The 228,606-nt window shown below is 67.3% G+C and carries 209 protein-coding genes, 6 tRNA genes and 1 pseudogene (1 of these 216 only partly in view); 99 read left to right on the forward strand and 117 right to left on the reverse strand.

All coding sequences use genetic code 11. From position 1 onward, the window contains the following. Positions 1–41: 41 nt before the first annotated feature. Complete coding sequence (locus BACI71_RS03670; RefSeq protein ID WP_201297284.1) at positions 42–293, forward strand: hypothetical protein; 252 nt, start codon at positions 42–44, stop codon at positions 291–293. 188 nt (positions 294–481) lie between these two features. Here BACI71_RS03670 and BACI71_RS03675 read toward each other — a convergent pair whose 3' ends face one another. The 3 genes from BACI71_RS03675 to BACI71_RS03685 form a co-directional block, all read right to left on the reverse strand. Further along, a complete protein-coding gene (locus BACI71_RS03675; protein ID WP_159755188.1) occupies positions 482–1,612 on the reverse strand; it encodes a glycosidase in 1,131 nt (376 codons plus the stop codon). After that, positions 1,612–2,370 carry an SDR family oxidoreductase gene (locus BACI71_RS03680; RefSeq protein ID WP_159755191.1) on the reverse strand — a complete coding sequence of 253 codons (759 nt, stop codon included), beginning with the start codon at positions 2,368–2,370 and terminating at the stop codon, positions 1,612–1,614. Before BACI71_RS03680 ends, BACI71_RS03675 begins: the two co-directional genes overlap by 1 nt. Positions 2,371–2,706: 336 nt before the next feature. Next, complete coding sequence (locus BACI71_RS03685) at positions 2,707–3,591, reverse strand: alpha/beta fold hydrolase (RefSeq protein WP_159755194.1); 885 nt, start codon at positions 3,589–3,591, stop codon at positions 2,707–2,709. Between the two features lie 38 nt (positions 3,592–3,629). Between BACI71_RS03685 and BACI71_RS03690 the strand changes: the two genes are divergently transcribed. The 8 genes from BACI71_RS03690 (at position 3,630) to BACI71_RS03725 (ending at position 11,629) form a co-directional block, all read left to right on the forward strand. Continuing rightward, the gene (locus BACI71_RS03690) at positions 3,630–4,988 is read left to right on the forward strand and encodes a protein adenylyltransferase SelO family protein (protein ID WP_159755197.1); all 1,359 of its coding nucleotides are present in this window, start codon (positions 3,630–3,632) and stop codon (positions 4,986–4,988) included. Positions 4,989–5,035: 47 nt separating this feature from the next. Further along, complete coding sequence (gene astD, locus BACI71_RS03695) at positions 5,036–6,445, forward strand: succinylglutamate-semialdehyde dehydrogenase (protein ID WP_159755200.1); 1,410 nt, start codon at positions 5,036–5,038, stop codon at positions 6,443–6,445. Between the two features lie 21 nt (positions 6,446–6,466). Next, entirely contained in the window at positions 6,467–7,381 is a 915-nt protein-coding gene (locus tag BACI71_RS03700) for a DUF808 domain-containing protein (protein ID WP_159755203.1), read from the forward strand. A gap of 289 nt (positions 7,382–7,670) precedes the next feature. Then, positions 7,671–8,459 (forward strand): uroporphyrinogen-III C-methyltransferase, encoded by a 789-nt coding sequence (gene cobA, locus BACI71_RS03705; RefSeq protein WP_159755207.1) that lies wholly within the window; start codon positions 7,671–7,673, stop codon positions 8,457–8,459. Beyond that, positions 8,456–8,752: a DUF2849 domain-containing protein gene (locus BACI71_RS03710; protein WP_159755211.1), complete on the forward strand. Its 297-nt coding sequence runs from the start codon at positions 8,456–8,458 to the stop codon at positions 8,750–8,752. Before cobA ends, BACI71_RS03710 begins: the two co-directional genes overlap by 4 nt. 40 nt (positions 8,753–8,792) lie before the next feature. Continuing rightward, positions 8,793–10,424, forward strand: a complete 1,632-nt coding sequence (locus BACI71_RS03715; protein WP_159755214.1) for a nitrite/sulfite reductase — start codon at positions 8,793–8,795, stop codon at positions 10,422–10,424. Beyond that, the gene (locus tag BACI71_RS03720) at positions 10,417–10,878 is read left to right on the forward strand and encodes a DUF934 domain-containing protein (RefSeq protein WP_159755217.1); all 462 of its coding nucleotides are present in this window, start codon (positions 10,417–10,419) and stop codon (positions 10,876–10,878) included. Before BACI71_RS03715 ends, BACI71_RS03720 begins: the two co-directional genes overlap by 8 nt. Then, on the forward strand, positions 10,871–11,629 hold the full coding sequence (locus BACI71_RS03725) for a phosphoadenylyl-sulfate reductase (protein WP_159755220.1): 759 nt from the start codon (positions 10,871–10,873) through the stop codon (positions 11,627–11,629). Before BACI71_RS03720 ends, BACI71_RS03725 begins: the two co-directional genes overlap by 8 nt. Positions 11,630–11,653: 24 nt before the next feature. Here BACI71_RS03725 and BACI71_RS03730 read toward each other — a convergent pair whose 3' ends face one another. From BACI71_RS03730 to BACI71_RS03745, 4 genes are all read right to left on the reverse strand, one after another. Beyond that, positions 11,654–12,721: a catalase family protein gene (locus tag BACI71_RS03730; protein WP_159755223.1), complete on the reverse strand. Its 1,068-nt coding sequence runs from the start codon at positions 12,719–12,721 to the stop codon at positions 11,654–11,656. A 171-nt stretch (positions 12,722–12,892) separates the two neighbouring features. Continuing rightward, a complete protein-coding gene (locus BACI71_RS03735) occupies positions 12,893–13,720 on the reverse strand; it encodes an SDR family NAD(P)-dependent oxidoreductase (protein WP_236552797.1) in 828 nt (275 codons plus the stop codon). Continuing rightward, positions 13,690–14,709 carry a phosphotransferase family protein gene (locus BACI71_RS03740; protein WP_159755226.1) on the reverse strand — a complete coding sequence of 340 codons (1,020 nt, stop codon included), beginning with the start codon at positions 14,707–14,709 and terminating at the stop codon, positions 13,690–13,692. The genes BACI71_RS03735 and BACI71_RS03740 overlap by 31 nt, the downstream gene beginning before the upstream one ends. Next, positions 14,706–15,941, reverse strand: coding sequence for an acyl-CoA dehydrogenase family protein (locus tag BACI71_RS03745; RefSeq protein ID WP_159755229.1), 1,236 nt, complete (start codon positions 15,939–15,941; stop codon positions 14,706–14,708). The genes BACI71_RS03740 and BACI71_RS03745 overlap by 4 nt, the downstream gene beginning before the upstream one ends. A gap of 135 nt (positions 15,942–16,076) precedes the next feature. Between BACI71_RS03745 and BACI71_RS03750 the strand changes: the two genes are divergently transcribed. Then, the gene (locus tag BACI71_RS03750; protein WP_159755232.1) at positions 16,077–17,312 is read left to right on the forward strand and encodes a TetR/AcrR family transcriptional regulator; all 1,236 of its coding nucleotides are present in this window, start codon (positions 16,077–16,079) and stop codon (positions 17,310–17,312) included. Between the two features lie 13 nt (positions 17,313–17,325). Here the strand turns inward: BACI71_RS03750 and BACI71_RS03755 are convergent, their stop codons facing one another. After that, complete coding sequence (locus BACI71_RS03755; RefSeq protein ID WP_159755235.1) at positions 17,326–18,180, reverse strand: helix-turn-helix domain-containing protein; 855 nt, start codon at positions 18,178–18,180, stop codon at positions 17,326–17,328. Positions 18,181–18,339: 159 nt separating this feature from the next. On the opposite strand from BACI71_RS03755, the gene BACI71_RS03760 reads away from it, so the two are divergent. From BACI71_RS03760 to BACI71_RS03775, 4 genes are all read left to right on the forward strand, one after another. Next, positions 18,340–18,978 (forward strand): glutathione binding-like protein, encoded by a 639-nt coding sequence (locus BACI71_RS03760; protein WP_159755238.1) that lies wholly within the window; start codon positions 18,340–18,342, stop codon positions 18,976–18,978. Positions 18,979–19,105: 127 nt separating this feature from the next. Beyond that, positions 19,106–19,588 carry an EF-hand domain-containing protein gene (locus tag BACI71_RS03765; protein WP_159755241.1) on the forward strand — a complete coding sequence of 161 codons (483 nt, stop codon included), beginning with the start codon at positions 19,106–19,108 and terminating at the stop codon, positions 19,586–19,588. A gap of 41 nt (positions 19,589–19,629) precedes the next feature. Beyond that, a complete protein-coding gene (locus BACI71_RS03770) occupies positions 19,630–20,352 on the forward strand; it encodes a response regulator (RefSeq protein ID WP_159760820.1) in 723 nt (240 codons plus the stop codon). A gap of 8 nt (positions 20,353–20,360) precedes the next feature. Next, on the forward strand, positions 20,361–21,707 hold the full coding sequence (locus tag BACI71_RS03775) for a sensor histidine kinase (protein ID WP_236552798.1): 1,347 nt from the start codon (positions 20,361–20,363) through the stop codon (positions 21,705–21,707). A 361-nt stretch (positions 21,708–22,068) separates the two neighbouring features. Here BACI71_RS03775 and BACI71_RS03780 read toward each other — a convergent pair whose 3' ends face one another. The 13 genes from BACI71_RS03780 to BACI71_RS03840 all read right to left on the reverse strand — a co-directional run bounded on the left by BACI71_RS03780 (position 22,069) and on the right by BACI71_RS03840 (position 31,712). Next, complete coding sequence (locus tag BACI71_RS03780) at positions 22,069–22,881, reverse strand: inositol monophosphatase family protein (RefSeq protein ID WP_028966401.1); 813 nt, start codon at positions 22,879–22,881, stop codon at positions 22,069–22,071. Positions 22,882–23,081: 200 nt separating this feature from the next. Then, positions 23,082–23,645: an elongation factor P gene (gene efp, locus BACI71_RS03785; RefSeq protein ID WP_022686086.1), complete on the reverse strand. Its 564-nt coding sequence runs from the start codon at positions 23,643–23,645 to the stop codon at positions 23,082–23,084. A gap of 66 nt (positions 23,646–23,711) precedes the next feature. Continuing rightward, on the reverse strand, positions 23,712–24,296 hold the full coding sequence (locus BACI71_RS03790) for a M23 family metallopeptidase (protein ID WP_159755244.1): 585 nt from the start codon (positions 24,294–24,296) through the stop codon (positions 23,712–23,714). A 1-nt stretch (position 24,297) separates the two neighbouring features. After that, positions 24,298–25,311 (reverse strand): L,D-transpeptidase family protein, encoded by a 1,014-nt coding sequence (locus tag BACI71_RS03795; protein ID WP_236552799.1) that lies wholly within the window; start codon positions 25,309–25,311, stop codon positions 24,298–24,300. 153 nt (positions 25,312–25,464) lie between these two features. Next, positions 25,465–26,145: a thiamine phosphate synthase gene (thiE, locus tag BACI71_RS03800; RefSeq protein ID WP_159755247.1), complete on the reverse strand. Its 681-nt coding sequence runs from the start codon at positions 26,143–26,145 to the stop codon at positions 25,465–25,467. 17 nt (positions 26,146–26,162) lie between these two features. After that, positions 26,163–26,633, reverse strand: a complete 471-nt coding sequence (locus BACI71_RS03805) for a hypothetical protein (protein ID WP_236552800.1) — start codon at positions 26,631–26,633, stop codon at positions 26,163–26,165. A 5-nt stretch (positions 26,634–26,638) separates the two neighbouring features. Beyond that, positions 26,639–27,547, reverse strand: coding sequence for a class I fructose-bisphosphate aldolase (locus tag BACI71_RS03810; RefSeq protein ID WP_159755250.1), 909 nt, complete (start codon positions 27,545–27,547; stop codon positions 26,639–26,641). A gap of 22 nt (positions 27,548–27,569) precedes the next feature. Continuing rightward, complete coding sequence (locus BACI71_RS03815; protein ID WP_201297285.1) at positions 27,570–27,920, reverse strand: type II toxin-antitoxin system PemK/MazF family toxin; 351 nt, start codon at positions 27,918–27,920, stop codon at positions 27,570–27,572. Continuing rightward, the gene (locus tag BACI71_RS03820; protein ID WP_159755253.1) at positions 27,911–28,147 is read right to left on the reverse strand and encodes a ribbon-helix-helix protein, CopG family; all 237 of its coding nucleotides are present in this window, start codon (positions 28,145–28,147) and stop codon (positions 27,911–27,913) included. Before BACI71_RS03820 ends, BACI71_RS03815 begins: the two co-directional genes overlap by 10 nt. A 164-nt stretch (positions 28,148–28,311) precedes the next feature. Beyond that, positions 28,312–28,701, reverse strand: coding sequence for a hypothetical protein (locus BACI71_RS03825; RefSeq protein WP_159755256.1), 390 nt, complete (start codon positions 28,699–28,701; stop codon positions 28,312–28,314). Next, a complete protein-coding gene (gene dxs, locus BACI71_RS03830; RefSeq protein WP_159755259.1) occupies positions 28,698–30,617 on the reverse strand; it encodes a 1-deoxy-D-xylulose-5-phosphate synthase in 1,920 nt (639 codons plus the stop codon). Before dxs ends, BACI71_RS03825 begins: the two co-directional genes overlap by 4 nt. Positions 30,618–30,640: 23 nt before the next feature. After that, entirely contained in the window at positions 30,641–31,135 is a 495-nt protein-coding gene (locus BACI71_RS03835; protein ID WP_159755262.1) for a Fur family transcriptional regulator, read from the reverse strand. Between the two features lie 190 nt (positions 31,136–31,325). After that, entirely contained in the window at positions 31,326–31,712 is a 387-nt protein-coding gene (locus BACI71_RS03840; protein ID WP_159760828.1) for a MerC domain-containing protein, read from the reverse strand. 99 nt (positions 31,713–31,811) lie between these two features. Between BACI71_RS03840 and recJ the strand changes: the two genes are divergently transcribed. From recJ to BACI71_RS03855, 3 genes are all read left to right on the forward strand, one after another. Continuing rightward, complete coding sequence (gene recJ, locus BACI71_RS03845) at positions 31,812–33,557, forward strand: single-stranded-DNA-specific exonuclease RecJ (protein WP_159755265.1); 1,746 nt, start codon at positions 31,812–31,814, stop codon at positions 33,555–33,557. A gap of 59 nt (positions 33,558–33,616) precedes the next feature. Beyond that, positions 33,617–33,691: transfer RNA gene (locus tag BACI71_RS03850), tRNA-Glu, on the forward strand. A gap of 113 nt (positions 33,692–33,804) precedes the next feature. Then, entirely contained in the window at positions 33,805–34,920 is a 1,116-nt protein-coding gene (locus BACI71_RS03855) for an alpha/beta fold hydrolase (protein WP_159755268.1), read from the forward strand. On the opposite strand, the gene BACI71_RS03860 is transcribed toward BACI71_RS03855, so the two are convergent. Further along, complete coding sequence (locus BACI71_RS03860) at positions 34,865–35,386, reverse strand: YybH family protein (RefSeq protein WP_159755271.1); 522 nt, start codon at positions 35,384–35,386, stop codon at positions 34,865–34,867. The two genes, BACI71_RS03855 and BACI71_RS03860, sit on opposite strands and share 56 nt — an antisense overlap. A 248-nt stretch (positions 35,387–35,634) precedes the next feature. On the opposite strand from BACI71_RS03860, the gene BACI71_RS03865 reads away from it, so the two are divergent. The 3 genes from BACI71_RS03865 (at position 35,635) to BACI71_RS18025 (ending at position 39,623) form a co-directional block, all read left to right on the forward strand. Beyond that, a complete protein-coding gene (locus tag BACI71_RS03865; protein ID WP_443018494.1) occupies positions 35,635–38,196 on the forward strand; it encodes a TonB-dependent receptor in 2,562 nt (853 codons plus the stop codon). After that, positions 38,193–39,275 (forward strand): YdcF family protein, encoded by a 1,083-nt coding sequence (locus tag BACI71_RS03870; RefSeq protein ID WP_159755274.1) that lies wholly within the window; start codon positions 38,193–38,195, stop codon positions 39,273–39,275. The genes BACI71_RS03865 and BACI71_RS03870 overlap by 4 nt, the downstream gene beginning before the upstream one ends. Before the next feature lie 225 nt (positions 39,276–39,500). Continuing rightward, positions 39,501–39,623, forward strand: a complete 123-nt coding sequence (locus tag BACI71_RS18025) for a hypothetical protein (protein WP_268894055.1) — start codon at positions 39,501–39,503, stop codon at positions 39,621–39,623. A gap of 805 nt (positions 39,624–40,428) precedes the next feature. Here BACI71_RS18025 and BACI71_RS03875 read toward each other — a convergent pair. Beyond that, positions 40,429–40,962, reverse strand: a complete 534-nt coding sequence (locus tag BACI71_RS03875; RefSeq protein ID WP_159755277.1) for a hypothetical protein — start codon at positions 40,960–40,962, stop codon at positions 40,429–40,431. 17 nt (positions 40,963–40,979) lie between these two features. Continuing rightward, on the reverse strand, positions 40,980–41,249 hold the full coding sequence (locus tag BACI71_RS03880) for a GlsB/YeaQ/YmgE family stress response membrane protein (protein WP_159760830.1): 270 nt from the start codon (positions 41,247–41,249) through the stop codon (positions 40,980–40,982). Between the two features lie 221 nt (positions 41,250–41,470). On the opposite strand from BACI71_RS03880, the gene BACI71_RS03885 reads away from it, so the two are divergent. The 5 genes from BACI71_RS03885 (at position 41,471) to BACI71_RS03905 (ending at position 47,223) form a co-directional block, all read left to right on the forward strand. Continuing rightward, the gene (locus BACI71_RS03885; RefSeq protein ID WP_159755280.1) at positions 41,471–42,883 is read left to right on the forward strand and encodes a PAS domain S-box protein; all 1,413 of its coding nucleotides are present in this window, start codon (positions 41,471–41,473) and stop codon (positions 42,881–42,883) included. 489 nt (positions 42,884–43,372) lie between these two features. Next, positions 43,373–43,780, forward strand: a complete 408-nt coding sequence (locus BACI71_RS03890; protein ID WP_159755283.1) for a CopG family transcriptional regulator — start codon at positions 43,373–43,375, stop codon at positions 43,778–43,780. A 14-nt stretch (positions 43,781–43,794) separates the two neighbouring features. After that, positions 43,795–44,847 carry an extracellular catalytic domain type 1 short-chain-length polyhydroxyalkanoate depolymerase gene (locus tag BACI71_RS03895; protein ID WP_159755286.1) on the forward strand — a complete coding sequence of 351 codons (1,053 nt, stop codon included), beginning with the start codon at positions 43,795–43,797 and terminating at the stop codon, positions 44,845–44,847. Positions 44,848–45,485: 638 nt separating this feature from the next. Continuing rightward, a complete protein-coding gene (locus tag BACI71_RS03900) occupies positions 45,486–46,406 on the forward strand; it encodes a hypothetical protein (RefSeq protein ID WP_159755289.1) in 921 nt (306 codons plus the stop codon). A 58-nt stretch (positions 46,407–46,464) separates the two neighbouring features. Then, positions 46,465–47,223 (forward strand): metallophosphoesterase family protein, encoded by a 759-nt coding sequence (locus BACI71_RS03905; protein WP_159755292.1) that lies wholly within the window; start codon positions 46,465–46,467, stop codon positions 47,221–47,223. A 717-nt stretch (positions 47,224–47,940) separates the two neighbouring features. On the opposite strand, the gene BACI71_RS03910 is transcribed toward BACI71_RS03905, so the two are convergent. Beyond that, positions 47,941–48,306, reverse strand: a complete 366-nt coding sequence (locus BACI71_RS03910; RefSeq protein WP_159755295.1) for a hypothetical protein — start codon at positions 48,304–48,306, stop codon at positions 47,941–47,943. 311 nt (positions 48,307–48,617) lie between these two features. Here BACI71_RS03910 and BACI71_RS03915 point away from each other — a divergent pair, with 311 nt between their 5' ends. Continuing rightward, on the forward strand, positions 48,618–49,490 hold the full coding sequence (locus BACI71_RS03915; protein WP_159755297.1) for an SDR family oxidoreductase: 873 nt from the start codon (positions 48,618–48,620) through the stop codon (positions 49,488–49,490). 177 nt (positions 49,491–49,667) lie between these two features. After that, the gene (locus BACI71_RS03920; RefSeq protein ID WP_159755299.1) at positions 49,668–50,663 is read left to right on the forward strand and encodes a glucokinase; all 996 of its coding nucleotides are present in this window, start codon (positions 49,668–49,670) and stop codon (positions 50,661–50,663) included. 10 nt (positions 50,664–50,673) lie between these two features. Here BACI71_RS03920 and BACI71_RS03925 read toward each other — a convergent pair whose 3' ends face one another. The 5 genes from BACI71_RS03925 to BACI71_RS03945 form a co-directional block, all read right to left on the reverse strand. Next, complete coding sequence (locus tag BACI71_RS03925) at positions 50,674–50,988, reverse strand: hypothetical protein (RefSeq protein ID WP_236552802.1); 315 nt, start codon at positions 50,986–50,988, stop codon at positions 50,674–50,676. A gap of 9 nt (positions 50,989–50,997) precedes the next feature. Beyond that, positions 50,998–51,837 carry an exonuclease domain-containing protein gene (locus tag BACI71_RS03930; protein WP_159755302.1) on the reverse strand — a complete coding sequence of 280 codons (840 nt, stop codon included), beginning with the start codon at positions 51,835–51,837 and terminating at the stop codon, positions 50,998–51,000. 20 nt (positions 51,838–51,857) lie between these two features. After that, positions 51,858–52,421, reverse strand: a complete 564-nt coding sequence (locus tag BACI71_RS03935) for an alpha-ketoglutarate-dependent dioxygenase AlkB (protein WP_201297286.1) — start codon at positions 52,419–52,421, stop codon at positions 51,858–51,860. 228 nt (positions 52,422–52,649) lie between these two features. After that, positions 52,650–54,830 (reverse strand): putative bifunctional diguanylate cyclase/phosphodiesterase, encoded by a 2,181-nt coding sequence (locus tag BACI71_RS03940; protein WP_159755305.1) that lies wholly within the window; start codon positions 54,828–54,830, stop codon positions 52,650–52,652. Positions 54,831–55,135: 305 nt separating this feature from the next. Continuing rightward, positions 55,136–56,272, reverse strand: a complete 1,137-nt coding sequence (locus BACI71_RS03945; RefSeq protein ID WP_159755308.1) for an endo-1,4-beta-xylanase — start codon at positions 56,270–56,272, stop codon at positions 55,136–55,138. 146 nt (positions 56,273–56,418) lie between these two features. Here BACI71_RS03945 and BACI71_RS03950 point away from each other — a divergent pair, with 146 nt between their 5' ends. Then, positions 56,419–58,716 carry a putative bifunctional diguanylate cyclase/phosphodiesterase gene (locus BACI71_RS03950; RefSeq protein WP_159755311.1) on the forward strand — a complete coding sequence of 766 codons (2,298 nt, stop codon included), beginning with the start codon at positions 56,419–56,421 and terminating at the stop codon, positions 58,714–58,716. A 74-nt stretch (positions 58,717–58,790) separates the two neighbouring features. Continuing rightward, positions 58,791–60,176, forward strand: coding sequence for a M20/M25/M40 family metallo-hydrolase (locus BACI71_RS03955; protein ID WP_159755315.1), 1,386 nt, complete (start codon positions 58,791–58,793; stop codon positions 60,174–60,176). 157 nt (positions 60,177–60,333) lie between these two features. Here the strand turns inward: BACI71_RS03955 and BACI71_RS03960 are convergent, their stop codons facing one another. Next, a complete protein-coding gene (locus tag BACI71_RS03960) occupies positions 60,334–60,915 on the reverse strand; it encodes a TetR family transcriptional regulator C-terminal domain-containing protein (RefSeq protein WP_159755318.1) in 582 nt (193 codons plus the stop codon). A gap of 42 nt (positions 60,916–60,957) precedes the next feature. Here BACI71_RS03960 and BACI71_RS03965 point away from each other — a divergent pair, with 42 nt between their 5' ends. Together BACI71_RS03965 and BACI71_RS03970 are read left to right on the forward strand one after the other, a co-directional pair. After that, positions 60,958–62,163, forward strand: coding sequence for an aromatic ring-hydroxylating oxygenase subunit alpha (locus tag BACI71_RS03965; protein ID WP_159755321.1), 1,206 nt, complete (start codon positions 60,958–60,960; stop codon positions 62,161–62,163). Positions 62,164–62,262: 99 nt separating this feature from the next. Next, positions 62,263–63,876, forward strand: a complete 1,614-nt coding sequence (locus BACI71_RS03970; protein WP_159755324.1) for a phytoene desaturase family protein — start codon at positions 62,263–62,265, stop codon at positions 63,874–63,876. Here BACI71_RS03970 and BACI71_RS03975 read toward each other — a convergent pair. Then, positions 63,848–65,179: an amino acid permease gene (locus BACI71_RS03975; protein ID WP_159755327.1), complete on the reverse strand. Its 1,332-nt coding sequence runs from the start codon at positions 65,177–65,179 to the stop codon at positions 63,848–63,850. The genes BACI71_RS03970 and BACI71_RS03975 overlap by 29 nt on opposite strands. Between BACI71_RS03975 and BACI71_RS03980 the strand changes: the two genes are divergently transcribed. The 5 genes from BACI71_RS03980 to phnX all read left to right on the forward strand — a co-directional run bounded on the left by BACI71_RS03980 (position 65,178) and on the right by phnX (position 72,938). Further along, positions 65,178–66,770, forward strand: coding sequence for a tetratricopeptide repeat-containing sulfotransferase family protein (locus BACI71_RS03980; protein ID WP_159755330.1), 1,593 nt, complete (start codon positions 65,178–65,180; stop codon positions 66,768–66,770). The genes BACI71_RS03975 and BACI71_RS03980 overlap by 2 nt on opposite strands. Positions 66,771–66,878: 108 nt before the next feature. Beyond that, the gene (locus tag BACI71_RS03985; RefSeq protein WP_159755333.1) at positions 66,879–69,407 is read left to right on the forward strand and encodes a TonB-dependent receptor; all 2,529 of its coding nucleotides are present in this window, start codon (positions 66,879–66,881) and stop codon (positions 69,405–69,407) included. Between the two features lie 332 nt (positions 69,408–69,739). Next, a complete protein-coding gene (locus BACI71_RS03990) occupies positions 69,740–71,035 on the forward strand; it encodes a DUF5690 family protein (RefSeq protein ID WP_236552803.1) in 1,296 nt (431 codons plus the stop codon). After that, on the forward strand, positions 71,032–72,156 hold the full coding sequence (locus tag BACI71_RS03995; RefSeq protein ID WP_159755336.1) for a TIGR03364 family FAD-dependent oxidoreductase: 1,125 nt from the start codon (positions 71,032–71,034) through the stop codon (positions 72,154–72,156). The genes BACI71_RS03990 and BACI71_RS03995 overlap by 4 nt, the downstream gene beginning before the upstream one ends. Then, positions 72,153–72,938: a phosphonoacetaldehyde hydrolase gene (gene phnX / locus BACI71_RS04000; protein ID WP_159755339.1), complete on the forward strand. Its 786-nt coding sequence runs from the start codon at positions 72,153–72,155 to the stop codon at positions 72,936–72,938. Before BACI71_RS03995 ends, phnX begins: the two co-directional genes overlap by 4 nt. A 206-nt stretch (positions 72,939–73,144) precedes the next feature. Here the strand turns inward: phnX and BACI71_RS04005 are convergent, their stop codons facing one another. Then, positions 73,145–73,882, reverse strand: coding sequence for a UTRA domain-containing protein (locus BACI71_RS04005; protein ID WP_236552804.1), 738 nt, complete (start codon positions 73,880–73,882; stop codon positions 73,145–73,147). A gap of 131 nt (positions 73,883–74,013) precedes the next feature. Then, positions 74,014–74,565: an HD domain-containing protein gene (locus BACI71_RS04010; protein WP_159755346.1), complete on the reverse strand. Its 552-nt coding sequence runs from the start codon at positions 74,563–74,565 to the stop codon at positions 74,014–74,016. Between the two features lie 104 nt (positions 74,566–74,669). On the opposite strand from BACI71_RS04010, the gene BACI71_RS04015 reads away from it, so the two are divergent. Next, positions 74,670–76,790: a phosphocholine-specific phospholipase C gene (locus tag BACI71_RS04015; RefSeq protein WP_159755349.1), complete on the forward strand. Its 2,121-nt coding sequence runs from the start codon at positions 74,670–74,672 to the stop codon at positions 76,788–76,790. Positions 76,791–77,088: 298 nt separating this feature from the next. Here BACI71_RS04015 and BACI71_RS04020 read toward each other — a convergent pair whose 3' ends face one another. Both BACI71_RS04020 and BACI71_RS18030 read right to left on the reverse strand, forming a co-directional pair. Continuing rightward, on the reverse strand, positions 77,089–79,863 hold the full coding sequence (locus BACI71_RS04020) for a TonB-dependent receptor (protein WP_236552805.1): 2,775 nt from the start codon (positions 79,861–79,863) through the stop codon (positions 77,089–77,091). Positions 79,864–80,212: 349 nt separating this feature from the next. Next, positions 80,213–82,084 carry a Ca2+-dependent phosphoinositide-specific phospholipase C gene (locus tag BACI71_RS18030; RefSeq protein ID WP_201297288.1) on the reverse strand — a complete coding sequence of 624 codons (1,872 nt, stop codon included), beginning with the start codon at positions 82,082–82,084 and terminating at the stop codon, positions 80,213–80,215. A gap of 71 nt (positions 82,085–82,155) precedes the next feature. Between BACI71_RS18030 and BACI71_RS04030 the strand changes: the two genes are divergently transcribed. Next, positions 82,156–84,240, forward strand: coding sequence for a phosphocholine-specific phospholipase C (locus BACI71_RS04030; RefSeq protein ID WP_159755355.1), 2,085 nt, complete (start codon positions 82,156–82,158; stop codon positions 84,238–84,240). 62 nt (positions 84,241–84,302) lie between these two features. Here the strand turns inward: BACI71_RS04030 and BACI71_RS04035 are convergent, their stop codons facing one another. From BACI71_RS04035 to BACI71_RS04045, 3 genes are all read right to left on the reverse strand, one after another. Then, a complete protein-coding gene (locus BACI71_RS04035) occupies positions 84,303–85,901 on the reverse strand; it encodes an amidohydrolase (RefSeq protein ID WP_159755358.1) in 1,599 nt (532 codons plus the stop codon). 26 nt (positions 85,902–85,927) lie between these two features. After that, positions 85,928–88,888, reverse strand: coding sequence for a TonB-dependent receptor plug domain-containing protein (locus tag BACI71_RS04040; protein ID WP_236552806.1), 2,961 nt, complete (start codon positions 88,886–88,888; stop codon positions 85,928–85,930). Positions 88,889–89,488: 600 nt separating this feature from the next. Next, on the reverse strand, positions 89,489–89,974 hold the full coding sequence (locus tag BACI71_RS04045) for an Lrp/AsnC family transcriptional regulator (RefSeq protein WP_159760838.1): 486 nt from the start codon (positions 89,972–89,974) through the stop codon (positions 89,489–89,491). A gap of 157 nt (positions 89,975–90,131) precedes the next feature. On the opposite strand from BACI71_RS04045, the gene BACI71_RS04050 reads away from it, so the two are divergent. Then, a complete protein-coding gene (locus BACI71_RS04050; RefSeq protein WP_201297289.1) occupies positions 90,132–92,501 on the forward strand; it encodes a zinc-dependent metalloprotease in 2,370 nt (789 codons plus the stop codon). Between the two features lie 87 nt (positions 92,502–92,588). On the opposite strand, the gene BACI71_RS04055 is transcribed toward BACI71_RS04050, so the two are convergent. The 3 genes from BACI71_RS04055 to BACI71_RS04065 are packed head-to-tail and all read right to left on the reverse strand — an operon-like array spanning position 92,589 to position 98,426. After that, complete coding sequence (locus BACI71_RS04055) at positions 92,589–94,019, reverse strand: efflux transporter outer membrane subunit (protein WP_159760840.1); 1,431 nt, start codon at positions 94,017–94,019, stop codon at positions 92,589–92,591. Positions 94,020–94,039: 20 nt separating this feature from the next. After that, positions 94,040–95,230: an efflux RND transporter periplasmic adaptor subunit gene (locus BACI71_RS04060; RefSeq protein ID WP_159755364.1), complete on the reverse strand. Its 1,191-nt coding sequence runs from the start codon at positions 95,228–95,230 to the stop codon at positions 94,040–94,042. Next, positions 95,223–98,426 (reverse strand): efflux RND transporter permease subunit, encoded by a 3,204-nt coding sequence (locus tag BACI71_RS04065; RefSeq protein WP_159755367.1) that lies wholly within the window; start codon positions 98,424–98,426, stop codon positions 95,223–95,225. The genes BACI71_RS04060 and BACI71_RS04065 overlap by 8 nt, the downstream gene beginning before the upstream one ends. Before the next feature lie 183 nt (positions 98,427–98,609). On the opposite strand from BACI71_RS04065, the gene BACI71_RS04070 reads away from it, so the two are divergent. After that, entirely contained in the window at positions 98,610–99,494 is an 885-nt protein-coding gene (locus tag BACI71_RS04070; protein WP_159755370.1) for a LysR substrate-binding domain-containing protein, read from the forward strand. Between the two features lie 372 nt (positions 99,495–99,866). Here the strand turns inward: BACI71_RS04070 and BACI71_RS04075 are convergent. Together BACI71_RS04075 and BACI71_RS04080 are read right to left on the reverse strand one after the other, a co-directional pair. Beyond that, positions 99,867–99,941, reverse strand: a tRNA-Gln gene (locus BACI71_RS04075). 36 nt (positions 99,942–99,977) lie between these two features. Continuing rightward, complete coding sequence (locus BACI71_RS04080) at positions 99,978–101,057, reverse strand: branched-chain amino acid aminotransferase (protein ID WP_236552807.1); 1,080 nt, start codon at positions 101,055–101,057, stop codon at positions 99,978–99,980. 86 nt (positions 101,058–101,143) lie between these two features. On the opposite strand from BACI71_RS04080, the gene BACI71_RS04085 reads away from it, so the two are divergent. Then, the gene (locus BACI71_RS04085) at positions 101,144–101,632 is read left to right on the forward strand and encodes a MarR family transcriptional regulator (protein WP_236552808.1); all 489 of its coding nucleotides are present in this window, start codon (positions 101,144–101,146) and stop codon (positions 101,630–101,632) included. A 147-nt stretch (positions 101,633–101,779) separates the two neighbouring features. Here the strand turns inward: BACI71_RS04085 and BACI71_RS04090 are convergent, their stop codons facing one another. The 5 genes from BACI71_RS04090 to BACI71_RS04110 all read right to left on the reverse strand — a co-directional run bounded on the left by BACI71_RS04090 (position 101,780) and on the right by BACI71_RS04110 (position 104,794). After that, complete coding sequence (locus tag BACI71_RS04090; RefSeq protein ID WP_159755376.1) at positions 101,780–102,565, reverse strand: pyrroline-5-carboxylate reductase family protein; 786 nt, start codon at positions 102,563–102,565, stop codon at positions 101,780–101,782. Positions 102,566–102,572: 7 nt separating this feature from the next. Beyond that, entirely contained in the window at positions 102,573–103,082 is a 510-nt protein-coding gene (locus BACI71_RS04095) for a YbjN domain-containing protein (RefSeq protein WP_159755379.1), read from the reverse strand. 61 nt (positions 103,083–103,143) lie between these two features. Next, positions 103,144–103,404: an accessory factor UbiK family protein gene (locus BACI71_RS04100; protein WP_159755382.1), complete on the reverse strand. Its 261-nt coding sequence runs from the start codon at positions 103,402–103,404 to the stop codon at positions 103,144–103,146. Positions 103,405–103,431: 27 nt separating this feature from the next. Further along, a complete protein-coding gene (locus BACI71_RS04105; protein WP_159755385.1) occupies positions 103,432–103,986 on the reverse strand; it encodes a TspO/MBR family protein in 555 nt (184 codons plus the stop codon). Between the two features lie 64 nt (positions 103,987–104,050). Then, positions 104,051–104,794: a TlyA family RNA methyltransferase gene (locus BACI71_RS04110; protein WP_159755388.1), complete on the reverse strand. Its 744-nt coding sequence runs from the start codon at positions 104,792–104,794 to the stop codon at positions 104,051–104,053. Positions 104,795–104,997: 203 nt separating this feature from the next. Between BACI71_RS04110 and BACI71_RS04115 the strand changes: the two genes are divergently transcribed. Further along, entirely contained in the window at positions 104,998–105,660 is a 663-nt protein-coding gene (locus BACI71_RS04115) for an RBBP9/YdeN family alpha/beta hydrolase (protein WP_159755391.1), read from the forward strand. Between the two features lie 123 nt (positions 105,661–105,783). Here the strand turns inward: BACI71_RS04115 and BACI71_RS04120 are convergent, their stop codons facing one another. The 3 genes from BACI71_RS04120 to gap are packed head-to-tail and all read right to left on the reverse strand — an operon-like array spanning position 105,784 to position 108,447. After that, entirely contained in the window at positions 105,784–106,974 is a 1,191-nt protein-coding gene (locus tag BACI71_RS04120) for a phosphoglycerate kinase (protein ID WP_159755394.1), read from the reverse strand. Further along, complete coding sequence (locus BACI71_RS04125; protein WP_159755397.1) at positions 106,971–107,429, reverse strand: MOSC domain-containing protein; 459 nt, start codon at positions 107,427–107,429, stop codon at positions 106,971–106,973. Before BACI71_RS04125 ends, BACI71_RS04120 begins: the two co-directional genes overlap by 4 nt. Before the next feature lie 16 nt (positions 107,430–107,445). After that, positions 107,446–108,447, reverse strand: a complete 1,002-nt coding sequence (gene gap / locus BACI71_RS04130; protein WP_159755400.1) for a type I glyceraldehyde-3-phosphate dehydrogenase — start codon at positions 108,445–108,447, stop codon at positions 107,446–107,448. Between the two features lie 141 nt (positions 108,448–108,588). Between gap and BACI71_RS04135 the strand changes: the two genes are divergently transcribed. From BACI71_RS04135 to BACI71_RS04150, 4 genes are all read left to right on the forward strand, one after another. Further along, positions 108,589–108,777, forward strand: coding sequence for a hypothetical protein (locus BACI71_RS04135; RefSeq protein WP_159755403.1), 189 nt, complete (start codon positions 108,589–108,591; stop codon positions 108,775–108,777). After that, positions 108,777–109,082, forward strand: coding sequence for a cell division protein ZapA (locus BACI71_RS04140; RefSeq protein ID WP_028966384.1), 306 nt, complete (start codon positions 108,777–108,779; stop codon positions 109,080–109,082). The genes BACI71_RS04135 and BACI71_RS04140 overlap by 1 nt, the downstream gene beginning before the upstream one ends. Before the next feature lie 200 nt (positions 109,083–109,282). Next, positions 109,283–109,825, forward strand: coding sequence for a 5-formyltetrahydrofolate cyclo-ligase (locus BACI71_RS04145; RefSeq protein ID WP_159755406.1), 543 nt, complete (start codon positions 109,283–109,285; stop codon positions 109,823–109,825). Next, positions 109,822–110,028, forward strand: coding sequence for a DUF2842 domain-containing protein (locus tag BACI71_RS04150; RefSeq protein ID WP_159755409.1), 207 nt, complete (start codon positions 109,822–109,824; stop codon positions 110,026–110,028). The genes BACI71_RS04145 and BACI71_RS04150 overlap by 4 nt, the downstream gene beginning before the upstream one ends. Positions 110,029–110,047: 19 nt before the next feature. On the opposite strand, the gene BACI71_RS04155 is transcribed toward BACI71_RS04150, so the two are convergent. The 4 genes from BACI71_RS04155 to BACI71_RS04170 form a co-directional block, all read right to left on the reverse strand. Continuing rightward, a tRNA-Asp gene (locus tag BACI71_RS04155) sits at positions 110,048–110,124 on the reverse strand. Positions 110,125–110,223: 99 nt separating this feature from the next. Beyond that, a tRNA-Asp gene (locus BACI71_RS04160) sits at positions 110,224–110,300 on the reverse strand. Positions 110,301–110,346: 46 nt separating this feature from the next. Beyond that, positions 110,347–111,537 (reverse strand): AI-2E family transporter, encoded by a 1,191-nt coding sequence (locus BACI71_RS04165; protein ID WP_159760844.1) that lies wholly within the window; start codon positions 111,535–111,537, stop codon positions 110,347–110,349. A 53-nt stretch (positions 111,538–111,590) separates the two neighbouring features. Beyond that, positions 111,591–112,325 (reverse strand): Crp/Fnr family transcriptional regulator, encoded by a 735-nt coding sequence (locus tag BACI71_RS04170; protein ID WP_159755412.1) that lies wholly within the window; start codon positions 112,323–112,325, stop codon positions 111,591–111,593. Between the two features lie 218 nt (positions 112,326–112,543). On the opposite strand from BACI71_RS04170, the gene BACI71_RS04175 reads away from it, so the two are divergent. From BACI71_RS04175 to BACI71_RS04200, 6 genes are all read left to right on the forward strand, one after another. Beyond that, positions 112,544–114,580, forward strand: coding sequence for a 3-hydroxyacyl-CoA dehydrogenase NAD-binding domain-containing protein (locus BACI71_RS04175; RefSeq protein ID WP_159755415.1), 2,037 nt, complete (start codon positions 112,544–112,546; stop codon positions 114,578–114,580). Next, a complete protein-coding gene (locus BACI71_RS04180; RefSeq protein ID WP_159755418.1) occupies positions 114,577–115,755 on the forward strand; it encodes an acyl-CoA dehydrogenase family protein in 1,179 nt (392 codons plus the stop codon). Before BACI71_RS04175 ends, BACI71_RS04180 begins: the two co-directional genes overlap by 4 nt. Positions 115,756–116,081: 326 nt before the next feature. Next, entirely contained in the window at positions 116,082–117,209 is a 1,128-nt protein-coding gene (locus BACI71_RS04185) for an acyl-CoA dehydrogenase family protein (RefSeq protein WP_159755421.1), read from the forward strand. Further along, the gene (locus BACI71_RS04190) at positions 117,206–118,105 is read left to right on the forward strand and encodes an acyl-CoA thioesterase (protein ID WP_159755424.1); all 900 of its coding nucleotides are present in this window, start codon (positions 117,206–117,208) and stop codon (positions 118,103–118,105) included. Before BACI71_RS04185 ends, BACI71_RS04190 begins: the two co-directional genes overlap by 4 nt. A gap of 776 nt (positions 118,106–118,881) precedes the next feature. Next, entirely contained in the window at positions 118,882–121,692 is a 2,811-nt protein-coding gene (locus BACI71_RS04195) for an autotransporter domain-containing protein (RefSeq protein ID WP_159755427.1), read from the forward strand. A gap of 37 nt (positions 121,693–121,729) precedes the next feature. Further along, on the forward strand, positions 121,730–124,108 hold the full coding sequence (locus tag BACI71_RS04200) for a TonB-dependent receptor domain-containing protein (protein ID WP_159755430.1): 2,379 nt from the start codon (positions 121,730–121,732) through the stop codon (positions 124,106–124,108). A 90-nt stretch (positions 124,109–124,198) separates the two neighbouring features. Here BACI71_RS04200 and BACI71_RS04205 read toward each other — a convergent pair whose 3' ends face one another. Further along, the gene (locus BACI71_RS04205) at positions 124,199–125,647 is read right to left on the reverse strand and encodes a phytoene desaturase (RefSeq protein ID WP_159755434.1); all 1,449 of its coding nucleotides are present in this window, start codon (positions 125,645–125,647) and stop codon (positions 124,199–124,201) included. After that, positions 125,644–126,801, reverse strand: coding sequence for a lycopene beta-cyclase CrtY (crtY, locus tag BACI71_RS04210; protein WP_159755437.1), 1,158 nt, complete (start codon positions 126,799–126,801; stop codon positions 125,644–125,646). Before crtY ends, BACI71_RS04205 begins: the two co-directional genes overlap by 4 nt. Before the next feature lie 112 nt (positions 126,802–126,913). On the opposite strand from crtY, the gene BACI71_RS04215 reads away from it, so the two are divergent. From BACI71_RS04215 to BACI71_RS04230, 4 genes are all read left to right on the forward strand, one after another. Next, positions 126,914–127,447, forward strand: a complete 534-nt coding sequence (locus BACI71_RS04215; RefSeq protein WP_159755440.1) for a peroxiredoxin — start codon at positions 126,914–126,916, stop codon at positions 127,445–127,447. Between the two features lie 78 nt (positions 127,448–127,525). After that, positions 127,526–128,575 (forward strand): GGDEF domain-containing protein, encoded by a 1,050-nt coding sequence (locus tag BACI71_RS04220; protein ID WP_159755443.1) that lies wholly within the window; start codon positions 127,526–127,528, stop codon positions 128,573–128,575. Between the two features lie 98 nt (positions 128,576–128,673). Next, on the forward strand, positions 128,674–128,835 hold the full coding sequence (locus tag BACI71_RS04225) for a hypothetical protein (protein ID WP_159755446.1): 162 nt from the start codon (positions 128,674–128,676) through the stop codon (positions 128,833–128,835). Positions 128,836–128,998: 163 nt separating this feature from the next. Further along, positions 128,999–129,406 carry a DUF1810 domain-containing protein gene (locus BACI71_RS04230; protein ID WP_159755449.1) on the forward strand — a complete coding sequence of 136 codons (408 nt, stop codon included), beginning with the start codon at positions 128,999–129,001 and terminating at the stop codon, positions 129,404–129,406. Between the two features lie 116 nt (positions 129,407–129,522). Here the strand turns inward: BACI71_RS04230 and BACI71_RS04235 are convergent, their stop codons facing one another. The 7 genes from BACI71_RS04235 to BACI71_RS04265 all read right to left on the reverse strand — a co-directional run bounded on the left by BACI71_RS04235 (position 129,523) and on the right by BACI71_RS04265 (position 137,000). Next, positions 129,523–131,196 carry an ATP-binding protein gene (locus BACI71_RS04235; RefSeq protein ID WP_159755452.1) on the reverse strand — a complete coding sequence of 558 codons (1,674 nt, stop codon included), beginning with the start codon at positions 131,194–131,196 and terminating at the stop codon, positions 129,523–129,525. A 71-nt stretch (positions 131,197–131,267) separates the two neighbouring features. Further along, entirely contained in the window at positions 131,268–131,984 is a 717-nt protein-coding gene (locus tag BACI71_RS04240) for a TIGR02186 family protein (RefSeq protein WP_159760846.1), read from the reverse strand. A gap of 35 nt (positions 131,985–132,019) precedes the next feature. Further along, positions 132,020–132,934: a sulfite exporter TauE/SafE family protein gene (locus BACI71_RS04245; RefSeq protein ID WP_159755455.1), complete on the reverse strand. Its 915-nt coding sequence runs from the start codon at positions 132,932–132,934 to the stop codon at positions 132,020–132,022. Positions 132,935–133,287: 353 nt separating this feature from the next. Further along, on the reverse strand, positions 133,288–134,025 hold the full coding sequence (locus BACI71_RS04250; RefSeq protein WP_159755458.1) for a hypothetical protein: 738 nt from the start codon (positions 134,023–134,025) through the stop codon (positions 133,288–133,290). 260 nt (positions 134,026–134,285) lie between these two features. Beyond that, the gene (locus tag BACI71_RS04255) at positions 134,286–135,647 is read right to left on the reverse strand and encodes a glycosyl transferase family protein (RefSeq protein WP_159755461.1); all 1,362 of its coding nucleotides are present in this window, start codon (positions 135,645–135,647) and stop codon (positions 134,286–134,288) included. A 221-nt stretch (positions 135,648–135,868) separates the two neighbouring features. After that, positions 135,869–136,414: an RcnB family protein gene (locus BACI71_RS04260; RefSeq protein WP_159755464.1), complete on the reverse strand. Its 546-nt coding sequence runs from the start codon at positions 136,412–136,414 to the stop codon at positions 135,869–135,871. A 118-nt stretch (positions 136,415–136,532) separates the two neighbouring features. After that, entirely contained in the window at positions 136,533–137,000 is a 468-nt protein-coding gene (locus BACI71_RS04265) for an outer membrane protein assembly factor BamE (RefSeq protein WP_159755467.1), read from the reverse strand. A 120-nt stretch (positions 137,001–137,120) separates the two neighbouring features. On the opposite strand from BACI71_RS04265, the gene BACI71_RS04270 reads away from it, so the two are divergent. Beyond that, positions 137,121–137,630, forward strand: coding sequence for a ubiquinol-cytochrome C chaperone family protein (locus tag BACI71_RS04270; protein WP_201297290.1), 510 nt, complete (start codon positions 137,121–137,123; stop codon positions 137,628–137,630). Further along, a complete protein-coding gene (locus BACI71_RS04275) occupies positions 137,627–138,157 on the forward strand; it encodes a YceD family protein (RefSeq protein WP_159755470.1) in 531 nt (176 codons plus the stop codon). Before BACI71_RS04270 ends, BACI71_RS04275 begins: the two co-directional genes overlap by 4 nt. A gap of 6 nt (positions 138,158–138,163) precedes the next feature. On the opposite strand, the gene BACI71_RS04280 is transcribed toward BACI71_RS04275, so the two are convergent. From BACI71_RS04280 to ftsE, 4 genes are read right to left on the reverse strand one after another with little or no spacing between them, the layout of a single operon-like run. Next, a complete protein-coding gene (locus tag BACI71_RS04280) occupies positions 138,164–138,847 on the reverse strand; it encodes a lysophospholipid acyltransferase family protein (RefSeq protein WP_159755473.1) in 684 nt (227 codons plus the stop codon). Beyond that, positions 138,844–139,380 (reverse strand): YdcF family protein, encoded by a 537-nt coding sequence (locus BACI71_RS04285; protein WP_159755476.1) that lies wholly within the window; start codon positions 139,378–139,380, stop codon positions 138,844–138,846. Before BACI71_RS04285 ends, BACI71_RS04280 begins: the two co-directional genes overlap by 4 nt. Beyond that, on the reverse strand, positions 139,377–140,249 hold the full coding sequence (locus tag BACI71_RS04290) for a cell division protein FtsX (RefSeq protein WP_159755479.1): 873 nt from the start codon (positions 140,247–140,249) through the stop codon (positions 139,377–139,379). Before BACI71_RS04290 ends, BACI71_RS04285 begins: the two co-directional genes overlap by 4 nt. Further along, a complete protein-coding gene (gene ftsE, locus BACI71_RS04295; RefSeq protein WP_159755482.1) occupies positions 140,246–140,953 on the reverse strand; it encodes a cell division ATP-binding protein FtsE in 708 nt (235 codons plus the stop codon). The genes BACI71_RS04290 and ftsE overlap by 4 nt, the downstream gene beginning before the upstream one ends. A gap of 115 nt (positions 140,954–141,068) precedes the next feature. Between ftsE and BACI71_RS04300 the strand changes: the two genes are divergently transcribed. The 4 genes from BACI71_RS04300 to BACI71_RS04315 all read left to right on the forward strand — a co-directional run bounded on the left by BACI71_RS04300 (position 141,069) and on the right by BACI71_RS04315 (position 144,836). Continuing rightward, positions 141,069–141,839 (forward strand): MJ0042-type zinc finger domain-containing protein, encoded by a 771-nt coding sequence (locus BACI71_RS04300; RefSeq protein ID WP_159755485.1) that lies wholly within the window; start codon positions 141,069–141,071, stop codon positions 141,837–141,839. A gap of 91 nt (positions 141,840–141,930) precedes the next feature. Continuing rightward, positions 141,931–142,017 (forward strand) — tRNA-Leu (locus tag BACI71_RS04305). A 257-nt stretch (positions 142,018–142,274) separates the two neighbouring features. After that, entirely contained in the window at positions 142,275–142,592 is a 318-nt protein-coding gene (locus tag BACI71_RS04310) for a hypothetical protein (RefSeq protein ID WP_159755488.1), read from the forward strand. Between the two features lie 84 nt (positions 142,593–142,676). Then, complete coding sequence (locus BACI71_RS04315) at positions 142,677–144,836, forward strand: transglycosylase domain-containing protein (RefSeq protein WP_159755491.1); 2,160 nt, start codon at positions 142,677–142,679, stop codon at positions 144,834–144,836. On the opposite strand, the gene BACI71_RS04320 is transcribed toward BACI71_RS04315, so the two are convergent. Genes BACI71_RS04320 through BACI71_RS04330 form a run of 3 tightly spaced genes read right to left on the reverse strand, consistent with a single transcriptional unit; the run spans position 144,809 to position 146,501 of the window. Then, positions 144,809–145,486, reverse strand: a complete 678-nt coding sequence (locus tag BACI71_RS04320) for a M48 family metallopeptidase (protein WP_159755494.1) — start codon at positions 145,484–145,486, stop codon at positions 144,809–144,811. The genes BACI71_RS04315 and BACI71_RS04320 overlap by 28 nt on opposite strands. Then, complete coding sequence (locus tag BACI71_RS04325; protein ID WP_159755497.1) at positions 145,483–145,926, reverse strand: YcgN family cysteine cluster protein; 444 nt, start codon at positions 145,924–145,926, stop codon at positions 145,483–145,485. Before BACI71_RS04325 ends, BACI71_RS04320 begins: the two co-directional genes overlap by 4 nt. Beyond that, positions 145,914–146,501: an SCO family protein gene (locus BACI71_RS04330; protein ID WP_159755500.1), complete on the reverse strand. Its 588-nt coding sequence runs from the start codon at positions 146,499–146,501 to the stop codon at positions 145,914–145,916. The genes BACI71_RS04325 and BACI71_RS04330 overlap by 13 nt, the downstream gene beginning before the upstream one ends. A 66-nt stretch (positions 146,502–146,567) precedes the next feature. Between BACI71_RS04330 and BACI71_RS04335 the strand changes: the two genes are divergently transcribed. Beyond that, positions 146,568–147,173: an ankyrin repeat domain-containing protein gene (locus BACI71_RS04335; protein WP_159755503.1), complete on the forward strand. Its 606-nt coding sequence runs from the start codon at positions 146,568–146,570 to the stop codon at positions 147,171–147,173. A 74-nt stretch (positions 147,174–147,247) separates the two neighbouring features. Here BACI71_RS04335 and BACI71_RS04340 read toward each other — a convergent pair whose 3' ends face one another. From BACI71_RS04340 to BACI71_RS04390, 11 genes are all read right to left on the reverse strand, one after another. After that, a complete protein-coding gene (locus tag BACI71_RS04340) occupies positions 147,248–147,739 on the reverse strand; it encodes an MmcB family DNA repair protein (protein WP_159755506.1) in 492 nt (163 codons plus the stop codon). 64 nt (positions 147,740–147,803) lie between these two features. Continuing rightward, complete coding sequence (locus BACI71_RS04345) at positions 147,804–148,346, reverse strand: cell wall hydrolase (RefSeq protein ID WP_236552810.1); 543 nt, start codon at positions 148,344–148,346, stop codon at positions 147,804–147,806. Between the two features lie 269 nt (positions 148,347–148,615). Then, positions 148,616–148,951, reverse strand: coding sequence for a DUF1491 family protein (locus BACI71_RS04350; RefSeq protein WP_159755512.1), 336 nt, complete (start codon positions 148,949–148,951; stop codon positions 148,616–148,618). After that, positions 148,951–149,400, reverse strand: coding sequence for a PaaI family thioesterase (locus tag BACI71_RS04355; RefSeq protein ID WP_159755515.1), 450 nt, complete (start codon positions 149,398–149,400; stop codon positions 148,951–148,953). The genes BACI71_RS04350 and BACI71_RS04355 overlap by 1 nt, the downstream gene beginning before the upstream one ends. Beyond that, positions 149,390–149,860, reverse strand: a complete 471-nt coding sequence (locus tag BACI71_RS04360; protein ID WP_159755518.1) for a PTS sugar transporter subunit IIA — start codon at positions 149,858–149,860, stop codon at positions 149,390–149,392. The genes BACI71_RS04355 and BACI71_RS04360 overlap by 11 nt, the downstream gene beginning before the upstream one ends. A gap of 9 nt (positions 149,861–149,869) precedes the next feature. Beyond that, positions 149,870–150,460 (reverse strand): ribosome hibernation-promoting factor, HPF/YfiA family, encoded by a 591-nt coding sequence (gene hpf / locus BACI71_RS04365; RefSeq protein WP_159755521.1) that lies wholly within the window; start codon positions 150,458–150,460, stop codon positions 149,870–149,872. Between the two features lie 55 nt (positions 150,461–150,515). After that, positions 150,516–151,205: a DNA polymerase III subunit epsilon gene (dnaQ, locus tag BACI71_RS04370; protein WP_159755524.1), complete on the reverse strand. Its 690-nt coding sequence runs from the start codon at positions 151,203–151,205 to the stop codon at positions 150,516–150,518. 10 nt (positions 151,206–151,215) lie between these two features. After that, complete coding sequence (coaE, locus tag BACI71_RS04375) at positions 151,216–151,809, reverse strand: dephospho-CoA kinase (protein WP_159755527.1); 594 nt, start codon at positions 151,807–151,809, stop codon at positions 151,216–151,218. Then, positions 151,806–152,615, reverse strand: a complete 810-nt coding sequence (locus tag BACI71_RS04380; protein WP_159755530.1) for a shikimate dehydrogenase family protein — start codon at positions 152,613–152,615, stop codon at positions 151,806–151,808. Before BACI71_RS04380 ends, coaE begins: the two co-directional genes overlap by 4 nt. Then, entirely contained in the window at positions 152,612–153,199 is a 588-nt protein-coding gene (locus tag BACI71_RS04385) for a Maf family protein (RefSeq protein ID WP_159755533.1), read from the reverse strand. Before BACI71_RS04385 ends, BACI71_RS04380 begins: the two co-directional genes overlap by 4 nt. A gap of 10 nt (positions 153,200–153,209) precedes the next feature. Continuing rightward, positions 153,210–154,040, reverse strand: coding sequence for a pyruvate, water dikinase regulatory protein (locus tag BACI71_RS04390; protein WP_159755536.1), 831 nt, complete (start codon positions 154,038–154,040; stop codon positions 153,210–153,212). A 327-nt stretch (positions 154,041–154,367) separates the two neighbouring features. Here BACI71_RS04390 and hemE point away from each other — a divergent pair, with 327 nt between their 5' ends. From hemE to ribA, 7 genes are all read left to right on the forward strand, one after another. Next, positions 154,368–155,387, forward strand: coding sequence for a uroporphyrinogen decarboxylase (hemE, locus tag BACI71_RS04395; RefSeq protein WP_159755539.1), 1,020 nt, complete (start codon positions 154,368–154,370; stop codon positions 155,385–155,387). 2 nt (positions 155,388–155,389) lie between these two features. Then, positions 155,390–155,845: a CopD family protein gene (locus BACI71_RS04400; RefSeq protein ID WP_159755542.1), complete on the forward strand. Its 456-nt coding sequence runs from the start codon at positions 155,390–155,392 to the stop codon at positions 155,843–155,845. Between the two features lie 298 nt (positions 155,846–156,143). Next, complete coding sequence (gene rho / locus BACI71_RS04405) at positions 156,144–157,400, forward strand: transcription termination factor Rho (RefSeq protein WP_159755545.1); 1,257 nt, start codon at positions 156,144–156,146, stop codon at positions 157,398–157,400. A 166-nt stretch (positions 157,401–157,566) separates the two neighbouring features. Further along, a complete protein-coding gene (locus tag BACI71_RS04410) occupies positions 157,567–158,301 on the forward strand; it encodes a TerC family protein (protein WP_159755548.1) in 735 nt (244 codons plus the stop codon). Positions 158,302–158,365: 64 nt separating this feature from the next. After that, a complete protein-coding gene (locus tag BACI71_RS04415) occupies positions 158,366–158,977 on the forward strand; it encodes a LolA family protein (protein WP_159755551.1) in 612 nt (203 codons plus the stop codon). A 240-nt stretch (positions 158,978–159,217) separates the two neighbouring features. After that, on the forward strand, positions 159,218–160,000 hold the full coding sequence (locus BACI71_RS04420) for an exodeoxyribonuclease III (protein ID WP_159755554.1): 783 nt from the start codon (positions 159,218–159,220) through the stop codon (positions 159,998–160,000). A gap of 44 nt (positions 160,001–160,044) precedes the next feature. Further along, positions 160,045–161,067, forward strand: coding sequence for a GTP cyclohydrolase II (gene ribA / locus BACI71_RS04425; protein ID WP_159760850.1), 1,023 nt, complete (start codon positions 160,045–160,047; stop codon positions 161,065–161,067). Positions 161,068–161,165: 98 nt separating this feature from the next. Here ribA and BACI71_RS04430 read toward each other — a convergent pair whose 3' ends face one another. Together BACI71_RS04430 and BACI71_RS04435 are read right to left on the reverse strand one after the other, a co-directional pair. Then, positions 161,166–161,834, reverse strand: coding sequence for an HAD family hydrolase (locus BACI71_RS04430; protein ID WP_159755557.1), 669 nt, complete (start codon positions 161,832–161,834; stop codon positions 161,166–161,168). Then, entirely contained in the window at positions 161,831–162,490 is a 660-nt protein-coding gene (locus tag BACI71_RS04435) for a YggS family pyridoxal phosphate-dependent enzyme (protein ID WP_159755560.1), read from the reverse strand. Before BACI71_RS04435 ends, BACI71_RS04430 begins: the two co-directional genes overlap by 4 nt. Positions 162,491–162,512: 22 nt before the next feature. Here BACI71_RS04435 and BACI71_RS04440 point away from each other — a divergent pair, with 22 nt between their 5' ends. Continuing rightward, on the forward strand, positions 162,513–163,049 hold the full coding sequence (locus BACI71_RS04440; RefSeq protein ID WP_159755563.1) for a thiamine phosphate synthase: 537 nt from the start codon (positions 162,513–162,515) through the stop codon (positions 163,047–163,049). Positions 163,050–163,165: 116 nt separating this feature from the next. On the opposite strand, the gene BACI71_RS04445 is transcribed toward BACI71_RS04440, so the two are convergent. Then, positions 163,166–163,879, reverse strand: a complete 714-nt coding sequence (locus BACI71_RS04445) for a hypothetical protein (RefSeq protein WP_236552811.1) — start codon at positions 163,877–163,879, stop codon at positions 163,166–163,168. Positions 163,880–164,082: 203 nt separating this feature from the next. Between BACI71_RS04445 and BACI71_RS04450 the strand changes: the two genes are divergently transcribed. Genes BACI71_RS04450 through holA form a run of 4 tightly spaced genes read left to right on the forward strand, consistent with a single transcriptional unit; the run spans position 164,083 to position 168,602 of the window. Next, positions 164,083–164,529, forward strand: a complete 447-nt coding sequence (locus tag BACI71_RS04450) for a DUF3576 domain-containing protein (RefSeq protein WP_159755566.1) — start codon at positions 164,083–164,085, stop codon at positions 164,527–164,529. Between the two features lie 16 nt (positions 164,530–164,545). Then, on the forward strand, positions 164,546–167,086 hold the full coding sequence (gene leuS / locus BACI71_RS04455) for a leucine--tRNA ligase (protein ID WP_159755569.1): 2,541 nt from the start codon (positions 164,546–164,548) through the stop codon (positions 167,084–167,086). Between the two features lie 2 nt (positions 167,087–167,088). Continuing rightward, entirely contained in the window at positions 167,089–167,595 is a 507-nt protein-coding gene (lptE, locus tag BACI71_RS04460) for an LPS assembly lipoprotein LptE (RefSeq protein ID WP_159755572.1), read from the forward strand. Then, on the forward strand, positions 167,592–168,602 hold the full coding sequence (gene holA, locus BACI71_RS04465) for a DNA polymerase III subunit delta (RefSeq protein WP_159755575.1): 1,011 nt from the start codon (positions 167,592–167,594) through the stop codon (positions 168,600–168,602). Before lptE ends, holA begins: the two co-directional genes overlap by 4 nt. Here the strand turns inward: holA and BACI71_RS04470 are convergent. Genes BACI71_RS04470 through BACI71_RS04495 form a run of 6 tightly spaced genes read right to left on the reverse strand, consistent with a single transcriptional unit; the run spans position 168,599 to position 174,135 of the window. Then, positions 168,599–169,522 carry a ParB/RepB/Spo0J family partition protein gene (locus BACI71_RS04470; protein WP_159755578.1) on the reverse strand — a complete coding sequence of 308 codons (924 nt, stop codon included), beginning with the start codon at positions 169,520–169,522 and terminating at the stop codon, positions 168,599–168,601. The genes holA and BACI71_RS04470 overlap by 4 nt on opposite strands. Beyond that, complete coding sequence (locus tag BACI71_RS04475) at positions 169,519–170,301, reverse strand: ParA family protein (RefSeq protein WP_159755582.1); 783 nt, start codon at positions 170,299–170,301, stop codon at positions 169,519–169,521. The genes BACI71_RS04470 and BACI71_RS04475 overlap by 4 nt, the downstream gene beginning before the upstream one ends. Further along, positions 170,301–170,909 (reverse strand): 16S rRNA (guanine(527)-N(7))-methyltransferase RsmG, encoded by a 609-nt coding sequence (gene rsmG, locus BACI71_RS04480; RefSeq protein WP_159755585.1) that lies wholly within the window; start codon positions 170,907–170,909, stop codon positions 170,301–170,303. Before rsmG ends, BACI71_RS04475 begins: the two co-directional genes overlap by 1 nt. Continuing rightward, on the reverse strand, positions 170,906–172,618 hold the full coding sequence (mnmG, locus tag BACI71_RS04485) for a tRNA uridine-5-carboxymethylaminomethyl(34) synthesis enzyme MnmG (protein ID WP_159755588.1): 1,713 nt from the start codon (positions 172,616–172,618) through the stop codon (positions 170,906–170,908). Before mnmG ends, rsmG begins: the two co-directional genes overlap by 4 nt. Positions 172,619–172,627: 9 nt before the next feature. Then, a complete protein-coding gene (mnmE, locus tag BACI71_RS04490) occupies positions 172,628–173,902 on the reverse strand; it encodes a tRNA uridine-5-carboxymethylaminomethyl(34) synthesis GTPase MnmE (RefSeq protein WP_159755591.1) in 1,275 nt (424 codons plus the stop codon). Next, positions 173,899–174,135 carry a DUF6489 family protein gene (locus BACI71_RS04495; RefSeq protein WP_159755594.1) on the reverse strand — a complete coding sequence of 79 codons (237 nt, stop codon included), beginning with the start codon at positions 174,133–174,135 and terminating at the stop codon, positions 173,899–173,901. The genes mnmE and BACI71_RS04495 overlap by 4 nt, the downstream gene beginning before the upstream one ends. 142 nt (positions 174,136–174,277) lie before the next feature. Here BACI71_RS04495 and BACI71_RS04500 point away from each other — a divergent pair, with 142 nt between their 5' ends. Continuing rightward, complete coding sequence (locus BACI71_RS04500) at positions 174,278–174,970, forward strand: dienelactone hydrolase family protein (protein WP_159755597.1); 693 nt, start codon at positions 174,278–174,280, stop codon at positions 174,968–174,970. A 130-nt stretch (positions 174,971–175,100) separates the two neighbouring features. Here BACI71_RS04500 and BACI71_RS04505 read toward each other — a convergent pair whose 3' ends face one another. Next, positions 175,101–177,419, reverse strand: a complete 2,319-nt coding sequence (locus BACI71_RS04505; protein ID WP_159755600.1) for an FtsK/SpoIIIE family DNA translocase — start codon at positions 177,417–177,419, stop codon at positions 175,101–175,103. Between the two features lie 113 nt (positions 177,420–177,532). On the opposite strand from BACI71_RS04505, the gene BACI71_RS04510 reads away from it, so the two are divergent. Then, a complete protein-coding gene (locus BACI71_RS04510) occupies positions 177,533–178,762 on the forward strand; it encodes a UbiH/UbiF/VisC/COQ6 family ubiquinone biosynthesis hydroxylase (protein ID WP_159755603.1) in 1,230 nt (409 codons plus the stop codon). Positions 178,763–178,771: 9 nt separating this feature from the next. Here BACI71_RS04510 and pdeM read toward each other — a convergent pair whose 3' ends face one another. The 5 genes from pdeM to BACI71_RS04535 all read right to left on the reverse strand — a co-directional run bounded on the left by pdeM (position 178,772) and on the right by BACI71_RS04535 (position 184,634). Next, positions 178,772–179,449, reverse strand: coding sequence for a ligase-associated DNA damage response endonuclease PdeM (gene pdeM, locus BACI71_RS04515; protein WP_159760854.1), 678 nt, complete (start codon positions 179,447–179,449; stop codon positions 178,772–178,774). A 40-nt stretch (positions 179,450–179,489) separates the two neighbouring features. Next, a complete protein-coding gene (locus BACI71_RS04520; RefSeq protein WP_159755606.1) occupies positions 179,490–180,884 on the reverse strand; it encodes a M20/M25/M40 family metallo-hydrolase in 1,395 nt (464 codons plus the stop codon). A 59-nt stretch (positions 180,885–180,943) separates the two neighbouring features. Continuing rightward, positions 180,944–181,867, reverse strand: coding sequence for an aspartyl protease family protein (locus BACI71_RS04525; protein ID WP_236552812.1), 924 nt, complete (start codon positions 181,865–181,867; stop codon positions 180,944–180,946). 30 nt (positions 181,868–181,897) lie between these two features. Further along, positions 181,898–184,306 carry a ligase-associated DNA damage response DEXH box helicase gene (locus BACI71_RS04530; protein ID WP_159755609.1) on the reverse strand — a complete coding sequence of 803 codons (2,409 nt, stop codon included), beginning with the start codon at positions 184,304–184,306 and terminating at the stop codon, positions 181,898–181,900. A 145-nt stretch (positions 184,307–184,451) separates the two neighbouring features. After that, the gene (locus BACI71_RS04535; protein WP_159755612.1) at positions 184,452–184,634 is read right to left on the reverse strand and encodes a hypothetical protein; all 183 of its coding nucleotides are present in this window, start codon (positions 184,632–184,634) and stop codon (positions 184,452–184,454) included. Between the two features lie 73 nt (positions 184,635–184,707). Here BACI71_RS04535 and BACI71_RS04540 point away from each other — a divergent pair, with 73 nt between their 5' ends. The 3 genes from BACI71_RS04540 to BACI71_RS04550 all read left to right on the forward strand — a co-directional run bounded on the left by BACI71_RS04540 (position 184,708) and on the right by BACI71_RS04550 (position 189,322). Next, positions 184,708–185,706 (forward strand): ligase-associated DNA damage response exonuclease, encoded by a 999-nt coding sequence (locus BACI71_RS04540; RefSeq protein WP_159755615.1) that lies wholly within the window; start codon positions 184,708–184,710, stop codon positions 185,704–185,706. Between the two features lie 197 nt (positions 185,707–185,903). Further along, complete coding sequence (locus BACI71_RS04545) at positions 185,904–187,529, forward strand: S10 family peptidase (RefSeq protein WP_159755618.1); 1,626 nt, start codon at positions 185,904–185,906, stop codon at positions 187,527–187,529. Continuing rightward, positions 187,529–189,322, forward strand: a complete 1,794-nt coding sequence (locus BACI71_RS04550) for a DUF885 domain-containing protein (protein ID WP_159755621.1) — start codon at positions 187,529–187,531, stop codon at positions 189,320–189,322. The genes BACI71_RS04545 and BACI71_RS04550 overlap by 1 nt, the downstream gene beginning before the upstream one ends. Positions 189,323–189,545: 223 nt before the next feature. Here the strand turns inward: BACI71_RS04550 and BACI71_RS04555 are convergent, their stop codons facing one another. Beyond that, positions 189,546–190,223 (reverse strand): RlmE family RNA methyltransferase, encoded by a 678-nt coding sequence (locus BACI71_RS04555; RefSeq protein WP_159755624.1) that lies wholly within the window; start codon positions 190,221–190,223, stop codon positions 189,546–189,548. Further along, complete coding sequence (locus BACI71_RS04560) at positions 190,220–191,257, reverse strand: Ppx/GppA phosphatase family protein (RefSeq protein ID WP_159755627.1); 1,038 nt, start codon at positions 191,255–191,257, stop codon at positions 190,220–190,222. Before BACI71_RS04560 ends, BACI71_RS04555 begins: the two co-directional genes overlap by 4 nt. 144 nt (positions 191,258–191,401) lie before the next feature. On the opposite strand from BACI71_RS04560, the gene BACI71_RS04565 reads away from it, so the two are divergent. The 6 genes and pseudogenes from BACI71_RS04565 (at position 191,402) to BACI71_RS04590 (ending at position 196,918) form a co-directional block, all read left to right on the forward strand. Next, positions 191,402–191,475: transfer RNA gene (locus BACI71_RS04565), tRNA-Gln, on the forward strand. A 109-nt stretch (positions 191,476–191,584) separates the two neighbouring features. Then, positions 191,585–193,240 (forward strand): glycoside hydrolase family 43 protein, encoded by a 1,656-nt coding sequence (locus tag BACI71_RS04570; RefSeq protein WP_159755630.1) that lies wholly within the window; start codon positions 191,585–191,587, stop codon positions 193,238–193,240. Positions 193,241–193,326: 86 nt separating this feature from the next. Beyond that, a pseudogene (gene epsC, locus BACI71_RS04575) lies at positions 193,327–194,261 on the forward strand (serine O-acetyltransferase EpsC). Beyond that, positions 194,254–195,024 carry a gamma-glutamyl-gamma-aminobutyrate hydrolase family protein gene (locus BACI71_RS04580; RefSeq protein WP_201297292.1) on the forward strand — a complete coding sequence of 257 codons (771 nt, stop codon included), beginning with the start codon at positions 194,254–194,256 and terminating at the stop codon, positions 195,022–195,024. Before epsC ends, BACI71_RS04580 begins: the two are co-directional and overlap by 8 nt. A gap of 26 nt (positions 195,025–195,050) precedes the next feature. Next, positions 195,051–195,419, forward strand: a complete 369-nt coding sequence (locus tag BACI71_RS04585; RefSeq protein WP_159755633.1) for a hypothetical protein — start codon at positions 195,051–195,053, stop codon at positions 195,417–195,419. Positions 195,420–195,478: 59 nt separating this feature from the next. Next, complete coding sequence (locus BACI71_RS04590; protein WP_159755636.1) at positions 195,479–196,918, forward strand: MATE family efflux transporter; 1,440 nt, start codon at positions 195,479–195,481, stop codon at positions 196,916–196,918. 45 nt (positions 196,919–196,963) lie between these two features. Here BACI71_RS04590 and rpoN read toward each other — a convergent pair whose 3' ends face one another. The 5 genes from rpoN to BACI71_RS04615 form a co-directional block, all read right to left on the reverse strand. Further along, positions 196,964–198,433, reverse strand: a complete 1,470-nt coding sequence (rpoN, locus tag BACI71_RS04595; RefSeq protein WP_159755639.1) for an RNA polymerase factor sigma-54 — start codon at positions 198,431–198,433, stop codon at positions 196,964–196,966. Between the two features lie 178 nt (positions 198,434–198,611). After that, on the reverse strand, positions 198,612–199,406 hold the full coding sequence (lptB, locus tag BACI71_RS04600; RefSeq protein WP_443018447.1) for an LPS export ABC transporter ATP-binding protein: 795 nt from the start codon (positions 199,404–199,406) through the stop codon (positions 198,612–198,614). Between the two features lie 114 nt (positions 199,407–199,520). Further along, on the reverse strand, positions 199,521–200,057 hold the full coding sequence (locus BACI71_RS04605; protein ID WP_159755642.1) for an LptA/OstA family protein: 537 nt from the start codon (positions 200,055–200,057) through the stop codon (positions 199,521–199,523). A gap of 11 nt (positions 200,058–200,068) precedes the next feature. Then, a complete protein-coding gene (gene lptC, locus BACI71_RS04610) occupies positions 200,069–200,701 on the reverse strand; it encodes an LPS export ABC transporter periplasmic protein LptC (RefSeq protein WP_159755645.1) in 633 nt (210 codons plus the stop codon). Then, a complete protein-coding gene (locus tag BACI71_RS04615; protein WP_159755648.1) occupies positions 200,694–201,314 on the reverse strand; it encodes a ribonuclease D in 621 nt (206 codons plus the stop codon). Before BACI71_RS04615 ends, lptC begins: the two co-directional genes overlap by 8 nt. 270 nt (positions 201,315–201,584) lie before the next feature. Here BACI71_RS04615 and BACI71_RS18120 point away from each other — a divergent pair, with 270 nt between their 5' ends. Together BACI71_RS18120 and BACI71_RS04625 are read left to right on the forward strand one after the other, a co-directional pair. Beyond that, positions 201,585–202,433: a cold-shock protein gene (locus BACI71_RS18120; protein WP_159760862.1), complete on the forward strand. Its 849-nt coding sequence runs from the start codon at positions 201,585–201,587 to the stop codon at positions 202,431–202,433. A gap of 254 nt (positions 202,434–202,687) precedes the next feature. Beyond that, a complete protein-coding gene (locus tag BACI71_RS04625) occupies positions 202,688–204,214 on the forward strand; it encodes a peptide chain release factor 3 (protein ID WP_159755651.1) in 1,527 nt (508 codons plus the stop codon). 116 nt (positions 204,215–204,330) lie between these two features. On the opposite strand, the gene mgtE is transcribed toward BACI71_RS04625, so the two are convergent. Then, on the reverse strand, positions 204,331–205,743 hold the full coding sequence (mgtE, locus tag BACI71_RS04630; protein ID WP_159755654.1) for a magnesium transporter: 1,413 nt from the start codon (positions 205,741–205,743) through the stop codon (positions 204,331–204,333). Positions 205,744–205,859: 116 nt separating this feature from the next. Here mgtE and BACI71_RS04635 point away from each other — a divergent pair, with 116 nt between their 5' ends. After that, complete coding sequence (locus tag BACI71_RS04635) at positions 205,860–206,315, forward strand: peptidylprolyl isomerase (RefSeq protein ID WP_159755657.1); 456 nt, start codon at positions 205,860–205,862, stop codon at positions 206,313–206,315. Between the two features lie 220 nt (positions 206,316–206,535). Here BACI71_RS04635 and BACI71_RS04640 read toward each other — a convergent pair whose 3' ends face one another. Beyond that, a complete protein-coding gene (locus tag BACI71_RS04640) occupies positions 206,536–207,420 on the reverse strand; it encodes a LysR substrate-binding domain-containing protein (RefSeq protein ID WP_159755660.1) in 885 nt (294 codons plus the stop codon). A 324-nt stretch (positions 207,421–207,744) separates the two neighbouring features. Here BACI71_RS04640 and BACI71_RS04645 point away from each other — a divergent pair, with 324 nt between their 5' ends. After that, positions 207,745–210,039, forward strand: a complete 2,295-nt coding sequence (locus tag BACI71_RS04645) for a CDC48 family AAA ATPase (protein WP_159755663.1) — start codon at positions 207,745–207,747, stop codon at positions 210,037–210,039. A gap of 124 nt (positions 210,040–210,163) precedes the next feature. Here BACI71_RS04645 and BACI71_RS04650 read toward each other — a convergent pair whose 3' ends face one another. Continuing rightward, positions 210,164–211,444 carry an MFS transporter gene (locus tag BACI71_RS04650; protein ID WP_159755666.1) on the reverse strand — a complete coding sequence of 427 codons (1,281 nt, stop codon included), beginning with the start codon at positions 211,442–211,444 and terminating at the stop codon, positions 210,164–210,166. Positions 211,445–211,596: 152 nt separating this feature from the next. On the opposite strand from BACI71_RS04650, the gene BACI71_RS04655 reads away from it, so the two are divergent. Further along, entirely contained in the window at positions 211,597–212,211 is a 615-nt protein-coding gene (locus BACI71_RS04655) for a class I SAM-dependent methyltransferase (RefSeq protein WP_159755669.1), read from the forward strand. 140 nt (positions 212,212–212,351) lie between these two features. On the opposite strand, the gene BACI71_RS04660 is transcribed toward BACI71_RS04655, so the two are convergent. Next, the gene (locus BACI71_RS04660) at positions 212,352–213,800 is read right to left on the reverse strand and encodes a S41 family peptidase (RefSeq protein ID WP_236552813.1); all 1,449 of its coding nucleotides are present in this window, start codon (positions 213,798–213,800) and stop codon (positions 212,352–212,354) included. 107 nt (positions 213,801–213,907) lie between these two features. Between BACI71_RS04660 and BACI71_RS04665 the strand changes: the two genes are divergently transcribed. Beyond that, positions 213,908–214,258: a hypothetical protein gene (locus BACI71_RS04665; protein WP_159755672.1), complete on the forward strand. Its 351-nt coding sequence runs from the start codon at positions 213,908–213,910 to the stop codon at positions 214,256–214,258. Positions 214,259–214,314: 56 nt separating this feature from the next. Next, entirely contained in the window at positions 214,315–215,100 is a 786-nt protein-coding gene (locus BACI71_RS04670; protein ID WP_159755675.1) for a glutaminyl-peptide cyclotransferase, read from the forward strand. A gap of 137 nt (positions 215,101–215,237) precedes the next feature. Here the strand turns inward: BACI71_RS04670 and BACI71_RS18035 are convergent, their stop codons facing one another. The 6 genes from BACI71_RS18035 to BACI71_RS04695 all read right to left on the reverse strand — a co-directional run bounded on the left by BACI71_RS18035 (position 215,238) and on the right by BACI71_RS04695 (position 219,764). Next, entirely contained in the window at positions 215,238–215,372 is a 135-nt protein-coding gene (locus tag BACI71_RS18035; protein WP_268894056.1) for a hypothetical protein, read from the reverse strand. 210 nt (positions 215,373–215,582) lie between these two features. Next, positions 215,583–217,007 carry an ammonium transporter gene (locus tag BACI71_RS04675; RefSeq protein ID WP_159755678.1) on the reverse strand — a complete coding sequence of 475 codons (1,425 nt, stop codon included), beginning with the start codon at positions 217,005–217,007 and terminating at the stop codon, positions 215,583–215,585. An 11-nt stretch (positions 217,008–217,018) separates the two neighbouring features. After that, positions 217,019–217,357 (reverse strand): P-II family nitrogen regulator, encoded by a 339-nt coding sequence (locus BACI71_RS04680; protein WP_028967359.1) that lies wholly within the window; start codon positions 217,355–217,357, stop codon positions 217,019–217,021. Between the two features lie 132 nt (positions 217,358–217,489). Then, positions 217,490–217,690: a putative signal transducing protein gene (locus BACI71_RS04685; RefSeq protein WP_159755681.1), complete on the reverse strand. Its 201-nt coding sequence runs from the start codon at positions 217,688–217,690 to the stop codon at positions 217,490–217,492. Next, positions 217,690–218,241: a pyridoxamine 5'-phosphate oxidase family protein gene (locus BACI71_RS04690; RefSeq protein WP_159755684.1), complete on the reverse strand. Its 552-nt coding sequence runs from the start codon at positions 218,239–218,241 to the stop codon at positions 217,690–217,692. Before BACI71_RS04690 ends, BACI71_RS04685 begins: the two co-directional genes overlap by 1 nt. A gap of 167 nt (positions 218,242–218,408) precedes the next feature. Next, a complete protein-coding gene (locus BACI71_RS04695) occupies positions 218,409–219,764 on the reverse strand; it encodes an O-antigen ligase family protein (protein WP_159755687.1) in 1,356 nt (451 codons plus the stop codon). A 158-nt stretch (positions 219,765–219,922) separates the two neighbouring features. On the opposite strand from BACI71_RS04695, the gene BACI71_RS04700 reads away from it, so the two are divergent. Further along, positions 219,923–221,071 carry an acyltransferase family protein gene (locus tag BACI71_RS04700; RefSeq protein WP_159755690.1) on the forward strand — a complete coding sequence of 383 codons (1,149 nt, stop codon included), beginning with the start codon at positions 219,923–219,925 and terminating at the stop codon, positions 221,069–221,071. A 41-nt stretch (positions 221,072–221,112) separates the two neighbouring features. Here BACI71_RS04700 and tldD read toward each other — a convergent pair whose 3' ends face one another. Both tldD and BACI71_RS04710 read right to left on the reverse strand, forming a co-directional pair. Then, a complete protein-coding gene (gene tldD / locus BACI71_RS04705) occupies positions 221,113–222,528 on the reverse strand; it encodes a metalloprotease TldD (RefSeq protein ID WP_159755693.1) in 1,416 nt (471 codons plus the stop codon). 342 nt (positions 222,529–222,870) lie between these two features. Continuing rightward, positions 222,871–223,107, reverse strand: a complete 237-nt coding sequence (locus tag BACI71_RS04710) for a zinc-finger domain-containing protein (RefSeq protein WP_159755695.1) — start codon at positions 223,105–223,107, stop codon at positions 222,871–222,873. A gap of 81 nt (positions 223,108–223,188) precedes the next feature. Here BACI71_RS04710 and BACI71_RS04715 point away from each other — a divergent pair, with 81 nt between their 5' ends. The 5 genes from BACI71_RS04715 to polA all read left to right on the forward strand — a co-directional run. Next, complete coding sequence (locus tag BACI71_RS04715; RefSeq protein ID WP_159755698.1) at positions 223,189–224,130, forward strand: ABC transporter ATP-binding protein; 942 nt, start codon at positions 223,189–223,191, stop codon at positions 224,128–224,130. Positions 224,131–224,385: 255 nt separating this feature from the next. Continuing rightward, on the forward strand, positions 224,386–225,315 hold the full coding sequence (locus tag BACI71_RS04720; protein WP_159755701.1) for a 3-keto-disaccharide hydrolase: 930 nt from the start codon (positions 224,386–224,388) through the stop codon (positions 225,313–225,315). 230 nt (positions 225,316–225,545) lie between these two features. Next, positions 225,546–227,126 carry an L-aspartate oxidase gene (nadB, locus tag BACI71_RS04725; RefSeq protein WP_159755704.1) on the forward strand — a complete coding sequence of 527 codons (1,581 nt, stop codon included), beginning with the start codon at positions 225,546–225,548 and terminating at the stop codon, positions 227,124–227,126. Positions 227,127–227,271: 145 nt separating this feature from the next. Continuing rightward, positions 227,272–228,381: a serine hydrolase gene (locus BACI71_RS04730; RefSeq protein WP_159760865.1), complete on the forward strand. Its 1,110-nt coding sequence runs from the start codon at positions 227,272–227,274 to the stop codon at positions 228,379–228,381. 68 nt (positions 228,382–228,449) lie between these two features. Then, a protein-coding gene (polA, locus tag BACI71_RS04735) for a DNA polymerase I (RefSeq protein WP_159755707.1) crosses the window boundary here: on the forward strand, positions 228,450–228,606 show its beginning. Its footprint extends 2,612 nt past the window's final position; the window shows 157 of its 2,769 coding nt (coding positions 1–157); it begins with the start codon at positions 228,450–228,452; the stop codon falls past the right edge of the window.

The raw sequence follows: 228,606 nt of genomic DNA on the forward strand, positions 1-228,606 counted from the left end.
AAGGAACGGCCTGTTATCCGCGACTAACAGGAGACGCACCCATGAAGATCGCTTCCATGTTCGCCGCTGCCGCCTCGCTCACGCTGGCTGCCGCCCCTGCTCTCGCCGCTCCGGCCGCCAGCCCGGCGGCGTCGCTGTCGGTCGCGAAGTCGGCCCGCGCCGCCACCGCCACCAGCGGCAAGAGCAAGCTCGCCGCGCCGGGCGCGATCGTCGCGCTGGTGCTCGCCGCCGCCGTCGTCGCCGCCGGTGTCGTCATCGCGGTTGACGACGACAACAACTCGGACAGCAACTGATCCGAAGCATCGCGTCGCCGCGGCGGCGTGATGTCGAAAGAGGCCCGGGGCGCACGTGCGCTCCGGGCCCTTTTTCGTATTTGGCGAACATCTGCACGTCATTGCGAGCGAAGAGAAGCAATCCAGGGCGTCCTGATCCGGCTCTGGATTGCTTCGCTACGCTCGCAATGACGGCTGACGGGTTACGATCACCCGATCCGATCCTTCGGCACATGCGTGATCCGGCACGCCAGATCGGCCTCGCCGCTCGCCACCACCCAATGATCGCCGCCGTCCGCGATCCCGGTCGTGAACACCACGTCGGTGACGTACAGCAGATCCTCCAGCGGCTTGAGCAACGCGGGCGCCGGCTCCAGCAACGGCGCATGATCGGTCGCCAGCGCACGCGACGGATCGTCGCGGTCGAGCAGCGTCCAGTAGGTGCGGTAGATGCCGACCACGCCCGACGGCTCGACGCCGTGCCATAGCGACAGCCAGCCCTGCTGCCCGCCGACCTCCGCCGGCATCGGCGGCGCACCGCCGCCCATCCGCGCGGTCGCCATCGTCTGCGCATGCGGACGGATGCCGGGCTTGTCGTACGGCTTCCAGTGCAGGGCGTCGGGCGAGGTCGCGAGATTGATCGACGGCCCGGCACGCCACTCGGATTCGGGTGGATAGGCGAAATACAGGTCGCCAAGAGGCCGCGTCTGCGCGCAGAACTTGTCCCCGACCTTCCCCTCGAAGATCAGCATGTCCTTGTTCTGATGGTCGAGGACGATCCCCTCCAGCGTCCAGTCAAGCGCATCGTCGCTGGTGTAGAGCGTGGTCGAATGCCGCTCGGGACTGACCGAACAGGTCGTCATGTAGTAACGCCCCTCGATCTGCGTAATCCGTGCATCCTCGACACCATAGCATTGGTAATCGGTGCGCGGCGCGATCGCGCGGTCATAGTGGATCGCCACCACCTCGCGCCCCTCGGCATCCAGTTCGACCGGCAGCAGCCACGACAGCGAGGTCAGCGCCATCACCTTCCACCCGCCGCCGCGCATCATGAACTTGCGCGGATCGGAAGTGTCGACCAGCGACAGCGGCCACGCGTCGAGCACGTAACCACCGTCATGCCAGCGGATCGCATGGATCTGCTGCTCACGAACCGGCGTGCGCAGCGCCTCGGCAACGCGCACCATCAACAACAGATTGCCGTTCGGCAGCCGCGTCATCCCCGGATTGAACGCGCCGAGCACATAGGTCTCGGCATCGATCTTCCCCGCCAGCGGCGAGCGCGCCAGATCGATATCGTGCGGCGTCAGCACCAGCGCGTCATGCGGCCAGTCGGCCATCATTCCTCCTCCTGCACGCGCGGGCTGATCGTCAGCCGCTGGATCACGGTACGGCGCGGCTGGGTCAGCAGATACTGGACGCCGACCGCGATATCCTCGGCACGCAGCATCGACCCCGCCTCGATCTGCGCGCGCTGCTCGGCGGGGCTGATGTCGGGCATCTGCATGTCCGACCCGGTCTTGCCGGGCTCGACCAAAGCGACGCGGATATCCTTGCCGCCCAGTTCGCGGCGCAACGCGATCGAGAACCCCTGCAAGCCATGCTTGATCGCCGCATAGACGGTCGAATGCGGCCCGAGCACATAGGCGCTCGTCGACCCGATCATCACGATATCGCCGCCGGGTGCCATCGTCGCGGCGGCGCGGTGCGCCAGCAGCAGATAGTGGGTGAAGTTGAGCGAAATCGCGTGACGCACCGCCGCCTCGTCCATCTCGCTCAGCCCCGACGCCGCCTCGGCGGCATTGGCGATGACGATGTCATAGCCGCCCAGCGCCGCGTCGGCCGCGGACAGGAACGCCGCGACATTGTCGGGATCGGATAGATCATGCAGCGCGCCCTCGCCCGTGCCGACCTTGCGGATGTCGGCCAGCGCTTCGTCGAGATGCGCCTGATCGGTGCCACCGATGAACACCGACGCACCCTCGGCGGCGAGCAGCCGCGCGATGGCGCGGCCGATCCCGGTCGTGCCGCCGGTGATCGCCGCGCGGCGACCGGCCAGCGGCAACACGCTGGTATGAGCGTCCCGAACATCAGTCATGCGACACCTCCGCAGTGAGGCAGCTCAGCCCCTCTGAAAACCACCCCGGCGAACGCCGGGGCCCAGTTAGGAGGACGGTTGCGGGTGGTCGCCGGGCGTTGCCCGACTGGACCCCGGCGTTCGCCGGGGTGGTAGATAAATTGATCTCCAATCCAAACCTCCCCCCCGCACGTCGCCCCGGACCTGATCCGGGGCCCCGCTTCTTTCTCTCGGTCTGGGCAAAAGCGGGATCCCGCATCACGGCTCTCCTGAGCTTCGCCGAAGGGTCCGGGATGACGGGGAAGACTGATCATGCGGGCTCTCCAAACGTCCGTCGTAAAGCCCCGCGACAGCGCCTCAGTCGGTCGGCCGGTTCCCGGTCCGCGCCAACCATTGCAGCAACGCAGGTTGCACCGCCGGCTCGTCGAGCATCGGCGCGTGGCCGACACCGGGCACCGTCACCAGCGTCGCATCCGGCAGCATCGACACCATCCGCTCGGCAGTCCCCGCGGACAGGATATCGCTCAACGCCCCGCGCACCACCAGCACCGGCACCCCCGCCAGCGCCGCGAGCGCGCGCCACATGTCCGGCCCCGCCTCGTTGCCGGGCAGCCGGAACGGCTCGGCGATCTTCATGTCGTAATCCAGCACGATCCGCCCGGCGGAATTGACGCGGTACAGCCGCTTGGCCATCGCCAGCCATTGTTCGATGTCCCAATCGGGATAGGCACCGGCGTTGCTCTCCTGCACCCCGCGCGCGGCGTGCATCCATGTCGGCCAGGTGCTCGGCTTCCCGACATAGCCGCGAATGCGCGCCAGCCCGGTCGGTTCGATCTCCGGCCCGACGTCGTTGAGCAATGCGCCCGCCAGTCGGCCCGGCACCAGCCCGGCGAGCAGCATCGTCACGATCCCGCCCAGCGAGGTGCCGATCGTCACGAAGCGGTCGATCTTCTGATCGTCCAGCAGCGCCACCACGTCCTGCGCATAGGTGAGCGGGACATAGCTCATCGGGTCCTTGGCATAGCCGCTCTCGCCGCGCCCGCGGAACTCGACCGCGATCACGCGCCGCGCCGGGGCGATCGCCCGCGCCACGTCGGCAAAGTCGCGCGCGTTGCGGGTCAGGCCCGGCAGGCACAGCACCGGCGGCGCGCCCCCATTCGCCGTCCCGGTGCCCGGATAGTCGCGCGCATGGAGCCGCAGCCCGTCGCTCGACCACCAGTAAATGTCCCGAAACTCCGCCATCGCTTGCGCCCCCTGCCGAACGCCCCCCATATCGCGGCATGGCCGTCGACCCGCAAGCATATCGCCCCGAGCGCACCCTGACCGCGCTCGGCGACCCCTTTTACGACGAAGTCGCCGCCGCGCGCTTTCCGCAGGCGATCCTCCGCTTCCGCAACGATCGCGCCGCCGCGCAGGTCGGGCTCGACACCCTCGACGATGCCGAATGGATCGCGCATTTCGGCCGCTTCGAGGCCCTGCCCGGCTCGCTCGAACAGCCGTTGGCACTTCGCTACCACGGGCATCAGTTCCGCGTGTACAATCCCGATATCGGCGACGGGCGCGGCTTCACCTTCGCGCAGCTCCGCGACGACCGCGGACGGTTGATGGACCTCGGCACCAAGGGCTCCGGGCCGACGCCGTGGAGCCGCTTCGGCGACGGACGCCTGACGCTGAAGGGCGGCGTGCGCGAGGTGCTCGCGACCGAGATGCTCGAGGCGCTGAACGTTCCCACCTCGCGCAGCTTCTCGCTGATCGAAACCGGCGAGGCGCTGGAGCGCAACGACGAACCCTCGCCGACGCGCGGCAGCGTGCTGGTGCGGCTCAGCCATTCGCATATCCGCATCGGCACGTTCCAGCGGCTCGCCTGGCATCGCGACGAGGACGCGCTACGCCGCCTGACCGGCTATGTCCTCCGCGAACTCTATGGCGAGGACAGCGACGATCCCGTCCGGCTGCTCGAGCTGGTCGTCGCGCGCACCGCGACGCTGGCGGCGCGCTACATGGCCGCGGGGTTCGTGCACGGCGTGCTCAATTCCGACAACATCAACGTCACCGGCGAGAGCTTCGATTACGGCCCGTGGCGGTTCGCGCCGGTCTGGGATCCGGGGTTCGTCGCCGCGTACTTCGATCACGCCGGCCTCTACGCCTTCGGTCGCCAGCCCGAGGCGATCCTGTGGGACGTCATGCAGCTCGCCTCCTCGCTGCGCGCGATCGCCGATTCCGAACCGCTGATCGCCGCGCTCGACGGGTTCGCCGGCCAATACCAGCCGGCGATTGCCGAGGCGGTGCTGTGGCGGCTCGGCCGGGTGCCGCGTGCACCGGAGGAGAATCGCGCGCTCGTGCAGGCGGTCGAACGCGCGTTGCGCGCGACGCTCACGCCGGTCGACCGGTTCTTCTCCGACGCCTTCGCGCAACCCCTGCCGCAAACTTATGGCACCGACTGGGACGAGGTCCGCCAACATCTACAGCCCTTTTCGCCCCGGCGTGCGCGCGATCATGCCTATTGGCAGGGCGAACCGTGCTCGATGCTGATCGACCGGGTCGAGGCGATCTGGTCGCCGATCGCGGATGCCGACGATTGGGGGCCGTTTGGCGCAACCATCGCCAACATCCGCGCGATGGGTGACGCGCTGCGCTGACGATCCCCCCTTCCGCCGTGATGAAAGTTACGGCTAAGACCAGCGGCATGGCTGAGCTGATCTCCTTCGAACCCGCCACCGGCGCGGAATTGTGGCGTGCGGAGACGAGCGACGTCGATGCCGAGGTCGCCGCCGCGCGCGCCGGCTTCGTGCCATGGGCGGCCAGGTCCTTGTCGTTCCGCATCGAAACGCTGCGCCGCTTCGCAAATGTCGTCCGCCAGCGCGCCGACGCCTTCGCCGATCTGATCGCGCGCGAGACCGGCAAACCGCTGTGGGAGGCGCGCACCGAAGTCGACACCGTCGCCGCCAAGGTCGACATCTCGGTCAGCGCCTATGCCGAGCGCACCGCGCAGCGCCGGCTCGATGCGCCGATGAACACGCGCATGGCGCTCCGCCACAAGCCGCACGGCGTACTGGCGGTGCTGGGGCCGTACAATTTCCCGGCGCATCTGCCCAACGGGCACATCGTCCCCGCGCTGATCGCGGGCAACGCCATCGTCTTCAAACCATCCGAGAAAACCCCCGCGACCGGCGCGTTTCTGGTCGATTGCTTCCACGCCGCCGGGGTGCCTGCCGAGACGCTGCGGCTGGTGATCGGCGGCCCCGACGAGGGCCGCGCGCTGGCGGCGCATGACGGGATCGACGGGCTGCTGTTCACCGGCTCGGCGCGCACCGGGATCGCGCTCAACCGCGCCTTCGCCGAAAAGCCCGAGAAGATCCTCGCGCTGGAGATGGGCGGCAACAACCCGATACTTGTGTGGGACACCCCCGACCTGCACGCCGCCGCGGTGCTGATCGTCCAGTCCGCCTTCACCACCGCCGGCCAGCGCTGCACCGCCGCGCGGCGGCTGATCGTGCAGGAATCGCTGGCCGAACCGCTACTTGCCGAGTTGGCGTCGCTGACCGGCCGGCTGATCGTCGGCGCGCCGCACGACGATCCGCAGCCGTTCATGGGTCCGGTCATCGACAATGAGGCGGCCGATGGCCTCACCGAAAGCTTCCTCGCGCTGATGATGAAGGGCGGTCGCCCGATCCACCATATGGCGCGCCCGGTCGAGGATCGGCCGTTCGTGACCCCAGGTATCATCGACGTCACCGATGTTGGCGATCGCCCGGATATCGAGCTGTTCGGCCCGCTGCTGCAGGTGATCCGCGCCGACGATTTCGACGGCGCGATCGCCGAGGCGAACAACACCCGCTACGGCCTGTCGGCGTCGCTGATCAGCCAGACCCCGGCGCTGTTCGACCGCTTCTGGGCGGGCGCGCGCGCCGGGATCGTCAACTGGAACCGCCCGACCAACGGCGCGTCGTCGTCGGCACCGTTCGGCGGGATCGGCTGGTCGGGCAATCACCGGCCAAGCGCCTATTACGCCGCCGATTATTGTGCCTATCCGGTCGTATCGAACGAGGCCGAGGCGGCACGCGCGACGATTGGCATCGGCCTCGCCGACGCCTGATTTCAAAGAGGACCGAGAGACATGGCAAGCGGACTCGTCGCGCTGCTCGACGATATCGCCGGACTGACGCGGCTGGCCGCGGCATCGCTCGACGACGTCGGGGCGGCCGCCACCAAGGCGGGGACGAAGGCGGCAGGGGTAGTGATCGACGACACCGCGGTCACCCCGCGCTATGTCGTCGGGCTGTCGCCGAAGCGCGAATTGCCGATTATCGGCAAGATCGCGCTCGGCTCGATCCGCAACAAATTGCTGTTTTTGCTGCCCGCCGCGCTGATCCTGAGCGCGGTCGCGCCCTGGGCACTGGCGCCCCTGCTGATGCTGGGTGGTGCATTCCTTTGCTTGGAGGGCGCGGAGAAGGTGATCGAAGCGGTATCCGGTGGCCACGGCGCGGACGAGGAAACGGTGACGACCGACCCGGTCGCGCTGGAGAAGCAAAAGGTGTCGGGCGCGATCCGCACCGACTTCATCCTGTCGGCCGAGATCATGGTGATCGCGCTGCGCGAGGTATCCGACCAGCCGCTGCTGACGCAGGCGGTGACGCTGGCGATCGTCGCGGTCCTGATTACCGCCGGCGTCTACGGTGTCGTCGCACTGATCGTAAAGGCGGACGATGTCGGCCTTTACCTCGCCAGGCGACCGTCGGCGGCGGCGCAGGCGATCGGTCGCGGGCTGGTGAAGGGCGTGCCCGTGCTGATGCAGGTGCTGACGGTGGTCGGCACCGCGGCGATGCTGTGGGTCGGCGGCGACCTGCTGATCCACAATGCCGTCGATGTCGGCGTGCCCGCGCCGGCCGACTTCGTCCACCATCTCGCCGAGCGTGCGGGCGGCGGGGCGCTCGGCTGGCTGGTAAGCGCTGGGATCGCGGGGGTATTCGGGCTGATCGTCGGCGGGGTGATCGCGCTGGTGATGCACAAGGTTCATGCGGCGAAGCATTGAGGGGCGACACACGTACGTCGCCTGCGTGACGGCCTTACGCTTCAACTCGACAGACATGGGCCCCTGCCTTTCCAGGGGCGAAGGTGCTTGTTGATCGGGCTCTCACCACAACTACCGTCGCCCCTGCGCAGGCAGGGGCCTATTGTCTGTCCAATCAGCCACTACGGTGCCTCACCAGCCGCGAGCTGCTGTGTCCGTCCGAAGCAACCACCACAAAACCAATCCTACGCCACCGCCAAGCATCGCTCGATTGCGCCCCCCGCCGCCCTGCCCCATGTGCGCTATCATCATGGCGACGCTTCTTGATCCCGACGCGCGCGGTCGCGTCATCCTCGTCGGTGCCGGCCCCGGCGATCCCGGCCTGCTCACGGTTCGTGCGGTGGAGGCGCTGCGCTGCGCCGACGTCGTCGTCCACGACGGGCTGATCGACCCGCGCGTCCTCGATCTCGCCCCGCCCAATGCGCACCGCATCTCGGTCGCCAAGCGCCGCGCCCGCCACACGCTGCCGCAGGAAGCGATCAACGCGCTGATCGTCGCGCATGTGAAGGCCGGTGACGTCGTCGTGCGGCTGAAGGGTGGCGACCCGTTCATCTTTGGACGTGGCGGCGAAGAAGTCGAGGCGGTGCGCGCCGCCGGGCTGGCGGTCGAGGTGATCCCGGGCGTGTCGGCGGCGCTCGGCTGTGCGGCCGAGGCGATGTTGCCGCTCACGCACCGCGATCACAGCTCGGCGGTGACCTTCGTCGCGGGGCAGTGCAAGGGGCTGACCGATCAGGATTGGTCGGGGCTCGCCGGTCAGGGTCGCACCCTGGTGATCTATATGGGCGTCGCGACCGCCGAGGCGATCGCCGACAAATTGATGGCCGATGGCGTCGCCCCCGATATGGCCGTAGCGGTGCTGGAAAAAGGCACGCTGCCCGGCCACCGTGCACTACGCACCCTGCTCGCCGATCTCGGCGCGATGGTGTCGCGCGAGCAGGTGGCGAGCCCGGCGATCATCGTCGTCGGCGAGGTGGTGGAATTGTCCGACGCCGAGGACCGGCTGGCGGGCTATGCGAAGGTGGCGGAGACGATGGCATGAGGCTGGTGACCGGCAACGATCTGGCGAGCGGCGACGTCGTCTGGTGGACCGGCCGCGACTGGTCGCGCCACATCGCCGACGCCGGCGACGCCGGTGAGCGTGCCGAAGCGATCGCGCGCGAGGAAGAAGCCGCACGCCGCGTCAACGTCCCCTATGTGATCGAGGCGAGCGAGACCCCGGATGGGCCACGCCCGGCGCATATCAAGGACCGTATTCGCGCGCTCGGCCCGACCGTCCGCCCCGACCTCACGCTCAAGCCCGCCGACGCCAACGCCGGCGACTGGGTGATCTGAACCCCTCCCCGCCACCTGCGCGGGGATCGAGGAAGCAACGATGTACAAGTACGACGAATATGATCAGTCGATCGTCGATGCGCGGGTCGAGGAGTTTCGCGACCAGTGCCAGCGACGGCTGTCGGGCGAGCTGAGCGAGGACCAGTTCAAGCCGCTGCGGCTGATGAACGGGCTCTACCTTCAGCTGCACGCCTACATGCTGCGCGTCGCCGTGCCGTACGGCACGCTCAACGCGCGGCAGATGCGGATGCTGGCGCATGTCGCCCGCAAATACGACCGCGGCTATGGCCATTTCACCACCCGCCAGAACATCCAGTACAATTGGATCAAGCTGGAGGACGCCGCCGACATCCTCGCCGAGCTGGCGACGGTCGAGATGCATGCGATCCAGACCAGCGGCAATTGCATCCGCAACATCAGCTCGGACCAGTTCGCGGGCGCTGCCGCCGACGAAGTGACCGATCCGCGCCCGTTTGCGGAGTTGCTGCGGCAGTGGAGCACCTTCCACCCCGAATTCACGTACCTGCCACGCAAGTTCAAGATCGCGGTGATCGCCGCCGAAGAGGATCGCGCGGCGATGCGGCTCCACGACATCGGGCTGCAATTGCTCGAGCGTGATGGCGTGCTCGGTGCCAAGGTGTTCGTCGGCGGCGGCATGGGCCGCACACCGATGATCGCGCCGGAGATCAGGGACTTCATCCCCGCCGACCAGCTGATGAGCTATCTGGAGGCGTGCCTGCGCGTCTACAATCGCTATGGCCGGCGCGACAATATCTACAAGGCGCGGATCAAGATCCTGATTCACGAACTCGGCGCGGACAAATATCGCGCCGAGGTGGAGGAGGAGTTCGCACAGGTCCGCCAGCTCGGCATCGATCCGCCCGCCGCCGAACTGGCGCGGATCAGCGCGATGTTCGCCGCGCCCGCCTTCGCCGCCGATGACGGCGCGGTCGCGGATCGCAGCGATCCTGATTTCGCAGTCTGGCTCGACCAGAACGTCCGCGCGCACAAGCAGCCGGGCCATGCGATCGTCACCATCTCGCTCAAGCCGATCGGCGGCATCCCCGGCGACGCCTCCGCCGAGCAGATCGACGTGATGGCCGACCTCGCCGAGCGCTACAGCTTCGACGAACTGCGCGTCACCCATGCGCAGAACATCGTCCTGCCACACGTCCGCGTCGCCGATCTGAAGGCGGTGTGGGAGGCGCTCGCCGAGGCCGGACTGGCCGACGCGAACCTCGACCTGATCAGCGATATCATCGCGTGCCCCGGTCTCGATTATTGCTCACTGGCCAATGCGCGCTCGATCCCGCTGGCGCAGAAGATCGGCCGGCGCTTCGCCGACCTCGATCGCCAGCGTGACCTGGGCGAATTGAAGCTGAAGATCAGCGGCTGCATCAACGCCTGCGGCCACCATCACGCCGGGCACATCGGCATTCTGGGCGTCGACCGGAAGGGCACCGAAAACTACCAGCTCTCGCTGGGCGGTTCGGGCGCGGAGGATGTGTCGATCGGCAAGATCACCGGTCCGGGTTTCGACGAGGACGGCGTGATCGACGCGATCGAGCGCGTCACCGATACCTATGTCCGCATCCGCGAGACCGGTGAGCGCTTCGTCGACACCTATCGCCGCGTGGGCATGCAGCCGTTCAAGGAGGCGATCTATGGTTGATGCGTTCGAGGTCGACCTGATCGACGACCGCGCGCATTTGCGCTTCCGCGACAGCGCGGCGCATGAGGAGCCGGCGGTGACGCTCGACGCGTTCCTCGCCGGGCAATCGAATGCCACCGCGGTGCGGATCGAGCCCGGCGACGATGCCCGCGCGCTGATCCCGCATCTCGACCGGATCGCGCTGGTCGAGGTGTCGTTCCCGACGTTTCGCGACGGGCGCGGCTATTCGGTCGCGCGGATCCTGCGTGAAGCGGGTTATGCCGGCGAGCTGCGCGCCGAGGGCGACGTGCTGGTCGATCAGATCCCGCTGATGCGCCGCTGCGGCTTCGACGCGTTCGCCCCGCATGCGGCGGTCGACCCGGTCGTGCTCAAGCGCTCGCTGGAGCGCTACGATCACGTGTATCAAAAGGCCGCCGACGCGGCGGTTCCGGTCTGGAAATTGCGCCATGGGTGAGGCTGCTCACGATCTGGACGTCATCGACGTCCGCCCCGCCTTCACCGCCGCCGATGCCGCGGCGATGCAGGCGCGGTTCGAGGGCGTGTCCGCGCCCGACATGCTACGCGAGCTGCTGACCGGCGAACTGGCCGGTCGCATCGCGGCGGTGTCGTCGTTCGGTGCGGAATCCGCGGTGCTGCTGCACATGATCGCGGCGGTCGACCGCGACGTGCCGGTGATCTTCACCAACACGCAGAAAATGTTCGGCGAGACATTGGCGTATCGCGACGAACTATCCGAGCGGCTGGGGTTGACCGAGCTGCGCGTTTTCCGTCCCGACCCGCGGCTGCTGCGACTGAAAGACGAGAAGGGCCTGCGCTGGTCCTACGATCCCGACGGCTGCTGCGAGCTGCGCAAGGTTGAGCCGCTGCGCCGCGCATTGCTGCCGTTCCAGTCGTGGATTTCGGGGCGCAAGGGCTTCCAAGCGAAGACGCGGCTCGCGCTCCCCCGGTTCGAGGAGGATGAGGGCCGGCTGAAGATCAACCCGCTCGCCGACTGGTCGAAGGAAAAGCTCGACGGCTATTTCGCCGAGCACGACCTGCCACGCCACCCGCTGGAGGCGCAGGGCTATCTGTCGATCGGCTGCGCGCCGTGCACCTCGAAGGTGCGCCCCGGCGAAGACCCACGCGCCGGTCGCTGGCGCGGCTGGGACAAGGTGGAGTGCGGTATCCATGTCGCCGAAAAGCCGGGCGAAGAACCCGCGTTCTGACCTGCGCGGCGGGCCGTATGCCGATCATCCCGGCTCATGGATCGGACAGCGGTTGACGCGCTGGCGATAATCGGCGGAGTGGGAATAGGTGTCGCGGCGCGCGCGGTTGATGTTGCCGAGTGGCTGGTGGGCGGCGAGGCCGGTCCAGACGCTGAATCGCAGCTGTTCGTTGACCTGTTCGACGCGCGTGTCGTCCCAGCTATCCTGCGCTTCTGTGCGGAGCGTGGCGACGCGGACGAACGGGGCTTCGGTTTCGTCCCATTCCACCGTCGCATCTTCGACCGGCTGGCGCGCCAAATCGCGGGCGAGCTGGACTTGGAACTCCCACTCACCTGCGATCGAGCTCAACTCGTCGCGAACGGTGTGCCGGATCGCGTCGCGATCGCCGGTCGTGTCTATGTTCGCGCCGGTGCGCTCCTTGAGACCCGGCGCGATCGGCGCGAGGCTGAACTTGGCGACATGCTCGCCGTAGCGAAACGGCGTGGCGCTGTAATAGGTCTCACCAACCGGATCGACGTTCGGCGCGCCGCCGAGCGTGTTGATCGTCGCGCTCTCGACTCCGACCGCGCCCAGCGCGCTGCTGACCCCGCGCAGCACCGCGGAGAGCGCCTTCTTGGCGCCTTCCGCCTTGTCGGTGGTGCGCGCCAGCAGCTTGAGGCTGCCGAGGAACTTTTCGGCGGTCTTCGCCTGGAAGGCAGTGGCGTTGACCATGATGAAATCCTGCGCGCGCCCTTCCGCGCCGGGCAACCGCTCGCCGTCCACGTCGAAGACCTTGATCGCGAGGCCGCGCGGGAGTGAGATCGCGTCGTCGAGGATGTCGCCGGGGTTGGTCGAGAAGCGCATCAGTACCTTGTGCTCGCCCGGCATCGCGAACAGCCCTTGTGCCAGCTCGGCCGGAAGATCGGCGTCGATGGTCAGCGTGCCCTCGAGGATCGCGTGCGCCTTGGCATGGACCGCGCGGACGGCATGGCCGTAGTCCTCGGCGGTGGTGTCGAGGACGATGTCGAACTGCTCATTGAGTTGGGCGATCGTTTGCGCCTCGTCAGGCTGCGGCTGCTCGATGTCGGGGGTGTAAAGGACGGGGGCGGGCATCGGGCGACTCTCCTGTGGATGGAGGGTCAACACAGGTTAGCTGCGGGCGTTCCGCTACCTCGCGTCGAATGAAGTCCAGCCTTACCCGTCATTGCGAGCGGCGCGAAGCAATCCAGGGCGTGTTGGCCCGGCACTGGATGCTTGGCTCCGCTCGCAACGACGGGATGATCGTCACACCGCGGTCTTGCCGTAATCCTGCCGGGTCACCGGGTGACTCGACGACAGGCCGCCGTCCGCCGCGAGCGCCTGCCCGTTGACGTAGCTGGCGTCGTCGCTGGCGAGGAACAGCGCCGCGCGGGCCAGCTCCTCCGGCTGCGCGCCGCGGCGCAGCGGGTTGAGGCGGCCGAGGCGGTCCATCTTGCCGGCGTCCCGGGCGTAGTCGAAGGTCGGTTGGGTCATGCCGGTTTCGGTCAACCCCGGACAAAGCGCGTTCACGCGGACATCCGAGCCGGACAGTTGCTGCGCGGCGGTCGCCGCGAGGTTGATCACGCCGGCCTTGGACGCCGAATAGGCCGGTGAGCCCGCGCCCGAGCGCAGCCCCGCGACGCTGGCGGTCAGCACGATCGCGCCACCGCCGCGTGCGGTGATCACCGGGGCAGCGTGCTTTACCGCCAGCCATGGGCCGATCAGATTGACGCGCAAGACCTCCGTGAACAACGCGACATCGGTGTCGAAGATGTTCGCCATCCCGCCGGAGATGCCGGCGTTGGCGAACATCACGTCAAGCCCGCCGAAGCGAGCGACCGCGAGCGCCACGGTGCGCGCGACATCGTCTTCGTCTCCAGCATCCATGCGGATCGCGGCCGCTACGCCACTGGCGGCGGTGATCGCCTGCGCCGTCTCCTCCGCCTGATCGGTGACGTCGGCGACGACCACCTGCCCGCCCTCGGCCGCGAACAGCAACGCCGCCGCGCGACCGATTCCCGAGCCTGCGCCGGTGACGACGATCGACTTGCCCGCGAAGCGCATCACGCCCCCGCCCGCTGCGCGAAATGCCATGCGGCATCGACCAGCCCGCCCATTCGCGCCGCGGTTTCGTGCGCGCGCGGGTTGGCGGCGGTGCCGGTGACGATCCGCTTCTTGATGCCCTGCACGATCCCGGCGAGGCGGAAGAGATTGAACGCGAAATACCAGTCGAGCGCGATCGGCGCGCTGCGCCCGGTACGCGCGCAGTAACGCTCCAGCATCTTGGCCATCTCCGGGATTCCGGTCGCTGCGCCGGTTCGGCCGAGCACGCCCGAGCGGCCCTCGGGCTCGGTCACCCAGCTCATCAGGAAATAGGTGAGATCGGCAACCGGATCGCCGAGCGTCGACAATTCCCAGTCGAGCACCGCCCAGACGCGCGGCTCGGTGCCCGGCGCGAAGCGGAGATTGTCGACACGGTAGTCGCCGTGGACGATGCTGGTGCGCTCCTGCGCCGGCACGGTGCGGGGCAGGAAGTCGATGAGCTTCTCCATTGCGGGCATAGGCTCGGTTTCAGCACCGCGATATTGCTTGGTCCAGCGCGCGACCTGCCGCTCGAAATAATTGCCGGGGCGGCCGTAATCATCGAGCCCGATCGCGACATGGTCGGTGTTGTGGAGATCGGCGAGCGTGTCGATCATCGCCTCGTAATGCGCGCGGCGCTGATCGAGGGTGAGATCGGGCATCGTACCGTCCCAGATCGTCCGCCCCTCGACCATCGCCATGACATAGAAGGCCGAGCCGATCACCGCATCGTCCATGCACAGCCCATACGGCCGCGGCACCGGGAAGCCGGTCGGATGCAGCGCGGCGATCACGCGATATTCGCGGTCGACCTGATGCGCGGACGGCAGCAGCGCGCCGACCGGCTTGCGGCGAAGTACATAGCTGCCGCTATCGGTGTCGATGCGATAGGTCGGGTTGGATTGCCCACCCTCCAGCCGCTGTTCCCGGGTAATCGCGCCGGCACCGGGAACATGCACGGCCAGCCACTCGCCGAGCCGCGCGGTGTCGAGGTCGGTCATGCGTATTTGCCGAACTCATGCCGCGCGATCGCGCGCGCATGGACCTCGTCGGGACCGTCGGCGAAGCGCAACGTCCGCATCGACGCCCAGGCGTGCGCGAGGTCGAAGTCGCCCGATACGCCCGCGCCGCCATGCGCCTGCACCGCATCGTCGAGGATGCGCAGCGCCATGTTCGGCGCCTGCACCTTGATCATCGCGATTTCCTGTTGCGCGGCCTTGTTGCCGGCCTTGTCCATCATGTCGGCGGCCTTGAGGCACAACAATCGCGTCATCTCGATATCGATCCGTGCGCGAGCGATCCGCTCCTCCCAAACGCTGTGGTCGGCGATGCGCTTGCCGAACGCGGTGCGGGTGACGAGCCGCCGCGCCATCGCCTCGATCGCGCCCTCCGCGACGCCGATCGTACGCATGCAGTGGTGAATGCGCCCCGGCCCCAGCCGGCCCTGCGCAATCTCGAATCCCCTGCCCTCACCCAGCAGCATGTTGTCGACCGGCACGCGCACGTCGGTGAAGCTGACCTCGCCGTGGCCGTGCGGGGCGTGGTCATAGCCATAGACCGACAGCATCCGTTCGATCCGTACACCGGGCGTGTCGAGCGGCACCAGCACCATGCTCTGCTGCTGGTGCCGCGCCGCGCCGGTGTCGGTCTTCCCCATCAGGATGCCGATCCGGCAGCGCGGGTCGCCGATCCCCGAGGACCACCATTTGCGACCGTTGATGACATAATGATCGCCGTCGCGGTCGATGCGCGTCTCGATATTGGTCGCGTCGGATGAGGCGATCGCGGGCTCGGTCATCAGAAAGACCGAGCGAATCTCGCCGTTCATCAACGGACGCAGCCACGCTTCCTTTTGCGCCAGCGTGCCGTAGCGGTGCAGCACTTCCATGTTGCCGGTGTCGGGCGCCGAGCAGTTGAAGCATTCGCTCGCCCAGTCGATGCGCCCCATTTCCTCGGCACACAATGCGTATTCGAGGTTCGAGAGCTGCGTACCCTCGAACACGAACGTATCGTCGACATGGGTCTGTCCGGAGTGGGGCGGCATGAAGAAATTCCACAGCCCGGCAGCCTTCGCCCGCGCCTTCACGTCCTCGATAACCGGCAACACCTTCCACCGATCGCCGTCATGATGCTGGTGGTCATGCTCGGCACGGCGCGGCGCGATCTCGCGGGCGATGAAATCGCGTACCCGATCGCGGAAATGCGTCTCGCGCTCGCTCAGGGTGAAATCCACCGCGCTTCCTCTCCATGACTGTCGGCGATGGGGTGTAGGCCATACCCGATGTTCGGTAAAGTCGCCGATCGTGTGGACCACGCTCTACACGAAAAAGGACTGCATCTTCGAAACGGACCATGCTAACGCTACGTCATGGGGGATATCCGTACCGAAGACACCGGCAGCACGCGGCGCTTTCGCGAGAAGCGTCAGGCGATCCTCGCCGCCGCCGCCGATGCGATCAACGAGCAGAGCGCGAAGGGGATGACCTTTGCCGATGTCGCGCGCCGCGTCGGGCTGAACACGACCAGCGTGACCTATTATTTCAAACGCAAGGAGGATCTTGCCGCCGCCGCCTTCGAGCAGACGCTCGACAGCCTGATGGCGATGCTCGACGACGCCGCACGCGAGGCGACGCCAAGGGCGCGGGTCGCGCGGATGGTGACGCTCAACGTCGAGCGGCTGATGCGGATCGAGCGCGGCGAGGAACGCGCGCTGGCGGTGCTGTCCGACCTGCGCGCGATGGACGAGCCGATGCGCGCGACGTTGATGAACCGCTGGCGCGAGGTGTTCCGACGGACGCGCGCCCTTTGGGGCGGCGGGCTGTCGCGCGAGGCGACCGATCTGGCCGGCGCGCGCGCGCATGTGCTGCTGGAAAACATCTTCTGGCTGCCGTTGTGGCTACCGCGCTACGAGGTCGATCAATATCCGCGCGCGGCGGCGCGGCTGACGGCGTTGCTGCGTGACGGGCTGGCGGTGGAGGGCGCGGGCTGGAACCCGGCGGCGGTGGCGCTACCGCATGACGATCCGGTGCCGGGACGCGAGGCGTTCCTGCTCGCGGCGACGCGGCTCATCAACGAACTCGGCTATCGCGGTGCGTCGGTGCAGCGGATCGCGTCGGAGCTGAACGTCACCAAGGGCAGCTTCTACCACCATCTCGATGCCAAGGACGATCTGGTCGTCGCCTGCTATCGCCGCAGCTTCGACACCATCGCGGCCGCGCAGCGGCTCGCCGACGAGCGTGGCGGTTCGTACTGGCAGCGGCTGTGCGACACAGTGGCGACGCTGGTGGCGGTGCAATTCTCCGAGCGCGAGTCGCTGCTTCGCACCACCGCGTTGAGCGGCTTGCCCGCGGGTGAGCGGCAACAGATGATCGATCGCTCGACGCGGATCGCGCGGCGCTTTGCGGGCACGATGATGGACGGAATCGCCGAGGGCACCGTACGCCCGGTCGACAGCCTGATCGCGTCGCAGGCGCTGATGGGGATGCTCAACGCCGCGTTCGACATGCGGAAATGGGCGTGGAGCATGGATCGCGACCGCGCGATCCGTTTCTATGCCTCGACGCTGATGTTCGGGATGTTCGACGACCGCGCGCTGGTGGGCTGATCATCACCGCTCCCTAGACCGGCGCTCCCAGCGCCCGAGTCCGCGCCATGATTGCCACCTGATTATGCGGGCCGCGGCGGCGGGTGAACTCGCGCACCGAACAGCCAAGGAACAGATGGCTGTCGCGCAGGAAATGCGACCGATCCCAGTAGCCAGCAGCCTCCAGCGCGGCCGGGCCGCCCTCGGGATCGGTCAATACGGTGGTCACCGCGCGCAGAAAGCGCGTGCGGCGCAGCAGCAGCTTGGGGGTGAAGCCAAAGTTGAAGCGCGTCATGGCGGCGAGCGCGCGTGGCGACATGTCCAGCGCCTCCGCCACGGCCTCTATCCGCGTCGTGGCCGGATCGCGCAGCAGCTCGCAAAGGATCTCGATCCGGGGATCGGCGGGCGGACGGCGGTCCAGCCGGGCCTCCAGCCACGCCTCGAATGCGGCGTCGAACGATTGCCCCGCCTCCAGCGCCTCGCGCAACATGTTCGCGCCCGCATCGATGTCGCCCAGCGCGATGACGCGGTTGGCGTAGCGCGAGACGTCGCCCCCGAAAATCTGCGCCCAGCCGAGCGGCAGCAATCCGACGCCGACCAGCTCGCCGCCATGACAGGTGAGATAGCCGGCGTAGCTGGTCGGACCGGTCAGCGCGACCGGCGGCATCGGATCGACCAGCCGGCTGCCGATCCTGAGCGACCATGAAGGGCTGTTGCGCAGCGACACGCGGATCGTCGCAACACTCGGAAAAAAGGCGTCGCGCAACTCGCGCGTCGCGCAGATCGGTGCCGCAAAGCGATGGTAGCCCGTAACGTAGCGCCTCAGCCGGTCCCCCGGCGGCACATAGCGCACATCGACCATCGCCGCCCCGTTGTCCTTCCCTGTCACGTCGCCCCCCAGCAACTTCTTGCGGCAGGTTCATAATCTTTTGTTACGTCGCTGCAAGCATCTGTCGCTTTCCAGCATCGTCGCGATGCGATTTCGGGAACGGACCGGAACGGCGGTGCGATCTGCTGCACATGTCCGTCGTAAGAGGAGGTGACCGCGATGATTGACCTGCATTTCTGGCCGACGCCCAACGGATACAAGGTGTTGGTCTTCCTTGAGGAAGCCGGGCTTGAGCACGAGATCCACCCCGTCAATATCGGTGCGGGTGAGCAGTTCAGGCCCGAATTTCTCAAGATCGCCCCCAACAACCGGATGCCGGCGATCGTCGATCACGCACCGACCGATGGCGGCGCGCCGATCAGCGTCTTCGAAAGCGGCGCTATCCTTCTCTATCTCGCGCACAAGGCCGGCTCCTTCGGCGGCCGCGATCCGCGCGCGCATGTCGACGTGCTGCAATGGCTGATGTGGCAGATGGGCGGTCTCGGCCCGATGCTGGGGCAGAACCATCACTTCACGCGCTTCGCCCCCGAGAAGGTGCCGTATGCGATCGACCGCTACGTCAAGGAGACCGCGCGGCTGTATGGCGTGCTCGACCGGCAATTGGCGGAGCGGTCGTTCGTCACCGGGGATGACTATACGATTGCTGACATGGCCTGTTACCCGTGGATCCTGCCGGAGGCTCAGGGGCAGCATCTGGCCGACTTCCCCAACGTCGCGCGCTGGCATGCGACGATCGCGGCGCGGCCGGCGGTTGTTCGCGCCTATGAGCGTGGCAAGCAGGTCGCGCCGCCGAAGTAACCGCTTGCGCGGCGCTGATACAAGTCGCGACAGTTTCGCCCCATGCCCGACATTCCCGCGCGACGCCCCGGCCGCATAACGCGCGGTCGGGGCATGGATCGCTCCTCGGGCATGAAGGGGAAAGACGATGAAGACGTGGATCACTGCTGCCGCACTGGGGGCCGCGATGCTGGGCGGTCTGGGCGCCGCAAGCGTGCAGGCGCAGACTCCGCCCCCCGCGCCGATGCAGACCCCGGTCGGCGACGGCGATGGCGTGGTCACCCGCGATGAAGCCGCTGCGGACGCTGACCGACGGTTCGCGGCGATGGACACCAACCACGACGGCAAACTGACCCGTGACGAACGGCGAGCGTGGCGCGAGCAGCGCCGCGCGCCGCCGCCACCCCGCGACGATGCGGGCCGCAATCGTCGAGCCGCCGACCAGACGCCGGCCGAGTTTCGCGACCGTGCGCTCAAGCGTTTCGACCGGATCGACACCAACCACGACGGGCGGATCGACGCCAATGAACGCGAGGCGATGATGATGCTGATGCGGTCGCGCCGGCTCGGCCATGATCGGCGGCAAGACGGGCAAATGCCGCCGCCCGCCCCCGCTGCGCCGGTCGGCTGAGCCCTTTCCGCGTGGCGACGATTGTGTCAGGTGCCGTGACCATGGGCGAAATGCCGCACCTCCTGCTGGTTGATGACGAGCGGTCGATCCGCGAGCCATTGGCCAGCTATCTGACGAAGCAGGGCTTTCGCGTCACCCAGGCGGGTGACGCGGAGGCGGCGCGCACCCGGCTGGCGGCTTATGCGATCGACCTGATCGTGCTCGATATTATGATGCCGGGCGAGGACGGGCTGTCGCTGTGCCGGCACGTCCGGGCGAACGGTGAGACACCGGTGATCCTGCTGACCGCGAAGAGCGAGGAGACCGACCGGATCGTCGGGCTGGAGATGGGTGCGGACGATTATGTCGTTAAGCCCTTCTCCCCGCGCGAGTTGGCCGCGCGGATCAAGACCGTGCTGCGGCGGACCGCGGGCGGCGGCGGGATGCGGCACCATGCGCCGGAGAGTGGCTCCTACGCCTTTGCGGGCTGGGTGCTGAAGACCGGCGAGCGCGCGCTGGTCGACCGGGAAGGCGTTTCGGTGCCGCTGTCGACCGGAGAATACAACCTTCTTTTGGCGCTGGTGCAGCGTCCGCGACAGGTTTTGACGCGCGATCAGCTGCTCGACCTGACGCAGGGACGCGAAGCGGCGGCATTCGACCGGGCCATCGACAATCAGGTCAGCCGGCTGCGTCGGAAGATCGAGCCCGACCCCAGGAACCCCGAGATCATCAAGACGGTGTGGGGCGGCGGCTATGCGCTGTCGACGGACGTGACGCGGCTGTGAAGCTGCGGATGCCCTGGCCGCGCAGCCTGGCGGGGCAGATGGCGTTGCTAGTCGCGCTGGCGCTGTTCATGGCGCAGGCGATCAACCTCGCATTGCTGCTGCGCGAGCGCGGCGCGGTGCGGATGGCGCAGATCACACGCCCCGCCGCGTACCGGATCGCCGACGCGCTCGATCAGGAAGCCGCCGGGCGCCCGGTGGTCGCTGATCGGGGGCGCGTCAGACTGGTGCCGCAAAATCCGATCACGCGCGCGATGATCGCGCAACCGGCGGTGGCGCGCGAATTGACGAGCCAGCTGGCAGACATGGGCGTGCGCGTCGCCGCAGTCGACGTCGCGATCGCCAAGCCCTGGCAATATCGCATTCCGCTCAGCCGTTTCGAGCGGCGGATGGCGATGCGGGCCGCGCAGGAGGACGGGCCACGCGATTCGATCGTGATCGCGGTGAGACGCACCGACGGGCGATGGATGGCGCTGGCGGGCGGGCTGCCGCGCGAGGATCTGCGACTGTTCTGGCGCCTGCTCGGACAGACGTTGATCCTGTACGTCGTGGTGCTGGTGCCGGTATTGTGGGTGGCGCGGCGCATCTCGCGCCCGCTGCGCGAACTGGCGGCGGCGGCGCGCGGTTACTCACCCGCGGCAAAGCCGGAGCCGTTGGAGGAGAGCGGCCCGCCGGACGTCTGCGCGGTGATCGCGGCGTTCAACGCGCTGCGGCTGCGCGTGACCGCGATGCTGGACGAGAAGGACCGGATGCTCGGCGCGATCGGGCATGACCTGCGTACGCCGCTTGCCGCGCTGCGCGTGCGGATCGAGTCGGTCGAGGACGATCAGGACCGCGCGCGGATGGCGGACACGATCGCGGAGATGAACCGCACGCTCGACGACATCCTGTCGTTGGCGCGGCTGGGGCGGCCGAGCGAGCCGGAGACCGAGGTCGATCTCGCCGCGCTGGTCGACGCGGTGGTCGAGGACTTCCGCGATCTCGGCGCGGCGGTGACGTTCGAGGAGGCCGAGCGGCTGCGGATGCGGTTGCGCCCGTCGCTGATCCGGCGCGCGGTGCGCAATTTGATCGAGAATGCGGTGAAATATGCCGGCGCGGCGGAAGTGTCGCTGGCGTCGGACACGCGCATGGCGGCGATCATCGTCGCGGATCGCGGGCCGGGGATACCGCCCGAGCGGCTGGATCAGGTGTTCGATCCGTTCTTCCGGCTCGAGAGTTCGCGCAATCGCCATACCGGGGGGATCGGGCTGGGGCTCGCGCTGTCGCGGGCGATCGTCGAGGAAGCCGGTGGACGGATCGTGCTGACCGCGCGTGACAGCGGCGGGCTGGTGGCGACGATTACGTTGCCGCGGGGGTAGTGCTCTTACCGTCATCCCGGACTTGATCCGGGATCCCGCTACTCCCCACGGTGCGAGAAGAAGCGGGGCCCCGGATCAAGTCCGGGGCGACGGCTTGGAAAAAGAGTTTGGACCCACTCCGCGATCGCGACAGGCCGCACCCCGGTGGAGGCCGGGGTCCAGTTGGGAAGGTGTTTCGTTGGTTACCAACCTCTCCCACCTGGGCCCCGGCCTTCGTCGGGGTGACGGCTTAGAAGTGGCAGCGTTCTGATTTACTTACCGGCGGTCGGTCGCCCGGTCGTCATTGCGAGCGTAGCGAAGCAATCCAGGGCGTCCTGGTCCGGCTCTGGATTGCTTCGCTACGCTCGCAATGACGGAAAGGTCAGCGCAGCGCCTGCGCGACCATCTTGTGCAGCTTGTTATGCAGCGCGTCGTTGGCGGCGAGGAACTCGTTGCGTTCGATCGCGCGGTCACCGCCGCGGAAGTCGGTGACGTAGCCGCCGGCTTCCTTGACCAGCAACATTCCGGCCGCGACGTCCCACAGCTTCAGGTCGCTTTCCCAATAGCCGTCGAACCGACCGGCCGCGACCCATGCGAGGTCGAGCGCCGCCGCGCCGAGCCGGCGGATGCCCGCGACCTGCGGCGCGACCGCGCCGAAGATGCGGGTCCATTGCACGAAATCGCCGTGGCCCATGAACGGAATGCCGGTCGCGATCAGCGCCTCGGACGTCTCGCGGCGCGACGACACGCGCAACCGCTGGTCCTGCAACCACGCGCCGCGACCCTTTTCGGCCCAGAAGCTCTCGTCGGTCAGCGGTTGATAGACGAGCGCGGTCGTGATCTCGCGCTTGCCGTTCGGCATCGGCTCCTCGACGGCGATCGAGATGCAGAAATGCGGAATGCCGTGGAGGAAGTTCGACGTGCCATCGAGCGGATCGATGATGAAGCGCGGCTTGTTCGGATCGCCCTCGATCGTGCCGCCTTCTTCCATGACGAAGCCCCAGTCGGGGCGTGCCTTCGACAGTTCGTCGTACAGCGTGCGTTCGCAGCGCTGGTCGGCCTGGCTGACGAAATCGGCCGGGCCCTTGCGGCTGACCTGCAGGTGCTGGACCTCGTTGAAGTCACGGCGCAGCCGCGGTGCGGCCTTGCGCGCCGCGCGTTCGATGACGGTGAACAGACCGGAATGGGATGGCATTTGTCTAACTCCCCCCTCCCTTTCAGGGAGGGACAATCGGGTCGAAATGCCCCCGGCATTTCTAATCCATGCGGGGCATGGATTACCCGATGATGGATGGGTACAGTCCGGGTGGTACGGTTTCCGCTTCGGGTGCGGCTGCCGTATCGCGAGCACGCCACCCACCCCCGGCCCCTCCCTAAAAGGGAGGGGGGATAAGATCAGTCTGCGCGCCGGACGTAGGTCTGCTCGTATACATCGACGACGATCCGCACGCCGCTGGCGATATGCGGCGGCACCATCACGCGCACGCCATTGTCGAGGATCGCAGGCTTGTAGCTCGACGAGGCGGTCTGCCCCTTCACCACGGCATCGGCCTCGACGATCGTCGCCTCGATCGTGTCGGGCAGCTGGACGCTGATCGGCTCTTCGTCATGCAATTCCATGACGACATCCATGCCGTCCTGCAAAAAGGCGGCGGCGTCGCCGAGCAGGTCGCGCGGCAGCGTCACCTGATCGTAGGTTTCCTTGTCCATGAAGACCAGCCCGTCGCCCTCGGCGAACAGGAACTGGAAGTCCTTGGTGTCGAGGCGGACGCGCTCGACCGTCTCGGCGGAGCGGAAGCGGACGTTGTTCTTGCGGCCGTCGCGCAGGTTCTTCAGCTCGACCTGCATGTACGCGCCGCCCTTGCCGGGCTGCGTGTGCTGGATCTTGACCGCGCGCCAGATGCCGCCTTCGTACTCGATGATGTTGCCGGGACGGATGTCCACGCCGCTGATCTTCATGGGGCTTCGCCTGTGTAAAAAGAGCCGCGGCGCCGGCGGTGGTCCGCGGGCGCCGATGGCGGCGACTTAACGAATGGCGCGCGTTTCGGCAAGAAGCGGAAAGGGATCGACGGGCTCGCCTTCCGACCAGCCCTGTGCCGGCGTGGTGCGCAAGACCGAGAAATGGAGGTGCGGCGCGGCGGCATCGGCGTTGCCGGTCGCGCCGACCGTCGCGATCGGCTCGCCTCTGCGCACGACCTGCCCTTCGGTCAGGCCAGCGCGATAGCCGTCGAGGTGCGCGTAATAATATATGGTCGCGCCGTCAGTCGAGCGAACGTAGATCGTACGGCCGCCCGCCGCGCTGTCGAACAATTTGTCGATGCGCCCGTCGGCGGCCGCGAGCACCGGGGTGCCGCGTGGCGCCATGATGTCGATCGCCTCGTGATGGCGCGCGCCGCCGTCGCGCGGCTGGCCGAAGGTGTCGACCAGGGCGTCGCGCGTCACCCCTGCCACCGGGACCAGCAGGCGTCCGCCCGGCGTGGCCGGCGGTGGCGAGGCCGGCAACGACGTCGGCGTGGCGACTGGCGCGCGCGAACCGATCGACACCATCGACGCGAAGCCGGCGCCGAGCAGCAGGATGATCGCGAGGATCGACCAGCCGAGCTTCGTCATGTCAGGCCTGGAACAGCACCGGGGTTCCCCCCTTCACCATCAAGGCCACCCGCGCGGCATCCCAGTTGGTCAGGCGCACGCAACCGTTCGACTGCGCGCGGCCGATCTGCTCGGGCTCGCTGGTGCCGTGGATGCCGTAATGCTCCTTGCTGAGATCGATCCACACGACGCCGACCGGATTGTTCGGGCCGGGCGGGATGATCTGCGCCTGCTTGCTGTCGGGCACGCCCTTCAGGATCTTGGGGTTCATCTTCCAGTCGGGGTTGGGCGAGACGTGCAGCACCTTCCAGTTGCCGAGCGGCAGCGGATCGCGCGACGAGCCGATCGTCGCGGTATATTGCGCGACCAGATGCCCGTTGCCGTCGAGGACGCGCAGGATGCCGTCCGACTTGTCGACGACGATCTTCGCCGCCTTCGGCACCGCCGCCTCGACGTTGAGCGAGGCGAGCGTTGCGCGCCACGCGGGCGTCGCATCGGCGGGATAGGCGCGCGAGGTCGGGAAGGTGTTGGGCACCGTGATCTTCGAGCCGACGCCGATCGTGGTGACGCCGGGGTTCAGCTCGGCCAGCACCTTCGGTGTGGTGTGGAAGCGCTCGGCGAGCTTTTCGAGCGGGCGGCTGTACGCCATCGCCGGCAGCTTCGCCTTTTCGGCATAATCATCCGGCATTTGCGCCACAAAGGGTCCGCGCATCGCGGCGGCGTCGAGCGTCACCTGCATCGTCGGCTGGACTTTGCCGAAGCGGCGCAGCGCGTCGAGCGTGGCGGCATCGGGCTTGCCGGTTATGCGGAGGCCGCGGCTTTCCTGGAACCCTTTCAGCGCGTTGGTGAGCGATTGCCCGCCGCGACCGTCGATCACGCCGGGGCCGAAGCCGAGCTTGTCGAGCACGACCTGTGTCCGCAGCACCGCCGGGTCGAGCGCCGGGGTCGCGTTATGCGGCGCAGGGGCGGCGGCGGTTAGCATCAGGGCGACGACGCTTGCGGCGACAGGGGCAAAGGCGGGGGCGATACGCTTCACGGGCACCTCTCGTATTTCGATGCCGTAACAACGCATGTTGGGGCGTCGGGGTCCGTGCACCAACACGTCTTTGCGAGCGTAGCGAAGCAATCCAGGGCGTCCTGGTCCGGCTCTGGATTGCTTCGCTACGCTCGCAATGACGACGTAGGGCGTTTATCCCTTCAGCACCGCGTCGAAGGCGCGGATCGCCGCCGCCTCGTCGCCGCCCCACACCGCATGGCTGGCGGCGATGAAATCGGCACCGGCGGCGATCAGCGGCGCGGCATTGTCGGGCGTGATGCCGCCGATCGCGACCGAGGGCAGCTCGAACACGGCGTGCCACCACGACAGGATCACCCGATCGGGTTGATGCTCCACCGCCTTGGTGGTGGTCGGATAGAAGCTGCCGAACGCGACATAGTCCGCGCCCGCCTCGCCGGCCTCCATCGCGAGATGGCGGCTGTCGTGACAGGTGACGCCGATCTGCACCGCCGGACCGAGCGCCTCGCGCGCCTCGCGCGGGTCGCCGTCCTCCTGCCCGAGATGCACGCCGTCCGCGCCCAGGCGCTTGGCGAGGCTGACCGAATCGTTGACGATGAACGCCACCTCGCGGTCGGCGCAGATCCGCTGGAGCGGCTCGGCGAGGCGGGCGGCGGTGTGCTGGTCGACATCCTTGACGCGGAACTGGAACGCCGCGACCGGGCCGGCGTCGAGCGCGTTCCGAAGGCGATCGGGGAACGTGCCGGTCACGTCGAGTGGCGAGATCAGGTAAAGCTGGCAGGACGGACGGCGATCGTCGCGCCGGAAGTTGGCGCCGAAATCGGGATCGAGCGGGCCGAGCGGGTCTTCAGTCATGCGCTTCGGTTAGCGGGCTATGGCCGCGAGGACAACGCCGCCGCGAACGCCGCGGGATCGTCGAGGCGATGCGCGACCGCGACGATGCGGCGGCGACCGATCGCCAGCGGCTCGGCGAGATCGATCCACACGTTCGGAAAGGCGATGAGCGCGAGATTGAGTACCTCGCGTGCGCGGACCCCGGCATGGGTCCATTCGGTGGCGCGCAGCCCGGCGACGCGTTCGCGCTCCACCGTCACGCTGCGCAACCGGCCGGCGCGCAGCACCAGCCGGTCGCCGTCGATCAGCACGGGGAGCCGCCGGAACGAGCGGATCGCGCGGATCAGCCACGCCATCGTGCCGAGCGACACCAATGTCAGCACCAGCGCCACGCGCGGCCACCAGAAGGCGAGCAGCGCGTGGACCACCAGCATCTCCACCGTCATCAGCGCCACCAGCATCCACATCATCGGCGCGATCGCGCGATGATAGGAGAAGGTGGCGCGCACGGGGGTTATTCTTCGCCCTTGTAGATCGCCACCAGCTTGTCGAGCATCGCCAGCGCCTCGCCACGCTCGCGCTGGAAGGTGTTGCGACCGATGATCGAGCCGTTGCCGCCACCCGCGAGGATATCGCGCGCGTCCTGATAGACCGCGTCGGTGCCCTTGGCCGCGCCGCCCGAGAAGACGACGATCCGGCGACCCGCGAAGCTCGACTGGACGACGTGGCGGACGCGATCGCGCTGGTTCGACCAGTCGGTGCCCTCGTAGCTCTTCTGCGCCTCGGGCTGTTCGATGTGCGCGGACGGCAGCTTCACCTTGATGATGTGCGCGCCGAGCAGCGCCGCCATGTGCGCGGCGTAGGCACTGACGTCGAGCGCCAGTTCGCCGTCCTTGCTGAGCTTGCCGCCGCGCGGATAGCTCCAGATCACGGTCGCGAGGCCGGCTGCGGCGGCTTCCTCACGCAGTGCGCGGATCTGCTCCATCGACGCGAAGATGTCGTCGGCGCCCGGATAGATCGTGAAGCCGATCGCCGCGCAGCCGAGCCGCAGCGCGTCCTCGACGCTGCCCGTCTGCGCCTGCGCGATGTGCGTCGCCCAGCTGTTCGAGCTGTTGACCTTCAGGATCGTCGGGATCTGCCCGGCGAACGTGTCGGCCCCTGCCTCGAGCGCGCCGAGCGGTGCGGCATAGGCCGACAGGCCGGCATCGATCGCGAGCTGGTAATGGTAATGCGGGTCATAGGCCGGCGGGTTGACCGCGAAGCTGCGCGCCGGGCCGTGCTCGAAACCCTGATCGACCGGCAGGATGATGAGCTTGCCGGTGCCGCCCAGCTTCCCCTGCATCAGGATGCGCGCCAGATTGGCCTTCACCGCCGGGCTGGTGGCTTCGTATTTGTCCAGAATTGACTTCACGATCGGCGTCATGGTTTCTTCCTGTCCTGTTGACTTACAAAGCGAGCCAGCGGCGCAGCGCCTGATCGACCTGCTCCATGCGGGTCGCGGAGGCATGGCCGATCACCTTGACGATGCGATGACGGCGGATGCTGGTGATGCGATCGACCTGCACCTCGCACTCGACGGTTAGGCCGGTATGTTCCTGCGGCGAGATCGTGACGCGGAACAGCACCTCGCCGCCGACGACGGTCGTCAGCGGGCAGAGCGTGACGGTGGCGTGGCTGTCGTTGAACAGATCGGCCTGCACCACGACGCACGCCCGCGGGCCGCCGCTCGCGCCCTCGGGCGCATCGACCAGCACGATCGCGCCGTGGCGGATGTCGAGCGCTTCACTCACCGCCATGCGGCATCCTCGCGCTCGGCCTGTTCCCAGAAGGCGTAATCCTCCTGCGTGTCGCGGCGCGAGGCGCGTTGCGACTGGCGGCGCGCCTCGCGACGGAACGCCTCGTCGTGCAGCTCGACGTAGCGGCGCACCGCCTCGCGCGCGATGTCGCTCTTGCTGCGCCCCTGCGTGCGCGCGACATTGGCGAGCCGTTCTTCGAGTTCAGTATCGAGCCTGACGCCGAGCACCTGCCCCTCCGTTTAACACGTTCAACGTAGGGCTTGTCTGATGATTGCGCAAGCGGGTTTATGGTCGGGGGTGTGGGAGTGCGGACCGCTATTTTACCCGTCGCCCCGGACTTGATCCGGGGCCCCGCTTCTTCTCCACCGGCGCGGAGAAGCGGGATCCCGGATCAAGTCCGGGATGACGATGAAAGGTAACGCACCACTGCGGCGACGTCGGGCAGGTCGGGCAGTGCCGGGCCGGGCGAGGGCAAACCCGCGCGCGCCGCCGCGTCCGCGACCAGATCGTCCACCTCGCCCCGATCCATTTTCAGGAAGCGTTTGAGCGTATCCTCGGGGCGCGGCACCACCCCGTCGCCGTACCACGGCGCGATCGCCGCCCGGACTGCCGGAGCGAGGCGCGGGTCGAGGTCGGCGAACACCGCGTCGAAGTCGGTGGCGGTCCATGCCGCACGCCCCGCGACCGCGCCGCGGACGCGGCGTACCATCGTCCAGTTCACCCACAACATGCCGATGACGTAGAACGCCGTCAGTGCGGCGACCTTCTGCCAGCCGGTCACGCGCGCGCGATGACGCCCGCTTCGTTGTAGCGCAGCGCCTTCAACACCGTATCGACGATCGCATCGGCGTCGAGCCGCGCCTGTGCATATTGCACCTCGGGCTTGTCCTGATCCTGGAACAGATCGGGCAGCCGCATCGTGCGGATGCGCAGACCCGCGTCGGTCAGCCCCTCGTCGGAGGCCATCGTCAGCACATGCGCCCCGAGCCCGCCGATCGCATTCTCCTCGATCGTGATCGCCACCTCGTGCGAGGTGAGCAGGCGACGGATCAGCGCCTCGTCGAGCGGCTTGGCGAAGCGCAGGTCGGCGACGGTCGTGCTCAGCCCCTTGGCGTCGAGCGTGTCGGCGGCCTTGAGCGCCTCCGCCAGCCGCGTGCCGAGCGACAGGATCGCGACCTTCTTGCCCTCGCGGACGATGCGGCCTTTTCCGATCTCCAGCGCCTTCGGCGTTTCGGGCAGTGCGACACCGGTGCCGTTGCCGCGCGGATAGCGGACCGCGATCGGCCCGGAATCATGCTCGACGCAGGTCTGGACCATATGGACCAGTTCGGCCTCGTCGGCGGCGGCCATCACGACAAAATTGGGGAGCGTCGCCAGATAGGTGACGTCGAAGCTGCCCGCATGGGTCGCGCCGTCCGCGCCGACCAGCCCGGCGCGGTCGATCCCGAAACGCACCGGCAGATTCTGGATCGCAACGTCATGGACGACCTGATCGTAGGCGCGTTGCAGGAACGTCGAATAGATCGCGCAGAACGGCCGCATCCCCTGCGCGGCGAGGCCGGCGGCGAAAGTGACGGCGTGCTGCTCGGCGATGCCGACATCGAAGAAGCGTTCGGGGTGGGTCGCGGCGAAGCGGTCGAGCCCGGTGCCCGACGGCATCGCCGCGGTGATCGCGCAGATGCGATCGTCCTTGTCCGCGGCGGCGCTCAGCGCCTCGCCGAAGACATTCTGATACGCCGGTGGCCCCGGGGGCGCCTTGGCCTGCGTACCGGTGATGACGTCGAACTTCTGGACGCCGTGATATTTGTCGGCGGCGTTCTCGGCCGGGGCATAGCCCTTGCCCTTCTTGGTCACGACATGGACGAGGATCGGGCCTTCCTCGGCATCGCGGACATTCTCGAGCACCGGGATCAGATGGTCGAGATTGTGGCCGTCAATCGGGCCGACATAATAGAAGCCCAGCTCCTCGAAGAGCGTGCCGCCCATCGTCAAGCCGCGCGCATATTCGTCGGTCTTGCGCGCCGCCGACTGCAAGCGGCGCGGCAGCCGCTTGGCGACGCGCTTCATGATCTCGCGCACGCCCAGGAACTCGCGGCTCGACACCATCCGCGACAGATAGGCCGACAGCCCACCGACCGGCGGCGCGATCGACATGTCGTTGTCGTTGAGGATCACGACCAGCCGGTTGCCCGCCGCCTCGGCATTGTTCATCGCCTCATAGGCCATGCCCGCGGACATCGCGCCGTCGCCGATCACCGCAATGCCCTTGCCCGGCTTGTCGGCGAGCTTGCTGGCGGTCGCGAAGCCCAGCGCCGCGGAGATCGAGGTCGAGCTGTGCGCCGCGCCGAACGGGTCGTATTCGCTCTCGCTGCGCTTGGTGAAGCCCGACAGCCCCCCGCCCTGCCGCAGCGTGCGAATGCGGTCGCGCCGGCCGGTCAGGATCTTGTGCGGGTAGCATTGATGCCCGACGTCCCAGATCAGCCGGTCGGTGGGCGTGTCGAAGACGTAGTGAATCGCGACGGTCAGCTCGACCACGCCCAGCCCCGAGCCGAGATGGCCGCCCGTGACGCCGACCGCCGAGATCGTTTCCTGCCGCAGCTCGTCGGCAAGCTGGCGTAGCTGTTCCGGCTTCAGTCGGCGGAGATCGGCGGGTGTATCGACGGTGTCGAGCAACGGCGTGTTCGGGACTTCAACCATCTGACCCGAATAGCTGAGCGGGATCAGTGTGTCGATTGCCCGCTTTGCGTGCGTGCCGCCGCGGCACAGTCCGCGCAGCGGCCGCGCACCTCGATCACCGGCCGCTCCGCCTCGAAGCCGGCAGCGCTGGCGGCGGCACGCAATCCCCCGGTCAGCGAATCGTCGTCGAAATGCGTCGTGTTCCCGCAGCCGTCGCAGACGAGGAAGATGCAATCGTGGCGGCAGCCGGGATGCGCGTTGGCGACATAGGCGTTGGCGCTTTCGACGCGCAGCGCGAGGTTGGCGGTCACGAACAGATCGAGGATGCGATAGATGCTGTTGGCGGCGATCCGCCGCCCCTCGCTGCGCGACAAGGCCTCGGCGATGTCATAGGCGGAGGCGGGCTTGGCGAACGCCGACAGCGCCGCGTAGACGTTGGCGCGCATCGCGGTCCATTGCTCGCCCGAGCGCTCCAGCGTGGCCCTGGCCGCGGCGAGCAGATCGTCGCCGTGCGGTTCGTGATGTGCATGTCGGGCCATAACGTCGATCTAGGGGCCGCGCCGGGCCGCGGCAAGTTCAAGCGCGAGTCGGTGGTCGTTAGCCAAATTCCTCAAGCCGTCATCCCGGACTTGATCCGGGATCCCGCTTCTTGCCCGGATTGCCAAAAAGCGGGGCCCCGGATCAAGTCCGGCGCGACGAGGAGGAACCCCCGGATTGAAACGACGATCGTCAGCGATGCGTGTGCCGGTTCAGCGCATGTCCGGCGGCGAGCACCGCGACGCCGACGATCGTCAGCGCCGATTCGACCAGATGCCCGCCAGCATGGGCGACGAACAGCGCCGCCATCATCAGCGACAATCCCGTCGCGCCGAGCAGGATCGGCAGCACGCGCCGATGCGCGACGATCCCGCGTCCGAACGCAACGCAGCCCAGCGCGATCGCCAGCACCAGCCCGGTTTCGTGGATCACCGGGTTGCCGAGAATACCGCCGGCGGTGGACAGCGCCGCGACGAGGATTGCGGTCGCCAGACAATGTACGACGCACGCCGCCGACAGCCACATCGCGGCACGGTCTAGCCGGCCGATCTTGCTGTCGTCGCTGAGGTTGCGGGCCATCATGTCCGCAAGTTAGGCCGATCGGATGGATGTTACAATATCTCATTCCACTTTTCTTGTCGCGTGACGGGACGCGGGCAGTCGGCTAAGGCGCGCGGGATGCGCCACGTACTCGATGTCGAGCGCTCGATCCTTGGCCAGCCCTGGCGCTGGCGTGCGCTGGCCGCCGACCAGCGCGACGGGTTCGTGCCCGACGATCTGCTCACCCAGTTGCTGCTCGCCCGCGGATGCCCGCGCGAGGCGCTCGACGCGCACAAGCTGCCGTCGATCCGCAGCTTCATGCCCGACCCGTCGATCTTCCGCGACATGGACACTGCCGCCGCGCGGCTCGCCGATGCGGTGGAGCGCGGCGAGGCGATCGCGATCTTCGGCGACTATGACGTCGATGGCGCGACCTCGTCGGCGCTGCTGGTGCTGTTGCTCCGCGCGCTGGGACGTGAGGCGCGCGTCTACATCCCCGACCGGCTGACCGAGGGATATGGCCCGAACGCCGCCGCGATGACGCGGCTTGCCGACGAAGGCGCGACGTTGATCGTCACCGTCGATTGCGGTGCGCAGGCGTTCGAGGCGCTGGAGGCGGCGCGCTGCGACGTGATCGTCGCCGATCATCACCAATGCGCGACGCAGCTCCCGCGCGCGGTCGCGGTCGTGAATCCCAATCGCCGCGACGAGGGTGACGGCGCAGCGCACGGGCATCTCGCCGCGGTCGGGGTGTGCTTCCTGCTGGGCGCGGCGCTGCTGCGCACGTTGCGGGCGCGCGGCTATTTCGCCGAACGTGCCGAGCCGAAGCTGCTCGACCTGCTCGATCTGGTCGCGTTGGGGACGGTCGCGGATGTCGCGCAGTTGCGCGGGCTCAACCGCGCCTTCGTCGCGCAAGGGCTCAAGGTGATGGCGCAGCGCCGCAACGTCGGGCTGACCGCGCTGGCCGAGGCAGCGCGGCTGACGCGCGCGCCGACCGCCAGCGACCTCGGCTTTGCGCTGGGGCCGCGGATCAATGCCGGCGGGCGCGTCGGGCGTGCCGATCTCGGCGTGCGGCTGCTCACCACCAGCGATCCGGTCGAGGCGCGCGCGATCGCCACCGAACTCGACCGGCTCAACGAGGAACGTCGCGCGATCGAGGCGATGGTGCAGGAGGGTGCCGAGGTGATGCTGTGCCACGACCGCGCCGTCTGCGTGGTGGCGGGCGCGGGCTGGCATCCGGGCGTGATCGGGATCGTCGCCGGGCGGCTCAAGGAAAAGCTCGGCCGCCCCGCGATCGTGATCGCGCTCGACGAGGATGGCATCGGCAAGGGCTCGGGTCGCTCGATCACCGGGGTCGATCTGGGCGCGACGGTGCTGGCCGCGCGCGAGCAGGGCTTGCTGATCGCGGGCGGCGGCCATGCGATGGCGGCGGGGCTGACGATCGCCGCCGATCAGGTGAGCGCGTTCGCCGACTGGCTCGACGCGCGGCTGGCCGGCGCGGTTGCGGAGGCGATGGCGGCGCGCGCGCTGCTGTTCGATTCGGTGGTCGCGCCCGGCGGCGTGACGCCGTCGCTGGTCGACGCGCTGGAGGCCGGCGGGCCCTATGGCACCGGCTGGCCCGCGCCGCGCGTCGCGGTCGGCCCGGTGCGCGCCATCAAGGTCGATGTGGTCGGCAACGGCCATGTCCGTGCGATCGTCGCCGGCGACGACGGCCGCAGCCTGAAGGCGATGGCGTTCCGCGCCGCCGACACCGCTTTGGGGCAGGCACTGCTCGCCGCGGGCCCGAACCGGCGGTTGTGGCTGGCGGGCCGCGCCAAGCGCGACGACTGGAGCGGGCGCGACGTGGCGGAGCTGCACCTCGACGACGCCGCCTGGGCAAATTGATCGCGCGCGCCGCTTGACCGCCCGACACAATCCGCCTAGGCGGCTCGGCACCGCAGCACGGCCCCTTCGTCTAGCGGTTAGGACGCGGCCCTTTCACGGCTGAAGCACGGGTTCGATTCCCGTAGGGGTCACCATGCCAACAATTTGGCGTAGCTGTACCTCGAGACAAGTCCGACAAGGCGCCGCTACAGGGCGCATCCGCTGACATGGGCTTGGCATCCGCAACATCGCCCGGCACATCAGGGGGATGCTGCCATTACTCGCCCTGCTCGCCCTTCAGGCTGCAACGCCCCCCGCGCCTGCCGTCCCCCCGCTCGCCGCCTCGAGCGTGCCGGCGGCGCCGGAGACCCGCTGGCCGGTACGCGAAGCGGATTTCACGATCGGCGATTTCCGGTTCGCCTCGGGCGAAACGCTGCCAGCGCTGCGCATCCATTACACAATGCTCGGTCAGCCGCATCGCAACGCCCGCGGTGAAATCGACAATGCCGTGATGGTCCTCCACGGCACCGGCGGGTCCGGCAAGCAGTTCCTCGCGCCCCAGTTCGCGGACGAGCTCTACGGTCCCGGACAGCCGCTCGACATTCGCCGCTACTGGATCATTCTGCCCGACGGCATCGGCCATGGCGGCTCGTCCAAGCCGTCCGACGGGCTGCGGATGCGGTTTCCGCGTTACGACTATGCCGACATGGTGGAGGCGCAATATCGCCTTCTTCGCGAAGGGCTTGGTATTCGCCGCATGCGCTTGATCATGGGCACGTCGATGGGCTGCATGCACGGTCTGATGTGGGGCGAGACCCATCCCGATTTCGCGCGCGCGCTGATGCCGCTGGCGTGCGAGCCGGTGCCGATCGCGGGGCTCAACCGCATGTGGCGCCAACTGCTGATCGACGGCATCAAGGCTGACCCGGCCTGGGCCGGCGGCAATTACCGGGAACAGCCGCTTCAGGGTCTGCGAACCGCTCAGACCGCATTGTTCATCGCCGGCGCCGCGCCGCTCAACCTGCAGAAGCTCTATCCCGATCGCGACGCGGCCGCCGCCTTCGCACAGGAGCGCGTCAGCACGGCGATCGCGCGGCTGGATGCCAACGACCTGATCTATCAGGTCGACGCGTCGCGGACCTACGACCCCTCGGCGAACCTCGGTGCGATCACCGCGCCGCTTGTCTGGATCAACTCGGCGGACGACTTCATCAACCCGCGCCATCTTGACTACCCCGCGCGCGCGGTCCGCCAGATGAAGAACGCCCGCTTTCGCCTGATCCCGGAAACCGCCGAGACGCACGGCCATGGCACCCACACCTGGGCCGTCAACTGGAAGGCCGACCTGGCGGACCTGCTGGTACGGACGGAGGCGACGCGCTGAGCGGAGCCGCCGGCCGACTGGGTACATCATGCGCCGAAACGTGATTGAGCGTGATCACCCAGCGACCGGCCACCTTCCGGAACAGCCGCGTATTCACCCCTTCCGCCGCACGCTCGGGACGTTCGAGATGATAACGCCCCACCAACATCGCGGCATCGTCGGCGAGCAGCTCGATGGTCATGTCGTAGAAGTGGAGCATGCCCCGCGTTCGCGGCGAAGCGCCATAGTCGCGGACGTAATGGTCGAGCGTTCCCTGCCAGCCGTCCTGGAACCTGCCGCCGGAAACGAAGACGACGTCGGGATTGCTGAAGCTGGCCATGTACCCACGGAAATCCCCGCGGTTCCAGGCTTGTTCCATTTGCCCGATCACGGCGAGGATCGCGGCACGGTCCTGTGTCGGGTCGGCGGCGGCGGGCGACGCCAGACAGATCGTCGCCGCCAGCGCGCAGAATCGATACCGTGTCATCCGCGTCAACAAGCCCGGTTATGCTCCCGGGATCAAGGCCTTGCGGTTGGTCGCCTCGCCGGCGCCATCGGTGGAACCGTTCGCTCGAAAAGCAGACGATCAAAGCGACTTAAAGGCAACACCCGCATAGCGATCAAGCAAGAACGGGTAAGAAAGGCTTGAGCTTTCATCATGGTGTCGCAAACAGCCGCGACGGGCTGCGGGATCGACAGCCCATGGGGAGAATGATGATCGTGAGCGCCAAGTCCATGCTGATGCAAGGTTCGTATCTGGCCGCCTTTGCCACCGCGCTGACGCTGGTGCCGCTCGCTGTCGCGGCGCAGACCACCACGACGCCCGCCACTGGCACGGTGCCTGCCGCGAATACCGCGCAGACGGCTACGGACGGAACGGCGACCACGGACGCCGCGGAAACGAGCGGCTCGGATATCATCGTCACCGGTTCGGCACGGCGCCAGCGGCGCTTCGACGTGTCCTATGCGGTCAACTCACTCGGCCAGGACGATGTGAAGCGGCTGGCTCCGCTCAACTTCGCCGACCTGCTCGGCAAGCTGCCCGGCATCCAGGTCGAGGCGACCGGTGGCGAAGTACAGAACGTTACCCGCATCCGCGGCATCCCGACCGACGACGGCTACGCCGTGTTCCAGCAGGACGGCCTGCCGCTCTTTCACGACATCAACGGCAATTTCTTCCGCGGCGACAGCCTCAACCGCTACGACCTGATGACCGAGCGGGTCGAAGTGGTGCGTGGCGGCCCGGCGCCGATCTTCGCCAGCCAGGCGGCGGCGATCGTCAACAATATCACGGTGACCGGCAGCGACACGCCGCGCGGCAAGGTGCAGATGACGGTCGGCACCACCGATCTCTACCGGCTCGACGCGATGCAGTCCGGTCCGCTGGGCGAGCGCACCTATTATGCGATCGGCGGCTTCCTCCGTCGCGACGGCGGGCAGCGCGACAACGGCTTTCCCAACGATCGCGGCGGGCAGATCCGCGCCAATATCAAGCACGACCTCGACAATGGCTCGGTGCGATTGAGCGTCAACTACCTCAACGACCACAACACCTTCTATCTGCCGATCCCGGTCGCCGATCCCCGCAACCCGTCGGTGTCGCTCGATCCCTTCATCGACTTTTTCCATGGCACGCTCAACTCGCCGGCGTTCCGCGGCGTCACGCTCAAGTACCGCGACGCAGCCGGCGTGACGCAGAGCGAAACCCGCGATCTCGCCGATGGCCGTCACATGGAATATGGCAACATCGGCCTGCAATATGATGCCGAGTTCAGCGGGTGGCAGCTCGCGGTGCGCGCCGGCTACACCAAGGGACGCCTGAACTTCGACGCGCTTTATTCGACGTCGAACCCGGTTGACGCGACGACGTTCGCCAACGGCTTCCGCGCGGCGGCCAATACCGCATTCGGTACCACCGCCACCCCGGTCGCGCGGCTTGGCTATGCGCTGGCGGGCAGCAACGGAGCGACCGCCTACGATCCGTTCGGTGCCTCGGGTCTGGTCGTGCAGGCGCAATATCGCGGCGTCGGCTCAAGCTTCTATTCGGGTCAGGGCGATGTCAGCGTCACGCGCAAGTTCGAGACCGGCATCGGCAGCCATGACCTGCGTATTGGCGGCTATGCCTCCGCTTATGGCCTGACAAACAAGGCGATCTATCAGGATTACCTGATGGAGGTGCGCAGCCAGCCGCGCACGCTCGATCTGGTCGCCTACGACGCCAGCAACAACGTGCTCGGCTATGTGACCGACAAGGGCGTGCTGCGCTACGGTACGACGCTCAACCAGGGCGATGTCGATTCGACCGTCTACGCGCTCTACGCCAACGATACGTGGGAAGTGATGCCGGGGCTGCGGGTCGACGGCGGCATTCGGCAAGAATGGTACCATATCGATGGCTATGGCCTGACCACCGCCACCAACGGCGTCAATCTGGGCGATCCGGCGACGCTGGCGGACAATGCGGTTCGTACGTTCGACGGCGGGCGCCAGTCGCGCAAGGACAATCCGACCGCGACCAACTGGACGCTCGGGGTCAATTACGACGTCAGCGACCATTTCGGTGGCTATGTGCGTGCGTCGCACCTCGAAGTGCCGCCGCAATCGTCGAGCTATTACAACATCAATCCGGTGTTGGTGAAGACGCAGGCCGATCAGTATGAGGCCGGACTGAAGGCGTCCTTCGGCCGCAACTATTTGTACCTGACCGGCTTCTACACGAAGTTCGATCCGTTCAACGCGTCGTTCGTGGCGTTCAATCCCGCCACCGGCCGCAACGATCAGGCGGTACCGTTCATCGGTCAGGCCGAGGTGAAGGGCGTCGAGGTCGACGGCACGCTCGCGCCGGTGCGGTGGTTCTTCGTATCGGGTTCGTTCACCTATCAGGACCCGCAGTACAAGAACCTGCAGAACAGCTCCGGGGCCGATCCGTCGGCGGTGAACGGCAACCAGATCATCCGCGAGCCGAAGGTGTTCGGCAACGTTCGTCCGACCTTCTCGTTCGACGCCGGCGGCGACCAGGTCGAGGTATATGGCCGGTACGAATATATCGGCCGTCGCTATGTCGATCTGCTCAACCGCACCGGTCTGCCGTCTTACAACACCTTCGGGCTGGGCGGAACGCTGACCCACAATGGCTTCCAGTTCCAGGTGGTTGGCGACAACATCTTCAACAACAAGGGACTGACCGAGGGCAATCCGCGGACCGACCAGCTCGACGGACAGACCTCCCGCGACGCGATCTACGGTCGCCCGATCTTCGGCCGCAGCGTGCGCTTCATCGTGAGCAAGGCGTGGTGAAGACACGGGCCGGCGCCATCGGAGCCCTGCTGCTGCTGCTCGCAGCACCCGTATCCGCTGCGCCGGCCCGCGATGCGCATCTCGCCACGCTGTCGACGCGCTTGTTCCCGCACCTGCGCGCCCTGCCGACGAGCCCGGCGCGCCAGCGCCGCCTCGACGCCTGTGTCGGCCGTGCGCCATGCCTCGTCGAGGCGGCGATCTGGCGCGACGACGAACGCGAGAGCGTGGCACGTCGTATGCCGAGCGAAGCAGACGCGATCCGCCGGGAAATCGACGGTCTGAACGAGGTGCTTCGCGTCTATGGTGTGGGCAAGCTGCCGCGCTACCCGCTCGTTGACGGTCCTGACGAGGCGTTCGGCAGCGCCGCGCTGGCGGCGAAGGTGGCCGACGCGGTGATGCTGGCCGATGCTCAGCGTGACGATCCTGCCGTGGCCGGCGATTACGGCCTGTCGCTGGCGCTCGCGCTGCTTGATGCCAACGACAAGGATGCCGCGGCAGCGTTCGAGCCGCTCGACGAGCGGTTCAACGCGGCGGCGATGACAAAGGCGCGGGAGACCGATTGGGGGCGCTTCCGTTATTTGGCCATCGTCGCGCTCGGCGTCGGTCCGGATGACCTCGCCACGCCGCTGAGCGCGCGCGGAAAGGTCAACGTGCGGCTTGCCGCCGAGCGCTTCGCGCAGGGGCTGGCACCGTTCATCATCGTCAGCGGCAGCGCGGTCCACCCGCGCGGCACCCGTCATGTTGAAGCATTGGAGATGCAGCGCGCGCTGATCGACCGCTTCGGCGTTCCGCCAGCGGCGATTGTCGTGGAGCCCTATGCCCGGCATACGACCACGAACCTCCGAAACGCGACCCGCCGTCTGCACGCACTCGGTGCGCCGCTCGCGCAAGACGTGCTGGTCGTCAGCAACGTCGGCCACATCGACGCGATCGTGAGCCCGGCGTTCGTCATCCGCAATCAGGCCGAGCTCGGCTATCAGCCCGGGACGATCGCGGGGCGGCCGTCGCCCAACGAAGCTGTCTTTCGCCCTCTTGCGGCCTCGCTGCGCATTGATCCCGGCGATCCACTGGATCCATGACGGGACCGGCGCTCGGGAAGAGCCGGAATCGGTCGGCCGCCGATCGATTGGCATGTCGCGCCGTTGACGCCACTGTAGCTAAGGGATGGTACGCCGGGGCCGGACGGTTCGTGGCATTTCTAAAGAGAGCTGGCGACCCGGCGTGGTGCCGGCCACGCCGAAGGGCGTGGACGATCAATCGATAGCGGGGGGCGGCTGCGCGCTCGGGCAATCAACCTGCACAGCGTGTGGAAGTCGCTTCTGGTCGATGACGAACAACTGTCGTTCTCGGATCTGGCGACGTGGCTGAACGGGCGCATCACGCCCGCCGATGTCAGGGCGTGGTCGTCGAACGGTCCCGCGGCGTGATTGGCCGACAGCGTGTCGGTGCGGGACCAATTGTACCCGCCGGCGAACGAAACCGCCCTCGGCTACCGATACGTCTACGACAACACGCACCGTCTGGAACTTCAGCTGGAAAAAGGTGGCGTTCGACTGGCGACGTATCTCACCGACTGTTCCGGTAGCGCGGCTTTTTGAAATGCCATCCGACGGTTTCGGGGCAAGCCGGATCGCAGATCTGGCTCGCTGCTATAGCATTGGCTCATGTAACGGGCGGCACTATGATGTGTCGGTTAGCGTGCAGCCCTTGAATTGCGACGGGACGAGGAATGGGACCGGGATGGGTGGCATGGAGTTTAGGGATCGCCGCGTTGCTCGGTTGGCAGGTCCCCGGCATGGCTGACTAACCCGGTCACGTCACCGGCATCGGTGGCATCTTCGTCAAGAGCAAGGATCCCAAGGCGTTGGTGCGCTGGTATAAGGAGGCGCTGGGGCTCGACGTTGCATCATGAGCCGGGGCAGCGCTGCCCTTCGACGCGCCCGGGCATCCGCCGAAGGTCTCGTGGATGGCCTTCCCAGGTAGCACGCGGTCGGCATGCCGGTCAGCGGGCCGCCCTGCGCCGGGGCAAAAGAAGCTCGTGCCGCGTCACCTTGGTCGCGCCGCTCTTTGCGGCGCGCAACGGACCCCGGTCGATCAGGTGAAGCACCGCGTCCTGTGTCCGGGACCAACCGCTACGAGACGAAAAACAGCAGCGCGATCCTGAAGACAGGTGCTGTCAGAAGCATGAGACGAGCCGAAGCTGATGCTCCGGCTCGTCGTTTTCGCGGAAGGTCAGTAGTTCAATGAGCGGGAGCGGCGCGAATTGTGCCCGCCATTGCGATGCAAGATGTCCGCTGCCGCCTCGGCAGAGAGGTCGTTGACGCTTGTATCGACCGTGACGAGCACGCCGCCGCGGCCAAGGCGTCCGCCGTAATAGTCGATGTCGTCCCGATCGATCCCGTGCTTGCCGAGCGTCTCGTTCAGCGTTCCGGCCGCCGCCCCGGCCGCCGCGCCGATCGCCATCGCTCCGGGCACTGCGGATGCCGCGATCGCCCCCGCAGCGACGAGCGGGCCGACGCCAGGGATCGCCAGCGCGGCGACGCCGAGGCCCGCCCCCAGGGCGCCACCGCCGAGGATGCCGCGGGCAATGCTGCCGTGCTCCTCGTCCGTGACGTCACCGGTGGCGTCCGCCGTCGTGGTGACGCCTTCGTGCCGCGTGATGACCGAAAGGGCGCGATCGGAGATTCCGGCGTCGCGGAGCTCGGCAACCGCGCGCTGCGCCTCCGCCTCGGTGTCGAAGATGGCCGAAGCCGTTTGCATGTTCATCGTTGTCACTCCGGCAATCAGCGGACAGCGCCGCGGCGAAAGAGGTTGATGATGGCGAGCAGCACGATCGCCCCCAGCAGCGAAACAACGACCGACTGGATGCTGATCGTGCCGCTGGTGATCGGCGCGCCGCCGATCAGCGGCGTGACGACGAAGCCGGCGAGCAACGCGCCGACGATGCCCACGACGACGTTGAGCAGGATACCCTGCTGCCCATCGGTGCGCATGATCATACTGGCGACCCAGCCGATCAAGCCGCCGACGATAAGAAGAATGATGAGGCCCATGATTGGTCGCTCCGTTTGTTGAGTGATGGGATGGAAACGAGCCGAACGGCGACCGTGTTCAAAACGGGCGTTCGCCTTCACGCGCTGCGGTAGTCCTTCTGCACTACTGCTTCTGGTAGGCGGCCGGGGAACGGCACTGCGTCGCATCGGGTTTAGCATTGATGGCTACCTCTTCAGCTTCCGCCGATCAACGCCCCGAACTGCGCCATATGGAGCAGTTGATGGCGCAGCTTATGGACGGCGTGATCTTGCTGGATCCGACCGGCGTCATCCTCGGCGCCAATCCTGCCGCGCTGGCGATGCACGGGGTCGAAAAGGTGGAGGAACTGGGTGGAACGGCGGAGGGATATGCCCGACGCTTCACGCTGTGGACCTCGGAGCATCGTGCACTGCCGCACCGTGACTATCCGATCTTCAAGGTGCTGGCCGGAGAGAGCATCCCTGACATGGTCGTGGAAGTCGCGCCGGCCGGAGAGGAGGAGGCGCGCTGGGTGCATCAGGTGCGCGACGTCAGTATGGACGTGGACGGTGGCGAGCCGGACTATCTGGCCGTCGTGCTGAGCGACGTCTCCGGACGTTACGATGCGCAAGCCCGTTTCGACGCCATGTTCCGCGCCAATCCCGCCCCTGCGATCATCGTTCGTCATCACGACATGAAGCTGGTGGCGGCGAACGCGGGTTTTCTCGCGCTTACCGACTTCCGGCAGGACGATCTGCTCGGCCGGTCACTTTTTGGCCTCGACCTGATCGGCGGCCTGCCGGACCGGTCGCGTGTGCAGCGGCAGATCGAGGATGGCGCCGTCGTCCCGCAAACGGAGGCCGAGCTGTTGGTCGCGGACGGAACGCGCCGCCTGGTGCTCTTCGCCGGTCAGCCCATCGATGTCACGCAAGAGGATGCCTTGCTGTTGACCTTCGCCGACCTGCAGCCGCGTCGGGAGGCCCAACAGTCGCTGGCAACCAGCGAGCGTCACCTGCGGGCCGTGTTCGAGATGGCACCGGTGGCGATGGCAATCGTCCGCGTATCCGACCAGCGGCTGAAGAGCGTCAACGCCGCTTTTTGTGAGCTGACCGGTTATGACGCAGGGGCGCTGGTGGATCGCACCGCGCGCGAGGCGGGCTGGTGGCACGATCCGGACCAGCAGGGCTTGCTCGACGCCCGATCCGAGGAGGAAGGCGCGATCCGGGATCGCGACCTGCGCATCGTCACGCGCGCCGGAATGACGGTGGACTGCCTCGCGTCGGCGGAGACGATCCGCCTTCAGGGCCACGCCTGCGTGCTGTGGGTCTTCCAGGACGTGACCGAGCGCCGCAGGAGCGATGCCGAACTCGGTGCGGCAATCGACGAGGCATTGAAGGACGCGAACTGGCTGAGCCGCTCCATTCTCGACCGGCTGGCCGCGCTGCGCAGGCCCGCGCCGCACGTCGCCCCGGTCGAACTCAGCCCGCGCGAGCGGGAAGTACTCGATCTCGTCTGCGACGACCTAGACGATGCGGCCATCGCCGAACGCCTGGCGATCTCCCGCAATACCGTGCGCAATCACGTCGCCAGTATCTATGCAAAGATTGGGACCAACCGCCGCAGCGGCGCCGTGGTGTGGGGTTGCGAGCGCGGGATGGGTTCGACACGGAACTGAAAGACAATGCGGCGCCTGCCGGTTGCCGGTTCGAGTCTCATCTCGACAACAGCTTCGGAATCGCGTGCGCGTAATCGATGAGCAGGTCTGATAGTTGCCAGAGTTTCTTTCTGCGTGATCGTTGGCGGAACGTCAAAGTACGGGGCCGGCTTTCGATTGCTCAAGTCCCTGACCTATCCTTGAAGTGGCGCTGGCAAGAGGACTGAGGCGATCTCCACCGCGTCGAGCAACGCCCATATTCCATACGCGCGGGCTACCTACTGAATAGGCTCCGAAGGCTCGACCTTGCGATCGATCCTGGGAACGGCTGCATCAAGGTCCAATTTACTGCACCTTGTGGCTCGTGAGGTCCCTTTTACACGATCGCTCACGATGCGCCGCCCTTCTGAGTCCTGCCGTACGTGCCCATCGACGCGGCACCGCGCTGCCCGGCTTGTAACAAGATGCGGCGTCGCCATATACCATCCAAGTGGATGGTGGAGCCGAAACATGCCTCAGCAGGCGACCAAGGCGCTGGACAGCGAGAAGATCACGATCAATCTCGGCTATGTCGATCTTGGTAACGTCGACCTTCTCATCAGGGAGGGCTTCTACAGCAACCGGACCGACTTCATCCGTACCGCTATCCGAAGCCAGCTGGAAAGGCACGGCGACGCCACGCGTGCGTCCGCCAGGCGCAGACGGCTCCAGCTCGGCCTGTGCCATTTCTCGGCGAGTGACCTGGAGGCGGCACGCGACGCAGGTGAGGTCCTGGATATTCGCGTTCTCGGCCTCGCCACCATCGCGTCCGACGTCACCCCCGAACTCGCACGCGCGGCCATCGGCTCGCTGACCGTGCTGGGCGCGCTTCACGCCGATCCCGCGGTCAAGGCAGCGTTAGCCGATCGCATTGTCTGAAACGGAGAACGTCGATGACCTTACCATCTTCACTAGCAGAAGCGCTACGGCGCACGCAGTCCGGCGACTTGACGGGCGCGACGGCGCTGATCCGCGCCGCGTTGGGTGGCGGCGCCGACCGGCGGCCCATCATCGCACCGCTCGACGTCGTGATCGATCTCAAGTCCGAGCGCACAGTGGACGCCCCGAGGCCGCGGGACGCGACGGCGCGGCGGGGCTGTTTTGAGGAGCGTGTCCACGACGGCCCCGCCGGACGGCTTGCGTACATGCTCTATCGGCCTCAGACGTCTTCGCCTGGCATGCCATTGGTGATCATGTTGCACGGCTGTACGCAGTCGCCGGAGGACTTCGCGGCTGGCACCGGCATGAACCGGCTGGCGGAAGAGCTTGGCTTTCTTGTCGCCTATCCAAGACAGACGCAGGCGGCCAACCAGCAAAGGTGTTGGAACTGGTTCCGGGCCGGGGACCAGGTGCGTGGACGCGGCGAGCCTGCGCTCATCGCCGGGGTAACACAGGACGTGATCCGTATGGAGGATGCCGACGCCACTCGCGTCTACGTCGCAGGATTGTCCGCCGGCGGTGCGGCGGCCGCCATCATGGCGGACACCTACCCTGACCTGTTCGCGGCGGCAGGCGTTCATTCCGGTCTTCCTGCCGGTGCGGCGCGAAATTTGCCGGGTGCGCTGTCGGCCATGAAACAGGGAGCCGCCTTCAAGGACAGGCGCAAGATTGCTGCTCGGTTCGTGCCCCTCATCACATTCCACGGCGACCGCGACGGGACGGTCAACGAGGCGAATGCGTGCGACCTTGTGGCAGCGGCAACAGCGGCGGCGGGCGTTTCGATCAAGGTTGAGACGGAGACAGGCGTCGCAGGCGGGCGAAGCTTCGCCCGGGCGCTGAGCCGCAACGCGGACGGAAGAGTGCTCATCGAACAGTGGACCGTTGCTGGCGCCGGCCATGCATGGTCTGGCGGTGACACGGCCGGCTCCTACGCCGACGCCGCCGGCCCGAACGCGTCACGCGAGATGCTCCGGTTCTTCCTCGATCAGAGGCATGCCGCTGAATGACGGCTGCTCCGCGGATCAGCCACACGCTCGTTGTTCGACTGCCTGAGACCGGACCTTCGTTCATCTCCCAAGCGGGAATGACCGAGCGGTTTTATGCGCAGCCTTACGCGGCTCGGCCCATGAAGCGAGCTGCGCAACGCCACGTCCGGCGACGTGGCTGGCACTTCGCCGAGGGCTCGACGCGATTTGCTGTCGAGCAGCCTGAGCGGCCGGCGCCAGCGATAGATCATCTCCCGCATCTCGCGCACTGTCTCGTTGAAGGACACCATCGCGTGCACGGCCAGCAACTATAAGTTCATGTACCAACGCACCCGCTTGCGGTCATTCTGCAGCACCAAGACCGATGCTGAAGACACTCGCTCTTCCATTGCAGACACAGCCCCGGCTCCTGCGCCCGTCAACGCCGCTCGCCGACGTTGCCCGCAGCTGCTGCGCCGCCGTGCAGGCAAGCTCGGCCGCTCGCAGATGCGCGTTTGGCCGCGCTGCTGCGCGTGCCGATGCCCTGATCTGATCGAACCTTCGGGATGATGGCGACCTAAGGGATATTCGCGAGAAATCGGACGTTTAGGGCGAGCCTGCTGCTATTGGGCGAGCGTGCTGTCGCGCGGGTCGTGCCACCGAAGCGAAATGGAGGTGGCATGAAGAACCAGTCGTTATTTGCAGCCGTCGCATCGATGGCGTGCGTGGCAACCCCGGCGCTCGCGCAGGACCGTCCTACGTTGCAGAAGACGAGCCTCGACGGGGGCAGCGCGATTTCGCCGTCGAGTGCAACGGCGACCGTCTCGGCGAGCAGCGTTCCGCAAGCGATGGAGCGGCTGGGGGGCGACGATACGAGCGTCGATCTGTCGCTGGGCACGCTGTATGGGGCTGGCAAGTTCGGCACCAACTCCACCACGACCATCTGGAGTTCGGCGCTCGGTGCCCGAGCCCATGTGAAGAACCTGACCCTTTCGGCTTCCTTGCCGTGGATGCAAATCCGCAGCCGGTCGACGATTTTCACCGGCATCGACGCGACGCCGGTGCTGGTTGCGCCGAACACGTCGACCACGAAGCGAACAGCGGAGGGATTTGGCGACCTGACGCTCGGGGCGGCCTATACGATCGCGCCGACGAATATGCCGGTGGAAGTCGAGCTTTCTGCCCGCGCCAAGATCAACACGGCAAGCAACAGCAGCGGCCTTTCCAGTGGCGCAAATGACTATGCCGTCGGTGCGGATGTCTCGCTGCCGCTGGGTGCGGTAACGCCCTTCGCCTCTTTCACCTACCGCTTCCTCGGCAATACCGACGCTTTCGTGCTGCGCGACGGTCCTGCGGCGTCGACGGGGGCGTCGGTCGCGCTTGGCCGCGAGGCGTTTCTCGTCGCGTCCTACCATTATTCGAGCGCTGCCACCCGGCAGGTGTCCGCGGCGCACGAGCTGTTCGCGGGTGCGTCACAGCGCATCGCGGGAACGCCCCTTCGCCTGACCGGCTTTGTCACCACCGGTCTTTCGCGCGGTGCTGCAGCCATCTCGGGCGGAGCCGCGCTTTCGATCGGGCTTGGTTCACGGGCGGGGCTATGATGTGCGCCGGTGACGAAAGAAGCGGCTGAGCGCGATGCAACCTGCCCATCCACGCGAAATGATCGAGCGCATCTATGCGATCGGGGACGTGCATGGTCGTCTCGACCTGTTCGCCAAGCTGATCGCGCGCATCGGCCGCGATCATGAAGGCAGGTCACCCGGCGCCGCGAGGATCATCCTGCTGGGCGACATCATCGACCGCGGCGCCGATGGTGCGGCGATGGTGAAGGGATGCATGAAGCTGACGACCGCAAGCGATCACTTCATGGTGCTGAAGGGAAATCATGAGGAGATGATGGTACAGGCGCTGGCCGGCGACCTGAAAACCTACCGGGCATGGCTGGAGTTTGGCGGTCGCGAAACGCTGCTCGGCTGGGGCGTCGACACGGCGGCGGTCACCGCCGACGCCACCAGGGCCGATCTGCGCCGCGCGGCAAAGACGGTCGGGCCAGAGGTTCTGACGTGGCTCGACCAGTTGCCGCTCTATCATCAGCACGACGGCTTCATGTTCGTACATGCCGGCATCAGGCCCGCAATACCCCTCCGGCAACAAGATCCAGGTGACATGCTCTGGATTACGGATGATTTCCTCGAGTCCGAGCTGGACCATGGCAAAATAGTCGTACACGGGCACTCGATCGTCGATGGCGGCCCCGATCTGCGACCGAACCGCATCGGCATCGATACCGGCGCGTTTCGCACCAATCGCCTGACGGCCATCAGGATCGAGCAGGGTGATGTCTGGTTTGCCGACACGGGCGGAGTGGACGATTTCCTGCCGTTATTGACCGATAACTACTCGGCCCAGCTACGATGAATCTGCTCGACGCCTTTGACGATGAGCGGCTGAACGCCGATCTGGCCGCTATCCTGTGCCTGCACGATGGTGGAGACACGCCATCGATCGGTCACCGACCCACGGGACGGCGAAGTGCACTCACGAACGCACTGCGATCACCACGCGCATCGGCGACGATCGGAATCTCGGTCTTTATCGCCATGCTCGGAACCACCGCCTTCCTGATGTATCATCCACCCGGTGGGCAACCGGGTGCGGTCGTTCCCCCGCCTTCCGCACCCCGGCCGAGCGCGAGCAAGGAAGCTCCGGCTCCTCTGCCCGTCGCGGCACGCATCGAAGAGGACGCGTCGCCGGTCGCGCTGGCTGCGGGTCCGTCGAACGGGGCGAGCCGTGGAAGCAGGCACGTCCGGCGGGCGCCCGGATCACGCCGCGACGTCCACCCACGACAAAATGATGCAACGATCGATGTTGCAGCCACCGAAGGCGAGCTCAGCACGCCTGTCGGCGTAGAGCGTCGCAGAAGGCCTGGTGACAGAGGCGCAACCGATCTCGCCCAGAATACTTCCCCGTTGCCGCTACAGAGTGTCGAGGTTTCTGCTGACGACCGGAGCATCGCACCACCTGTTCCCGACGACGCTGGCGCCGAAGATCAATCGGCGCGGGTGCGACGGAACAGCGTCGCTGCAATCCGCGCGCTACGCCGCCAATGGTAGATCCATAATATCCACCGTTCGCCTAGGCATCATAATAGTTCGAGAAGCCAACCCGCCGTCGGCGGTTTCGCGTCTTAAGTGCCCAAAACGACAGCATGACGCCGATCAAGGGCGGCAAGCACAATAAGTAGGTAGCCTCGCTCCGATCGAAGACGTTGGCAATCCCGCCAGTAATGACGGTGGCCGCCGTATAAAAGACGCAAGCGATCAACACCCGGCTTCTTCTGACGCGCTCATAGGCCGCAAACGGCAAGATGACGACCAAGGCCAGTACGCCGAAGCACAACGGCACCAGCGCGGCGATCGCCACATCGTGCGCATAGGCCGAAGCACCAATGATCGCCGTCAGAATAACCGAAATCAGGCAACACCCTCTTAATAATTCCATCGGGAACTTTCCTGTTGATGGATCGTGATCCGGTTGTGCTGCAAGCCGTCACTCTCGCAGAAAAGTAGCTTGTCGCTATATGATAAGGGTCGCACTGGCAAAATCGAAAAACGCTGAGGATTTTAACGACGTCGCGCTCAAGCCAGACCGCAACCTGCGGCGGCCGCGGGATCGGCAGCGCTTCCGCCGTCCACCACCGACGCGAAGGACCCGCCCTGACCATAAGCGGTCCGTGAGCGATATGGCGCGGTCGGAGGGCACGTTCCCGGTCGCGGGCCGTTCCCACCCGACCAACGATACCAGGAAAAGCCATGAGCGACCCCCGCCAGAACCAGCCGACGCGCTTCCCTGATGAGCCGCGGCAGCCCCGCCCGGGCCTGACGGCGAACATGCGAACCAAGCCCGATCATGGCGAGGAGAGCTATGTCGGCAACGGGCTGCTCACGAACAAGGTCGCCCTCATCACGGGCGGTGATTCCGGGATCGGTCGCGCCGTCGCGATCGCCTACGCACGTGAGGGAGCGGACGTCGCCATCTCCTACCTGACGGACGAGCAGGTGGACGCGGAAGAAACCCGCCGCTGGGTCGAGAAGGCGGGTCGCCGCTGCCTGTTGCTTCCCGGCGACATCCGCGAACGCGACCACTGTATCGCTCTGGTCGAGCGCACCGTCGAGGCGTTCGGCAGCCTCGACGTACTGGTCAACAACGCCGCGGCCCAGACGATGAACGACGGGCTGGACAGCATCGACGACGATGAAATGCAGGGCGCCTTCGCCGCCAACGTCTTCGCGATGATCCGGCTGGCCAAGGCCGCGGCGAAGCACATGAAGCCGGGTGCAGCGATCGTGAATACGACCAGCGAGCAGGCGAAGGTCGCGAACAAGGCCATGATCGTCTACGCCGCGACGAAGGGCGCGATCTCCAGCCTGACCGTCGGGCTTTCGAACCTGCTTGCGAGTGAAGGCATCCGGGTCAATGCGGTAGCGCCCGGTCCGATATGGACTCCGATCCAGCCGATCGCCAAATCGCCGCAAGAACTGGAGACGCTCGGCCACGACACGCCGCTTGGCCGCGCCGGGCAGCCCGCCGAGCTTGCGCCCGCCTACGTCCTGCTTGCCTCGTCCGGGGGCAGCTACATGTCGGGCAACGTCGTCGCCGTCACCGGTGGTGTCCCCGTCTCCTAGGGTGAGCCGCCGCCAGCGGGCGCGGCCGGTCAAACGTACCGACCGCGTCCGGGCTGACCGATGTCGAAAAGCAATGCCGAACCCCGCGCTCTTCGGCCAAATACCTGACGCGTCTCGAGATTTTCAACAATCTGAAAGAATTCGTCCGCTACGTGGGGACATAGCGAGAGGGTTGACATGGGCAGCCTGGCAGAGGGGATGCACATGGATGCCGCCGGGATCGTAGGGCATGTCGGCCGCAAGGGACTGCGGTTCGCGCTGACCGACCGGGCCGGGGAAGTCGTGCCGGGCAGCATGCGCCTTTACGGGTCCGAGCACGGCTCGAGCGTCTCCGGCACGCTGTCGACCTTCCAGCGCGACTCCGGGCTCGGGCGCTTGCCCGAGCGATCCGCGATCGCCGTGGCGGGGCTCGCGCGCGGCGACGCGATCTCGATCACGCACACACCCTGGTATGTGTCACGCTCCGGGTTGCGCGCGATGCTCGGGCAGCCACCGCTGATCCTCAACGATTTCGAGGCCGAGGCGTGGGCATTGAGCGACCATCGCCACGGCGCGCTGCTGCCGCTGGGGGCCGCGCCGACAGTGGCGTTGCAGGCGCCGGGGACCTATTGCGTGATCGGCATGACCTCGGGGCTCGGCGTGTCGGTGCTTGTTCACAAACCCGACGGCAGCGTGCGGGTGCTCGCTACCGAAGCCGGTCACGCGGGTTTCGCGCCGGCTTCGCGCGCGATGGCCGAGCTGGTGGCGGCAATCTTCCCGAACCGCTATCCGGTGGTCGCCGAGCATGTGATCTCGGCGACCGGCCTCGTCGCCATCTATAACGAGCTGGCCAGCACGCAGAAGCTGGCGAAACGCGCCACCAAGCCCGAGGACATCACACGCCTCGCCAATATCGACCCGCTGGCGCGGCAAGCCTGCGAGCGGTTGTGCGAGGCCTTCTGGACCTACACCAGCGGGCTTGTGCTCACTCTTGGTGCCTGGGACGGCGTGATCGTGACCGGCAAGCTGGCGATGGCGCTCCGCGAAATCCTGGCGCTGGAGACGATGGCCACGGCTTTCCATGGTACCGGCAAATACATGCGGGTGCTGGCGACCGTGCCGCGCGCGGTGACCGCACTCGACCATGGCGAACTCAACGGCGCCGCGCGCGCGCTGGGCCCCCGCTTCGACTGACCGACCGCGCCTACAATCCCGCCTGATCGATCATGGTGGCGATCTCCACCGGCAGGCTGGCCGAGTCCTTGGGCAACAGCCGGTTCAGCGCGGTCTGCACGCGCGTGCGCGCCACCTGATAGGCCTTGTGACGGATCGCGCGCGTCGCGTTGGTGCGCCACGAGCGGCTCTCGCCCAGCAACGCCGCCCATTTCGCCTCCTCGGCTTCCAGAATCGACAGCGCCAGCCGCAGCCCGTCCCGGCGTCCACGCGCGTAATCGTCGGGTTGCTCCGGCTTCTCCATCGTACCGGTCACATCGACCATCGGGTGGCGCATGGCAACCATGCCGCCCCGCTAGCGCGCCGCATCCGCCAGCTCCTGCCGGATCTCGGCCTCGGTCACGATCCGCACTGCGGCACCCGCGTCTCGCAATGTCGCGGCCCGGCGATGTTCGGCATGCGCAGTGACGAAGCGGCCGAACGGCTGGTCCTCGCTGATGACGAGGCGGGTCGTCGTCGATCCGACCGCCGCCATCACGCGCGCGCCGGCGGCGGCAAGGCAGCGCGCCAGCGCGCCGTTGCGCGCGGCCCCCAGGATAACCACGCGTTCGCCGCGCAGCGGCCCGCCCGCCGCCGCGCGCGGCGCCTTGGCGCCGGCCGGGGTGGCGGGCGCCAGCCAGCCGGCGAGATCCATTCCGGTATGTTCGATCGCGCGGACGATCACCATCCCGGCCGCGCGCGCGTCGCTGAGCGCGTCATGATGCCGGTGCGGCACGCCGAGGAACCGCGTCAGGACGTTCAGGCGATGGCTGGGCAGGTCCGGCCACGCGCGCTTCGCCACCCGCACGCTGTCGAGCCAGCGCGCCTCGATCGCCTCGCACCGGTGGATCGCGCAGGCCGCCGCAAGCGCACCCTTGTCGAACATCGAATGGGCAACGGTCACCCGCCCGGTCAGATGACCGTGAATGACCGCATGCGCGTCGCCGAAGGTCGGCGCGCCGTTGACGTGGTGCGAGGTGATCCCGTGGATGCGGGTGTTGAACGGCGAGAAGTCGTCGCGCGGGTCGAGCAGCGTCTCATAGGCGAACGTCTCGCGCCCGTTCCTGAAGCCGACGATGCCGATCTGGCAGATGCTGCTGACCCGTGAGCATGCCGTCTCCACATCGACGACGACGAAATCGGGCGCGTCGTCCACGCCCCCTGTCGTCCCGATCGTCACGACCGCGCCGCCAGACTGCGGAACGTGATCGACCAGCGAGTCTGTGCCATCTCGGCAATGCTATGCTCCCAGTCGTACCGCGCGGGTCCGCGCATGTGGTACGCGCCACGCGGGTCGAGCGGCAACGTCACGCGGTCGAACCCGTCTGCACGGCGGCGGCGAAAGCGCATCGCCGCCGGCGCCCCCAGCGAGATGCCGATGACGTCGCCATAGATCGGCCGATCGCGATGCCAGCCGATCCCCGCGCCGGGATCGTAACGGATCAGCAAGGCCTGGATCAGTGCGTCGGCAGCCAAGCCGGCGAAGGCCGCCGCGCGGTCGCGGATGGGGCGCAGCCAGTCGGGCAACGGCGGCGCCGCGCGCGGTTGCCCCACCTCGAAGTCGTAGTTCCAGCCGAACGAGGTCGTCAGACGCTTGCCCGTCCAGCCCTGAAAACGGAACGGTTCGAGGTCGGTTGCGTCGATCCGGTCGATGAGCATCTGCTCCTCGTCAGCCGAGATCAGTGCCGCTTGCGTATCGAGCCCCGGCAGTGCCGGCGCGTCGAACAGGTCGCGCATCATGGCGGCCCTCGACGAATGGCATCGCAGCGACGCAGCCGCCTCCATCGACAGGCCGCCACTCCCGGTACGAAGGTCCTGATCGCCGGGTCGATTTCGCTGAAATCACGCATCGGCTGACAGACGTAATGCCGCCGGGCCGATTTGCGAGCGCAAACCCGCATCGGATCACGATCCGCACGCGCGGGGTAATCGAAAAAGCAGGTGCAATCCCCGCCACGACGACAAGGATTATCCGGCGGGGATCGTTGCGCCGCCGTCCAGCAACATCACCGCTTGGCCCGCCGGCATCGGTCGGCCGAACAGATAGCCCTGCGCCAGCGGACAGTGACGGTCGCGCAGATAAGCGGCCTGCTCCTCGGTCTCGACCCCTTCCGCGACGACCACGATCCCAAGGCGTTGCGCAAGGCCGAGCATCGCATCCACGATCGCGGCGCCGTCATGGCGATCGGAGAGATCCGCGACAAAGCTGCGATCGATCTTGATCACGTCGACAGGAAAATCGCGCAAATGCTTGAGCGAGGCGTAGCCGGTGCCGAAGTCGTCGAGCGCGATGCTCACCCCGGCGCGGTGGAATAGCGCCAGCGTGTCGCCGACCTGCTCGTTGCCGCGCCCGATGAACACCGTCTCGGTCACCTCCAGCTCGATCAGCGCCGTCGGCAGCTCATGGCGGCGCAGCTGCGTCATCACCCGCTCGAACAGGTCGCCGCTCCGGAACTCGGCCGAGGAAAGATTGATCGCCACCGGCACAAGCGTCGCGCCGGCGTCGCGCCAGCGCGCGAGATCGAGACACACCTTCTCCAGCATCCGGTCTCCCAGCGCGCTGGCCACGCCCAGATCGTCGAAGGCGGCAGTGATCGTATCCGGGCCCTGGATGCCAAGGCTGTCGTGCCGCCATCGCAGCAGCGCCTCGAAGCCCGACAGCGTGCCGTCGGTCAGCCGCACCTTCGGCTGGTAGAACGGCACAATCAGATCATCGCGCGCGATCATGCGGGCGACCGACAGCATCGACGCGCGCCGCTGCAGGCCCGCGCGCATCTCGGGCTGGAAGTGCGAGATCGCGCCGCGGGCGCCAACCTTGCCGGCGTAAAGCGCGATATCGGCCGATTTCAGCAGCTCATAGGCGTTGCGCCCATCCGCGGGAAATCGCGCTGCGCCGGCGGTCGCCTGACAGTCGATCGTCATGACATCGGTCACCAATGGCTCGCGCAACGACGTCAGCGCCGACCCGACCCGCGCGTGCACGCTCTCGGCCGCCGACGTCTCGATGATGGCCGCGAATTCATCGCCGCCCAGGCGTGCCACCAGCGCCTTCTCGCCGAGTGCCGCTCGCAGGCGTCCGGCGACGGTGCACAACAGCCGGTCGCCGATGTCATGCCCCATCGCGTCGTTGATCTCTTTCAGATGATCCACATCGAACAGCGCGAGTGTCAGCACGTCGCCTTTCCCGTCCTGCTGTCGCTCGATGGCCTCCTCCAGCAGCCGGCTGAACGTCGCGCGATTGGCGAGCCCGGTCAGCGGATCATGCTCCGCCGCCCAGCGGATGCGCTGCTCGGCGGTGATGCTCCGGGTCACGTCGTGCACGGTGACCAACACCCGCTCGATCCGGTCGCTCGCGGCCTTGACGCGCCACCCGGCGGTCTGGATCCAGCGGATCGCGCCGTCATCGGCCCGCTTGATCCTCAGTGTCACGTCGAAGCGCGCCGCGGCGCTTCCCTCCGGAATGGAATCGAGCAAACGTTGCAGCAGCGGCCGGTCTTCCGGAATCACCAGCGCCAGCGCGGTCGCCGGATCGGCGGGGACCTCGCTCCCGAACCCCAGCATCGTGCGGAACTCATCCGACCAGGTGAGCTGTTTCCGCGCGACATCATAGTCCCAGATGCCGATGCTTGCCGCCTGTGCCGCGAGGCGGAAGCGCTCCTCGCTGGCCAGCAGGGCGGTTTCGGCGTGCTTGCGATCCTCGATGTCTTCCAGCGTGCCGAACCAGCCCACCAGGTCGCCGGCCTTGTCGCGGTAAGGCGATGCGTGCGACCGGAACCATCGGTAACGCCCGTCCCTCGCCCGCAGCCGGTAGTCGATTCCGATCGGCGTATGCGTGGCGAGCGCGCGATCCCAGGCGTCAAGCGTCCCACCTACGTCCGCCGGGTGCAGCGCGTCGACCCATCCCCAGTCGAGCGCCTCGGCGATCTCGATGCCGGTGACGTCCTCCCACCGCGCGCTGACGGTGCGTACCGCGCCGCTCTGGTCCGCGCTCCAGCTGATGTGACGGGCAAGCTCGACGCTGATACGATAATGTTCGGCCGGATCGACGACGCCAAACCACCCTGTGTCCGGAGGCGCATCCGCCGCGGCCGGCAACCGCGACCTTTGTCCGGTCGCCAGCCCCCGCGTCATCTGCTTGTGCCGCCGCATGTACCCCCCGAGTCGACGGCAGGTTAGCACCCGGCCACAGCAAAGTCGTTAAAGAGCAACTGTTTAGCCCTGCGCCTGGAGCGGTCCGGACGACGACGCCGGCACAGACCCGGCGACGCGCGCAGACGTTCCGGAACTACCCGCAAGGCTCGCGGGCGGCGTCCAGCTGGATGTTACGCCAACGTCGATCGTTTCACGTGCCGTCCCGTTCAGGACGGTGACACGTCGTCGGCATCGACAGGGGCGCTGCCCGGCTGGCTGCGTGTGCCTGCGGTAGCAGCGTCGCGACGCCGCCTCCGCTTACCTCACACCGGTCGCGACGGCGCGGCCGCCAGCGCCTGCGCGATCGCCATGCGCAGCGGCTTGGCGCGATAGTCGGCGTCATAGGGACAGGGTCGACGTGCCGCCTTGTCGGGGCGCGGCTCGAACGGGCCGATCCAGCTGAACCGGTCGCACAATCCCCACGCGACCACGTCGCGCAGCTGCGGATAGGCGAACATGACGTCGAGATAGCGCCGGGCGTAATCCGCGACGCCGCGATCGCGCGCGACAGGATCCGCCGGCAGGCCGTTGTCGCGCACATCCAGCTCGGTGATGAGCAGGCGATAGCCCATGCCGGTCACCGCATCCAGGAACTGGCGCCAGTCGCGCTCATACGCCCGCGCACTGCCGCTCGTGTCCGGACCGGCGGTCACGATATGCGACTGCACCCCCAGCGCATGGACCGGTACCCCCCGCCGCCGGAACCCTTCCAGCAGCCGCAGCACCCCGGCGCGGTGGGCGGCATTGCCCGGCTCCCAGCTCATATAATCGTTATAGACCAGCTCGGCATGCGGTGCGTGTTCGTGCGCGGTCCGGAAGGCGAGATCGAGCGTCGCTTCCGTGCCCCCGAGCGCGCGGCTGAGCGCGGTTTCCTCGAGCGCCCCGGTCTCGGGTGTCACCGCTTCATTCACCACGTCGTAACTGGCGATCCGTTTGCCGTACCGGCCCGTCACCGTCGCGATATGCTCGACGAGAATGGCGCTCGCCGCCGGCACCGGACGGGCGCCGAAGTCGTATTTCTCCAGCCACGCCGGCATCCATTTGCGCCGTTGCCACAGCAGATTATGGCCACGGACCGCCATCCGGTTCTGCATGCCCCACGCCACGATCCGGTCGAACGCTGCAAAGTCGAATTGCCGGGGCGCGGGCCTAAGATGCTGCCACTTCATCTCATTTTCCGCCACCAGCAGGCCGCAGTCGGTACGGAGCAGTGCGGCGTAGGCAGTGTTGTCCGCGGAGGCACCGTTCGCCCGCGCCGACAATGCCGACCCGAAGCGAAAGCCATTGCGACGGGCCGTTTTATCAAGGCCCTCGTCAACCGCCGCCGCGGACTGCAACGGCAGCAAGGGAAGCGCAAGCGCTCCGGCCAGACTCGCCCTTCTCGTAAACCGATACGTCATGCTTGCACCTTGCGCAGCCCGGTCAGGGCGATAAATGTAAAAGCTTTCCCCGCATTCTGCGCGACGATCGCCCGCTGCGCCAGCGGCCTACGTTAACTTGATGTTGACAATTGTCCGGCATGAAAAGCGCGGGGAGTTTCAACGGCTTGCGCAAAGATCGGTATCAAGCGGCCACGCACGCGCGCCGCCGGTTCGTCGGCGCGGTGGCCCTGCCGATCGCGTTGCTCGCGCTCGGGCTGACCGCGACCGTCTTCTACGCGCTGAACACCGCCTCCAGGCAGGCCGACCTCGTCTCGGCGAACCGGCAGGGTCATGAAGCGCAGCTTGCGCTCGACGATGCCCTTGACGAACTGGCACAGAGCCAGTCCGGTGTAGCGATCTGGAGCCCGCTGCTGCGCGAACTTTACAAGCCGCGTCCGGATTGGAACTGGATCGACACCAATGCCGGCACGTTGCTGAACTACGTCTTCGCGCATGATGTCGACATCATCCTCTCGCCTGACGACATCCCGGTCTACATGATGCAGAACGGCGTGCGACGGACCGCGCCCACGCGCGCCGCGCACCTCTATCTCCGCGCCGCCGCACCGCTGATCGACGCCGTCCGGGCGCGGACGCGGCGCCTGCCGAACCGCCATGAGCGGCTGCCGGGCCAGCCGATCGCCGGCCATTCAACCGTACGCACCTCGCCCAACGCGATCCACGCCACCAGCACCGTCGCGGTGGGTCAACATCCCGCCGCGATCAGCGTGATGCGCATCGTTCCCGATGGCAGCGACGGCGACGCGCCCGCCGGGGCGGCGCCGCTGCTGCTGAGCGTCCGCTATCTCGACCGTTCATTCGCGCGGCAATTGGCGTCGGTGCAGCTGCTGGCCGGCGCGCGCGCCACCATCGGCCCCTTGCGCAGCGGCGAGCATGGCGTCGCGCTGATCGCCGAGGATGGCGCGCGGGTCGGCACGCTCGCGTGGCGTCCGGCACGCCCGGGCCTTGCCGTGTGGAAGGCGATGGTACCGACCGCCGCCGCCGTGCTCGCCGGGCTGCTCGCGACGGTGGCCGCGCTGCTCGGCGGTGTCGGACGATTGATGCGGAAGGATGCCGCCACGCTCGACCAGCTCCGCGTGGCGCACCTCGAATTGCAGGCCAAGGAAGCACAGGCCCATCGTCTCGCCTACCACGATCCGCTGACCGGGCTGGCGAACCGCACGCGGCTGATCGCGGCGCTCGACGATATGGTCGGTGCCGGCGCCGCCGACGGCGTCCGCGCGGTGCTGCTCATCGACCTCGACCGCTTCAAGCAGGTCAACGATACGCTGGGGCATCTCGGCGGCGATCAGCTGATCCGGCAAGTCGCGATGCGGCTCGAGGCGCTGGTGCTGCCGGGCGATCTGGTCGCGCGGCTGGGCGGTGACGAATTTGCGGTATTGCTCGGCGCGCGCAGCGACGAAGCCGCGGTCGAAGCGGTCGCCGTCGCGATGGTGTCGGCGATCCGCGAGCCGTTCGTGGTGCTGGGCGCGAGCGTGCATATCGGTACCAGCATCGGCATCGCCTGCTTCCGCGATGCGCAGGGCGACCGGACCGAGCTGATGCGCACGGCCGATATCGCCATGTACCGCGTCAAGGCAGACGGGCGGAACGGCCATCGCTTTTTCGCCGCCGACATGGACGAGAGCGTCAAGCTGCGCCGCGAAATCGAGGAGGATTTGCGCGCAGCCCTGACGCGCGACGGCGAGTTGCTCGTCCACTACCAGCCGCAGATGGATGGCAGCGGCAACCGGGTGATCGGGGTCGAGGCGCTGCTGCGCTGGCAGCATCCGCATCGCGGCTGGCTCGCGCCGGCCGCCTTCATCAACGTCGCGGAGGAGAGCGGGCTGATCGGCGCACTGACCCGCCGCGTGCTGCGCGATGCGTGCGGTATCGCGGTGGCGTGGCCGGGCTTGTCCGTCGCCGTCAATATTTCGCCGGTGCAGTTCCGCTCGCGAACGCTGGCCAACGAGTTGATCGCGATCGTGCGCGAAACCGGCGCGCGTGCGCAGCAGATCGAGCTGGAAGTCACCGAAAGCGTTCTGCTCGACAACGACGAGGTGGTGCGCACGACGCTGGGCGCGCTGCGCCGCGCGGGTTTCCGGATCGCGCTCGACGATTTTGGCACCGGCTATTCGAGCCTGAGCTACCTGAGCAAATTCGAGGTCGACAAGATCAAGATCGACCGCAGCTTCATCCAGCGGCTCGGCGAGGCCGACGATGCGGCGGCGATCATCCATGCCGTGGTGCGACTGGGCCATGCCATGGGGCTGCGCGTGACCGCTGAGGGCGTCGAAACCGGCGTGCAACGCGCCTTTCTCGAGCACGCCGGCTGCAACGAGTTGCAGGGGTTCCTGTTCTCGGAAGCGGTGCCGCCCGCCGCGCTGGAGCGCCTGCTCGGGCGACTGGAGCGAGCGGCGTAGCGGACCCGCCGCACCCCGGTTGCCTTTTTGCTGCGACCGCGTAGCTTCAACAAGCAGCGGGCAAGGAGAAGATCATGAAGCGCCATCGGGTTGATTCCGGACTCCTTGCTGCCCTGCTGTGCGCCACGCCGCTCACCGCCCTCCGCGCCGAACCCCGCAGCGACGCGCAGGCGCTCGACATCGCCAGGCGCGCGATCGCCTTTCGCAGCGTCGCCGGCCCGGGCAACCAGACCCCGCAGCTTGCCGCCTATCTGAAGTCGGTGCTGGTCGAGGGCGGGATCACCGACGTCACCGTTACGCCGGTCGACGATACTGCCTATCTGATCGCGCGCTGGCCAGGGACGGATCGCGCCGCCAAGCCGCTGGTGATCTCCGGCCATATCGACGTCGTCGAGGCCAAGCCCACCGACTGGCAGCGCGATCCGTTCACCCCGGTAATCGAGAACGGCTATCTCTACGGCCGCGGCGCGACCGACATGAAGCTCGACGCCGCGGTGACGATCGCGGCCTTGTTGCAGATGAAGCGCGCCGGGTATCGCCCGCGCCGCGACATCGTGCTTGAATTCTCCGGTGACGAAGAAACGCGCATGAAGACCAGCGCGATGATTGCCGAGCAACTGAAGAACGCCGAGCTGGTCATCAATATCGACGGCGGCGGCGGGCGGCTTGGCGAGGACGGGCGTCCGCAATTCTTCACCTGGAACGGCGCCGAGAAGACCTATGCCGATTTCGAGCTGACCGTCACCAACCCCGGCGGGCACAGCTCCGCACCGCGTCCGGAAAATGCGATCAATCAATTGTCCGCGGCGCTGGTGCGGATCGGCAATTACCGCTTCACCCCGCAGCTCTCCGATCTGACGAAGAAGTTCTTCGAGGAAGCGGCCAAGCAAAAGACCGGCGACCTCGCCGCCGCGATGCGCGCGTTCGCCGCCAACCCGGAGGACGAGAAGGCGATCGCGACGCTGGCCGCCGACCCGGCCTATGTCGGGCAGATCGGCACCACCTGCGTCGCGACGATGGTCAGCGGCGGCCATGCGCTCAACGCGCTGCCGCAGCGCGCGACCGCGAACATCAACTGCCGCATCTTCCCGGGCGTGAAGCCGGCGGACGTCATGGCGACGCTCAGGCAGGTCGCCGCCGAGCCGAAGCTGACGATCCACGACGTCAGCGAAGGCTCGGTCGCCAACGACGCCTCGCCGATGCGGGCGGATTTCGTCGCGGCGGTGACGAAGGCGGTTGCCAAGACCCGTCCGGGCGTGCCGGTATTCCCCAGCATGTCGGCGGGCGCCAGCGACAGCATGTGGTTCCGTTATCACCACGTCCCCAGCTATGGCGCGAGCCCGACCTTTATCAAGGAGTCGGACGATTTCAGCCACGGGCTGAACGAGCGGACGCCGATCGACAATATCGCACCCGGCATTGCGTATTATGAATCGCTGTTCACTGATTTGTCCAAGTAGGACGGTTTCGGCTCAGCCCGTGACGCAGCGTTCCAGAGATTAGCTGGTCCGTCATTGCGAGCGCAGCGAAGCAATCCAGGGCGTCCCGGTCCGGCCCTGGATTGCTTCGCTGCGCTCGCAATGACGAACGAAGGGCGGATCGCGCCGTGATCCAATTTTACAGTCCCGCCAGATACTCCGCGGCGATGCGCCGCGCCTCTTCGGCGGAAAAGCTGTCCGGCGAGAGGCACAATTCCAGCCAGAGCCCATCGACCAGCGCGGTGACCCCGATCGCGGCCAGCCGCAGCCGCTCGGCCGCCACGCCGCAGTCGGCGAGCAAGGCCTCCAGCCGCGCGCGGAACGCCGCGTAATGCTGCTCATGCCGACCCAGCATCGCCGGGTCGCCGCGCGCAAGGCTCCATAACGCCAGCCAGGTGGCGAGCAGCGCGGGATCGGCAATCGGCGCGGCGAAATTGGCCGCGACATAAGCGCCCAGCCGTGCGCGCGGCTCGGTCCCCGCGGCGTCGACCGCCGCCTCCAGCGCCGCCTCGACCTGCGCCGCGACATGGTCGTAGGATGCCGCGACCAGCCGGTCGACCCCGCCGAAATGATGCGTCACCAGCCCCGGCGACACATGCGCCGCCGCCGCGATCATCCGCACCGACGCGCCCGCCGCCCCGCGTTCGGCCAGTACGCGCACCGTCGCCTCGATCAGGTCCCGGCGACGATCGTTGGCACTTGCCCGCTTGCTCAACGGCACACCCTGTTATACGTTCGTGCAACAAGCACGCGAGAACCTCCTATGCTGCGCCCGGCCGAGCTGCCTGATCGTGATCCCGACGCGGACTGGAGCCTGCCCGGCTGGCTCTACACCGATCCCGAATATTTTGCGCTCGAATGTGCGCGTGTCATCCGCCCGTCGTGGCAGATCGTCTGTCACGAGAGCGACCTTGACCAGCCCGGCGCATGGCGTACCTTGTCGTATCTGGGCGAGAACCTCGTCGTCGTCCGCGGCGCCGATGACGCGATCCGCGCCTTCCACAACGTGTGCCGCCACCGCGCGATGCGGCTGGTCGAGGGCGACGCCGGCTGCGCGCGCAAGCTGGTGTGCCCGTACCACGCCTGGACCTATGAGCTGGACGGGCGCTTGAGCGGCGTGCCCATGCGCCGCGACTATCCGGCGCTCGATGTGGACGCCAGCGGGCTGATCCCGGTCGAGGTTGACTGCTGGCGCGGCTTCGTGTTCGTCCGGCTTGAGGATGATGGCGGGCCGGGCGTCGCGGAGATGATGGCGCCCTACGATCATGAGATCGCGCCGTATCGCTTCGCGGACATGCGCCGGATCGGCGACGTGCGGTGCCGCGAACGCGCGGTGAACTGGAAGAACGTCGGCGACAATTATTCCGACAATCTTCACATCCCGGTCGCGCACGACGGGCTCACCCGGCTGTTCGGCAAAAGCTATGCGATCGGGGCGGCGGGCTGGGTCGACAAGATGTCGGGACAGCTCGTCGATCGCCCCTCCGACAATGTCTGGGAACGCTTCTACCAGACGCATCTGCCGCGCGTCGACCATCTGCCCGAGGCGAACCAGGGGCTTTGGCTCTATTACAAGCTGTGGCCGAACATGGCGTTCGATATCTACGCCGACCAGATCGACTTCATGCAATGGCTACCGCTGACCCCGACGACATGCGTGCTGCGTGAGATGACCTTCGCTTTACCGGATACGCGGCGCGAGATGAAGCTGACGCGCTATGCCAACTGGCGGATCAACCGGACCGTCAACGCCGAGGACACGTGGCTGATCGAGCGCGTGCAACAGGGCATGGCATCGTCCAGCTACACCGCCGGCCCGATCGGCGCGAGCGAGGTGTGTCTGCGCAGCTTCGCCGCCAAGATCCGCGCGCGCATCCCGGAGGCACGGCTGCATCGTGCGCCGCCGCCGGGTTGGTCTCGCGCCTCCCCGCCGCCCGTGCGCAGGCAGGGGCCGATGGCGGTCGAGTGAACGAGCCAGATCAGACACAGACGCGTCGTCTCCGTGTCGGAACGGCGTGACGGACGAAACAGACATGAGCCCCTGCCTGCGCGGGGCGACGGGGGCAAGATGACCGCAAATTACGACGCACTCATCATCGGTGGTGGGCATAACGGGCTGGTCTGCGCCTTCTACCTCGCGCGCGCCGGGCTGAAGGTGCGCGTGCTCGAACGCCGCCACGTCGTAGGCGGCGCGGCGGTGACCGAGGAATTCCACCCCGGCTTCCGCAACTCCACCGCGAGCTACACCGTCAGCCTGCTGCGCCCGAAGGTGATCGTGGACATGAAGCTGCACGATCGCGGTTTCCGCATCATCGAGCGGACGATCAGCAACTTCTTCCCCTTTCCCGACACCTATCTGACGCTCGGCGGCGGGATGGCGCGTACGCAGGAGCAGTTCGCGCGCTTCAACCGTCGCGATGCCGAGGCCTATCCGCGCTACGATGCCGCGCTGGAACGCGTCGCGCAGGTGTTGCGTGATCTCGCGCTCAAGATCCCGCCCAATGCCGGCGGCGGGCTGGCGGAGGTGGTCGCCGCGGCGCGACAGGGCTGGCCGCTCGCCAAGCTCGATATCGCGGCGCAGCGCGACCTGCTCGATGTGTTCACCAAATCCGCGCGTGAGTTCCTTGACGGCTGGTTCGAGGACGATCACGTCAAATCGGCGTTCGCCTTCGATGCGGTGGTCGGCAATTTCGCGGGCGTGTCGACGCCGGGCTCCGCCTATGTCCTGCTCCACCACGTCTTCGGCGAGGTGAACGGCAAATTCGGGGCGTGGGGCCATTCGGTCGGCGGGATGGGAGCGATCACGCAGGCGATGCAGGCGGCGTGCCTCGACGCCGGGGTCGAGATCAGCCTCGACGCCCCGGTCGCGCGCGTGCTGGTCGATGGCGGCAAGGCCGCGGGCGTGGTGCTGGAGAGCGGCGAGGAGATCGCTGCGCCGATCGTCGCTGCCAATGTCGGCCCGGCGATGCTCTACCACCAGATGGTCGATGCCAGCGACATGCCGGACGATTTCCGCCGCCGCGTCGCCGGGTTCAAGACCGGATCGGGCACGTTCCGCATGAATGTCGCGCTCAGCGAATTGCCTGACTTCACCGTATTGCCCGGCAAGGAACGCGCCGAGCATCACACCGCCGGGATCATCATCGCCCCCGGGCTCGACTATATGGACCGCGCGTTCGACGATGCGAAGGTGCACGGCTGGTCGAAGGAACCGATCGTCGAGATGAAGCTGCCGACGACGGTCGACGACAGCCTCGCGCCACCGGGGATGCACATCGCCAGCCTGTTCTGCCAACAATTCGCGCCGCAATTGCCCGGCGGCCGGAGCTGGGACGATGCGCGCGAGGAGGTGGCCGACCTCATCATCGATACCGTCGACCGCCACGCCCCCAATTTCAAGAAGTCGGTGATCGCGCGCCAGATCCACTCGCCGCTCGATCTGGAGCGCAAGTTCGGGCTGACCGACGGCGATATCTTCCACGGGCGGATGAGCCTCGACCAGCTCTGGTCCGCGCGCCCGGTGCTCGGGCATGGCGACTATCGCGCGCCGATCCGCGGGCTCTACATGTGCGGATCGGGGACGCATCCCGGCGGCGGGGTGACGGGTGCGCCGGGCCACAATGCCGCGCACGCGATCCTTGCCGACCGCAGCCTCATCGGCCGCTGGCGGCGGCGCGCCTGACCCACCAATAGACCGGCACGCCCGCGAGCAGCAGCACCAGCGCCCAGCCATTGGCCTCAAGGCCGAGCCCATAGGAGAGCCACGCGACGAACCCGGCCGAAACAAGTCCCGCGGCGCGTCCCGCCATATCGCCGCGCAGCAACGCCACGCCCGCCAGCGCGCTGACGAAATAGGCGAGCATCCCCGCCGCCAACGACACCGCCGCGACGAACGCGAACAGGTCGCCCATCCCGCGCGTGTAGTTGGCGAGCGTCACCGCCGTCACCAGCACGCCCGCGAGCACATGCGCGCGCACCGGCACTCCGGCGCCATTTTCGCGCCCGAACCAGCGCGGGAACACCCCGCCGCGTGCCATCGCGCGCGGCACCTCGCCTTGCAGCAGCACGAAGCCGTTGAGCGTCCCCAGCGCGCTCACCGTCGCGAACAGCGCCACCACTTGCGCGGTCGCGCCGCCCAGCGCGCTGCCGAGAAAATAGGCGATTGGGGCGGGCGAGGCCGCGACCGCCGCACGCGGCATCAGCGCGGTGATCGCGCCCGAGACGATCAGATAGATTACCCCCACTGCCGCGGTGCCGATCAGCGTCGCGCGTGGTACCGTCCGCGCCGGATTCTGCATCCGGTCGGCCGGCACCGTCGCAGACTCGACGCCAAGGAACCCCCAGAAGGTCAGCGCCGCTGCGCCCGCGATCGTCCCCGCCGCCAATGGCATCGGCGCATCGTGCACCACCGCCGCCCCTCCCCTGGTCAGCAGCAGCCAGCCGGCGAGCAGCGCCACCGCGGCGAGCGGCACCAGCTTCAGCACCATCGTCACCATCTGCATCCGCGCCGCCGCCGCGACCCCGCGGACGTTCACACCGACGAACACCCACACCATTGCCACCGCCGCAATCGCCGCATGCGGCGCAAGTGCGGGGACCGCAACGCTCAGCGCACTGACCGCCGCGACCGCCACCGCGCCATTGCCGGCCCAGATCAGCGTCCAGTAACTCCACGCCGTTGCGAACCCGACCGCGGGGCCGAATGCCGCATCGGCATAGGCGTAAGGCCCGCCCGCCTGCGGCACCGCCGCCGCCAGCCGCGCGAAGACGAACGCCAGTGCCATCGCTCCCGCGATCGTCAACACCCAGCCGAACGTCGCATTCGCCCCGAACGGCGCCAGCGTTGCGGGCAGCAGGTAGATCCCCGACCCGATCAGATTGCCCATCACCAGCGCCAGCGCGCCCCAGAAGCCGAGCGCGCCCTTTCCTTCCGGACGTCCCGCGCTTGATCCGGTCGCCGCGCCGTGGTCTGCTCGTTCGTCCATGCCCCACCCTGCCCGTTTCCCTGCCCTGCTAGTCGACGCCGCGCTGGCGCTCCACGACAATCGGCTCGACATCGCCGAGCCGTTGCTGCGCAATTACCTGAAGCGCGAACCGTTCGATGCGCGCGCGATCCGGATGCTCGCCGAACTGGCCGGGCGGATCGGGCGCAACCGCGATGCCGAGACGCTGCTGCGCCGCGCCCTCGAGCTTGCCCCCGGCTTCACCGCCGCGCGCGCCAATCTCGCGATCGTCCTCTATCGTCAGAACCGCGCGGTCGACGCGCTCGCCGAACTCGACACGTTGCTCGCCGCCGAGCCCGATCATCTCGGCCACGCCAACCTGAAGGCCGCCGCACTCGGCCGGCTGGGCGGGTTCGAGGAGGCGATCGCACTCTACGAACGCGTGCTCGGCGCGGCGCCCGCGCAGCCGAAGGTCTGGATGAGCTACGGCCATATGCTCAAGACCGTCGGGCGGCAGGCGGACGGCATCGCCGCCTATCGTCGCGCCATCACCTTGCGCCCGGATCTGGGCGAAGCATGGTGGAGCCTTGCGAACCTCAAGACCGTGCGCTTCGACGACGCCGATGTCGCGGCGATGACCGCTGCGCTTGCCGACCCGGCCATCACGACCGAAGATCGGTTCCATCTCGATTTCGCGCTCGGCAAGGCGTGGGAAGAGCGCGGCGACGCCGATCGCGCGTTTGCGCATTACGCCGCCGGCAACGCGTTGCGCCGGACGCAGATCGACTATGACGCCGGTGAGACGACGCGCTTCGTGGATGCGATCGTCGCGACCGCCACCGTCGACTTCTTCGCGGCGCGCGCCGGCTGGGGCTGCCCTGCGCCTGATCCGATCTTCGTCCTCGGCATGCCGCGCGCCGGATCGACGCTGGTCGAGCAAATCCTCGCCAGCCACCCGTCGGTCGAGGGCACGACCGAATTGCCCGACATGCCCGCGCTCGCGCGGCGGATCGCGGATTATCCCGCGGGGCTCGCGACCCTCTCCGCCGAGCGTGCCCGCGAACTGGGCGAGGAGTATCTTCGCCGCGCCGCTGTCCAGCGGCGTACCGACCGGCCGTTCTTCGTCGACAAGCTGCCGAACAACTGGGCGCATGTCGCGCTGATCCGGCTGGTCCTGCCCAATGCCACGATCATCGACGCACGCCGCGATCCGCGCGCCTGTTGCTTCTCAAACTTCAAGCAGCATTTCGCGCGCGGTCAGGGCTTCAGCTATGCGCTCGACGACATGGGGCATTACTATCGCGATTACGTGCGGATGATGGCGCACGTCGACACCGTGCAGCCCGGCCGTGTTCACCGCGTCATCCACGAACAATTGGTCGACGCGCCCGAGCCGCATATTCGCGCGCTGCTGGACGCCTGCGGGCTGCCGTTCGACCTCGCCTGTTTGTCCTCGCACCAAACCGAACGCGCGGTCCGCACTGCCTCGTCCGAGCAGGTGCGACAGCCGATCTTCCGCGGCGGCGATCGCGCGTGGCGACCGTTCGCCGCACATCTCGCACCGCTGGAGCAAGCGCTCGGCGATGTGATCCCCTGTTATCCTCTTGCGCCGACCCTCGCGTCGCCAGCGTGACAATTTCATCACTAGAAGCTTTTAAGATAAAATGTTTCCTGAGCGGATTGACCGCGCCCCTGCCGCGCTGCAGCATGTCGTCACATAGTCGCAACAAAGGGGATTGTTGTGGTGGTCAGCTTCCGTCGTCGCGTGCTCGTTCCGTTGCTGGCCTCTGCGGCGTTTGCCGCTCCCGCCGGCGCGCAGGCCGGCTCCGGCCAGACGACCGCTGCCGACACCCCGTCGCAGTCACCCACCGCCACCACCGCCGATGGCGACATCATCGTCACCGCACAAAAACGTGACGAAAGCATTCAGAACGTCCCGATCAGCATGCAGGCGATCGGCACGCGCCGGCTCGACCAGCTGAACGTTTCCAACTTTACCGATTACACGCAGCTGCTGCCATCGGTGGCGTTCCAGTCATCGCAGCCGGGCGTCACCACTGTCTACATGCGTGGCGTCGCCTCGGGTGGCGACGGCAACCATTCGGGGTCGCTGCCCTCGGTCGGCGTCTATCTCGACGAGCAGCCGGTCACGACGATCGGCGGCACGCTCGACATTCACATCTACGATATTGCGCGCATCGAGAGCCTCGCGGGCCCGCAGGGCACGCTGTACGGCGCATCGAGCGAGGCGGGAACGATCCGCATCATCACCAACAAGCCAGACACCGCCGGTTTCTACGGGCGCGTCGATGGCGAGGTGAACATGCTGCATTCGGGCGGCATCGGCTACACCAGCGAGGGGATGCTCAACATCCCGTTCGGCGAGAGCGTCGCGCTGCGCGTGGTCGGGTTCTACCAGAAAGACGCCGGCTTCATCGACAACGTCCCCGGCACACGCCGCTTCCTGCCGGAGGAGGGCGGGATCAGCGTCGACAACGCCACCTATGTGAAGAAAGATTATAACGACACCGAGACCTATGGCGGGCGCGCCGCGCTCAAGATCGACCTCGACGACAATTGGACCGCGACGCCCACCTTGCTCTATCAGGAGCAGAACAGCCACGGCAGCTATGGCTACGATCCCAAGGTCGGCGATCTCGAGGTGCAGCGCTTCTACCCCGAATACCGTCGCGACCGCTTTGCGCAGGCCGCGCTGACCATCGAGGGCCAGCTTGGCAACTGGGACGTCACCTATGCCGGCGCATTGCTTGATCGCCGCGCGGTGCAGTCGAGCGACTATACCGATTATTCCGAGGCTTATGACTCGCTATATTCGTCGGTCGGTGGGCTGGCGGGCTATTTCTACTATCAGGACAACGCCGGCAACACGATCGACCCACGCCAGCGCGTGATCGGCCGCGATCACTTCAAGAAGCTCAGTCAGGAAGTGCGCATCGCCTCGCCGGTCGACCGGCCCTTCCGCCTGGTCGCGGGTGCCTTCTACCAGCGGCAGAGTAACCTGATCTTCCAGGATTATCAGATCCCGAACCTTGGATCGCAGGTCTCGGTCAACGGCTATCCCGGTACGCTGTGGCTGACGCGCCAGCACCGCGTCGACAAGGATTATGCGGTCTTCGGCGAGGCGAGCTACGACCTCACTCCGAAGCTGACGCTCACCGCGGGCGCCCGCGTCTTCATCTACGACAATTCGCTGGTCGGCTTCTTCGGCTTCGGCCGCAACCCCGGCGTCGATCCCGCGGACGGCCGTCCCTACACGGCCAGTCCGTTCAACGCCGCCGGCAGCCCGCGCACCGGCGCAGCAAGTTGCTACATGGCCGGCGGCGGCACGCTGCGCGACGCCTATCTCAACGGCGGCGACACAACCGCTTTCCTGACCACGCCCGATGTCGGCGCGATTCCGTGCGTCAATCTCGGCGTGCCCGACGGCAACCGAGTGGCACCCAAGCGCGCCGATGGTCAGGGTGTCACCTACCGCTTCAACGCGACATGGAAGCCGACCGACGAGGTTCTGCTCTACGCCACCGCCTCGCGCGGCTTCCGCCCCGGCGGCATCAACCGTCGCGGCGACGTCGGCGATTACGCGGCCGACTTCCTGACCAATTACGAGATCGGGTGGAAAACCACGCTACCCGGCGGCGCGGTTCGGTTCAACGGCGCGGTGTATCAGCAGAACTGGGACCAGTTCCAGTTCTCGTTCCTCGGCGAGAACAGCTTTACGGTGATCCAGAACGGCCCGGACGCGCGCATCCGCGGGATCGAAATGGACACCAACGTGACCTTCGGCGGCCTTTCGCTGACCGCCGCCGGTTCCTACACCAACGCCCGGACCCGCACCGACCTGTGCGACTCGGTGGATTGCAACGCGGAGGGCGCAAAGATCCTCGCCCCGGCGGGGACGCGCCTGCCGATCACCCCGCGCTTCAAGCTCAGCGGCACGGCGCGCTACACGGTGCCGATCGGCGCGGCGCGCGTCTACGTGCAGGGCCTCGTCGCGCACCAGAGTTCGGCGTCCTCCGACCTGCGGCTCGAGAAAGCCGCCGCGTTAGGCAGGTTGGCTCCCTATACCAGCGCGAACCTGTCGATCGGCGGCGAAGTCGCCAATTACACGTTCGAGGTCTTCATCCGAAACCTGTGGGACGAACGCGGCCAGATCTCACGCTTCCAGCAATGCGGATCATGCGATCAGCGACCCTATATCGTCCCCATTGCGCCCCGCACCATCGGCCTCCGTGCGGGCTTGAAATTTTGACGCCGATCAAGGTGACGCTGGCCGTTGACGCTCTCGACTTTTCGTGGGCGTCAACGACGGCCATCCGGCGCAAGGCGCCGTCGGATCCGCGCTGATGACGCTGGGATCATAATCAGCGTACCCACCCGTTCCATACCGCAAGCCCGCAGCACCGCCGCATCCGTCTTCCGGAACAGCTGCCGGGACTGAAACCCGCCGCCCTGCGGCAGGCGGACAAACGGAGGCTGCGAGGCGGAGCCGGTGACGCGTCGCTCGAGCACGCCGAAACGGGAGCATGGCTTACCGGCTGGCGATGTAACAGCACTGTAGTTCTTCTGGACCATACCAGATGTATGAACTCGGAGCTTCTGATCGCAAAGCGTCGTCGCGGCACCGCCGGTATAAAGGCGGCCTTCCACTCGCTCGTTTATGGAAGTGCGGCGTTCGGCACCTATTTCGCGATGTACGCCTTTCGCAAGCCGTTTGCCGCGGCGACCTTCGCCGTGGTGCCCGGCTGGCACCATGCCGTCGACTATAAGACGGTGCTGCTTATCGCGCAGGTCGTCGGCTATGCGCTCTCCAAATTGATCGGCATTCGCGTGATCGCCGAATTCGGGCGGATCGGTCGTGGTCACGCGATCCTGTTGCTGATCGCGCTGTCGTGGGTGGCGCTGTTGCTGTTCGGCATCGTCGCGCCGCCATGGAACATCATGTGCCTGTTCCTGAACGGTCTGCCATTGGGGCTGATCTGGGGCCTCGTGTTCAGCTATGTCGAAGGGCGTCGCACCTCGGAATTGCTGGGCGCGATGCTATGCGCCAGCTTCATCCTGTCCTCCGGTGTGGTGAAGTCGGTCGCGACGCTGATCTTGGAAGCAGGGGTCGGTCCCTTCTGGATGCCGGCGGCAACCGGGCTGGCGTTCGTGCCGCTGTTGCTGGTGTGCGTCGCGTTGCTGGAACGGATGCCGCCGCCGGACGCGCGCGATATCGCCGAGCGGCGCGCGCGCGTGCCGATGCCGCGGACGGCCCGTGTAGCGTTCCTTCACGCGCATGGCATCGCGATCGCGCTGCTGGTCGCGGGCTATGTGCTGCTGACCGCGCTCCGCGACTTCCGCGACAATTTCGCCGCCGAAATGTGGGCGGCGATGGGGTCCGGGGGCGATGCCGCGATCCTCACGCAGAGCGAAGTGCCGGTCGCGATCCTCGCACTGGCGGGGTTGGCGGGATTGATGGCGGTGCGCGACAACCGCCAGGCGGTGCTGGCGATGCACGCGGTCATCATGTTGGGGGCGATCTTGCTGGGCGCGGCGACCTTCGCGTTTCAGATCCACGCGATCGGGCCGTTGGCGTGGATGATCCTGACCGGCTCCGGGCTGTACCTCGCCTATACGCCCTACAATGCGATGCTCTTCGATCGGATGGTCGCCGCGGTCGGACAGGCGGCCAATGCCGGGTTCCTGATCTATATCGCCGACGCCTCGGGCTATGTCGGCAGCGTTGCACTGCTCCTTTATCGCAGTCTCGCGGCGCCGAAGATGGCGTGGGTGCCGTTCTTCGTCGACGCCGGTTACGTCACCGCGGTCGCGGTAGCGGTGCTGACCGCGATCTCCGCGCTGCATTTCGGGCGCACGCGTCCGGCGGAGGCGGCATGACGTACGACGTGATCGTGGTCGGTGCGGGCATCGTCGGGCTCGCCCATGCCCTCGCCGCGAGCCGGCGTGGCGCACGCGTGCTGGTGCTCGACCGCGATGCGCGCGCGAACGGCGCATCGATCCGCAACTTCGGCTTCGTAACCGTCACCGGACAGGCGCGCGGCACGGTCTGGACGCTCGCGCGGCGCAGCGCCGCGATCTGGCGCGAACTGGCCGGGCCGGCCGGTATCGCGATCGAACAGGAGGGGTTGACGGTGATCGCGCGCCGGCCCGCGGCCGCGGCGGTGCTCGAGGCCTTCGCCGCGACCGAGATGGGCGAGCATTGCCGGATGCTGTCCGCCGCCGAACTCGCGGCGCGGCTGCCGGTCGCGCCCGGCGCGGCGTGCGCGGCGCTCGACAGCCGTTACGACCTGCGGGTCGAATCGCGAACGGCGATCCCGCGGCTGGCGGCATGGCTGGAACAGGCGCATGGCGTCACGATCAGGCGCGGCGTCGCGGCGATCGAGGTGGTAGAGGGCGGCGTCATCACCGCCGGGCGAACCTATACCGCCCCGGCCGTGATCGCCTGTCCGGGCGACGACGGTGCGGCGCTGTTCCCGGACGCCTTCGCCCGCGCGGGCATCCGCCGTTGCACGTTGCAGATGCTGCGGCTCGCCGAGCCGCCGACGCGCTTCGCGACACCGGTGATGAGCGACCTCAGCCTGATCCGCTACGAAGGCTATGCGGCCTTGCCGGAAGCCGCAGCGCTCCGTGCCAGCCTCGCCGTCGAAGAGCCCACGGCGATGACGCACGGCATTCATCTCATTGCGGTACAGTCTGACGACGGCACGTTGATAGTGGGCGACAGTCATGTCTACGCAGACACCCCGGAGCCTTTCGCGCAGACCGCGATCGACGACGCGATCGTGGCGCAATGGCGCGTTTTGTTCGGTGCCGCCCCGCCGGTGCTGGAACGCTGGACCGGCAGCTATGCCGCGGTGGCCGGGCGTCACAGTCTGGTCGAGGCACCGATGACGGGCGTGCGGCTGGTGGTGGTGACGAGCGGGACCGGCGCGTCGACCGCGTTCGCGCTGGCGGAGGATGTCGTTGCCTCGCTGGTGGAAGAAGGAGTGCTGGCGTGATCGACGGATTGAAGGCGGTGGTGTTCGACTGGGCGGGCACGATGATCGATTTCGGCAGCCGCGCGCCGGTCGTGGCATTGCTGCGCGCCTTTGCCGATGCCGGGGTGCCGATCGACGAATGCGAGGCGCGCGCTGACATGGGGCTGGCGAAGGGCGAGCATATCGCCGCGATCCTTGCCACTGCGCGCGTCGCCGCGGCATGGCGCGCGGTGCACGGCGCCGAGCCGACCGCCGCCGACGCCGCGCGGCTGCTGGAGCGGATCGGCCCGATCATGCGCGACGCCGCGCGCGACACGGCGACGCTGATCCCCGGCGCAGCCGATGTCGTTGCGCGGTTGCGGGCGGCGGGCGTGCGGACCGGATCGTGCACCGGCTATACCCGCGCGATGATGGAAGACGTGCTGCCGCGCGCCGCCGCGCAGGGCTATGCGCCCGATCATCTCGTCTGCGCCGGCGAGACGCCCAGCGGCCGTCCCTCGCCGCTGATGCTCTGGGCGAACCTGATCGCGCTCGATGCATGGCCTGTCACCGCCTGCGTCAAGGTGGACGATGCCGTGGCCGGGATTGCCGAGGGCCGCGCGGCCGGAGTGTGGACGATCGGTGTCGCCGCGACCGGCAACGCGATCGGGCTGGATCGTGGCTCGCTGGAGGCGCTGGACGCCGCCGAGCGCCAGCGGAGGATCGAGGCCGCTACGGCCGAGCTACGGGCGGCGGGCGCGCATGAGGTAGTCGACAGCGTCGCTGACCTGCCCGCCGCGCTGGTACGACTGCCGATCGGCTAGAGCGGCGCCTGCTTTGCGGCGCTGTTCGGCAGCATCCTTGGTGGCGCAATCTTGATGAGGCAGAACGGTCGGAAACCGCTTCAGAACTGTTCGCCGTCCGCCGGTCGGGTCAGGTCGCCCTTGACCCGATCCGGGTTCCGCTTTCCGCTGGCGACCAGGCCAGACGCGGGAACCCGCATCAAAGCCGGAACGACGTGCTTCAACGCCTAGACGCGCACCGTAAGGTCGACGTGGATGCGGATCGCGTCGTGGCGCCAATATTCCTCGTCATATTCGATCACGCGCCCGGCCGCGTCGAAGCTGGTTCGCACGACCAGCAACCCGGGTGTCCCCGACTTCGCGCCCAGTTCGTCGGCGATCGCCTTCACCAGCGCGCAGGGGCGCATGTCGACGCGATTGCGCACGGCCGTTGCGCCATAGACGCTCGTCAGCACCCGCGTCAGCGATCCGTCGAGCGGATGATCGAGCAATCCCGGCGCCAGCGCGGGATCGACCATGATCCGCTCCACCAGCACCGGCCGCCCGTCGATCGAGCGGCGGCGACGGAGCGCGTACAGCGGCCGTCCGGGGACGAGCCGGAAGATGTCGGCCACCCCCGACGACGCGGGCACCGTTTCCTGGCTCAGCAATTCGGTCGACGGGGTGCGCCCCTGTTCGGCGACATAGGTCATGAACCCGCTCCACCGCGTCGGGTCATAGGTGACCGCCGGCGGCGAGACGTACCAGCCGCTGCGATCGCGGCGATAGATCAGCCCCTCCGCCTCCAGCTGGAACAGCGCCTCGCGCACCGTGCCGCGCGCGGTGCCCGCCTCGATCTGCAACTGGCGCTCCGAGGGCAGCCGCGCACCGGGTGCGACCCGTCCCATGCCGATATTCAGCGCGATCTGGTCGCGCAGCGCAATGTAGTGCGGACCGCCATCGGCGTCCGGCGGAGCGATCGGCATCGTACCGCGGCTCCTCGCCGTCATAAGGGCCTCGCCGTCCTGAGCATGGCGGGTTCATCGCCACGTCCGGCCGCACGGTCAAGACCGCCATGCCCTGGACCCGACGTCGGCCGCTTGGCAGCCCTTCATTGTCAGCTCGATCCCTGTTCAGTGATCAGCAGCGACACGAGCAACGGCCGATAGGAAGCGAGGTCGACGTCGTCGGCATCGGTCACCTTGCCCGCATCGTCGAACAACCGCAGCGTCACCGCATCCGCGAGGGCCGGTTCCCGCTCGAACGCGACGCGCTCGTCGTCGGACATGGCACCGCCCTGCAGGCCGAGGCTCAATCGCGACGCGGCGCTCAGGCGCGCAGCATATCCCGGTTGGACAGCGCACAGGTACCGCTTCGCCGCGACGTGCAGACGGATCGGATCGATCACCGCGGGCGGGAAGTGCCCGGACAACAGGCGATACGCCAGATCCTCGTGCCGCGCATCAATCCCGCGCCCCTCGGCCATCAACCCGGCATTCTCGACGAACTGGCCGACGTCGTGGAGCAGCGCCGCCGCCACCAGCGTGTCGGCACAGCCATTGGCCCGCGCCAGCGCCGCGCATTGCAGCGCGTGGCTCAGCTGTGTCGTGTCCTCGCCATAGCTGTGGTTGCCGTAGCGATCGAACAGCTCGAAAATGGTATCGATCATGTCCACTGGTTTCTTGCGCCCCCTCGCCCGCGACTGATTCACACCAATGTCGCAATTGGACTATACCAATTCAGTGGTAGCGGGTTCGTTGAGGACAGGCAAACATGAACCGGACGACGCGACGCGGATTTCTGGGCGGGGCATCGGGTGCGGCGGCGACGCTGATCCCCGGCGTGCTCGATCGCGCGCTGGCGATCGCGCCCTCGGGGCGAACGGGCACGATCCGCGACGTGGAGCATATCGTGATCCACATGCAGGAAAACCGCTCGTTCGATCACTATTTCGGGTTGCTCAACGGCGTCCGCGGGTTCGGCGACCCACGCCCGCTACGGCTGCCCGGCGGGGCGACGATCTGGGCACAGCCGTCCGACGAGCATCCCGACGGGCATGTCCTCCCCTATCACGGTGATTCGACGACGACGCGCGCGTTCAAGGTCGACGGCGGCAACCAGGCGCACCCGCACAACATCCACATTTTCAACCGCGGGCGCTGCGATCGCTGGGGGCATACCGGCGAACTACATATGCGCATGCTACATTATGGCCCGGGCGATTTGCCCTTCTATTACGCGCTCGCCGACGCGTTTACCGTCTGCGATGCCTATCATGCCTCGACGCTGACCCAGACCTATCCCAACCGGCTGCACCTGTTCACCGGCTGCAACGGCGGCGGCATGGTTGGCGGCGATCCCGAGATGACCAATTACGGCGAGGATGAAACCCCCAGCGCGGACATGCGGCAGGACAAGCCGCTGCGCCCCGATGCCTATCGGTGGACCACCTATGCCGAACGGCTGCACGCCGCCGGCATTTCGTGGAAGGTCTATCAGGAATACGACAATTTCGGCGACAATCTGTTGTCGATCTTTCCCGCGTTCCGCCCGTGTCCGCCCGGGTCCGAACTCTATCGGCGCGGCCGGTCGTGGGTAAGCGAGCATAAGGGCGGCCCCGACCGCACGCGCTCCGATGGCGAGCAACTCGTGGCGGCGTTCCGCGCCGATATCGCCGCCGGAACGCTGCCGCAGGTGTCGTGGATCGTCACTGCCGCTGATCTGTCCGAACATCCAACCGCCGAACCTGCGAAAGGCGAACATGTCACCGCGCGGTTGATCGAGGCATTGGTCGACCATCCGGAGGTCTTCGCCGGGACCGCGTTCCTGCTGGTCTACGACGAGCCCGGCGGCTTCTACGATCATATGCCCTCGCCGGTCCCGCCGGTCGGCACGTATCGCGGGCACAGCACGGTCCCGATCGATGGCGAGGCCAAGTCGTACGACGCGGCCGAACCGCTGTCGCCGGGCACGCACCCGATCGGGCTGGGGATCCGCACGCCGACGGTGATCGTCTCGCCCTGGACACGCGGCGGGCATGTCTGCTCCGAATTGTTCGATCATACGTCGGTGCTGCGCTTCATCGAAAAAAGGTTCGACGTGCGCGAACCGAACATCAGTGCGTGGCGGCGGTCGGTCTGCGGGGATCTGACCTCGGCGTTTGATTTCCGCGGGCAGGATGTCGCCGTACCGAAATTGCCCGCCACCGACGATTTCCGCGAGCGCGTAGCGCGGTCGCTGGCGGGTGTCGCCACTGCGATACCGGTGCGGCAGGCGCCGACCCCGCAACTCCCCGGGCAGCGACCCTCGCGCGCCTTGCCCTACACGCTGGACGTCAATGCGCTGGTCACCGCGCAGGGCCGGCTGCGTATCACGATGGCGAACCACGGCCGGACCGGCGCGGTGCTGACGGTACGCGACAATCGCGACATCGAGGAGCCGTGGCATTTCACGGTCGGAGCTGGCGACACCCATACCGCGGACGACTGGTATGCGGCGGCGGATACTGCCTATGACCTGACGCTGACCGGGCCGGACGGATTGTACCGGCGCTACGCCGGCAACGCCGCAACGCAGGCCGACGTCCTGCTCGCTCCGCGCCCGCACGACAGCGGGGTGGCATTGTCGCTCGCCAATCGCGGCGCGGTGCCGCGCACGTTCGTGGTCACGCTCGACCCGGCCTATCCGGGCGCGGACCGGACGCGGCGGCACGTCGTCGCCGCCGCCGCGACGGTGTCCGACCTGTGGACACTGGCGCTCAGCGATTACTGGTACGACCTGACCGTCACGATCGAGGAGGCGCCGGCATTCGTGCGTCGCTTCGCCGGGCGCGTCTGCGGCGACCGGCCGGGGCGAACCGATCCGGGGATCGGAGCGATGCGACTGCACGCCTGACCAGGCGGCGCCCGTCGGGCTGCAAGGGCCTGACCGGGTCACATGCGCTGCACTACGGCATCGCCCGCGTGAGCAGCGGGCGTGTCCGTTCCCGCCGGGCCTGTCCAAGCGCGCGTTCGGTCGCATATGCTTCGATACGCGCGGAGAACATCGGCCCGCCGGTCCCCGGAGCAGTCCGTGAGGCTTCCCGCCGAGAGTCCCCGATCGCACGCCGGGGCCAGCAACGGCGGCGCCATTATGGCGCGAAGCCAGCCGGCGCGCCGCTCCCCGAGATGGCGGAAAGCGGCGCGGTCGACGATCAGAATTTGAAGCTGAAGCCGGCCATATAGGTCGTGCCGCTCTGGTTCTGGTTGTAGAGGTAGCGGTTCTGCCCCCAGAATTGCGTGTCCTTCTGGTTGGTCAGGTTGATCGCGTTCAATGTCAGCTGAAGCTTGCCGGTCAGGTTCACGAAGGCGGAGGCATCTAAATAGGTCGTCGCCTCGAACCCGCGCGTCCCCGCGTCCATCACCTCCTCGGCGCGGCCCGTGAAGAAGCGGGTCCGGTGGCTGACCGAAGCCCGTGCGCCGAACCGGTCGGTTTCGTAATAGAGCGTCGCATTGTAGCTGCCCTTTGAGATGCCGGTAATGTCCTTCGGAACATCGACATAGGTGTAATTGGCCACCATCCCGAAGCCGTCAAATGGTGCCGGCAGGAACGACAGTTGCGCCTGCGCCGCCAGCTCGATGCCGGTCAGGCTCTTGGTGCCTGCCACGTTGACCGGGATCGTGAACTCCTTGACCTTCGTGTCGGCGGTCGCGCCGGGAATGGTGGTGAACGGCACACCCGTGTCGCCGAAGCGGACGTTCGTTCGCGAGTCGCCCTGGATGAAATTGGTGACCCACTTCTGGAACACGCTGGCCGACAGCAGGCCGACCTTCCCGAAGTAATATTCGGCCGACAGGTCGAGCGTCGTGTCCTTATATGGCTTCAGGTTCGGGTTGCCGCGCGAGGCGGTGATCTCGCCCGCGTCGTTCCTCAGCGCGCTGCCCTGCGCCGCGATTGAGCTGAGCCCCGGCCGGTTCAAATTCTGCGTCGCGGCGAACCGCACCAGCAGCTCGGGACAGAATTCCAGCACCGCGTTGAGCGCTGGCAGCACACCCGAATAGCGGCCCTCGACAGCGGTGGTGCCCAGATAGCCGTAATCGTCGTTCTGGATCCAGCCGGTGCTTTGCGTCCTGGTGTGGTAGCCTCGCGCACCGACATTGCCGCGCAGCTGCTTGCCGAACAGCGCGGTATCCCAGTCGATCTGGACATAGCCGGACCCCGTTTCCTCGGTCAGGGTATAGACGTTCTCGACGTCGTAAAGCATGCCGCCGCTGCCGTCCCTGTTCGGCACCAGCCGGTGATATTCGTTATATCTGGCGAAGCTTCTGGCATAATCGCCGATCAGCCACGTACCGATGCCGTTGCCGAACACCGAAGTGATGTCGCCCACTGCGGTGCCACGCGTCTTGGCCGTGGTGCCATTGACGTCGGAGTCGTAATAAACCTCCTGTCCGTCCTGCCGGAAGCGGTGATAGGCGGCGCCCGCGCGCAGCGTCAGCGCGTCGTTCAGCACGTAGCGCGCGTTCGCGACGCCTTCGCGCAGCTCGGACCCGTTGTCGAAGGCGCGATAGTAAAACGAGTCCATCGCGTAGATCGACGCATTGGTCAGATCGGTCCCGGGATAGGAGAAGCTGGCCGAGCGACCGTCGGTGCCATAGTCGGCGATCAGGTTACCCTTTGCGCGCATGTACAGTTTGTCGTCGTACGGCGTCTTGTACGTCGACTTCTGATAGCCGGCATGGCCGTCGATCGTCAGCCGGTCGGAAGCGGTCCACTCACCGGTCAGCTCCAGCGAACGGAACCGCGTCTTGTTCAGCGACCGGCGGTTCTCGCTGCCCAACGTGACGTTGCCGGCATCGGTGCGCGTCACGTAATTGCTGTCGTCGACCGTGAAGTCGTTGAGACTGGCGCCCTTGTTGAAGAAGCTCGGCCACGGGCTCCCCTTCGCGCCGTCCAGCGTGGTGGAGCCGAAGCCATTGAGCGGGCGCGTCGCGAGGTGGAGTTCCTGGCGGTGCGTCGTCAACTGGCCGTAAAGGCCGTCCACCGTCAGCAGCAGATTGTCCGCCGGACGCCATTGTACCGACGCGGTGATACCCAGCCGCTCCTGCCTGGCGTTCCACGACGAGATGCGGTTGCCGTCGGCGAAATACAGATCGCCGGCCATGAACCGCGCCTGCTTCGCCGCGCTCAGCCGCGAGATGTCGAGACCGCTTTTGATCAAGTCCGGCGCATCGCCGGTGGCGACGCCATTCACGAACTCGGTCTTGCCGAGCTGGCTGTAATTATAGGTGTTGTGGCCCTGCTCGGTCGTCTCGCGCTGCGAATAGGCGGCGGAGATCAGGATGCCGAAGCGATTGTCCCAGTTGCGTCCCAGCAGCGCCGCGACGCGCGGCTGCGCATCCTTGGTATATTGGTTGCTGCCCAGCCGGCCGACCAGCGCGCCCTTGATACCGGGTGCGTAATCGAACGGCCGGCCGGTGAACAACCCGACCGTCCCCGCCATCCCGCCTTCCTTCTGCGCGGCCTGGAAGGTCTTCTCGACTTCGACGCGCGAGAAGAGTTCGGAGGCGAAGATGTTGAAGTCGAATGCGCGATCACGCGTACGCTGCCCGCGGCTGTCCTGTGCGGAATCGACATTGCCGAGCACTTCCATGCCGTTCAGCTGCACGCGCGAGAAATCCGGGCCAAGCCCGCGCAGCGAGATCCGCCGCCCCTCGCCCGCCTCGCGCGTGATCTGCACGCCCGGCACGCGTTGCAGCGACTCCGCGAGGTTGAGTTCAGGGAATTTCGCCATGTCTTCGGCGACGATCACATCTTTCTGGATGTTCGCCGCCTTCTTGATGTCGCGCGCGAGACCAAGCGACTTGCGGTAGCCGGTGACGACCACGTCATCACCCGCTCCGTCGGCCGGCCCCGCTGCCTGCCCCACCGCCTGCCCCGCCGCCGCCGACGGGATCGCAGCGACGAACACCGGGACGGTGGCCAGCAAGATGCTGCGGAACTCTCGGCACAGCGCTTGTGCGATCTTCCTCTTGAACAAAGTAACCCCCTTGCAAACTGGTCTAAACCAGTTTGCGTAAAGCAGTTGCCGTTGACAGCCGTATGACAAGGGAAGCCGATGACGGACACGCGGCGATCGATGATGCCTGAGTGCCGATTGATGATAAGGCGCACGCCCTCGTCGCCCATCGCCCGCGACTTGCTCCGGGGCGGACTTCTTGCCTCGGTCACAAAAAGCAGAGCCTTCGATCAACTTCAGGACGATGCGCGACGGAGTGCCCGGATCGCGAAGCGGGCAGTCCTCGCGAAGCCTAGTCCCTCATTCTGTCCCCGCCGCTTCAGTACGCCTGCGCGAGCGCTGCCGCCTCGGCCCGGCACATTTCGATACCGGGCGTCGGCGCACCGACGCGCACAACGGCCATCTCGCGGCGGGCCGCCTCGAGGTCGTCGCGGAACGCCGCCGATCCGTGCAGCGCCGCGGTCGCCGCGGCACCAGCCAGCCACCCCGCCTGCACCGCGCTCAGGCTGTGCGACCCGCAGATCAGCCGGCTCTCGCCATAAGCACGCCCGCGCGCGAGGATCTCGGTCGCGCGATCCGGTGCCAGTTCGGCGAGGATCAGCGCCTCCATCCAGCCATTTGCGGCATGCCCGGACGGATAGTCGCCGTTGCCCGCCAGATGCTCCGTCTTCGGCTCGCAGATCGGCGCGTCCAACCCGATATACGGGCGGAGCACGTGGTAAAATCGTTTCCCGGGATCGACCACCCCCGCCACCCCGGCGCGGTCGAGCAACCGCGCCACTGCCGGCGCGGTCTGCGGCGTCAACCACACGCCGAGTGCGCAGGCGAAATGCGTGAACGCATCGCTTTTCACGTCGTCGGTCGCCAGCTTCCAGCGCGGCGAACCCTCCATTCGCCGGGTCGCCGCGAACAGCTGACGGTCGGCGATTGCACGGGGGCTATCTTTCGCCGGCGGGGGCGGCAGGATACGCAGGCCGTCCGGCACCGCCTCCGCCGCCAGATAACCGCCGTCGTCCGCGACCGGCATCTCGACCGCCAGTCCGGCGCAGCGCACCGCCGTCCGTACCGGATTGCAGCGCACCGCCGCGCCTTGGGGCAGGCGCACCTGATAATCGTTGTGGAACCGCGGCTCGGGCCAGAGATAGTCGGTCGACACGAAGTGCGCTCCCGACGCCAGTGCCGCCCCGCGCCGCTGCCCGTCGTTGCGTCGCGCCTCGACCGTGTCCGCATCGGCGCGCGTGCGGACGATGAACCCCGCCGTCACCGCCGCCCGGATGCGCCTACCGTCCGCAACCGGGTCGTTGAGCGTCAGATAGGCCGCCACCGGCGAATGTTCGTCGGTGTTGACGAAGAACACCCGCCCCTCCAGCGCGCGCCGCGCACCGCGGTACAACGCGACCTTCTCCGGCCCTTCGTCCAGCGCGAACAGGACCTTGCCGCGCGATGCCCCGAGCGTGGGCCAGGCATCGTGCAACACCGCGTCGCGCAGCGTCGGATAGCGGCCCTGCACATCTTCGGGCGTGATGAGCGCCTGCGGCGGGAACACGGCCCGCACCTCGCGATCCAGCGCATCGAAGGCCGCGGCATCGAACGGCAGCGCGCCGGTGCCGCCGGGAAACGCTGCGGCATCGCTCTTGGCGTTGAACATCAGCAGGATCGGCGCGTGATCGGGATGCGCCAGCGACCAGCGCCGCACGATCCCCAGACACACACGCAACGTCACGCACGCGCTGAGCACGTCGATATCCGGCACGTGCATCACTTTAAAACCGGGTTCGGCCAGCGCAGCGCGGCGAGCGGGGTCGAGCGCCAGTCCGGCAGCCCGCAGCCCGGCGGGAGCAAGGAAGCGGCCACCCTGAGGATCGGCATAGACGTCGATCCCCAGCTGGCGCGCGCCCGCGTCAAGTTGCTCCGACAGCGGGCGGTGCCGATAATCGAGCCGGTCGGCGCCGGCCGGGGAGGCGGCGCGGAGCAGCGCCAGCACTGCCGGCTGCAACTCCGTCTTGTAACTGTTGTGCGTGCCGACGGTGACGACGTCGTTGAGCTTCAGGTTGTGGTCCATCCATGCGCGGGCGCACCCCGCCCCCGCCGTGCGCGCATCCGCGGCCGACAGGTTGCACTGCACTTCCGCGGCATAGGCACTGCCCGAAAGTGCGACGCTGGCCGCTACTACCGTCGCCGACTTCCACATGTGCGGACACTCCGTCATCAGATCGACACTACGATGGTCCAGACCACGTCGATGCGACATGGAGATGACGAATGCAGGACCGGCGCAGCTTCATCCACGCGATGCTGGCATCGGCCGGCGCTGCGGCGGCGTTCACCCCCGCGATCGCGCGCGCGCTGGCTGTGCCGGCGGACCGCCGGACCGGCACGCTGCAGGACGTCGCGCATGTCGTGATCCTGACGCAGGAGAACCGCTCCTTCGATCATTATTTCGGCACGATGCGCGGCGTATCGGGTTATGGCGACCGCTTCGCGATCCCAGCGCCGCCACTGCCGGAGGCACCCGATCGCACCGTGCTCCTCCAGCCGAACGAGCATCCGGGCGCAGAGCCGGCCCTCATCGCGCCGTTCCGGCTCGATACCGCGGTCGACTTCAACCTTTACCGCCCGCTCGGGACGCCGCACGGCTTTACCGACAGCCAGGCGGCGTGGGACAACGGGCGGATGGGCGCATGGCCGCGCGCGAAACAGAACCACGCGATGGCGCATTTCACCCGCGCCGATCTGCCGTTCCAATATGCGCTCGCCGAAGCGTTTACGCTTTGCGACGCCTATCACAGCGCACTGCATCTGTGCACCAATCCCAACCGGCTCTACATCTGGACCGGAACGCACGACCCGCTGGGCGAGGCGAACGGCCCGGCGATCGACAACGGCTATGACACGATCGACGCCGACCCGCAGCACCACGGCGGCTATCTCTGGACCACCTATCCCGAGCGGTTGGCGGCGGCGGGGATCGGCTTCCAGATCTATCAGGACATGGCGGACAATTTCACCGACAACCCGCTGGTCGGCTTCCACCGCTATCGCACCGCGCAGGGTGCAGCCGGAGAGCTATTGAAACGGCGGACGATGACGACGCGCACGCTCGGCGGGCTGCGGCAGGACGTGCTGGCGCGTCAGCTCCCGGAGGTTTCGTGGGTGGTGGCGCCGGCCGCGCTGTCGGAGCATCCCGGCGCCTCGACCCCGCTGCAAGGAGCGGACTTCACCGCGCAGGTGCTCGACGCGCTCACCGCCGATCCGGCGGTCTGGGCGCGCACGGTGCTGCTCATCAACTTCGACGAGAACGACGGGCTGTTCGATCACGTCCCGCCGCCCGCCCCGCCGGCCCGCGTCGCGGGACGCACGATTGGCGCGACCACCATCGCGGCCGACGACGAATATCATTTCCGCTCGCAGGATCCCGCCGACGCCGCCTATCTGGATCGGCCCTACGGCCTCGGCCCGCGCGTGCCACTCTACGTTGTGTCGCCATGGAGCCGCGGCGGGCACGTCGCGTCGGAGGTCTTCGATCATACCAGCATTCTGCGTTTCCTGGAGGCGCGGTTCGGTGTTCACGAACCGAACATCAGCGCGTGGCGACGTGCGGTATGCGGCGACCTTACCTCGTGCTTCGATTTCACCACGACCGGCAAGGTCGACTTCCTGCCGTCGCTACCCGCCACCACTGCCTTGTCGGAGCGGGCGGCGGCGTTGAAGGAAGTCCGCCCGCCAATGCCCGCGCAACCCGCCGCGCCGGTGCAGGAAACGGGTGGGCGGCGGCGGCGCGCGACTCCTTACGCGCTCGATGCGCAACTGCATCGCGCCGGCGGTGCGGGCGGATTGTCGCTCATCAACCGGTCTGCGGAGCGCGCCGCGGTCTTCCACGTCTACGACCTCGCGCGGCTGGACGACGTCCCGGCGCGCTATACGGTCGGCGCAGGACGCGAGCTCGTGCACCCTTTGCCCGCGGCCGGCGCGGTGCTCGACCTCTTCATCCTGGGGCCGAACGGCTTCCACCGGCGCCTGAGCGGCCGGTCGGACGTGTTCTCCGCGGGCATCGTGGCACCGGACATGCTCTCGATCACGAACATCACCACGGCGCGGCGATCGATCACCATGACCGACCGGGCCTATGCCGCGCCAACCATGGTGATCGACCTCGCGCCCGGTGAGACGCGCCGCATTTCGCTGGACCTCACGGCCAGCCACGGCTGGTACGACCGGCAGTTCGCCGGGTCCGGCCAGACATGGCGGATCGCCGGACATCTGGAAAACGGAAAGCCGTCGTGGTCCGATCCCGCCAGTGGGGGCGCCGGTCCGCTGCGGATCAAATCCGCGATGACGGTGGAATAGGTACGTTCCGCCGCCGCCGCATCGGCGAGGCTGCCCGCTGGTCCCGGTGACACCTTCCGTCCTTACTGAGCTGGACTGGTCGTCCCGGCTACGTTGGGATAGCTGATACCCAGTTGCTCGAGATAGCTCGGATACTTCGCCGGATCGTAATAGAACTTCTCCAGCTGCGGGCGCATCTCGCGCATGATCTTCTCGTTCAGCCAGATCGCCGGCTTGTCCTGCGCGGTGATCAGCGGCGCATAGGTGTCGGTCTTCAGTTGCACATCGTTATAGTAACTCTTGGCCTGTGACAGCAGCTTGGGCGTGGTCATCAGGTCGAGCACCGTCATCGCCACCGCCTTGGCGCCGGCGACCGCGCCCTTGTGCGCGATCGGAGTCGCCATCGCCATCGCCGAGGTGAGATGGTGGCCGATCATGTTCGGCACATTGGACGGAAAGCGGATCGTGATCGTCGGCACCGCCCACATGATGTCGCCGATGTCGTCCGAGCCGCCGCCGATCGACTGTGGCCGGTTCTCGGGGGTCGACAGGTCGCTCACCCTGGCCTTGAGCGGCTCGACCTTGCGCTGGTTCGCCTGCTGCACCGCCCTGGCGAACAGCTGATCGTCGGCGGACCAGCGTGGCATCCCGACCGCGGCGATATTGGCATAGGCGGCCTCGGCGATCGGCTTGTTGCCGAAATTGGGGGCGGCATAGCCGAGCACGCGGTGGCTGACGGTGGTGCCGGTCGACTTGGCGGCAGCCTCCGAGATCTCGTTCCCCGTCTCGAACATCGACTTGATCGCGCCGAAGCTGCGGTCACGGAAATAATACCAGACCGAAGCGGTGGCCGGGACGATGTTCGGCTGCCCGCCGCCATCGGTAATGACGTAATGCGAGCGCTGCGTGACCGGCAGATGCTCGCGGCGGAAGTTCCACGCCGTGTCCATCAGCTCGACCGCATCCAGCGCCGAGCGCCCCTCCCACGGCATGCCGGCCGAGTGCGCGGTCTTGCCCTTGAACTGATATTCGACCGAGACCATCCCGTTCATCCCGAAGTCGCCATAGGCGGTGCCGAACTCGCTGCTGACATGGGTGAAGATGCAGGCGTCGACGCCCTTGAACAGCCCGTCGCGGACGTAATAGGCCTTGGTCGCGAGCAATTCCTCGGCGACGCCGGGCCAGATCATCAACCGGCCGGGAATATGATGCTTCTCCATCACCGACTTGGTCGCGATCGCCGCGGCAATCACCAGCGGCAGCCCGGCATTGTGACCCTCGCCATGGCCGGGGCCGCCCTCGACCATCGCCTTGGCGTCGGCCATGCCGGGATATTGCGATACGCCGAGCAGCCCGTCGATATCGCTGCCCAGCGCGATCAACGGCCCACCCTCGCCCCACGTCGCGGTAAAGGCGGTCGGAATGCCCGCCACGCCCCGCGTCACCGTGAAGCCCGCCTTCTCCAGCACGTCCTCGAGATAGGCGGAAGTGCGCACCTCCTGAAACCCCGGCTCGGCATAGCTGAACACCTGGTCGACCATCACCTGGATGTCCTTGGCCTGCGCATCGACCTTGTCTTCGGCCTCGCGCTTCAGCGCCTTGCCAGCCTGCGCCAGCGCCGCCTGCGGCGCGATCAGCGTACCGAGCAGCAGCGCGCTCACGGCGGTGCGGAACCTCGTCATATCGTATCTCCCCTTGGTTTCGGCGATCAGAAGTTCGTGGTGAAGGCGACGCGGAAGCTGCGGCCGAGCACGTCGTAAAGGCTGCGCGACGTCTGCGGATAAGCAGGCGTGTTGTTGCCGTCGGGGCCGTTGCCGACGAGCAACGGATCCTTGTCGAGCAGGTTGGTGACGATGAAGGTCAACGATCCCTCGCGCCCGCCCGCGCGCAGCTTCACGCCCAGCGATGCGTCGAGGTAGAAGGCGCCCCCGATGTCATTGTCGTTGATCGTGCGGTAGCGCGTCGTCGAGACCGGGCAGCCGCTGGTGCACTCGACATAATCGTTGCCATACACGCCGGCGCCGAACCCGCGCCCGACCAGGTTGAGCGTGAAGGCGTCAAGCTCGTAGAAGGCGCTGACACGATAGCGCCAGCTCGGCGACGAATAGGTGCCCGACAGGCTGCCGCCGTTGACCCCGGCATAGTCGACCGGGAAGATGCCGTTGTCGATGACGTTCTCGATATAGTGCGTCGCCGCACCGTTGATCGTCAGCCGGCCCGGCAGCGACGATGCGATCTCGGCCAGGTCACGGCGATAGCTTACCGCGATGTCGAAGCCCTTTTCGACCTGGCTCGCGAAGTTGAATGGCTGGATGACGATCGAGCTGAGCGCACCGCCGGTGTAGACGATGTTGTCGCAATATTGCGTCGTCCCGGAATAGCAGAAATCAACAGTGTTCTGCGCGGTGATCGTGCCGATCGCATCGCTGATACGAATGTCGTAATAGTCGAACGAGGCGGTGAAGCCGGGCAGGAAGCGCGGTGTCGCGACCGCACCGACTGTCCAGCTCTTCGCCTTCTCGGGATCGAGCGCGCGGTTGCCGATCGTGTTCTCGAGGAATTGCTGCGATCCCGCGACGGGCGCATTGGTGGGCAGGATCACGGTGTTGGTGCGCGCGGTGCCGGCGGCGAACAGCTCCTGCAGATTGGGCGCGCGGATGTCGCGGCTGTAGGTGCCGCGGAACTTCAGATCCGGGATTGGCTCGAACGTCGCACCCGCCTTCCAGGTGAACACCGAACCCGACGTGGAATAATCGGTGTAGCGCCCGGCGGCGTTGACGGTCAGCCCGCGCCACAGCGGCAGGTCGATCTCGACGAAGCCTTCCTTCACATTATAGTCGCCGCGGTTGACCAGATAATTGCCGTACAGCCAGCCAGAGCTGAACTGCGGGTCGACCTTCCCGTCGATCTGCTCCTTGCGCCACTCCCCGCCGAACGCGATCGCCGCCGCGCCGCCGGGCAGGTCGAACAATGTACCGCTCATGCTGGCGGAGGCGACATCCTGCTGGATCGACTGGTCGCGCTGCGGCTGCGCGGTCCCGTAGATGTAACCCAGCGCCGCCGCGGACGGACCGTCGGTGCCGAGCCGGTCGATCGGCACGCAGCCGTTGCCGGGACTGGTCAGGGTCGAGCGGCACACGATCTGGCCGCCCGACAGCACCGCGTCCTGCGCCAGTGCCATCCGCGCATTATTCCAGGTGTTGGTCAGTTCCTCGTGCGATTTGGTCAGGCCGTGCTGATAATAGACGTCCCACGACCAGCTGCGATCGAAGACGCTCAGCTTGCCCTTCGCGCCGCCGACGTACCGATACACGTCGCGGCGGTTGTCGCTCCCCGGCACCGGGAAGCCGGCGTTCGACGTGCCGATCGTCAGCGTCGACACCCCTGCCGCCGCCATGCGTGCGGCGACCTCGGGATATTGCGTCAGCAGATAGGCATTGTCGCCGCGGATCGTGACGCCGGTGCTCGGCGTCTGCTGATAGAAGCTCTGTCCCTCGTAGCGGTTGAACGACACCTGCCCGTAGATCTGCACGTCGGACGTCACGTCGAACCCGACCCGCGAGAACAGGCTGATGCGCTTCTCGTTCGGCAACAGCGAATTGGTGCCGACATGCCCGGCCAGCGTGGTGCGCCAGTCGCCACCGACCATCCATGGCGAGGACGTGGCGTTGGTGGTGCCGTAGTTGAGCTGTCCGGTGGTGCCCGGCGCCAGAAAATAGGTGCCGCGTAACGGGCCGGCGGTGACGAGCCCGCCCGCCGTATAGGTCGCCGGGCCGAAGCCCTCGCCGACCAGCCGTTGCGGCAGACCGTTGTCGGGGGTGTATGCCGGATTGTTGATCTGGAAATACCCGCGGTCGTTCCAGTCGCGCGCAATCGTCGCGACGCCATCCTGATGAAAATATTCGGCGCTGGCGAGCAAATGGAGTCGATCGCCGGCCAGTGACTTGCCGATCGTCGCGGCGAACCGGTAATTGTGGCCGTCCCCGCGTTCCGTGATGCCGGTATCGGCGGCGAATTTGATCCCGCGATATTTCTCGTCGAGGATGAAGTTGACGACCCCGCCGACCGCGTCCGATCCGTATTGCGCCGAAGCGCCGCCGGTCACGACCTCGACGCGCTCGATCAAGTCCTGCGGGAACGTGTTCACGTCGACCACGCCGTTGACCGCCGAGGCCACCGAACGCTGCCCGTTGAGCAGCACCAACGTTCGTCCCGCGCCGAGCCCGCGCAGATTGACCGAGTTGATCCCGGCCAGCCCGTTCGACAGCGAGCCCGAGCTGTTCGCCGCGGTGCTGCCCTGCGCGATCGACGGCAATTGGTTGACGAAGTCGGAGACGTTGGCCGGACGCTGCGCGGCAAGTTCGGCAGCGCCGAGCACGGTGACCGGCGTGGGCGCACTATAGCCGTCGCGGACGATGCGGCTGCCGGTGATGACGATATCGTCGGACGGGGCCGCGTCGGCACCGGTATCCTGGGCCGCTGCTGCCGTCAGCGCGGCGTCTGGCGCCCCCGCCGCGCCGACCGCTTCGGAAGGCTGCGGCGCGAACGACACGGGCGTTTGTGCCGCGGCAACACCGCCGCAGAGCGATCCCGCTGTACCGAGCAGCAGCATGGTGACGCGGCGGGCCGCGTTGCGCCGCCGCTGTGCCGTGGCTGATGTTGCCTGCATGTCCGAACACCCCCGAGAAGAATCAACCAGCCCTGCTGGCATCGCTCTCCCCGGCCCTGTGTGTCGTGTCCGGCGCGCCTGCGAGGGCACAACACGGATCGCGCGACGTGCCCCGCTTTGATCGGGTGCAACCGTGTCGAAGTAGTGACCTGCGCAACAATCCTGCGCCTGACCCCGCCTCGATGGTTATAAGCTTGCACGTTACGGCATGGGTGATCCTCGGAAAGATCACACGAATTTCACCCTGGCGTGACGTTTTCCAGCGCACTTGGCAGAGATCGAAGGTAAATCCTGCAGAAGGACCGGATTGATAAGTATTGTGCGGCGCAATCGTATGCGTCTGGCAAAGACAGGCTTTTCAGATCGCGCGCACACCCGCCGAACGCCATGCGCCGCCCGTCATCGCGATGGTCACGGCCCGATCGACCTTCACCGATCCCCCGCCCTCGTCCGTTATTCCGGGCTCGATCCGGAATCCGCTTCTTTCCACGACCGCAGAGGAAGCGGGACTCCGGAACAAGTCCGCGGCGACGGAAGCAGCAGGCGGTCGATCATGAATTGCGCCGATCAGCCATAAGAACGCCGGGCGGCGACTTCAATTTAACGCTCGAACACCACCGGCGGAACGCCACGGCGCGCGACCTGACGCATGATGAAGCTGCTACGGATCTTGGCGACGTACGGCAGGCGCGACAATTCGCTGCGGTACACCCGGTCATAGTCGTTGAATGAACGCACGTGCACCATCATCACGAAGTCGGTGTCGCCCGAGACGAAGCTGCAAAAGCTCATCGACGGACATTGCATGACCGCCTCTTCAAACTCGATCAGCGCCTGCTCCGCCTGCGAGTTCAGCTCGATCGAGACCAGCACCATGATGCCATAGCCGAGCCGGTCGAGATCAAGGCTGGCGGTATAGCCCGCGATCAACCCGCGCTCCTCCAGGATCTTGCGCCGCCGCGCGGTCGCGGTGCTCGAAAGGTTGACGCGTTCGCCCAGCGCGACGTCGGACATTCGTCCGTCCACGGCCAGCTCGCCGAGCAGACGACAGTCGGTCTGATCGATGTCAGTTGTCGTGAGATCCATCGTCAACCTCGTTCCTTGCGATCGAAAACATCAACTCGACTGTCGATCGTGATCGAAAGAAACGGAATGCGCAACGCCATCTGTGTTAGCGTCTACCGAACTCGTAGAACAAAGGGGCCGCATGACCACTATCGTCCGTCTTCGCCGAACGCTTCGCATGTCGCTCCTCCTGACGGCCGGCACCGTCGCGGTCACCGCGACCGCGCAGCAACGCGCCACCGTCGCGCCGACGCTGCTGCCGCTGGCGGTCGACCGGGAATCGGGCAAGGTGCTCGTCACGCTGCCCCGCCCTGATGACGACGGCGTCTCGGGGCGCTTCCTCTACGCCACCGCGCTCAAGAGCGGTCTCGGCTCGGCGCCAATCCGGATCGATCATGGCATGGTCGGCGATACGCAGCTGCTGGCATTCCGGCGGCTCGGCAAGAAGGTCGCGGTCGTGTTCGAGAACCCACGCTATCGCTCGTCGGGCGATGCGCACGAGCGGCGGGGCGTGAGCGCCGATTTTCCGTTCAGCACCGTGGCGATGCTCGACGTCGCCACAACCGCGCCGGACGGCACGGTGACGGTCGATCTCGCCCCGTTCCTGCTCCGCGACACGATGCGGCTCGCCGACAAGCTCAATGCCGAGGCAAAGGGTTTCAAGCTGATCGAAGCGCTGAGCGCGGTCGATCCCGGTTCGGTAAAGGCCTTCCCCGACAATATCGAGATGGAGGCGGTGCAGACCTATGCCTCGGAGACGCCCGGCAAGGAGGTCGACACGATCGCCCCCGACGGACGGCAGGTGAGCTTCACCGTCCACCACTCGCTGATCCGCCTGCCCGCGCCCGGCTTCGTCCCGCGCCGCTTCGACATCCGCTCCGGCACGTTCGCCACCCCGGTCTACGAGTTCAACACGCCGCTCGGCGCACCCGTGTTGCAGCAATTTGCCAACCACTTCCGGATCGAGAAGCTCGACCCCGGCGCGGCGCGGTCGCGCGTCCGCAAGCCGATCGTCTTCTACATCGACAACAAGGCGCCGGAGCCGATCCGCACCGCGTTGGTCGAAGGCGTGGCGTGGTGGAACCAGGCGTTCGACGCGGCCGGCTATATCGACGCCTTCGTGGCGCGCGTGCTGCCTGCTGATGCCGACCCACAGGATGTCCGCTACAATGTCGTCAACTGGAACGAGCGCCAGACGCGCAGCTGGTCCTATGGCGGCGGTGTCACCGATCCGCGCACGGGCGAGATTATCAAGGGCAATGTCGTGCTGGAGGGGCTCCGTCTGCGTCAGGACATTGTTATTTTCGAGTCACTGGTAGGCACCGCAGAGGAAAACAAGGGCACCGCCAACGACCCCGTCCGGGTCGCGCTCGCCCGCATCCGCCAGCTCGGTGCGCACGAGGTCGGCCACGCGCTTGGTTTTTCGCACAATTTCGCGGCGAGCACGCAAGGGCGCGCCTCGGTGATGGACTATCCCTTCGCCAAGATCGCGCTGAACGGCGATACGCTCGATCTTTCCGATGCTTATGCGACCGGGATCGGCACATGGGACAAGTTCTCGGTCGACTGGCTGTACGGGCAGCCGGCAGCGGGAACCGACCCGGACGTCGCTGCCGCCGCCAAGGCCGACGCGGCGCAACGTGCGGGAATGCGATACCTGACCGATATCGACGGGCGCGACGCGAGCCTTGCCGTGCCCGGCGACAGCATGTGGACCGAAGGCGATGATAAACCAGCGGATCTCGCGCACGTCATGGCGGTGCGTCGCGTCGCGCTGGCGCGCTTTGGTCCCGGCGTGCTCCACGCCGGTGCGCCGCTTGCCGATCTGCGCCGCAGCTTCGTACCGCTGTGGCTGTTCCACCGCTACGCCGTCGCCGCGATCGGCAAGACCTTGGGCGGCGTGCATTACAGCTACGCCACCACCGGCGACAGCGCGCCGGCACCGACGCGCGCCAGCGCAGCGGAGCAAGCCGGTGCGCTCGACGCACTTTTCGCCACCTTGTCGCCCGCCGCGCTGACGGTGCCGCCCGCGCTTGCCCTGACATTATCCTCCGGGATCAACGGCAACGCCGATCCGCAATATGATACCGAGGTGCTCGACACCGCCGGCGGTGCGGTCTTCGATCCGTTGGTGGCGACCGACGTGGCGGCGCAGGTGACGCTGGACACGCTGCTCGCCCCGACGCGCCTCACGCGGCTCCATCTCCAGCACGCCGCAGACGCGACGCTGCCCGGGGTGGAGACCTTGCTCGACCGCCTTGTTGGCGAGATGGTGATGCGCCACGACGAGGCGGTGTCGCAGCGGATCGCGCTGCGAACGGTGCTCGCGATCGCCGCGGCAGCCCGCGCACCCGCGACCGGACCGGATGTCGCATTGCGGCTCGATGCGACCCTGCAGTCGATCCGCGAGCGGCTCGCGCGGGGCAAGCGCGACGCATGGGCGCAAGGTGTGGCAAGGCTGCTCGGCGACCCCGCCTCGCTTGATCGCGCGTTGACGCCGGCTACCCGCACCGCACCGACGATCCCGCCGGGGATGCCGATCGGGTAAGGGGTCGCGCGGCCGACGATGATGCTTGCGGACGGGTCGGAACGGTCCGCAGACAGCCACCGGAGCGCCGTTTGGCCTCGGTCGCGGTCAGGACGTGCCGCCGGCCGACCCGCCCAGCGCGCGGAACAGATCGGTCGCGGTCTGGAGCTGCTGGCTGCGCACCGTCAGCAGCGCGCGTTCGGCGTCAAGCGCCGCCGTCTGTGCGGTCACCACCTCGAGATAGTCCGCCGCCCCGTCGCGGTAGCGGATCAGCGCCAGCTCCCGCGTATGCTCCGCCGCCTCGGCGGCGACGCGCTGGTCACGATCCTGCGCAGCCAGCAACCGTTGGCTGACGAGCGCATCCTCCACTTCGCGGAACGCGGTCAGCACGGTCTGGCGATAGCTGGCCGCGGCCTCGTCATACTCGCCGCGCGCGCGCCGCACGCCGGCGCGACGTCGGCCACCGTCGAAGATCGCCAGCGCGGTCGAAAGCGGACCGAGCGCCCAGAAGCCATTGGAAGCGCTCAGCAGCGAACCGCGCACCGCCTCGAATCCACCCGCCGCGCCAAGTGTGACGCTGGGAAACAAGGCGGAGCGGGCCACGCCGATCCTTGCATTCGCCGCCGCCACGCGGCGCTCGGCCGCGGCGATGTCGGGCCGGCGTTCGAGCAGCGTCGACGGCAGACCGGCCGGGATCACGGGCGGCGCGAGCTGACGATCCTCGACCGCAATGGTGAAGCCGGCGGGTGCCTCGCCAAGCAGCACCGCTATGGCGTGTTCGTCACGCTGCCGTGCCACACCGACGGCGGACAATTCGGCCCGCGCGCTGGAAAGCAGGGTTTGCGCCCGACTGACGTCGATCCCCGAGGCGATGCCGCCGCTGTGACGCGTGTCGGTGAGCGTGTAGGCGCGTGCGTTCGCCTCCACCGTCTCGCGCAGCAGCACGATGCGCGCATCGAGCCCGCGCATGTCGAAGTAGATGCTGGCGAGTTGCGCCTGCAAGCCAAGGGTCACCGCGGCGACATCGGCCTCGCTCGCGGCAGCGTCCGCGCGGCTGGCCCGCACCGAGTTGCGCACGCGGCCGAACAGGTCGAGCTCGTAGGCGAGCGACGCCCCGACCGTACCGACGGTATACGGGGCGGCACTGCCGGGCGCGAGCGGACGTCCCGCGGAGACGCGGTCGCGGCTGACGTCGGCGGATACGCCGATCTCGGGGAGCAGATCGGCACGGGCCTGCCGCGCGACTGCGCGTGCCTGGTCATAACGCGCCACCGCGGCAGCGAGGTCCTGGTTACGAGTGGCGACCCGCGTCATCAGCCCGGACAGAACCGGGTCGGCAAACATCTCCCACCACCGCCCCGGCGGCGCGACATTCGTTCCGGCCGCCTGCCAGCCATCCGCTTCCTTGTAGGAAGCGGGCGCCGGGGTGGCAGGACGGACATACGCTGGCGCAGTCGAGCAGGCAGCCGTGACAAGACACGCAGCGAGGACAGCAAGACGCGCCCGTCCACGATGCGGCTGCCTCGTCCTGTCGACGATCGCCGATCCGGCGTGCCCGCTCACCGTGGCGTCGCCTTCTGCACCAGCACCGCGTCTCCGTCGGAAAGCGAGTCCGGTGGGTTGTCGATCACGCGATCCCGCGGGGTCACCCCGGCGCTGACGTCGACCGTGGCGCCATGATCCTGACCGATACGGATTGTGCGCAGATGTGCCTTGCCGTCGGTGCCGAGCACGGCGACCTGCGTGCCGCTCTCACCGACGATCAGCGCACTGGCGGGCAGCGCCACCGCCCCGCTCGCCCCGGCCACCGGGAAGCTGGCCTGCGCATACGCACCCGGCTTCAGGGCGTGGTCCGGATTGGGCGCCTCGACCTGCACCAGCACGGTGCCCGATGACGGCTCCACGGCGCCTGCGGTACGCGTCAGCTTGGCATCGAAGGTACGGCCGGCAAATTCGGGAAGGGTCAGTGTGACGTGCATGCCCGGGTGGATTTGCGCCGAATAACTCTGCGGCACCCGGACGTAGGCGCGCATGCGGCGGACGTCGGAAACGGTGAACAGCGGCGTCGACGCCGCGGTGCCCGCGGTGACCAGCGCGCCGATATCGGTCGAGCGGCTGGTGACGATGCCCGCGAACGGCGCGATCAGCCGGGTAAAGCCCTGCGTGTAGGTCAGCCGGGAGACGTTGGCGCGCGCGGCGTTGGCCACCGCGGTCTTGGCGGCGAGGTCGCCGACCTTCTCGTCGGTCTCCTGCTTCGAGACCGCATCCTTGGCGAGCATGTTGCGCCACCGCGCCGCGGTGGAAGCGGCGAGTTGCTGGTTCGCGCGCGCCGTCTCCAGATCGGCGCGCGCCGCGGCAAGCTGCTGATCGACCTCGGGCGCGTCGAGCACCGCCAGCGTCTGACCGGCGCGGACCGGATCGCCGATGTCGACGTACCACTTGCGTACATAACCGCTCGTGCGCGCGAAGATCGGCGCGCTGTTGATCGCCTCGAGGTTGGCGGGCAGCGTCAGCGCCGCCGCGGCCGCGCCGGGTTTGGCATGGATGACCGCCACCGTCGGGACCGACTGCGCAGCGGTCCAGTTGGCGAGCCTCCCTTCGGTCCGCGAGCGGGACGCAATGCCCGCGCCGACCACCCCGATAGCGACCACCGCAGCAGCGATCCCGGCAATCCGCAGCGAACGGGACGGCGCGGGCGGCGGCCCCGCCGCCGGCACGGGAGAAGCGGGCTCGAACGACGCCTCAGACATGGGCTTGCTCCGGATGACTGGCGTTGCGCCCCGCCGCAGTGGCGCCGCGGCGACGGTGGACGAGGCTGAAGATGATGGGAACGAACATGAGCGTGGCAAAGGTGGCGACCAGCAAACCGCCGATGACCGCGCGGCCGAGCGGCGCATTCTGCTCGCCGCCCTCGCCCAGCCCCAGCGCCATCGGCAACATGCCGATGATCATTGCCAGCGCCGTCATCAGCACCGGGCGAAAGCGCGTCATCCCGGCCTCCAGCGCCGCAGCCGTTGCGTCGCCTAGGTCGGCCAGCCGCTCGCGCGCGAAGCTCACCACCAGGATCGCGTTCGCGGTGGCGACGCCCATGCACATGATCGCGCCGGTGAGCGCCGGCACCGACAGTGTCGTGCCGGTGACGAACAGCATCCAGATGATCCCCGCCAGCGCACCGGGCAGCGCGGTAATGATCACGAACGGATCGAGCCAGCTCTGGAAGTTCACCACGATCAGGAGGTAGATCAACACGATCGCGCCGAGCAGCCCGTAGCCCAGACCGGAAAAGGCGCTGTTCATCGTCGCATATTGCCCCCGCATCGTGACGGTCACGCCCTTGGGTGCCTCGGCCTTGAGGTCGTCGAGCACCCGCTGGATGTCGCCCGATACCGCGCCCAGATCACGCCCGGCCGGCGTCGCGAAGATGTCGACGACCGGGGCGATATTGTAGTGCGACACGACCGCCGGCGCGGTGCTGCGGACGATCGTGCCCAGTCCGCCCAATACCTGCGAGCGACCGCTGCTGCCGGTCACCGGAATGCTCGACAGATCGCTCATCGAGCCGACGCGATATTCCGGGGCCTGCGCCACCACCGGATAGGACACGCCGTTGTCGGGGTTGAGGAAGAACACGGGCGCGGTCTGTCCGGTGCCCGCCAGCGAGCTTGCCAGGCTGGTCGTAACGTCGCGCTCGGTCAGCCCATACTGGCCGATGCGACTGCGATCGACGGCCACGTTGAGCTGCGGATAGCGCGCCGATTGCTGGATGCGGGCGTCGGCCAGACCCGGGACGTGCGCGATGCGGCGCATGATCTTCTGCGCATAAGCGGCATTGGCCGCGGCGTCCTTGCCGGTGACCTGGATATCGATCGGCGCGGGCGCCCCGAAGTTCAGGATCTGGCTGGTGATATCCGCCGGCAGGAACGAGAACGTCGCACCGGGGAAATCGCGCGGCAATTGCTCGCGCAGACGGCGGACATAATCCTCGGTCGGCCGGTGATCGTGCGACAGCTGGATCAGCACGTCACCGTCCTGCGGCCCCACCGTTCCCGAGTTGTTGTAGGTCGTGTTGATCGAGCTGACCGGCAGCCCGATGTTGTCGACCACCGACACCAGCTGGTCCGCCGGGATGATCTGCCGAATGCGGCGCTGGATCCGGTCGAATTCGGCCGAGGTCTGCTCGATCCGGCTGCCCACCGGCGCGCGAACGTGCATCGCAATCTGACCGGCGTCGACCGATGGAAAGAAATTCTGCCCGAGAAACGGCACCAGCCCGAACGACAGCAGCACCACGGCGAGGAATCCGACCACGAATACCTTCGGGGCAGCGAGTACGCGTTCCAGAACCCCGCCGTAACCGGTCCGGAACCGCTCGAACCGCCCCTCGAACCCGCGCTGGAAGCGCACCAGCGGGTTGCGCGACGTCACCGAACCGGCGCTATGCTGGTCGTGCTCGTCTCCCGAACCATGCGGGCGCAGCAGGTACATCGCCATTGTCGGCACCAAGGTGCGCGACAGGATGAACGAAGCGATCATCGCGAACACCACTGCAAGCGCAAGCGGCACGAACAGGAACCCCGCGACCCCCGGCAGGAAGAACATCGGCACGAACACGATACAGATGCACAGCAGCGAGACGAACGCCGGCGTCACGATCTGCGCCGCACCGTCCAGGATCGCGCGGTGGACCGGCTTGCCCTGCTCGAGATGCCAGTTGATGTTCTCGATCGTCACCGTCGCGTCGTCGACCAGAATGCCGACCGCCAGGCTCAGACCGCCCAAGGTCATGGTGTTGAGCGTATTGCCCGTCACCGCCAGCCCGATGATCGCCGACAGAATCGCCAGCGGGATCGAGATGGCGATGATCACCGTCGAACGCCATGAACCGAGGAACAGCAGGATCATCAGGCTGGTCAGCGCCGCCGCGATCGCGCCTTCCTTGATGACGCCCTCGACAGCGGCCTTCACGAACAGCGACTGATCGCCGATCGGCACAATCTTGAGCGTCGAGGGCAGCGTCTCCTGGATCTTGGGCAGCGCGTCCTTGATGCCCTGCACGATCGCTAGGGTCGAGGTCGCGCCGTTCTTCAGAACGGTCATGATAACCGAGCGTGAGCCATCGACATGGACGACGTTCGTCTGTGGCGCCGCGCCGTCGCGGACATGCGCGACGTCGCGCATGTAGATGGTCGCGCCGTTCACGACCTTCACCGGAAGGCTGTTCAGCTCTTCTATGGATCCCGGAGCGTTGTTGAGCCGTACGCTATACTGAAAGCCGCCGATCTTGGCGAAGCCGGCCGGATTGATCTGGTTCTGGGCCGCGATGGCGTTGCCGACATCCTGCGCCGACAACCCTTTCGACTGCAGGGCATCGGGGTCGAGGTCGATCTGGATCTGGCGCTGGCGTCCGCCCGAGGGATAGGGGATCGCCGCCCCCGGCACGGTCACCAGCCCGGGCCGCACCTGGTTGCTGGCCAGATCGAACATCTGCCCCTCGGACAGGCCCTTGGCTGAGAGCGCGAGCTGGACGATCGGCACCGTCGAGGCACTGTAGTTGAGCACCAGCGGCGGGGTGATCCCCGGCGGCAGCTGCTTGAGCACGGTCTGCGACACCGACGTGACCTGCGCGGTCGCCGTGCGGATGTCGGCGCCGGGCTGGAAATAGATCTTCACCACCCCGATCCCGGGCAGCGACTGACTCTCGATATGGTCGATGTCGTTGACGGTGGTGGTCAGCACCCGCTCGAACGGGGTGATAATCCGCCCCGACATCTCGTCGGGCGACAGGCCGGAATATTGCCAGGCGGTCGCGATCACCGGCACCTTGATGTCGGGGAAGATGTCGACGGGCGTGCGGAGTGCCGCAAGCACCCCGACGACCGCGATCAGGATCGCCATCACGATGAACGTCAACGGTCTCGCCAGCGCTATGCGTACGATGCCGATCATGGCGAGAACTTTCCCTGATGGCGCCGGCCCCGTGCACGGCGTCGCGCGTCAACCTGGCGCGCAGCGACGGTCATCTGGAGAAGACGGCGGCGCGATGATATGCCGCAGTGCGGCGAATGCGCGCCGGTTGCGGGTTTGTCTAATATTGTTTCTGCGCCGATCAATACCTAGAAGCTATCGATCATGGAACTGCGACATCTGCGCTATTTCGTCCAGGTGGCGGAGGACTTGCATTTCGCGCGCGCCGCGGCGCGGCTCGGCATCTCGCAGCCACCGCTCAGCCTGCAGATTCGTCAGCTGGAGGAATGGATTGGCGTACGCCTGCTCGATCGTACCAGCAGGCGCGTCACCCTCACCCCGGCCGGCACCGTTTTTCTACAGGGAGCGAAACGGGCGCTGGCGGAGGCCGAACGGGCGGTGTCGATCGCGCGCGACGTCGCCCGAGGAGAACAGGGTGAGTTGCGTGTGGGCTTCAACGCCTCGGCCCCCTTCGTCCCGCAGGTCGCCGCAGCGATCAACACTTTCAGGGCGCGCTACCCCGAGGTCCGACTCGCGCTTTCGGAAGTTGCGGGCACGGCGCAGGTCGAGGCGATCCTCGTCGGCGGCATGGACGTCGGCTTCCTGCGCAGCGCCGCCCCGCCGGTCTTGCCGCCCGGACTTGTCGCGACGTGCATTCTACGGGAGCGGTTGATGCTCGCGACCAATCCCGACCATCCACTCGCCGGGCGTCGCGATCTGCGTCTCGCGGAGGCCGCCGCCTTCCCGCTCGTCGTCTATGGCAGCCATCGCTGCGGTGGCTTCACCGAGGAGCTGTTCGCCCTGATCCGCGCCGCCGGTGCCGAGCCCGATGTGGTGCAGACAGTGCAGGAAGTGTCCACCCTGCTCGGACTGGTCGCCGCCGGGATCGGCATCACGGTCGTGGCGCAGTCGCTCGGTGCGCTCAGGTCCACGGGCCTGGTCTACACCCAATTGGCAGACCCGGAGGCCGTCAGCGCGATCTGGATGGTCCACGCGACCGCCGCTGCGCCGACCGCAGCCAACTTCGCGGAGATCGTGCAAGCCACGTGAGACGCCCCGAAAATGTCCAGATCTTGCCCGGATGCAAGAGCGGTAAAAACCAACGTCCTCGAAGCCGTGGCTGTCGCTTCGTGGATCAAAGGCCGGGCGCCTTTCGACGCGCTGGTTTTTCGGAGCGAGTTAGGACGTGACACGCGGGCATGCCCGGCCGGTTCAGCCTTCCCACTCTGCTTCAGAAAGCATGCGGCAAATTCAGCGCGCAAAAAGGCTGCTCGCCACAGCTGTCAACGAATGTGCCAACGACTTGACGCAGTCGGTAATTACCGCGGTAAGAGGACACGACACACACCCCGCCGGGCTGCTGCGCAACCTTTCATCACGCCGGATTACGGACGTTGCTTGAACAATCCGGTGCAACGGATCTGGCTGGGGCGGCAGGATTCGAACCTGCGAATGGCGGCATCAAAAGCCGCTGCCTTACCGCTTGGCGACGCCCCAACGAGCCGCGCGCCTTAGCGGGGCGCGCGGGAAAGCTCAACCGATACGATGCAGCCAACCGTGCGAATCTTCAGCGCGGCCGCGCTGGATCGCGCTCAGGCGCTCGAGGAAGTGCGCGGTGAGCTGGCCGGTACCGCCGCTGCCGATCGTGAATTCATAATCCGGCCCCGCGACGCGGCCGATCGGGGTCACCACCGCGGCGGTGCCGCAGGCGAAGCTCTCGACCAGCCGGCCGCTGGCGGCATCCGCGCGCCAGTCCTCGATCGCATAGGGCTCTTCCTGCACCGTAAGACCCTGATCGCGCGCGATCTGCAGGATTGAATCGCGCGTGATCCCGGGCAGGATCGTGCCCGTCAGCGGCGGGGTGCGCAGCGACCCGTCCTCGAAGACGAAGAAGATGTTCATGCCGCCCAATTCCTCAATCCAGCGCCGCTCGGCGGCGTCGAGGAACACGACCTGATCATAACCGCGGCGGATCGCCTCCTGCTGCGCGATCAGGCTGGTGGCGTAGTTGCCGCCGCATTTCGCCGCACCGGTGCCGCCAGGGGCCGCGCGGGTATAGTCATGGCTTACCCACAGCGACACCGCGCGCGCGCCGCCCTTCCAGTAAGCGCCGACCGACGAGGCGAGCACCATGTAGAGATATTCGGCGGACGGCTTCACGCCGAGAAACGCCTCGGACGCGATCATGAAGGGGCGCAGGTACAGCGAACCACCCTCGACGCTGGGCATCCACTCGCGTTCGGTGAGCACCAGCCGCTCGACCGACTCGAGGAACAGCTTCTCGGGCAGATCGGGCATCGCCATCCGCCGCGCCGAGGCGTTGAAGCGACGCGCATTCGCGTCCGGGCGGAACAGCGCCAATCCGCCATCCTCGAGCCGATAGGCCTTCAGCCCCTCGAAAATTTCCTGCGCATAATGGAGCACCGACGAGGCCGGATCCATCGTCAGCGGCATTCGCTGCGAAATCCGGCCGTCGTGCCAGCCGCGCCCCTCCGAATAATGGAGCACCGCCATGTGATCGGTAAACACGCGCCCAAAGCCGGGATCGACCAGCCGCGCGGCACGCTCATTGGCGGAAACGGGCGACGGATGCGGTTCGAACGCGAAGTTCACAGGACCTCCAGAGATCGCAGGCGCGCGACCGTTGGTCGACGCACCGGGGTTGCAGCGGCCTAGGGCCGATGGCAAAGCGGGTCAACATGGCTGCCTCAACGCATTCCGCCTCGCCGCTTTTCCTGCGCGAAACCGAGATTCGTCGCGGCCTGGAGCTGCTGTATTTCGGCAATGCGCACATCACGCGCTCGATCGATCGCGGCCTCGCCCGGCAGGGCCTGGGCCGCGCGCACCACCGCGCGCTCTATTTCATCGCGCGCAAGCCCGACATGCCGGTCAGCGACCTGCTGGCGTTGCTCGCGATCACCAAACAGTCGCTCGGACGCGTCCTCAACGAGTTGATGGAGCGTGACCTGGTCGAGACGCGCGCGGGCGATCGTGACCGGCGGCAGCGGCTGTTGCGGCTCACCCCGGCCGGCCTTGAGCTGGAAGGCAGCCTGTACGAGGCGCTGCGGGAAAAATTATCGGCGGCCTATTCGCGCGCCGGGCAAGGCGCGGTGACGGGGTTCTGGGCGGTATTGGAGGGCTTGATCCCTGACGACGAGATCGCGCGGGTCGAGGGGCTGCGCGGGTAGGTTTCCCTTGGTGGATGTGGCGCCATCCATATCGCCAATCACCCGGCGCTCTTCGTCACTTCGGACGTGATCCGGGCTCCCGCTTTCACTTCGGGCGCGAGGAAAAGTTTGGTTCCGGGTCAAGTCCGGGACTACGGTTGACCCAGCTTAGCCCTTCGCCATTTCCGCACCGCGCTTCGCGGCGGCGGCGAGCGTGCGTTCAAGCAGCGGGACGAGCCCCTCAGCCTCGTCGAGGACGTTGAGGCCCGCACGGGTCATCCCGCCGGGGCTTGCGACCGCATCGGCCAGCGCCCCGGGGCTGCGGTCGCTCGCCGCCACCATCGCCGCCGCGCCCTCGACAGTCGCCAGCGCCACCGCAGCCGCCTGCGCGGGGTCGAGCCCGATCGCGACGCCGCCCGCGGCCAACGCATCGACGAAGCGGAACAGGAACGCCGGGCCGCAGCCCGACAGCGCACCCGCGGCCGCGAAGCGCGCGGCGTCGTCGAACCACTCGACCAGCCCGAGCGGCGCCATCAACCGGTCGACGGTCGCACGTGCCGCGGCCGGCGCGTCGGGGGCATGGATCGCGACCACCCCGCGGCCCAGCTCGACGGGCAGATTGGGCATTGTCTGGATCGCGACAGGTCCCGGGAACGCCGCCGAGAGTCGCGCAGGATCGGGGCCGGCGAGCATCGAGACGAGCAACGGCGCGCCGCCCACCCGCTCGCGATGCACCGCGGCAACCTCATCCAGCTGATGCGGCTTGATCCCCAGCACGACCACGCCGGGGGGCGGGCCATCCGGCAAGGCCCGCGCCTGGCGCACGTCGCCGGGCAGCGCGCGATCATGCCGATTGACGACATCGACGTCCGCCGCTGCGACGACGCCGCTATCCAGCCAGCGCCGCAACATCGCCGAGGCCATGTTGCCGCACCCGATCATCCACAATCGCATCGTCGACTCAGGCCTCGCCCTGCGTCTCGACCATCGCCGCGGCGATCGCCTCCGCCGGCGACTTCCCGCCCCACAGCACGAACTGGAACACCGGGTAAAATCGCTCACACTCGTCGATTGCCGAGTCGATCAGCAGCTCGGCGGTGGCGAGCGCCATCGTCGCCTCGCCCTCGCGCGTCTCGATCGCAGTGGCGCAGCGATAGAGCAGGATGCCGCTCGACGACCACATTTCGAAATGGCCGAGCCACAATTGCTCGTTGATCAGCCCCAGCGTCTCGTAGATCTTGCCGCGCCGCCCTTCCGCGACCTTCACGTCCGGGAAGGCGAGCAGTTGCACGACGCCATCCTCCTCGCGCCACAGCGCACGAAGTTCATACTCGGTCCAGCTTCCCTTGACCGTCGCGGTGATCTCATCCTCGTTCCGCTCGCACGGCCAGCCATGCGCGAGGAAATAGGATTCGAGCATGTCGAGCGGCGCTTCGGGCTCCGAGAATTGGTCGACTTCGTCAAGCATCATGATCTTATCGCACGACCGCGGTCATGCGTCATCCCCGGCAGAGCAGGCGGCAGGCGCCGCGTCAGGCGGAAGGGCGCGCGGCAAGCGCCGCTTCCAGTTTCTCGATGCGCGCACGCAGCGCGTCATTCTCGTCGCGTGCGGCCACCGCCATCGCCTTCACCGTCTCGAATTCGTCGCGCGCGATGAAGTCGAGCCCGCCGATCCATTCGCGCGCCCGTGCGCGCGCGTTCGCCTCGGCCTCGCGGCCCATGCCGGCGATCGTGCCCGCGGCACCGTTGAACAGCTTGGCGACGTCACCAAAGAGCGGGTTTTCGGATTGCATGGCGATTCGTCCTGCGAGAGCAAAGGGTCAGCGGATCACTTGGGACGCCGCGGGCGCTTGCACAACCCGTTCCGCATCCGGATTGAGCTGGCCGATCTGCCAATTGAGCGCACCCGCGACGCACAGCCACGCCATATAGGGCACCATCAACCACGCAGCGGCGCGGCGGATTTGCGCAAAAACGATGGTGGTGAGGATCGACAAGCCGAGGATCGCCACGATCAGCAGGAACGCCGCCGCGACCCGGTGCGCCCCGAAGAAGAGCGGCGTCCATGCGAGATTGCCGGCCAGTTGGGCGATGAACAAGGCAATGCCGAGCCCACGCAGCCGCGCACCGCGCGCGCTGAGTACCAGCGCGAGCGCGAGCCCCAGCATCACGTAGAGCAGCGACCAGACGACCGGGAAAGCCCAGCCGGGCGGCGTCAGCTCGGGCTTGGCGAGCACCGCATACCAGCCGTTCTGGTCCCCCGACGGTACGGTACGGCCGGACAGAAAGCCGAGCAGCAACACCGCCGGCACCGCCACCACGGCATACCGCAGGAACGACGTCCGCAATTGCGGCTTCGATGCCAATTCGCCCATGCTCACTCCTCCGTCACGCGATCCCGCACCGACATGCCGCATAGCGCATCATAGCGCGTCCGGTTCACCCGCGGTGCGCAGCCAGCAGGAACTCGACATTCCCCTCCGGTCCGGTGATCGGGCTTTCGGTCACGCCCTCGAGCTGCCAGCCCCGCGCAACGAACCAGTCGGACACCTCGGTGCAGACCCGCGCGTGCACTGCCGGGTCGCGGATCACCCCGCCCTTTCCGACCTCGGCACGGCCTGCCTCAAACTGCGGCTTGACCAAGACCAGCGCGCGCCCGCCGTCGCGGACGAAGCCGAGCGGCACCTCCAGCACCTTGGCGAGCCCGATGAAGCTGGCATCGCAGACGACCAGATCGATCGGCTCGGGGATATGTGTGCCGGTGAGGATGCGGGCGCTGGTCTGTTCATGGACGATCACGCGATCATCCTGCCTTAGCTTCCACGCGAGCTGGTTGGTGCCGCTGTCGACCGCATAGACGCGGGCCGCGCCGCGCGTGAGCAGCACGTCGGTGAAGCCGCCGGTCGACGAGCCGACGTCGATCGCCACCGCGTTGGTGACGTCCCAGCCGACATGGTCGAGCCCGTGTGCCAACTTGATTCCGCCACGCGACACCCACGGATGATCGCGCCCGCGCACATCGAGGAGGGTATCGGTGGCGACCGGCTGTCCCGGTTTCTCGATCTTGCGCTCACCCGCGAATACGAGGCCGGCCATCACCAGCGCCTGCGCGCGGGTGCGCGACTCGGCGAGGCCACGGTCGACCAGCAACTGGTCGACGCGCTGTTTGGTTGCTGCTGCCATAGCCGCCGCTATCGCGCGCACCGCGCCTTGCCGCAAGCGGCGCAAACGTCTGGGCGCGCCAGCCGCTCACTCCGTACGATTTGCTGCGCTGCACGATTGCCCATCGGGTTAATGGGGATTATCTCTGATATTGAGGCCGCGGTCGCCCGACCCCTGGACTGAGCCGCGGCCTCGCCCCGATTGCAGGCAACAGGAGGTACGTCATGGGACATGCCAACTACGATCTGTCGGTTCAGCCGACCGTGCTGACCGTTCCCGGACTCGGCGGATCGGGCCCGGCACATTGGCAGACGTTGTGGGAACGCAGCCGCCCGGACACCGCCCGGATCGAGCTGGGAATGTGGGATCGCCCGCATCGCAACAGCTGGGTCACGAAGATCGACCAGGCGGTGGCGTCGGCGCGCGCGCCGGTGATCCTCGTCGGTCACAGTCTGGGGTGCATCGCGATCGCATGGTGGGCGTCGATGAGCCCGCAGCCGTATGGCTGGCCGGTCGCGGGTGCGTTGCTGGTCGCGCCGGCCGATGTCGACCGTGCCGGGGTGGCGAGCGAGCTGGCGCCGTTCGCGCCGGCACCGAAGATTGCCCTGCCCTTCCCCTCGATCCTCGTCGCCTCGAGCGATGATCCCTGGGTGTCGATTGAGCGCGCGCACAGCATGGCGGTCGACTGGGGCAGCCATTTCATCGATTACGGCGCCCACGGGCACCTCAACGCGGCGAGCGGGCTGGGCCAGTGGCCGGAAGGGCTCGAACTGCTCGACCGTGTGCTGGCGGCGGCGGGTGGCCCGTATGGCGAGGTGCGCTCACCGGGGGACGCGCGGGCAATTCTGTCGCGGCCAGCGAACGACGGCCGGTGGCTGCACGCCTGACAGCGTCCATGGACTGATCCATGCCAGCCTCGCTGCCCCCGGCTTGACCGGAGATCCGCTTTTTCCCTGCAAGATCAGGTAGAAGCGGGCCATGGATCAAGTCCGGGGCATCGTGACAGCCGCTTAGCGCGTAAGCGCGGCGACCCCCGGTAGCTCGCGGCCTTCCATCCACTCAAGGAAGGCGCCGCCCGCGGTCGAGACGAACGTGAACGAGTCGCCGACTCCGGCCTGATTGAGCGCCGCCACCGTGTCGCCACCGCCGGCTACTGAAACCAGCCCGCCTTCCTTGGTCAGCGCCGCTGCGGTCCGCGCCAGCGCAACCGTCGCGGCATCGAACGGCGGGGTCTCGAACGCGCCGAGCGGGCCGTTCCAGACGAGCGTCCGGCAGTTCTTGAGCACGTCGCCCAGCGACTCGGTCGCCGCCGGCCCGACGTCGAGGATCATCTCGTCTGCGGCAACTTCGTGAACATTCACCGTGCGCGTTGCCGGATTGGGCTTGAACTCCCTCGCGACGACAACGTCGTACGGCAGGTGGATCGTGCAGCCGGCCGCCTCGGCGGCGTCGAAGATTTCGTCGGCGGTGCCGGTCAGTTCATGCTCGCACAGGCTCTTGCCAACATCCACACCGCGCGCGGCGAGGAAGGTGTTGGCCATGCCACCGCCGATGATGAGGTGATCGACGCGCGTGACGAGATGCTTGAGCACCGCCAGCTTGGTCGAAACCTTCGCGCCACCGACCACAGCGGCAACGGGGTGCTCAGGTTTGCCGAGCGCCTTTTCGAGCGCATCCAGCTCCGCTTCCATCGCGCGACCGGCGAAGGCCGGCAGCTTGTGCGCCAGCCCCTCGGTCGAGGCGTGCGCGCGGTGCGCCGCGGAAAAAGCGTCGTTGACGTACAGGTCGCCGAGCTCCGCGAATCGCTCGACCACGGCGGGGTCGTTCTTCTCTTCGCCACCGAAGAAGCGCGTGTTCTCGAGCACGCCGATGTCGCCGGGCTGGAGCGTGGCGATCGCGTCGGCCGCGCCCTCCCAGTCGATATAGCGAACCGGCCGCCCGAGCACCGCCTCATATGGCTTGACGATCTGCGCCAGCGACAGCTCCGGCGAGGGCACGCCCTTCGGCCGCCCGAAGTGCGCCAGTACCAGCACGATCGCGCCCTTGTCGGCCAGCTCGGCGACCGTGGCCACCGTCGCGCGCAGCCGCGTGTCGTCGCTGACCTGCCCGTCGTGGAGCGGAACGTTCAGATCCTCGCGCACCAGCACGCGCTTGCCGGTAACGTCGCCGATATCATCGAGCGTGCGGAACGACTTGGTCATGCTTCCTCCATCCTGATCTCGTCGCCGACCGCGATCCGGCCGCCGCTTATCACCATCGCGCACGCGCCGCCGCGCCAGTCGGGCGTCATCGCCGCGCGCAGTCCTTCGGCGAGCGCTTCCATCCGCTCGCACGGGTCACATTCGCGCGTAATTTCAAGCACGACATCCGCGCCGATCCGCACGCGTACCCCCGCGGTTTGCGGCAGATCGAGCCGGTCGACCAGCAGGTTGGCACGACGCTGTTCCCAGCCGATCGTATGCCCGACCGCGCTCATCGCGGCGGCCCAGTCGCCACGCTCGATCAGCGTCACCTGCCGCTTGTACGGCTTGCCACGCATCGCGCCGCGAAAGTCACCATGAATGCCGCCATCCACGGTGACCTCGACATGGTCGACCAGCTCCATTGGCGCACGCGACCGGGCGTGTCGCGCGATCCCGAGCAACACCCCCGTCATCCGCGCGCCTCCGCGATCAGCCGAGCTTCGCCATCGCCGAGGCAGTGTCGACCATGCGGTTCGAGAAGCCCCATTCATTGTCGTACCAGCTGACGACGCGCACCAGCTTGCCGTCGAGCACCGCGGTCTCGAGGCTGTCGACGGTCGACGAGTACGGCGTGTGCACGATGTCGATCGAGACCAGCGGCTCATCGGAGAAGTGCAGCACGCCCTTCATCGGCCCGTCCGCCGCCGCCTTGAGCAACGCATTCACCTCGTCCTTGGTCGTTTCACGCCCCGGCATGAAGGTCAGGTCGATCAGGCTGCCGTCCGGCACCGGCACGCGCACCGCCGACCCGTCCAGCTTGCCCTTCAATTCGGGCAGCACCTCGCCCACTGCGCGCGCCGCGCCGGTGGTGGTCGGGATCATGCTCATCGCCGCCGCCCGCGCACGACGCAGGTCCGGGTGGATCTGGTCGAGGATCTTCTGGTCGTTGGTATAGGCGTGGATCGTGGTCATCAGACCGCGCTCGATGCCCAGCGCATCGTTCAGCACCTTGGCTACCGGCGCAAGACAGTTGGTGGTGCACGACGCATTCGAGACGATCGTGTGCCCCGCCTCAAGCTTGTCATCGTTCACGCCGTACACGACGGTGATGTCGACGCCCTTGGCTGGGGCGGAGATCAGCACCTTCTTCGCACCGGCATCGATATGCTTCTGCGCACTGGCGCGGTCGGTGAAGAAACCCGTGCACTCCAGCACGATGTCGACGCCGAGTTCCTTGTGCGGCAGGTTGGCGGGATCGCGCTCGGCGGTGACGCGGATGCGCTTGCCGTCGATCACCATGTCCTGCCCGTCGGCCTCGACGGTGCCGGCGTACTTGCCGTGGACGCTGTCGCGGCTGAACAGCCACGCATTGGACTTGGTGTCGGCCAGATCGTTGATCGCCACCAGCTCCAGCTCGCTGCCGCGCTCCAGCAACGCGCGCGCCACCAGCCGGCCGATGCGCCCGAAGCCGTTGATCGCAACCTTCGTCATCGTCAGTCCTCCGCCAATTCCGTCCAGATGCGGCGGCTTTTGCGCAGGTGGACGCGCACCCGTCAACCGCCCCGCTGCAGCGACCGTCCGCCGCGCAAGCTACTTGTCGCGCTGCGCGCGCGATCCTATCGCTTTGCCGCTATGGACAATCCCGCGATCGCCCGGCTGGACGCCGCCATCACCCGCGTCGAAAACGCGATCGCCGCCCGCCGCGCCGCCGATGCGTTGCTGGAGCGGCGGCACGCCACGCTGAAGGCGACGATGGCGCAGGCCGTGGCGGCGCTCGACACGATCATTGCGAATACCCCCGAGCCGGAGGCACAGGGCTGATGGCAATCGTCACGCTACGCATCGGCGACACCAATTACGATCTCGCCTGCCGCGATGGCGGCGAGGCCCGGCTGCAGGAAGCCGCCGCGTTGATCGACGAACGCTGGGAAATGGCGCGTCGCGCCGCCGGGGCGGGCGGCACCAACCGCCAGATGCTGCTCGCGGCGCTGATGGTTGCCGATGCGCTGATCGACGCGCGTAACGCGCCCCCGCCCGAGACACCGGAAGGCGTGGCGCTCGATCAATTGTCCGAACGGCTCGAATCGATCGCTGCGGCTCTTGAGCAAACGCTGCCGAGCGCCTAGATTGGAGCTGGCGGGTTCTGCCCGGTACGAGCCACGAGACATCCCTGAGGCTATTCATCTTCCATGGGGGTTGTCCCTGCCCGGGCCCTGGCCCGACGCACATGATCCCCACCTGACGTACCGAGCGTCAGTGGATAATCCGGCAAACGACCATGGCGGTCCCGCCACCCGCCTTCCCTTTCCCGGCCGATTGTAAGCTGATGAGCGACAAGACGACCCTGCGCACCGTCGCGCGTGCGGCCCGTGCCGCCTTCGTCGCCGCGCCGCATCCCCCGATCCGGGTCGATGCGCGGTTCGTGGCGCTGCTCGCGCCGGGACTGATCGTCGCCAGCTATATTCCGATCGGCGGCGAAGCCGATCCGGCGCCGCTGGAGCAGGCCGCGCTGGCCGCCGGATGCACGCTCGCGCTGCCGCATGTCGTCGACCGCGCGACGCCGCTGTCGTTCCTGCGATGGACGCCGGGCAGCCCCTTGCGGAGCGGACCCTTCGGTTTGCGCCAGCCCGAGCACGGTGATGCGCCGGTCGCGCCCGACGTGGTGCTGACCCCGCTCGTCGCGTTCGATCGCGCGCTCAATCGGCTCGGTCAGGGCGCGGGCCATTATGACCGCGCGTTCAGCGCCTTTCCGCAGGCACTACGGATCGGCGTGGCATGGAGCGTTCAGTTGATCGAGGGACTGACCGCCGACCCCTGGGATGTGCCACTGCACGCCGTCGCGACCGAATTGGAATGGATCACCGCATGACACCTTCATGGCGCAAGCCCGCCGGGATGCTCATCATCCTGCTGCTGATCCTGGTGTGGTGTGTCGGCATCGCCTCGCTGTCCGCGACGATCGGCCGCTGGCACGGCGCGGTGCAGCTGCTGTTCTATGTCGTCACAGGGATCATCTGGATCGCGCCGCTGAAGCCGCTGCTCCGCTGGATGGAGACAGGTCGCTGGCGCTGAGTTCGAAACCACTGACAAGTGGCGCGAGTGACGGGGCTCGAACCCGCGACCTCCGGCGTGACAGGCCGGCGCTCTAACCAACTGAGCTACACCCGCATTCCATACGTGAACCATGGACCGGCGCGACGTCGCGCCCGCTAGATCGCATGTTTCGCGTCATCTCCGCGACGACCACAAACCGACCCTGATAGAGGGTGGCGCGAGTGACGGGGCTCGAACCCGCGACCTCCGGCGTGACAGGCCGGCGCTCTAACCAACTGAGCTACACCCGCTTGTAGAAGCGTGAGGCGCGCCAACTAGGCGGCACGCCCCACCCTGTCAACGACTATCGGCGACTTTTTCGACGACCGCGACCTGCTCCTCCTGACCGCGCATCAGCGTGCCGTCCTCGAAGAGGAAACCGGCGATGTCGGGGCGGCCGGCTGCGGACAGGATCGTCTGGACGATGATGAGGATCGGCACCGCCAGCAACGCGCCGACCGTGCCCCATACCCAGCCCCAGAAGCTGATCGAAATGAGGATCATGACCGGATTGATCGTCAGCCGATGCCCGACGATCAACGGCGTCACGACATTCGCCTCGATCAGATGCGCGCCATACATGATCGCCGGCGCCGAGAGCGCGGTCCAGACGTCGGAAAAGGTCATCAACCCGCCGATCGCGAGCAGGAGCGCCGCGACCACCGGCCCGAAATAAGGCACGTAGTTGAGCAGCGTGACGATGCCGCCCCACATCAGCGGGAACGGCATACCGAGCAGGTGGAGCGCGCCCGCGACGACGGCGCCCAGTGCGATGTTGATGATCGTGATCGTGCCGAGATACGAGGACACGGCGTCGACCATCTCCTGCAACACCCGGGCCGTCGTCATCGCGCCGCCGAAGCTGGCGCGGCCGGTGATCATCTTCTCGCGCATACGCGTCCAGCCCGACAGGAAGAAGAAGGCGACGAGGATCGCATAGAAGGTCTGCACGATCACCGCCGGTGCCGAGGTGGCCGCCAGTTCGACGATCGAACTCGGCGGGGACACCGCGGCGGTCGGCGACGGCTTGACCGGCGTCGTGGCGATCTGGCGCAGCGTGCGGTTGGCGTAGCGCTCAAGGCTGGAATAGAGATCGAGAATCGGCGCAAGGTTGGCCTGGATACGGTGGATGCGGCTGGGCAACAGCCGGAAGAACTCGGTTGCGGGAACGACGATCGCCGCCAGCGCGACGTTGGCGACCACGAGGAACAGGATCACGCAGAACAGCGCCGCGATCGGCGACGGCAGCCGCCGCCGCTCCAACCATTCAAGCAGCGGGATCAGCGCGAGCGAAACGACCAGCGCGATCGCGGTCGGCATGAAGAACTCCGCCCCCGCCTGCAACGCAAATGGCAGCCCGAGCACCAGCCCGATCCCGGCGGTGAGCGTCAACCCGGCAAGCAGCCGGTCACGCCGCATCGGCGGGTCGATCCCTGGCGCGGTCGGTGCCGGGATGAACGGTTCGGCGGGCGCAGGCTGGTCGGGCATACCCGTCACCTACGGCCATTTACCACGCGCGGCCAAGCGTCTTCACGCACCGCTTACACGTCGCGGTTCCAGATGCCGGTCTCGAGATAGAGATAGTCGGGGTCGAACTCGCCGAGCCGCGCCAGACGATCGTGATCGGTGATCCGCACCACCCCGCGTGCAAACTCCGTTAGTCCGGCCTCGCGCAGCCGCCGCAGCATGCGATTGACGTGGACGCTGGTGAGCCCCAGCGCTTCGCCGAGGTCCTGCTGCGTCAGCGCGAGATCGAACGCGCCTCCATCGGCGGCACCGACCGCGCGCAGGCGATGGTAGGTCTCCAGCAGGAAATGCGCGAGTCGGCCGGCCGCATCGAGGCGCCCGATCCGGAAGATCCATTCACGGTGGAGGGCGGCGTCGAGGAGGGTGGAGCGCCACAAAAGACGGGTCAGGTGCGGGTGATCGACGAGGATCCTGTCGATTCGGGCGTGCGGTATGAGCGCGACCCGCGCCTCGGTCAGCGTCCCGACATCATGGTCGAGCCGGCGCAGCGGATAGCCGTGCAGGTCGACGAAATCACCGGCCAGCTGCAACGCCACCAACTGCCGGAAGCCGTCGCGCGCATCCATGTAGCGACACATCACTCCGTCGAGCAGCAGCGTGCTGTAGGTCACCGGCTCCCCACGGCGGGTGACGATGCTGCGCGCCGGCAGCCGCTCGACGCGCTCGACGGCGCTTTCGAGCACGTCTTTCTCGGCCTCGGTCAGTCCCGTGCGGCCCCGCCCGCGCAAAAAGTCCTTCGTCACCCGCATCGAACAGCCGGCCCCCGTCCATCTCGTTGTCGGGTGCAGGATTAGGCGGGGAAGCGGCACAGGGACAAGCCCGGGCGCGGCACGCCGTCCGGGACACCCGGTTTCCGGACGATCGTCGCCACGGTTCGCAGAAGAGCGATTGCGCTCCCCTCCAACAACACGATAGACCGCTCCCGATTCGAAATAACGGTATGCCGATCCGAGGAGAGCCAGCCGCCATGGCGTTGCACAATATCGAGCAGTCGGGGCCGATCCGCGTCGAGCGGGACGGCGACATCCTCCAAATTACCAGCGATTCGCCGCCCGTGAACGCGCTGGGTGCCGCAGTGCGCGACGGATTGGAGGCCGCGGTGAAGGCCGGTGTCGCGGATTCGAGCATCGCCGCGATCGTGCTCCGCTGCGACGGGCGGACCTTCTTCGCGGGCGCTGACATCAGCGAGTTCGGCAAGCCGCTGCAGGGCATTCCGCTGCCGACATTGGTCGACATGATCGAGGCGAGCCCCAAGCCGGTGATCGCCGCGATCCACGGCACCGCGCTGGGCGGCGGGTGCGAGGTGGCGCTCGGCTGCCACTATCGCGTCGCGGTGCCCTCGGCGAAGCTGGGGACGCCCGAGGTGAAGCTGGGGCTGCTGCCCGGCGCGGGCGGGACGCAGCGGTTGCCGCGGCTCGTCGGGGTCAAGGCGGCGCTGGAGATGATCGTCCTCGGCAATCCGGTGTCCGCAAAGGCGGCGGCGGACATGGGGCTGGTCGACAAGGTGGTGGGCGAGGACACGCTGGCCGCCGACGCGATCGCCTTTGCGCGCGAGGTGGCGGGCAAACGCCCGATCCCGCGCGTCCGCGACCGTGTCGTTGCCCCCGACCGGGCGGCTGTCGAGGCGTTCCGCACGACGCACGCGCGCAAGCTGCGCGGGTTCGATGCGCCCGAGGCCTGCATCACCTGTGTCGTTGCCGCCACCGAACAGCCGTTCGAGGACGGGCTGGCGGTCGAGCGCGAGCAGTTCATGGCGCTGATGAACGGCACGCAATCGGCGGCGCAGCGGCATCTGTTCTTCGCCGAGCGCAAGGCCGCGAAGATCGACGACATCGATCCCGCGACGCCGCTGCGCCCGATCAGGCGGGTCGGCGTGATCGGCGCCGGGACGATGGGCGGCGGGATCGCGATGAACTTCCTGTCGGCGGGCGTGCCGGTCACGATCGTCGAGATGCAGCAGGAAGCGCTCGATCGCGGCACGGGCGTGATGCGGCGCAATTACGAGGCGAGCGCCGCCAAGGGCCGGCTGCGCGCCGATGCGCCCGACAAGGCGATGGCGCTGCTCTCCCCTACCCTGTCGCTCGACGATCTCGGGGACTGCGACCTCATCATCGAGGCGGTCTATGAGGATATGGCGGTCAAGAAGGACATCTTCACGAAGCTCGACGCCCTCGCCAAGCCCGGCGCGATCCTCGCGAGCAACACCAGCTACCTCAACATCGACGAGATCGCCGCGGTTACCAAGCGCCCCGGTGACGTGCTGGGGATGCACTTCTTCTCGCCGGCCAATGTCATGAAATTGCTGGAGGTGGTGCGCGGCAGGCAGACCGCGCCCGACGTGCTGGCGACGGTGATGGCGCTCGCCAAGAAGATCCGCAAGGTCGCGGTGGTCGCGGGCGTCTGCGACGGGTTCATCGGCAACCGGATGCTGATGCCCCGGCAGGTCGAGGCCAACAAGCTGTTGATGGAAGGCGCGACGCCCGAGCAGATCGACCGCGTGCATGTCGCGTTCGGGATGCCGATGGGGCCGTTCCAGATGGCCGACCTCGCCGGGGTCGATATCGGCTGGCACCGCGATCCGACGCGGATCGAGAACATCCGCGACGCGCTCGCCGCCGAGGGGCGCTGGGGGCAGAAGAAGGGCGCGGGTTTCTACGATTATGACGAGAAGCGGAACCCGTCGCCCTCGCCGCGCGTGGCCGAGATCATCGATGATTTCCGTACCAGGGAGGGCACGACACCGCGCGCGATCAGCGACGAGGAGATCGTCGCGCGGACGCTGTACACGATGGTCAACGAAGGCGCGCTGATCCTCGAGGAAGGCATGGCGCAGCGTGCGTCCGACGTGGATGTCGTGTGGGTCTATGGCTATGGCTGGCCGGTCTATCGCGGCGGGCCGATGTTCTGGGCGCAGAGCGAAGGCGTTGAAAAGGTGGTCGCCGGGCTGGAACGCTATGGCTTTCCGGTCGCCAAGAGCCTCAAGACCGGGGAGGCGTTCAAGTGAGCGATCTCGACACGTTCCGCCTGGAAACGCGCGCATGGCTGGAAGAGAATTGTCCGCCCGAGATGCGCGCGCCGGTCGTGTCCGAGAAGGACGTGGTATGGGGCGGGCGCGACCAGTCGCGGCTGACCGCGCCGCAGAAGACGTGGCTCGACCGGATGGCGGCGCGCGGCTGGACGGTCCCCGACTGGCCGAAGGATTATGGCGGCGGCGGGCTGAGTGCCGCCGAGACGAAGGTGCTGCGCGAGGAGATGGCGCGGATCAAGGCGCGCAACCCGCTCAACAGCTTCGGCATCTCGATGCTCGGGCCAGCGCTGCTGAAATACGGGACCGAGGCGCAGAAGCTGGAGCATCTGACGAGAATCGCTCGCGGTGAGATCCGCTGGTGTCAGGGCTATTCGGAGCCCAATGCCGGGTCCGATCTCGCCAGCCTTGCGACCAGCGCCGAGGATGCCGGCGATCATTTCGTCGTCAACGGGCAGAAGGTGTGGACCAGCTATGCCGATCAGGCCGACTGGATCTTCTGTCTGGTGCGCACCGACAGGACGACCAAGCAGGGCGGGATCAGCTTCGTGCTGTTCGACATGGCCTCGCCGGGCGTATCGACCAAGCCGATCCTGCTCATCAGCGGCTATTCGCCGTTCTGCGAGACGTTCTTCGACGATGTGAAGGTGCCGAAGGTCAATCTGGTCGGCGAGCTCAACAAGGGCTGGGACGTCGCCAAGTATCTGCTTGGGCATGAGCGAGAGATGATTTCCGGCATGGGGCTGTCGGGGGGCGGCGACGCGCTGGTCGAGGGGGCGCTGGCGACGGTCGGCGTCGATGCCGAGGGGCGGCTGGCCGATCCGCTGCTGCGGGCGCAGATTGCGATGTACGAGGTGCGCGCTTTGGCGTTTGCGGCGCAGAGCGAGCGGTTCATCGACGAGTTAAAGGCGGGGGATGCGCACCCTGCGCAGCCGAGCATGATGAAATATTACGGAACCGAGCTGAACAAGGCGCGTCATGAGCTGGCAATGGCGGCGGGCGGGTCGGATGCGGTCGAGTGGGAGAGCGAGCGCTCGGGTGGCGGGCGCGCGGCACGGGCGTGGTTGCGGACCAAGGCGAACTCGATCGAGGGCGGGACGAGCGAGATCCAGCTCAACATCGTGGCCAAGCGAATTCTGGAATTGCCGGGGTGAGTTGTGCGCCGGCGCCCCTGCGGAGGCAGGGGCCTATGGCTGTGGCGTGGAAGTACTGCGGTGGCTGTGGGCGAGCGCGGTGCGTGTGTCAGATGGTCCGGCACACGACAGAGACATGGGCCCCTGCCTGCGCAGGGGCGACGATGGAGGTGGCGGGTCGATCATGATGGAGAGAGCTCGCCAATTTCCTTCGTCGCCCCGGACTTGATCCGGGGTCCCGCTTCCTCCTCGCGGTCGAGAAGAAGAAGCGGGGTCCCGGGTCGAGCCCGGGACGACGTACGTAATGAGGATCAAGCCCAGCCACATGGGCCTGAACGGAGGATGCGATGCCGCTTTTCCTGAACGACGAACAGACGATGCTGCGCGACACGGCGCGCGATTTCGTGGGCGAACATGCGCCGGTCGCGCATCTGCGGCGGCTGCGCGACAGTGACGACGCGACCGGGTTCGATCGCGCGTTGTGGAAGCAGTTTGCGGAGATGGGGTTTACCGGCATCCTGATCGGCGAGGACGCCGGCGGGCTCGGGCTCGGGCATGTCGAGGCGGGGGTGGTGCTGGAGGAGATCGGGCGGAACCTGTCGCCGTCGCCGTTCCTGACGACCGCGGTGGCGGCGGTGGCGGCACTGCAAGGCAGCGCGCAGGCGGAGCGCTGGTTTCCCGGCATCCTGTCGGGCGCGACGGTCGCGGCGCTGGCGATCGACGAGGGGCCAAAGCATCGTGATCGCGTCGCGATGCGCGCGGAGCGGGCGGGGAATGGCTTCCGGCTGAGCGGTGCCAAGCAGTTCGTCACCCACGGTCATGTCGCCGACCTGCTGATCGTCGCGGCGCGGACTGCCGGCAGCGACGACGATGCCGAGGGTGTGACCTTGTTCGCGGTGCCCGCCGACGCCGCCGGGCTGACCGCGACGCCCGAGCGGCTCGCCGACAGCAGCATCGCAGCACGACTGACCTTCGAGGGGGTCGCGGTCGACGGTGATGCGGTGATCGGCGAGGCCGATGCCGGGCGCGCGCCGCTCGACCGGCTGTTGCGGGCTGGACGGACGGGTGCATCGGCCGAGCTGCTCGGGGTTGGCGGCGGCGCGATGGACATGACGGTCGCGTACCTGAAGCAGCGCAAGCAGTTCGGCGCGCTGATCGGCAGCTTCCAGGCGCTCCAGCATCGCGCCGCGCATCTCTATGCCGAAATGGAGGTCGCGCGTGCCGCGGTGCTGAAGGCGCAACAACTGCTCGACGCGGGCGATCCCGCAGCGGATCAGGCGGTGTCGGTCGCCAAGGCGATGACGGGGCTTGCCACGACGCTGTCGGTGCAGGAAGGCGTGCAGATGCACGGCGGAATCGGCATGACCGACGAATATGACATCGGCTTCTTCATGAAGCGCGCGCGGGTGCTCGCCGAGCTGTTCGGCGACACGAGCTTCCACGCCGATCGCGTGGCGCGCGGGCGCGGCTATTGAGCGAGGCGCCCTCCCCCGCCGAACTGGTCGCCGATCTGGTCGATCTGCTCGACGTCGAGGAGATCGACACCGATCTGTATCGCGGGCGGCGCTCGACCGGCGGGGTCGGGCGCGTGTTCGGCGGGCAGGTGATCGCGCAGGCGTTGCAGGCGGCGCAGCGTTCGGCGGGGGAGACCGACAAGGTCGCGCATTCGCTCCACGCCTATTTCATGCGCGCAGGGTCGGAGGAGCATCCGATCATCTACCGCGTGGTGCGCGATTTCGAGGGGCGCAGCTTCGCGACGCGGCGCGTGATCGCGATGCAGCGCGGCACGCCGATCCTCAACATGGCGGCCTCGTTCCAGCGTGCCGAAGACGGGCTGTCGCATCAGGATGCGATGCCCGACGTGCCGCCGCCGGAAGCGTTGCAGGACGAGCAGGCGTTGCGCGCGGCGGTCGCGGACAAGATTCCGCCGCAGCTTCGCGAGCAATTGTTGCGGCCGCGCGCGATCGAATATCGGCCGGTGACGCCGCGGCACTGGACCGAGCCGACCCCGGCCCCGCCGGTGCATCATTACTGGTTCCGCGCGGTCGCGCCGGTCGGCGACGATCCCGCGATGCATCGCGCGGTGCTCGCTTATGCCAGCGACATGATGCTGCTGGGGACGTGCATGTTGCCGCATGGCGTGACGTGGATCACGCCGGGGATGCAGACCGCCAGCCTCGACCATGCGCTGTGGCTGCACGAGCCGGCGCGGACCGACGACTGGCTGCTCTATTCGATGGACAGCCCGTGGGCCGGACACGGCCGCGGCATGAACCGCGGGCGGATCTTCACCGCCGACGGACGGCTGGTGGCGAGCGTCGCGCAGGAAGGGCTGGTGCGGATGCGCGCGGAGGCTCAGCCCGACAGATAGCCGGCGCGTTCGGAAGCGCCCGGCGCGCAGGCGACAGGCAGACTGACGCCCCCGCACCATGTCGGTCCGAAGAACCGATCAACGGCGGACAATGCGACTCGGCAGCCGTCTTCGCCCGTTACGTCGTCTTGCTACAATGGCTGCTGGCTTGACGTACCAGGTCGCGCCCGCGCCGCGGTCCGGCGGGACGCCGCCCGCTCAAAGTGGGTCAGTAAAACGCCACTGATGGCGCCGACTGGCTGATAAACGGCATGGCTGATCGACATGCTGAGGCCGCACTGGCGGCTTGCTTCCTTTAAGGCCCGCGCACGGCAATCAGGCCGCCCTTCCCGATCGCGCCAGCTGCACGGCTGACCAAAGCAACGCCGACCGCACGTTGATCTCGGCATCGACTTACCGGCGATGCGGACCAATAGCTTGTTATCACAGGGATATCGCGAGTCACGCATTCGGCGTTTTTTCGAAGTGCATCGGCTGACCGCCAACCGGTTACCGTTGAAAGGCTACCGTTTACGCGTCGCGATTTGCTGGATTATCTCGTTAATTGCATGCCGATGGCTCGACAGGCATGCCGCCACAAGCTCCTCTCGAAAGCCGCAGAGGTACAAACCAGAAAACTATCGCAATTACAGCGGCATATCGACTGTAACCGAAATCTGGTTGCTTGATCTCAGCCTTCGTACCGGCTCAACCACCTGTGCATCTTATTAACCAACCCGTTGGACAGTGGCTAGTCATGCGCAACATCATGATCGTATATTGTATTAGCCGGTAAATTGAATAAAGTTGTTCCGGGTCATCGACCGAAGCGGGGTGTCGTCGCACCGGCCAGAGCGCCGGGTGACGTCTGCGGTCAGTCGGAAAGAAGGGGGGGAGAAATGATGAATTCTCGTCAGTTGAGAAATCCGATCAAGATCAGCCGCATCTTGTTGCAGAGTGGAACGGCGCTCGTCACCTGCCTGGGGGCGGGCCTCCCGGCCGCGGCGGCGCAATGCCTGCCGACCGACGCCACGACAACGACGTGCGGCGCTGAAGGCAATCCCTATCCGGCGGGCATCGTCCTCGCCGGGAGTGGCGAGCTACGCCTGGACCTGTCGGACGGGGTCGCGATCAACGCTGCCAGCGGCACGACGGGCGTCAACCTGTCGTCCACCGGCGCCGCGACACTGGCGCGCAACGGCACTTTCACGGTCAACACCGCCGGCGACGACGCAGCAGGCGTGGTGGTGACATCCGGTAGCGACGCCACCGTCGCGGCGGGGACGCTGACGACCGATGGCCGGGATGCGCCGGGGTTGCGGGTGACGTCGGGAGGCCGCGCCACGATCGCGGTCGATTCGATCGAGACATCGGGTGATCGCTCGAACGGCATCTTCGTCGATGCGGCCGGCGGCGTTTCGCTCACCGCGGACAGCGTCAGGACCAAAGGCAATGGCGCGGCCGGGATCGTCGCCCGTGCAGAAGGCGCGATCAGCATCGATGCCAAGCAGATCAGGATCGACGGGGTGGAGCTCGTCGAGAAGGAGGGCGATGAGGACATCACGATCGCCGGCGACGCAATAAACGCGGAGACGTCCAGCGACATCAACGTGAAGGTCGGCTCGGCGGCCGTGAGCCAGAATGCCGACGAAGCGTATAATGGCGGCGTGATCGCCACCAGCACGGGTGGCGGCATCACCCTCAATGTCACCGGCATCGTCGAGAACGGCGTCGTAAAGGGCGGCATATCGACGCTCGACAAATCGGCCATCGACCTGACGGCGTCGCCGCTCGCCGACGGTGCCACTGCGTCCGCCGACGGGGATCCGGCCCGCGCGGGTCATGTGTCAGTGGTCATCGACAAGGGCGCCACCGTCGAGACCGGATGGGAAGTTGCGATCCGATTGACCTCGGAGAAGGGCTCGTCGCTGACGAACAACGGCAGCATCGTGCGGACCAGCTGGCCTGCCGACCGCGCGATTGAAATCGCCGGCGGCGCGGCGACGATCGTCAACAATGGCACCATCTCCGGCGCCATCCAGCTGACCGATGACGCGGACACCGTCACCAACAACGGAACGATCACGACCAACGGACGGATCGACTTCGGCGGCAACATCCTTCCCGACCAAAGCACCGGCAAAGATACGCTCATCAACACCGGAACGCTGACCGTTCCGACCGGCTTCGATTTCCCGCACACCGCGACTTTCGCCGGAGTGGAGATATTCCGCAATTCGGGTCTGATCGACTTGCGCAACGGACTCGCCGGTGACGTCATGCAATTCGGCGCCACAGCGGTCGACAATCTTCCGGCGGGGACCGCCCAGCCGCTGGGCCAGTATATCGCATCCGGCAACGCAAAGATCGGCCTGGATCTCGAGTTCGCGGAACGAAGCGGCAGATCCGACATCGTGCGGTTCGCAAACAGTGACGCCGGATCGGCGCTGGCGGCGACGGGTACGACAAAGGTCGCTTTCTCCATCACCGCCAAGAGTCTCGCCCCGGTGTTTCTCACCGGCCTTCCCGTGATCTATGCGCCGTCCAGCAGCCCGGGAAACTTTGTCCTTGAGACGCCGATGGAAATGGGCGGACTGCAATATCAGCTGCTCTACGACAATCGCCAATCAGCATGGGCACTCTATGCTGCGCCGGACGCGACCACGCTGCGGCAAATCAAGATTCCCGCCAATGCTCAGGCGCTTGCGCTTCGTTCCAGCGATACGATCGCGACGCATCTACGCGACCGTCGCGATCAACGCTGGGCCGATGCCGAGCCGAAGGGCGGAGTCTGGCTGCAGGCGATCGGAGACAGCACGACACGGCGCGAAAATTATGCCGCCACGGTCAACCGTATTGCGGTGTCGGGCATCGATCTTTCACAGCGTCAGTCGACGTACGGCCTGCAGGGCGGGATAGACACCGCCGGGCCAGAGGTCGACGAATCCGGCGTGATCCTCGGCGCAACAGCCGGCTATCTCGCCTCGACTGCAAAGTTCCGGACGAGCGGCGACAAGATCAAGGTCGACGGGATCACCCTGGGCGGCTACGCCAACTTCCTCGGCGGACCGGTCTTCATCAACGTCGGGGCGAACTACATCCATCATTCGATTGATGACAGGATCAGTTCCACCGTCAGCGCCGGTCGACTGCGGGGTGACAGCTATAGCGTGCGGCTTGACGCCGGCCTTCGGCTTGGCAGCGAGACCTTCTTTGTCGAACCGTCGGCGTCGATCGGTTATTCGTTGACCTCGGTCAATCGCGTTTCGGTCAGCTTCGGTGACCTCGAGTTCGACGCGCTCGTCAGCAATCAGGGAAGCGCCGGCCTGCGCATCGGCGGTCGCCATCCGATCGGGTCGCACGAACTGGTCTATTACGCCGGTGGCGACGTGGTGCACGAGTTCGCCGGGGGCGACCAGGTGCGCCTCGCCTCGGGCTCCGTCGAGGCAACGATCCCGACGCTGCGGGCGGGAAGCTACGGGCGCGGGACGATCGGTCTGAACCTCGGCGGTGGCACGCGCTTCAGCAGCTTCGTCGAGGCGAATGGCATTTTCGGCAAGGGCTTCAACGGCGGCGGTGGCCGGGTCGGCCTTCGCCTCGGCTTCTAAGCGCCGGCACAAAAGCAATCTGACATCTGGGGGGAATATGAACAGGATTCGGCTGAAGACCGGAGCGGCGGCGATCGCAATTGCGATGGCATTTCCTGCAACGACGGCGATCGCGCAATCGGGGGCGACGTCCGCCGCCAGTCCCGAGCCGACCGCCGCCGCGCCGTCCGCAAAGAAGAAGACCGCTGCCGAGCGGCGCAAGGAACGCCGGCAACAACGGGCCGCGGCGGCTCGCGCAACCGCACCGGCAGCCTCGCAGACGGCGGCCGCCGGCGACGATGACATCGTCGTTACGGGGACCCGCATTGTCAGCAATTATGGCAAGACGGGTTCGCCGGTCCAGACGATCGAGCGCGATGAATTGCAGCGCCGCGGGCTGGCGCAACTCGAAGATGCCCTGAACTCTCTTCCCGCGGTGCAACCGAATCTGGGCAACCAGACGCGCAACACGAACAACGATGCCGCATCGTTCGGACGAAGTGCGATCAACCTGCGGAATCTCGGCGCCGGTCGAACGCTGGTGCTCGTCAATGGGCAACGCGCCAAGAACGACACCAACAACATTCCCGCCGCCATGATCGAACGCGTCGAGGTGCTGACCGGCGGTGCGTCGGCGGTGTACGGCTCGGACGCAGTCGGCGGCGTCATCAACTATATCCTGAAGCGCAACTTCACCGGCATCACGATCGACGGCGAGGGCAGCTTCTTCCAGCATTCCAATGACAATGCCGAGATGCGCCAGTATCTTTCCGATCAGCGCTACAAGCTCCCTCCCCGCAATTTCATTGGCGGGCCGCAGGGTTATATCAACGCTGCCGGCGGGGTGAACCTGTTTGGCGGACGAGCCAATCTAAGCGGCAACCTCGGCTATCGGGCCGTATCGGATCTGGCCTCCAACAAATTCGATACGACAGCTTGCCCGCTGACCGACAGCCAATCGGATGCCGCGCCGCCCAATTCGTTCAACGACCATTCGCAGCGTTTCTGCAGCGCTCAGCAGAGCAAAAATCCATTCAATAAGTATGGTGTTCAGGGCAATCAGGAGCTCGGCGTCGACGGAGGAACCTACAGCAACGCTTATGATGGATCGAAGCGCTTTCGCCAGTATAACGACGACGACAAGATACTGAGCCAGCCTGACGATTACGTCTATCGCCGGAACCAACGCCTGGACTGGGGACTTAACGGCCGCTTCCGGGTCGATGAGGCGAGCAATACGGACATCGTCGCGACCTTCTCCAATGCCCGCTTCTCGACGACCAGTTTGATGCATTTCATGAGTGACGTCGGGGCAGGCAATATCAGCATCAATTGCGACAATCCGTTTCTCAGTGCTGGACAGGCGAAAATCATCTGCGGCACGAAGGCCGGCGATCCCAACACCTTCAACAATCTCGAAGCTCAATATTCGCCGCCCGATGCGCAGCAGCGGTTTGGTTATCGGTTCGTCGAGAGCCGGGCGACGCTCCAGGCGCGCGGAAAGCTGACGAACGACATCCGGTACGAGGCGAATATCATCCGCTTCGATCATCGCGATCATTCCAATTTCGCGACACTCCCGTCGGACCGCCGACTGCGCAACGCCTTGCGGGCCCGGACGATCAACGGGCAGGTCGTTTGCCTGCCCCCCCAGTTCGACGCCGCTTCGCCCAATGCCGCGCAATATGAACGCAACAAGCAGGACGATGCCGCCTGCCAGCCGGCCGACATTTTCAGCACCGCCGGCCCGAGCTCGGCAGCGCGGGAATATCTGACGCAAAATCCGGGTGTCGACAACCGTCGGTCTTTGGAGACGATCGTCAACGGCACGGTGTCGGGAACCCTGGGCGCCTATGGCATTCATTCGCCTTTCGCCAGGGATCCGATCGGCTTCTCGGTCAATGTAGAAAGCCGCCGGCAGGAATATTCGCAGGTCGGGGCCGGGTCCCTTTATACGCCGTTTCTCTCGACGTTGTTCCGGGAAACGGATCTCTCGGGTGAGCTCGCGATCCCGCTGGTCCAGGACAAGCCCCTCATCAAGTATCTGCAGGTCAGCGGTGCGTACCGCCGCATGTTCTTCCCGGGGCAGAAGGGCGGCGACACGTACCGGCTGGGCGCGAGTTATCGCGTCGACGATACGTTTTCTTTCCGCGGAAGCTACAGCACATCGTACCGCGTCGATGTCTTCAGTACCTTCTCGCCTCCGACGATCGACTTCGACGTCAATCCGCGATTGCTTGATCTCTGCTCGCCCCCCGGGGGGCAGAAGCCTGTCGTGCAGCGACTTACTGCCGCGCAATGCCAGCGCTTCGGTGTAACTGCGCAGCAATATGCCGCATTGAGCAACCGAAAAGATTGCAACGACGAAGGCAAGTGCCCTGGCAATATCCTGACTGGCGGCAACCGGAATCTGCGCCCCGAGCAGGGTAGATCATGACGTGCTCCCCTGAAACTCCGCCAGTTTGAGCTAGAGTCCGCCTTCGTGAGGAGACGGATGTGAAGAAGAGCAGGTTCAGCGAGGAGCAGATCATCGCGGTGCTGCGCGAGCAGGACAGCGGGATGTCCCCGCCCCCACGAAGAACAGGTTCGGAATCGCATCGTCGCGATTATGCACCCGGAAATACGCGCTCTGCGTCAGGATCGGCTCCAGCGAAAACGCGCTGCCCATATGCGCGTTCAGGTCGTGCGCGAAGTCGGTCGGCGCATAGCTGAACTTCGTCACGATCCGGTCGTGGATATCGGGGATCAGCCGCCGCCCGACCTCGTCGAGGATGCGCTTCTCCAGGATCGGACGCACCGTCTCCCAGTCCCCGGTGAACTTGCCGAGATGCGGCACCGGCGCCAGCGCGTAGAAGGTCGACTCACCCTCCGGCGCCAGCGACGGATCGGTGACGGTCGGATGGTGGAGGTAGATCGAGAAATCCTCGCACAGCACCCCATGTTCGTAGATGTCGTCGAGCAGCCCCTTATAGCGCGGCCCGAACAGGATCATGTGGTGCGGGATGCCCGGCCAGCTGCCCTTCACCCCGAAATGCACCACGAACAGCGACGGCGAGTAACGCTTGCGCTCCAGCCGCGCCGCGGTCCGCCGCGCCGCGCCCGATTCGGGCAGCAGATCGCGATAGACGTGCATGATGTCGGCATTGGCGGCGACCATGTCGACCGGCTCGCGCCAGCCGCTCGCGGTCTCCACCGCCGTCACGCGGTCGCCCAGCGTCTCGATCTTCGTCACCGGGTCGGACAGCCGCAGCGTGCCGCCCAGCCGCTCGAACAGCGCCACCATCCCGGCGACCAGCCGGTTGGTCCCGCCGCGCGCGAACCACACGCCGCCGTCGCGCTCCAATTTGTGGATCAGCGCGTAGATCGCGCTGGTGGTCATCGGATTGCCGCCGACCAGAAGCGTGTGGAACGACAGCGCCTGCCGCAGCCGCTCGTCGGCCACGAACTTCGACACGATCGAATAAACCGAGCGCCACGCCTGATATTTGGCCAGCGCCGGCGCCGCCTTCACCATCGACGCGAAGTCGAGGAAGGCGACGGTGCCGAGCTTTTCATAGCCCTCGTGGTAGACGCCCGCGGCGTATTCGAGGAACTGGCCATAGCCCGCGACATCTGCCGGATTCAGCTTCGCGATCTCGGCGCGCAGCACGACATCGTCGTTGGTGTAGTCGAAATTGGTCCCGTCGGGCCAGTTGAGCCGGTAGAACGGCTGCACCGGGTCGAGCGTGACGTCGTCGGCCAGCTTCTGCCCCGACAGCGCCCACAATTCCTCCAGACACGCCGGATCGGTGATGACGGTCGGCCCGGCGTCGAAGGTGAACCCCTCCTGCTGCCAGTAATAGGCTCGCCCGCCGGGCTTGTCGCGCGACTCGACGATCGTCGTCGCCACGCCCGCCGATTGCAGCCGGATCGCGAGCGCCAGCCCGCCGAATCCTGCGCCGACGACGACAGCACGCCGTGCCTGTGGGGAGGTCATACGCGGCCTCCCAGCGCCGCGATGGCGCGGCCGACCGGCACCGGCGGTTTCCCGCTCAGCACCCGCAATTTGTCGAGTCCGGTCGAGCGCGCAGCATAGAAGCGCGCCACCAGCTCGGGCGACAAGCGATAGAAACGCTCCAGCACGCGATAGCGCTGGTCGGGGTCGGCGGCCTTGAACAGCATCAGATCGAGCATCCGGTAGAAACCTCGTTGCCGCCACGAACGCGCGGCGTGGCGAAAAGTCAGGTCGTGGAGCGCCTGGCCCGAAAGATCGCGCTGATTGGCGATCAGTACGGCGATCCGTGCGGCATCGGGCAGCGAATAGCCGGTGGTCGGGTGGAACAGCCCGGCGCGCACCCCGGCCTTGGCGACCTTAACGCCGGTCGAGCGCCAATACGCCTCGAAGTCGCCGCCGCTGACCACCGGCAGCACGCCGCGTTCGCGGTGGATCACCTCGGCCTGCCAGCCCTTCGCACGCGCGTAATCGCCGACCCGCGCCGCGATCGTCGCCTCGTCCAGCACCGGCGAATCGCTGTAATAGGTATCCTCGACCAGCAAGGTGTCGGGGGCGAACGGCAGCAGATAGACGAAGCGATAGCCGTCGAGCTGCGGCACCGTCGCGTCCATCACCACCGGGCGCGTGACGCCGTGCCCGCCCGCGACGCGAAGCTCGTGCCCGACAAACTTCTGCCACCCACCCGCCAGCAGCGAGAGATCACCGACGCCGCGCGCGTCGATCACTCCAGTCGCGTTGAGCCGGTCGCCGTCCGACAGCACCACCGCGGTCGCGCTGCACGCCAGCACCGACCGCCCGGTCATCACCGCACGCCGCGGCAGGATCTTGCGCACCTGCGCGTCGAGTGCCGACGAACGTACCGTGTAATAAGGCTGCGCCAGCGTGCGGGCATGGCCGGGAAAATGAACGTCGTAATCGGGCCAGCCATGCGCGATCAACGGCGCGACCAGCGCCTGCTCGGCGCCGTGCAGGTCGGCGCCAAAGAACGACCAGAAATGATTGCCGCCGATCGCGTCGCCGGCCTCGACCAGCCGCACGTCCATGCCGGGATGCCGCGCCTGCATCGCCAGCGCGATCAGCGCGCCGGACAGGCCGCCGCCGACGATCGCAAGGTCGCATTTGTGGGTGGCCGGCATGACGTCTGCGCTATCCTAAAGCCGTGCGTTGCGGAAGCCCGGTGCAGGGTGGCGGAACCCGCGGCGGGTGATATGGCTTGTCGATCAACTTCCTCCCGCCGGAGTCGTCCCGATGCGCCAATTGCTTGCCGCCGCTTTCGCCCTGACCCTCGCCGCACCCGCCGCCGCGACGCTCGCGCCCGGTGCGAAGGCACCCGACTTCTCCACCCGCGGCGCGATCGCGGGCAAAGTAGTGCCGCTGCGGCTGTCCGAACAGCTCAAGCGCGGCCCGGTGGTGCTGTATTTCTTCCCCGCCGCCTTCACCGGCGGCTGCAATGCCGAGGCGCGCGCGTTCGCCGAGAAGGTCGACGCGTTTCGCGCGGCCGGCGCGACGGTGATCGGCATGTCGGCGGACAACATCCCCGACCTGCAGCGTTTCTCGTCGAGCGAATGCGCGGGCAAGTTCGCGGTCGCCAGCGCCGGGCCGAAGGTCGTGGCGGGCTATGACGTCGCGCTCGGCAGGGAGGTCAAGGGGCGGCAGGTCACCAGCCGCACCAGCTATGTCATCGCGCGCGACGGGCGGATCGCTTCGGTCTATTCGGACATGAACCCGGCCGAGCACGTCACGCGCTCGCTGGCAGCGGTTCACCAGCTGACGGGGCACTAAAAGCCTTCGGTTATCATATCTTAGTAGTTGCCGCGTACATCTTCGACCCCAAGATCAGGGGGCGATGTGGGGCGGGTGATGGCGAGCAGGGCGGTCGATATCGGGCAAGCGAACGGGGGAGATCGCCTGTTCGCCCGAATCGGGGCGTTTCTCGCCGCGCACCGGCTCAGCCCTGATCCGGCGCATTACGCCTTCGCTTATGAAGTCATTGCCAACGCGACCGGACTGGTCGCGCAGCGGGTCGCGGAAATGACTGACGGAGGCGTGCGGCTGACCAGCCACGACATCGCCAGTCTCGGCGGTGTCTCGCTCGCCGGCGCTCCAATCGACTCGTCGGACGACGACGGCACGATGAGCGGCGACGTCGATGTCCAGCAGGCGCTGCTCGAACGGATGATGCTCCAGCTCGATGGCTTTGGCGACGCGATGCGGATCGTCCATGCCGAGGCCAACGACTTCGGCCGCGACCTGCAACGATCCGCCGATACGATGCGCGACATGGGCGCAGAGGCAGGGATCGAGGCGATCACCCAGCTGACCGCCGACATGATCGGCCGCGTCCAGCTCGCCGAAGCGAAGCTCGATACCGCGCTGCGCGAAACCGAGGAACTGCGCACGGCGCTCGACGAGGCGCGCGGGTCGGCGCGCACCGATCCGCTCACCGACCTGCCGAACCGCCGCGCGTTCGACGAAAATTTTGCGGCGCTCCACCGCGATACACCGGTGACGGTCGCGATCTGCGACATCGACCACTTCAAGCAGGTGAACGACAATTTCGGTCACGCTGTCGGCGATCGCGTGATTCGCATGGTCGCACAGACGCTGGCGACCGAAAAGGGCATGATGGTCGCCCGCTACGGCGGAGAGGAATTTGCACTCCTGTTCGAAAACGTGCGGCTCGACGATGCCGCACAGATCATCGAGCGCATCCGCCGCACGATCTCGGAACGCCGCCCGCGCGTCCGGGAGACTGGTGAATCGATCGGAACCATCTCCTTCTCGGCCGGGGTCGCCGAGGGCCGGGTCGGTGAAGGCCGCGCCGCCTTGATGGCGCGCGCCGACGCGGCGCTGTACCGCGCCAAGGATCAGGGGCGCGCGCGAACGATCACGTCGGATGCTACGCCGTAATATGGCGCGTCTTGCCGAACCACGCTGGCAAATCCCACCAACAGCGATGACGAAGCTCGCCGTTCTCCTCGGCAAGCGCATTTGGCACGGGTTCTGCAATGACCCTGGCATGGCCGGATCGACCGGCCGCTGACCAGGAAGTACCCACCATGACCATCCGTTTCACCGCCCTTCGCCAGTCGCTTCTGTCGGTTGCCGCCGCTTTCGCCGGTGCCGCCGTGATGATCAGCGCCGCCGTTCCCGTCACCCCGATCGCCTGAGCGGACCCGACCCGATGAACAATTATCCCACGCTCACCCGCTCGCTGCTCCTCAGTGCCGCCAGCTTCGCCACCACCGCCCTGCTGCTCTACGTCGACGCCGTGACCGCCGTGGTGGCCTGATCGCGGCGGGACCGCCTTGCCCGCCCGGGCGTTGGCGCGGCATGGATCTCGATCGCTTCGTCGCCGCACAGGCGACCCATTACGACAGCGCGCTTGCCGAACTGACGCGCGGCGCCAAACAGAGCCACTGGATGTGGTTCATCTTTCCGCAGATCGCCGGGCTCGGTCACAGCGCCACCGCGCGCCATTATGCGATCCACGACCTCGCCGAGGCGCGCGCCTATCTGGCGCACCCGCTGCTGGGCCCGCGTTACCTGGGCTGTGTCGCCGCGATCGACCGCCATCGCGGCCGGTCGGCAGAGGCCATCATGGGCGGGATCGACGCGGTGAAACTCCGCTCGTCGCTGACCTTGTTCGACCGGGCCGGTGCGCCGCCTGCGGTGCGCGACACGCTGGCCGCCTTCTTCCCCGGACCCGATGAAGCGACGCTGCGGCTGTTGAACGCCTAGACAGGACCGACATTCCCCATCGTCGCCCGGACCTGATCCGGACCCCGCTGCTTCGTTCAGGCGCGCTGAGAAAGCGGTATCCCGGATCAAGACCGGGATGACCGGGCGCTTGGATGCTACCGTCCCTGCGCACGCCAGCGCTGGACGGTCCGGGCGATCATCGCTTCCTCGCCGCCGCTCTCGCGCCACAACGTCGAGAAGACCGGATCGTCCGACGCCGGCCGCCGCCCTTCCTCCAGCGTGTCGAATGCGACGCGTATCGGGATCGCGACGCCTTCGCCGCAGACGATCGCCTCACGGTTGCGCAGCGCCGGCAGCGCGTCGAGGAAGCCGCGCGCGCCTTCCGGCATCGCGGCGCGCACGAACGCCTGATCGCGATCGTTGTTGAGCCGCATCGCGATGATCGTCCCGCACTGCGACAGCACGCCGTCGGACAGGTCGGAGGGGCGCTGGGTCACCAGTCCGAGCGCGACGCCATATTTGCGACCCTCCTTGGCGATCCGGCCGAGGATGCGCGCTACCGACCCGCGCACTGCCGGATCGGCGGGGACGTAGCGATGCGCCTCCTCGCAGACGAGCAGTATCGGCCGCTGCGCCTCGCCGCGCGACCAGATCGCGAAGTCGAACACCATCCGCGCCAGTACCGCCACCACCACCGTGGTGATCTCACTGGGCACGCCGGACACGTCGATGATCGAGATCGGCCGACCGTCGCCGGGCAGGCGGAAGATGCGCTGTACGAATGCCGCCATCGTGTCGCCGACCAGCATGCCCGAAAACATGAAGCCATAGCGCGGGTCGGCGCGAACCTCGTCGATCTTGTTCTTCAGCCGCAGATACGGTGAGGTGTCACCTGCGCGATCCATCTTGCCCATTTCGAGCTGGAGTATCTGCATCAGGTCGCTCAGCAGATAGGGGATCGGCGCATCGACGGTCAGCTTGGCGATCTCCTGCCCGGCGCGACTCTTGGCCTTGGCGGCGAGCAGACATTTGGCGAGGATATCGGCATCCACCTGCCGCGCCGCGCCGGTCGACGTGACGAACACCTCGCAATGTTCCTCGAAATTCATCAGCCAGTACGGCATCTGGAGGTTCGAAACGTCGAACAGCGCGCCCGCCTCGCCAAACGCCGCGCCATATTCGCCGTGCGGGTCGATCATCACGACATGCCCCTGCGGGGCCAGCATGCAGATGCGGTGGAGGATCAGCGCGGCGGCCGTCGACTTGCCGGTGCCGGTCGAGCCGAGCAGCGCGAAATGCTTGCCGAGCATCGCATCGACATACAACGAGGCGCGCACGTCGCGGCTGGGATGGACCGTGCCGATCTCAATCGCGGCCCGTCCGGTCGCGGCATAGATCTCGCGCAATTCGGCCCCGTCGACCGCGAACACCCGCGCGCCGGGGATCGGGTAGCTGGTCACCCCGCGGCGAAAGCGCTGCAATCGTCCGGTCAGCCGTTCCTCGTCACCCTCGCCGAGGAAATCAACCTCGGCGACCACCGCCTCGGCACGGTCGTCGGCCAGGCGGAGGGTGCGGGTCGTTGCGATCAGCCACGTCGTGCCGACGCGCACCTTCACCTGTCCGCCGACCTGCCCCGCCATCGCGAGCACCGGATCGCGGTGCGTGCGCAAGGCGGCGAGCGCGGTGCGGTCGAGCAGCAGCTCGCCACGCCCGCCCGCGATCTGGCGCACATGCCCGATCGCATTGGCGGCCTCCTGCGTTGGGGCTCCACCGGAGAAGGCGGCAGCGATCGCGGCGTCAAAGGCGTGCGAGCCGGGAATATCGTTCATAAAGGGCAGCGATCCCAAGGCTTTCGGAAGGCCGGCCTAGCCGCTGCTTCGTAAAGATCGGGTGGACGTGCTCACCGCCGCGCCAGCCGCCCCGCCCCCCAGCCGAGCGCGACCGACAGCAACACCGCCGCGCCGCCGTACAGCCATTCGTGACGGTCGGCCGCCTGGGCGACGAACCGCTCGAAGCCCTTCTTGCGGATGTCGATATCGCGGACCGCCACCGCCAGCACGCGCCCGTCGCGCACCAGAAAGGTTTCGGCGGTGAAGCGCCCGACCGGCACCCGCGCCGGGATCGACACGCGCGCGCGGTACAGCACGCCGTCGCTGATCTCGACCGCGCGCGGCGCTTCGTAGAACAGCCCGGTGCGGACGCGTTGCTCGACCAGCCCGCGCGTGAAGCGGCCCTGCACATCGGACGGCGCGGCGGAGGCCGGCGACAATTGCAGGCTGTCTAACCCCAGCTCGTAGATCGCCCGCGTCCGCGCATCGACAAGCTCGCTGAGCGGCCGCGACGAGGCGACCGCGTAAAATGACGGTGCGGAGCGATAGCGTAGTCGCCCGGCATTGACCCAGATTCCGGCGACCTGCTCCTTTTCGCGGATCACGATCGACTGCGTCGGGCCCTTGACCACTACTACGACATCCGCGCCCTTGGTATCAGTCGGAGGTCGCCCGCCGGGGTAGATGATCGCCCCGAACAGCAGCAGCTCGGCCCCGGCGAAACTGTAGGCGATGTCGATCTCGCGCTGCGACACGTCGGGCACCAGCACCGGCTTGGCCTGCGCCATCAGCAGCGGCGCAGCGGCGAGCAACAGCGCCGCCCTCACGACAGCTCGACCGTGTAGATTTCGTCGGGTCGCCACCCCAGCCCCAGCGCGATTCGCCCTGCGACCAGCAGCACCATCAGCGCCAGCGCGAGCCGCAGATATTCGGGCCGCGCCTTGGCAGCGAAGCGCGCGCCGACCTGCGCGCCGACCACCGACCCGACCAGCAGCAGCCCGGCGAGCACGATATCGACCGCCTTGGTGGTGGTCGCGTGCACCAGTGTCGCCGCGGCGGTGACGAACAGGATCTGGAACAGGCTGGTGCCGACCACCACCGCGGTCGACATGCCGAGCAGATAGATCATCGCCGGCACCAGCACGAACCCGCCGCCGACCCCGAGCAGGATCGTCAGGATACCGGTGAAGAACCCGAGCAGCAACGGCGCGAGCGGGGAAATGTACAGCCCCGAGGCATAGAAGCGGGTGCGGAACGGCAGGCTGGCGACCAGCGGATGGTGCCGCCGCCGCCGCGCCGGCGCGCTGCGCCGCCCCTTGGCGATCAGGATCGCGTCGACCGCTTCCTTCAGCATCATCAGCCCGATGGAACCGAGCAGCAGCACATAGGTGATCGCGATCGTCGTATCGATCTGTCCCCATTGCTGGAGCAGCCGGAACAGCCACGCGCCGAACAGCGAGCCGAGCACGCCGCCGATCACCAGCACCGTCCCCATCCGCGTATCGACCCCGCCGCGCCGAAAATGCGCGAACACGCCCGACACGCTCGCGCCGGTCACCTGGCTCGCGGCGGAGGCGGCGGCGACGGTCGGGGGGATGCCGTAGACGATCAGCAGCGGCGTGGTCAGGAACCCGCCGCCGACCCCGAACATCCCCGACAGCAGCCCGACGCCCGCGCCCAGCGCGATCATCACCAGAGCGTTCACCGACAGGTTCGCGATCGGCAGATAGATGTCCATGACGGCTAGGGTCTGTACCCGGTTGCAACGCGGTCGTGACGGAGCGGCTTCTGGCGCCGGACCAGGAGCGAGGAGGGAGCGATGCTGATGCATCGCGACCGACGCGCCAATATCCGCCGATCGCGTAGCGAGCGCCCGGGGTAGGCCGTCCATGTGCAGGTCGCCGTGCCCCCGGCATAACAGACATCGCCCGGCGGGACGACGTCACCTGCACATTGTCGCTTGCCTGCGGGTAGCTCTGCTACCTGACTGCGCTGCGCTCCTTGTGGGCGGCCTTCCACGGGCGATCACGATCCTTGTTGCAACCGGGTACAGACCCTTGCACCGCTAGCGGGTTCAGGGCCGCGATGCCATCAATAGTCGGTGCCGATCGACAGCGCCGGCCCCGACCCGGGCCGCGCGGCGCCCGCGATGCGCTGTCGCCATTCCAGCGCCACGCGCAGGTGCACCGCGTCCGTCACCGGCAGATCGACGGCCGCCGCGGGGCCGATGTCCAGCCGCCGTGCGCCGCGCTGCGCGCCGCCCCACAGGCCCAGGCTGATCGACAGGCTCGCGCCGTCGTTGCGCCGCACGACCGGCCGGGCGAGGCGCACCGCACCATCGGCATACGCCTCCACATCGTCGCGGAGCACCGCGCCGGCCTGCGCATAGCCCTCCAGTCGAAAACCGGCGGCAAGCGCCTGGTCGCTCACCCCGCCGACCAAGCCGAGCGCGCTGCCACCGCGCTGGCTGGTGAGCCCGACGCGGCGTTCCGCGACGACCCGCACCGGCAGCGCGGTTGGTCGCCACTCGAAACCGATGGCGGCTTCCTGCTGGCGCGTGTCGAGCGCCGCCGCAACGCGGGCCGCGATGGCGACGTTGCCCTGCGCGTCGAGCACGCGTGCAACCCGGAAGCCGGCTTGCGCGCCCCCGAGCTGCGGGGTCGCTACTCCGATGCCGTTCCCGCCCCCGCGCCACATCGCCCAGCCGCTTGCCGACCAGCGGTGCATGGAGGGAAGTGCCGGGGGCGGGCTGTAGGGGTTCATCGCCAAGCCGACCGGCGCTCGATCCACCGCCGACGTCAGCGGGGTCGACCCCGCCGCGTCGCTCAAGCCGATGCTGACGGGGCGTTCCCTGCGCGCCACTTTCATCCGGGTCGATGGTGGCCGCCCAGCGGTTGTCAGCGGGACGGCTGCGTTCGCCCGTGGATTGCCGATGAACGCGAGTTGCCGCTCTTCCTGCCCGCTGGTTCGTCGCATCACGTGCCGGAGCGTGCGTGCAGCAGGCGGGCTGGGCCAAAGCTGCCAGACGCGCATCCCGATCCATGCCCCGAGCACCAGCACGAGGAAGCGCAGCGGACGCCCGCCCCCGCTCACGATGCGTCCGGAAGCTGGTCCGGAAAACGGTGCGCGGTCTTGTCCCAGTGCGGAGGGGCGCCGAAGAGAGTGGCGACATAGCGTGTCAGCGCGCGCCGCGCCGCGAGCATCGCAATGCCGTTGGCGACCACCATGCGCGGCACCGACCAGCATCCTTCGCGCCAGCCATGTTCCGCCGCCGTGTGGAGTGCCCGCGCGATCAGGCGCCAGCAGAGCAGCCCCGTGTTGAGCATCAGCAACATCCGCAGCCCCGCGCCGACCGGCGGCACGCCGCTGCCGGTCAGCGCATGGGCCAGCGACGACAGCCCCCAGCCGACCAGCGCGAGATACGCGGCGAGCAGCGCCGAGACCGCCAGCAGCCCGCGCCGATCACGCATCCGCATCCAATATTCCGCTGCGTGGCGCCGTGGGCCCCAGCCGGTACGATCCCAGCCCGACAGCGCGATCCCGGCGATCCAGCGCGCCTTCTGGCGAACCGCGGTGTCGATCGTATCGGGAAAGAAGGCGCGCGTCGCGATCAGCCGACCATCGGCAACGTCCCGGCAGCGCACGAAACGCGCCGGCAACCCCAAAGCGGCGACACGCAACCCGAGTTCGTAATCCTCGGTCAGGCTCTGCGGCTCGAAAGGCATGCCGCATTGCCCCGCCAGCCGATCGAGCGCATCGCGGCGGATCGCGCATCCTACCCCGGCCAACGGTATCGACGCCGCCAGCGCCGAGCGCACCATCAGGTCGCGGCGGTGCGACTCGGCGAATTCGTCCGCGTAATGACCGGACACCAACCGGCGATGTGGATCGATCAGCGGGATGACCGGTAATTGCACCAGTGCGGCGTCGCGCAGATGATCGTCGAAAAGCCGCAGCTCGGCCGGGTCGACGACATCCTCCGCGTCGTGCAGCACGATCGCGGCGGTGGTCCGCCGCTGCCCCGCCTCCTCCGCGACGAGCGTGCGCCACAGTTGGTTGAGGCAATCGGCCTTAGTCGTCGGCCCGTCCTGCATACCCACCACCACCCGCACGCGCGCGTCGCCGGCCGCCACTGCATTCGCCGCCGTCACGGTTCCGGGGTCGTTGGGATAGCAGCCGACATACAGCCGGTAATCGGGGTGGTCGTAGCGGGCCAGCGTCGCGCGCAGCATCGCGCCGATCACCTGTTGCTCGTCCCACGCCGGCACGAACACCGCGAGCGGCAGCGGCGGCGCGCGCGGTACGTCGGCGAAGCTCGGCTCGGGGCGCCGCACCCGCCACCAGACCAGATCCATGAGGAGATCGTCGGCGCCGCCCAGCAGGATCACCACGGCAGCGAATAGCGCCAGTTCGGCGACCGCACGATCGAACACGCCTAGCAATGCGGTCATCACCCGCGGCGATCCATGCTGTTGCCCCCCGAGTGCCGCATCGATGGCGAAACTGTGGCAGAAAAGCAACGCCACGAAAGAAGCGTCAGGGCGGTGCGAACCGAATGATTAATGGCGCGTTGCCGACGCGGTCCCCTTTCCCCCTTTCGGGACCGGTGCCGACCCAAGCCGGTACCGGCCGCGCCGTCGCGTTACTGGCGGCGCGGCCGAATCGCCGGTCTTTAGAAGTAGAAGCCGCGCACGACGTCGAGCACGATCCCGCGACGCTGATCGACCAGCAGCGCGTCGTCGTAATGGCGCACCCAACGCGCGCGGCCCGGCGCTGTCGGAAGCCGGTACCGCCACGGGTCGGCGATCACGTACCGCGTACCATAATAGGACGGCGCGATCCGTCCGCCGGGCCGAAAAGCCTGGTAGCGGAACGGGGCCTGCCAGCCGCCGCGCGCGTAAAGGTCGCGATGCCCGGCGCGCCACTGCTGCATGTCGGCGCGCCATTCGCGGCGATCGCGCTGCCACTGACGTTGCTGGCGGAGGTCGCGGCGGTCCTCGCGATAGTCGCGGCGGGCGTCGCGCAAATCGTCGCGTTGCGCGCGGGCATCACGCCAGTCCCCACGCACGCGGGCCCGGTCAAGCTGGCGCTGCTCCTGGCGAATGTCCTGCCGGTCACGGCGCAGCTCGTCGCGCGATTGTGCGGCGACGGGGGCCGATGCGACCACGCCGGACAGCGCGGTCGCGGCAAGCAGGGCGGCGGTGACAAGGTGACGCATCACATATCCTCCATGACGACGACGCGGCCCGTGCCGCATCGTTGTCATGAAGATGGCGCTCCTGCGCTGAACCGAGCGCGAACGCGAGCGTCAGCAAAGCGACAGGATTATCTATCAGTTACTGGCCGTTACGCCCGGTCGGGCCGGCTCCACCCGGGCCACCCGCGGCACCGACTGCGCCGATATTGCCGAACAGGTCCTGGAAGAACCCGCGCTCGCGGCCGAGCGTCGGAGTCGTCTTCCCGTACGGCTTCAGGCTGACCACCTGCTCCACCCCCGACTTGCGGATCGCGCTGACATTCCCGCCCTGATCGAAGCTGATCTGCAAGGTCAGCTGGTCCTTCGGACGCGGGGCATTGAACGCATAATTGCGGCTGTCGCGCGCGATATAATACCAGTCGCCTTGATTGAACTGGCTCGCAAAGCTGGGGGTGCCGAGCGTGGCGAGCACCGACTGGCGATTGTCAACACCCGGCTGGATCGCGTTCACCAGGTCGGCGTCGACGATATAGCCCTGATGCGAGCGGAGCGGAGCACAGCCCGCGGCAAGAACGCCGGCCAGGGCAAGGAAGATCAGCGGGCGCATCAATACTCCGGTCACAGGCGCGCGTGGACTTTGCGGCCGTCCGCCTCAATATGCCCAGCGGCGCGGCGAAACAAGCGCGCGCCCGCAACGGATCGCGCGGAGCGGTGAAGGGATGATCTGGTGGGCTGGTTGACCAAGGTGCTGGGACGACGCGATCGCGATGCCGCGCTGCCGCTGTACGATGCAGTCGTCGCGCGGGCGCGGGCGCCGCATTGGTATCTGGACGGGTCAGTGCCGGATACGCTCGACGGCCGGTTTGACATGGTCGCGGCGGTGCTGGCCATGGTGCTGCTGCGGCTGGAGGACGATCCGGACGGCGCCGAGCCGATTGCGCAACTGACCGAGCGGTTTGTCGACGACATGGACGCGCAGGTCCGTCAGATCGGCTTCGGCGACATGGTCGTGGGCAAGCATATCGGAAAGATGATGGGGATGCTGGGCGGCCGACTCGGCGCCTATCGCGACGGGCTGGCCGGGGGCGGGCTCGATGCCGCGCTGGTCCGCAATCTGTATCGCGGCACGGCCCCCGATCCGGCAGCGGTCACGCATGTGCGCGACGCGCTGATCGCATTGCGCACGTCGCTTGCGGCCGTGCCGCTGCCGCAATTGATGGAAGGACGATGGGCATGACGACGGAATTTTCGCGGGTCGAGCGCCTCGACACGATCGGCGGCGAGGAGCGTCAGGTGACGATCGAGGCCAATGCCAACGAGCGAGAGGCGCTCGCACGGCGCTTCGGCCTCGTGGCGCTCGACCGGTTGGCCGCGACGTTCGCGATCCGGCGCGACGCGGCGGCGGTGGTCGCACGGGGCCGGGTCAGCGCATCGGTCGTGCAGAGCTGCACCGTCACCGCTGTGCCCCTGACTGCCCGTGTCGAGGAAGACGTCGCGTTGCGCTTCGTACAGCCGAGCGGCGGTACCGGCGGTGACGACGAGATCGAGCTGTCGGGCGAAGCGCTCGACACGATCGAGATCGAGGGCGGCGGAGTCGATCTCGGCGAAGCCGCGGCGGAGACGATGGCGCTGGCGCTCGACCCGTTCCCGCGCAGCCCCGACGCCGCGGCAGTGCTGAGGCAGGCGGGTGTACTCAGCGAGGAGGAAGCCGGCGCATTCGGCGCGCTCAAGGAGCTGAAGGCGAAGCTGGAAGGGAAAGGCTGATCGCGCTCAGCGGTTGAGCACGTTGATCGCTTCGTGGACGCGCGCCTCGGCCTCGGCGCGCGGCAGCCCCGGCGGGATCGGTTCGCCGATCCGGATCGTGACGATGCCGGGCCGCTTGGCGCCCTTCTTGGGCAACAACCGCCCGCTGTCGAGCGCGATCGGCACGACCGGCAGCGCCAGCGCCTTGTACAGCCCCGCGAAACCGGAGCGGAGCGGCGGCGACTCGCCGTGCGGCACGCGCGTCCCCTCGGCATAGACCACCACCGACCGTCCGGTGCCGCGCACCGCGGCCGCTTCCTTCATCATCGCGCGCAGCGCCCCGGCCGACGCTTCGCGATCGACGACGATCGCGCCATATTGCACTGCCGACCAGCCCCATAAGGGAATGCGCATCAGCTCGCGCTTGAGCACCATGGCGGGCGAGCCAAGGATCAGCTGCAGCTCCAGCGTCTCGTACATCGCTTCATGCTTGGCGACGTACAGATACTGCCCGACCGGCACCTCGCCCTCGACTCGCGCCCGGATGCCCAGGATCGCGCGCAGCAGCACGCGATGCAGCCGCGACCAGCGATCGGCGTGCGTGATCACCACGCGTTGCCCGAACAGCGCCGCGATCGGCGTCGTCGCGACGATCGGCACCGACGCGGTGTAGAAGATCACGCGGAAAATGATCGTGCGCAGCCAGTTCACCTGAGTCGCTCTCCCCACAGCACCACGCGGCGCAGTAGCAGCTTGTTGTATTCGTTGAACGCCTGCGTCAGCGTCGGCTGCGCATCGACCCCGTCGACCAGCACCGACACCCCGTCCCCCAGCGCGGGGCCGAGCTCCAGCGCGGCGCGGCGCGCATGCCAGTTCGAGGTCACCAGCCGGATCGAACGATAGCCCCGCGCGCGCACCCAAGCGGCAGTTTCCTCGGCGTTGCTACGCGTATCGACCGCTTCGGCGCCAAGGTCGACACAGCACGCGATCGTCGTGGCATGCCCCGCGACGCGCGCGAGGTCGGCCCGGGTCACCCCCGGCGCGGTGCCGGTCACCAGCATCCGCCGCGCCCGGCCATGCTCCAGGAGATCGAGCCCGCGCGCGGTCCGTCCGGCCGCGCCGGTCGGCACGACGATCCCATCAGTGCGCACATCGGGATCGGCGGGCTGTGGCAGCGCCAGCATGAAGACCGCGAAGCCCAGCATCCACACCAGCAGCGCGAGCGCGACGAAGCGGCGGATCATGCCAGCTGCCCCAGCGCGCGGCGGACGCTCGCGTAGGCGGTCAACGCCGCCAGCGCGACGAACGCTATCGGCAGCACCAGCGCCGCCGCCCAGCCCGTCTGTCCGAGCGTCATCCCGCCGAGCAGCTGCGCCCCGGTCCCGGCCCCGACCCGACCGAACAAGATGATCGCGGCCCACGCCAGCGGCGCGCCGATCGCCGCGGCCAGCGCCGTGTCACGCGCCATCCGGCGACAGAACAGCCCCGCGACCTGCCCGTCGGTGGCACCGAGCCGGTGCATGACCTCGATCGTAGTATGATGCGCGGCGAGCCCGGCATGGACCGTCAGCAGCACGATCGCCAAGCCGGTCGCGAGCACCAGCATCACGATCACCATCGCGAGCAGCGCCGTTGCGCGCAGCAGTGTATCGGTGCCGGCAAGCGCCGCGCCTTGCGCGTCGATCTGCGCGGCGGGATCGATCGGGGCCACGATCCGGCGAATGCGCGCCGCTGCGTCGACGCCCGGGGCCGTTGCCACGTCGATCAGGGCCGGCACCGGCAGGTCGTCCGCCCGCGCCGAGTCGCCCAGCCATGGTCCGAGCAGCCGCGCCAGCTCGGCACGTGGCACCGGTGCGACGTGCGTCACACCCGATGCGTGTCGCAGCACGGCGACCACCTGCGCAGACAGCCGCTCGCGGGTTGCGGCATCGGGCGCGACGATCTGCACCGTCACCTGCCCGGTCAAGGCCGCGTCGAGCGCGCGGCTGGCGCCCGCGGTGGCGATCCCGCCGGCGGCCGCCAGCACCGCCAGAAAGATCATCACCGCCAGCACACCCGCCATCGTCCAGCCGTCACGCGCGGTATCGAGCAGGCGGGCGGTGGCGGCGGTCATGCGCGCTCCCGGCGCGGGGGCACGCGCAAGCTGCCGGTCGGGTCGGTCAGCCGCCCACCGGCGATCCGCATCAGCTGCGCCGACGGCACACGCGAAAGCAGCTGCAGGTCGTGCGTGGCGACTACCACGGTCGTCCCGAGCTGGTTCAGCGAGGCGAACAGCTGGATCAGCCGGTCCGCCATCGCATCGTCGACGTTCCCGGTCGGCTCGTCAGCGAGCAGGATGTCGGGTCGCGCGACCACCGCGCGTGCGATCGCGACACGCTGCTGCTCGCCGCCCGACAGGACCTCGGGTCGGGCCTCGGCGCGATGCGCAAGTCCGACCCACGCCAGCATCTCGCCGACCGCCTCCCGGATCTCGTCGTCGGGCTGCGCCGCGATGCGCAGCGGCAGCGCGATGTTGTCCGCCACCGACAGATGCGCGATCAACCGGAAATCCTGATAGACCATCCCGATCCGCCGGCGCAGCAGCGGCATGCCCCGACGCGGCGTGGCGGCGACATCGGTCCCGAACAGCCGGATCACCCCCCGGCTGGGACGCTGCGCCAGATGCAGCAGCCGCAGCAGCGAGGTCTTGCCCGCCCCGCTCGCGCCGGTCAGGAAATAAAAGGCGCCGGGGACGAACGAGAAGCTGACGTCGCGCAGGATCTCTTCGCCATGGCCATAGCGAAGCCCCACATTCTCGAACTGCACGATCGCCGCCATCGTCCACCGCCTTTGCACGCGGCGCCCGATGGCTTCAAGCACGGCGACTCCTGCTTGCGTTGCTGGCCGCACGCGTGCTTAGATTCGGTTCGTTCGTCCTGCCGGTGCCGCGCCTATGATCCTCGATTGTCCCGAATGTCGCGCCCGCTATCTGGTGGCGGACGATGCGATCGCGCCGCCGGGGCGCACGGTGCGCTGCGCCAATTGTAGCCATAGCTGGTATCAGGACGTCAGTTACGCCGACGAGCCGGAGGAGGCGGAAGCCGCCGACGCGTTCGTCGAGCCGGCGCCACCAGCCGCGCCCGTGCCGGTGCCGGCGGCTGCGCCGGTGTTCGCTGACGCATCTCCGCCACCGCCGGCAGGCCTGCCGTTGCAGGTACCGCCGCCGGTCGTGGCGGAGCCGCGAGAGCCGGCGCGGTACGACGCGTTTGCGCATCGCCCGCCGTTTCGCGCCACGGCACGCGGCAGCGGCCGTATCCGAACGATCGCCAGCCTTGCCGCGGGACTGCTGATGCTCGCGGCAGTTGCGGTAATTCTGTGGACCACCGCGCCCGGGCTGGCGCAGCAGATCGGGCTGTCGATCGGGCCGGAGGAACTGCCGCTGCGCATCGCCGACAATCCGATCGAGCGCCGCAAGATGGCGAACGGATCGGAGTTGTTCGCGGTCAGCGGGCGGATCACCAATCCGTCTGCCACCCGCCAGCGCATTCCCGACATCCGCGCCGACCTGCGCGATTCGCAGAACCGCATCGTCTTCAGCTGGACGATCACGCCGCAGCAGCGGACGCTGCTGCCCGGTGGCGCGATTGACTTCAACTCGGCGCAGGTCGACGTGCCGGCCAGCTCCAAGCGGCTTGATCTCAGCTTCGTCGGCGAGGCGAGCTGAGCGAAAATGAGAAAGGGCGTTGCCAGCCTCGATCGGCTTTGCTAGGGGCGCTCGCCTACCAGACGCCGGGGCTGCCCGGTGGACAACACGTGCGGTCGTGGCGGAATTGGTAGACGCGCAACGTTGAGGTCGTTGTGTCCGAAAGGACGTGGAAGTTCGAGTCTTCTCGACCGCACCAGTTTTCCTGAGATCGCGAAAGAGCGTGGCGACGACGCGCCAGCCGATCTAGTCGCGCAGGCGGAACGCGCCTGCCGCAGCGCCGCGGAGCGCGTTGCCGCTTCCCCGAGAGCAGTGGCCACTTCTAACCGCTTTGTTTTACCTAATGCGAAGCGTCCACGCACACCACGATGCTCAAGACGGGTCACTTGATCGGCCCGATCCTGACAGCCTGAGGTTATGGTGGCAGCGACGATATCGCGCGGCGTAAGGTGAGCGATGCCACCTTGGAAGCAATACAACGACACCGCACCCGGTGCGCAGCCGGGCAACGCGCTGGCTTTGACGCTCACCTCGCCGGATGGTTCACAGCGCTTGGTAAGGTTTGATGGCGTAGAAGGAGACTATGTAGTCGACCCCGAATTGTTGATTATGGACGGCGCCAGCAGTCGGGAACAGGCATTACGCCAATCGGGCGTTCTGGAAGAGGTACTCGCCGCCGATGATCCGGCGCGCCTTGCCGAGCTGGAGCGATCCGCGACGCCAAGGGGTGAAGACAAGCACCCCGATGCGCATACTTTAGCAACCAAGCAGTGATGACGGGCAACCGCGCTCAGGGGCGCCTGCCGCCAAATATCTTGTTCACCCCCGCTCAAGCCGCTATCCGCCACGGGGCTGACTATGGCCCGCGCCCGTACCTCCCGCTCCGCTTCGTCCAAGTCCCGCTCGCCGTGGCGGCGCCGGACTGGGCTTGCCGTCAAACTCGCGCTCGGTGCGATCGTGCTGGCGTTCGCCGCGCTGCTCACCGCCGTCTATATCGCGCGTTCGCAGCTCCCCAGCTTCGAATCGCTGAAATCGTCGCCCAACGGGCAGATGATCCGCGTCCATGCCGCCGACGGCTCGGTGCTGGTGTCGCTCGGACCGAGTTATGGCGAGTGGCTGGCCTACGACCGCATTCCTGCGGTGATGCGCGACGCGACGATCGCGGTCGAGGACCGGCGCTTCGACAGCCATGTCGGCGTCGATCCGGTGGGGATCGCGCGCTCGCTGTACGTCAATTACGAGCGCGGGCGGCGCGTGCAGGGCGCCTCGACGATCACCCAGCAGCTCGCGCGCAACATCTTCCTGAACAATCAGAAGAAGTTCGGGCGCAAATTCCGCGAGGGCATCCTCGCGCTCGCGCTGGAGCGAAAATTCTCCAAGGAGCAGATCCTCGAGCTGTACCTCAACAAGGTCTATTACGGGGGCGGCGCGTACGGGATCGACGCGGCGAGCCGTAAATTCTTCGGCCATGGCGCGGATCATCTGAGCCTGCCCGAAGCGGCGGTGATCGCCGGTCTCGTGAAGGCGCCGTCGAATTACTCCCCTACCGCCGACGCGCAGGCCGCGGTCGGACGCGCCGGAGTCGTCATCCAGCAGATGGTGCGCAACGGCTTCATCTCGGTCGATCAGGCGCGCGAGGCGAACGACGTCGGGGTGAAGCTCGCCCCCGCGCCGCGCCAGAACAGCGTGCGCTATTTCACCGACTGGGCGCTGCCGCAGCTCGACCTGCTGATCGATGAGACTGAAAAGCCGCTGGAAGTCTGGACGACTCTCGACCCCGCGATGCAGCGCGACGCCGATGCGGCGGTGCGTGCCAACGTCCCCAAGGGGGCGCAGGGGGCGTTGGTGTCGATCGACCGTGACGGCTCGGTGCGCGCGATGGTCGGAGGGACCGATTACGTCAGCTCGATCTACAATCGCGCGACGCAGGCGCAGCGCCAGCCGGGCTCGTCGTTCAAGCTGTTCGTCTATCTCGCTGCGCTGGAGGCGGGCAAGACGCCGGAGGACCGTGAGGTCGATGAGCCGGTGACGATCGACGGCTGGAGCCCGCGCAACGATTCGCGGCGGTTCTCGGGCAGCGTCACGCTGCGCACCGCCTTCGCCTATTCACTCAACACGATCGCCGCCAAACTGGGTCAGGCGGTCGGCTTCCAGACCGTCGCCGATATGGCGCGGCGCTTCGGGATCAGCACGCCGGTCAACACCCATCCGTCGATGGTGCTCGGCACATCCGACGTGCGGCTGATCGACATGACGCGCGCCTTCGCCAGCGTCGGCAACAAGGGGGTGGCGATCACGCCGTTCGGGATCACCCGCGTCACCGCCGACGGTGAGGAAATCTACCGCCACGAGGTCGATCGCAGCCAGGTGCTGGTCGCACCGAACGTCGCCGCGGAAATGACCGACCTGCTGCAGACCGCGGTCAACACCGGGACCGGGCGCGCGGCGCAGATCGGACGGCCGGTGGCGGGCAAGACCGGGACGACGACCAGCAGCAAGGACGGCTGGTTCCTCGGCTTCTCCTCAGGGCTGACCACCGGTGTATGGATGGGCCGCGACGATGCCCGCCCGATCGCCGGCTTGCACGGCGGCACCGCTCCCGCGCGCGCGTTCCGCGAGTTCATGGTCAAGGCGGTCGCCAAGCGGCCAATCGAGCAGTTCGAAACCGCGGTGACGCTGCCGGAAGCACAGCTCGAGCCCGACGCGGAAAGCTATTACGGTTCACCCGACAACGCCACCTATGGCGACGACGCCGGCTATGGCCCCGACACGGCGCCCGCGCCCGAGCAGGGAACCGTGTTCGGCCCGGAGCGTCCGGTGGTACAGCCCCTGCCCCCGCAGGGTGAAGAATCGCAGCCACAACAACCGCGGCCCGACGAGCGGCTCGATCAGGAATGGCTGGACCGCGTGACCGGTCAGCCGCGGCGCGATGCGGTGCGGACTCCCCCGACGGCGCGCGGTGCACCGCCGGCGCGCCCGCCGGTCGCGGCTCAGCCGGGCGAGCGGCCGAACCAGTGAAGCGCGGCGCCGTTCGCACGTAGCCACGCGCGCTCGGCCGACGGGTCGCAACCATACAGGTCGGCGACCAGCGCATGGAACGCCGGGGCGTGATTCATGTGGACGCGATGCGCGACCTCGTGCGCCGCGGTCGCGCGCCGCACCTCGGGCGGGGCGAGCACCAGCCGCCAGCTGTAGCGGATGGCGCCATGATGCGCGCAGCTTCCCCAGCGTCCGCGCGGATCGCCGATCGTCACCCCGCTGACCGTCACCCCCGCGCGTGCGGCATAGAAAGCGGTATCCTGCTCCAACAGCGTCAGCGCGCGGCGGCGAAGCCACAGCTCGATGCGCCGTGGTACGCTCTCGACCGGTCCACCGAGCACCAGCCACCCGGCGTCGACTGACGGCGTGCGCGGTGCATCGGCGCGCCAGTCGATCGTCAACAGCTGCCCGTCGACGGGCAGCGTCGCACCGTGGACGAACGGTCGCGCACCGGGCAGCCGCTCGCGCTGCTGCGCGATCCATGCCGACTGCGCGCGCGCCCATGCCAGCGCCTTCGCTAGCGAGGCGCGCGGCGGCAGCGTCAGCCGTGCCTGCCCGCTGACCGGGTCGAACGACAACCGGGTGCGGCGCGCGCGCGGATTGCGCACCACCGCAATGTCGTCACTCACAATTCGCGGTCGACGATGTGCAATTCGAGCTCGCCCGCGTCGTCCTCGCTGACCGTCCAGCCGCGCACCGACTGGCCCGCGCGGTGCACCGCTTCGCGATCGCCCGAAACGAGATAATGCCAGTCCGGCAACGCCTCGCCGGCGGCGCGCAGGCGATAGGCACAGGTCGACGGCAGCCAGTCGATCGCATGGACGTTGCCCATCGTCAGCCGCACGCATTCGCTGACATAGGCGCGGCGATGGCGGTAGTTGGAGCATTGCCCGCTGCGCCGGTCGAGGAGCCGGCAGGCGACGTTGGTCGCGACCAGTTCGCCGGTTTCCTCATCCTCCAGTTTATGAAGGCAGCATTTGCCGCAACCGTCGCACAATGCCTCCCATTGCGCGCGATCAAGCTTATCGAGCGGCGTGGTTTCCCAGAAGCGACCCGTCAACGCGCCCACTTCTTCACCTCCGTAACAATGGCGGCGGGCGGACCCTCGGGCAGCAGCGCGAGCGGTTTACCGTCGGGATCGAAAAGGTAGATCTGGCGGCTGTGATCCATCAGATAGCCGCCGCTCGTCCCCGCGCCACGCGCGAAATAGATGCCATATTCCTTCGCAACCTTCGCGATCTGTTCGGGCGTGCCGGTCAGCCCGACGAGACGCGGGTGGAAGGCGGTGACAAAGCGCTTGAGCGCGGCCGGCGTATCCCGTGCCGGATCGACGGTGATGAAGATTGGCGCGATCCGCTTGCCCAGCGTCGGATCGTCGCGCTCGATCGTCTTGAGCGCGGCGGCGATGTTCTGGACGTCGGTCGGGCAGACGTCGGGGCAGAAGGTGTAGCCGAAATAGACGATGCGATACTGCCCGGCGAAATCGCGATCCGTGACGGTGCGTCCGTCCTGATCGGTAAGCGTAAAGGCGCCGCCGATCCGCGCGCCGGCCAGCGGCGGCGTGCCCGCAGGCTCCTCCGCACATCCCGATAGGGGCCCGGCGAGCAGCAGCGCGAGCGTGGCGGCGAAACAGCGCATGTTCATGGCGAGGGCTGATGTGATGGGTTATAGGCGGCGGCGCAACCCTCAGCTCTCGCGAGAACCGACCAGATGCTCCGCCGTTCGCTTATTCCCATCGCACTGCTCGCCGCGCTGCCGATCGTCCCCCTGCCCGCAGCCGCGCAGCAGCAGTCGCAGAGCTACAAGTTTCTCGAGGCGGTGCGGAAGGGTGACGGCAATGCCGTGATCGGGATGCTCGACCAGCCCGGCCAGACGATCGTCAACGCGCGCGACATTACCACCGGTGAAGGGGCGATCCATATCGTCGTGAAGCGCGGCGATGCAGCATACCTGCGCTATCTGCTCGCCAAGGGCGCTGACGCGAACCTGCGCGACGGGCAGGGCGATACTGCGATGCTGCTGGCGGTACAGGCCAGCCAACCCGAGCTGATCCAGATCCTCGCGGCGTCCAAGGCGAACCCCAACCTTGGCAATAATGGCGGTGAGACGCCGCTGATCCGCGCGGTGCAGCGCCGCGACCTGTCGCTGGTCCGCGCCGTGCTGGCGGCGGGCGGCAACCCTGACCAGACCGACAATGTGGCGGGCATGTCAGCGCGCGACTATGCGAAGCGGGATACGCGCTCGACGGTGATCCTGAAAATCCTCGAGGAATCCCCCGCCAAGCCGCAGCGCTCGGTGGCGGGGCCAAAGTTCTGAGCGTCCTGAAGTCCCGGAGTGGACCCATGCGGTGAGGGTGAGGGACCAGATCAAAGTTCGGGTTCAGGCCGAGCCTATTGCCCGCTGACCGCATCCGGATCGTGCGCGGCGATGACGCGCCGCGCTGCACGCCGCGCAAACGCGAGCGTGCAGCGCTTACGTGTCGCGGCGGGTAGCGGATCGGTCCGGGCCTCGCGGATGATCGCAGCGTCATAGCGATCGGCGACGATCAGCCCGGTCCGCTCGGGCAGGAACGCTTCCCCGGCGATCGGCGACGTGTCGAATCCGGCCGGAACCGCCCAATAAAATCGGTCGCAATGGGCGAGATAATCCTGCCACTTGCCGTCGCCGAGCAGATCGGCGCGCGACACTTTGATCTCCACGATCACCAGCTGCCCGCGTGGATCAACCGCCATCAGGTCGGCACGGCGCCCGCCGTCCAGCGGCACTTCGGCGATGGCGGTAAGATCGTGCCGCAACAGCATCCGTGTCACGCCACGCGCGACGTCAAGCGCACAGAGCGCGGCGGTTTCATCCTGGTGGCAGGTGTCGGGCGGCGTCAGCATGGCCACCCGATTAGAACATCATGCGAACGAAAGCCAAGCCCGGTTCGCCGATGCCGGATCGCGATCAGCGATAGAAGATGTGGTTGCCGATCGAGGCGACCCGGACACCATTGGCGTGACCGGCGCGACGATGATTAAAATACAGCGCGTTGGCGGCGTCGCTCTCCCATGCATCCTTCAGCGCGACCTTGGCGACCGCCATGGCGGTACGCCAATCGTCGTTAGTCGGCGCTGCCGGCATCCGGCCGCCGCGGACGAAGGAGAATTGCCCCTTCTGCGTCACGACATCGCAGGCGCTGCCGCCGAAGCGATGCGAACGGGTGCGGTTGAGGATGACTTCGGCAACCGCCAGCTGGCCGCTGAGCGGCTCGCCACGGGCCTCGAAATAGATCGCACCGGCAAGGCAGCGCAGATCCTCGTCGGCGTCCGAGCGGACCGACTGATCGGCGACAGCGGCGGCGAGGGTGGGATAGGCAATCTGCTCTTCAACCTGCGCCGGGGTGACTGTCGCGGTTTCGATGACCGGCGGCGCAGCCGGCTCGGCCGGGGCGATCGCGGGAACCTGCGCGGGCAGGGCGAGTTGAATAGCGGTAGATGCGGCGGGCATCGCCGGAAGTTCAGCAGCAAGTCCGGGAGCGCTCTGCGCTACCAGAGCGAGGACCGAGAAAGTAAGCGTCGCGAAAGTCGCGATGCGGGAGCTGAACGGCATTCTACGTCATTTTTATGCGGTGGGTGCGCGTAAACGATCGCTGAAGCAGCGTTAGCTGTTCGATATCGCCCGGGTCCCCCCCGACTGCGTCACCGTCGGGATCGCACCCCGCATCGGCACAACGCATGTTGTCGATGGAGTCCGGCTACGGGCAACAGGTAACAGCGTCAATGCGACAGGATCGTTTCAGCGACGAACCGTTCGGCGTGCGGGATGTCCAGCTCGATTACCCATAAATCCGGATCGCGACGACGGCGGTTGCGCCAATATTCCTCGACCGCCGCCGGGTCGTCCGCGGCCGGTCCGGCCGGGATCAACGTATCGCGATCGTCGAGTCCGCGCATCCGCTCGATCGCCCGCAATCCGCGCCCTTCGGCAAGCAGGATCAGCAAGGCGCCGCCCTGCGGCTCGCCACTTGCGCGTACCACCGCCAGCCCGCCGGCATCGTTGACGCGGCGCAGCAGCACCCCGACGCTCAGATGAGTCGGCAACCTTACACTCATCAGCCGGCGTAACCCGGCAGCGAGGCGAGCGCGATCCGCGAGCGCATGAACGTGCCGGTGCCGCGCGCCACCTCCTCGCCCGCCGCGGTGACGAGTCGCGCCTCGGCGACGAAGACCCGCCGCTGTCCGCTGATCCAGCGCCCTTCCGCCATCACCGGCCCGACGCCCAGCGGCCGGGTCAGCAACAGACTGAATTGTGTGGTCAGCAGGAATCGATCGGTCACAAGGCTGTTGCAGGCGTAGAACGCCGCATCATCGAGCATCTTGAAGTAGCTGGTGCCATGCGCAGCGCCTGCAGCGTGGAAATGCCGCTCATCGACCGCGAAGTGAATCCGCGATTCGCCCGGCGCGACCAGCTCGAGCCGAGACTCGAAGAAGCGATTGATCGGCGCCGCCGCATACAGCGACTCCAACGCGCGATAATGGGCGGCGGCGCCTTCAGGCGGCATCGCGGACACCGTGATCGGAGAGCAGGGCGTAGATCGCATCGGGCGAGCCCGCCCCGCGCAGCTTGGCGACCAGCGCGCGGTCGCGCAGCCGACGGGCGACCCGCGCCAGCGCCTTGAGGTGCTGCCCTCCCGCCTGCGGCGGCGAGAACATCGCGGCCACCACGTCGACCGGGGCGTCATCGAGCGCGCCGAAGTCGAGCGGCTGTGCCAGCCGTCCCACCGCCAGGACGATCCGCGGCAGACCGGCGATCCGGGCATGCGGGATCGCCACCCCGCCGCCGAAGCCGGTCGATCCTTCCTTTTCGCGCAAAGCCAACGCGTCGGCTGCCAGACGGGCATCGATGCCCAGCGTCGGGGCGACAAGCGCCCCGAGCTGGGAGAACAACGCCTTCTTGGAGGCGGCCGGCAGTCCGATCACGATCAGTTCGGGGGCGAGCAGGTCGCTGAGATCACTCGCCATCAGATAGGTTCAACCACCACGCTGCGGCTCCACCCAGCCGATCGTCCCGTCGCCGCGGCGATAGACCATATTATAGGAGCCGGTGCCGGCATTCTTGAACAGCAACGCCTGCGTGTTGCGCAGGTCGAGCATCATCACCGCGTCCGAGACGCTGGCGTCGGGTACGTCGACGCGCGTCTCCGCGATCACCAGCGGCGCATCGCCGGCGTCGTCCTCGCCGATCTGCTCGGCAAACAGCGTATAGCCGGCGTTGTCATAGCCGATGCGATCCTGCGTTTCCCCGGTGGCAGCATGCGCGGCGTGGCGATCCTTCAGCCGGCGGACGTAGCGGCGCAGCTGCTTCTCGATCTTCTCGGCAGCGCCATCGAACACGAGATGCGCATCATGCGCGACATGACTGCCCTTGAGGATCAGACCACGGGTGACGTGCGCCACGATGTCGCAGGTGAAGCCGTTGTCGTGCGGGCCTTTGCCGAAGGTAACTTCCGCCGAGATGGCGCGCGCGAAATATTTGTCGGCGATACCCTGGAGTCGGTCCTGCACATGGGCCTTCAGCGCGTCGCCGATCGCCACCTGGTGACCTGAAATCCGGATATCCATATACTTCCTCCATCTATGCCGGCTCGCCCCCCTGCGATCCGGCCGTGCATTCGCGTCATTCGGACGCGGCGACCCCCCACAAAGGCTCTTTGACCTTCTTTAGAAACGCAGCATGGGCGACCAGTTCCGCATCGCTCGGCGAAAAGACCCGCAGCGGGCGCGCGCGGGTCGGTGCGGTAACCGCCTGTTCGACAATGATAGGTGCGGTCTCGCTGACCAGCCCGAGCCCGATTTGCCGTCCGCCCATCAGCTCGACGTAGACCTGCGCCAGCAATTGCGCGTCGAGCAAGGCACCGTGCAGCACGCGGTGCGAACGGTCGATTCCGTAGCGGCTGCACAGGGCGTCGAGCGTGTGCTTGGCGCCGGGATGGCGGGTCCGGGCGATCGCCAACGTGTCGATCATCCGGGTGCCACATACCGCAGGGTTGCCGCAGCGTTCCAACTCACCGTTCAGAAAGGAAAAATCGAAGCCGGCGTTGTGTGCGACAAGCGGCGCGTCGCCGAGAAAGTCGAGCAGCGCCGCCACCCCGGCGGCAAAGACCGGATGCTTGGCGAGGAAGGCCGCGGACAGGCCATGAACGCGCTCCGCCTCGGCGGGCATGTCGCGTTCGGGATGGAAATAGGCTTGAAAAGTTCGGCCGGTTTCAACACGGTTGACCAGTTCGACGCAGCCGATCTCCACGATGCGGTCACCGCCGGCGAAGCTGAGGCCAGTGGTTTCGGTGTCGAAGACGATCTCACGCATGATCGCGTCGTTATCGACCCTGTCCGCGCCGCACGCAAGCGATGACGCGCATGACCGCGGCGCGGGTCTCGTCGAGCGGCACGTCGGTGGGGATCACGAAATCGGCGCGGGCGCGCTTCTCGGTGTCAGGAAGCTGGCGAAAATAGATCGCTTCGAACCTGGCCGGTGTCATGCCGGGACGCGCCAGCACCCGTTCGCGCTGCACCGGTGCCGACGCGGACACCACCACGACGAAATCGACGTCGCGATCGCCGCCGGTCTCGAACAGCAGCGGAATGTCGAACACCACCAACGGCGCGTCATGATGCCGGGCGACGAAGGCCTCGCGCTCGGCGCGCACCGCGGGATGGACGATCGCCTCCAGCGCGCGCATCGCCGCATCGTCGCCGAGCACCGCCGTACCGAGAGCGGCGCGATCGACGCCGGCCGGGCCGGTGGTGCCGGGGAAGCGCGCCTCGATCGCCGCGACGACCGCGCCGCCCGGCCCTTGCAGGCGATGCACCACCGCATCGGCGTCGAACACCGGCACCCCGGCGTCGGCGAACATCGCCGCAACCGTCGACTTGCCCATGCCGATCGAGCCGGTGAGGCCGAGGATGGTCATGCCAGCAGGCGCGCGCGCAGTTCCTCGTCATGGTCGCGCGGCGGGGCGGCGCCGAAGAACAGCTCGAACGCGACCGCCGCCTGGCCGATCAGCATCTCCAGCCCGTCGACCGTTTCCAGATCGCGCGCGCGCGCGGCCTTCAGCAGCGGGGTTTCGAGCGGAGCGTAGACGATGTCGTAGACGATCGCGTCCCCCGGCAGCGGCGAAAGATCGAGATCGAGCGGGTCGTGCCCGGCCATGCCGAGCACGCTGGTGTTGACCAGCAGTGCCGCCGCCGGCAGCCGCGCGGTCAGCGGGAGCGCATCGCCCTTCAGCCCGAACTGCGCGAGCAAGGCCGCACCCTTCAAGGGCGTGCGGTTGAGCAAGGTCACGCGGCCGACGTGACTACGGGCCAGCGCGAACAGCACCGCGCGCGCCGCGCCGCCGGCGCCGACCACCACCACCAGCTGGCCGCCCAGATCGAGGTCGGCGATCGGCGACAGGAAGCCCGCCGCGTCGGTGTTGGTAGCGACCAGCGCGCCGTCCTCGCCGCGGAACACGGTATTGGCCGCGCCGATCATCCCGCGCACGTTGCCGGGATCGGGGACGTGGTCGAGCGCCGCCACCTTGTGCGGTACGGTGATGTTGCAGCCGCGCCAGTCGGGATCTTCCGCACGCTGCGCGAAATAGGAGGCGAGGTCGTCGCCCGCGACGCGTGTCGCGCGATAGTCGCCGGCCAGCCCGAGCTTTTCGAGCCAGAAGCCGTGGATCAGCGGCGATTTGGAATGCGCGATCGGATCGCCGATCACCTCGGCATAGGACGTCATGCGGGCAACACCTGTCGGACACGCAGATAATCGAGCACCGGGAGCAGCGGCATCCCCAGCACGGTGAACTGGCTGCCGTCGATCCGCGCGAACAATTGCGCGCCCGGTCCCTCGATCCGGTAGCAGCCGACGCAGCCCGAAATCGCCGGCCATTCGGCGTCGAGATAGGCTTCGATGAACGCGGGCGAGAGCGGGCGGACGAACATCTTCGCCTTGTCGACCATTCGCCACACCGCCTGACCGTTTTCGGCGATCACCGCCGCGCTGACCAGATCATGGCGCTTGCCCGACATGCGCGTCAGGTGATCGCGTGCTTCCTCGCGGCTGGTCGGCTTGTCGAGGATCGTGCCGTCGTCGAGCACCGCGAGGCTGTCCGACCCGAGCACCAGATGGCCGGGATGCCGCGCGCTGACCTTCAGCGCCTTCAGCTCGGCGAGCGCATCGGCGATGTCGCGCGGATGCCGCCCGGCCATCGCCGCCTTGAGCGCGGCTTCGTCGGCATAGGCGGGTTCGGCGGTGAACGGCACGCCGGCGGCGGCGAGCATGGTGGTGCGCGAGGCGCTTTGCGAGGCGAGAATCAGCATGGGATCAGCATCAGTCGGTGTTCCGTGCCGCCAGCCCGCGGCGTTCGTTGACCAGGGCGATGATCGCGGCGGCGGTTTCCTCGATCGAGCGTCGGGTGACGTCGATCACCGGCCAGCCATTGTCGGCGAACATCCGCCGCGCATAGGCGATCTCGCGCGCCACTGCGTCCTGATCGACATAGTTGGTTTCGGTCGCCTGATTGAGCGACAGCAGGCGGTTGCGGCGGATCTGGATCAGCCGGTCGGTGCTGGTGGTCAGCCCGACGACGAGCGGATTCTTCAGCGCGAACAGCGCGCGCGGCGGCGGGCTTTCGACGACGATCGGGATGTTGGCAGTCTTGAACCCGCGATTGGCGAGATAGATCGAGGTCGGGGTCTTCGACGAGCGGCTGACCCCGGCGAGCAGGATGTCGGCCTCCTCCCATTCCTCGTGCGCGATCCCGTCGTCATGCGCGATCGTGAACTGGATCGCGTCGACGCGCTCGAAATAGGCGGCATCGAGGACGTGCTGACGCCCCGGTCGCGCCTTCGCCTGCTGCCCGAGCAGCACCGAGAGCGCATCGTTGACGGGATCGAGCGGGGCCACCGTGGGCAGCCCGAGCGCCTTGCAACGCGCCTCCAGCGCGGTGCGCGTCGCCGGATTGACGAGCGTGAAGATCACCAGTCCCGGGTTCTGGGCGATTTCCTGCAGGATGCGATCGAGATGCGTCTCGGTGCGCACCATCGGCCAGAAATGCCGGACGGTTTCGACATCGTCATATTGCGCGAGCGCGGCCTTGGCGATGTTCTCCAGCGTCTCGCCCGTCGAATCCGACAGCAGGTGAAGATGGAGGCGGAGCATCAGAAGCCGGACATCGGAGGGGGTGGACCAATCTGTGGATAAGTCGTGGACAGCCGCTAGCGTAACTTCATCGACCCGCCAAGCGCGACCCCGATCGGTGGATAAGCCGGATTCTATCCACAGCGCCGTCCCCAGGGGGCCATTTTATCCACAGGCTGTGGAAAGCGTGGATGACGCGATGCGAATCCCGCGGCGCGCGGGAGAGTCGATCGAGTCAAGCTGTTGGCAATTCCGGTGGTGACGAATAAGCCCCGCGATCCACGCGCCAACCACATCAACAACCAGATTCCCAGAATCTTCCTTAGAAGGGTAGAAGGATCGCACCCGATGGTGACCAAACCCCTGTTGCGAGTCCTGAACGGCGAGCGCGCCGAACGCCCCCCGACGTGGCTGATGCGGCAAGCGGGCCGCTATCTCCCTGAATATCGGGCGTTGCGCGCGGAGAAGGGCGGGTTCCTCGCGCTCGCCACCGATCCGGTCGCGGCCGCCGAGGTGACGCTCCAGCCGATCCGCCGGTTCGGCTTCGACGGCGCGATCCTGTTCTCCGACATCCTGATGGTGCCGTGGGCGCTGGGACAGGAGCTGACCTTCGGGGCGGGCGAGGGGCCGCGGCTGACCCCGGCGCTGGTCGATGCGGCGCTGGCGGCGCTGACTCCCGATTTCACACGGCTCGATCCGGTCTATGCGACGGTGCGGCGGGTCGCCGGGTCACTGCCCGCGGAGACGACGTTCCTCGGGTTCGCGGGTTCGCCGTGGACGGTCGCGACCTATATGGTGGCGGGGCAGGGCAGCCGCGATCAGGAAGCGACGCGCCGCTTCGCCTATGCCGATCCGGCGGCGTTCGGCACGATCGTCGACGCGATCGTGGCCCTGACGATCGATTATCTGGCGACGCAGATCGAGAATGGCGTCGAGGCGGTGCAGATTTTCGACAGCTGGGCGGGCAGCCTGTCGCCCGAACAGTTCGAGCGCTGGGTGATCGCACCCAACCGCGCGATCGTCGACGGCGTCCGCGCGCGTTGCCCGGGGACGCCGATCATCGGCTTTCCGAAGGGGGCGGGCGGCAAGCTGGCCGCCTATGCCGCCGGCACGGCGGTCGATGCGATCGGGCTGGACGAGACGGTCGATCCGCGATGGGCGGATGCGGTGTTGCCGGCAGGGCTGCCGGTGCAGGGCAATCTCGATCCGCTCGCCTTGCTGACCGGCGGGGCGGCGCTGGAGGCGGGGATCGACCGCGTGCTGGCGGCGTTCCCGGAGCGGCCGCATGTCTTCAATCTCGGCCACGGGATCGGGCAGCACACCCCGATCCCGCATGTCGAACATCTGTTACAACGGGTAAGGGGCTGAACATGGTCGGGTTTCTGGGCGCGACCTATGATTGGGTGAAGGCCGCGCATGTCATCTTCGTGATCTTCTGGATGGCGGGGCTGTTCATGCTGCCGCGCTATCTGGTTTATCATCAGGAGGGGCTGTCCGACGCGGCCGATGCCGCGCGCTGGGTCGAGCGCGAGAACAAGCTGCGCGCGATCATCCTGACCCCGGCGATGATCGTGGTGTGGGTGCTGGGCATCGCGCTGGCGCTCAATGCGGGGATCGCGGACGGCGTGCCGGGGCTGGGCTGGCTCCACGCCAAGCTGGCGATCGTCTTCCTGCTGTCGGGCTATCATGGCTGGGCGGTCGGCTATGCGAAGAAGCTGGCGCGCGGGCAGGCGGGGGTGTCGAACAAGGCGCTGCGGATGATGAACGAGATCCCGGCGCTGGCGACCGCGCTGATCGTCATTCTGGTGATCGTGAAACCGTTCTGATCTGGCGCGCCGTCATGGCCGTCACATCGTCATCCCGGACTTGATCCGGGATCCAGCTTCTTCTTCGGCCAGTCGACAAGAAAAAGCGGGGCCCCGGATCAAGTCCGGGGCGACGCAATGGGGAAGGCAGCGCTGCACAAGAGCGCTCGGCGCTTGACTATCCCCCACATGAATCATACCTCGCGCCCGTGGCGTCGCCGGTCCTCGGTGCGCGCCGCATCCTCTACAGCTTCGTTTCTCGTGCGTTTTCCATCGCCGGCCGAGCTTTCCCCGACCCCCGATCACATCGGACTGATACATGCATCTCAAGGATTTGAAGAAGAAGGCCCCCGCCGAGCTGGTGCAGCTTGCCGAGGAGCTGGGCGTCGAGGGCGCCTCCACGCTGCGCAAGCAGGACCTGATGTTCGCGATCCTGAAGGTGCAGGCCGAGAACGGCGAGCAGATCATGGGCGAGGGCACGATCGAGGTGCTGCCGGACGGCTTCGGCTTCCTGCGCTCGGCACAGGCCAATTATCTTGCCGGGCCGGACGACATTTATGTCAGCCCGAATCAGGTGCGGAAGCATGGCCTGCGCACCGGCGACACCGTCGAGGGCGAGATCCGTGGGCCGAAGGACGGCGAACGCTATTTCGCGCTGGTGAAGATCACGCAAGTCAATTTCGAGGAGCCCGAGCGCGTCCGCCAGCGCGTGAACTTCGACAACCTCACGCCGCTCTACCCGGATGAGCGGCTGAAGATGGAAATCGAGGATCCGACGATCAAGGACAAGTCGGGCCGCGTGCTCGACGTCGTTGCGCCGATCGGCAAGGGGCAGCGCTGCCTGATCGTCGCGCCGCCGCGCGTCGGTAAGACGATCATGATGCAGAACATCGCGCGCGCGATCGCGCACAACCATCCGGAAGTGTTCCTGATCGTGCTGCTGATCGACGAGCGGCCCGAGGAAGTCACCGACATGCAGCGCACGGTGAACGGCGAGGTGGTCAGCTCGACCTTCGACGAGCCGGCGACGCGCCACGTCGCGGTGGCGGAAATGGTGATCGAGAAGGCCAAGCGGCTGGTCGAGCACAAGAAGGATGTCGTGATCCTGCTCGACAACATCACGCGTCTGGGCCGCGCCTACAACACCGTCGTGCCGTCGTCGGGCAAGGTGCTGACCGGCGGTGTCGACGCCAATGCGCTCCAGCGGCCGAAGCGCTTCTTCGGTGCGGCGCGCAACATCGAGGAAGGCGGGTCGCTGACGATCATCTCGACCTCGCTGATCGATACCGGCAGCCGCATGGACGAGGTGATCTTCGAGGAGTTCAAGGGCACCGGCAACGCCGAGATCGTGCTCGACCGCAAGGTGGCCGACAAGCGCATCTTCCCGGCGATCGACGTCGGCAAGAGCGGCACGCGCAAGGAAGAGCTGCTGGTCGAGAAGGGCCAGCTCAGCAAGATGTGGGTGCTGCGCCGGATCCTGATGCAGATGGGCACCGTCGACGCGATGGAGTTCCTGCTGGGCAAGATGAAGGATTCGAAGACCAACGACGATTTCTTCGATTCGATGAACCAGTAACCGGGCGTGGCCTGCCGCGTGTCGCGGCAGGACTTACGCCGGTTCGGCCGGCGGGTATGCCGCAGTGCGTACCCGACCGGCGCGTCCCCCCTTTCCCGTGGCATTCCGCGCCCGGAACGTTATGCCGGCCAGCATCATTGATGCGGTCAGACGGGGAGTGACCTAATTGAGCCTTATCGCCACGCTTGCCGCCGCGGCCTCCGCCGGAGCGGCGGTCCAGGGACCCGGATCGCTGGGTGACATCTGGCAGCATATCGTCGCCGATTTCTCGAACCTGTCCGACCCCGCCGCGCTGGCAGCGTTCGGGTCGGTGCTGATGATCGACCTCGTGCTGGCGGGCGACAATGCGATCGTGGTCGGCGCACTGGCCGCCGGGCTCCCCGACGAACAGCGCAAGAAGGTGATCCTGATCGGGATCGGCGCGGCGCTGGTGCTGCGGATCTTCTTTGCGCTGATCGTCACCTGGCTGATGGGGATCGTCGGACTGATTTTCGCGGGCGGGCTGCTGCTGCTGTGGGTGAGCTGGAAGTTCTGGCGCGAGATCCGTAGCGGCGGGCATTCGGAGATTGACGCCACCGGCGAGGCGGTCACCGTCAAGCCGGTCAAGAGCTTCGCCGCGGCGGCATGGGCGGTTGCGGTCGCCGACGTGTCGATGAGCCTCGACAACGTGCTGGCGGTCGCCGGGGCGGCGCGCGAGCATCCCGGCATCCTCGTCATCGGGCTGCTGCTGTCGGTGGCGTTGATGGGGCTGGCGGCGAACCTGATCGCGCGGATCATCGATCGCTATCGCTGGATCGCCTATATCGGTCTCGCCGTCATCGTGTTCGTGGCGTTCCGGATGATCCACGAAGGGTGGGTCGGCAGCGAGACCACCCCGGGGCTGGCGACGCTGTTCGCCTGAAAGTTCAGCGCGGGTTCAATGCCGGACGGGCAGTGGCCCGTCATCGCATCTGTGTGGAGACGACATGCCCAAGTATCTTCTGCCGCTCGCCGCGCTGGTCGCGGTCGTCGCACCGGCGGCGGCGCAGACCGGCAACGATCTGACGGCGGCGCAGCGCGCGATCGCCGGTCTCGACTCGATGACCGCCACCTTCGCCCAGACCGATCGCAACGGGCAGGTGCTGAACGGTACGCTGACGCTCAAGAAACCCGGCAAGATCCGCTTTCAATATCAGAAGGGCGTGCCGCTGTTGATCGTGGGCGACGGCAAGGCGCTGACCTTCGTCGATTATTCGGTGAAGCAGGTGCAACGCTGGCCGATCGGGAACTCGCCGCTCGGGGTCCTGCTCGATCCAAGCCGCGACATTTCCCGTTACGCGAAGGTCGTCCCCTCGAGCAATCCGGGTGTGCTGTCGGTCGAGGCCTATGACCCCAAACATCCCGAATACGGGCGCATCACGCTGGTGTTTGCGCGCAGCGCCGCCGCGCCGGGCGGATTGATGCTGCAAGGCTGGGCGGCGCTCGACACGCAGGGCAATCGCACGACGATCCGACTCAGCGATCAGAAGTTCAACATACCCGTTGCCGATTCGGCGTTCCGCTGGGTCGATCCGCGCAAACAGGGCCGTTCAAGCTAAACCACGGCATTTTTGTCCAATTCGTTCATCTTCGCGAAAGGCTGCGGTCGCTAGAGACAGAAGCACGGTCGGTGGGCCACCGGGATTTTCCCCCTGTTGCCCGGTCTCCTGCCTACCGCTTGCGTGACGAACGCTGAGTCGGCCCTCGCTCCATGCCCCCGGAGCGGGGGCCTTTCTTGTTCGTTGGCGCCGCTCCGGCGTGCCTTGTCGACCCCCCGGGGCGCAGCTACCTAAGCCCGCGTGAAAATCGTCTCCTGGAACATCAACTCGGTCCGCTTCCGCATCGAGATCGTCGAGCAATTTCTCCGCGAGGCGCAGCCCGACGTGCTGTGCCTTCAGGAAACCAAGGTCGTCGACACCGACTTCCCCGTGGAGGCGTTCAGGTCGCTCGGGTACGACCACATCCTGCTTCATGGACAGCGGATGCATCATGGCGTCGCGATCATCGCGCGCGTGCCCGTCACCGCCGACGACCGGTTCGACTGGCAGGCCAATCGTGAGGCGCGACATCTCGGCGTGCGCCTGCCCAACGGCGTGCGACTGGAGAATGTCTATGTCCCGGCCGGTGGCGATGTGCCCGATCGCGAAGTGAACCCCAAGTTCGGGCAGAAGCTGGATTTCGTCGAGCGGATGACGCGCTGGTCCGAGGCGCTGACCGAGCCGACGATCCTGACCGGCGACTTCAACATCGCCCCGCTGCCCAGCGACGTGTGGAGCCACAAGGCGCTGCTGAAGGTCGTCAGCCATACGCCCGTCGAGGTCGAGGCGCTCGACCGGCTGAAGGCGTCGAACGACTGGGTCGATCTCGGCCGGCATTTCCATCCGGCGCCGGCGCGGCTGCACACCTGGTGGAGCTATCGTTCGCCCGACTGGACGAAGAACGATCGCGGCCGCCGGCTCGATCATATGTGGGCGACCGGCGACGTCGCGAAGACCGCGACGGCGCATACTGTCTTCGAGCCGTGTCGTAGCTGGCTGAAGCCGTCCGACCATGTGCCGATCATGACCGAGTTCGCGTGGTGACATCGTCGGTATCGGGGCGCGATGCCGCGCGCGCGATCGACGCGATGCGGCGCGGCTGGCCGATCACCGTCACCGCCGCTGGCCAGCCGTCGTTGACGGTGCTGGCGATCGAGACCGCCGATGCCGAGCGGCTGGCGCGGTTCGCCGTCGACGGGCGGTTCGACGTCTTGCTGTCAAACGGCCGTGCGGCGACGCTGAAGCTCGCCAATCAGCTCGATGCGGCGGTGCCCGATCGGCCGGTGGTGGTCGAACATGCCCCGTGGTTCGACATGGCGCTGGCGACCGCGCTGGCCGATCCGCAGCTCGATCTCGCGACACCGCTCAAGGGGCCGTTCCGCACGATCCCGGTGGCGGCCCCGGTCGCTGCCGGAGCGGCGCTGCAACTTGCGCGGATCGCAGGATTGTTGCCGGCATTCGTGATCGGCGTCGGCGAGGCGGCGCAGGTGGTGGATGCCGGGAGCATCGCGGCGCACGAGGATGCGCAGGCGCTGCAGATCGCGGCCCGCGCGCGATTGCCGGTGGCGGGGGCAGAACATGCCGAGATCGTCGCGTTCCGCTCGCCGGAAAGCGCCGACGAGCATGTCGCGCTGGTCATCGGCAGCTCGAACGGCGCGCCGCCGCTGGTGCGGTTGCACAGCGAATGCCTGACCGGCGACGTGCTTGGCAGCCTGAAGTGCGATTGCGGGCCGCAACTCGATGCCGCGATTCAGGCGATCGCGGCGGCGGGATGGGGTGTTCTGCTCTATCTGCGGCAGGAGGGGCGCGGGATCGGGCTGGTCAACAAGCTGCGCGCCTATGCGCTACAGGATCAGGGGTTCGATACCGTCGACGCCAACGTACGGCTCGGCTTCGCGATCGATGCGCGTGATTTCGGGGTGGCGGCGCGGATGCTGCACCTGCTGGGACAGGATCGCGTGCGATTGCTGACCAACAATCCGGCGAAGGTGGCGGGGCTGGAGGCGGCGGGGATCGCGGTGATCGAGCGGGTGCCGCACGCGTTGCCGGCGAATCCGCACAACGAACGCTATCTGGCGACCAAGCGGGACAGGACGGGGCATCAATTGTGATGCGCGGCGCTATAGCCCGTCATTGCGAGCGTAGCGAAGCAAGCCAGTGCCGGATCAGGACGCCCTGGATTGCTTCGCTCCGCTCGCAATGACGGCGATCAGAGGTCCAGTAGCCTAGATACCTCGTTGAAATCATGGGCTACCGCATCGACGCCGATCGCGCGGAGCCGGTTACCGTGGTTGGGTGCGCAATGCGCGCCGGCGACCAGGCCGATCACGAACGCGCCGCTGGCCACCGCCCCGGTCGCGCCGACCGGGGAATCCTCGATGATCGCGCAGCGCTCGATCGCGACGCCCAGCTTGTCGGCGGCGTACAGATAGAGATCGGGTGCGGGCTTGCCGTTGGTGACATGCTCGGCGCCCGAATAGAGATGGTCGCCGAACGCGCTGCGCAGGCCGAGATGCTCGAGATGCGTGGCGATCCAGCGCACACGGCTCGACGACACCACCGCGCGCGGCAAGCTGGCGGGTAGCGCGCGGACGAAGGCGGTCGCGCCGGCAACTTCCTCGATCCCCTCCAGCAGGCAACGCTCGTCCTCGGCGCGGCGTGCGGCCTGAAAGTCGGGCGGGACCGGCGCGCCGATATGCGCCTCGATCGCGGCGAGAAAATCCTTGCCGGCCAGCCCCATGAACCGCGCCATCGATTGCTCTGGCGTGGTGGGATAGCCGATGCCGGTCAGATAATCGGCGATATGGCGATTGCCGCTCGCCTCGCTTTCGATCAGCACGCCGTCGAAGTCGAAGAGCAACGCGTCGAACTGGGTCATGCGCGGGCTCCGAACAGCGCGGAGCCGACGCGGACATGCGTGGCACCCAGCGACACCGCCTGCTCGACATCGTCGGACATGCCCATGCTGAGCCCCGCGATGCCGTGGTCGCGCGCGATCTTCGCCAGAAGCGCGAAATACGGGGCGGGTTCGACGTCGGCGGGGGGGACGCACATCAGGCCGGCGATCGGCAGCGCTGCGTCGTGCGCCTCGGTGAGCAGGGCGGGGAGGTCGGCGATCGTGCAGCCACCCTTTTGCGGCTCGTCACCGATGTTGACCTGAACGAAGCAATCCGGACGGCGGCCGGTCGCGTCGATCGCGCGCGCCACCGCGGCGATCAGCGACGGGCGGTCGATGCTGTGAATCGCGTCAGCCAGCGCAACCGCCTCGGCAGCCTTGTTCGATTGCAATTGTCCGACCAGATGCAGGCGACAATCGTCGAATTCCTCGCGCAGCGCGGGCCATTTCGCGGCGGCTTCCTGAACGCGGTTTTCGCCGAAATCGCGCTGTCCGGCGACGAGCAGCGGACGGATCGCCTCGGCCGGGTGGGTCTTCGACACCGCGACCAGCGTGATGTCGGCGGGCTCGCGGCGCGCGATACGGGCGGCGCTCGCGATGCGGGCGCGGGTGGCGGCGAGACGGTCGTCGGGGGTCATCGTCCGCGCTATAGGGAGCGCCATGCCTGCCCGCCACCCCGTCCGCTGGCTGATGACCGACGAGCGCCAGGGCGCGGGCTTGTGGCCGGCACTCGAACGATTGCCGCGCGGGGCGGGGGTGATCTTCCGGCATTACCGTACGCCTGTCGCAGAACGTCGGATGCTGTTCGCGCGGGTGCGGCGCGTAGCGCGGCGGCGTGGGCTGGTGCTGGTGCTGGCGGGTGCGGCTTCGTGGCCGGGGGCGGCGGGGTCTCATGCGCGGCGCGGGCGTGGCCTCGTGACATGGCCGGCGCACGATCGGCGCGAGACACTGGCGGCGGTGCGGGCGGGGGCTGACGTCGTGTTGGTGTCGCCGGTGTTCGCGACGCGATCGCATCCCGCAGCGCGGGCGCTTGGATTGTGGCGCGCCGCTGCGATCGCGCGGGGGCTGCCGGTGACGGTGATCGCGCTTGGTGGCATGGACGAGCGGCGCTGGCGGCGAGTGGCGGCGCTCGGGTTCGATGGCTATGCCGCGATCGATGCTTGGTCGACTTCTTCCGGACCGTCATCGCGGACTTGATGCGGCATCCCGCTTCCAAGCGTCGGATCTAAGAAGAAGCGGAGTCCCGGATCACGTAGGGGATGACAAAGACACATAGCGGGAACCTCTGAAACCCGCCGTGAACCGCCCGCGCGTCAGAAGCGGAACGCCGTACCCACGTAGATCGCCTGGCTGTCGCGGCGATCGTCGTCGGCGCGGGTGAGGCGCTCCCGATCGGTCTTGAGCCGCATCCCGGCGGTCAGGTCGAGGTTGCGGGTAAGCGAATAGCTGCCCCCGACATCGATCGAATAGCTGTCCGGCTCGCTGAGCGCGCGCGCCGTGCCCGGCAGCGGACGATCCGCGGTCGCCCCGACCCGGCCGCTCCACTTCGATCCCGAATAGCTGACCGCGACGTCCGCCGCCTCGCGACTGCCCGGCAGCCCGGCAAGATCGACCTTGGCAACGTCGCCCGAGACTGCGAATCGCTTCCACCCGACCGACACGCCCAGGTTGTAGGCGATCGGCGCGAGACCGACCGTTGCCGGCGTCGTCGCGGCGTAGCGTGCATTGTCGCGCGCGGCGAGGCTCGACCGCGCACGCACCGCGACCGTCACGGCGCGATTGCCGATCCGCGACTCGGAGGGGGTAAAGCGGAAGCCGCTGGCATCAAGCCCGCCACGCGCGAACAGCGCGGCCAGCTTGGGATCGGCGGCAGAGGGGGTGAACGAACCGGCGACCCGCGGTGCCGACACGAGCTTGCGCACCGGTCGCTGTGCCGAATCCGCCGCACCGAGCGCAGGCACGGCTGCAACGGCGACGGCCAGCAGGCCCCCCCCGATCAATGCAGCGATGCGGCGCGTTGCGGCCACGATCTTATCCATCCCCTTTGTGCCGGACGAATCTGTCCGACCAATGGAGCGGACCTAACAGGAATCCGTTCCGTGTCCATGACCGCCCCGACTCTTTATCGGCGACCTGTTGCATCATGTCCACATTGTGGCGCGCTTGCCGGGGGCAAAGGGTGCGGGTAGAGCGAGCAGGATTACCCGAATTGCCTGTAAGGACGATGCCGATGTTCCGCCCCTTGCGCCTCGCGGCTGGCCTGTCGGCCGCCGTTGCCTTGTCGTTGAGCCTGTCGGCGTGTGGCGGACGCGGCGGCAAGCCGGTCGGCGACCTTGCCGCGTCGAAGGTGACGACGATTGGCGTCAACAGCTATCTGTGGCGCGCGACGCTCGACACGCTCAGCTTCATGCCGCTGCTCCAGACCGATTCCAATGGCGGCGTGATCGTCACCGACTGGTACGTCAATCCGCAGACGCCGACCGAGCGGATGAAGGTGACCGTCTCGATCCTCGACCAGGATCTGCGCGCCGATGCGGTGCGTGTCGCGGCGCTGCGCGAGGTGAATCGTGGCGGGCAGTGGGTGGCGTCGCCGGTCGAGGCGGCGACCACGCAGAAGCTGGAAGACATCATTCTGACGCGCGCGCGTGACCTGCGCCGTGGCGCCGTGACCGGCTGAGGCGACGACGACTGCAATGACCACCCGCTTCAATGCCCTGAAGGCCGACGCACACTGGCAGCGCGTCTGGGACGAACGCACCACCTTCGCCGCGCGCGACGACAGCCCCAAGCCGAAAAGCTATGTGCTGGAGATGTTCCCCTATCCGTCGGGGAAGATCCACATGGGGCACGTCCGCAACTATACGATGGGCGACGTGCTGGCGCGCTATCGCCGGATGACCGGGCATGAAGTGCTCCACCCGATGGGGTGGGACGCGTTCGGGATGCCGGCCGAGAATGCCGCGATGGAAAAGGGCGTGCATCCGGGCAACTGGACGCGCGCCAATATCGCGTCGATGAAGGCGCAGCTGAAGCGGCTGGGCTTTGCGCTTGACTGGACGCGCGAGCTGGCGACCTGTGAGCCCGATTATTACGGGCACGAACAGGCGCTGTTCCTCGATTTCTACAAGGCCGGGCTGGTCTATCGCAAGGAATCGGCGGTCAATTGGGACCCGGTCGACATGACCGTGCTCGCCAATGAGCAGGTGATCGACGGGCGCGGCTGGCGCTCGGGGGCGCTGGTCGAGAAGCGCAAGCTGAGCCAGTGGTTCCTCAAGATCACGCAGTTCGCCGACGAGCTGATCGAGGGGCTGGGGTCGCTCGACCAATGGCCCGACAAGGTCCGGCTGATGCAGGAGAACTGGATCGGCAAGAGCCAGGGGCTGCAATTCCGCTTCGCTTTGTCGGACGGTGGCGCGGTCGAGGTGTTCACGACGCGGCCCGACACGATGTTCGGCGCGAGCTTCGTCGCGGTCGCCGCCGATCACCCGATCGCGCAGGCCCTGGCGGCGCGTGATGCGGACGCGGCGGCGTTCATCGAGCGCTGCAAGCAGGGCGGCACCACCGCCGCCGAGCTGGAGACGCAGGAGAAGCTCGGCTACGACACCGGGCTGACCGCCACGCATCCGTTCGGCGCGGGCGAGTTGCCGGTCTATATCGCCAATTTCGTGCTGATGGACTACGGCACCGGCGCGGTGTTCGGCGTGCCGGCGCACGACCAGCGCGACTTCGACTTTGCCACCAAATACAAGCTGCCGATCCGCCGCGTCGTCGCCGATGGTGACAAGACCGACCCGGCGTTCGACGAGGATGCGGCGTATAGCGGCCCCGGGCGGCTGGTGAATTCGCAGTTTCTCGACGGGCTCGACATCGATGCCGCCAAGCGCGCGGTGATCGCGCGCGCCGAGGCTGGCGGCTGGGGGCAGGGCTCGACCGTCTATCGCCTGCGCGACTGGGGGGTGAGCCGTCAGCGGTATTGGGGCACGCCGATCCCGGTGATCCATTGCGCGACCTGCGGCGAAGTGCCGGTGCCGCGCGAACAATTACCGGTGAAGCTGCCCGAGGACGTCACCTTCGATGTTCCCGGCAACCCGCTCGATCGCCATCCAACGTGGAAGCATGTCAACTGTCCGTCGTGCGGGGCGGACGCGCTGCGCGACACCGACACGCTCGACACCTTTGCGGATTCGTCGTGGTATTTTATTCGCTTCGCCAGCCAGCCCGATGACAGGCCGTTCGATCGTGCCGTCGCGGAAAGCTGGCTGCCGGTCGGGCAATATATCGGCGGGGTCGAACATGCGATCCTCCACCTGCTCTACGCGCGCTTCTGGACGCGCGCGCTGCGACACGTCGGGCTGATCGATCTGGCCGAGCCGTTCACCGGCCTGTTCACGCAGGGCATGGTGACGCACGAGACGTACAAGCTCGACATCCCGGATCATGACGGACCGCCGGGCGCGCTCTGGGTGTCGCCCGCCGACCTCAGCGTGGGTGAGGGCGGGGCATTGTTCTTCCAGACCGAGGAGGGCGGGGGGATCCCGATCATCCGCGGTCGCGTGGAGAAGATGTCCAAGTCCAAGAAGAACACGATCGATCCCGAGCCGATCGTCGACCAGTATGGCGCGGACGCGGTGCGCTGGTTCATGCTCTCCGACTCGCCGCCCGAGCGCGATCTTGAGTGGAGCGAGAACGGCATCGAGGGTGCGTGGCGCTTCGTCCAGCGGCTGTGGCGGTTGTTCGAGGGCGAGAAGGCCGGCGTGGGCACTGACGCCGCACTCGATCGCAAACTGCACCGTACGATCGCCGACGTCGCCGCAGCGATCGAGGCGTTGTCGTTCAACAAGGCGGTCGCCAAGCTCTACGAACTGGTCGCGGCGATCGAGAAGGCGGCGCCGTCCGCTTCGCGCGATACCGCGATCGCGACGCTGATGCGGCTGGTCGCCCCGATGGCGCCGCACATCGCCGAAGAGGCATGGGCGACGCACGGCGACGGCGGGCTGATCGCCGACGCGGCCTGGCCGGACGTCGATGCGGCGCTGTTGATCGAGGACGAGGTGACGATCGCAGTGCAGATCAACGGCAAGCTGCGCGACACGTTGACGCTCGCCAAGGGGCTGACGAAGGAAGATGCCGAGGCGGCGGCGCTGTCATCGGAGAAGGTGCTGCGCGCACTGGAGGGCAAGTCCCCGCGCAAGGTGATCGTGGTGCCCGACCGGCTCGTGAACATAGTCGCGTGAGGATGCGCGCCGCCCTTATCATTGCGTCGCTGGCGGCGCTGCCGCTGGCCGGGTGCGGGCTGACGCCGCTCTACACCGGTGGCGGGGCCGGACCGATCGCGGCGACGCTCGGTGAGGTCGAGGTCGCACCGATCGACGGCAAGGCGGGCTGGCTGGTCGGCGGTGCGCTCAACGAACGGCTCAAGGCGATCGGTAGCGGTGCGGCACGGTACCGGCTCAACGTGCGGCTCGATGACAAGATCGTCGGTCTGGGCGCGCGCAGCGATGACTCGGTGGCACGCGAACGCCGTACCTTGCGCGCGCGCTACCAGCTGATCGAAACGGCAAGCGGGACAGTGGTGCTCGACGCGACCGCCGGGTCGGATGCGGGGATCGATGTCGTCGGGTCCGAATATGCGACGATCGCGGCGGAAAGCACCGCGCTCGAACGCCTTTCCGAGACGATTGCGGACCAGATCGTCGCGCGGCTCGCGCTTTATGCGCGACGGACCCAGCCGACCCGGCCATGAAGGCGACCGAAGCGCGGCTGATCGCGGCGCTCGATCGACCGCCTGCCGACATTCGGCTCTACCTGCTGCACGGCCCTGACGAGGCGGTCGCGCAGGCATTCGTCGCGCGACTGGCGAAGGCGATGGGCGTCGAGGCGGAGCGGATCGATCTCGACGGCGCGGCGCTGCGTGGCGATCCGGCCCGGTTGGCGGACGAGGCGGCCGCGTTATCGCTCTTCGGCGGTGCGCGCTTCGTGCGGGTAACCGGTGCAGGGGAGGAGTCGCTTGAAGCGGTGACGGCATTGCTGCACGCCGAGCGGGCCGGCAATCCGGCGGTTCTCCTGGCACCCACCGCCAAGGCGACCGGCAAGCTCGTCAAGGCGGCGATCGACTCTGATCGTGCGCTCGCCTTTGCCTGCTACCCGCCCGGTGCCCGTGACGCCGCAGCGATCGTCGCCGATCTTGCCCGGGCGGCAGGGCTCCGGATGTCGCCGGTGGCGGTGCAGCGGATCATTCGCGGTAGTGACGGCGACCGCGCGGTGATGATGCGCGAGGTCGAGAAGCTCGCGCTCTATCTGGATGCCGCGCCGGAACGACCGGTCGATGCCGACGACACCGCGCTGGAGGCGATCGGCGCCGAAATCGCGGAGGGCGAGATTGGCGAGGTCGTGCTGGCGATCACCGCGGGGCAAGTCGACCAGCTGATCGATGGGTTGCGACGGATGAGCGGGCCGGACGCCTCCCCAATCCCGCTCTTGCGCGCGCTCGGTCGGCGGCTCGTTTCACTGTCAGAGATGCGGGCGGCGATCGAGGCAGGCGAGGGGCCCGAACAGGTAATGAAGCGCCACCGGGTGTTCTGGCGCGAGGAGGCGGCGACCGCCGCCGCGTTGCGCCGCTGGACGCTGCCGATGCTCGCGGGCGCGCAGCAGGCGGCGCGCCGGGCCGAGCGCGAGGTCATCGCCGCCGGCCCGGCCGGACGTGTCGTCGCGGATCATTTCCTCGTGCGGCTCGCGCGATCGGCGCGTTAGATCTGCTCGCCACTCAGCCGCTGACACACCATGTCGAGCTGCTCAAGCGAACTGTAATCGAGCGTGATCGAGCCGCGTCCCTCATCGTTGAAGGCGATCGTGACGCGAAGCCCAAGCAGGTCGGCAAGCTGGCGCTCCAAAGCCTCGATATCCGCGCTGCCGCCACCACCGCCGCTCGGGCGTGGCGGTTGACGGGACGCTCCGACGCGCGATGTCGGGGCACCATGTTTGTCGTGGCTCGCCAGTTTCTCGGTCTGCCGCACCGACAATCCCTGGGTCAGCACCTGCTCGGCGAGAGCCACCGGATCCGCTGCGCCAATTAAAGCGCGCGCATGGCCCATCGCCAGCTTGCCTTCGACCACCTGCGCCTGAACTTCAGGCGGTAAATCAAGCAATCTGAGGAGATTGGCGACGTGGCTGCGCGATTTGTGAACGGCGCGCGCCAGCTCCTCCTGAGTATGGCCAAATTCGTCGAGCAGGCGTTGATAGGCCCGCGCTTCTTCGATCGCGTTGAGATCCTGTCGCTGGATGTTTTCCAGCAGCGCGATCTGCAGCGTCTCGCTGTCCGAATAATCGCGAACGACCACCGGTACTTCGTGCAGCCGGGCGCGTTGTGCCGCACGCCAGCGACGTTCGCCCGCGACAATCTGGAAGTCATGACCGTGCGGGCGGACGATGATCGGCTGGATGACCCCGCGCTGAGCGATGGACGCTGCAAGCTCGTCGAGCGCGGCTTCGTCGAAATGCCGCCGCGGCTGCTCGGGATGCGGCGCGATCGCGGACACCGGGATCATCCGCACCGCACCACGTGCGGTGCCGGTCTCGCTGGTGTCGCGCTCGTCTTTTGCAACATCGCCAAGCAGCGCATTGAGGCCGCGGCCGAGACCGCCCTTGGCGCGGCGGGAACCGAAATCACTCACGCTGCTTCATTCTCCATCTGCGGCAGGCGGCGGATCAACTCGCGCGCCAACGCTATATAAGCTTCCGAGCCACTGCATTTGTGATCGTAGATCAAGGCCGGCAGTCCGTGGCTGGGCGCCTCGGACAGCCGTACGTTGCGCGGGATCACCGTATCGAAGACGACGTTGCCAAGCACCGCGCGGACATCGTTAGAGACTTGCTCGGTCAGGCGATTGCGTCGGTCGAACATCGTGAGGGCGACGCCAAGGATCGATAACGACGGATTAAACCGTGAGCGGATCCGCTCGATTGTGTTGAGAAGCTGACTCAGTCCTTCCAGCGCGAAGAACTCGCACTGCAACGGCACGAACAAGGCGTCCGCTGCGACCATTGCGTTGATCGTCAGCAGGCCCAGCGACGGCGGGCAGTCGATCAGCACGATGTCCCACGACCGTTTTGCAATTTCGAAGGCGCGCCGTAGCCGATGGGTGCGTTGCTCGAATTCGACCAGTTCGATTTCGGCGCCCGACAGATCGACCGTTGCGGGCAAAACATCAAGCAAAGGAATGTCGGTGGCGACCGCCGCTTCTGCGACGCCATCGCTGTCGATCAGAACATCGTAGCTCGATCGACTACGTTGCGCCTGATTGATCCCGAGCCCGGTAGAAGCATTGCCCTGTGGATCGAGATCGACGAGCAGCACGCGATGCCCGGAGGCGGCAAGGGCCGTTGCGAGATTGATAGCGCTGGTGGTCTTCCCAACGCCGCCTTTCTGGTTCGCCACCGCTATGCAGAACATCAGGTTCTCACTCCATCGCCGATCACGATCACCGACGCGGGATCCGTGACGCTTTGTTCCACGTGAAACATACCGCGCCATCGCGCCGGTAGCATCTCGACCTCACTACCACCATTCTGCCCGCGCGGAAGGATCATTCGCGTCCTGCTGTGGCGCAGGTGGCTCGTCATGGCGATGAGATCAGGGATGCTGGCTACTGCCCGTGCGCTGATGATGTCGGCGTCACCAGTTACCGTCTCGGCTTTGGCCTTATGAACCACGACGTTCCCGAGATTCAGTTCATTCGCGGCGGCGGCAAGAAACTCTACCCGCCGCCCCCGCGGTTCGACGAGGGTGACAGCGAGGTCGCACAAGATGGCGATGACGAGGCCGGGCAGACCGGGGCCGGAGCCGATGTCGAACCAGGTCGTGGCATTAGCCGGGATATGCTGTGCCAGTTGCGCAGAGTCCGCGATGTGGCGGTTCCAGATGGCGTTCGTAGAGGCTGGAGAGATAAGATTCTGGTGCTGGTTTTCCTCCAGCAGCAATGCTCGAAAATGGTCGAGCTTGGCGACGGCATCCTCGCCGAAGGTTGCGTGGCACCATGCTACGCTATCATCTTCCGTCATGCGCGCTTCCTCGAATGCAGCCACAATGCCGCGAGCGCCGCTGGCGTTACACCCCGAACGCGCGACGCTTCGTCGAGAGTCATTGGGCCTGCTTGTTCAAGCCGCTCGATCATCTCCAAGGAGAGACCAGGAACCGTACGCAATGTCTCGCCATCGGACGTGATCTTGACGCCACCGTCACGACGCATTCGCTCGATCTCCACCGCCTGCCTTTGAAGATACGGAGCATAGCGGTGATCTTCCTCGACCTCGCGGATGATGTCAGGCTCGACATGCACGATGGCGCCGCTCTTTGCAGCAGCGCGCATCTCTGCCCGACGACGTATATGGGCGAGACGAGCGGGAGTTAGAACGTCGTAGCCAGATGCCCACTCCGACAAACGCGCTTCCGCATTGTCGGCACGTAGCGCAAGCCGATACTCCGCGCGGGCCGTCAGCATCCGGTAGGGTTCGCTGATGCCCTGCAGGACGAGGTCGTCGATCATCACTCCCATATAGCCGCGCGCCCGGTCGACGGTCATCGGAGCGAGATCACAGGCGAGTGCGGCAGCGTTGAGCCCGGCGACGATGCCCTGTGCCGCTGCCTCTTCGTAACCGGTCGTGCCGTTGAGCTGGCCGGCACAGAACACACCCGGGATCGCGGACAATGCGAGCTGATGGTTCAGGGCGCGGGGGTCGATATAGTCGTACTCAACCGCATATCCATATTGCGCCACCCGCGCCGCCCGAAGCCCGGGGATGGAGCGGATCAGTCGATCCTGCACGTCAACCGCAAGCGAGGTCGAGATGCCATTAGGATAAACCAGATGATCATCCAGTCCTTCTGGCTCGAGGAACACCTGATGGCCGTCACGATCCCCGAAGCGATGAACCTTATCCTCGATCGATGGACAATAGCGTGGTCCGTTGCCTTCGATCGCCCCGCCGAAGAGCGGCGAGGTCGCCAGCCCGTCGCGAATGATGTCATGCGTTTCGTTAGTCGTCCGCGTGATCGCGCACGCGAGTTGCGGCAGCCGCGGTCCCGTCGACATCGGCGACATGCGCCAGGGGTCGCTGTCGGACGGCTGCGGCTCGAGTGCGCCCCAGTCGATGGTGCGACCGTCCAAGCGGGGCGGTGTGCCCGTCTTGAGCCGGCCCATTGGCAGCTGGAGCGACCGCAATTGTTCGCCGAGTACCGTGGCCGGTCGTTCGTTGATCCTTCCCCCCGGCTCGCGCTCCACGCCGCGGAAGATGCGACCGCCGAGGAACGTGCCGGTGGCAAGCACCACCGCTCGAGCGGTGACCATCGTGCCTTCGGTTAGCGCAACACCAACCACTTCTCCGCCTGCCACCGACAGCGCCCTGACCTCTGCTTCGATGAGATCGATGCCCACCTGCGCCTGCAGCTGCCGCTGAATCGAAGCGCGGTATCGTTTTCGGTCGGCCTGCAGGCGGGGACCCTGAACGGCCAGTCCTTTCGACCTGTTGAGCATGCGGTAATGGATGCCGGCATCGTCAGCCGCACGCGCCATCAGCCCATCAAGCGCATCAACCTCGCGGACAAGGTGTCCCTTTCCGAGGCCGCCGATCGATGGGTTGCAGGACATGGTACCAACTTGGGCGAGGGACTGCGAGATCAACGCAACGTGCGCGCCACGCCGCACCGCTGCAGCTGCCGCTTCAGTGCCGGCGTGACCCCCGCCGACTACAATGACGTCGTACTGTTTCACGTGGAACACTCATTTTCCGAGACAAAAGCGCCCGAACAGGGCGTCTAACATTGCCTCCGTAGCATCGCGGCCCAGTACCGCGGCTAAGGACACGTTGGCAATGCGAAGCCGTTCGGCATCCAGCAGCAAATCTGCGCCAGCTATCGCCGCAAGTTCCGACACCGCTGCAGCAATGAGGCGCCGATGGCGTTCGTGCGGCAGCACCGTGGATCCATCAGTGACAAGATCGCTCGCCCGATCGTGAAGCGCATTCCAGACCATATCGATCGAGCGAGGATCGTGGATCGACGTCAGGTGATCCAATCCTTGGCGCGCATAGTCGATCTCGTCGGCGCGCGCCCCAATTCGCACCGATCCCGTCGGCGCATCGGCAATGTCACCAAGCCACAGAACGACGTCGGCTAGGTCGAGCAATCCCCGCGCTCGCTCGATCCCGATCGCCTCGATCGGATCTTGCGTCTCGGCAACAATTCCGGCGGTGTCGATCAGTCGGTAGGGGATGCCGCGGTGGACTATAGCGGCCTCGAGAACATCGCGCGTCGTGCCAGCGATATCTGTCACGATCGCGGCGTCGCGACCCAGCATGGCATTGAAGAGCGATGACTTGCCGGCATTACGAGGGCCGGCGAGTACGACCATCACGCCATCCCGCAACCGCTCGACCGGTGGACGTGCGAGAACTTCGTGCATCTCGGTCAGCAACTCAGCGACGAGCGCAGGAACGTCGAACGCCGCCGCGTGAGTGACGTCATCCTCATCGCTGAAGTCCAGTTCCGCCTCGACCCGTGCGGCAATCATGCTCGACCGGTCGAGCCAGTCGGTCACCAAGCGACTTAATCCGCCTTCCGCCATTGTCAGGGCCGCACGTCGCTGTGCTTCCGTCTCGGCCTCGAGCAGGTCTGCGAGACCTTCGGTTTGTGCAAGATCAAGCCGACCGTTGCCAAGCGCCCGCCGCGTAAACTCTCCCGGCTCGGCCATCCGCACGCCGGGGGCGTGCGCCAGCGCCGCCTCCACGGCAGCGACAACCGCCCGACCGCCGTGCAGATGAAGCTCGATCAGGTCCTCACCGGTTGCGGTGGCCGGTCCCGGAAAGAAGATCGTCAGCGCGCGATCGAGGGTCTCGCCAGCCGCGTCGCGCAAACGCCGCACGGCGGCAACGCGCGAGGCCGGGAGCGTTCCGGCAAGCCGCTCGCCAACAGCGCGTGCCGCCGGCCCGCTGATCCTCACCACCGCAATCGCCGCGGGCGGGCGGCCGCTCGACAGCGCGAAGATCGTGTCGATCATACCCCGGGCCTGGATCCGCTCGTGAACATTTGTCGCCAGAAATCCATCCCGGCGTCCCCGACCGGCACCCAGCTGCGAAACATTGCGCCAATCAATTCGGGGGAGGGGGCCTGTCCGTCGATCGTCTCACGCATCCGGTTGAGGAAGTGATCGTGAATCGGGGTGAGATCCGGCAAACCCATCATGCGCCGCGCTTCCTCCGGCGTGCAATCAACCTCAATCGTGACCTTCATGGCTGCGCTCCTCGATCGCGCCGCCGGGCGCTGGGGTATATGCAAGCTATGCCCGCGAACGGCCATGCGCCGCAACGGGAAGCCGTGGCACTTTGCCGACGGCCAAGGTTTATAGAGCCGCATTGACACGGAGAAGCAGCAGATGACCGACACGATCTCGATTTCCACTCTCGATGGCAACGATATGCCGGCCTATCGCGCCGCGCCCGCCGGAACCCCGAAGGCGGCGATCATCGTCATCCAGGAGATTTTCGGGGTCAACGCCGGCATCCGCCGCAAGTGCGACACGCTTGCCGAGGCCGGGTATCTCGCCATCGCGCCCGATCTGTTCTGGCGAATCAAGCCCGGCATCTCGCTCGATCCGGACATCGCGCCCGAGATGGAGCGTGCCTTGTCATTGCTGGGGCAGTTCGATCAGGATCAGGGGATCCGCGACATCGAGGCGGCGATACGGTTCGCACGAAGTGCGGGCGTTACGAAGGTCGGTGCGGTCGGTTACTGTCTGGGCGGGCGGCTGGCGTACATGACCGCCGCGCGGACGGACATAGACGTCAGCGTCGGCTATTACGCCGTCGGCATCGATGGGCTGCTCGGCGAAAAGCATGCGATCGCGAGGCCGTTGATGCTGCATATCGCGGGCGAGGATGGCTTCGTGAACAAGGCCACGCAGGCCGCGATGCACGCGGGACTCGACGACCATCCGAAGGTCACGCTGCATGATTATCCCGGCGAAGATCACGGATTCGCAACCGAGTTCGGCAAGCGCCGCTCCGACGCGGCGGCAACGCTGGCCGACGAGCGCACCGCGGCGTTCTTCGCCGAGCACCTGGACTGAGCATGTGGGCGTGTGTCGTCGCCGACACACGCCGCCTTACACTCCGACCCGAAGCCGCTTCTTTCATCCTGTGGTCAGGAAGCAAAGCGACGGTTGAGGTCAGCCTGCCGCCGCGGGGACACGTCCCACGTTACGCCGGATTGCCATCCGTATCGCGCAGCACCTCGCGCCGGCCAACATGGTCGGGGCGGCTGACTACGCCCTCCTTTTCCATCCGCTCGATGAGCCGCGCGGCAGAATTGTAGCCGATCCGCAGCTGGCGCTGCAGCCACGATGTCGAGGCCTTCTGGCTGCCGCACACGATCGCAACCGCCGCGCGATATTGCTGATCCTCTGCCGAATCCTCCCCGGTCGGTGCGCCCTCCAGCGCGAAGCTCTCGGCGGGTTCTTCGGTGACCGATTCGATGTAATCGGGCTGCCCCTGCGCGCGCCAGTGATCGGTGACCGCACGTACCTCGTCGTCGCTGACGAACGGGCCGTGGACGCGGACAATGCCCTTGCCGCCCGGCATATAGAGCATGTCGCCACGCCCGAGCAGCTGCTCCGCGCCCTGTTCGCCGAGGATCGTGCGCGAGTCGATCTTGCTGGTGACGTGGAAGCTGATGCGGGTCGGCAGGTTGGCCTTGATGACGCCGGTGATGACGTCCACCGACGGGCGCTGCGTCGCCATGATGAGGTGGATGCCCGCCGCACGCGCCTTCTGCGCGAGCCGCTGGATCAGGAACTCGACCTCCTTGCCGGCGGTCATCATCAAGTCGGCCAGTTCGTCGACGATGACGACGATCTGCGGCAGCACGTCATAGTCGAGCTGCTCCTCCTCATAGATCGGCTGGCCGTTCTCGCCATAGCCGGTCTGGACGCGGCGGCCGAGCGGCGTACCCTTGGCGCGCGCCGCGCGGACCTTGTCGTTGAAGCTCGCGAGACTACGCACGCCGACCGACGACATCTGACGATAGCGATCCTCCATCGTCTCGACCGCCCATTTCAGCGCGCGCACCGCCTTGGAGGGGTCGGTGACGACCGGTGACAGCAGGTGCGGGATGTCGTCGTACATGCTCAATTCGAGCATCTTCGGATCGATCATGATCATCCGACACTGGTCGGGGGTGAGCCGGTAAAGCAGCGACAGGATCATTCCGTTCAGGCCCACCGACTTGCCCGAGCCAGTCGTGCCCGCCACGAGCAGATGCGGCATCGGCGCGAGATCGGCGATGACCGGATCGCCGGCGATGTTCTTGCCGAGGATTACCGGCAGCTGCGCGGTCTGATCCTCGAACGCCTGACTAGCGACGAGTTCGTGGAGCGAGACCGTTTCGCGTTTGGTATTGGGCAGCTCGATTCCGATCACCGAGCGACCGGGGATCGTCGCGACGCGGGCCGAGATCGCCGACATGTTGCGCGCGATATCGTCGGCGAGCGCGATGACGCGGTTTGCCTTGGTGCCGGGGGCCGGCTCCAGCTCGTACATCGTCACCACCGGGCCGGGGCGCACCTCAGTGATCGCGCCCTGCACCTTGAAGTCGTCAAGCACGGTTTCGAGCAGCCGTGCGTTGCGCTCCAGCCCGGCCTTGTCGACCGGCCCGCTTTGATTGGCGGGCGCAGGGGTAAGCAGGTCGAGCGACGGCAGCACGAACGTGTCGCGAAGGTCGAGCCGCTGCTGCGGCTTCGGCGGTGCGAGCGACGGAGAGGTGGTGCGGTCGCTGATGACCGGGGCGGGACGATTATCCGGCTGCGCCACCGCACGTGGCGCGGGGGTGCGCGTCGGTGAGAACGGTGCATCCCCGTCATCCGCCGCGTCATCGAACGCAGCCTCCTCGAAGCTTTCGTCTCCATCGCGGGCACGTCGGCGGAGCAATCGCGGCGACGGCGTGAAGCGCGCGAGATCGATCTCAAGGCTGCGTCCCCACAGGATCGCGCCCGCAATTCCGGTCAGCAGGCCGAGTGCGAGGACGCTCCACCATGTTACCAGCGGGTTGCCGATCAACGCGATCCCCGATCGGGTCGCGCCGACCACGCCCGAGCCGACCGCGCCGCCCCAGCCAAACGGCAGCGCCGGTACTGCGCCGGGCGCGACGCAGGTCAGCGTCACCGCCATCAGCGCGACGCCGATCGCCGCATTGCGGAGCATTCGCCAGCCGTTCCCCGCCGGTTGCGCGCGCCACAGCCGCAGCGCGACGATCGGCGCGACCGGCAGCAGCAGCGCGACCGCCGGACCGAACAGCGTCAGCGCGAGGTCCGCGAACCACGCTCCGGGGCTGCCGAGCAGGTTGCCGGTCACTCCCGCTGCTGCCGTGTTGAGCGACGCATCGCCCGGCCGGTAGGTGACCAGCGCCACCGCCATTGCCACCGTCAATACGAACAAGGCGGTGGCGAGGATCAACGCCCCGCTGCGCAACGCCCCGGCCTTGACCGTCTCACGCCACAACGGCGCGTCGACACGGCTTGCCATCCCGAACCCCCAACGATGTCAGAAAATACCGTCATATTCTCCGCCTCCGTGCGTTGCACGTCAAGATCGCGGCGGACGTTGGCATCGCGCGCGAGTAAGGATAGGGCAGGACCATGGACAAAGCAGATGCCCGGGCAGATGTGCTCATCCTCGGCGGCGGGCTGGTCGGCAGCGCGCTGGCCGTTGCGCTCGACCGCCATGGCCTGTCCTCGATCGTCGTCGATCCCGCCGATCCGGCGGTCACGCTGACGGCGGGGTTCGATGGTCGGGCGTCGGCGGTGGCGAGCGCCAGCCACAAGATGCTCGACGCGATCGGCGTCGGTGACGTGCTGCGCGGCAAGGGCTGCGAGATCCGCCAGATCCGCGTCAGCGACGGGCTTGCGCCGGGCAAGCTCGACTTCATCCCCGCGCCCGACGATGCCGCGCTGGGTACGATGTACGAGAACCGGCTGCTGCGCCGCTCACTCTACGACGCAGCCGTAACGGCCGAGCACGTCGATCTGCGGATGCAGACGCGCGCGACGACGATCGAACGCGACGCCGATGGCGTGCGGGCTATTCTGTCGTCGGGCGCGATCGTCACTGCCGACCTGCTCGTCGCCGCCGAGGGGCGGCAATCGCCGACCCGCGCGGCGGCCGGAATCAACGTCGCACGGTGGCAATACGATCATGCTGCGATCATTGGCGCCTTCCATCATGAGCGCAGCCACGAAAATGTGGCTTACGAAATATTCTATTCGGCCGGGCCGTTCGCCCTGCTTCCCTTGCCAGATGACGAGATCGGCCATCGGTCCGCCATCGTCTGGACGGTGGCGGGGGAGCATGCCGCCGGGATGCTCAAGCTGGGCGATCGTGGCTTTCTGGCCGAGGCCGAAAAGAGCATGGGCGGGTTCCTGGGTGCGTTGTCGCACGCCTCGCCGCGTGCCAGCTACCCGCTCGGCTTCCACCATGCGGCGCGGCTGACCGACACGCGGCTGGTGCTGGTCGGCGATGCGGCGCACGGCATCCATCCGATCGCGGGGCAGGGCGTGAACCTCGGTTATCGTGATGTCGCTGCGTTGGTCGAGGTGCTGGTCGAGGGTCGGCGACTCGGGCTGGAGGCCGGTGACGCACAATTGCTCAAGCGCTATGAGCGGTGGCGGAGCCTCGACACGTTCATGGTCGCCGCTGCCACCGACACGCTGACGCGGCTGTTCGGCGTGCCCGGCAAGGCGGCGAGCGCGGTTCGGCGGTTCGGCATTTCGGCGGTCGATCGGCTCCCACCGCTCAAAGACCGCTTCATGGCGGAGGCGCGTGGCGAAAGCGGTGCTCTTCCCAGATTGTTGATGGGGACGATGGCCTGACGTTGTTCGTCAGGCCGCGACCGGAAAGCGCAGCAATCGATCGGGCAGGGCGACAAGCGCCTCCGCATGCCCGCCGGTAGCCCTCGCGATTTCGGGATGCGTCACGTCGAGCCCGCCGGTCAGCGCACCAAACGCCGGGAAAATCAGCTTCGTCGCCGTAGCCACAAAACAGCGCCGCGCCACCAGTTTGCCGCGAACCCTTACCCGAAGCTTGGGATGATAGTGGCCGGATAACTCCGGATATGTTTCACGTGGATCGGCCTCGTGACGCAGCATCACGCCATCAACCAAGGCTTCGTCCCGCACCTCGCCGCCGCAACGATCGACAAACACCCGATCATGGTTGCCGGTGATCCACGTCCAGCGCGTCGTCGCAGTCAGTGCCGAAAGCGTCGCTCGCGCTGCTTCGGGCAGTCGATCACAGCCGGCGATGTCATGGAAGCTGTCGCCGAGACACCAGACCTCTTCCGCTCCGGTGGTTGCGACGATCGCCGACAACGCCGCCAACGTCGCCATCGAATCATAAGGTGGCAACATCTGCCCACCACGCGCGAACCAGCTCGCCTTTTCGAAATGCAGATCGGCTACCAGCAACGCACGTCGCGTCGGCCAGAACAATGCGCCTTCGGGTAGTGCCTGCCAGACGTGCCCGCCAAAGCGGAGTTCGGCGAACGGAACGGGAACCATGGCATCTGCCATGCCTCAGCTGGCTAAGCCGATCAACTGCTTAGCCGGCATATACCTTCACCAGATCGAACATATAGTCTCGCGCATCGTACAGCGAGTCGACGCGGATCCGCTCGTTGAGGCCGTGGACACCGCTGGTCTGTGGATCGACGAACGTGCCGGGCACGCCGTACACGGGGATGCCGATCGCTTCGAGGAAGACGCCATCGGTGGCCCCGGTCGACATCATCGGCAACATCGGCAGCCCCGGAAAGTGCTTCGCGGCGATCCGCTTCATCGGCTCGATCACCTTGGGGTCAAGCGTCGGCGGGATGGCGGTAGGTCGGACCGGCTGGTTGGCGGTGACGGTCACCTTTTCCCCGGCAAGCCGCTTGAGCGTCGCAAGCGTGCTGTCAACGGTTTCGCCGGGGAAAATCCGGCAATTGACGTTTGCAGTCGCACGCTGCGGCAGTGCGTTTTCGGCGTGGCCGGCGCTGAGCAACGTCGCGACGCAGGTCGTGCGCAAGGTCGAATGCAGCACCTTGTCGCGGCTGACGATCGCGTCGGCCGCCTTGTCGGTGGTATCGGTGAGCAGTCGGCGGATCGCGCCAGCCTGTTCGCTGTCGGCACGCGCGGCGGTGGCGTTGAAATAGGCGCGGGTCGTGTCGGTGAAATGCACCGGGAATTCGTAGCCCTGCACCGCCTTGATCGCGTCAGCCAGTTCGTAGATCGCATTGTCGGGGGTGGGGGCGGAGCTGTGACCGCCGGGGTTGGTGGCGACGAAGGTATAGTTCTGCGCGGCCTTCTCGCCGACCTGCACCGCCAGTAGTTGCCGCTTGCCCGCCGCGTCTAGCCGCCCGCCGCCACCCTCGTTGAGCGCGAATTCGGCGGCGATCAGCTCGGGTCGGTTTTGCGCCAGCCATTGCGCGCCGTTGAAGGCGAAGGTGGTTTCCTCGCCACAGGTCAGCGCCAGCTTGATCGTCCGCTTCGGACGATAGCCTTGCTGGCGAAAGCGAATCATCGCATCGGCCCAGATCGCGGACATCGCCTTATCGTCGACCGCACCGCGCGCGTAGTAATAGCCGTCTTCCTCGACCAGCTTGAACGGATCGCGCTGCCAGTCCTCGCGCTTGGCCGCAACGACGTCGAGGTGGCCGAGCAGCAGGATCGGCTTGGTGGCAGCGTCGCTGCCCTTCAGCACCGCGACGATCCCGCCGTCCCTGGGATGCTCGGGGACCGAGAAACTGGTGATATCGGCATCGACGAAGCCCGCCGCTTTCAGTCGCGCGCCGACCTGCGCCGCCGCCTGCGTACAACTGCCGACGTTCACGACCGTATTGGTCTCAACCATCTCCTTGTAGAGATCGAAGAACGCTTTCTGGTCCGGGCGGGTCTGCGCCGCGGCGCCCGTCGCCAGCATCGTCAGTACGCCGGCCGCGATCGCCACGTTACGCATTCACATTCCCCTTCGTCGTTGCGGCGATCGTCGCAGCCAAGCGGCGGGGGTGCAATATCTCACAACACCTTGGCGCGGCCGGCGTCACGCGGCAGCAGCAACCGCAACTCGCGCCGCGCGAAGTCGATATGGACGCGCCGGAACAACCGCAACACGTCCATTCCGAGCAGCAGCGCCGGCTTGCCCTCCAGCCCGAACGCCGCGAACGGTCGCGCATCGGCGAAGCCGACCGGCAGCGCACGGATCGTGGCGCTGCCCAATGTCAGCATCGGCACCGCGGCGTAATCGGTGGTGATGCTGTCGCCGGTGACGCTGGTGAACACGATCGGGATGCCGCCGCCGCGTCGCGTCAGCAGACGACGCAGCGCCAGGTTGCCGATGCTGACGCTCGTCCCGGTATCCAGCACCACGCGCACGCGTCGCCCTGCGACCGTGGCGTTGGTGACGACCAATTGCCCGAACAGGCTCTTCGCGCGCACGACGATCTCACCGGGCTCGGGCCGCGGCGGCTTCACCCCGACGGCGGGCGCCACGGTCATCCGTTGCTGGTCGAAGTCGATCGTCAGCGCATGGTCCTGCATCGCGTCGATGCCCAGGATGCCGAGCGCCCCCATATCGTGTGCGTCCAGCGCTGGCGCTTCGACCCGGCGTGCGCCCAGCGTGCTGACTGCCAGCGACGGGATCACGACCGTCGCCACCGTGCTGGTGCCGGTGATCGTCGTCATCCGCACCGTCGGGCCGGGCGGGAGCGCGAGCCGCGCGGCGAGCTGGCGGGAGATGACGCTGCGTTGCGCGCCCGAGTCGACGATGAACGAAAAGGGGCCGGCGGCGTCGATCCGCACCGGCACGGTCATCCGGTCTTCCTGACTCAGAAAGGCGAGGTCGTCGCCGACCGGCGCGGTCGGCGGAACCGGCCGCACCGTTTCCTGCGCGGCTGCCGGCAACGCGGCGCAGGCGAGCAACAGCGCGAACATCCTCTCCATAGCTCACGCTACGCCTCGCGGTGGGCGCAATCAATCCACGCGCATCGCCTCTGCAGCCAGCGCCTCGGCCTCGATCAGCAGCGCGTCGTCGGCGCTGCCGGTCGCGACCTTCTCGCGCCCGATCAGCGTCAGCACCGGCACCGCCAGCGGCGTGACGCGCGGCAGGTCGACATGCACCATCGTGTCGGCGGCGCGGTCGAGCAGATCGGCAAGCCGCCCGACATCGGTCATCCGCGCGCGCGCATCGGCCCATGCCGCCTCCAGCAGCACATGCCCAGGCTCATATTGGCGCAGCACGTCGTAGATCAGGTCGGTCGAGAAGGTCACCTGCCGCCCGGTCTTGCGCTTGCCCGGGTGCTGGCGTTCGACCAGCCCGCCGATCACCGCCACCTCGCGGAACGCGCGCTTGAGCAGATGCGAGCGTTCGACCCATTCGACGAACTCATGTTCGAGGATGTCGGCGCTGAATAAAGCCGCGGGATCGGTCACCTTCTCCAGCCCGTAGCAGGCGATCGCATAATCGTTGGCGACGAATCCGAGCGGCTTGAGCCCCAGCGTTTCCATCCGCTTCGTCACCAGCATCCCGAGCGACTGGTGCGCGTTCCACCCCTCGAAGCTGTACGCGACCATGTAATGCCGTCCCTCGCGCGGGAAGGTCTCGACCAGCAATTGATCGGGGTGCGGTAAGGTCGAGCGGCGCTGCTGAATTTCCAGCCATTCGCGCACGTCGTCGGGAAAGCGATGCCATTCCGCGGGCGTGTCGAGGAAGCGCCGGACGCGGTTGGCGAGGTTGGTCGACAGCGGCATCCGGCTACCGCCGTACGTCGGAATTCGCGCCGGACGGCTGCTGGCGCGGACGATCAGGTCCTCGGTGTCGATCTTCTCGACCTCGAGGCTCATGCCGGCGAAGAAGAAGGTGTCGCCATGGCTCAGCGTCGCGGCGAACCCTTCCTCGACCTTGCCGAGCGCACGCCCGTTGCGGAAGCGCACCTTGAGCATCGTCGCCTCGACGATGATCCCGGCATTGAGGCGGTGCTGCGCGATGAATTTCGGATGGCTTACCCGCCACTTCCCGTCGCCGTCCTGCGTCAACCGCTTGAACCGGTCATAGGCACGCAGCGAATAGCCGCCGTCGCGGATGAAGCCGAGCACGCGGTCGAACAATTCATCGGTCAGCGCAGAATAGGGCAGGGCCGAACGTAGCTCGTCCAGCATCGCCGCCTGCTCGAACGGCGCGGCACAGGCGCACGCCATGACATGCTGCGCCAGCACGTCGAGCGCTCCCATGCGGAACACGTCGGTATCCAGCTCGCCCGCCTCGACCGCGTCGAGCGCGGCGCGCGCTTCCAGATATTCGAAGCGGTTGCCGGGAACGACGATCGCCTCGCTCGCCTGATCGAGCCGATGATTCGAGCGCCCGATCCGCTGGAGCAGCCGCGACGAGCCCTTCGGCGCGCCCATCTGGATCACGCAATCGACATCGCCCCAATCGACCCCGAGGTCGAGGCTGGCGGTGGCCACCAGCGCGCGGAGCCGCCCGTCCGCCATCGCATTCTCGACCTTGCGGCGCGCTTCCTTCTCCAGACTGCCGTGGTGGATGCCGATCGGCAGTTGCATCGCATTGGCCTTCCACAGATCCTGGAAGATCAGCTCGGCAAGGCTGCGGGTGTTGCAGAACACGATCGAGGTCTTGTGCGTCTCGATCTCGGCCATCACCTGTTCGGCGGCATAGCGCCCCGAATGCCCCGCCCAGGGCACGCGCCCCTCGGGCAACAGGATCGCAATATCGGGATCGACCCCGGCGTCGCCGTGCACCAGCGCGACGCGGTCGATGTCGCCATCGGGCGCGAGCCACGCACGATAGCCGTCCGGGTCGGCGACCGTCGCCGACAGCGCGACGCGGCGCAGGTCGGGCGCGATCGTCTGGAGCCGCGCCATGCACAGGTTGAGCAGGTCGCCGCGCTTTCCGGTGGCGAAGGCGTGTACTTCGTCGACCACGATCGTCCGGAGCCCGGCGAACATCGTGAAACTGTCGGGATAGCTGAGCAGCAGCGACAGGGATTCGGGGGTGGTCAGCAGGATGTGCGGCGGCCTGACCCGTTGGCGGGCCTTGCGGTCGGACGGCGTGTCGCCGGTGCGCGTCTCGACCCGCAGGTCGAGCCCCATCTCCTCGACCGGCGCGAGCAGGTTACGCTGGATATCGACCGCCAGCGCCTTGAGCGGCGAAACGTAGAGCGTGTGGAGCCCGTCGACGGGGGCCTCGACGAGTTCGGCCAGTGTCGGGAGGAACCCGGCGAGCGTCTTGCCCGCGCCGGTGGCGGCGATCAGCAGCGCGTGATGCCCCGCACGCGCTTCGTCCAGCATCGCGAGCTGGTGCCGGCGCGGCTGCCAGCTACGCCGCGCGAACCAGTCGGTGAGGACGGCGGGAAGGGCGGTCAATCGGGCGTCCGGGCGGGCATGTCAGAGATGTAGGTGGCGGGGCGGGCGGGGCAACCGGCCACCCGTCATTGCGAGCGGAGCGAAGCAATCCAGGGTTGGACCAAGCCGCCCTGGATTGCTTCGCTGCGCTCGCAATGACGACGGCTCACGGCGTCCGCGTGCGATCCTCGGCCGATTGCTGCTTGTACAGCTCGCGGGTCGCCTGCTCCGTGCGGGCTTCCTCATGCGGCGTGCGGCGGCGATTGCGCAGCATCGCGAACAACAATGCCAAGACCAGGATGATCGGCCCGGCGATCACCACGAAGCTCCACAAACCGTCGCCGAACATCGCCTATCTCCTTGACGTTACAGGACCAACGATGCGTCGATGAACTTCGATCCGCGCGCGCGGTTGTTGCGGCATGACAACGCTCGGTGACTGGCTCGAACCGCACCCGCACGGGCTGTACGTGCGCCCCGCCGATGCGTGGGTCGATCCATCGATCCCGGTCGCTCGCGCACTGGTCACGCACGGCCACGCCGATCACGCGCGCGGTGGTCATGGCGAGGTATGGGCGACGCCCGAGACGCTCGCGATCATGGACGCGCGCTACGGCGAGCAGGTCGGCCGCCCGGTCGCATACGGCGAAAGCATCCGGCTTGGCGACGTCGAGATCGGTTTCGTCCCTGCCGGGCACGTGCTCGGCTCGGCGCAGATCGTTCTCGATCATCGCGGCGAGCGGGTCGTGGCATCGGGCGATTACAAGCGTCGGACCGATCCGACCTGCGCGCCGTTCGAGCCGGTCAAATGCGACGTGTTCATCACCGAGGCGACCTTCGGCCTGCCGGTGTTCCGCCACCCCGACACCGGCGACGAGATCGACAAATTGATCGCGCGGCTCCACGCCAACCCGGAGCGCTGCATCGTCGTCGGCGCCTATGCGCTCGGCAAGGCGCAGCGCGTGATCGCCGAACTGCGCGTCCGCGGGCACACCGCACCGATCTACATCCATGGCGCGCTCCAACGGCTGTGCGACCTGTATGCGGCGCATGGCGTGCCGCTGGGCGAGCTGCGCCCGGCGACCGGCGTCGCGAAGGCGGAGATGGCCGGGCATATCGTGATGTGCCCGCCCTCGGCGCTCAACGATCGCTGGTCGCGACGGCTGCCCGACCCGATCACAGCGATGGCGAGCGGCTGGATGCGGGTGCGGCAGCGCGCGCGGCAGAAGAATGTCGAGCTGCCGCTGATCCTCTCCGATCATGCCGACTGGGACGAACTGACCGCGACGCTGAGCGAGATTTCGCCGCGCGAGGTATGGGTGACGCACGGCCGCGAGGAGGCGCTGGTCCATTGGTGCATGACCCGTCAGATCAAGGCGCGCGCGCTGGCGCTGGTGGGGTTCGAGGATGAGGACGATTAGGCCCGCCTCCGTCATTCCCGCGAGGGCAGGAATCCGGAACCTCTGACGTTGCGACCCTTGCGGAGGCCCGCGCGTCTGGATTCCCGCCTGCGCGGGAATGGCCGAATGAGGCAAAGATGACGTAGCCACGACAACGGCTTGCATCGTTTCCATTGCGACGATTACACCAGTATCCCTGACCTAAAGGGGATCGCCTGATGCGCATCGGATGCGCCGCCCTCCTGCTCGCCGCCGCGACGATGCCGGCGCTGGCGCAGGACAAGGACAAGCGGCCGGCCAAGAGCAACGCCGAGATGCAGAAGGAGGAGGCCGATGCCGCCACCGCCAACGCGCCAGTCGAGGAACGCGAGGAACGCTCGAAAGGCGCGGTAACGGTCGCGGGCAAGCGGCTCGGCTATACCGCGACCGCCGGCACGCTGACGATCCGCGACATCGAGGGCAAGCCGACCGCGTCGATGTTCTACACCGCCTACACGCTCGACGGCACCAAACCGGGCACGAAGCGGCCGATCACCTATTTCTATAACGGCGGGCCCGGCAGCCCGACCTTCTGGCTGCACATGGGCTCGTTCGCGCCGGTACGGCTCCAGACCGGCAGCCCCGAGTTCATCCGCCCCGCGCCTTATGACTTTGGGCCGAACCCGTACACGCTGCTCGACAAGACCGACATGGTGTTCCTCGATGCGATCGGCGCCGGCTATTCCCGCCCGCTCGGCGACGCCAGGCCATCCGACTTCTACGGCACCGACGAGGATGCCGATGCCTTCGCCAAGGCGATCCTGCGCTATTCGACCAAGTTCGGGCGCTGGAACTCGCCGAAGTTCATCTTCGGCGAAAGCTACGGCACGCTGCGCTCCGGCGCACTGGCGTATCAGTTGCAGGATCGTGGCATGGCGCTGAACGGCGTCGTGCTGCTCAGCTCGATCATGAATTACGGCTATCGTCAGCCGGGGCTCGATCAGGTCTATCTCAACTATTTGCCGAGCTATGCCGCCACCGCCTGGTACCACAACCGACTCCCCAACCGTCCGGCAGATGTCGCGACGGTGGTGCAACAGGCGCGTGAGTTCGCGGTCGGGCCGTATATGTCGGCACTCGCCAAGGGCCAGAACATCAGCGCCGAGGAACGTGACAGCGTCGCGCGGCGGATGAGCGAGCTGACCGGACTCAGCCCCGATTTCCTGATCCGCAGCAATTTGCGCGTCGATCTCGCGCGCTTCCAGAAGGAGCTGCTGCGCGGCACCCGTCAGACGGTCGGTCGGTTCGATTCGCGCTACGTCGGCGTCGACAGCGACGCGGCGGGCGAGCGGCCCGAGAGCGACGTGTCGTCGGACGCGATCTCCGGCGCGTTCATCGCGACCTTCAACGATTATGCGACCCACACGCTCGGTTACAAGACCGACATGCCGTACCGGCTGTTGGCGCGCGACGCGAAGGGGTGGACGTGGAACTGGAAGCACGACTCGCCGCTGCGTGGCGGCGGGCAGCAGAACAACCCCTATACCGCGATCGATCTGGCGGCGGCGATGCGGGGCAATCCGTATCTGCAGGTGCTGTCGATGAATGGCTGGTACGACATGGCGACGCCGTTCTTCGGGACCGAAAACGACCTCGGGCATATGATGCTCGAACCCGCGCAACAGCGGAATCTGTCTTTCACTTACTATCCGGCGGGGCACATGACCTATCTCAATCCTGACGCGCTTGTGGCGATGAAGCGCGACCTGTCGGCGTGGTACGACCGCGCCCTGTCGGTCGCACGATCCGCGACACCGCCGGTGCCACCCACGACCGCCGCGGCGACCGGGCAGGGGCCGAACTGATGCGCGCGTTGCTCCTCGCGCTCGCCGCCCCTGCCGCGATCGCCGCGCAAGCCCCCGCCACCCCGACCGCCGCAGAGGATGCGCGGCTGACCGCCTTCCTCGACCGCGCGTTCGACGCCCGGGTCGCGCTCAGCCCGGAGGCCCAGACCAGCCTCGGGCTCAAGACCAATTACGACAAGCTCGACGACAATACCGACGCCGCCGCGATCCGCGAACGCGACCTGTCCGAACGGCAGTTGCGCGACATGCGCGCCAGCTTCTCGCCTGCGAAGCTCGGGCCGAGCGGCAAGCTGAGCTACCGTTTGTTCGAGGACCAGGTGGAGCGCGCACGCGACAGCTTCCGGTTTCGGAAGTGGCGCTATCCGGTGTCGACCAACGGCAGCCCGATGGGCGAGGTGCCGGCGTTCCTGATCAACAACCACCGCGTCGACACCGTCGCCGATGCCGACGCCTATGTCGCGCGCATCCGCGATTCGGAACGGGTGATGCGTGAGACCGCCGCGCTGATGCGAGAGCAGGCGAAAATGGGGATCGTGCCGCTCAAGATGACCTATGCCCCGGTGCGGGCGGACGCGCGCAAGGTGCTGACCGGCGCGCCGTTCACCGCCGGCGCGGACTCGGCACTGATGGGCGATTTCCGCAAGAAGGTGACCGCGCTCAAGGCGTCCGACGCGGAGAAGCAGCGGCTGCTCGCCGCGGCGGCGGCGGCGATGACTGGGCCGATGAAGCGCGGCTATGAGCTGATGTTCACGACGCTCGACGCGCTCGAACCGCGGTCTACCGGCAACTGGGGGGCGTGGAAGCTGCCGCAGGGCTCGGCCTATTACGCGGTTCGGCTGCGCGACTCGACGACGACCAATCTGACCGCCGACCAGATCCACGATCTCGGACTGCGGCAGGTCGCCGCGATCCGCAAGGAGATGGAGGCGGTGAAGACGCGCGTCGGTTTCAACGGCACGCTCGAGCAATTCTTCGAGGTGGTCCGCACCGATCCGCGCTTCAAATATCCCAACACCGAGGCGGGTCGCGAGGCGTATCTGGGCGATGCGCGCAGCTTCGTCGCGCAGATGATGACCGCCGCGCCGCAATGGTTCGAGCGGCTGCCCAAGGCGAAGCTGGAGGTGCGCGCGGTCGAGAAATGGCGCGAGGGCACTGCCTCGACCGCCTTCTACAACCGCCCCGCGCCGGACGGATCGCGGCCGGGCATCTTCTATGTCAATCTCGTCGACATGAACCAGACGCAGAAGATCCAGCTCGACGCGATCGCCGCGCACGAGGCCGCGCCGGGGCACCATTTCCAGATCGCGCGCGCGATGGAGCTGGAGGGGCTGCCCAAGTTCCGCGCGTTCGGCGGCTATGGCGCCTATGTCGAGGGCTGGGGGCTCTACAGCGAGCGGCTCGCCAAGGAGATGGGGGCGTATAAGGACCCCTATGCCGAGTTCGGGATGCTTTCCAATCAGGTGTGGCGCGCGATCCGGCTGGTGGTGGATACCGGCGTGCATTCCAAGAAGTGGACCCGCGAACAGGCGGTCGCCTATTTCCACGCCAACAGCTCGGTTAGCGACACCGATATTTCGCGCGAGGTCGATCGCTACTTCAACTGGCCGGGGCAGGCGACCAGCTACATGGTCGGGCAACTCAAGATCGCCGAGCTGCGCGCCAAGGCGGAGCGCGAGCTGGGGCCGAAGTTCGACATTCGCGGCTTTCACGAAGCGGTGCTGGGGCAGGGCGCGCTGCCGCTCGATGTGCTCGAGGAGCAGGTGAATGCGTGGATTGCGGCGAAGAAGGGGTAAGCATCCGTCATTGCGAGCGTAGCGAAGCGATCCAGGGCGTCCTGTCCGACCCTGGATTGCTTCACTGCGCTCGCAATGACGTTCGAGACGGGGAATTCACCCACCACACCCGGCACCCCGGCGGAGGCCGGGGCCCAATTGGGTGACGTCGCGGTATTTCAATGCGACGCCCGCCACTCGACGCCGGCCTCACGGGGCTGCCGGTGAATAGGGGCGACCGGACCTACTCGTCGGTCGCAGCAACCCGCCCCTTGAACCCCTGCGCCACCACGAACCACTCCACCGAGCCCTTGCGGCTGGCCGGCGGCTTGGCGTGCTTCACGGTCGTGAAGTTGCGCTTCATCTCCGCGACCAACGACGAATCCGCGCCGCCCGCGAACACCTTCGACACGAACGTCCCGCCCGGCCGCAGCACGTCGATCGCGAAGGCGAGTGCGGTCTCGACCAGCGCCATCGTCCGCAGCGCATCGGTCTGCGGATGCCCGACGGTGTTCGCCGCCATGTCCGACATCACCAGATCGGGTGCGCCGCCGAGGGCCTCCATCAGCTTGCCCGGCGCGGCATCGTCCATGAAGTCCATCTCGAAGATCGTCACGCCGTCGATCGGATCGACCGGCAACAGGTCGATGCCGACGATCGCCGCACCCGGTGAAGCCCGTCGCACCACCTGGCTCCACCCGCCCGGCGCGATCCCGAGATCGACGACGCGCCTGACGCCCTTGAGCAACCCGAACCGCTCGTCGAGTTCGGTCAGCTTGTACGCCGCGCGGCTGCGATAGCCCTCGGCCTTGGCGCGACGGACGTAGGGATCGTTGAGCTGCCGCTCCAGCCAGCGCGTCGACTGCGCAGTGCGGCGCTTGGCGGTCTTGACCCGCTGCCGCCCGACTCCGGCTCCCCTCATGCCCCCGTCTCCATCAGCCGGCGCAGGATTCCTTCGCGAATACCGCGATCGGCGACCCCCAGCCGCTCGGCGGGCCACAGGTCCAATATGCCTTCGAGGATCGCACAACCCGCGACGACCAGGTCGGCGCGCTCACGCCCGATGCACGGCAGTTTCGCTCGCTCGGTCAAGGACATGCCCGCCAGCTCCTGACTGATCGAGCGCATTGCCGCTGCGGGCGCGATCAGCCCGTCGACTTGCGACCGATCATAGCGCTCGAGCCCAAGGTGGACGCTGGCGAGCGTCGTCACCGTACCCGATGTGCCGAGCAGCCGCGGCACAGCCGACGGCCGCGGCAGCCGTGCCGCGAACGGCGCAAAGCTCTCCGCCACCAACGTCCGCATCCGCTTATAGGCACGCGCGCGCTCCTCGGCGGTGTTGCCGCCGCCTGCGCTTTCGGTCAGCGAGACGACGCCCCAGGGCGCGCTATGCCAGTCGCGGACTCGCGGCACGGTGGTGTCGGCATCGACCAGCACCAGCTCGGTCGAGCCGCCGCCGATGTCGAACACCAGCGCCGGCCCGCTGCCGGGTTCGAGCAGCGCATGACAGCCGAGCACCGCGAGCCGCGCCTCTTCCTCGGCCGAGATGATGTCGAGGTGGATGCCGGTTTCCTCCAGAACGCGCGCGATGAACGACGCGCCGTTGCTCGCGCGGCGGCATGCCTCGGTTGCGACCGAGCGCGCCAGTGTGACGTTGCGGCGTTTCAGCTTGTCCGCGCACACGCGCAGCGCGGCGATCGTCCGCTCGATCGCGGCATCGGACAAGGCGCCGCTATGCGCGAGTCCCTCGCCGAGCCGGACGATTCGCGAGAACGCGTCGACGACCGCAAAGCCGTCACCCTGTGGGCGTGCGATCAGCAGGCGACAATTGTTGGTGCCAAGGTCGAGCGCGGCATAATGCCGCGGGGCGCCGCGCGTATGGCGCGGCTGTGGTCGTGCCGAACGGGCAGGTGCGATCTCCTGCCGGCGCGGCAATTGGGCGGGAAAATCCACCATTGCCGTCAACTTTCTTACATCTGCCGGACCGGGATCGCCCCTGCGATCCCCCGGTGCTTGGCCTTGAAGCTACACAGTCGCGTCATGCGGGGCAAGGCAGGCGTTGACAGCGCCGCCGCACGCTTATAGACGCACCCCCGCTGTTGCCCGATCCTCTAATGGTAAGAGAGCGGACTCTGACTCCGTCAATCAAGGTTCGAGTCCTTGTCGGGCATCCAGCTTTCCTCCCCACATCATCGTCCATGATCGAGTAGACCGATGATCGCGCTTGCGATGATAGCGCTAACCTCTACTCTGCCACGCAAATAGCGGGAGAGGATTGTGGGCATGACCGGTCGGGGCAAGGTGCTGCTGTGCGGTGCCGTATGTGGCGTAGCGGCGATGGCGAGCGCGGCGACCGCGCAGGTCGCCCGATTCGAGCGCTTTCGCTACGACGGCAAGGCGCAGGAGCGCGAAAGCGTAACGTCCGGTGATTACCGCAACCCGATCCTTTCCGGCTATTATCCCGATCCGTCGGTGACCCGCGTGGGCGACGATTTCTACCTCGTGAATTCGTCGTTCGCGCATTTTCCGGGCCTCCCGGTATTCCGGTCGAAGGACCTCGTGAACTGGGTGCAGATCGGCAATGCGATCGACCGACCCGAACAGCTCGACTTCACCGGGCGGCGCGTGTCGCAGGCGGTGTTCGCCCCCGACATCTCCTTCCACGACGGCACCTTCTATATCGCCAACACCTGTGTCGAATGCGGTGGCAATTTCGTCATCACCGCCAGGAACCCGGCGGGGCCATGGTCGCAGCCGATCTGGCTGCCGTTCGAGGGGATCGATCCGTCGATCTACTGGGAAGGTGACCGCGCCTATATCGTCAACAATCGTGCCCCCGCCGAGCCGCCGCGCTATGACGGGCACCGCGCGATCTGGGTGCAGGAATATGACTGGCGCGTCGGCAAGATGGTCGGGGAAAGCACCCAGCTCATCAACGGCGGGGTCGATCTGTCGAAAAAGCCGGTATGGATCGAAGGCCCACACCTGCTCCGCAAGCAGGGCTGGTATTACCTTACTGCAGCCGAGGGCGGTACGAGCGACAACCACTCGCAGGTCGTGTTCCGGTCGCGCAACCTGCGCGGGCCGTTCACGCCGTATGCGGGCAATCCGATCCTGACGCAGCGCGACCTGCCACCAAACCGCGCGCATCCCGTCACCTCGGCCGGTCACGCCGAACTGGTGCAGACGCAGAACGGCGACTGGTGGGCGACCTTCCTCGCCACGCGCCCCTATGCCGACGGACTCTACAATATCGGGCGTGAGACCTTCCTGCTGCCGGTGACGTGGCGGGACGGTTGGCCGCATATCCTCGAGCGCGGCGTGCCGATCCCGTTCACGGCGCCACGGCCCAGGCTCCCGGGCGGACCGACGCCGACGCTGCCGACCAGCGGCGACTTCGGCTACAGCGACGATTTCGGCGGCAACCGGCTGGCGATGCAGTGGATCGGCATTCGCACGCCCAGGCAGCCCTTCTACCGCGTCGCGAACGGCGCGCTCGAACTGCAACCCGGCGCGCGTTTCGGCGACCTGACCGGCGTGCCGTCGTTCGTCGGGCGTCGGCAGCAGCATCACGTCGCGACCGTCTCGGTGACGATGCGCTACCAGCCGGGCAAGGACGGCGCCCGTGCCGGGCTGGCCGCGGTGCAGAACGATCGTTCGCTGCTGCTGTTCGGTGTGACGCGCGTGCAGGGCAAGCCGATGATCGCGCTGTGGACGCGCGCCGGGGCGGACGCCGACACGCTCGTCGCCAGCGCGCCGGTCGATGCAGGCAAGCCGCTCACGCTCACGATGCACGCTGATGGCGGCGCGATGCGCTTCGACTATGCGGTCGGCGGGCAGCGCAGGACGCTCCGCGACGGCGTCGACGTGCGCTTCCTCAGCACCGCGCAGGCGACCGGCTTCGTCGGCACGGTGATCGGTCCGTTCGACGAACCCTGAGCAGCCCAGCTTGGGGGGACCGGGCCTGCTTCTTTCAACACCCAGAAAAATGATGGGATATGCTGGTCTCCGAACGAGGAGCGCGCATGACCGATCAACGCAGTACAGTCCCGGTAGCCGACGCCGTCGCCGACTTGCGCGCCGCGCGCGGCGCGTGGCGGGCGCGGCACGACGACGGGCGCGACACGACCAGCTTCCCGTCGCGTGGCGCGCTGGAGCGGGTGATCGAGCTGCTCGCCGCAGCGCTCTACCCCCGCCGGCTCGGCCAGTTCCGCGGCGCGCCCGCCGAGGAGGACGGCTTCGTCGCCGCCAAGCTGCTCGCCGCCGCGACCGAGCTGGAGCGCGAGGTCGCCGCGGAGCTGGGCTATTGGCAGGCGGAGGCGAGCAGCGGCACCTTCGACCGCGACCAGCCGGCGACGATCGTGCGGCTGTTCCTCGCCGGGCTCGGCGAGATCCGGCGGCTGATCGACAGCGACGTCGAGGCGGCCTTCCTCGGCGACCCCGCCGCGCGCAGCGCCGACGAGATCCTCGTCTGTTACCCCGGCGCGATCGCCAGCCTCCACCACCGGCTGGCGCATCCGCTTTATGAACTGGGCGCGCCGATCGTCGCGCGACTGATCTCCGAGCTCGCAAACGAGCGCACCGGGATCGACATCCATCCAGGCGCAACGATCTCGGGGCGTCGTTCTTCATCGATCACGGCACCGGCGTGGTGATCGGCGAAACCGCGGTGATCGGCGCGCGCGTCCGGCTGTATCAGCACGTCACGCTGGGTGCGCGGACGCCGCGCGGCGATGATCCAGACCGGCCCCGGACGCGTTACGCACGGCATCCGATCGTGGAGGACGATGTCGTGATCTATGCCGGTACGACCATTCTCGGGCGCGTGACGATCGGCGCGGGGGCGATGATCGGCGGCAATGTCTGGCTGCTGGAGGACGTGCCGCCGGGCCAGCTGGTCGTGCAGCCCGAAGCGCGGGTGCACGATCACGCGACGGACTGGCGTCCCCACGATGGCTGAGCCGCGCAAGCCCGTCATCGGCGTGCTATGCTGCAACGAGACGGTGCAGCGCCCGGTGCAGGTCGTGGCCAGCCGCTTCGTCGCGCCGCTCGCGCGAGTTTCGGAAGCGTGTGTGGTGCTGGTCCCGGCGATCGCCGGATTGTGCGACGTCGCGTCGCTGACCCAGTATCTCGACGGGATCCTGTTGACCGGGTCACGCTCGAATGTCGCGCCGACCCGCTATGGCGCGCCCAGCGACGAGGATGGCGGCGTGCTCGACCGCGAGCGCGACGACGTGGCACTGACGATGGCCGACGCGATGATCTCGGCGGGCAAGCCGGTGTTCGGCATCTGCCGCGGCATGCAGGAGATCAACGTGCTGTTCGGCGGCACGCTCTCGACCGAGCGCTGCTGCGGGCGGCATTTGCGCGGTGGCTGGGACCAGTCGGATTACGCCGCGCTCTTCGATCATCGCCACGAGGTGGAGCTCGCCACAGACGGCGCACTGGCCGCGCTGACCGGCGAGCAGCGGCTGTCGGTCCATTCGGTCCACGAACAGGCGATCGAGCGGCTCGGCGGCGGGCTGACCGTCGAGGCGTGGTCGAGCGACGATGGCGTGATCGAGGCGGTTGCCGCCCGGCCGAACGGTGCGGATGTGCTGGCGGTGCAATGGCATCCGGAATGGGACGTCGAGCGCAGCGCGAGCAGCCACGCCTTTTTCGCGCAGATCGGCCGCGCGCTGCGTGGGGGCGTGACGCAACAAAGCCGCGGCTCCGGCGATTAACCGTGCCCATGCCACGGAGAAAGACGATGAAGCCGCTCGCCCTGCTCGTTCCGCTCGCCGCGCTGGCGCTCGCCGCCTGCTCGGATCGCGCCGAGGATCATGCCGAGCGCACCGGCAATGCGATTGCGTCCGACATCGAGCGTGCCTCCGACAATGTCGTGCAGAGCGTCGATAGTCTGACCGACCGCCTTTCCGATCACGTCACCAACCGCGTCGATGGCCTTGCCGCGGAGCAGATCGATCGCGCGGCGGACCGGATCTCGGACGCGTCCGACCGGCTGGAGGACGAAGTCCGCCGCCACGGTGACCGGACCCGCGATCGCGCGGGCGCTGCGCTCGAAAACGCCGGTGCCGATCTGCGCGACCGCGACGCCGGCGATCGCGAGCGCCGCTGATCCACCCCCTGTCGTTGCCGCGGTCTGCGCGCTAAGGCGGCACGACGAGGGGACAAGAGATGGCGCGCGGACCGCAACAGGATTTGACGACCGGTCCGATCGGGCGAACGTTGCTGGTGTTCGCGCTGCCGACGCTCGGCTCCAGCATCCTGCAATCGCTCAACGGCTCGATCAACGCGATCTGGATCGGGCAATTTCTCGGCGATCGCGCGCTGGCGGCGACCACGAACGCCAATATCATCATGTTCCTGCTGATCGCGGCGGTGTTCGGCTTCGGCATGGCCGCGACAATCATGATCGGCCAGAACATGGGGCGCCACGACCTCGACGCGGTGCGGCGCGTGCTCGGCACGTCGGTCGGGCTGTTCACGCTGTTGTCGATCGTCACGGTGGTCCTGGGGTTGCTTGCCGCGCCCGCGATCCTGCGCGTGCTGGCGACGCCGGCGGAGGTTTACCCGCTCGCGCTCGCCTATTTGCGCGTCATCTTCGTCGCGATGGTGCCGGGCTTCGTCGCCGTGCTGCTGACGATGGCGCTGCGCGGCACGGGTGACTCGATCACCCCGCTCAAGTTCATGGCGCTGGGATCGGCGATCGACGTTGCGCTCAACCCGCTGCTGATCCGCGGCCTCGGCCCGATCCCGGCGCTGGGGATCGAGGGATCGGCGACTGCGACGCTGATCGCCAATACGGTCTCGCTGCTCGCGCTGCTCGTCTACATCTACCGGCGCGACCTGCCGATCCGGTTGCGCGGCGCGGAGTGGCGCTACGTCCTGCCCGATCCCGCACTGCTGCGGACGATCGTCGCCAAGGGCGTGCCGATGGGGTTGCAGATGCTGGTGGTCTCGACCTCGGCGTTGGCGATGATCGGGCTGGTCAACCGCCACGGCACCGCCACGACCGCGGCTTATGGCGCGGCGAACCAGCTCTGGACCTATATCCAGATGCCGGCGATGGCCGTCGGCGCGGCGGTGAGCGCGATGGCAGCGCAGAATATCGGCGCGGGGGCGTGGTCGCGGGTCGACCGGATCACGCGCGTCGGCATCATCACCAATCTGGCGCTGACCGGCGGGCTGGTCGTGCTGCTGACGCTGCTCGACCGCCACGTGCTGTGGCTGTTCCTCGGGCAGGACAGCGGCGCGGTCGACATCGCGGTGCGGATCAACCTGATCGCGGCGTGGAGCTTCGTGCTGTTCGGCGTGTCGATGGTGCTGTCGGCGACGGTGCGCGCGAACGGCGCGGTAATCGGGCCGCTGGTAATCCTGGCGCTGGCGATGTTCCCGCTCCGGCTCGGCATGGCGGCCGGTCTGGAACCTTCGTGGGGTGCGGATGCGATCTGGTGGAGCTTCCCCGCGGGATCGATCGGGTCGATGCTGATGATGATCGCTTTCTATCGCCACGGCGGCTGGCGGCGCAGCAAGCTACCCGCGGCACCTCACGAGGGCGAGGAACAGGCGATGGCTGAGTGCGAGCCGGCCGCAAAGACGATGCCGGTCGGCTGACGCCCGGGGCCGGTCGGCTGACACTCGGGGCCGGTCGGCTGACGCTCAGGCGCGTTGCAGCGCGCGGGCGCGGCGGCGCTGCACCGAACTGCCGATGCCCATCGACTCGCGATATTTGGCGACGGTGCGGCGCGCGATGTCGAAGCCCTTGGCGTTTAGCTGCTCGACCAGCGTGTCGTCGGACAGGATCGTATCGCCTTCCCCTGCGATCAGCGCGCGGATCGCGCTCTTCACGGCCTCGGCCGACACGGCATCGCCGCCGTCCGCAGCGGCGATCGCGGAGGTGAAGAAATATTTCAGCTCGAACACGCCACGTGCGCAGCTCAGATATTTGTTGCTGGTGACGCGGCTGACCGTCGATTCGTGGAGGTCGATCGCCTCGGCGATCTGGCGCAGCGTCAGTGGGCGGAGATGCGCGACCCCGCGCAGGAAGAACGCCTCCTGTTGCTTCACGATCTCGGTCGCGACGCGCACGATCGTCCGCTGCCGCTGGTCGAGCGCCTTGACCAGCCAGTTGGCGCTGGCCAGCTTGTCGGCAAGCCACGCCTTGCCCGCCTTGTCCTGCTTGCCGCCCGCCAGCTTGCTGTAATAGCCCTTGTTGACCAGCACGCGCGGTAGCGTCGCGGCGTTCAGCTCGATCGCCCAGCCGGCCTTGGTGCGCGTCACCGACAGATCGGGGATCACCGGCGCGGGCGGTTCGCCACCGTAGCGGCAGCCGGGCTTGGGATCATAGCCGCGCAGCTCGCGGATCATGTCCGCCATGTCCTCGTCATCGACCTGACACAGCCGCTTGAGCCGCGTCAGGTCGCCGCGCGCGAGCAGGTCGAGATGATCGAGCAACCGCGCCATGCACGGATCGTAGCGGTCGACCTCGCGCGCCTGGATCGCGAGACATTCGGCGAGATCGCGCGCGCCGACCCCGGTCGGCTCGAAGCGCTGGATGATCGTCAGCACGGCGGCGACGCGAGCGACCGGAACGCCCAGACGCTGCGCAAGCTCGGCGATGTCGGCGCGCAGATAGCCTGCCTCGTCGATTTGGTCGATCAACGCGCGCGCGATGAACATCTCCGCCTCGTCGAACGCCGCGCCCGCCTGCGCGAGCAGCACGTCGGCGAGGCTCTCGCTGGTGTCGGCGAAGGCGTCGAGATCAGGCGCCTCGCCCGAGCCGCTGGCCGGGGCCACGCTCGACGACAAACCGGCGTGATCGGACGGCGAATCGTCGAAGCGTTCGGCGGCGATGTCAACGTCGAGCGCCTCGCCGGTCGCCTCACCCGCGACGACAAGTTCGTCGGCCCCCGCCGGCTCGTCGCGCGTCGGGGTATCTACCGGCGCTGCCTCAGGCGCATCGTCGCCGCCGGGTGTCGCCTCCAGCAGCGGGTTGCGTTCGAGTTCCTCGGCGATCACGCCTTCGATCTCGAGGTTGCTCAGCGCCAGCAGCTTGATCGCCTGCTGAAGCTGCGGCGTCATGACGAGCGATTGCGACTGGCGCAGGTCGAGGCGCGGCGCGAGGCTCATGACGCTTTGAACCATCGCCCCTGCGCAGGCAGGGACCTATGGCTATCGAATGTGTAGATGACCGCGACCCAGGGCTGACGGCGCATGTGTCAGGCTACCCGCGAGAAATCGGCAGAGATGGGCCCCTGCCTGCGCAGGGGCGACAAATGGGGAAGGGCGAGCGCGCCTGCCACCATGCCTACAGCGCGAAATCCTCGCCCAGATAGAGCCGGCGGACGTTCTCGTCGCGCACCAGTTCCTCCGGGCTGCCGGTGAACAGCACCTTGCCGTCGTAGATGATGTACGCGCGGTCGACGATGTCGAGCGTCTCGCGCACGTTGTGATCGGTGATCAGCACCCCGATGCCGCGATCCTTGAGCTGGCAGACCAGATTGCGGATGTCGGCAATCGAGATCGGGTCGATCCCCGCGAACGGCTCGTCCAGCAGCATGATCGACGGATCGGCGGCCAGCGCGCGCGCGATCTCGGCGCGGCGGCGCTCGCCCCCGGACAACGCCATCGCCGGTGCGTCGCGCAACCGCGTCAGCCCGAACTCACCGAGCAGCTTCTCCAGCTTTTCAGTCCGGGCCGCCGCGTCGGGCTCGGCGAGTTCGAGCACGGTCAGGATGTTCTTCTCGATCGTCAGCCCGCGGAAGATCGATGTTTCCTGTGGTAGATAGCCGAGGCCCAGGATCGCACGACGGTACATCGGCAAGCCGGTGATATCGTCGCCGTCGAGCATGATCCGGCCCGAATCGGGCTTCACCAGCCCCATCACCGAATAGAAGCATGTCGTCTTGCCCGCGCCGTTCGGGCCGAGCAGCCCGATCACCTCGCCGCGCCCGACCGTTACCGACACGTCGGTCAGCACGACGCGTTTGTCATAGCTTTTGGCGATCGATACGACCTGCAGCCCGCTGCCCAGCTCGGCCTCGTGGATCGGCTCCACCCGGTCGAGACCGTCGCGATCCAGCGCTGTCGTGATGCCGTCCATCGTCTGTCGCTCTCTCAGAACAGGGTTACCGCTTCGTCAATGCCGCCCCGACTGGCAGGATTCATGCAGGAAGCGGGCACGGGCGTGAACCCCTGACGTTTCTTTCGCGCTGCATCAGTTGCGCTTGGGCACCGAGAAGGTCCCGGTGACGCGTCCGTTCGGCGCCTGGGTGACCCCGCCCGTTCCTGCCGCCGCGCCGCCGGCCACGGACGAGCCGTCGATCACCGCGCGACCCGAGTCGAGATTGATCGTCAGCCGCCCGCCGTTCACGGTGTTGCCGCCCTGCATCAGCTTGACCGAACCCAGCATCGTGATGACGCGGCGGTTAAGATCATAGACGCCGAACTGACTGCGCGCGGTCTGGTCGGGGCGCACCACCGTCACCCCGCCGCTGGCATCGAGCCGCGACACCTGCGGATTGCCCTCGATGACCTGACCCGTATAGGCAACGGTCATCCGCTGCGCGGTCAGCGTCATTTCCGCCTGCCGCACCTTGACGTTGCCGGACAACACCGCGCGATTGGCGCGATCCTGCAATTCGATGTGGTCCGCGCCGAAATCGATCGGCGCGGCGGTGTCGTGCCGCGTCTGCGCCGCCGCGGGGACGGCGAGCAACATCAGCAGGGCGGGGGCGGCGGCAAGGCGCAACATGCGGGGCTTCTCTATTTTCTAGGGGTAAACCGCAAGCGTGCATTGCCGTCGAGCGTGACGGAGCGCGCCTCTAGGTCGGCGCTCATCCGGTCGCCGCGGAACGTGCCCTGGCGCACGGTACCGGTCGCCGCGCCCGTGGAGCGCAGGCGACGCGATTTCAGGTCGACGACCGCATTGTCGGTGTCGAGCGTGTAGTTGTTCGGCCCGCGCACCTTGATCGGGCCGTCGACATTCACCTGCTCGCTATCCATGTCGTAGCGTGCGGTCGGCGCCGTAAGCGTCGCAGGGCCATCGGACAGCCGGATCGCCGCCGCCATGCCCGCGATGCGGACGATCGGCTCGGCGGAGCTTTTCTGCACCGCGGAGCCCGCGTCGAGCTCGAATGGTTGCCCCTTGGCATCGGTGCCGCGATACCGCGCCTCGCGCAGCTTCATGCGTTCCTTGGCGACCTCGACACGGTTCTTGTCGAGCACGAACGACGCGTCGCCGCCCATCGTCAGCGGCGCCATGACCAGGAACGCGAACAAGACGCCGATCGACACCGGCAACCCGCGGTTGGCGAGTGCGATGACGCGATCGTGCCGCCCGCCGGGCTGTGCCCAGCGGTGCCGTTCCGATCGGACGCGAAGCGCGACGTCAGACATGCGCGAAGATGTCCACCTCCGGCCAGCCCGCCAGATCCAGTTCGGCGCGCGCCGGCAGGAAGTCGAAACACGCCTGCGCCAGTTCGGTGCGGCCCTCGCGCGCCAGCCGCCGGTCGAGCTCTTCCTTCAGGCGGTGCAGGAAGCGGACGTCGGAGGCGGCATAATCGCGTTGCGCATCGCTCAGCACCGGGCTGCCCCAGTCCGAAGATTGCTGCTGCTTCGAGATGTCCTGACCCAGCAATTCGCGCACCAGCTCCTTCAGTCCGTGCCGGTCGGTGTAGGTGCGCACCAGCCGCGACGCGGTCTTGGTGCAATAGACCGGTGCGGCCACGACGCCGAGATAGTGACGGATCGCCGCAATGTCGAAGCGGCCGAAATGATAAAGCTTCAGCCGTGCGGGGTCGGCGAGCACCTGGCGCAGTACCGGCGCAGCATAGTCGCTGCCCGGCGAGAAGCGCACGAGATGCTCGTCGCCGCCGCCATCCGACAATTGCACCAGGCACAGCCGGTCGCGCGGGGTGATGAGCCCCATCGTCTCGGTATCGACCGCAATCGCGGCGCCTGCGGCGAACACGTCGCCCGGCAGGTCTTCTTCATGCAGATGTACAGTCATATCCGGCCTGTAACGAGGCAGCCCGTCGGGCTCAATCGCTTCGTGACTCGCAAAGGGCGGAGCGACGGAACGTGGCAACAATGCGACCGATCCGCGGCGCTTGCCGGTCATTGCTTGAAAAGATGCGCAAAACGATTCGCAGCGCGACGTAAGATGGTCTATAGCGGGCGTTGAGGCGCAGTAGGTCCTGTGCCCAGGGGAGCCGCGTTCGCCGTCCTGCGCGTGGCCCTGATGAGAGTTATCGGGCGGACCGGGAAGACGAACAGGGTTATGGGTTACGACAAGGGCGGCCGCGGGCAGCGCGGCGGGCGTGGGCGCGACAAGCGCGATGGTTTCGGCGGCGGCAGTGACGATTTCGGCGGCGGCGGCGGTGGTTTCGGTGGCGGCGGCTTCGGCGGCGGCTTCGAAGATCGTGGCGGCGGCGGTTTCGGCGGCGGTCGTAGCTTCGGCGGTGGTGGCGGCGGCTTCGGCGGCGGCGGCGGCGGTGGTTTCCGCGGCGGCGGCGGTGGCGGCTTCGGCGGTGGCGGCGGCGGTGGTCGCGGCTTCGGTGGCGGCGGTGGCGGCATGCCCCCGCAGGTCGTCGGCGAGGGCACCGGCGTGGTCAAGTTCTTCAACGCGCAGAAGGGCTTCGGCTTCGTCGTCCGTGATGACGGCGGCGAGGACGTGTTCGTGCACATCTCGGCGGTCGAGCAGGCGGGCCTGGCGGGCCTCGCCGAGGGCCAGCCGCTCGGCTTCACGCTCGTCGACCGCGGCGGCCGTGTCTCGGCGACCGATCTGAAGATCGACGGCGAGCCGATGGCGGTCACCGATCGTGCGCCTCCGCGTGAGGGCGGCTTCGGCGACCGTGGTGCCGATCGCGGTCCGCGTGCGGGCGCCGGTGGTGCTCCCCAGCGTCAGCTGACCGGTGAGAAGGCGACGGGTACCGTCAAGTTCTTTAACGCGATGAAGGGCTTCGGCTTCATTCAGCGCGACGATGGCCAGCCGGATGCGTTCGTGCACATCTCGGCCGTCGAGCGTGCCGGCATGCCGACCCTCAACGAGGGCGATCGCCTGAGCTTCGAGATCGAGGTTGATCGTCGCGGCAAGTATGCGGCCGTGAACCTCGAGTCGGGCAGCTAAGCAGACCGGTTCTTGCGAACGAACGGCGGCCCGTCCGACTAACGTCGGGCGGGCCGTTGTCGTTTGGCCTGCTGATGCCGCCGCCTCGACTTGATCCGGCGGCTCGCCTTATGTTGACGAAACCGGCCACGGGTCAGGCGTTGGCTGACAGGTGGTCGTCGCACCCGCCTCTGTCCCTCCGCCCGCCATCCTGCTATTCGCGCGCTCCACATCGTCGCGGGATCGCGGCGCTTGCCCGAACCGCTGGAACCCGCATGACGTCTCCCCGCCGTACCTTTGCGATCATCTCCCACCCGGACGCGGGCAAGACGACGCTGACCGAAAAGCTGCTGTATTTCGGCGGTGCCATCCATCTCGCAGGGGAGGTCAAGGCACGCGGGCAGAACCGGCGTGCGCGCTCGGACTGGATGAAAATCGAGCAGCAGCGCGGCATCTCGGTCACTTCCAGCGTGATGACCTTTGAAAGCGGCGGCATCACTTTCAACCTCCTCGACACGCCGGGGCACGAGGATTTCAGCGAGGATACCTATCGCACGCTGACCGCGGTCGACTCGGCGATCATGGTCATCGACGCGGCGCGCGGCATCGAGGCGCAGACGCGCAAGCTGTTCGAGGTCTGCCGGCTGCGCTCGGTGCCGATCATCACCTTCGTCAACAAGGTCGATCGCGAGGGGCGCCCGACATTCGAGTTGCTCGACGAGATCGCCGACATGCTGGCGCTCGACGTCTGCCCGATGACGTGGCCGGTAGGGATGGGTGGTACATTCGAGGGCATTCTCAACCTGTCGACCAACCACATCGCACGCCCGGAAGGCGACAGCCGCCTGTTTCAGGGCAAGACCGAGGAGGCGCCGATGCTGCCCGAGGCGATCGCCGAGGAGATCGAGCTGGCGCAGGCCGGCTACGCCGCTTTCGACGCCGAGGCGTATCGCAACGGCGACCTCACGCCGGTTTATTTCGGCTCGGCACTCAAGGATTTCGGCCCGGCCGACCTGATCGCGGCGCTCAGTGAGTACGCGCCGTCGCCGCGTCCGCAGCCTGCCGAGCCCGCACCGGTGGCGCCGGACGAGAAGGAAGTCACCGGCTTCGTCTTCAAGGTGCAGGCGAACATGGACCCGCAGCACCGCGACCGGATCGCATTCATGCGGCTGTGCTCGGGCACTTTCAAGCGCGGCATGAAGCTCACGCCGACGGGGCATGGCAAGCCAATCGCGGTCCATTCGCCGATCCTGTTCTTCGCGCAGAATCGCGAGGTCGCCGACGAGGCGTATCCGGGCGACATCATCGGCATCCCCAACCATGGTACGCTGCGCGTCGGCGACACGTTGAGCGAGAAGGCCGATGTGCGCTTCACCGGGCTGCCGAACTTCGCGCCCGAAATCCTGCGCCGCGTCGCGCTCAAGGATCCGACCAAGACCAAACAGCTGCGCAAGGCGCTCGATGACATGGCCGAGGAGGGCGTGACGCAGGTCTTCTATCCCGAGATCGGCAGCAACTGGATTATCGGTGTCGTCGGGCAGCTCCAGCTCGACGTGCTGCTCAGCCGGCTCGATGCGGAGTATAAGGTCGCCGCGGGGCTGGAGCCGGCGCCGTTCGACACCGCGCGCTGGATCTCGGCGGAGGATCCCGCCGAGCTGAAAAACTTCACCGACCTGAACCGCGCGGCGATGGCCAAGGATCGCGACGGCAATCCGGTCTTCCTCGCCAAGAGCGCGTGGGAGGTCGGCTATGTGCAGGACCGTTATCCGAAGGTGAAATTCGCGGCGACGCGCGAGCGGTAACGGCGTTGTTCAGCGCGCCGCGGTTCTACCGTTCGTGCTGAGCCTGTCGAAGCACGTGCGCCGGGGCACGCCCTTCAACAAGCTCGGGGCGAACGATGCGTCGGCCGCACCTTGGGTTACCCGCCCAGGCCCCACATCGCCGCCAGCCCGAGGAAGGTGAAGAACCCCAGCGAATCGGTGCAGGTCGTCACGAACACCGATGAGGCCACCGCCGGATCGACGTCGAAGCGGTCGAGCGTCACCGGCACCAGCACGCCCGCCAGCCCGGCGACGATATTGTTGATGAACAGCGCCAGCCCGAACACCAGCGCCAACGCCGGATTGCCGAACCACAGATACGAGCCCGCGCCGACGAGCAGCCCGAGCCCGACGCCGTTGCTGCCGGCGATCCGCAGTTCGCGGACGATCATCCGCATCGTGTTCGAGCCGGTCAGCTGGTTGGTGGCGAGCGCGCGGACGACGACGGCGAGCGTCTGCGTGCCCGCGTTTCCGCCCATCCCGCTGACGATCCCCATCAATTGCGCAAGGACCGCAAAGCGCGCGATCCGTTCGTCGAAGAGCCCGACCACCGTCGCGGCGATCATCGCCGTCGGCAGGTTGATGAGCAGCCACGTCAGCCGCGTCCGGACGGTCAGGCGGATCGGCTCGTTGATGTCGCCTTCGCCCGCGCCCGACAGCCGCAGCGCGTCCTCGCCCGCTTCTTGCTGGATGATGTGGACCACGTCGTCGACCGTGATCATCCCGACCAGCCGCCCCGAGCCATCGACGACCGCGGCGGAGATCAGCGCATATTTCTGGAAGCGCAGCGCGACCTCTTCCTGGTCCATATCGACCGGGATCAAAGTCTGCTCGCGCTGCATGACGTCGGCGATCGCGATACTGCGCGGGGTGCGCAGGATCCAGCTCAGCGAACAGGTGCCGACCGGTTCGTGCGTCGGATCGACGACGAAGATTTCCCAGAAATCGGTGGTCAGCGTCTCGTCGGCGCGAAGATAGTCGAGCACGTCGCCGACCGTCCAATGTTCGGGCACCGCGACCAGATCGCGCTGCATGAGGCGGCCGGCCGATTCCTCCGGATAGGACAGCGCCTCCTCGATCGCGGCGCGATCGTCGGGCTCCATCGCACGCAGGACCTCGCGCTGGTCCTCCGGCTCCATGTCCTCGATGATCGCGACCGCGTCGTCGGTATCGAGTTCGCTCGCGATGTCCGCGACCTGTCGCGCGTCGAGTGCGTCGATCAGCGCCTCGCGGACGTAGTCGTTCATCTCCGCGAACACGTCGGCGTCGAGCAGGTCGCTGACCGCCGCGGCGAGATCGCGGCGGCAGTCCTCGGGGGTCAGCTCGAACAGATCGGCGATGTCGGCGGGGTGGAGCGGCTCGACCAGCGCGTGCGCCTCGGCGACGTCGCCGGCTTCGACCGCGTCGAGTACCGCGCGGACGAACTCGGGCTTCAGCCGGTCGTCCTCGTCGAGCCGCTCCTCGCGATCGTCCTGATCCTCGTACGCGTCGCGCAGCTCGGTCTCGCTCATCTGCCGGCTCCCTCGTTCGCGTCGGACAGAAGGGCACCTAGCGCGGGTGTCGCGCATTTGCCAGCCGGGCGCGGGACCGATAGGGGCGCGCACATACGGCAAGAAAGGAACTGCCTGTGACCGATACCTATTCCACGCTGACCCTGACGCTGGACGGCGGCGACGTGACGATCAAGCTGCGCCCCGACCTCGCCCCCGAGCATGTCGCGCGCATCGCCGAGCTGGCCAACGAGGGCTTTTACGACGGCGTGGTGTTCCACCGCGTGATCCCGGGCTTCATGGCGCAGGGCGGCGATCCGACCGGCACCGGGATGCACGGGTCGGAGAAGCCGAACCTTAAGCAGGAATTCTCCAAGGAGCCGCATGTGCGCGGCACCTGCTCGATGGCGCGGACGATGGACCCGAATTCGGCAAATTCGCAGTTTTTCATCTGCTTCGACGATGCCCGCTTCCTCGACGGGCAGTACACCGTGTGGGGGCAGGTGACGGAGGGCATGGAGCTGATCGACGCGCTGCCGAAGGGCGAGCCGCCCGCGAACCCGGGCAAGATCGTGTCGGCGAAGGCCGCTTGATTTATTGAGCAATCGCCCCCTCGTTCGTCGCCCCGGACTTGATCCGGGGCCCCGCTTCTTGGGTAACGTCGGGAAAAGCGGGATCCCGGATCAAGTCCGGGATGACGAAAGAAGGCGGGTGCCCGTTGAACGTCGATCGGCCGACGTATCTCGGGCGCTAGCAACTCTTGCGAGAACCCGCGCGTCGGGATTCCTGCTTGCGCGGGAATGACGGAGGCGGTTATCCCTCGCGCAACGTGCGGATCAGCCAGTCGCGGAAAATCTTAACCGGCTTGGTCTGCAACGCGCGCGGACGGCACGCGAACCAGTAGCTGTACGGGCTGGTCACATCGATATCGAACAGCCGCACCAGCCGCGGGTCGTTGGCGTCCTGGAAGTGGTTCTCGTGCATGAACGCGACGCCGAGCCCCTGCGCCGCGGCCTCCAGAATCAGTACGCCGGTATCGAAATAGTCGATCGCGACCGGCTCCATCCCGGGATAGCCCGCCGCCTGGCTCCACGCCGCGAAGGTGTCGGGCATGTCGCGGTGGAGCAGTACACTATGCTCGCGCATCTGTTCGGGTGACCGCAGTGGATGTTGCCCGTCGAGCAACGCGCGCGCACCGATCGGGTACACCATGTTGCGGTCGAGCCGCTCAGAATAGAGCATCGGATCGATATCGCGCGCGACGACGATCACCGCGTCGAGCCCCTCGCCGAGTCGCGCCAGCGCGTTGCCGCCGGTATCGATATCGAGGTGAAGCTCGGGATGCGCGGCGCGGAGCTCGCCCAGCCGCGGGAACAGCCGCTGCGACGCATAGAGCGGCAGCACGCCGAGCCGCAGCCGCAGCACGTCATTACCACTGGTCATCCCCTCGATCGCGTCGGACATCCCGTCGAGCGCAGGGGCGATCGCGGCCAGCAGCCGTTCGCCATCGCCATTGGGCACCATCGCCTGATGGCGACGATCGAACAGCGGCCGCGAGATGAATCGCTCCAGCGTCTGGATGCGACGGCTAAGTGCCGGAGGCGACAGCGCAAGCTCCTGCGCCGCGGCCTTGATCGAGCCGAGTCGCGCGACGGCCACGAAGGCCTCGATCGCAGTGAGGGGCGGAAGCCGGCGCATGGCGGGATCGGAAGATGGTCCAGAATGGCTGTTGCGCTGCATCATGCAATATCCGGCCACTCGCGCAACAACAATCGCCCGCTGAGTTGCAAAAAATGCAAGCGTGCCGCTACCTTTTCGCACTTGCGAAGGCGTATACCGCGGCGCACATAGGACAGGCCTTTCAGGCATCCTCTCCTAAAAACTTCGAACGGCCGGCCCCTTGGGGCTGGCCTTTTTTTCGTCTGCGAGTGTTTCGTCTGCGGGGGGCGGGTCGCCGGCTCGCAATGCGAAACTGCCGCCCTATCTTCTGCGCTCGGCCAATGGCCGCGCGAAAGGAACGACATGGCGGAAGCCGACGAAAAACTGGTGAAGTTGCAGGTCGCAAACGCGCGGCCCGAGGATAGCGGGCGCGGTGTCGCGCACCTGCCGCGCGCGGTGTTCGCGGCGCTGGGGATCACCGACGGTGACGTCGTCGAGATCGTCGGCAAGAAGACCACGCCCGCCCGCGCGATCGGCCCGTATGCCGAGGACGAGGGGCTGGAACTGGTCCGCATCGACGGGCTTCAGCGCGCCAATGCCGGGGTCGGCTCGGGCGATTTCGTCGAGGTGCGCCGCGCCGAATCAAAGGCCGCGACGCGCGTGGTGTTCGCACCGGCGCAGCAGAACCTTCGGCTGCAGGGCTCGACCAACGCGCTGAAGCGCACTTTCTTCGGGCGGCCGCTGTGCGCGGGCGACATCGTCGCGACCGCCGGTCACCAGCGAGTCCAGAACATGCCGCCGGGGATGGAGCGCTACGTCAACGCGCCGGCCTATGCCTTGCAGGAGATCCGGCTGCTGGTCGTCTCGGCGAGCCCGAAGGGTGTCGTCCATATCGACGAAACCACCGAGATCGAGCTGCGCCCCGAATATGAGGAGCCGCAGGCCGCGCGGCGCGCCGACGTCACCTATGACGATATCGGCGGCATGGGGCAGACGATCGACCAGCTTCGCGAGATGGTCGAATTGCCGCTGCGTTATCCCGAACTCTTCCAGCGGCTGGGCGTCGATCCGCCCAAGGGCGTGTTGCTGCATGGGCCGCCCGGTACCGGCAAGACGCGGCTGGCGCGTGCGGTGGCGAACGAGTCGGACGCGCAATTCTTCCTCATCAACGGGCCCGAGATCATGGGCTCGGCCTATGGCGAATCCGAACAGCGGCTGCGGCAGGTGTTCGAGGAAGCCAGCAAGGCCGCGCCGTCGATCGTGTTCATCGACGAGATCGACTCGATCGCGCCCAAGCGGGGTCAAGTGTCGGGCGAGGCGGAGAAGCGCCTCGTTGCGCAGTTGCTCACCCTCATGGACGGGCTGGAGGCGCGCGCCAATCTGGTCGTGATCGCAGCGACCAACCGCCCCGAAGCGATCGACGAGGCGTTGCGCCGGCCGGGCCGCTTCGACCGCGAGATCATCGTCGGCGTCCCCGACGAGCGCGGCCGGCGCGAGATCCTCGGCATCCACACCCGCGGCATGCCGCTCGGCGATGGCGTAGATGTCGATCAGCTGGCGCGCCAGACGTTCGGCTTCGTCGGCGCCGACGTGGCGGCGCTGACCCGTGAGGCGGCGATCGAGGCGGTGCGGCGGATCATGCCGCGGCTCAACCTCGAGGATCGCACGGTCCCCGCGGAGGTGCTGGATACGCTGGCGGTGACGCGCGAGGATTTCACCGAGGCGCTGAAGCGCGTCCAGCCGAGCGCGATGCGCGAGGTGATGGTGCAGGCGCCGACCGTGAAATGGTCCGACGTCGGTGGCCTCGATGACGCGCAGATGCGGCTCAAGGAAGGCGTCGAGTTGCCGCTGAAGGACCCCGATGCGTTCCGCCGGCTGGGTATCCGCCCGGCGAAGGGCTTCCTGCTCTACGGTCCGCCGGGGACGGGCAAGACCTTGCTCGCCAAGGCGGTGGCGCGCGAGGCGCAGGCGAACTTCATCGCCACCAAGTCGAGCGATTTGCTCAGCAAATGGTATGGCGAGAGCGAGCAGCAGATCACGCGGCTGTTCCAGCGTGCGCGGCAGGTCGCGCCGACGGTGATCTTCATCGACGAGCTCGACTCGCTGGTGCCGGCGCGCGGCGGCGGGCTCGGCGAGCCGCAGGTGACCGAGCGCGTGGTCAACACGATCCTCGCCGAGATGGACGGGCTGGAGGAACTCCAGTCGGTGGTGGTGATCGGGGCGACCAACCGGCCAAACCTGATCGATCCGGCGTTGTTGCGGCCGGGGCGGTTCGACGAGCTGGTCTATGTCGGCGTGCCCAATGCCGCGGGGCGGCGGCGGATCCTCGACATCCAGACGCAGAAGATGCCGCTGGCCCCCGACGTCGACCTCGACGCGGTGGCGGCGCGGACCGAGCGCTTCACCGGCGCCGATCTCGAAGATGTCGTGCGGCGCGCGGGTCTGATCGCGCTGCGCGAATCGCTCGACACGCGCGAGGTGCGCCGTGCGCATTTCGAGCGTGCGCTGGAGGAGAGCCGCGCGAGCGTGACCCCCGAGGTGGAGCGCGATTACGAGCAGATGGCAGCGCGGCTGAAGCAGGACGCGAACGCGATCCAGCCGATCGGCTTCATCGCGCCGGGGCAATTGACCGCGCGGCCGGGCGGCAAGGAGGTTTGATTCGCGCAGAGACGCAGAGGCGCAGAGGTGTTGCGCCGCAGGCTGACGAACATCCTTCGTAATGGACGGGTAATTTGCCTGCGGCGCTCGCTCTCTGCGTCTCTGCGTCTCTGCGCGAGAAAACCTATTCTCTGAGCGCCCGCCACCCGAGTGGCAGCATGGCCGTGCACGCGATCGCCGCGGCATCGTACGGCAGCGCGTGTCCTGCGCCGTACAGCGCGATCCCGATCGACGGTCCCAGCACGAAGCTCGCCCCGCTGATGCTGGTGACCTTGCCGGCCACCGACGCCTGCAACGATGCGTCGACCGCAAGGCTCGATCCGGCGGTGAACCCCGGCCGGATGAACCCGAAGCCAAGGCTGGCGAGCGCATAGCCGGTCGCGATTGCTGGCAGGGTTGTCGCATGGCCGGTCGCCCAGCACCCTGCCGCGGCGAGCGCGAGCCCGACCAGCACCAGCGCGCGCGGGCGCAGGTCGAGCAGCGGGATCATCCCCCATTGCGCGAGCAGCGACGCGCCCGCCCCGGTCATCAGCACCAGCCCGGTCGCGCCCAGCGCGTCGACCGGTGACACGCCCAGCCGGTCGATCACGAGAAAGCCGATCACCTGCCCGGTCATTGCCTGCGCATGACCCATCACCAGCCCGACGAACAGCCACCAGCGGATACGCGGGTCGCGCGCACCGATCCGCGCGCCGCCCTCCGGCGCGATCGCCGCGGTGACGCTCGCGCCCGAGGATTGCCCGCCAATCGACGGGTAGGCGTTGGCCGCGCCGTGGCTCGTATCGTCCGACCGGTCGTCGGGCAGCCGCCGCCAGACCGCGACCAGCATCGCCAACCCGAACAACGCGAAGACGAACGCCGGTCCCGCCAGCCCGATCGCGACCGGGCCGATATGGCCGAGGATCAGATAGGGCGCGAGCGCGGGACCGAGGATCGTCCCCAGCCCGAACGCCGAGGCGAGCAGGGTGAGGGCGCGAGTCCGTTCCTCGCGGGTCGTGCTGCCGGCGACCAGCGCCTGCACCGCGGGCGGGGCGGCGGCGCCGGTCGTGCCATAGATCACGCGGCCGACGATGAAGAGCAGAAACGCCGCCGTCCCGCCGATCCAGCCGTTGATCGCGGCGGCGAGGAACAATCCGCACAGCACGAGGCTGGTCGCATAGCCGCCGAGCCCGAGCAGGATCATCGCGCGCCGGCCGTGGCGGTGCGATCGGTGCGCCCAGAACGGCGCGGCCAGCACCCAGAACAACGCCGATACCGAAAAGGCGAGCGCGACCTCGGCATCGCGCACCCCCAGCGAGCGGCCGAGCGCGGGCAGCACCGATTGCAGCGCGGTGTTACCGGCGGCGATCGTCAGCATGACCATGAACATCAAGGCGAACGTGCCGTCCCGCGCCTGCCGTGTCACCCGCTGCTCCCGACTCGTCTCAAGCCAATGTCGATTAGGCGCTTGGGGGCCGCGCGCAACCCGGCTATGGCAACCGCTTCGCCCGCAGGGCGTTCGTCGTGCGACTGACGCGGAATCGTCATCGCATCAGGTTCGGGAGCCGTTTTTTCCACATGACCAGTTCCACCGACGCCGTGCGGCGCGATCGCAGCAAAGCCGCCGGCGTGCCCGGACCGTGGCAGATGTTCTTTACCGGCTTCCTGAAGCACCCGGTGATGGTGGGCTCGATCATCCCGTCCTCCGACCGGCTGATCGCGAAGATGCTGGGTCCGGTCGACTGGGCCAATTGCAAGCTGTTCGTGGAATATGGTCCGGGGGTCGGCACCTTCTGCCGTCCGATTCTCGAGCGGATGGCGCCCGACGCGATGCTGATCGCGATCGACACCAACCCGGACTTCATCCGCTACCTCGACCATACGATCACTGACTCGCGGTTCGTCGCGGTTCATGGCTCGGCAGCGGATGTCGAGCGGATCGTCGCCGAACACGGTCACGCGGCAGCCGATTACGTGCTGTCGGGGCTGCCGTTCTCGACCCTCCCCGACGGCGTCGGCCCGGCGATCGCCGCCGCGACGCAGCGCGTGCTCCGCACCGGCGGTGCGTTCCTCGTCTATCAGTTCAGCCCCAAGGTCCGCGACTTCATCGCACCGCATTTCCACCGCATCGATCACGACATGGAATGGTGGAACGTGCCGCCGGCGCAGCTCTATTGGGGCTGGAAGGACTAGGAAACCGGCGCCGCCGATCGTGATCCGCCGCCGGCCGGCGCTTGAATGTCAGGTCGGGGGCCGCCGTTAGCCAAGCGAAACGTCTTTACACTGTCGCCCCGGATCAAGTCCGGGACCACGCTACCGGCAAGCCGTTCCGCTCAATACAGCCCCGGCGTCTCGCGCTGCGCGACGGTCGGGTTGGTCGCCACCAATGGGTGCTGCGAGGGTGCGAACAGCCCGGCGGTCCGCGTCACCGCCGCACTCGCGCCGATCCGCGTGCACCCACGCCCCGCCAGCCAGTCGAGTGCGGTGCGCGTCGACGTTTCGCTGACGTCGCCCAGCGGGTGCGCGTAGTCGTCAGCGGCCTGACAGCTCGCCTCCACCTTGGTCGCGAGCCCGTTGTAATAATCGCCCTGCCGCGCCGAATTCTGGAGCGCGAAGGCAATCACGCGCAGCCGGTCGTCGCTGCATGACGGATTGTCGATCGCGATCTGTCCGACCGGCTTGCCATAAGTGTTGCCGCCGACCAGCGCGAGGTCGCCGTGCAGATACGGGATCAGCGCGTTGATGACATATTCGCTCGCCGACGCGGTCTGGTCCGTGCCGATGAAGGCAATCCGCGTCGGCGCGATCGCGTTCATCTCGCGCGCGAAGTAACGGACCTCGTTCTCCTGCGCCTTGGAAGGGCGGAACGTCGTGTACGCCTGCACGTCGCCGGTCGAGCGGTTGGCGCCGAGCAGGTCGGTGAAGGTCTCGGCGGTCGAGAGCAGCCCGCCGCCATTGTAACGCAGATCGACGATCACCTGCGTCACGCCCTGCGCCTTGAAGGTGGCGAATGCGCTGCGCAGCTGGTCGTCGGCGGTATTGATGAAGGTCCGCAGGTTGACGTAGCCGACCTTGCGCCCGTTATCGTCGATCACCTTGACGCCATAGCGGGACGACAGCGGCGAGAGCGTGTAGTCGGCGCTGGTCACGGACACATCGCGGGTGCCGTTCGCATCGACGATCCGGAAGACATGCACGGTGCCTGGCCTGGCCGAATAGAAGGCCTCGTTCAGCGCATCGTAATCGCGGCTGGCGAGCATGTCGCTGATGGTGCGGATCGAAGCGGCGGTGGCGCCGACTCCGACGATCTGCGCGCCACGGTCGATCCCGGCGGTCAATGCGGGCGCACCCTCATAGGCTTCGGACACGAAGACGCGGTTGCTTGAGTCCCACGCCAGCCGCACGCCGATCCCGACGGTCGCGCCCGAGCTGTAATAGGCATTCTCTTCCCGCAGCGAGGTGAGATAGGTGAAATAACGATCCTTGCGCTGTGCCCGGGCGGTCGCCGTCAGCGCGTCGAGGAAGCTGTCGGCATCCGAAAAACCGGCAGGGTCGAGACTGACCGGCAGCGATTCGGGGAACAGATACCATTCATTCATCGCGGCGAGCAGCCAGTCCTGCCGCGCGCGCAGCGCACAGCCGGTCGGGGTGGTAGTACCTCCGACGCTGCTTCCCGTGTTGCCGCCGGTGCTGGCCGCGACGCGCGTGCCGCCGTCACCATCCCCGCACGATGCCAGCAGCGCCAGCCCCGCCACCATCCCGATCGACCGCTTTGCCCGCATCACACCGTCCCCACGACTCGCCCGCCCTTCTTCATAGAGGACAAGGTGCAACCCCAAGCTGTGAAAAATGTTAAACCGGCGCAACGTTCGTCTTCGAGGGCCCCGACATGATTCGCCACGCCGTGATCGCCGCCATCCTGCCGTTGTCGCTCGCCGCCTGCGGCAAGGCGCCGGACCGGGAGAGCGCGACCGCCGCCACCAACAACAGCAGCGGCGATTATCTCGCGCAGATCGGGCAGTTGAACGAGAAGGAGCGCAACGGCGTGCTGTTCCGCGCGATCAGCGACGCGGGCCGGGCATGCCAGGGCGTGACGCGTTCGGTCGCCGGGCCAGTGCTGCAGGGCAACCCGAGCTGGGTCGCGACCTGCGACGACGGGACGCCCTGGGTGGTGTCGATCAATAACAAGGGCATCGCCACGATCAGCCCGGTGCAGGGCAGCGCGCCGAAAACCGGCTGACGCCGCCGCTGCGCAACGCGATTGCTCCGCGCCGCGCGGCATCGTACCGCTGGCGCATGTCGCGCTGGTTGTTTCTTCCGCTTCTCGCTCTCGCCGGTCCGGCCGGGGCGGCTCCGCCACAGGCCGCGTCGGCGGTCATGGCGCGCCAGCCGGTGCTGGTCACGCCCGTCGTCGTCCGCCGGCTCCCGCACGATCGTGCCGCTTTCACCGAGGGTCTGGTGTGGCATGGCGGGGCGTTGATCGAGAGCGTCGGGCTGGAGGGGCGCTCCGACGTGCGGCGCCTCGATCCGGTCAGCGGCAAGGTCACGTTGCGGCGGACGATCCCGGCGGCACAGTTCGGCGAGGGGCTGGCGCTGTGGAAAGGCGAGGCGATCAGCCTGACGTGGCATGACGGCATCGCGCACCGCTGGAACGCCGTGACGCTCAAGCCGCTGGGGACGATGCGCTACACAGGCGAGGGCTGGGGGCTGACCTCAGATGCGTCGTCGCTGATCCGCTCGGACGGCAGCGCGATGCTGACCTTCCACGATCCGGCGACGATGAAGGTGCGGCGCACCGTGACGGTCACGTTCGCGGGGCGGCCGCTCGACCAGATCAACGAGCTGGAGATGGTCGACGGGCAGATCCTCGCCAACGTCTGGCACCAGCCGTTCATCGTCGCGATCGATCCGCGCAGCGGCGTGGTGACGCGCGTGATCGACCTGCGCGCGATCGTCGCCGAAGTCGGTGCGCGGGATCCCGAGGCGGTGGCGAACGGGATTGCGTGGGACGCGAAGGCGCGGCGGCTGTTCGTCACCGGCAAGCGCTGGCCGACGCTGTTCGAGATCCGGTTGCCGAAGTAGCGTACCTCCGTCGCCCCGGATCAAGTCCAAGGTCACGGGAATTGCCGAAGAGCACGGTGACATCAACGTTACCGTCATTGCTCCGCTACGCTCGCAATGACGGATGAAAGATCCCGGCCCCTGTCATTTCGCGCCAATCACCGTATCAACAGCTCTCCGACATAGACCACCGCATCGGCGGCAAGCTGTGCGCCAAGCACCGCGGCGGTGAACGTCGCGGCGAGTCCGGCAGCGACCATGCCATGATGACCGGCGTTCCTGATCCTCAACATGACCCATCCTCTCCTTCTCGGAGCCGGGGTCTCGCTCGTACGGGATCACCCGGCGCCGGATGCTCATATAGCGTATCCCGACACCCGCGTCATCTTGCAGCGCAGCACGCAAAAAAGGGCCCGGTCGCGTTTCCGCGCCGGGCCTCGAGGTGTTGTCCGCAGGAGGAACATCGGTGGCGGGGCGGCGACCGTCGCCGCCCCGCGAATTCGTCAGTAATTGTAGGCGCGTTCGCCATGCTCGTTGATGTCGAGACCCTCGACCTCGACCTCGAGCGAGGGACGCAGCCCCATCGTCGCCTTGATGCCGTAGAACAGCACCGCCGACACGCCGCCCGAGAGCACCAGCGTCAGCACGACCGCCTTGATCTGCGTGATGACCTGCGCGGCCATGTCATACTGGCCGGCGACCGACGGGAACCTGGTGTAGTCGATGAAGCCCTGACCGCCGAGCGACGGGTCGGCGACGATCCCGGTCGCGATCGCGCCGATGATCCCGCCGACGCAGTGGACGCCGAACACGTCGAGCGTGTCGTCATAGCCGAGCTTGTTCTTCACCGTGGTGACGAAGAAGAAGCACACCGCGCTGGCGACGAAGCCGAGGATGATCGACGTCATCGGTGCGGCGAAACCCGCAGCCGGGGTGATCGCGACGAGGCCGGCGACCGCCCCCGACACGCCGCCCAGCAGCGAGGGCTTCTTGTGGACGATCTGCTCGATCACCGCCCAGGCGACCGCCGCGGCGGCGGTGGCGACGAAGGTGTTGACGAACGCGAGCGCCGCGCCGCCATTTGCTTCGAGGTTGGAGCCGGCGTTGAACCCGAACCAGCCGACCCACAGCAGGGAGGCGCCGATCATCGTCATCGTCAGCGAGTGCGGCGGCATCGGCTCCGACTTGTAGCCATGACGCTTGCCGATGATGAGGCAGCCGACGAGGCCCGCGATACCCGCGTTGATGTGCACCACGGTGCCGCCCGCGAAGTCGAGCGCGCCCCAGCCGTACAGCAGCCCGGCATCGGTCGGCGCGTCGGACAGGAAGTCCGGGCCGGCCCAGTACCAGACCATGTGCGCCATCGGGAAATAGACGATCGTCAGCCACAGCACGACGAAGATCAGCAGCGGGGTAAACTTCACCCGCTCCGCGAACGCGCCGACGATCAGCGCTGGCGTGATGCACGCGAAGGTCATCTGGAAGGCGATGAACGCATATTCGGGCACGTAGACGTTGTTCGAGAAGGTCGCCGCGACCGAGGTCGGCCCGACGCCGGCGAGAAACGCCTTCGACAGCCCGCCGACGAACGCGTTACCGCCGGTGAACGCCATGCTGTAGCCCCAGCACACCCAGACGAGGCTGGCGACCGAGACGATCATGAACACCTGCATCAGCACGCTGAGCATGTTCTTGGTGCGCACCAGCCCGCCGTAGAACAGCGCGAGGCCGGGGATCGACATCATCAGCACCAGCGCCGCCGAGATCAGCAGCCACGAGGTATCCCCCTTGTTGACCATCGTCGCCGCGACCTCGGCAGCAGGCGCGCGCACCGGCCCGGCGGCGGCCTGCGCCCATGCCGGCGCGGCGGTCAGCAGCGTGGCGGCCAGCGCCCCCGCGCCGCCCGCGATCTTTCGATAAAGCGTCATCGGTCCCCCCATCACAATGCCGTGTCGTCGGTTTCGCCGGTGCGGATCCGCACCGCCTGTCCGACATCGAGCACGAAGATCTTGCCGTCGCCGATCGCGCCGGTGTTGGCGGCCGCCTGGATCGCCTCGACCACGCGGTCGGCGATGTCGCTGGCGCACACGACCTCGATCTTGATCTTGGGCACCATGTTGGTGCTGTATTCGGCGCCGCGGTAGATTTCGGTCTGGCCCTTCTGACGACCGAACCCCTTCACCTCCGACACCGTCATCCCGGCCACGCCGACGGTGGTGAGCGCTTCGCGCACCTCGTCGAGCTTGAACGGTTTGATGATGGCTATGACCAGCTTCATCACGCCCCCTTTGCGTTTGTCCCGTAAGGAAGCTTCGCAAGCAGCGTGCCAGTTGCGCGCAGAGGGCGCAGACCCGTCAAAAGGTACTAACGGCCGTTAATAATTGTGCAGCGCGTCACCACTGCCCAAAAATCAGGCAGGGCCGGCGATCGCCTGCGCCGTGGCGAGATCGTCCTCATCGACCATCACGCGCACCGGGATCAGCAGCCAGCTGCCGTCGGCGATGCTCGCACCACCGTCGAAGGCGAGTGCGGGGATGCCGTCGGACTCGAGCCGCGCGACGAGGATGTTGGCGAGGTTGCGGTCGTAGCGGCCGAGCTCGACGAGCGCCATCAGGCGGGGACGCGCGTCGGGCTGCGCACCGGCAGCCCGTCGATGCTGTGGGTACGAACCGCATATTTGCCGAAGGGCGTCGCATCGTCGGTGCTGGCGTGATATTTGTTGAGCGTGTCGCGCTCGCGCTCGAACGCCATGTACGGCACGCCCCAGCCGCACGATGTCTGCGCCTCGTCGACCGCGATCACGAAGATCTGCCGTGTACCCGGCAGCAGCGTGAAATGCCCCGCCAGGTCGGTCCACTCGTCATCCTGCGGCAGCACCGGGCGACCGCGGCCGTAGATGCGGAAGATCAGCGCGGGATTGTCGAAGGCGCAGAACATGATCGTGATCCGCCCGTCGGCGAGCAGATGCGCGTTGGTCTCGTTGCCCGATCCGGCGACGTCGAGATAGGCGACGGTCGTGTCGTCGAGGATGCGGAAGCTGTCCATGCCCTTGGGGCTGAGGTTGACGCGTGCGTCCGCCGCGGCGGTGGCGACGAAGAACACCGGCTGCTTCGCGACGAACGCACGATGCTCGGCGGTGAGGGCGGGAAAGAACTTGGCCATCGATCGCTTCCGCATAGAGGCGCATGCGCGCAGTGCACATGGCCGTTTGCTCCATGAAGCACGATCCGGTCGCGTCCGACAAGTGCCGACCCGGCGACCTGTCGCGACACCGGCGTGATGTCGCGCGGCGACGGGCAGCCCGCCGGGGACGCCGCAGTGGCGGGCCGTCACGCCCCGGCGGGCAGCGGCGCCGCGGCGGGTTCGTCGCCGGTGTCGTCCTCGATCGCCCGACGCGCCGCCCGTGCCTCGCGCCGCGCGCGCGCGGCATCGGCGTTGACCTGCTCGGCGATCCCGATGCCGAGGCCCAGATAGAGGAACATCACATATTGCACCGGGAAGATCACGAACGCCCATTCGTAATTCAGGTGCAATCCGGCGGTGAGCAAGGTCATGCCCAGACCGATCAGCACGTCGCCACGCCGGTCGCTGCGATGGCGGAAGGCGGTGCGCAACATCGTGAACAAGCCGCCGCCGATCATCATCACGACGAAGACGATACTGACCACCCCGGTCTCCGCCATGACCAGCAGGTAGCTGTTATGGACGTTGGTCGACCGGCTGCCCTGCGACGCGACCACGCCGGCGCGGGCGGAATAGCCGTCGACGTTGCTGACGACGACGTAGCTGTTCGCGCCGATGCCGGCCGGGTGATCGCCGATCATCGCCCAGGCGGCGCGCTTGAACGCCTGTCGCTCGGAGTCGCTGCTCTCGACATTGTTGTGGCTGGTGCGCTCGCCGATCATCCGGAGCGCGAACGGGGTGGCGCACAATACCGCGACCGCCGCCAGCGCGGTCATCGTCCGCTTGCGCGGCGTCCACCGCCACAGGCTCGACACCATCAGCACGCCGCCCATCCCGATCGCGCCGAACCCGATCGTGGCGCGCGAGGCGGTGAACAGGTCGATCAGCAACGCCACCACCGGTCCGGCCTTGGCATACCAGCCGCGGCCGCCGGACAGCAGGATCACCAGCGCCGGCAAGGCGACGAGATTGGTCATCAGCCCGAGCAGATTCTGCGCACCGAACGTGCCCACGGCCTGCAGGACGCCCGCAAAATGCTGCTGCACCGAGAAGAACAGCTGCAGAAGCAGCGCGGCGACCCCGCCCGCGACGACCGCGGGCACGATGCGCGGCGTGGTCGAGAGCCGCAGTGCCGCCAGATATACCAGCAACATCCGCATGAGTTGAACCGCATAGCCCAGCGCGGCGAGCTTATCGATCGCCCAGGTGACGGTGAGCGTCGTCAGCACGATGTAGCTCACGAACGCCCAGAGATAGGGCGCGCTTTTGAGCCGGCGCGGCGTCGCGATCAGGATCGCCACCGCCAGCGAGTCGATCAGCGAAACCTCGATGCCCTTGGTATGCCCCGGCCAATAGGGGAAGGATACCGGCGCGATATAGAGGTGCAGATACGACAGCAGGAACGGCAGCGCACCGAAGGCAAAGCCGAAGATCGGCCGGTAGCGTGGCTGTCGCGCATATTGGACGAAGAGCGGACAAAGACCCAGCAGAAGGGCGAGCAAAACCCATTTCAAGGCGTGTGTCTCCGCGACCGGGGCGGGCGGGTGCACATCACCAGCCGGGCCCTGTCGATTTATTACCGCGTCAAGGAATCGTCGGTATAGCGGACCCGTTAAGAATCAAGCTGCATCGTGGGCGTTCCTTGGGCAAGACATCAGCATTGGCGCCGCGTTCCGGCGCGCGCGCGCGGCACGCCGACGGACCCGCCCCGCCCGTCGCCGCGACCCATTTCGACCTTTTGCAGGTCTTGCGCGGGCTTGCCGCGCTGTGGGTCGTGCTGTTCCATGTCTGGACACTGCAGAGCATCCGCACGCTGTACACCGCGATGCCCTCGCCCTGGCGCGAGGTCGTGTTCGACGACGGGCGCGGCGGGGTGGCGGTGTTCTTCGTGCTGAGCGGCTTCGTCATCGCGCACAGCCTGTGGGGCAAGCAGGTCGACGCGCGCTATGCCGGAACCTTCGCGATCCGTCGCAGCCTGCGCCTCGACCCGGCCTATTGGCTGTCGATCCCGCTCGCCTGGGGCGCGACCGCGGCAGTGGCGATGGCGCACGGCGCGCCGCTGCCATGGCCGTCGCCCGCCACCGTGATCGCGCATCTGCTGTATCTGCAGGAATTGCTCGGACTGCCCGACATCCAGATCGTCTACTGGACGCTGACCTACGAAGTGCAATTCTACCTCGTCACGCTGCTGGGCGCCTGGGCGTGGTGCCGGGCGCGCTCGCGAGCGGGGCTGTTCCGGCAGATCGCCTGGCTGCTGCCCGCGGCGTTCATCCTCGTCGCGATCGCCTCAAGCCTCGGTGACCAGCAATGGATGCCGCGCGGCGTATTCCTCAACTTCTGGTTCGCCTTCGCGGCCGGCGCGCTCGCCTATGCCGCCGGCTGGCGCCGCGTCGGCGCGGCGCCGCTCGTCGCGCTCGCGCTGATCGTCGCGATCGCGTTGTGGCGGGCGCCGGCGACGGCCGAGGTGTTCAACACCCCGGCGATGCTCACGGCGGCCGGGCTGTTCGTCGCGGCGCGCGCGCACTGGCTCACCGCCGGCCGCGGGCAGCGCTGGCTGATCGGGCTCGGCGCGATCTCCTATTCGCTCTACCTCGTCCATTTGCCGATCCTGGTGATGAGCGGCAGTATCGTGCGGCGCGTGTTCGGTGACGGAGTGGTCGCTGATATCGGAAAGCTCGCTGCGTACCTGCTATTGTGTATCAGCGGTGCGACGCTGTTCTGGAGGACGGTGGAAGCGCCGACGCACCGGCTGGCGCAGCGCTACGGGCGGGGCCGGGCACGCGCGGCGGCGGTCGCGCCCGCCGCCTAGTCATCGCATCCCCGCCCGCGCGCGGCGATGCGGTGTCGCGATCAGGCCGTCCCGCCCACCGTCAGCCCGTCGATCAGCAGCGACGGCTGTCCGACGCCCGCCGGCACGCTCTGCCCGCCCTTGCCGCACACGCCGATTCCCTCGTCGAGCGCGAAGTCGTGACCGACGCCCAGTACCCTGGTCAGCACGCTCGGCCCGTCGCCGATCAGCGTCGCGCCCTTGATCGGCGCGCCGATCTTGCCGTCCTCGATCCGGTACGCCTCGGTGCACGAGAAGGTGAACTTGCCCGAGACGATATCGACCTGCCCGCCGCCGAACGACTTGGCGAAGATGCCCTTCTTCACGCGGCTCAGCAGCTCGGCGGGATCGTCCTTGCCGGCCTTCATGAGGGTGTTGGTCATCCGCGGCATCGGCGCGTGCGCGAAGCTCTCGCGGCGGCCGTTACCAGTCGGCGCGACCCCCATCAGCCGCGCATTGAGCCGGTCCTGCATATAGCCCTTGAGGATGCCGTCCTCGATCAGGATCGTCTCGGAGGTCGGCGTGCCCTCGTCGTCGATCGTCAGCGAGCCGCGCCGGTCGGCGATGCTGCCGTCGTCGACGATCGTCACCCCCGCCGCCGCGACGCGCTCGCCGATCCGGCCGGAGAAGGCCGAGGTGCCCTTGCGGTTGAAATCGCCCTCCAGCCCGTGGCCGATCGCCTCGTGGAGCAGCACGCCCGGCCAGCCCGGCCCGAGCAGCACCGTCATCTCGCCCGCGGGCGCGTCGACCGCCTCGAGATTGACCAGCGCCTGTGCCAGCGCCTCGTCGATCGCGCGGTTCCACATGTCGGGCGTCATCACACGGTCATAGAGATAGCGCCCGCCGACGCCGAACGACCCGGTCTCGCGGCGTCCGTTCGCCTCGGCGACGATCGACACGTTGAGCCGCACCAGCGGCCGCACGTCGGTGGCGACGAAGCCGTCGGCGCGGACGATCTCGACCACGCTCCACGTCCCCGACAGCCCGACCGACACCTGCGCGACGCGCGGATCGCGCGCGCGCGCCGCGGCGTCGATCGTCTGGCACAGGTTCACCTTGTCGGCGAACGGCACGAGATCGAGCGGATCCGCGTCGGTATAGAGGCGGTGGTTGGTGCGCGTCGGCGCGGCGGCCTTCGCCGCCAATGATGGGTCGATCAGCGCCATCGTCTCGCCGGCGCGGCGGATCGCGGCCTCGCTCAGCTCATTGGCGTGCGCGAAGGCGGTCATCTCGCCCGACACCGCCCGCAGCCCGAAGCCGGCAGTGGTATCGTAGCTGGCGGTCTTCAGCCGCCCGTCGTCGAACCCGAACGCCTCGGCCTTGCGATATTGGAGGAACAGCTCGCCGTCATCGGCGCGCGCCAGCACATCGGCGGTGACGCGCTGCGCGGTCGCGGGATCGAGCGTGTCGCGGTACAGGAAGGAGCGGGGATCGGTCATCGCCCCAAGATAGGCGCGCGCGGGTGGGGATGCCAGCGGTGGGATTGTCGGGGTTCACGCGGAGGCGCGGAGCACGCGGAGAGACGCGCGCCCGCGGCGCCGCTTCCGATCCGCGTCATCCTTCCTTCGTCGCCCCGGACTTGATCCGGGGCCCCGCTTCTTCTCACCGGCAGACGGAAGAAGCGGGATCCCGGATCAAGTCCGGGATGACGGCATCTGCCAGTGGGGGGATGCCGATCCGCTTGACGTGTTCGCAAGCATGACGCCACAGGCGCGACACCTCTGCGCTCTCCGCGCCTCCGCGTGACATCATTCTACGCCGCCGCGCGGCGGAAAGCGACGTTATTGCGGGCTGGCACCGTCGGGAATGTCGGGCAGCTTGCTGTGATCCACGCCGTCTGCCGGTCCACCGATCAGCACGAAGCGCCGGTCGCAATAGCCGCAATCGACATAGCCATGCTCGTCGATCTGCAACCACACGCGCGGGTGGCCGAGCGCCGCGCCGCCCGGAATGTCGGTTGCGCCGTCGCAGGCGACGCGGGCGGAGGAGGTGCGGACGAGTTCGGACGGCGGGCGCATGGGCAGGCGATTAGCAAGGCGGCGGCGACGAAACAATCCTCCGTTATTGGCTTCCGTCGCCGGCACGCCTATCGCCGCCGCATGACCGAAGCAGCGATCTCGATCCGCGACCTGTGCAAGACCTACGCCGGGGTAAAGGGCGGTGCGCCGAAGCGCGCGCTGGACGGCGTGACGTTCGAGGTGCCGCGCGGCAGCATCTTCGGGCTGCTGGGACCGAATGGCGCGGGCAAGTCGACGCTGATCAACATCCTCGCCGGGCTGGTCAACAAGACCAGCGGCGCGGCCACGATATGGGGCTTCGACATCGACGAACACCCGCGCAACGCCAAGGCGTCGATCGGGATCGTCAATCAGGAGATCCTGTTCGACCCGTTTTTCACGCCGCTCGAGACGCTGGAGATCCAGGCGGGACTGTACGGCGTGCCGAAGAAGGAGCGCCGCAGCATGGAGCTGCTCCGCGCGGTGCATCTTGAGGACAAGGCCAATGCTTACGCCCGAACGCTGTCGGGCGGCATGAAGCGGCGGCTGATGGTCGCCAAGGCAATGGTCCACACGCCGCCGGTGCTGGTGCTCGACGAGCCGACCGCGGGCGTCGACATCGAGCTGCGCCAGCAATTGTGGACCTATGTCCGCAGCCTCAACGACGCGGGGGTGACGGTGGTGCTGACCACGCATTACCTCGAAGAGGCCGAGGAATTGTGCGACCGGATCGCGATCATTAATCACGGCCGCGTGATCGCCAACTCGCCGACCGCCGAACTGCTCGGCAAGGCGCAGGAGAAGATCGTCGCGGTGACGGTCGACCGCGACGTCACCGCGCTGCCGGATAACGATTGTTTCGGGAAGGTCGCGCTGAAAGGCACGCGGACGCTCGAGATCACCTACGCCAAGGACCGCGTCAACGCCGGCGAGGTGCTGGGGGCGATCCAGCGCGACGGCTACGGGATCGTCGATGTCAGCACCAAGGAAGCCGATCTGGAGGACGTGTTCCTCAACCTGACCCGCGCCGCCAACGCGGGCTGATTTTTCGTCGCCCCGGACTTGATCCGGCGCCCCGCTTCTTTCTTCGTCGCAGCCGACCGATACGCTCGCCACGTCATTGCGAGCGCAGCGAAGCAATCCAGAGCGTCCTGGTCGGGCTCTGGACTGCTTCGCTACGCTCGCAATGACAGGTGGCGGGGCCGCGGACATGGATCCGGGGGGCGACCTTGGTCGTAAGCCGTTGTTGCGGCACCTCGATCCTGCGATATCCCCGCGCAAGCGTAGGGGAGGGCACCGATGAACATCATCCTGCTGGCAGCAGCGATTGCGCAGGCCGCGGCGCCCGCGCCGTCAACGGTCGAGCAGGCCCGCGCGATCGTCGGCGACGCGCCCACGACCCCGCAGACCCTCGTCCTCACCGACGTCCCCAAGCCGACGGGCCCTGCGCGTGCGCTGTTCAACGGCCGCGACCTGTCCGGCTGGCAGCCGTGGCTCGGCTATCCCGACCCATCCGTGACTTATCGGGACAAGCCCGGCGCGACCCCGATCGGCCGCTCGCGCTCCACCGCGGGCGACTTCGCGGTCAAGCCGATCGACGGCAAGCCGGCCATGTGGGTCAAGGGCGAAATTTGGGGCGCGCTGGTCCATGACGCCGACCTGCGCGATTATCACCTGCGGCTCGAATATCGCTGGGGCGACAAGCGCTGGGCACCGCGCGCCGACCAGCCGCCCAACAACGGCTTGCTGTACCATACGCATGGTACGCCCGGCACGGTGTTCGGGACGTGGCAGCCGTCGGTCGAGTTCGAGATCATGAAGGGGTCGACCGGCATGGCGGTCGCGGTCGGGCGCGACGTCCGCATCCGCACCACGGCCGCGCTCGACCCGGCGCTGATCTCGCCGCCGGTGCGCTACCGGATGGGCGGCAAGCCGGTCGAGATCGTCAACGGCTCGCTGATCTGGAACGTCGAGAACGCGCGCGATGCCGAGCGGCCGGCGGGGCAGTGGAACGTGCTCGACCTGTATGTGCTCGGCGACCGCGCGGTGCATGTCGTCAACGGCGTGCCGGTGATGGTGGTCGAGGGGCTGGCGACGGTCGGCGGCGGTGGGGTCCGCACGCCGCTGACGCACGGGCACGTCCAGTTGCAGTCGGAAGGCGCGGAGACGTGGTTCCGCAGCGTGACCGTCGAGCCGATCGACCGGCTGCCGACGGTGGTGGCGCGGTAGACCCTCCACATTCGTCATCCCCGCGAAGGCGGGGATCCAGACCCGCAGGTTTTCGCAAGAGCCGAAACGTCTGAGGTTCTGGATTCCCGCCTTCGCGGGAATGACGAGAGGGAAGAAGCAAACATCTGTCCCTCACGGCCTGATCTATGCCACATGATCGTCATGTACCCCGTGCCCGCCGCAAGAACCCGCCAGCGTCTCAACATTCGCAACATTCGCGGGCGCGCCGCATGACGACCAGCGATGTCCTGATCGTCGGCTCCGGCGCGGCCGGGCTCACCGCGGCGCTCAACCTCGCCGACCGCTTCAAGGTGACCGTGCTCGCCAAGGGCGCGCTCAACGAAGGGTCGACCGCCTGGGCGCAGGGCGGGATCGCCGCGGTGCTCGAACCCGGCGACACGTTCGAGCATCATGTCGAGGACACGATGGTCGCCGGCGCCGGGCTCAACGACCGCGCGATCGTCGAGTTCGTGGTCGAGCGTGCACCCGCCGCGATCGGGCGGCTGCGCGCGCTGGGCGTGCCGTTCGCGGAGGAGAAGGGCGCGCTGCACCTGACGCGCGAAGGCGGGCATTCGCACCGCCGCATCGTCCATGTCGCCGACGCGACCGGCTGGGCGGTGCAGGAAGCGCTGCAACGCGCCGCCGAGGCGCACCCCAACATCACGCTCGTCCCCGATCAGGTCGCGATCGACCTCGCTACCAGCCGGCACGAGGAGCGCTATTCGGGCGCAGGCAACGTCTGGGGCGTTTATGCGATCGACCGCCGCACCGGCGCGGTCGGGCTGCACACCGCGCGCGCGACGATCCTCGCCACCGGCGGGGCGGGGCGGACCTATCTGTTCTCGACCGCGCCGCGCGGCGCGACCGGCGACGGGATCGCGATGGCGTGGCGTGCTGGCGCGCGCGTCGCGAACATGGAATTCATGCAATTCCACCCGACCTGCCTCTATCATCTGGAGGTCAAGAACTTCCTCATCACCGAGGCGGTGCGCGGCGAGGGCGGGCGGCTCATCAACCCGACCACCGGCAAGCGCTTCATGCCCTATTACGATGCCGAGCGGCTGGAGCTGGCGCCGCGCGACGTGGTGGCGCGCGCGATCGACGCCGAGATCAAGCGCTATGGGCTCGACTTCGTCCATCTCGACATCAGCCACATGCCCGCCGATTTCGTGCGCGGGCATTTCCCGAACATCTACGAGAAGCTGAAGGGGCTGGGGATCGACATGACCGTCGCGCCGATCCCGGTGGTGCCGGCGCAGCATTACACCTGCGGCGGGATCATGGTCGATCGCGACGGGCGCACCGATCTGCCCGGGCTCTATGCGGCGGGCGAGTGCACGCAATCGGGGCTGCATGGCGCAAACCGGCTGGCGTCAAACTCGCTGCTCGAATGTTTTGTGTTCGGCGAGGCGGCGGCGCAGCACATTGCGGAATGCTGGGACACATTGCCCCAGGTACCTGCGATCCGGGCGTGGGACGAAAGCCGCGTCACCGATTCCGACGAGGAAGTGGTCATCAAGCAGAACTGGACCGAAATCCGACGCTTCATGTGGAATTACGTCGGGATCGTCCGCACCACCAAGCGGCTGGAGCGCGCCCGGCACCGCATCGATCTGCTGCGTAGCGAGATCGAGGATTATTACGGGCATTTCCGCGTCACCCCCGATCTGATCGAGCTGCGCAACCTGCTCCAGACCGCCGATCTGATCGTCCGCTCGGCGCTGCACCGCCACGAAAGCCGCGGGCTGCATTACACGCTCGACTATCCCGAATTGCGCGACCCGCCGGTCGATACGGTGCTGGTGCCGTGACCCCCGGGGAGTCAGCCGGTTGACCGACGCCGACTCGACTCGTCGCGCGCTGGCTGGCGGTCGTCGCAAGGACGAGTCGCGGGGGTATGCGCCCGCCGGCCCGACCGGCACAGCCGTGGATCAGGCAGGGGTGACGGCGGCGGACATGGGAAAGACGACATTCGCGCACCGGGCGACGGTGATCGGCTGGTCGCTGCTGATCGCCGGCTGCGGCGCCGGGGCCGGGTCGACATTGATCCCGGCTGCCCCGCCCGCCCCGATCGTCTCGGTCGCGGTCCCGCCACCTGCGCCGCCGCGCCCGAAGTCCGCGCCGCGCGCGTTGCAGCAACGCGTGACGCAGCTGATCCGCAGCTTTCCCGGCAAGGCGGGCGCGGCGATCCAGGCGGTTGACGAGGACTGGATCGTCCAGGAGGGCGGCGCGCTCTACCTGCCGCAACAGAGCGTCAGCAAATTGTGGGTCGCGATGACCGTGCTGGGGCAGCGCGACGCCGGACGGCTGAAGCTCGACGATCCGGTGCTGGTGACCCGCGACGACCTGACGCTGTTCCACCAGCCGGTCGCGTCGCTGGTGACGGGCGAGGGCTATCGCACCACCGTCGCCGGATTGCTGACCCGCGCGCTGACGCAGAGCGACAACACCGCCAACGACCGGCTGCTGACCTATGTCGGCGGGCCGGCGGCGGTGCGGCGGTTCCTTTCCGAGAAGCGCCTGCCCGGTATCCGCTTCGGTCCCGGCGAGCGCCTGCTACAGAGCGGCACCGCGGGGGTGACATGGAACCAGTCGATGGCGATGGGGCGCGGGTTCGAGGCGGCGCGCGCGCGGCTCGATCCAGAGGCGCGCCGCGCCGCGCTGCAACGCTATATCGACAATCCGCCCGACGGCGCGCAGCCGGCGGCGATCGTCGAGGCGCTGGCGCGGCTGGCGCGCGGCGAGTTGCTGAGCGAGACGTCGACGCGCGTGCTGCTCGAGACGATGGCCAATTCGCACACCGGGCGCGCGCGGTTGAAGGCGGCGACGCCGGTCGGCTGGACGCTCGCGCACAAGACCGGGACCGGGCAGGAACTGGGCAGCCGCAATGCCGGGTTCAACGACATCGGCATCCTGACCGCACCCGACGGGCGGCGCTATGCGATCGCGGTGCAGATCGGCGACACCACTGCGCCGATGCGCGTGCGACAGGTGCTGATCCAGCAGGTCGCCGCCGCGCTGACCGGCGCACAGCCGCGTGCGGGCGGGGCGGACGAGACGGAGTAGGTGCCCTTCCGTTCCGAAAGGACGAACCCCGGTTCCCCCTGACCCCAATCCGTTATAGGGCAGCCGCCATGCCGCACCTCTATCTCGTCGACGGATCGGGCTACATCTTTCGCGCCTATCACCGTCTCCCGCCGCTCACCAACAAGCATGGCGAGCCGGTCGGCGCGGTCTACGGCTATACGACGATGCTGTGGAAGCTCGCCGACCAGCTCCACAAGGCCGATG

This window comes from Sphingomonas sp. 8AM (assembly GCF_902506455.1).
Lineage (GTDB): Bacteria > Pseudomonadota > Alphaproteobacteria > Sphingomonadales > Sphingomonadaceae > Sphingomonas.

Excerpts from the sequence above, each read along its gene's own strand:
- BACI71_RS03670 (WP_201297284.1), top strand. The coding sequence starts at position 42 with ATGAAGATCGCTTCCATGTTCGCCGCTGCCGCCTCGCTCACGCTGGCT.
- BACI71_RS03675 (WP_159755188.1), bottom strand. The coding sequence starts at position 1,612 with ATGGCCGACTGGCCGCATGACGCGCTGGTGCTGACGCCGCACGATATC.
- BACI71_RS03680 (WP_159755191.1), bottom strand. The coding sequence starts at position 2,370 with ATGACTGATGTTCGGGACGCTCATACCAGCGTGTTGCCGCTGGCCGGT.
- BACI71_RS03685 (WP_159755194.1), bottom strand. The coding sequence starts at position 3,591 with ATGGCGGAGTTTCGGGACATTTACTGGTGGTCGAGCGACGGGCTGCGG.
- BACI71_RS03690 (WP_159755197.1), top strand. The coding sequence starts at position 3,630 with ATGGCCGTCGACCCGCAAGCATATCGCCCCGAGCGCACCCTGACCGCG.
- astD (WP_159755200.1), top strand. The coding sequence starts at position 5,036 with ATGGCTGAGCTGATCTCCTTCGAACCCGCCACCGGCGCGGAATTGTGG.
- BACI71_RS03700 (WP_159755203.1), top strand. The coding sequence starts at position 6,467 with ATGGCAAGCGGACTCGTCGCGCTGCTCGACGATATCGCCGGACTGACG.
- cobA (WP_159755207.1), top strand. The coding sequence starts at position 7,671 with ATGGCGACGCTTCTTGATCCCGACGCGCGCGGTCGCGTCATCCTCGTC.
- BACI71_RS03710 (WP_159755211.1), top strand. The coding sequence starts at position 8,456 with ATGAGGCTGGTGACCGGCAACGATCTGGCGAGCGGCGACGTCGTCTGG.
- BACI71_RS03715 (WP_159755214.1), top strand. The coding sequence starts at position 8,793 with ATGTACAAGTACGACGAATATGATCAGTCGATCGTCGATGCGCGGGTC.
- BACI71_RS03720 (WP_159755217.1), top strand. The coding sequence starts at position 10,417 with ATGGTTGATGCGTTCGAGGTCGACCTGATCGACGACCGCGCGCATTTG.
- BACI71_RS03725 (WP_159755220.1), top strand. The coding sequence starts at position 10,871 with ATGGGTGAGGCTGCTCACGATCTGGACGTCATCGACGTCCGCCCCGCC.
- BACI71_RS03730 (WP_159755223.1), bottom strand. The coding sequence starts at position 12,721 with ATGCCCGCCCCCGTCCTTTACACCCCCGACATCGAGCAGCCGCAGCCT.
- BACI71_RS03735 (WP_236552797.1), bottom strand. The coding sequence starts at position 13,720 with ATGGCATTTCGCGCAGCGGGCGGGGGCGTGATGCGCTTCGCGGGCAAG.
- BACI71_RS03740 (WP_159755226.1), bottom strand. The coding sequence starts at position 14,709 with ATGACCGACCTCGACACCGCGCGGCTCGGCGAGTGGCTGGCCGTGCAT.
- BACI71_RS03750 (WP_159755232.1), top strand. The coding sequence starts at position 16,077 with ATGGGGGATATCCGTACCGAAGACACCGGCAGCACGCGGCGCTTTCGC.
- BACI71_RS03760 (WP_159755238.1), top strand. The coding sequence starts at position 18,340 with ATGATTGACCTGCATTTCTGGCCGACGCCCAACGGATACAAGGTGTTG.
- BACI71_RS03765 (WP_159755241.1), top strand. The coding sequence starts at position 19,106 with ATGAAGACGTGGATCACTGCTGCCGCACTGGGGGCCGCGATGCTGGGC.
- BACI71_RS03770 (WP_159760820.1), top strand. The coding sequence starts at position 19,630 with ATGGGCGAAATGCCGCACCTCCTGCTGGTTGATGACGAGCGGTCGATC.
- BACI71_RS03775 (WP_236552798.1), top strand. The coding sequence starts at position 20,361 with ATGCCCTGGCCGCGCAGCCTGGCGGGGCAGATGGCGTTGCTAGTCGCG.
- BACI71_RS03780 (WP_028966401.1), bottom strand. The coding sequence starts at position 22,881 with ATGCCATCCCATTCCGGTCTGTTCACCGTCATCGAACGCGCGGCGCGC.
- efp (WP_022686086.1), bottom strand. The coding sequence starts at position 23,645 with ATGAAGATCAGCGGCGTGGACATCCGTCCCGGCAACATCATCGAGTAC.
- BACI71_RS03790 (WP_159755244.1), bottom strand. The coding sequence starts at position 24,296 with ATGACGAAGCTCGGCTGGTCGATCCTCGCGATCATCCTGCTGCTCGGC.
- thiE (WP_159755247.1), bottom strand. The coding sequence starts at position 26,145 with ATGACTGAAGACCCGCTCGGCCCGCTCGATCCCGATTTCGGCGCCAAC.
- BACI71_RS03810 (WP_159755250.1), bottom strand. The coding sequence starts at position 27,547 with ATGACGCCGATCGTGAAGTCAATTCTGGACAAATACGAAGCCACCAGC.
- BACI71_RS03815 (WP_201297285.1), bottom strand. The coding sequence starts at position 27,920 with ATGGCGGTGAGTGAAGCGCTCGACATCCGCCACGGCGCGATCGTGCTG.
- dxs (WP_159755259.1), bottom strand. The coding sequence starts at position 30,617 with ATGGTTGAAGTCCCGAACACGCCGTTGCTCGACACCGTCGATACACCC.
- BACI71_RS03835 (WP_159755262.1), bottom strand. The coding sequence starts at position 31,135 with ATGGCCCGACATGCACATCACGAACCGCACGGCGACGATCTGCTCGCC.
- BACI71_RS03840 (WP_159760828.1), bottom strand. The coding sequence starts at position 31,712 with ATGGCCCGCAACCTCAGCGACGACAGCAAGATCGGCCGGCTAGACCGT.
- recJ (WP_159755265.1), top strand. The coding sequence starts at position 31,812 with ATGCGCCACGTACTCGATGTCGAGCGCTCGATCCTTGGCCAGCCCTGG.
- BACI71_RS03855 (WP_159755268.1), top strand. The coding sequence starts at position 33,805 with ATGCTGCCATTACTCGCCCTGCTCGCCCTTCAGGCTGCAACGCCCCCC.
- BACI71_RS03860 (WP_159755271.1), bottom strand. The coding sequence starts at position 35,386 with ATGACACGGTATCGATTCTGCGCGCTGGCGGCGACGATCTGTCTGGCG.
- BACI71_RS03865 (WP_443018494.1), top strand. The coding sequence starts at position 35,635 with ATGCTGATGCAAGGTTCGTATCTGGCCGCCTTTGCCACCGCGCTGACG.
- BACI71_RS03875 (WP_159755277.1), bottom strand. The coding sequence starts at position 40,962 with ATGAACATGCAAACGGCTTCGGCCATCTTCGACACCGAGGCGGAGGCG.
- BACI71_RS03880 (WP_159760830.1), bottom strand. The coding sequence starts at position 41,249 with ATGGGCCTCATCATTCTTCTTATCGTCGGCGGCTTGATCGGCTGGGTC.
- BACI71_RS03885 (WP_159755280.1), top strand. The coding sequence starts at position 41,471 with ATGGCGCAGCTTATGGACGGCGTGATCTTGCTGGATCCGACCGGCGTC.
- BACI71_RS03890 (WP_159755283.1), top strand. The coding sequence starts at position 43,373 with ATGCCTCAGCAGGCGACCAAGGCGCTGGACAGCGAGAAGATCACGATC.
- BACI71_RS03895 (WP_159755286.1), top strand. The coding sequence starts at position 43,795 with ATGACCTTACCATCTTCACTAGCAGAAGCGCTACGGCGCACGCAGTCC.
- BACI71_RS03900 (WP_159755289.1), top strand. The coding sequence starts at position 45,486 with ATGAAGAACCAGTCGTTATTTGCAGCCGTCGCATCGATGGCGTGCGTG.
- BACI71_RS03905 (WP_159755292.1), top strand. The coding sequence starts at position 46,465 with ATGATCGAGCGCATCTATGCGATCGGGGACGTGCATGGTCGTCTCGAC.
- BACI71_RS03910 (WP_159755295.1), bottom strand. The coding sequence starts at position 48,306 with ATGGAATTATTAAGAGGGTGTTGCCTGATTTCGGTTATTCTGACGGCG.
- BACI71_RS03915 (WP_159755297.1), top strand. The coding sequence starts at position 48,618 with ATGAGCGACCCCCGCCAGAACCAGCCGACGCGCTTCCCTGATGAGCCG.
- BACI71_RS03920 (WP_159755299.1), top strand. The coding sequence starts at position 49,668 with ATGGGCAGCCTGGCAGAGGGGATGCACATGGATGCCGCCGGGATCGTA.
- BACI71_RS03925 (WP_236552802.1), bottom strand. The coding sequence starts at position 50,988 with ATGGTTGCCATGCGCCACCCGATGGTCGATGTGACCGGTACGATGGAG.
- BACI71_RS03935 (WP_201297286.1), bottom strand. The coding sequence starts at position 52,421 with ATGATGCGCGACCTGTTCGACGCGCCGGCACTGCCGGGGCTCGATACG.
- BACI71_RS03940 (WP_159755305.1), bottom strand. The coding sequence starts at position 54,830 with ATGCGGCGGCACAAGCAGATGACGCGGGGGCTGGCGACCGGACAAAGG.
- BACI71_RS03945 (WP_159755308.1), bottom strand. The coding sequence starts at position 56,272 with ATGACGTATCGGTTTACGAGAAGGGCGAGTCTGGCCGGAGCGCTTGCG.
- BACI71_RS03955 (WP_159755315.1), top strand. The coding sequence starts at position 58,791 with ATGAAGCGCCATCGGGTTGATTCCGGACTCCTTGCTGCCCTGCTGTGC.
- BACI71_RS03965 (WP_159755321.1), top strand. The coding sequence starts at position 60,958 with ATGCTGCGCCCGGCCGAGCTGCCTGATCGTGATCCCGACGCGGACTGG.
- BACI71_RS03970 (WP_159755324.1), top strand. The coding sequence starts at position 62,263 with ATGACCGCAAATTACGACGCACTCATCATCGGTGGTGGGCATAACGGG.
- BACI71_RS03980 (WP_159755330.1), top strand. The coding sequence starts at position 65,178 with ATGCCCCACCCTGCCCGTTTCCCTGCCCTGCTAGTCGACGCCGCGCTG.
- BACI71_RS03975 (WP_159755327.1), bottom strand. The coding sequence starts at position 65,179 with ATGGACGAACGAGCAGACCACGGCGCGGCGACCGGATCAAGCGCGGGA.
- BACI71_RS03990 (WP_236552803.1), top strand. The coding sequence starts at position 69,740 with ATGAACTCGGAGCTTCTGATCGCAAAGCGTCGTCGCGGCACCGCCGGT.
- BACI71_RS03995 (WP_159755336.1), top strand. The coding sequence starts at position 71,032 with ATGACGTACGACGTGATCGTGGTCGGTGCGGGCATCGTCGGGCTCGCC.
- BACI71_RS04005 (WP_236552804.1), bottom strand. The coding sequence starts at position 73,882 with ATGCCGATCGCTCCGCCGGACGCCGATGGCGGTCCGCACTACATTGCG.
- BACI71_RS04010 (WP_159755346.1), bottom strand. The coding sequence starts at position 74,565 with ATGATCGATACCATTTTCGAGCTGTTCGATCGCTACGGCAACCACAGC.
- BACI71_RS04015 (WP_159755349.1), top strand. The coding sequence starts at position 74,670 with ATGAACCGGACGACGCGACGCGGATTTCTGGGCGGGGCATCGGGTGCG.
- BACI71_RS18030 (WP_201297288.1), bottom strand. The coding sequence starts at position 82,084 with ATGTGGAAGTCGGCGACGGTAGTAGCGGCCAGCGTCGCACTTTCGGGC.
- BACI71_RS04030 (WP_159755355.1), top strand. The coding sequence starts at position 82,156 with ATGCAGGACCGGCGCAGCTTCATCCACGCGATGCTGGCATCGGCCGGC.
- BACI71_RS04035 (WP_159755358.1), bottom strand. The coding sequence starts at position 85,901 with ATGACGAGGTTCCGCACCGCCGTGAGCGCGCTGCTGCTCGGTACGCTG.
- BACI71_RS04040 (WP_236552806.1), bottom strand. The coding sequence starts at position 88,888 with ATGCAGGCAACATCAGCCACGGCACAGCGGCGGCGCAACGCGGCCCGC.
- BACI71_RS04045 (WP_159760838.1), bottom strand. The coding sequence starts at position 89,974 with ATGGATCTCACGACAACTGACATCGATCAGACCGACTGTCGTCTGCTC.
- BACI71_RS04050 (WP_201297289.1), top strand. The coding sequence starts at position 90,132 with ATGTCGCTCCTCCTGACGGCCGGCACCGTCGCGGTCACCGCGACCGCG.
- BACI71_RS04060 (WP_159755364.1), bottom strand. The coding sequence starts at position 95,230 with ATGTCTGAGGCGTCGTTCGAGCCCGCTTCTCCCGTGCCGGCGGCGGGG.
- BACI71_RS04065 (WP_159755367.1), bottom strand. The coding sequence starts at position 98,426 with ATGATCGGCATCGTACGCATAGCGCTGGCGAGACCGTTGACGTTCATC.
- BACI71_RS04070 (WP_159755370.1), top strand. The coding sequence starts at position 98,610 with ATGGAACTGCGACATCTGCGCTATTTCGTCCAGGTGGCGGAGGACTTG.
- BACI71_RS04085 (WP_236552808.1), top strand. The coding sequence starts at position 101,144 with ATGGCTGCCTCAACGCATTCCGCCTCGCCGCTTTTCCTGCGCGAAACC.
- BACI71_RS04090 (WP_159755376.1), bottom strand. The coding sequence starts at position 102,565 with ATGCGATTGTGGATGATCGGGTGCGGCAACATGGCCTCGGCGATGTTG.
- BACI71_RS04095 (WP_159755379.1), bottom strand. The coding sequence starts at position 103,082 with ATGATGCTTGACGAAGTCGACCAATTCTCGGAGCCCGAAGCGCCGCTC.
- BACI71_RS04100 (WP_159755382.1), bottom strand. The coding sequence starts at position 103,404 with ATGCAATCCGAAAACCCGCTCTTTGGTGACGTCGCCAAGCTGTTCAAC.
- BACI71_RS04105 (WP_159755385.1), bottom strand. The coding sequence starts at position 103,986 with ATGGGCGAATTGGCATCGAAGCCGCAATTGCGGACGTCGTTCCTGCGG.
- BACI71_RS04110 (WP_159755388.1), bottom strand. The coding sequence starts at position 104,794 with ATGGCAGCAGCAACCAAACAGCGCGTCGACCAGTTGCTGGTCGACCGT.
- BACI71_RS04115 (WP_159755391.1), top strand. The coding sequence starts at position 104,998 with ATGGGACATGCCAACTACGATCTGTCGGTTCAGCCGACCGTGCTGACC.
- BACI71_RS04120 (WP_159755394.1), bottom strand. The coding sequence starts at position 106,974 with ATGACCAAGTCGTTCCGCACGCTCGATGATATCGGCGACGTTACCGGC.
- BACI71_RS04125 (WP_159755397.1), bottom strand. The coding sequence starts at position 107,429 with ATGACGGGGGTGTTGCTCGGGATCGCGCGACACGCCCGGTCGCGTGCG.
- gap (WP_159755400.1), bottom strand. The coding sequence starts at position 108,447 with ATGACGAAGGTTGCGATCAACGGCTTCGGGCGCATCGGCCGGCTGGTG.
- BACI71_RS04135 (WP_159755403.1), top strand. The coding sequence starts at position 108,589 with ATGGACAATCCCGCGATCGCCCGGCTGGACGCCGCCATCACCCGCGTC.
- BACI71_RS04140 (WP_028966384.1), top strand. The coding sequence starts at position 108,777 with ATGGCAATCGTCACGCTACGCATCGGCGACACCAATTACGATCTCGCC.
- BACI71_RS04145 (WP_159755406.1), top strand. The coding sequence starts at position 109,283 with ATGAGCGACAAGACGACCCTGCGCACCGTCGCGCGTGCGGCCCGTGCC.
- BACI71_RS04150 (WP_159755409.1), top strand. The coding sequence starts at position 109,822 with ATGACACCTTCATGGCGCAAGCCCGCCGGGATGCTCATCATCCTGCTG.
- BACI71_RS04165 (WP_159760844.1), bottom strand. The coding sequence starts at position 111,537 with ATGCCCGACCAGCCTGCGCCCGCCGAACCGTTCATCCCGGCACCGACC.
- BACI71_RS04170 (WP_159755412.1), bottom strand. The coding sequence starts at position 112,325 with ATGCGGGTGACGAAGGACTTTTTGCGCGGGCGGGGCCGCACGGGACTG.
- BACI71_RS04175 (WP_159755415.1), top strand. The coding sequence starts at position 112,544 with ATGGCGTTGCACAATATCGAGCAGTCGGGGCCGATCCGCGTCGAGCGG.
- BACI71_RS04185 (WP_159755421.1), top strand. The coding sequence starts at position 116,082 with ATGCCGCTTTTCCTGAACGACGAACAGACGATGCTGCGCGACACGGCG.
- BACI71_RS04200 (WP_159755430.1), top strand. The coding sequence starts at position 121,730 with ATGAACAGGATTCGGCTGAAGACCGGAGCGGCGGCGATCGCAATTGCG.
- BACI71_RS04205 (WP_159755434.1), bottom strand. The coding sequence starts at position 125,647 with ATGACCTCCCCACAGGCACGGCGTGCTGTCGTCGTCGGCGCAGGATTC.
- crtY (WP_159755437.1), bottom strand. The coding sequence starts at position 126,801 with ATGCCGGCCACCCACAAATGCGACCTTGCGATCGTCGGCGGCGGCCTG.
- BACI71_RS04215 (WP_159755440.1), top strand. The coding sequence starts at position 126,914 with ATGCGCCAATTGCTTGCCGCCGCTTTCGCCCTGACCCTCGCCGCACCC.
- BACI71_RS04220 (WP_159755443.1), top strand. The coding sequence starts at position 127,526 with ATGGCGAGCAGGGCGGTCGATATCGGGCAAGCGAACGGGGGAGATCGC.
- BACI71_RS04225 (WP_159755446.1), top strand. The coding sequence starts at position 128,674 with ATGACCCTGGCATGGCCGGATCGACCGGCCGCTGACCAGGAAGTACCC.
- BACI71_RS04230 (WP_159755449.1), top strand. The coding sequence starts at position 128,999 with ATGGATCTCGATCGCTTCGTCGCCGCACAGGCGACCCATTACGACAGC.
- BACI71_RS04235 (WP_159755452.1), bottom strand. The coding sequence starts at position 131,196 with ATGAACGATATTCCCGGCTCGCACGCCTTTGACGCCGCGATCGCTGCC.
- BACI71_RS04240 (WP_159760846.1), bottom strand. The coding sequence starts at position 131,984 with ATGGCGCAGGCCAAGCCGGTGCTGGTGCCCGACGTGTCGCAGCGCGAG.
- BACI71_RS04245 (WP_159755455.1), bottom strand. The coding sequence starts at position 132,934 with ATGGACATCTATCTGCCGATCGCGAACCTGTCGGTGAACGCTCTGGTG.
- BACI71_RS04255 (WP_159755461.1), bottom strand. The coding sequence starts at position 135,647 with ATGACCGCATTGCTAGGCGTGTTCGATCGTGCGGTCGCCGAACTGGCG.
- BACI71_RS04260 (WP_159755464.1), bottom strand. The coding sequence starts at position 136,414 with ATGCGTCACCTTGTCACCGCCGCCCTGCTTGCCGCGACCGCGCTGTCC.
- BACI71_RS04265 (WP_159755467.1), bottom strand. The coding sequence starts at position 137,000 with ATGCGCCCGCTGATCTTCCTTGCCCTGGCCGGCGTTCTTGCCGCGGGC.
- BACI71_RS04275 (WP_159755470.1), top strand. The coding sequence starts at position 137,627 with ATGACGACGGAATTTTCGCGGGTCGAGCGCCTCGACACGATCGGCGGC.
- BACI71_RS04285 (WP_159755476.1), bottom strand. The coding sequence starts at position 139,380 with ATGATCCGCCGCTTCGTCGCGCTCGCGCTGCTGGTGTGGATGCTGGGC.
- BACI71_RS04290 (WP_159755479.1), bottom strand. The coding sequence starts at position 140,249 with ATGACCGCCGCCACCGCCCGCCTGCTCGATACCGCGCGTGACGGCTGG.
- ftsE (WP_159755482.1), bottom strand. The coding sequence starts at position 140,953 with ATGGCGGCGATCGTGCAGTTCGAGAATGTGGGGCTTCGCTATGGCCAT.
- BACI71_RS04300 (WP_159755485.1), top strand. The coding sequence starts at position 141,069 with ATGATCCTCGATTGTCCCGAATGTCGCGCCCGCTATCTGGTGGCGGAC.
- BACI71_RS04310 (WP_159755488.1), top strand. The coding sequence starts at position 142,275 with ATGCCACCTTGGAAGCAATACAACGACACCGCACCCGGTGCGCAGCCG.
- BACI71_RS04315 (WP_159755491.1), top strand. The coding sequence starts at position 142,677 with ATGGCCCGCGCCCGTACCTCCCGCTCCGCTTCGTCCAAGTCCCGCTCG.
- BACI71_RS04330 (WP_159755500.1), bottom strand. The coding sequence starts at position 146,501 with ATGAACATGCGCTGTTTCGCCGCCACGCTCGCGCTGCTGCTCGCCGGG.
- BACI71_RS04335 (WP_159755503.1), top strand. The coding sequence starts at position 146,568 with ATGCTCCGCCGTTCGCTTATTCCCATCGCACTGCTCGCCGCGCTGCCG.
- BACI71_RS04340 (WP_159755506.1), bottom strand. The coding sequence starts at position 147,739 with ATGCTGACGCCGCCCGACACCTGCCACCAGGATGAAACCGCCGCGCTC.
- BACI71_RS04345 (WP_236552810.1), bottom strand. The coding sequence starts at position 148,346 with ATGCCCGCCGCATCTACCGCTATTCAACTCGCCCTGCCCGCGCAGGTT.
- BACI71_RS04350 (WP_159755512.1), bottom strand. The coding sequence starts at position 148,951 with ATGAGTGTAAGGTTGCCGACTCATCTGAGCGTCGGGGTGCTGCTGCGC.
- BACI71_RS04355 (WP_159755515.1), bottom strand. The coding sequence starts at position 149,400 with ATGCCGCCTGAAGGCGCCGCCGCCCATTATCGCGCGTTGGAGTCGCTG.
- BACI71_RS04360 (WP_159755518.1), bottom strand. The coding sequence starts at position 149,860 with ATGGCGAGTGATCTCAGCGACCTGCTCGCCCCCGAACTGATCGTGATC.
- hpf (WP_159755521.1), bottom strand. The coding sequence starts at position 150,460 with ATGGATATCCGGATTTCAGGTCACCAGGTGGCGATCGGCGACGCGCTG.
- dnaQ (WP_159755524.1), bottom strand. The coding sequence starts at position 151,205 with ATGCGTGAGATCGTCTTCGACACCGAAACCACTGGCCTCAGCTTCGCC.
- coaE (WP_159755527.1), bottom strand. The coding sequence starts at position 151,809 with ATGACCATCCTCGGCCTCACCGGCTCGATCGGCATGGGCAAGTCGACG.
- BACI71_RS04380 (WP_159755530.1), bottom strand. The coding sequence starts at position 152,615 with ATGACGTCCTATGCCGAGGTGATCGGCGATCCGATCGCGCATTCCAAA.
- BACI71_RS04385 (WP_159755533.1), bottom strand. The coding sequence starts at position 153,199 with ATGCTGATTCTCGCCTCGCAAAGCGCCTCGCGCACCACCATGCTCGCC.
- BACI71_RS04390 (WP_159755536.1), bottom strand. The coding sequence starts at position 154,040 with ATGCTCCGCCTCCATCTTCACCTGCTGTCGGATTCGACGGGCGAGACG.
- hemE (WP_159755539.1), top strand. The coding sequence starts at position 154,368 with ATGGTGACCAAACCCCTGTTGCGAGTCCTGAACGGCGAGCGCGCCGAA.
- BACI71_RS04400 (WP_159755542.1), top strand. The coding sequence starts at position 155,390 with ATGGTCGGGTTTCTGGGCGCGACCTATGATTGGGTGAAGGCCGCGCAT.
- rho (WP_159755545.1), top strand. The coding sequence starts at position 156,144 with ATGCATCTCAAGGATTTGAAGAAGAAGGCCCCCGCCGAGCTGGTGCAG.
- BACI71_RS04415 (WP_159755551.1), top strand. The coding sequence starts at position 158,366 with ATGCCCAAGTATCTTCTGCCGCTCGCCGCGCTGGTCGCGGTCGTCGCA.
- ribA (WP_159760850.1), top strand. The coding sequence starts at position 160,045 with ATGCGGCGCGGCTGGCCGATCACCGTCACCGCCGCTGGCCAGCCGTCG.
- BACI71_RS04430 (WP_159755557.1), bottom strand. The coding sequence starts at position 161,834 with ATGACCCAGTTCGACGCGTTGCTCTTCGACTTCGACGGCGTGCTGATC.
- BACI71_RS04435 (WP_159755560.1), bottom strand. The coding sequence starts at position 162,490 with ATGACCCCCGACGACCGTCTCGCCGCCACCCGCGCCCGCATCGCGAGC.
- BACI71_RS04440 (WP_159755563.1), top strand. The coding sequence starts at position 162,513 with ATGCCTGCCCGCCACCCCGTCCGCTGGCTGATGACCGACGAGCGCCAG.
- BACI71_RS04450 (WP_159755566.1), top strand. The coding sequence starts at position 164,083 with ATGTTCCGCCCCTTGCGCCTCGCGGCTGGCCTGTCGGCCGCCGTTGCC.
- leuS (WP_159755569.1), top strand. The coding sequence starts at position 164,546 with ATGACCACCCGCTTCAATGCCCTGAAGGCCGACGCACACTGGCAGCGC.
- lptE (WP_159755572.1), top strand. The coding sequence starts at position 167,089 with ATGCGCGCCGCCCTTATCATTGCGTCGCTGGCGGCGCTGCCGCTGGCC.
- holA (WP_159755575.1), top strand. The coding sequence starts at position 167,592 with ATGAAGGCGACCGAAGCGCGGCTGATCGCGGCGCTCGATCGACCGCCT.
- BACI71_RS04475 (WP_159755582.1), bottom strand. The coding sequence starts at position 170,301 with ATGTTCTGCATAGCGGTGGCGAACCAGAAAGGCGGCGTTGGGAAGACC.
- rsmG (WP_159755585.1), bottom strand. The coding sequence starts at position 170,909 with ATGACGGAAGATGATAGCGTAGCATGGTGCCACGCAACCTTCGGCGAG.
- mnmE (WP_159755591.1), bottom strand. The coding sequence starts at position 173,902 with ATGATCGACACGATCTTCGCGCTGTCGAGCGGCCGCCCGCCCGCGGCG.
- BACI71_RS04495 (WP_159755594.1), bottom strand. The coding sequence starts at position 174,135 with ATGAAGGTCACGATTGAGGTTGATTGCACGCCGGAGGAAGCGCGGCGC.
- BACI71_RS04500 (WP_159755597.1), top strand. The coding sequence starts at position 174,278 with ATGACCGACACGATCTCGATTTCCACTCTCGATGGCAACGATATGCCG.
- BACI71_RS04505 (WP_159755600.1), bottom strand. The coding sequence starts at position 177,419 with ATGGCAAGCCGTGTCGACGCGCCGTTGTGGCGTGAGACGGTCAAGGCC.
- BACI71_RS04510 (WP_159755603.1), top strand. The coding sequence starts at position 177,533 with ATGGACAAAGCAGATGCCCGGGCAGATGTGCTCATCCTCGGCGGCGGG.
- pdeM (WP_159760854.1), bottom strand. The coding sequence starts at position 179,449 with ATGGTTCCCGTTCCGTTCGCCGAACTCCGCTTTGGCGGGCACGTCTGG.
- BACI71_RS04520 (WP_159755606.1), bottom strand. The coding sequence starts at position 180,884 with ATGCGTAACGTGGCGATCGCGGCCGGCGTACTGACGATGCTGGCGACG.
- BACI71_RS04525 (WP_236552812.1), bottom strand. The coding sequence starts at position 181,867 with ATGGAGAGGATGTTCGCGCTGTTGCTCGCCTGCGCCGCGTTGCCGGCA.
- BACI71_RS04535 (WP_159755612.1), bottom strand. The coding sequence starts at position 184,634 with ATGTTCGGCGACGGTTTGTGGAGCTTCGTGGTGATCGCCGGGCCGATC.
- BACI71_RS04540 (WP_159755615.1), top strand. The coding sequence starts at position 184,708 with ATGACAACGCTCGGTGACTGGCTCGAACCGCACCCGCACGGGCTGTAC.
- BACI71_RS04545 (WP_159755618.1), top strand. The coding sequence starts at position 185,904 with ATGCGCATCGGATGCGCCGCCCTCCTGCTCGCCGCCGCGACGATGCCG.
- BACI71_RS04550 (WP_159755621.1), top strand. The coding sequence starts at position 187,529 with ATGCGCGCGTTGCTCCTCGCGCTCGCCGCCCCTGCCGCGATCGCCGCG.
- BACI71_RS04555 (WP_159755624.1), bottom strand. The coding sequence starts at position 190,223 with ATGAGGGGAGCCGGAGTCGGGCGGCAGCGGGTCAAGACCGCCAAGCGC.
- BACI71_RS04560 (WP_159755627.1), bottom strand. The coding sequence starts at position 191,257 with ATGGTGGATTTTCCCGCCCAATTGCCGCGCCGGCAGGAGATCGCACCT.
- BACI71_RS04570 (WP_159755630.1), top strand. The coding sequence starts at position 191,585 with ATGACCGGTCGGGGCAAGGTGCTGCTGTGCGGTGCCGTATGTGGCGTA.
- BACI71_RS04580 (WP_201297292.1), top strand. The coding sequence starts at position 194,254 with ATGGCTGAGCCGCGCAAGCCCGTCATCGGCGTGCTATGCTGCAACGAG.
- BACI71_RS04585 (WP_159755633.1), top strand. The coding sequence starts at position 195,051 with ATGAAGCCGCTCGCCCTGCTCGTTCCGCTCGCCGCGCTGGCGCTCGCC.
- BACI71_RS04590 (WP_159755636.1), top strand. The coding sequence starts at position 195,479 with ATGGCGCGCGGACCGCAACAGGATTTGACGACCGGTCCGATCGGGCGA.
- rpoN (WP_159755639.1), bottom strand. The coding sequence starts at position 198,433 with ATGAGCCTCGCGCCGCGCCTCGACCTGCGCCAGTCGCAATCGCTCGTC.
- lptB (WP_443018447.1), bottom strand. The coding sequence starts at position 199,406 with ATGGACGGCATCACGACAGCGCTGGATCGCGACGGTCTCGACCGGGTG.
- BACI71_RS04605 (WP_159755642.1), bottom strand. The coding sequence starts at position 200,057 with ATGTTGCGCCTTGCCGCCGCCCCCGCCCTGCTGATGTTGCTCGCCGTC.
- lptC (WP_159755645.1), bottom strand. The coding sequence starts at position 200,701 with ATGTCTGACGTCGCGCTTCGCGTCCGATCGGAACGGCACCGCTGGGCA.
- BACI71_RS04615 (WP_159755648.1), bottom strand. The coding sequence starts at position 201,314 with ATGACTGTACATCTGCATGAAGAAGACCTGCCGGGCGACGTGTTCGCC.
- BACI71_RS18120 (WP_159760862.1), top strand. The coding sequence starts at position 201,585 with ATGGGTTACGACAAGGGCGGCCGCGGGCAGCGCGGCGGGCGTGGGCGC.
- BACI71_RS04625 (WP_159755651.1), top strand. The coding sequence starts at position 202,688 with ATGACGTCTCCCCGCCGTACCTTTGCGATCATCTCCCACCCGGACGCG.
- mgtE (WP_159755654.1), bottom strand. The coding sequence starts at position 205,743 with ATGAGCGAGACCGAGCTGCGCGACGCGTACGAGGATCAGGACGATCGC.
- BACI71_RS04640 (WP_159755660.1), bottom strand. The coding sequence starts at position 207,420 with ATGCGCCGGCTTCCGCCCCTCACTGCGATCGAGGCCTTCGTGGCCGTC.
- BACI71_RS04645 (WP_159755663.1), top strand. The coding sequence starts at position 207,745 with ATGGCGGAAGCCGACGAAAAACTGGTGAAGTTGCAGGTCGCAAACGCG.
- BACI71_RS04655 (WP_159755669.1), top strand. The coding sequence starts at position 211,597 with ATGACCAGTTCCACCGACGCCGTGCGGCGCGATCGCAGCAAAGCCGCC.
- BACI71_RS04660 (WP_236552813.1), bottom strand. The coding sequence starts at position 213,800 with ATGCGGGCAAAGCGGTCGATCGGGATGGTGGCGGGGCTGGCGCTGCTG.
- BACI71_RS04665 (WP_159755672.1), top strand. The coding sequence starts at position 213,908 with ATGATTCGCCACGCCGTGATCGCCGCCATCCTGCCGTTGTCGCTCGCC.
- BACI71_RS04670 (WP_159755675.1), top strand. The coding sequence starts at position 214,315 with ATGTCGCGCTGGTTGTTTCTTCCGCTTCTCGCTCTCGCCGGTCCGGCC.
- BACI71_RS18035 (WP_268894056.1), bottom strand. The coding sequence starts at position 215,372 with ATGTTGAGGATCAGGAACGCCGGTCATCATGGCATGGTCGCTGCCGGA.
- BACI71_RS04675 (WP_159755678.1), bottom strand. The coding sequence starts at position 217,007 with ATGACGCTTTATCGAAAGATCGCGGGCGGCGCGGGGGCGCTGGCCGCC.
- BACI71_RS04680 (WP_028967359.1), bottom strand. The coding sequence starts at position 217,357 with ATGAAGCTGGTCATAGCCATCATCAAACCGTTCAAGCTCGACGAGGTG.
- BACI71_RS04685 (WP_159755681.1), bottom strand. The coding sequence starts at position 217,690 with ATGGCGCTCGTCGAGCTCGGCCGCTACGACCGCAACCTCGCCAACATC.
- BACI71_RS04690 (WP_159755684.1), bottom strand. The coding sequence starts at position 218,241 with ATGGCCAAGTTCTTTCCCGCCCTCACCGCCGAGCATCGTGCGTTCGTC.
- tldD (WP_159755693.1), bottom strand. The coding sequence starts at position 222,528 with ATGACCGATCCCCGCTCCTTCCTGTACCGCGACACGCTCGATCCCGCG.
- BACI71_RS04710 (WP_159755695.1), bottom strand. The coding sequence starts at position 223,107 with ATGCGCCCGCCGTCCGAACTCGTCCGCACCTCCTCCGCCCGCGTCGCC.
- BACI71_RS04715 (WP_159755698.1), top strand. The coding sequence starts at position 223,189 with ATGACCGAAGCAGCGATCTCGATCCGCGACCTGTGCAAGACCTACGCC.
- BACI71_RS04720 (WP_159755701.1), top strand. The coding sequence starts at position 224,386 with ATGAACATCATCCTGCTGGCAGCAGCGATTGCGCAGGCCGCGGCGCCC.
- nadB (WP_159755704.1), top strand. The coding sequence starts at position 225,546 with ATGACGACCAGCGATGTCCTGATCGTCGGCTCCGGCGCGGCCGGGCTC.
- BACI71_RS04730 (WP_159760865.1), top strand. The coding sequence starts at position 227,272 with ATGGGAAAGACGACATTCGCGCACCGGGCGACGGTGATCGGCTGGTCG.